Source organism: Asanoa sp. WMMD1127 (assembly GCF_029626225.1).
Taxonomy (GTDB): domain Bacteria; phylum Actinomycetota; class Actinomycetes; order Mycobacteriales; family Micromonosporaceae; genus Asanoa.
Window position 1 is genome coordinate 394,188 of the sequence record NZ_JARUBP010000001.1, and the last position, 230,686, is coordinate 624,873.

Genomic DNA, 230,686 nt, shown 5'->3' on the forward strand with positions numbered 1-230,686 from the left:
TTCTCGGCGTCCTTGCGGCCGGGGCCGTCGCCGACGACGACCAGCCGCACGCCGGGCATCCGGGACACCGGCGCCAGCAGGTCGAGGCGCTTCTCGGCGGCCAGGCGGCCCACGTACCCGATGAGCATCTCGCCGTTGGGCGCGAGCGCCCGGCGGACCGCGGCGCTGCGCTTGCTGGGCTGGAACCGCGCGGTGTCGACCCCGCGACCCCAGCGGTGCACCCGGTGGATGCCCTGCGCGACGAGGTCGGTGACGGAGGTCGAGGACGGTGCGAGCGTACGGTCGGCGCCGTTGTGGATCGTCCGGATCCAGTGCCAGGTGATGTCTTCACCCCAGGCCAGCCGGTAGTTGCGCAGGAACGCCGCGATGTCGGTCTGGTAGACGGCGACGGTCGGCAGGTTGCGCTGGTTGGCCACCGCCACGCCGCGCGCGCCGAGGAAGAACGGGCTGGCCAGGTGCACGACGTCGGGGGCGTGCGAGACGAGCGCGTCGGTGAGGCGGGCGCTGGGCATGCCGAACCGGAAACCGCGGTAGCGGGGCAGGGGCACGCTCGGGATGCGGATCACCGGGTACGGCCGGGCGCCGGTCACGCCGCGGGCCGAGGACGACGGGGCGGGAGCGATCACCATCGGCTGGTGACCACGGGCGACCAGGTGCTCCGCGACGCGGACGACGGAGTTCGCTACGCCGTTGACATCCGGCGGGAAGGACTCCGTGATGAGCGCGATACGCATGGGCTCACGGTCGGTGCCGGTAGGGTGCGGGGAGCGACAGCCGGTTGTCGGACTGGCGAACAGTGCCTGAAGGGTTCAGATGTCGTAGCGCGCGCCCGGTCGGACGATCTCCATCGGGCCTGCGTACGTGGCCGACGCCGCCTCGAACGTGAGCGCCTCGCTGCCCCACGCGGTGACCAGATGGGTCAGCAGCAACCGCCCGACGCCGGCCTTCGTGGCGACCTCGCCCGCCTCGCCGCCCGTCAGGTGGATGTCCGGCGGGTTGTCGGCGCCGTCCAGGTAGCTCGCCTCGCACAGGAACACGTCGGCGCCGTGGGCCAGCCGCAGCAGCGCGTCGCACGGCGCGGTGTCCGACGAATAGGCCAGCACGCTTCCCTGGTGCTCGATCCGCACGCCGTAGGTCTCGACCGGATGGTTGACCCGGTCGACGACCACCTGGAACGGACCGATCGGGAACGAGCCCGGCTGCAGGCCGTAGAAGGTGTAGACGTCGTCGAGCGGGTCCTCGACCTCGTTGTTGTAGCCGGCCGCGATCCGGGCCGGGGCACCGGCCGGCGCGTAGACCGGGATGGGCGGGTAGGCGCCCTCGGGCGCGTAACGCCGGACCACGATGTAGTCACAGGCGTCCGACATGTGGTCGCAGTGCAGGTGGGTGAGCAGGATCGCGTCGATGCCGTGCAGGGACGAGTAGCGCTGCAACGCCGAGAGCGATCCGGTGCCGAAGTCGACCAGGAGCCGGAAATCATCCGCTTCGATCAGGTACGCGGAACAGGCGGACTCGGGGCCGGGAAAACTGCCGGCACAGCCGAGGATCGTCAGACGCATCCGAACGTTCCCGAGGCGCGATTGACAGGCCCGCCGACCTTTCGGAGGCGCAAGATCGTGGTCGACGAGATTGTCACGCTGCGCAGCCTACGCCGTGGTCCGGATGCTCCGGAAAGATCTGATCGAACTTGTCGCGAAGGTGACACCGCAGCGTCGGATACCTTCCGGCGATTCCGCATGATCGCGGTTGGAGATCATGCCGTTACGCCCAGTCACATTCTGCCGTTGAACCGATGGCGGGCCCGCCGGGAGGCGGCGGGCCGATAAAGGCGCGGGACGGTGACGTGTGTCGAGCCAGGCAGATACCCCCTCGGCGGACAAAACAGACAGCGGTACGGCGGAGCCGTCGTCACCCCGACACGCCAAAGGATCGGACACGTCCGCGGCGACCGGCGTGATCGCCGAGACACCCGTGCTGCCGCCCGAGGACGTCCGCGTCCTGCCGATCGTCCCGCCGGCGCCGAGCCAGCCGGGCGCGGAGTCCGGCGCGGACTCCGGCGCGGAGTCGTCGGAGCGGACGACCGCGACGCCCGGCGTCCCGACCATCACCGGCCTGGACACGATGGCGGAGCCGGCCGCACCGCCGGCACCGCCGGCGCCGCCCGCGCCGCCCGCCGGCATCGAGGTGGCGACCGGTGCCCGGCCCGCCGCCGAAGAGCCGCAGCCCGACACCACCGCCGGCGCCGTCAGCGTCGAACGCCTGCCGACCCGGCTGAGCATCAACAAGGCCAAGCACGCGGCGGCGGCCCAGACCGGCATCTTCCGCCTCGGCGACCTGGTGCACTCCGACAGCAAGCCGACCCCCGAGAGCGCGCACATGCTCGGCATCTGCGCCTGGGGAACGGCGCTGGCCCTGGCCGGCATCGGGGTCGGCGTCCGCGGCCTGGTGGCGATCATCGGCGGCACGGCACCGGGCTGGTACCAGCCGGCGCTGATCGTCGTCGGCCTGATCGGGGTGCTGCTGACCGTCAGCGCGCTGGTCACGATCCAGCGCCGCTACCTGCCCTGGCTGCTGCTCGCGTTCGCCACGCTCCCGCTGGCCGTGACGATCGCGTTGACAATCATCGCCCTCTAGCGCGACCGTCCTTCTCTGCCACCGTCGCGAGAGGACAGCAGATGACCGAGATCGCGCGTTCCGCCGACGGCACGACCATCGCGTACGAGCGCGTCGGCGCCGGCCCGGCCGTGGTCTGCGTCGACGCCGCGGGCGCCTACCGCGCGCACGGCCCGATGCGCGCGGTCGCGGCCGCGCTGGCGGACGCCTGCACGGTGTTCGCCTACGACCGGCGGGGCCGGGGCGAGAGCGGCGACACCCAGCCCTATGCGGTCGAGCGGGAGGTCGAGGACCTGGCCGCGGTGATCGCCGCGGCCGGCGGGCGGGCGCACGTCTACGGGTTCTCGTCGGGCGGGCTGCTGGCCTTGCGGGCCGCGGCGGCCGGCGTGCCGATCGACCGGCTGGCGCTGCTCGAGCCGCCGCTCGGCGAGGAGGGCGGATCCGCGCTGACCGGCGAGATGCGCGCGCTGGTCGACGCCGGCAAGCACGCGGAGGCCGCCGCGCACTTCCTGGCCGCGATCGGGGTGCCGGAGGAGTACGCGACCCCGGATCCCGGCCTGGTGGCGGTCGCGCCGACGCTGGTCTACGACTGCCTGCTCGGCGACGCGACGTCGCTCGACCTGATCGCCCGCGTACGCACGCCGACGCTGGTGATCGACAGCGAGGGCACCACCGGCCCGCTGCCGGACTGGGCGGTGACGATCGTCGAGGCGCTCCCCGACGGCCGCCACCTGAGCCTGCCCGGCAGCTGGCACGGTGTCGACGACGCCGACCTGGCCGGCGCGTTGCGCGATTTCTACTACGCCCAGAGCTGACCGTCGAGGGCCTCTTCGGCCTCCGCGAGCGTGCCGCCGTAGGCGCCGGTGGACAGGTATTTCCAGCCGCCGTCGGCGACCACGAACGCCACGTCGGCCCGGATGCCCTCGCGCACCGCCTGGTGGGCGACGGCCAGCGCCGCGTGCAGGATCGCGCCGCTGGAGAAGCCGGCGAAGATGCCCTCGACCTCGACGAGCTGGCGGGTACGCAGCACCGCGTCCTGCGTGCCGACGGAGAACCGCCGGGTCAGCACCGACGCGTCGTAGAGCTCGGGCACGTAGCCCTCGTCGATGTTGCGCAGGCCGTAGACCACCTCGCCGTAGCGCGGTTCGGCGGCGATGATCTCGATGCCCGGCACCTTCTCCCGCAGGTAGCGGCCGGTGCCCATGAGCGTGCCGGTGGTGCCCAGCCCGGCGACGAAGTGCGTGATCGTCGGCAGGTCGCGCAGCAGCTCCGGGCCCGTGGTCTCGTAGTGCGCGCGGGCGTTGTCGGGGTTGCCGTATTGAAACAGCATCACCCAGTCCGGGTGGTCGGCGGCGATCTGCTTCGCCGTCGCCACGGCCTGGTTGGAACCGCCCGCGGCCGGCGAGAAGATGATCTCAGCGCCGTACATCCGGAGCAGTTGGGTGCGCTCGGTCGAGACGTTCTCGGGCATCACGCAGACCAGCCGGTAGCCGCGCAGCTTGGCCACCATGGCCAGCGAGATGCCGGTGTTGCCGCTGGTCGGCTCGAGGATCGTGTCGCCCGGGCGGAGCCGGCCGGCGCGTTCGGCCTCGCGGACCATGAACAGCGCCGCCCGGTCCTTGATGCTCCCGGTCGGGTTGCGATCTTCGAGCTTGGCCCACAGCCGGACCGGCGGCGCCCCCTCGGGCACCGCCGGGGACAGCCGGGGCAGGCCGACCAGCGGGGTGTCGCCCGCCGCTTCGAGCAGGCTCTCGTACCGCGACATGGCGGCCGCCCTCAGTGGCGAACGGGCGCCGTCGAACGCCCGAGCATCGCGGCCGCGGCGGCGAAGCCAAAGGCGCCACCGGCGACGGCCGGCAGGATGGTCACGTTGTCGCCGTCGTTGAGCTTGGCGTCGAGCGACCCGAGGAAGCGGACGTCCTCGTCGTTGACGTAGATGTTGACGAACCGGTGCAGGCCGCCCTGCTCGGTGACCAGCCGGCCGCGCAGGCCGTTGTGGCGCGAGTCGAGATCGGTGAGCAGCGCGGCCAGCGTGTCGCCGGCGCCTTCGACGGTCTTCGCGCCGCCGGTGTAGGTGCGCAGGATGGTGGGGATGCGAACCTCGATAGCCATGATCATTGCTCCTGGAAAGAACGACGGTGATGGAGGACGGTGGTCGGACGGGCGCTTGGGGTCAGCGGCCGGGCGAACACTCGTAGTCGACCGTCGTCGGGCTCTGCCCGAACATGTATGACTGAACGGCGTGCGGGTCCACGGTGGGCTCAACGATCCGCACCGGCTCCTCGGTTACGACGCCGTCCACGATGCGGTAGGAGCGGATCTCCTCGGACTCCGGCTCGCGGGTCGACACCAGCACGTAGTGGGCGCCCGGCTCGCCGGCGAACGAGATGTCGGTGCGCGACGGGTAGGCCTCGGTGGCCGTGTGCGAGTGGTAGATGACCACCGGCTCCTCGTCGCGGTCGTCCATCTCGCGCCAGACGCGCAGCTGCTCCATCGAGTCGAACTCGTAGAAGGTCATCGATCGGGCGGCGTTTTCCATGGAGATGTGGCGCGCCGGGGTGTCGCTGCCGACCGGGCCCGCGACGACGCCGCACGCCTCGTCGGGATGGTCGCGGCGTGCGTGGGCGATGATCGCGTCGATGATCGACCGGTCGATGCTCAGCACGTGCCCAAGCCTACCGTCTGTGCGTCCTGCGCCGGGACGTGGCAGCGGTCACGGTCGTCACTCCGTGAGCGCGGTGAGCAACGATTCCTGGAGATATCCGAGGTACGCGTAAACGGAGAGCTGGAAGACCCGCGAGGAGGACGGGTCGGTCAGCACCGCGTCGTCGAGCTCCTCGCCCAGGTCGGTCTCGGCGCTGATGTCGAGCCGGACGCCCATCGCCAGCCGGGCGTCGTTGAGCGCCCGCAGCCAGGCCTCGGCGGCCTCCTCGTCGAGCCGGACCTCGCCGCCGGCGCTGCTCGGCAGCGCGGCCAGGATCGCACCCGCCTGGTCGATCTTGCCCGTCTTGAGGTCGCCCTCGGTGAACCGCCGGAACTCGGCCGAGTCCTCGGCGTTCGTCGGGTAAGTGTCCGGGAACAGCCGGTCGACGACGGGGTCACCGTGCTCGAAGCCGTCGGTCAGCAGGCCCACGACTTCGGTCGCCACCTTCCGGAGCACCCGAACCTCGTCGGGTGCGAAGGTCGCGACGCAGTGCTGTCCATACCGCCGGAACATGGGTCAGGGCTGCTCGACCGTCGCCCACAGGCCGTAGCCGTGTAGGCACGACGCGTCATATTCCATGCGCTCGCGCGCACCGGACGAGACCGCCGCGCGGCCTTTGTGGTGCACGTCGAGCATGAGGGACTGGGCCTTGTCGTGTGTGTAGCCGAACTGCTTCTGGAACACCCATGTCACATAGGTCATCAGGTTGACCGGATCGTCATGGACAACCGTGATCCAGGGACGGTCGATCGCCGGCACCGTCTCGACGTCCGGCACCTGCACGGGGGTCGTCTGCGGGGCTGCCACACCGCCATCGTACGAGCAAATCGACGCACCGACGACCGCCACATGCGTCTCAGTAGCGCGCATCTGTCGTGGTCGCCGATCAGGCCAGCAGGATCCCGTGGTCGACGGCCTCGGCCAGCACACCGGCGAGCGCCTTGTGCGTGGCGTCGAGGCGCCGGGACACCTCTCTGAGCAGCTCGAGCTCGACGCTGCGGATCGACCGCTGTGCCCACGAACGGGCCCGGTTGGTGTCGGCGGCGCCGGCGGTGCGCCACTGCCCGTAGCAGCCGCCGGCCAGCCCGACGCCGACCGACGGCAGGATCGTGCGGCCCGGCTCGACCGGGTAGGCGCCCAACCCGGCCACCGCGCCGCCGCCGGCCACGGTCGCCACGCCGGCGGTGCTGGTGATCAGCAGGACCTTGTCGAGATCGCGGGCGGACCGGTCGTCGGCCAACCCGCGGCGTACACCCGCCGCCACCCGGCGTCGGACACCCTCATCCGGTGGGGCACCGAACACCTGGGTGACGGCGGCGTCTAGTAGGCGGTCGACGGCCTCGTCGCACTCGGCGACCGCGCGGAGGGACAGGGCGTGCATCTCGCGGTCGAGCGTCTCGGGCAGGCCGCTCGGGCCGGTGCCGAAGACGATCTCCTGCACGCACCGCAGGTGGATGTTGGCCAGCTCGATGGCCAGGTGCTGCCGCACGTGCTGGGTCTCGGCCCGCGCGGCGTGCTCTAGTCGCTCGGCCCAATCGGACTCGTGGACGCCCTCGGCCACCCGGACCGTGCGCATCGCGTTGGGCGGCACGGGCGGGTTGAGGCTGGCCCGGCGCATGCCCTCCTCGGCGGCCCAGTCGGACAGCGCGCGGCGCAGGAAGGCCGTGTCGCCGGCGGCGGGGTCGACGGCGAACCAGGGCGCCTCGGCCAGGGCCGGGATGGCGGTGGCGATGGCCAGCCGCTGCGCCTCGACGGCGCCGGCCGCGGGGTCGTTGTCGCCCAGGCCCGGCGCGATCTCGGCGAGCCCGAGCAGATCGAGGTCGTCGACCGGGGTCGGGCCCAGGGCGGTGGCCGGCGCGTACCACGTGCCGTCGGGCCGCGGCGTGACCACGAAGAAGACGGCGGCGCTGGTCTGCGCGACCTCGCCGAGAATGTCGAGCTCGAAGCGACCGGGCAGCTGGCCGGCGCTCAACACATACATCACCGCGCCGCCGCGCTCGACCGCGTCGTGCAGCACCCGGCCGCCGGCGACGCCCATGGTCTCGGTGTCGGGCGCGTCGACCAGGGCGAAGTGGCGCAGCAGCGGGTCGGGCAGGCTCAGCTCGACCCGGCGGGGCGGGCGGGCCGCGGCCGGCTCGTCGGCCGGCGCCATGATCGAGCGGAACGGGTGGGCCTTGCGGGCGCCGGGCAGGTAGGCGCAGACGTCCTTGCCGTGGCCGTGGTTGACCACGAGGTAGCTCGCCCGCGGCACGTCGAGCAGCGGGCCGACCGCGCCGACCAGCGCGGCGATCACCTCGCTGCGGCCGCTGCCCTGTGCGCCGAGCGCCACGACGGCCAGCGGCTCGTCGGGGATCGGCTCGAGCACGGGACCACGCGTGCGGCTGGGCGTGCGCCGCTGCAGCGGCAACGTGATGATGTCTGCCCCGAGCCGATCGAGCGTGTCTGAGCCCATGCCTGGCGCCTCCTGATCCGAGTGCCCACGGCGATCACCGTGCGCATTCCACCGAGCACCGGAACGCTATGCGAACCGCCACCTAACATGACAGCCCGCCGACTACTCATGCCATGTTGGCCGGCTACTCAACTTCAACCCGTTACGGGGAGTACCCATCGCCATTACTCTCTATATGCTGCGGTGATGGGTCCGTGGAGATTTGTCGGCCGTGCCGCAGAACTCAACCGTCTCATCTCGACCGCCAGTGACGGAAGAGGAAGAGGGCTCATATTCAGTGGAAGTGCGGGCATCGGCAAGAGCCGCCTGCTGCGCGAAGGCGTCGCCACGTTGCCGACCGATCGGCTGGCCGTCTGGACGGCCTCGGCCAACGTCGCCACCGCCTCGCTGCCGTTCGGCGGCCTGGCCCAGGTGCTGCCCACCGACCAGCCGCCCGGCCTGACCGCGGCCGGCCTGCTGCGTTGGGCCGTCGAGGCGCTCAACCAGCAGGCCGCCGGCCGCCCGATCGTGCTCGCGATCGACGACGCCCACCTGCTCGACCCGTCGTCGTCGGCGCTGGTCTACCTCATGGCCCGCGACGAGGGCGCGACGGTGCTGGCGACGTTGCGCAGCGGCGAGCAATACCCGCACCCCATCCGCGCACTGTGGACCGACGACCTCGTCGAGCTGGTCGAGCTCGAGCCGATGTCGGTCGACGACGTGAGCCGGCTGCTCGTGCAGATGCTCGAGGGCGACGTCGACCAGGCCAGCGCCGAGCGGCTGTGGAAGCTCTCCGAGGGCAACGCGCTGCTGCTCCGCGAGCTGGTGCTGTCGTTCAAGCAGGCCGGCGAGTTCACCAAGTCGTTCGGCGTGCACCGGTGGACGGGCCGGCTCGAGTTGGCGCCGAGCCTGTTCGACCTGATCGACACCCGCATCGGCCAGCTGACGCCGGGCGTACGCACGGTCGTCGAGCTCGCCGCCCTCGGTGAGCCGGTCGGCATCGACCTCCTGATCAAGGCGACCAACGAGGCCGACGTCGAGCTGGCCGAGGACCGCGGCCTGATCCGGGTCGTGCAGAGCGACCGGCGCTCCAACGCCCGCCTGGCCCACCCGCTCTACGGCGAGGTCGTCCGCCGCCGCTGCCCAGTGGTGCGCAAGCGCCGGCTCGAGGCGCAGCTGGCCGACCTGGTCGAGGCGGCCGGCGCCCGGCGCCGCGACGACCTGCTTCGGGTGGCGGTCTGGCGGCTCGACTCCGGCACCGCGCAGGACCCGATGCAGCTGCTGATGGCCGGCGGCCAGGCGTTCGCCGGCTTCGACGTGCCGCTGGCCACGCGGCTGGCCCGGGCCGCTCTCGACGCCGGCGGCGGGTTCGGCGCGGCCGAGCTGCTGTCCACGATGCTGATGTTCAGCGACCAGCCGGCCGAGGCGCTCAACGTGCTCAACGCCGTCGACGAGCAGGCCACCTCCAACGCCCTGCGGGCCCGCTGGCTGGTGGTCCGCGGCCTGGTCAGCTACTGGGGCCTCAGCCGCGAGGCGACGCCCGACGAGCTGTCCGTCGAGGCCAAGGCGCTGCGCGACCCGGCCGACCAGTCCCGGGTGCGGTCGTTCGAGGGCATCATGCGACTCCACAAGCTGGAGACGGCCGAGGCGCTGCGGATCGCCCGCTCCATCCTCGACCGGCCGGCCGCGCCGGTCGCCGCCCGCGGCCTGGCCCAGTGCATGATCGCCCACCTGCAGGCGGCGCAGGGCGAGTCGCGGTCGAGCGAGCGGGCGGTGGCCAGCGTGGCGGCCGACGCGCCGCTGTGGCGCACCGACATGCCCTACCTGCAGCTCGCGCTGGAGCTGGCCCGCGGCACCCGGCTGGCGCTCGCCGGCGACCTGGCCGGGATCGACGCGATCGTCGCCGACGAGTTCGCCGACCTGGCCGACGCCGGCGACTTCCGGCTCGGCTCCGGCTACCTGTCGATCCTGCGGGCCCAGGCGGCCCGGCTGCGCGGCCAGACCGGCGAGGCGCTGCGCACCAGCGTGCAGGCGTGCGCGGTGCTCGCCACCAGCCGCATCTACGCCGGTCTCGCGCACGCGGAGCGGGCCCAGGCGCACGCCCTGCGCGGCGAGGTCGACGAGGCCCGCGAGGCGATGGCGGCCTCCGACGAGGCGCAGGCGCCGGTGATGGCGATCCTCTATCCCTGGCGCGAGCAGGCCCGGGCCGCCGTCCTGGCGGTCGCCGACGACCTCGACGGCGCGGCCGAGGTGCTGCGCGGCCTGGTCTGGCGGTTGCGGGCCGACAGCTTCGCCGGTCACGAGGTGCTCGCGCTGCACGACCTGGTGCGGCTGGGCCACGCCGCCGAGCCGATCGGCTGGCCCGACGACGCCGACCCGGGCCAGACCGTGGCCCAGCGCCTGACCGAGCTCGCCGCCACGCTCGACGGTGACCTGCCGGGCATCATGGCCGCGCACGCCCAGGCCGCCGCCCGCCGCTCCGGCCCCGACCTGCTCATCGCCGCCGACCTGTTCAAGGTCAAGGGCCTCTGGGTGTACGCGGCCGAGGCGGCCGCCGGCGCCGCCGGCCGGTTCCGGGAGGCCCGGGCGGCCGAGGCCAACTCCGCCCACCGCCTCATGGGTGACCTGCTCAGCAACTGCGACATGCTCCGCACGCCGGCGCTCGGGTTGTCCCGGCCCGCCCTCACCGACCGGGAGCGGCAGATCGCCCGGTTGGCGGCCTCGGGCGTGCCGAGCCGCGAGATCGCCGCCGAGCTGTTCCTTTCCACCCGCACCGTCGAAAACCACCTGCAGCGGGTCTACGCGAAACTCGGCGTCGCGGGCCGCGGTGAGCTCCGCGCCGCATTGCGGATGGTCCCTCGCGGCTGAGGTCCTAGGGTGGGTGGATGACCATGGGCCACCCCGCCTTGTTGACCGACCACTACGAGCTGACCATGGTCAGCGCGGCGCTCAAGGACGGCACCGCCGACCGGCAGTCCGTGTTCGAGGTGTTCGCGCGGCGGCTGCCGCCGGGGCGTCGCTACGGCGTCGTGGCCGGCACGGGACGGCTGATGGACCTGATCAGGGAGTTCCGGTTCAACCCGGAAGAGCTCGACTGGCTGCGCGAACGGTCGGTGGTCGACGCCGAGACGGCGGCCTGGCTGGCCGACTTCCGATTCCAGGGCGACATCGAGGGGTACGCCGAGGGCGAGCTGTTCTTCCCCGGCTCCCCGATCCTCACCGTGTCCGGCACGTTCGCGGAATGCGTACTGCTGGAGACCCTGGTCCTGTCGGTCCTCAACCACGACAGCGCGATCGCGGCGGCCGCGGCCCGCATGGTCACCGCCGCGCGGGGCCGGGCGCTGATCGAGATGGGGTCCCGCCGGGCGCACGAGGAGGCGGCGGTGGCGGCGACGCGGGCCGCGTACCTCGCCGGCTTCGGCTCCACCTCTAACCTGGCGGCCGGCCTGCGCTACGGGATCCCGACCGCGGGCACGGCGGCGCACGCGTTCACGCTGCTTCACGACGACGAGGCGGCCGCGTTCGCCGCACAGGTCGCGGCACTGGGCAAGAACACCACGCTGCTCGTCGACACCTACGACATCGCGCAGGGTATCCGCACCGCGATCAAGGTGGCGGGGCCGGACCTGCGGGCGATCCGGATCGACTCGGGCGACCTCTCGGTGCTGGCCCAGCACTCGCGGGAGCTGCTGGACTCGCTGGGCGCGACCGAGACCAAGATCATCGTGTCCGGCGACCTCGACGAGTACTCGATCGCGGCGCTGGCGGCCGAGCCGGTCGACATCTACGGCGCGGGGACGTCGGTGGTGACCGGCTCGGGCGCGCCGACCGCCGGGCTGGTCTACAAGCTGGTCGAGGTGGCCGGGCGGCCGGTGGTCAAGCGGTCCGAGCACAAGGCGACGATCGGCGGGCGCAAGACGGCGGTGCGGCGACACAAGCCGACCGGCACGATGATCGAGGAGATCGTGGTGTCGCAGGGTACACCCGAGGCGCGCACCGGGGACCGGGCCTTGCAGCGGCCGTACGTCGCCGGCGGTGCGGTGGTCGACCTGCCCTCGCTGGCGGAGTCGCGGGAGCACCTGCGGCAGGGTCTGATCTCGATCCCGTGGGAGGGGCTCAAGCTCTCGGCGGGCGATCCCGCGGTGCCCGTCACTGTCGTACCCGCGCGTTAGTGTTCTCAGCATGACCCGCGCACTGATCATCGTCGACACGCAGAACGACTTCTGCGAGGGCGGCTCGCTGGCCGTGGCCGGTGGCGCCGGGGTGGCGTCCGAGATCTCGCGTGCGCTGTCCGAGCGGCCCGACCGGTGGGCCCACGTGGTCGCGACGAAGGATTACCACATCGATCCGGGGGCGCACTTCAACGACAACCCGGACTACGTCACCACGTGGCCGGCGCACACCGTCGTCGGCACGCCCGGCGCCGACTTCCACCCCAACCTCGACACCGACCGCATCGAGGCGGTGTTCCACAAGGGCCAGCACGCGGCGGCCTACAGCGGGTTCGAGGGGCACACCGACGACGGCGTCGGCCTGGGCACGTGGCTGCACGACCACGACGTCACCGAGGTCGAGGTCGTGGGCCTGGCCACCGACCACTGCGTCCGCGCGACCAGCCTCGACGCGGCCCGGCTCGGTTTCAAGACGACGGTCCTGCTCGGCCTGACCGCCGGCGTGCTGCCGCACACCACCGCCGACGCGGTCGAGCAGCTACGCGAGGCCGGCGTCACGCTGGTCGGCGAGCCCATCGTCAAGCCGGCGTGAGGCTGGCGCCCTACCGGGCGGTCCTCGGCCTGCCCGGGGTCCGCCCGCTGATCCTCGTCGCCATCCTGGCCCGTGTCCCGTCGGTCGCGGCCGGGGTGACCCTGACCCTGCACGTGGTGCTCGAGCTCGACCGCGGCTACTTCGCGGCCGGCCTGGTCGGCACGGCCTCGACGATCGGCGCCGCCGTGGGCGCGCCGCTGCTCGGGCGGATGGTCGACCGGCGCGGGCTGCGACCGGTGCTCGCGGTCTGCACGGTGGCCGAGGGCGTGTTCTGGTCGGTCGCGGGCTGGCTGCCCTATCCCCTGCTGCTGGTGCTCGCGCTGGTCGCCGGCGTGCTGATGCTGCCGGTCTTCTCGGTGGTCCGACAGTCGCTGGCGGCGCTGGTGCCGCCGGCGCAGCGCCGGCCGGCCTACGCGCTCGACTCGATGTCGGTCGAACTGTCCTTCATGGTCGGCCCGGCGCTGGCGGTGCTCATGGCGACCTCGGTCTCGCCGCACGCCACCATGTGGGCCGTCGGCGCGGGCGTCGTGCTGTCGGGGACGGCGCTGTTCATCTTCAACCCGCCGGTCCGCGCGGAGTCGGAGTCGGCCGTCGGTCCGGTGCCGCCGCGCCGGTCGTGGCTGTCGGCCCGGATGATCGCCATCCTGGCCATCGCGGTGGCCACGACCCTGGTCCTGGGCGGCACGGACGTCACGGTGGTCGCGGTCCTCCGCGAGGCCGACCAGGTGAGCTGGACGGGCCTGGTGCTGGCGCTGTGGGGCGTCTACTCGCTGATCGGCGGCTTCGTCTACGGGTCACTGAGCCGGGTGCCGTCGCCGGTGGTGCTGCTGGGTGTGCTGGCTCTCGGCACCGTGCTGGTGGCGCTGGCCGGGGCGCAGTGGTTCCTGGTCGCGGTGGCGCTGATCCCGGCGGGGGCGCTGTGCGCGCCGACGCTGGCCGCGGCCGCGGACGCGGTCAGCCACCTCGCGCCGCCGTCGGTCCGCGGCGAGGCGATGGGGTTGCATGGGTCGGCCATCACGGTCGGGTTGGCCTTGGGAGCGCCACTGGCCGGCTGGGTGATCGACCTGACGTCGCCGCGGTGGGGCTTCGTCGCCACGGGGGTGGCTGGGCTGTTGGTAGTGCTGGCGGTCATTCCGGTCTACCTGTCACGCCGCCCGCCGACGCCGCCTGTTCCGGCACCGCGGTCGGCCGAGCGGTCGCTGTCACTGTCCGACTGACGCCGCGGTGTCCCAACGCTTCTCCGGTCCGCGGTTCGCCGAGCCGTCGCCGTCTCTCTCGGGCCGAGCCCGGTGGCGTCCTAAGTGGAGACGGCGGGCACCGGGTTGGGTTCGGGTGGCTCGGGGGCGGAGCGGCGGGAGACGGCGCGGAACTTCGCCGGGGGCATGCGGAAGCGGGCCACGAAGGCCTGGCGCAGCGCCTCTCCCGAGCCGAAGCCCGAGCGCGCCGCGACCTCCGGCATCGGTAGGTCGGTGGCATCGAGCAGCCGGGCCGCGGCGTCGACGCGGGCGCAGCGGACGAAGCGGGCCGGTGGGTCGCCGAGCTCGCGCAGGAACAGGCGGGTCAGGTGGCGTGGGCTCACGCCGACCACGTCGGCGAGGCGGGCGGTGGAGAGGTCCGCTGCCAGGTGGCTGAGCACGTGGTCGACGGCGCGGCGGACGACGTCGTTGTCGGGGGCGGGCGGGGACACGTACACGCTCATCTGGGCCTGGTTGCCCGGTCTCTGCAGGTAGGTGACGAGGTCGCGGGCGACCTGGCGGGCGAGCTCGGGGCCGTGGTCCTCCTCGACGAAGGCGAGCGTCAGGTCGAGGGCGCTGGTCACGCCGGCGGCGGTGGCGACCCGGCCCTCGCGGATGAAGATCGGCGCCGAGTCGACGCGTACGTCCTGGTAGCGGCTCGCCAACCGCGGCGCGAAACGCCAGTGGGTCGTGGCGCGGCGGCCGTCGAGGAGCCCGGTGGCGGCGAGCACGGTGGCGCCGGTGCAGACCGAGGCGACCCGGCGACTGTCCCGCGCGAGCCGGCGGATGTGGGCGACGACCACCGCGTTGTCGGCGGCGTCCTCGTGGCCGAAGCCGCCGGAGACGATCAGGGTGTCGATCGGGCCGGTCAGCCGTTCCAGCGCGAGCTGCGCCTGCACGACGAGGCCGCTGTCGCAGCGGATCGGGCGGCCGCCCGGGGTCGCCAGTTCCACGCGGTAGCCGGGGCTCAGCCGCCCGATCGTGTTGGCCAGCTCGAAGGTCGACGTGACGCAGGCGATGTCGAGCAATTCGGCGCCGTCGTACCCGACCATGACGATGTGCCGCGGGTCCATATCCCCGACCTTAGGCCGCCGATCCCAGGGATTCGGACCCGTCCATCCCGGTCCGTTCCGCCACCGGCGGGCGCGCCGCATCGTCGAGGCATGACTACCACGACGACCGACGAGAACCCGTCGCTGCTGCGCCGGCTGGCCCACCGCTGGCCGACTCTGGCCGCGCTGCCGCTGATCGCGGCGTCCCTCTACAACATCGACGATGTACGCGGCCTGGCGTTCCTGCTCGTCCTGTCGCCGCTGGGCTACCTGGTGCCGGCCGCCTACAACCGGCCCGGCATCACCTGGCCCGCGGTGCTCATCGGGTCCGTCGCCATCGCGCCGTTCAAGATCCTCGACCTGAATCCGTCGTACGCCCTGCTGGTCGCGTCGGCCGTCTTCGTCGCGATCGGTGTGGCGCGGCGAGCGCCCGGGTTCGGCGTCCAGGTGGTCGCGGCCGTCCTCTTCGCGGTGGCGGCGGTGATCGCGATCGAGGCCGGTTCCCTGACGCTCGGCGGCGCCTTCGTGGCCCTCGGGCTGCTCGCCCACGCCGCCTGGGACCTCTATCACCACCGTCACAACCGCGTGGTCCCGCGTTCCTACGCCGAGTGGTGCGGCGTCGTGGACCTCGTACTCGGCGTGGTCGCGATCGTCCTGATCTTCTAGCTCATCGGGGGTATGCGAAAGGGGCGACGCACGACGCGCCGCCCCTTTCGTATCGACTCAGCGGTCGACGTTGCTCTCGGTGTCTTCCTCGTAGCGGGCCCCGCTGTCCGACTCGCTGGTCATCGGCTTGGCGCCACCCTCCGGCGGGCCGGCGAGCGAGCGGCCGGCGGCCAGCTCCGGGAACTTGAGGTCGAACGCCGGGCGCTCGGACCGGATGCGCGGCATTCGGTCGAAGTTGCGCAGCGGCGGCGGCGACGAGGTCGCCCACTCCAGCGAGTTGCCGTAGCCCCACGGGTCGTCGGCCAGGACCATCGGGCCGGCCTTGTAGGACTTCCAGACGTTGTAGAGGAACGGCAGCGTGGAGATGCCCAGGACGAACGCGCCGATGGTCGACACCTCGTTGAGCGTGGTGAAGCCGTCGCTGGGCCGGTAGTCCGCGTAGCGCCGGGGCATGCCCTCGTTGCCCAGCCAGTGCTGCACCAGGAACGTCGTGTGGAAGCCGAGGAACGTCAGCCAGAAGTGGATCTTGCCGAGGCGCTCGTCGAGCATGCGGCCGAACATCTTGGGGAACCAGAAGTAGATGCCCGAGTAGACGGCGAACACGATCGTGCCGAACAGTACGTAGTGGAAGTGCGCGACCACGAAGTACGAGTCGGAGACGTGGAAGTCGACCGGCGGGCTGGCCAGCAGGACGCCGGTGAGGCCGCCGAACAGGAACGTCACGAGGAAGCCGACCGCGAACAGCATCGGCGTCTCGAAGCTCAACTGGCCGCGCCACATGGTGCCGATCCAGTTGAAGAACTTCATGCCGGTCGGCACCGCGATCAGGAAGCTCAGGAAGCTGAAGAACGGCAGCAGCACCTGCCCGGTGGCGAACATGTGGTGCGCCCAGACGCTCATCGACAGCGCGGCGATCGCGATGGTGGCGCCGACCAGACCCTTGTAGCCGAAGATCGGCTTGCGGGAGAAGACCGGGATGACCTCGCTGATGATGCCGAAGAACGGCAGCGCGACGATGTAGACCTCGGGATGGCCGAAGAACCAGAACAGGTGCTGCCAGAGCATCGGCCCGCCGGTTTCGGGGGCGTAGACGTGTGCCCCGAGGATGCGGTCGGCCGCGAGGGCGAACAGGGCCGCCGCGAGCAGCGGGAAGACCATGATGACCAGCAGGCTGGTGACCAGGATGTTCCAGGTGAAGATCGGCATCCGGAACATCGTCATGCCGGGCGCGCGGAGCGTCAGGATCGTGGTGATCATATTGACGCCACCGAGGATCGTGCCCAGACCGGAGATGGCCAGGCCGACGATCCACATGTTGGCGCCGACACCCGGCGTGTGCTCGACGTCGCTCAGCGGCGTGTAGGCGAACCAACCGAAGTCAGCGGCGCCGCCCGGGGTGAAGAAGCCACCGAGGGCGATCGTGCCACCGAACGCGTACAGCCAGTAGGCGAAGCTGTTGAGTCGCGGGAACGACACGTCGGGCGCGCCGATCTGCAGCGGCACCACGAAGTTCGCGAACGCGAACACGATCGGCGTCGCGAAGAACAGCAGCATGATCGTGCCGTGCATCGTGAACAGCTGGTTGTACTGCTCAGGCGACAGGAACTGCATTCCCGGTCGGGCGAGCTCGGCGCGCATCAGCAGCGCCATCAACCCACCGATGAGGAAGAACGCGAAGCTCGTGACCATATACATGATCCCGATCTGCTTCGCGTCGGTCGTGCGCAGCAGGCGCGCGAAGGCCGAGCCCTTCACCGGCTGGCGGACCGGCCAGGGCCGGGTCACGATCGGCTTCGGTGCAACGGTGGTCACCACAGGCCTCCGCTTCGTTGTCTGTGTCGGAGGCAGAATAGTCCTCGCATCTCAGTGGGGCCGCGCTGGGTGGTGAAAACCTCTCTGGACCCCTGCGGCTGATGGGACTGGCGAATGGTCGATCAGGACCCGCGGACGCAGGCCGCGGGACGCGGTGAACCGGGTCGACGAGCAGCCCATCGCCGTCGCGCTTCAGGCCGCGCCAGCGCAGGCCGCGGTGCGTGGTCAGACCGGGTCGACGAGCAACCCATCGCCGTCGCGCTTCAGGCCGCGCCAGCGCGGGCCGCGGTGCGTGGTCAGACCGGGTCGACGAGCAACCCATCGCCGTCGCGATCCAAGCTCCGCCAGCGCAGGCCGCGGTGCGTGGTCAGACCGGGTCGACGAGCAGCCCATCGCCGTCGCGCTTCAGGCCCCGCCGGCGCAGGCCGCGGTGCGTGGGTCAGACCGGGTCGACGAGCAGCCCATCGCCGTCGCGCTTCAGGCCCCGCCGGCGCAGGCCGCGGTGCATGGTCAGACCGGGTCGACGAGTAGGCGGTAGTGGTCGCGGAAGATGCGGTCGCCGCGGCCGCGGAGAAGTGGGTCGCGGAGGGCCGGCGCGACGTCGCGGGTGCGGTCACGGTCGCGGGTGCGGTCGAGCACCCACTTGGTGCGCGGCCGCCGACGGCTCTCGTAGCGGCGCAGGGCCTCCGGCACCGAATCGGCTTCGGTCAGGGCGTCGGCCAGGACCACCGCGTCTTCGAGCGCCATCGCGGCGCCCTCCGAGAGGGTTGGCGACGTGGCGTGGGCGGCGTCGCCGACCAGCACCGCCGGGCCGCGTGACCAACAGGCGATCTCGACCTCGTCGGTCAGGGCGACCTGCACCTTGTCGACCGCGTCGAGCACGTCGGGCACCGGCGGGCCGAAGCCACCGAAGACCTCGCGTAGCCGACCAAGCGGATCGGCCGGCGCGCTGGTGCCGGGCTCGTCGGCGTAGAGGTAGAGCCGCCCGTCGCCCATCGGCATGACGATGAAGGCGGTGCGCAGGCCGAGCAGCGCCGTCCACTCGGAGATCCGCGGCCCGCCGGTGACCACGCTGCGGTAGACGACCTGTCCGACCGGCCGGGCCGGGCCGCCGAGGGCCGCGAGGGCGCGGACCGACGACTTGCGCCCGTCGGCGCCCACCACCAGGTCATAGGCTGCGACCGCGCCGTCACCGAAGGTGGCCAGGGCGGTGCCGTCGGTGCCCACGTCGAGCCGGACCAGGCCGGTGTCGTAGCGGACCTCGCCGTCGACCGCGGCGAGCAGGACCCGCTGGAGGTCACCGCGGGGCATGGCCCGACATTCGCCGACACCGTCCCAGAGCTTGCCGAGGTCGACCTCGCAGAGCTCGTTGCCGCGCTCGTCGAGGAAGCGTTGCCGCTCGACCACGGCGCCGAACGGCCGCACCGCATCGTCGAGGCCCAGGTCGCGCAGGGCCCGGTCGGCGTTGCCGGGCAGGAAGATGCCGGCGCCGGGGACGGTGGTGGCGGGCAGCTTCTCGACGACATCGGGTCGGTAGCCGGCCTGGCGGAGCGCCCGGGCAACGGCAAGGCCGGCGATGCCGGCGCCGACGACGAGGACGCGCAGCGTAGACAGGAGCATGTGGACGAAGCCTCCGAGGCGGTCGAGGGGCCACGCACTGAAGCCAGAACATTACTCGCTGTCGGGACCTCTATCCAGGGCCGTAAACGTAGCCTAGTGTCGATGGAAGCGCTCCCATCTCCGCACCCGTCCTCGGAAGGAGCAGCATGCGCAGACTTGTCCGCGCCGTCGTGACCGCCGCCCTGGTCGCGTTCGGCACGCTGGTCATAACGTCGCCCGCGCAGGCCGACACGCAGATCTGCGAGCAATATGGCTCGACCACGATCCAGGGCCGCTATGTCGTGCAGAACAACCGGTGGGGTTCGACCGCGCAGCAGTGCATCAACGTCACCGACACGGGCTTCAGCATCACGGCCCAGCAGGGATCGGCGGCCACCAACGGCGCGCCGCTGTCGTACCCGTCGGTGTTCCTCGGCTGCCACTACACCAACTGTTCGCCGGGCACGAACCTGCCGATCCAGGTGAGCCAGATCAGTAGCGCCACCTCGTCGATCAACTACACGTACGCCAGTGGCACCTACAACGCGTCGTACGACATCTGGCTCGACCCCACGCCACGCACCGACGGGGTCAGCCAGATGGAGATCATGATCTGGTTCAACCGACAGGGTCCGATCCAGCCGATCGGCTCGGTGGTGGGCTCGGCCACGGTGGGCGGCCGGACCTGGGAGGTCTGGCGAGGCAGCAACGGCGCCAACAACGTCATCTCGTACGTGGCTCCGTCGCCGATCACCTCGTGGAACTTCAGCGTGCTGGACTTCATCAATGACGTCCGGTCGCGCGGGGCGATCACCAATTCGTGGTATCTGACCAGCATCCAGGCCGGTTTCGAACCGTGGAACGGCGGTGTCGGGCTCGGTGTCAGCTCGTTCTCGGCGACGGTCAACGGCGGCGGCACGGGCCCGGGCCCGGACAGTCAGGCCCCGTCGACGCCCGGCCAGCCGACCGCCGGCACGGTGACCGCTTCCAGCGTCGCCCTCTCCTGGGCCGCCTCGACGGACAACGTCGGGGTGACCGGCTATGACGTCTATCGCCAGCAGGGCTCCGGGACGGCCACGCTGGCCGGCAGCACCACCGGCACCTCGTTCACGGCGAGCGGCCTGAGCGCCTCGACGGCCTACACGTTCACGGTGCGGGCCCGTGACGCGGCCGGCAACGTGTCGGCCTCGTCGCCGGGCCGGACGGTGACCACCTCCGGCTCCGGCAGCGGCGGGGGCGCCTGTCGGGTGCGGTATGCGGCCAACGCCTGGAACAACGGGTTCACCGCGGACGTGACCGTCACCAACACCGGGACGAGCACCGTCAACGGCTGGACGCTGACCTACACGCTGCCCAGCGGCCAGGCGATCACCAGCACCTGGAACGCGACGGTGACCACCTCGGGCTCGGCGGTGACCGCGCGCAACATCTCCTGGAACGGGACGCTGGCCCCGGGCGCGAGCACCAGCTTCGGCTATCAGGGCACGCACGGCGGCTCGTATTCCTCGCCGTCCGCGTTCGCGCTCAACGGCTCGGCCTGCACCGTGGGTTGATGGTTGATCGCGTCGGTCGCGGGTAATGGCCCGCGGTGAACATCACCGTGGTGATCGCAACCCGCGACCGGCGCGATCAGTTGCTGCGCACCCTGCCCCGGCACGACGCGCCGACCATCGTCGTCGACAACGCGTCGCAGGACGGCACGGCCGCCACGGTAGAGGCCGCCTTCCCCCACGTACGCGTGGTCCGTGCCGACACCAACCTCGGCGCCGCGGCCCGCAACCTCGGCGCCCAACTCGCGGACACGCCGTTCGTCGCGTTCGCCGACGACGACTCCTACTGGGTGCCCGGCGCCCTCGACCGCGCCGCCCAGCTGCTCAGCGACCATCCGCGGGCCGGCCTCCTGGTCGCCCAGGTGCTGGTCGGCGAGGACGGCCGCCCGGACCCGATGACCGCGGAGCTCGACGGGAGCCCGCTCGGCTGGGCCGACGACCTGCCGGGCCCGACGGTGCTCGGTTTCCTGTCGTGCGCCGCGGTGGTGCGCCGGGACGCGTTCCTGTCGGTGGGCGGCTTCGACCCGCGGCTCGGCATCTACGGCGAGGAGGCGCTGCTGGCGATGGACCTGGCGACCGCCGGCTGGGGCCTCTCCTACGTGCCGTCGCTGCGAGTGGCCCACCTCCCGAGCCCCGCCGGCCGAGACCCGCGGGCCCGCGAGCGCCGTCAGGCTCGCAATCATCTGCTCACCACCTGGCTCCGCCGGCCGCTGCCGACCGTGATGGCCACCAGCGCCCGGGCGATGACCAGCACCGCCGGCCGCGCCGGGCTGCGCGACGCCCTGGCCGAACTGCCGTGGGTGCTGCGCGACCGCCGCGTCGTGCCGGACTGGCTCGGCGCCGACCTTCGCCGCCTGGAACACGCCTCGGCGCGGTAGGGCGCAGGCGGCCAGCCGTCGCGTCGTCGGCGGTCGTGGTTGGCCGCAGCGTCGCCGACCTGCTCAACAGGATCGTCTCGCTGGGCGTGCCGGTGTCTCCTCTTCCCCGGTTAGGCTCCGCCCTTGGCCCCGGCGCGTCGGTACCGACCACCAGCCCGTCGGCGGCATCACCGGCATCGCGCCGGTGATTTCGAGGCCGCCGTCGCCCGCCTGCGCCGCCACGACCGATCGCGGCCCGGCCGAGCAGAGAAATAGGCGACGTTGGGGCCACCGACCTCTTCCTTGAAGGCCAGCGCGGCGCCACCCCACCAGAGCCGCACCGCAGCCGGGTCGATGGTCGGCTAGGTGGACGCGGCATCGTAGGCCTCGGTCAGCCAGGCGCGTATCTCGTCGTCGACCTCCTCCGGTCTGGTGAGGGCCACGACGCTGACCACCATGCCGGCGGAGGCGCGCATCGTGCGGCGGATCCGGTCGTGTTCGATCGCGTGCGGCAGCACCAGCAGCAGGTCGACGGCCCGGGCGCGTGGGCGTACCTCGGCCAGGGTCCGATCCGTCTTGAGGAAGACGCCGACCTTGACCGCGTCGAGATGGACCGGCCCGAGGTCGTCGACCTGCGCCGCGATCGCGTCGAAGATCTGGCGCCACTCGGGGCGGTGCGGCGCGAAGGTCTCCTCGATCGTGCCGGCCGGCACGCAGACGTGGGACTGGTTGGTCCGGCCGAACTCGCGCTCACACGACGGACAGGTCCACCTGCTCATCGCCACTCACCTCCCGCCGGGCCAGCGCCACGGTGACACCGTCGAGAAGGAGGCGCAGCCCGGACTCGAAGACCGCCTCGATGTCGTAGTCGAACCCGTGCTCAGTGACGTAGCGCAGGCCCGGAGAGTGCTCGGGCGCCGCGCCCAACACGGCCTCGATCTCGTCGCCGTGCAGGTCGGCCCATTCGTCGTTGGTGACGCCGGTGTCCTCGCGCGCGCGTAACTCCGCCTCGAGACTCACCGCACAGGCCCGCACGTGCCCGAAGAGGGACAGGTGGATGTGCATCATCTCGTCGACGTCGAACCCGAGTGCGCGCAAGGTGTCGAGACTCCATTCCGAATAGGCCATCAGGTGAGGCAGCAGCTGCGGCCGCGTCAGTGACAGCGGATCGGCGGCCCAGGGATGGGCGGCGAAGACCTGCCACATCTGCCGCGCGGCGGTCTCGAGCCGGGCCCGCCAATGCGTTGGTCGCTCGTCGGGCAGCGGCCGCTCGGCGAAGACGGCGTCGAGCATCGCCAGGACCAGCTCGTCCTTGCCCGGCACGTGCCGGTAGAGCGACATGGTGGCCACGCCCAGGTCGGTGGCGACGCGCCGCATCGTCAACATGGACAGGCCTTCGGCGTCAGCGATCGCGATGGCCGTGCGGACGACCCGCGGGCGATTGAGCTCCACGTCGCCGGCCCGGCGTAGTCGCGGTGACCCCACGCCGTGGAACCCGCCGGCATGTGCCGGGACGGTCGGCTCGACCACCATCTCGACCGACGGGCTGCTCCGCTCGATGACCACACTGCCGGCGCCGGACCGGGTCTCGACCAGGCCCGCTTCGCGGAGCGAGTTGATCACCTTCGTGGCCGTCGCCATCGCGACACCCCACTCGCGGGTGATCTCCCGGGTCGACGGGATGCGATCGCCCGGCGTCAGCTCACCGCGCGCGATCCGCTCCCTGATCTCGGCCGCGATCCGCCGGTAGGGCGCTTCCTCCGCCATCGGACGCTCACCTCCTCCGTACTAGTGCGTTGCGAGCCTAACACGACGATAGCTAGTGCGCTATACAACGTACGCCCACGTCTTGTACGGTGTACGCGTCGAGCACGCACAAGGAGGCAGCGACCATGAACGTCCTCATCTCTGGAGCCGGCATCGCCGGATTGGGACTCGCCCACTGGCTCGGTCGGCACGGCATCGGCGCGACCGTGGTGGAGCGCTCGCCCGCCCTCCGCTCGGGTGGCCAGGCCATCGACATCCGCGGGGCGGGCCGCACGGTCGTCGAGCGGATGGGCATCCTCGACGCCATCCGGGACAGACACACCGGGACACACGGCATCATGTACGTCGATCGCGCGGGCAAGCCGGTCGCGCGCATGGGCGGCGACGACTTCGGCCACTCGGGCGGGGTGGTGGCCGAGATCGAGATCCTCCGCGGCGACCTGGTGCGGATCCTGCGCGAGGCGGCGCCCGAGGCCGAATATCTCTTCGACGACCACATCACGGCGCTGCGCGACGAGGCCGACGGCATCACCGCCACCTTCCACCGTGCGCCGCCCCGGACCTTCGACGTGGTCGTCGGCGCCGACGGTCTCCGCTCGGGCGTGCGCGCGCTGGCGTTCGGAAACGACCGGCGGCACGTACGCGATCTCGGGATGTACTCCTCTTTCTTCGCCGCCCGCACGTCGCTCGAGCTGGACGGCTGGGAGGTGATGTACAACCTGCCGGCCGGCAACGGCGTCGGCGGCCGGGTGCTGCTGCTTTATCCCGTCGGCCGCGACGGCGAGGTGCGGGCGATGTTCTCGTGGGCCTCCCCCGCGCTCGGCCACGACCGGCGCGACACCGCCGCCCAGAAGGCGCTGCTGGCGGAGGTTTTCGCAGGCGCCGGCTGGGAGATCCCGCACCTGATCGACCAGATGTGGCAGGCCGACGACTTCTACTTCACCCGCAGCGGTGCGACCGAGCTCGACCGCTGGTCGCGCGGCCGGGCCACGCTGCTGGGCGACGCCGCGTTCGCGGGCTCGCTCGGCATGGGCACGAGCATGGCGCTGGTCGGCGCCTACGTGCTGGCCGGCGAGCTCGCGACGGCGGCCGACCCGGCGGCGGCGTTCGCGGGCTATGAGGAGGGCATGCGGGACTACGTCACCCGCAACCTCAAGCGGCCGCCGGGCGGCGACCGCGGCTTCGCGCCCGCCTCGCGGGCCGGCATCTGGCTACGCAACCAGGTCGTCCGCACGATGACCAAGCTGCCGGGCAAGAGCGCGCTGACCGGCAACCTACAGGCAGCGGCCGACGCCATCGCCTTGAAGGACTATCCGCTGCCAACCGCGACCCGCTGACGGCGACCGGGCGTCTTGACCGCCGCCCGCCGCGCCCCGCTGGCGGCTGCCGGCGCGGCCGGAAGGCCGCACCGGACGGAACGCCACACGGGCTGGAACGCCGCGCGGGCCGGAAGGCCGCGCGGGGACCGGAAGGCCGCGCGGGGACCGGAAGGCCGCGGGGGGACCGGAAGGCCGCACAGACCGGAAGGCCGCACAGACCGGAAGGCCGCACAGACCGGAAGGCCGCACAGACCCGAAGGCGGAGGGCCGCACGGGCTAGAACGCCGCGCGGGCCGAAAGGCCGCGCGGACCGGAAGGCCGCGCGGACCGGAAGGCCGCACGGACCCGGAAGGCCGCACGGACCCGGAAGGCCGCACGGACCCGGAAGGCCGCACGGACCCGGAAGGCCGCACGGACCGGAAGGCCGCACGGACCGGAAGGCCGCACGGACCGGGAGGCCGCACGGACCGGAAGGCAGCCGTGGTCCAGGAACGGCGGATGGGCTGGCTATTTGCCCATGCCGTCGATGGCCGACATCTCTTCGGCGGAGAGTTCGAAGCCGAAGACGTCCCCGTTGTCGCGAATGCGGGACGGGGTGACCGACTTGGGGATGACGACGATTCCATGTTGGATGTGCCAGCGGACGACGACCTGGGCGGCGGAGACGCCGTGGGCTTCGGCGATGCGGGTCAGCACCGGGTCACCCAGGCGGGTGGTCTTGAAGGGGCTGTAGCCCTCGAGCACCACGCCGCGTTCGTGGTGGCCTTGGACCTCGGCCTTGTCGTAGAGGCGGGGGCCCCACTTGATCTGGTTGACCGCGGGCGCCAAGCCGGTCTCCGCGATCAGCTCGTCGATCTGGGCGAGCGAGTAGTTGCTCACGCCGATCGAGCGGGTCTGGCCCGCGTCCCGGATTTCGATCATGCGGCGCCAGTTGTCGACCAGGCCGCCGCGGTGCGGTGGCCAGTGGATCAGCCAGAGGTCCAGCTGGTCGACGCCCAGCAACTGCAGGCTTTCGTCCATGGTGCGCTGTTCGCGGCCGACCCGATCAGGCGGGAGTTTGGTGGTGATGAAGATGTCCTCGCGGGGGACGCTGCTCTCCGCGACCGCGCGGCCGACCAGGTCCTCGTTGCCGTACGCGGTGGCGGTGTCGATCAACCGGTACCCGCTGTCGAGGGCCGCGCCGACGGCCCGGTACGCGCTCTCGCCGTGGGCCTGCCAGGTTCCGAAGCCCAGCAACGGCATCCGGACATCGCCGGGCAGCTTGACGGTTGGTTGTGCGGTCGATGAGGTCATGACCTTCCCTACCCGTTCATCAAGGTGGCATGCCCGTCGCCCGGGGCGATGCGCGACGGCGGCCCATCCCGGACAATATCGTCATGCCCGACCGGCTGGAGGAATACCGCCGTAAGCGTGACGCGGGACGCACGCCCGAGCCGGTGCCCGAGGCCGCGCCGGAACCGGCCGGCAACGACCGGTTCGTGATCCAGCAGCACCACGCCCGGGCGTTGCACTGGGACCTGCGGCTCGAGCGCGACGGCGTGCTGGTCTCCTGGGCCGTGCCCCGCGGGTTGCCGCGCGATCAGGTGCGCAACCACCTCGCGGTGCACACCGAAGATCACCCGATGGAGTACCTGACGTTCCACGGGGACATTCCGGCCGGCGAGTACGGCGGTGGGCGGATGACCGTGTTCGACACCGGCACCTACGAGACGGAGAAGTGGAAGCCCGACGAGGTCATGTTCACCCTGCACGGGTCGCGGGCGTCGGGCCGCTACGTGTTGTTCCGGACCGGGCGGCCCGAGCCCGGCAAGCGCGAGGACTGGATGATCCGGCGCATGTCGCCGCCGGCCGAAGGGTGGGAGCCGCTGCCGGATCTGATCCGCCCCGCGCGACCGACGCCGGCCGACACGCTGCCCGAGCCCGACGACGCGTGGGCGTTCGAGATGCGCTGGGACGGCACACGGGCTGTGGCCTATGTGTCCGGTGGGCGGGTGCGCCTCCTGTCAATGTCCGATCAGGACATCAGCGGCGCCTACCGGGCGGTCCGCGACCTCGGGCCGGCCCTCGCGCCGACCGAGGCCGTGCTCGACGGCGAGATCGTCGCGTTCGACCGGCAGGGTCGGGTCAGGCCCGCGCCGACCACCGCGGCGGGGCGGCGGCCGCCGCCGGGCCTGACGATCAGCTACCTGGCCTACGACCTGCTGTGGCTCGAAGGCCGGCGGACCGTCGATCTGCCCTACACCCAGCGGCGGGAACTGCTCGACGGCCTCGCGCTCTCCGGACCGTCGTGGCAGACGCCACCGTCCTTCCAGGGCGGCGGCGAGTTCGCGCTCGCCGCCGCGGCCGAGCAGGGTCTGCCGGGCGTGGTCGCCAAGCGCCTCGACGCCGGCTACACACCAGGCCGCCGCACAAAGGACTGGCTCCGCATCGACGCTGCCTGACCGCCACACCGACCAGCACGCCGGTCAGCGTCACACCCGCTACCCCGGGCCCCGAGCCGGAACCGACCACGGAAGCGGCTCGGGTCCCGGCTCGGGCTCCGGCTCCGGCTCGGGCTCCGGCTCCGGCTCCGGCTCGGGCTCGGGCTCGGGCTCCGGCTCCGGCTCGGGCTCCGGCTCCGGCTCCGGTTCGTCCGGCTCCGGCTCCGACTCCGGCTCGCAACCAAGCCGCCGAACCCGAACGCGCTCTGCGGAGGGCAGAAGTCTTGTTCGGCGCGAGCGAAGCGGATACGTGCGGAACAGGGCCGGCCCGGCGGGCAAAACCACCGGGCCGACTCCGACGACCAACCCGCTACTTCGGAGGCTCGTCCTGGCCGCTTTCCTCCATCCGGTCCGCCTCCTCCTTGGTGCTGTGGACGGCGCCGGGTGAGTGCTCGGGCGGCCCGTACACCGTGTAGAGCACCAGAGGATAGGGGCCGGTGTTGACGAAGTTGTGTTTGGTGCCGGCGGGCACGAACACGAGATCACCCGCGCTGACCGGCTTCTTCTCGCCGCCCACCCGAGCCTCGCCAACCCCACTGACGAACGTCAGGAGCTGGTCCGTCGTCTCGTGGACCTCCTCGCCGATCTCACCGTCCGGCGGGATGGTCATGACCACCAGCTGCGTGTATTTGCCGGTCGCCAGCACCCGGCGGAAGTCGGGGTTCTTCTCGGCGACCACCGCGATCGTGAAATGTTCCATGCTCCTTCCATACCCGGCCGATTAATGATGCGAACGAGGTTTGACACATCTGATCGGCGGGCAGTGAGCCGGTTAACCAAGTCCTCGTCGATGTACCGCCCCCGGGCTGCACCGACGGGAGACGGTAAGACTCCCGGCCGCGGCGGGACACCGGCGCCGCGGTGCGGGAGTATTAAACGTTCGGCGAATGGTCCGCTGCCACCCGCGCGCGATTGACTGCATCGCACAGGGGCGGCATGGATGACCAGCAGCGGCAACGTCGACATCTGGCCGGCGGTGGGCACGCGCCCGGCCGGCCGGCTCGACCCTGTCATCGAGATCGACCGCGACGTCGACTGGCAGCCGCCCGAGCCGCGGCCGTGGAGCACCCGGACCCGCATCCTCGCCGCCGGCGTGACGGCCGCCGTGGCCGCGACCGTCTGGTTCGCCGGCATCGCCACGCCGAACGACCTCGCTCCGATCTTCCGCCGCGCCGGCACGGCCGAGGCGATGGCGCTCGACGACAGCCGCGCCTACGTCTCCGGCGGCAATGCCGTCCGCGCGTACCAGCTCAGCGACGGCGCTCAACTCTGGTTCCGCCGCGTCGTCGGCCTCGCCCACCTGATCGCCCTCGACGATGACCGCGTCGCGATCGCGACCGTCGACGTGGGCCAGCGCCCCGAGGTCTGGGTGCTCGACGGCCGCACCGGCGCGGTCCTCTGGCAACGCCAGACCCGCTACGTCGCGCGCGCCGGCGACGTGCTCGTCGTCAACGGGCCGCGCGACGGCGACACGCTGCCGCTGCGCGGCCTGGCCACGACCGACGGGACTCCACGCTGGACGGTCGAGATGGAGCCCACCGTCATGGTCGCCGGCGTCACCGGCCCGCTGCGGACCGACCAGGTCGAGGTCCTCCCCGGCCACCTGCGCGTCCGCGACCTGACCAGCGGCCGCGTCGTCGTCGACACCGAGCAGGACGGAGCGATCAGCGCCACCGTCGTCAACGGCACGGCCATCCTCGTCGACCAGCAGGGCATGATCTCGGCGTACGACGCCGGTGACGGTCGCCGGCTCTGGCGCCAGCCGACCCCGGTGCACGGCATCTTCGAGTCGTTCGCCGACTGCGGCCGCTACCTCTGTCACGTCAACGACCGCGGCACGATCGCCCTCGAACGGTTGACCGGGCGTCGGGCGTGGAAGGCCGACAAGCGCTACCTGACGGCGCCGGTCGACGAGGAGCACATGTTCGTCGCGGAGACGTTCGAGGGCTTCGACGGGTCCGGCACGGCCGTCGTCGACCCGCGCAACGGCGGGGTCCGCACCACCACGGCCCCGTGGCGCGGGCTCGGCGTCATCGAGGATTCAGAACTCCTGGTCTGGCGGTACGACGGCCCGCGCCAGCAACTCATCGGCCTGTTCGACGCCGTCAGCACACGCACCCGGATCATCGGCCGGGCCGACGACTGGGCGGCCGCGCCGACCTGCGTCACCAGCGCCCGCCACGTGCTCTGCGCCAGCGTCTTCGAGATCGCCGTCTGGCCCCGCTGACACCGGCCGAAAGAGTCCCTCGAAGGAAGGACGAACTGGAGAGACCGGCCAACTTCCTGCGATTATCGCATTTCCCGGTCATTTTCCCTCTGGAGCCTTATGAACAGCCAGACGCTGGCGGCCGAATTCGCGACTCGCACGTCCGGCTTCTGGTCCTACATGACGCGCGAGGCGTTGGCGGACTGGGTGGTACGCGCGGACGTCGAGCCACAGCCCTTCGGCGCCCTCCCATCGGCCGGCCCGCGGCTGCCGGGGCTGATCCGCGCGATCAACGACGCCGACGCCAAGAGCCTGCGCGAGGTCGCCCTCGGCATCGCCGGCATCGTCATCCGCACCACGGTGCCGGCCGCCGCCGAGTCCGCGGGCCAGCACTGGCTACTGACCCCGTACGCCAATGGCGCCGAACGCTGGTTCCGCCTCACCGTCGGCATGTGCTGGGCGGCCGAGATCAGCTACTTCGACGACGGCCGGATCACCACGGTGTTCCGGATGGCCGACTCGCCGGTCAGCCGCGCCCTGGCCGACGGCTCGCTGCGCACCGAGGACCTCACCAAGTTCGGCATCACCCGGCGCACCGACGGCCTGCGCACGTTCGCCGAGGACGCCGCCGTCTACCACTGCCCCGACATCGACGCCCTGCTCTGGTTCCTCGACCAGCCGCCGATCGCCGAGGCCATCAGGCTGATGAACGCTCGCCTGGTCGCGTCCGGCCAGTTCGCGTGGCACAAGAACTACGACCCGGACCTCGCCGACGAGGCCTGGGCCGCCGCCGAGGCGCTCGCCCTGCCCGACCCGCTCGACCTGCCGACAACCACCGACAACGAGACATCGGTGTACGCGGGCCGCGAGGCGATCGGCGACTTCCCTGAGTCGCAGGCGGTGAACGCCGAAGCCCACGAAGCCGCCCGGGACGAGCACGATCGCCTGCTGGTGCTCCTGATGACCAAGCTCAACGACATCGGCATCAAACCGTTCCAACCGACGGAGCCCAAGGTCGACCTGGCCTGGCGGAGCCCCGACGGACGGCTGCACATCGCCGAGGCGAAGAGCGCTCTCGGTCCGACGGAGACCGACCGACTCCGCCTGGGTCTCGGCCAGGTGCTGGACTACCGGCACCGCCTGACCAGCGACGGCGCCCGGCCCCAGGCGTACCTGCTGGTGTCCACTCTCGAGGACCTCACCTGGCACGCCGTCTGCGCCGACGTCGGCGTCCGCCTGCTCGTCGCCGCGAAGCCGGCGACCTGGAACCTCTCCTGAAGCGAAGCGAAGCGGAGCCTCAAGCAAACCGCCGGGCCCGTGGATCACCACGGGCCCGGCGTCGTGCGGCGGCGGATCAGTCGTGCGGTCGGTAGTCGCCTCGGCTGGTGGCGTTCACGAAGGATTGCCAGGCCGTGCGGCTGAAGGTGAGGACGGGGCCGGTCTTGTCTTTAGAGTCACGGACGCCGATTTCGCTTCCCAGCTTTGCCCATTCGACGCATCCGCCGTTGGCACCGCTGTAAGTCGACTTCGTCCAGGTGACTGCTTCGTCACTCATTGTACAACTCCTCCGAGAGCGCCCGGATTGCGCGAGTCGATTGTGCACGGTCAAGCGCTCGCTTGGAAGCGCTGAGCCAGATCGACTCGTACATATCCACCTCTCGGGTCTTATCCAGATAGAGCGCACCGGTCGGACCGTCGCTGTAGACGGTCGGCGGTTCCGATTCGCGCCCCCGTTGTTCCGGGAACTCGAGAATCGCGAAACCACCACCCGATGCCCACATATGCAAACCGGCAGCGAGCGGAAGCATACGCACAGTGACATTTGGACGGTCATTCGCCTCGGCGAGATAGCGCAATTGCCCTGCCATCGCGGACCGGTCCTGCAGCGGCCGTCGCAGCACCGCCTCGCTGAGGATGACCTCGAGCGTCGGCGCCGGCGGGAGCCGCCTGGTCAGCAGGTTCTGGCGCTCCATCCGCACGGCCAGGCGCCGCTCCTGCTCCTCGGGCGTCAGGTCGGGATGGTCCAATGCGATCACTTCCCGGGTGTACGCCTTCGTCTGCAGCAGTCCCGGCACGATGTCGCTCTGCAGATAACGGACTCGACTGGCTGCCGACTCGAGGCCCACGTACAACTCGAACCAACTCGGGAGAGCGTCGCTGTAGGACTGCCACCAACCCTTCGCCTTGGTCTCGCGGGCCAGCGCCACCAACGCCTCGGTCAGATCCGAAGTGGCACCGTAGAGGTCGCACATCGCCTTGACGTCGAGGGCGCGCATCCCTACTGTTCCGTTTTCGATCCGCCAGATCCGTGGCGTCGACCATTCCAGCGCATCGGCCGCCGCCTTGACGGTGACCTGGGCGTCTTCGCGAGCCCTTCTCAGGTATCGGCCGAGTTGCCGGCGCGGAACGGTCGAACCGTGGTCCTCGGTCGGCATGTTCGTTCCTCCCCGGACAGCATTTCCGTAGTGGACACCCACAGATCATTGCGTCTTCGTACCGCGTGGGCGGAATTCTGCTCCGTAACATTGCGTTTGGGAAGGCTCAAGCCCAACCTTTAACACATGACCAGTCGGAAGCGGCGAAATCCACCGGCAGGGCCGAGGCGGCAATCATGATCGACGCTGGAAATGTGATCGAATGCCCGCCCGGCAGCTGGAAGTTCACCGGATCGCCGCACACCTTGTTCCTGCGCGTCGAAAGGGTGCGCGACGACCTGTCGGGCTTCTACGAGGGCGAGGTCTGGCTCGAGGGCCAGCAGCTGGCCCGCGACGGCACGCCGATGGGCCGCCTGCAGGCGCTGGTCACCGTGGAACGGATCCGGGTGCTCCAGCCATAGCCGGCGTCAGCCCGATCGCCCCGCGCCGGCGGAACAGCATCAGGGAGAGCCCCGCGGCCCCGATCGCCAGCAGGCCGGCGACGTACCAGGCGAGATTGTAGGTCCCGAGCTGGTCCCGGACGATGCCGGCCGCCGACGCCGCGACCGCGGCGCCCACCTGGTGCGACGCGAACACCCAGCCGAACACCACCGCGCCCCGGTCGCCGAAGTACTCCCGGCACAGCGCCACCGTCGGCGGCACCGTCGCCACCCAGTCCAGCCCGTAGAACAGGATGAACACCACCATCGACGGGCGGACGTCGTCGCCGAACAGCGCCGGCAGCAGCAACAGCGACCCACCGCGCAGCGCGTAGTAGGCGCCCAGCAGGATGCGGCTGTCGAACCGGTCGGTCAGCCAACCCGAGGCGATCGTGCCCGCGATGTCGAACAGGCCGATCAGCGCGAGCAACGACGCCGCGGTCGTCTCGGTCATGCCGTGGTCGTGCGCCGCCGGGATGAAGTGGGTGCCGACGAGACCGTTGGTGGTCGCGCCGCAGATCGCGAACCCCCCGGCGAGCAGCCAGAACGCCCGGGTTCGGGACGCGTCGCGGAGCGCGCCGACCGCACGCCGCGCGGCGCCACCGGCCGGCACCGGCGGCACGACCTCGGTCGCGCCGTAGGCCGGCAGGCCCAGGTCGCTCGGATGGTCGCGCAACAGCCAGAGCACCAGGGGCACGACGGCCAGCGCGGCCCCGGCGACCACCAGCGCGGCGGTCCGCCAGCTCGACCGCTCGACCAGCAGCGCCAGCACCGGCAGGAAGATCAACTGGCCGGTCGCGCCGCCGGCGGTGAGCACGCCCGTGACCAGGCCGCGCCGCTTGACGAACCAGCGGCCGGTGACGGTGGCCACGAACGCCAGCGCCATCGAACCCGTGCCGACCCCGACCATGACGCCCCAGAGCAGGATGAGCTCGGCGCTCGTGCGCATGAACACCGTCAGCCCGCTGCCCAGCGAGACCAGCAGCAGTGCGGCCGCCACCACCCGCCGGATGCCGAACCGGTCCATCAGCGCGGCCGCGAACGGCGCCGTGAGCCCGAAGAGCAGCAGGTTGACCGAGACCGCGGCGGAGATCGTGGCGAGCGGCCAGCCGAACTCGGCGTGCAACGGGTGGATCAGCACACTCGGGGTGGCACGGAACCCGGCCGCGCCGATCAGCGCCACGAAGGCGACGGCGGCCACGAGCCAGGCAGGGTGAACGAGACGGCGCACGACAGAGAGCATGCGTGACCGGGGGTACGCGCCGCGAGTGGCCCGACAGCCATCATGCGCAATAATTCGGCCATGACGCATCGCATCGCCGTGCTGGCCCTCGACCACGTCGTCGGTCTCGACCTCGGTACCCCCGCCCAGGTCTTCGGCACGGCCCGCGACGCCGCCAACCAGCGCTTCTACGAGGTCAGCGTGTGCACGGCCGGCGGTCGCCCGGTTCGCTGCACCGCCGGCTACACGGTCCACCCCGACCACGACCTGGCCCTGGCCGAGACGGCCGACACCGTGATCGTGCCCGGCATCCACGACGGGCCGCCGCTGACCGACGGCGTGGTCGACCCCGAGGTGGCCGCGGCGCTCCGGGCGGCCCACGCCCGCGGCGCGCGCGTGATGTCGATCTGCACAGGCTCGTTCGTGCTGGCCGCCGCCGGGCTCCTCGACGGGCGGCAGGCCACGACCCATTGGGCGTACGCCGAGCGGTTCCGCCGCTTCCACCCCACCGTCGACCTGGACCCGGGCGTGCTCTTCGTCGACGACGGCGACCTCCTCACGTCGGCCGGGGTGGCCGCCGGGATCGACCTGTGCCTGCACGTGATCCGCCGCGACCACGGCGCGGCCGTGGCCAACCACGCCGCCCGGCGGTGCGTCGTGCCGCCGTGGCGCGACGGCGGGCAGAAGCAGTTCATCGAGCGCCCGCTGCCGGACGGCGACGGCGCCGCGTCGACGGCGGGCACCCGGTCCTGGACGCTCGAACGGCTCGGCGAACCGGTGACCCTGGCCGCGATGGCCGCGCACGCCAACATGAGCGTGCGGACGTTCACCCGGCGGTTCCGCGAGGAGACCGGGGTCAGCCCGGCCCGCTGGCTGCTGCGGCAGCGCACCGACCACGCGCGGCGGCTCCTGGAGACCACCGAGCTCGGCGTCGACCAGGTCGCGCGGCACGCCGGCTTCGGCACGGCGGCGGCGCTACGCCAGCAGTTGCACGCCGCGATCGGTGTGTCACCGACCACGTACCGGCGCACGTTCCGACCCCCCACTGGCGAGCGGGTGCCGCGATAGGCGACTATGCCTCGCATGCGACCGGAGGAGCGGCCGGGAGGCCGGGTGTACGGCGGCGGCGGTCCCGACTACGGAGACCCGCCCGCCGGACGCCCCCCATACGGCGAACCGACCAGCGGCGGCCCGGCACCAACCAGCGACGGCGGCGCCGTCTACGGCGGCCCGACCAGCGGAGGCCCCACCTACGGCACGCCCACCAGCGGCGGCCCCACCTACGGCTCCCCCACCAGCGGAGGCCCCACCTACGGCACGCCCACCAGCGGCGGCCCCACCTACGGCTCCCCCACCAGCGGGGCCCCCACCTACGGCAGCCCCACCAGCGGAGGCCCGAGCTACGGCGGCGGGCCCGTCTACGGCGGCGGCCGCCCCGCGGGCGGCCGGTCCGGCCGCGGCGCCCGGCCCGGCGGCACCCCGCCCGGCCGCGACCCGATCCTGCTCGGCGCCCTGGCGATCGGCGTCATCGGGATCATCCTCGGCATCCTGTTCGCGACCGGCGTCTTCGCCGGCGACGACCCGGCGCCCACGCCACCGCCCGCCACCCAGCCGGCCTCCCCGGCACCGACCACCGCGGGCGGCTAAGCCGCCGCCGCGCCGCGCCGCCCCCGCCGCGCACGGATGTAATCCGACACCACGTAGGCGCCGAGGTCGTCGGACGAGGGCGTGAAGACCCGGCCCCCGCTTCGCCGCGCCACCGCGTCGACGAACCGGCGCAGGCCCGGGTCCTCGCCGAGCATGAACAGGTTCATGGTGGCGCCGTAGCGGGTCAGCCGGTCCACCTCCTGCACCGTCGCGGTGATGGTCTCCCGGGTCGGGGGCCACATGAACACCGGGTAGCCGTCGTCGTCGACGTGCGCGGTCGGTTCGCCGTCGGTCACGATCAGGACGACCGGCTCGGAGCCCGGGTGCCGGCGCAGGTGGCGGCCCGCCTGGCGGAGCGCGTCGTGCAGGTTGGTGCCCTGCTCGTAGTCGGGCTCGATCGCGGCCAGCTCCGCCTGCGACAGCGGCGCCGCCGAGCGGCCGAAGCCGATGATCTGCAGCGCGTCCTGCGGGAACCGGGTGGCGACCAGGTGCGAGAGGGCCAGCGCGGTCTGCTTCATCGGGCCCCAGCGGCCCTCGGCCACCATCGAGAACGACAGGTCGACGCAGAGCGCCACCGCGGCCGACGCGCGCCGCTCGGTCTCGACGACCTCGAAGTCCTCGACCTCGAGCCGCACCGGCACGCCGGCACCGCCCCGGGCCACCGCCCGGGTCACGGTGCGGACGACGTCGAGCGGCTGCTCGTCGCCGTACTCCCAGGGTCGGGATGCGCCCGTCACCTCGCCGGCCGCGCCCGCGTCGCGCAGGTCGTGCTGGCCCCGCCGGCCGGCGGTGAGGTCGGCGAAGACACGGCGCAGGGCCGTGCCCCCGAGCCGGCGCAGCGCCTTCGGCGACAGGGTCAACCCGTCGGCGGTACGCGTGACCCAGCCCTGCCGGCGCATCTCGCGCTCGAGCTCCTGGAGCCGGCGCACGTCGTCGGCGGCGGACCGCCCGAGGGCCCGCTCGACCGACTCCACGTCGACGTCGTCGAGGGTCGCGCCCGGATGTTCCTGGCCGAGCTGGTCGATCAGGTCGTCCAGCTCGCCGATCTCCTCCAGGGCGCCGGTGGCCTCGCCGTACCCGAGCGGCTCGTCGCCCCGCATCCGTTCCCGGCGCTCCCAGGCCAGGTCGGGGCGCAGCGCGCGCAGGTTGTCGTTGAGCCGCGCCATCTGCTGGGCCAGGTCCCCGTTGCCGAGCGCCTGCTGCATCAGCGACGCCAGCTCCTCCTGCTGCTGCGGCGAGAGCGAGCGCATGAGCCGCTCCCCCGCCGCCGCCCGTCGGGCCAACGCGTCGACGAGCTCGTCGACCGACGAGGGGTTCTCGGGGAAGTAGTCGCCGTGCCGGCGCATGAACTCGGCGAACTGGTCGGTGGTGTCCTCACCGCGGGCGTGCCGGTCGAGCAGCGCGTTGAGGTCACGCATCATCTCGGCCACGGCCTGCTGGGCCGCCGGATCCTGCAGCCCTTCGCGCAGCCCCCGGAAGCGCTGCTCGACGACCTCGTTGCGCAACCCGTCGAGGATCTGCTGGTAGCGCTGCCGCCCCTCCTCGCTGGCCCAGTCGTAGTCGCGCAGCTCCTCGACGGCCCGCGCGGTCGACCGCGGCAGATTGTCCAACATCGCCTCGTTGAACCGGGCGGCATCGTCGTCCCGCGCGGCCAACGACTCCCGCTCGGCGGCCAGGGCCTGGTCGAGCAGCTGCTGCGCCCGGGTCACCGCGCCGTCGAGCTGGCCGCGGCGCATCGCGTCCCGGCGCATCCGGCGGGCCCGGGCCTGGAGGTCGTCGAGGCCGCCGCGGCCCTGGAGACCACGCCGCAGCAGGTTGCGCAGCGCGTCCCGCAGCGAGCCACCCTCCAGGACCTCGGCGCCGACGTCGTCGACCGCGGCCCGCACGTCGTACGGGGGCGCGAGCGGGTCAGGCCCACCCGACCACGCTCCGTAGCGGTTGCGCTTCATTCCCGGCTGCCGTACATCGTGCGTCCCTCGCCACTGACCTTGGACATCCGCCGGGTCAGGTGCAGGCCTTCGAGCACGAACTCGACGCCGGCGGCCGCCTCGCCGCGAGTCGGCGCGTCGCCCAGGCCCAGCCGGTCGAGCACCTTGGCCAGGCCCGGCAGGGTGCCGACCTGGCGGAGGATCTCGTCGGCCGGCACGAGCTCGCCGGTCTCGACGATCTCGCCCTCGGCGACCAGGTTGACGAAGCTGGACAGGTCGAGACCGGCGAGCCGGGCGCGGAAGGTCTCGGCGGTGGCCGTACGCAGCAGGTGGGCCAGGATCTCGATCTCGCGCCCCTCCTCGCCGCTCTCGAACTCGACCTTGCCGCGCAGGGTGCTGGTCACCGACTCCGCGTCGCCGATCCGGGCCACCGCCTCGGACTCGCCGAGCAGGCCGGAGCGACGCAGCGCGGCGGCGGCGACCGTCTCGGCCGCCGCGATCGGGAACCGCGCCGACACGCCGGAGCGGGCGTCGACCGACGGCGACTCGCGGACCCCACGGGCGAACCGCGCGACCACTTCGAGGACATGATCGGGTACGACGGCCGCCAGCTGGGCCTCCTGGCGCACCAGATCGAGCTCGAGGTCGAGCTCCAGCGGGTAGTGCGTGCGGATCTCGGCGCCGAACCGGTCCTTGAGCGGCGTGATGATCCGGCCGCGGTTGGTGTAGTCCTCGGGGTTGGCACTGGCCACCAGCAGCACGTCGAGCGGCAGCCGCAGCTGGTAGCCGCGGATCTGGATGTCACGCTCCTCGAGCACGTTGAGCAAGCTGACCTGGATCCGCTCGGCCAGGTCGGGCAGCTCGTTGACGGCGAAGATGCCGCGGTTGGTGCGCGACACGAGTCCGAAGTGGATCGTCTCGGGGTCGCCGAGGGTGCGGCCCTGTGCCACCCGGATCGGGTCGACGTCGCCGACGAGGTCGCCGACGCTGGTGTCCGGTGTGGCCAGCTTCTCGCCGTAGCGCATCGAGCGGTGCAGCCAGGCGACCGGCTGGTCGTCGCCGTTCTCCGCGACCTCGCGGCGCGACGAGGGCGTCAGCGGGTGCAGGGGGTGTTCGTTGAGTTCGGAGCCGGGGATGACGGGTGTCCACTCGTCGAGCAGGTCGACCAGCGAGCGGATCAGCCGGGTCTTGCCCTGGCCACGCTCGCCCAGCAGCACCATGTCGTGACCGGCCAGGATGGCCCGCTCGACCTCCGGCAGCACCGTCTGGTCGTAGCCGACGATGCCCGGGAACCGGGGCTGGCCGGAGCGCATCCGCTCCAGCAGGTTGGCCCGGAGCTCCTCCTTGACCGTCCGGTAGGTGTGGCCGGCGGCACGCAGCTCCCCGACCGTGCGGGGCAGGTCGTGCGGCGAAGTATCTGTCACCTCACCGACGCTATCTCGCGACCCGCCCCGCGCGACAAGATCAGCTTTCGCTGTCGTTGTCCCGGGTGGCGTCGGCGGGAATGTCCTCGCCGGCCGCCCGGGCGCGGTCGGCCTCCGCGTCGCTCGCGCCGACCGTCTCGCCGGCGTCCGGCGTCTCGGTCTCGTCCTCGGTCAGCTTGCCGGCGACGAACGCGCCGGCCGCGGCGGCCGGGAGGTTGCTTCCGGATGGTGTCGTCACGACGACCTCCTTGTCTAGGCAGCGAGAAATACCCCCGGACGGGCACGGGAAACAATGGACAGGCGAGCCGGGCTGTAACTAGTGTGATGGGCTATGAGTCCTTACCTTGACGCGGCCGCGTGGCAGGAGAGCTGGGATCGCCAGCAGGAGGCGTTCCTGCCGGACCGCGAGGAGCGGTTCACCGCGATGCTCGACATCGTCGAGGCCGTCGCCGGCCCGGCGCCCCGGGTCCTCGACCTGGCCGGCGGCACCGGCTCGATCTCGCTGCGGGCGCTGCGTCGATTTCCCCGCGGCACCACGACGCTGGTCGACGTCGACCCGGTGCTGCTCACCATCGCCCGGGCAAGCCTCGACGACCGCACCGCGATCGTCGCCACCGACCTGCGCGACCCGGCCTGGAGTCGCGAGCTGCCGCACGACGGCTACGACGCGGTGCTCAGCGCCACCGCGCTGCACTGGCTCGACGCGGACCGGCTGGCCACCCTCTACGGCGAGGTCGCGACCCTGCTGCGGCCGGGCGGTGTGCTGGTCAACGCCGACCACATGCCCGACGCGGGCCTGCCCGAGCTCAGCGCCACCCTGCGCGACCGGGCCCGCGACCGCCGCACCGCCCGCTACGCCGCCGGGGCCGCGCTCTCCTGGCCGGGCTGGTGGGACCTGGTCGCCCAGGACGAGACGCTCGCCCCCCGCTTTGCCGAACGTAAGGAGATCTTCGACAGCACCCAGCACAACGACTGGACCCCGCCGGCCGAGTGGCACGTCACGGCCCTGCGCGCCGCCGGCTTCCGCGAGGTCGGCCTGGCCTGGCGCGGCGGCACCGACGCCGCCGTGGTCGGCGTCCGCTAGAGCGAAGCCGGCCGGTAGCGGCCCAGCGCCACGCCCAGGCCGATCATCCCGGTCGCGCCCGCGCACAACATCATTCCGACGAGGCGGAGCCCGGGCCCGCCGCCGAGCGGCACGACGGCGGCGAGCCCGTACGCGACGCCCCCGACGACCGCCGGCCGGACCAGCCGTCGGCGCAGCCGGGGCCGGTGGTTCGCGTTGTAGGCCAGCAGCGTGACCGTCGTCGCGAACACGAACGCCGCGACCGCCAGGGCCACCGCGAACGGGCGCACCGTCGGCCCGATGTCCGAGGCATCGACGGACGCCACGACGAAGATCATGAAGAACAGCGGAATCGAGGCCACCAGGCCCCAAGAGTTGGCGGCATCCCACGGCTCGACGCGCGGCCACGGCCGGACGGCGCCAGCCGGCCGCCAGAGCGCGACGGCCAGGCCGACGAGGCCCACCGCCCCGATGGCGAAGCCGAGCACGAGATACCAGTTCGGCCAGGCGACCAGGGCTGCGTCATCGTCGGCACGGCCAGCACCCAGGCGGCGACGGCGACCACGCGGCGCGCTCGGAGGTCGCTGACGAACCGCGCGCTGACCGCGGCCGCGGCGGCCGCCGCGAGCGTGGCGAACGCGATCTGCGGCGTGGCCTCGCCCAGCAGTCCGGCCAGCGGCGAGCCCGGCGGCGCCAAAGCCTCGAACAGTGCGGCCCGGCCCGTGCCGAACAGCGCGGCGACGGAGAACCAGCCCGGAGCCCGCTCAGCGACCGCCATGGCCCGCAGGGTAGCGGGCTAGGGCTCGCGACGGGTGCGCTGGCGGGCGGCCTCGTAGAGCACGATCGTGGCCGCCGCCGCCGCGTTGAGGGACGAGGCGGCGCCGCCGATCGGGATGCGGACCATCTCGTCGGCGGCCTGCCGCAGGGCGCTGCTCAGGCCGACGGTCTCGTTGCCGACCAGCAGCAGCGTCGGCCCGCGCAGGTCCGCGTCCGCGACGTCGACCGTGGCCCGCTCGTCGGTGCCGACCAGCCGCAGCGGCGCCGCCCACTCCAGGACCTCGGCGGTCGCCGACGTCCGGACCACCGGCAGCGCGAAGATCGACCCGGTGCTGGCCCGCACCGCGCGGGGGTCGTAGGGGTCGGCGGCGTGCCCGCACACCACCAGGCCCTCGGCCCCGAACGCGTCCGCGGAGCGGATCAGGGTGCCCAGGTTGCCGGGCGAGGTCGGCCGGTCGAAGAGCACGTAGAGCGGCGCCCCGGCCCGGTCGGGCACGTGGTGACCGAGCCGGTCCAGCCGGTCCGGCGGCAGGCCGACGACCGCGACCAGCTCCGCGTCGGACTTCTCCCCCAGCTCTGCGTGCAGCTCAGGAGCCATCTCGACCGGCTCGACCACCTTGTCGAGCAGGGTGGCCGCCCACTCGGACAGCCGCCGGCCGGCCGGAAAGATCAACTGTCGGATCTCCCAGCCGTGCTCGACCGCCAGGCTGATCGGGCGTACGCCCTGCACCAGGAACTCGCCCGCCCGCTGGCGCTTGTTGCGGTTGGTCAGCAGCGCCTGCCACTGCTGGAACGCCGCGTTCCGCGTCGTGATCTTCACCGGTCCACCTCATTCCGCACGGCGCTGTGTTTACCATCGTCGGACTCGGAAGGGGTGTGAAGTGGGTATTCCGCAGCGGGCGCGCGTCGTGGTGATCGGCGGTGGGGTGATCGGCACGTCGGTCGCCTACCACCTGGCGGCCGCCGGGTGGACCGACGTCGTGCTCCTCGAACGCGACAAGCTGACCTCCGGCACCACCTGGCACGCGGCGGGGCTCATGGTCACCTTCGGCTCGCTCTCCGAGACCTCGACCGAGATGCGGAAGTACACCCGCGACCTCTACGCCCGGCTGGAGGCCGAGACCGGCCAGTCCACCGGCCTCAAGCAGGTCGGGTTCATCGAGGTGGCGGCCGACGAGGACCGGCTCGAGGAATACCGCCGGGTGTCGGCGTTCAACCGCTACTGCGGCATCGACGTGCAGGAGATCGGCCCCGGCGAGATCAAGGAACTGTTCCCGCTCGCCCGCACCGACGACCTGCTGGCCGGCTTCTACGTCGCCGACGACGGGCGGGCCAACCCCGTCGACGTGACGATGGCCCTGGCCAAGGGCGCTCGGCTACGCGGCGCCACGATCGTCGAGGGCGTGCCGGTGACCGGCGTGCTGCGCTGCGGCGGCACCGTGACCGGCGTGCGCACCCCGCAGGGCGACATCGAGGCCGAGTACGTCGTCAACTGCGCCGGCATGTGGGCCCGGCAGCTGGGCGAGCAGGCCGGGGTGAGCATCCCGCTGCAGGCCGCCGAGCACTACTACCTGATCACCGAGCCGATCGACGGCGTGACCGGCGACCTGCCGGTGCTGGAGGACCCGTCCTCCTACGGCTACTACCGCGAGGAGGGCGCCGGCCTGATGGTCGGCCTCTTCGAGGCGGAGTGCGCCCCCTGGCACGTCGACCGGGTCCCCGAGTCCTTCTCGTTCGGCACGATCCCGCCCGACTGGGACCGGATGGCGCCCTACCTGGAGAAGGCGATGGCCCGCGTCCCGATCACCGGCGAGGTCGGCGTGCGCACGTTCTTCTGCGGCCCGGAGTCGTTCACGCCCGACCTGTCGCCGGTCTTCGGCGAGGCGCCGGAGCTGCGCAACTATTTCGTCGCCGCCGGGCTCAACTCGATCGGCATCCTGACCGGCGGCGGCATCGGCCGCGCGTTGGCCCAGTGGATCGTCGACGGGCGGCCCGACGTCGACGTGACGGGGATGAACATCGACCGGCTGGAGCGCTACCAGTCCACACCGGACTACCGCGCGACGCGTACGGTCGAGTCGCTCGGCAAGGTCTATGCCACCCACTTCCCCGGCCTGTCGATGAAGACCGCGCGCGGCGCGAAGCTGTCGCCGGTGCACTCGCGGCTGGTCGAGCAGCGCGCCTACTTCCGCGACGTCAGCGGCTGGGAGGGCGCCGACTGGTACGCGCCGGAAGGCGCGCAGCCCCACGTGGAGAAGCTCTCCTGGGGTCGCCAGAACTGGTTCCCCTACTGGGAAGCCGAGCACCGCGCCTGCCGCGAGGGCGTGATCCTGATGGACATGTCGTTCATGTCCAAATACCTGGTACGCGGCGACGACGCGGGCACCGCCCTCGACCACCTGTCGGCCGGGGCGGTCAACGGCGAGGCCGGCCGGATCACCTACACCCAGTGGCTCAACGAGGCCGGCACGCTGGAGGCCGACCTCACCGTCACCAAGCTCGCCGACGACGCGTTCTGGGTGGTCGCCTCCGACACGGCGCACCGGCACGCGCTGTCCATGATGGAGCGCGCGTTCGCCGGCCGGCACGCGTTCGTCACCGACGTCACCGGCGGCTGGGCCCAGCTCAACGTGCAGGGCCCGCGGTCCCGCGCGCTGCTCCAGTCGGTGACCAGCGCCGACCTGTCCGACGAGGCGTTCCCGTTCCGCACCGCCGGCGAGATCGACCTCGGCTTCGCGCGCGTGCTCTGCGTCCGCATCACCTACCTCGGCGAGCTGGGCTACGAGCTCTACATCCCGGCGGAGCAGGCGATCCACGTCTACGACCGGCTGACCGCGGCCGGAGCGGCGTTCGGCCTGCGGCACGCGGGCCTCAAGGCGCTGTCCAGCCTGCGGATGGAGAAGGGCTACCGCGACTACGGGCACGACATCGACAACACCGACTCGGTGCTGGAGGCCGGCCTCGGCTTCGCGGTGGCGCTGGACAAGCCGGGCGGCTTCGTCGGCCGCGACGCCGTGCTGGCCCGCAAGGCCGCCGGACCGCTGCACCGCCGCCTGGTCCAGGTGCTGCTGACCGACCCCGAACCGCTGATGTTCCACGGCGAGGTGGTCCGCCGCGACGGCGTTGCCGTGGGCTACGTGCGGGCCGCGTCCTACGGCTTCACCCTCGGCGGCGCGGTCGGTCTGGCCATGCTGAGCCGGGACGACGGCGCCGGGCTCGACCAGGCCTGGTTGGACGGTGGCGAGTGGACGGTCGAGGTGGCCGGCCGGACCGTGCCTGCCCGGTGCTCGCTGCGGCCCCTCTATGACCCGGCCAACACCCGCATCCGCGGATAGGTTCCCGATAGGCGCACCAGGGATGCTCCGGCACGTCAACGACGCCCTCCAGCTTGAGGAGGTCGCGGATGTGTCGTCGATCCTGGCTGCGAGCCGTGCCGCTCGCCGTCCTGACCGCGCTCGCCATCCTCGTCCCCGCGGCCGCCTGGGCCGCGCCCCAGCCACCACCTGAGCCGACCTCGACGACGCCGGCGGCCGCCCTGCCACCCGGCGCGGTGCCGCCGGCCGACCGCGCCCGCGTGCTGCCACCGGACTGGCGCACGTCGGCCGACCTCGCCTGGACGACCACCGGCGACGCCAGCGGCTTCCATGTGCTGGTCGCCCGGGCCACCACCGGCTACCAGTGGCGCACCGTCGCCACCCTGGTCGAGCGCGGCTTCGACGCGGACCGGTGGATCGGCAACGCCTGCCTGACCGCCTCCGGCAACCGCCTGGTGGTGGTCTACGCGCCGCGTACCTTCACCAACAAGGTCGACCTGTTCGACCGCGGCGGCTTCACCGCGGTCGTCGACCTCGCCACCGGGCGGGTCACCAAGCTGCCCATCCAGTCCACACTGGCCTATTTCAACCCGGGCTGCGGCGCGGGCGAGCGAGCCGTCGTCACCCAGCTGGGCGGCGAGCAGGACGAGCGCACCTCACGCAACCGGTCCCGGGTCACCGAGGTCGACGCGAGCGCGGCGAAGCTCGGCCGGCCGATCGAGGTCGCCGCCGAGGTGACCTCGGCCGTGCCGACCACGGCCGGCATCGTGGCCGCGGGCGGCGCCGGTCTGCTGCGGGTGGCACCGGACGGCCGGCTCACCCGGCTGGCCGACACCGAAGGGACCGCCTTCCACGTGCGGGCCGACGGGGGCGACGGCGTGGTCTTCCTGGACCGCACGGGCCAGCAGGCCCGGGCGCGCCGGCTCGCCCCCGACGGCGGGGTGCGGACCCTGGCCACCGGCGCCGTCGGCCAGCTCGGCCTGGCGCCCGGCACCCGCGGCAGGGTGTTCTTGACCGGCAGGCCCAGCAGCGTCGCCAGCCTGCCGGCCGAGGTGACCCGGATCGCGGCCGACGCCCGCGCCGAGGTCTCCACGCTGGGCCGGGTCGCGATCAACCGGCTGTCGGCGATCAAAGCCGGCGACGGGGGCGACCCGGCCGCGGCGCGGCCCGTGCGGATCGAGGCGACGATGGTCGGCACCGGCGAGGCGGTCGCCTTCGGCGTGCAGCCCTCGACCGGCGACCAGCCGACGGGCTTCGCGGCGGGCACCACGAACAGTGGCGAGGCCGTGCACCCCGCGCTGGCCCAGCGGTCGACCCGGCCCGGCTGGTCGCCCGGCTCGCCGACCAACCCGGTCGACACCGACGCGTGGTGCTCGGTGCGCCGCAACGAGCCCAACAACCAGGCCATGCAGCCCAAGCCCCGACAGGTCGAGTGGGCCGTCGACCAGGCGATCACCAACACGCCGTACGCGGCCCGCGAAGCGAACTGGAAGAACCTCGGCATGCCGGCGTACTCGCCGCTGGACTACTTCCCGCGGATCGTCCTGCTCGGCGGCGGCCGCGTGCCGGCCCAGATCATGCTCGGCATCCTGGCCCAGGAGTCCAACCTGTGGCAGGCGTCGGGGATCGCGGTGCCGGGCGTGACGGCCAACCCGCTGATCGGCAACTTCTATGGGCGACCGATCTACGACGGCACCGAGACCAACGACTGGGACATCCACTGGGACAAGGCCGACTGCGGTTACGGCGTCGCCCAGGTGACCGACGGGATGCGGGCCGAGGGCTTCGAGAAGCCCAACGAGCGGGCGCTCGACTACGACCAGCAGCGGGCGGTGGCGCTCGACTTCGCGGCCAACGTCGCGGCCGGCGTGCGGATCCTGCAGAGCAAGTGGAACCAGACGCGCGGCGGTGGGCTAGTCATCGGCAACGGCGACCCGGCCCGGCTGGAGAACTGGTTCTTCGCCATCTGGGCGTACAACTCGGGCTTCTATCCGGACACCGGCGGCGGGCAGCCGTGGGGCGTGGGGTGGGCCAACAACCCCGTCAACCCGAAGTACCCGGCCGACCGCGACCCGTTCCTGGAGTTCACCTACGACGACGCGCGCCACCCGCAGGACTGGCCGTACCCGGAGAAGGTCCTGGGCTTCGCGGGCAACCCGCCGGACCTGCTGGAGGCGCCCGACACCTACGTCTCCGCCTACCGGCCGGCCTGGTGGACCTCGGATGCGAACAAGGCCGCCGTCAAGCCGCCGACGGACCTGTTCTGCAAGGCCAGCAACCAGTGCGACACCAATCTGAGGATCAAGCCGAACGCGCCCGACGTGGCCAACGAGCCGGCCGGACCGTGCGCACACCAGAACCTGGCCGGCCAGTACGACCTGCGGTGCTGGTGGAACCAACCGACGACCTGGAAGAACCCGGACCAGATGGGGTACGAGCTGCTCCGGTTCGATCCCGGGTACGCCTATCAGGCCGACGCCACGTCGTACGCGCCGCGGTGCTCGCCGAACCTCGGGCTGCCGGCCAACACGCTGGTCATCGACGACGTCGCCGACAACGTGCCGTCGGTGCGGCCCAACTGCCCGCGCGGCTTCACCAACTCGGGCTCGCTGACCTGGCAGTTCGGGGCCGACAACAACACCTATCCGGCGAAGGTGGACTTCCATCAGATCGGCGGCGGGTTGGCCGGGCACTTCTGGTTCGCGCACACCCGGCTGGACACGTCGGCCAACGCGAAGATGCACGTGACCGGCACGTGGCGGCTCAACCAGAGCCTGGTCAACACCTGGGCCCGGGTCCTGGTGCACATGCCCGACCAGGGCGCGCACACCCGGCAGGCGCTCTACAAGATCAACCTTGGCAGCAACGACATCAAGGAGCGCTACCTGCCACAACGCACGAGGGAACACCGCTGGGTGTCGCTCGGCGCGTTCAAGTTCACGGGCACGCCGTCGGTCGAGCTGTCGACGAAGACGCGCGACGGCACCGGCGAGGAGGACGTCGCCTGGGACGCGATCGCCTTCCAGAAGCTGCCGGGCAAGCCGCGCCACCAGGTCGTCGCGCTCGGCGACTCCTACACGTCGGGCGAGGGCGCGTCGAGCACCGACGGGGCGGACTACTACCGCGAGTCCGACTACAAGGTGCTCGAGTTCACGCCCGACGGCGACGTGACCAAGGCCAAGAACGTCTGCCACCGGTCGCGCAACGCCTGGCCCCGCCAGGGCAAGCTGTCCGACGACTCGAAGACGATCGGTCAGCGGGCCGACGAGTTCGACTTCAAGCTCGACTTCCACTTCGGCGCCTGCGCCTGGGCCGAGACCGAGTGGATGCTGCCCTACCATTCGGTGCCGGGCACGCCGGTCAACGCGTTCGGCGAACACGGCCGCGACAACTGGGGTGAGGTGCCGCAGCTCGACTCGGGCTTCCTCGACGACAACACGACCCTGGTCGTCTTCTCGATCGGCGGCAACGACGCGCGCTTCAGCCCGGTGTTCGAGCAGTGCATCTACGGCACGGTCCGGGTCTGTCAGAACTCCACGTTAGATGGTGACACGAAGAACATGGCCGACGCGGAGCACGAGCTGATCCAGGGCAAGGTCAAGGACTCGATCAAGATAGTCATCGACGAGGTGCACAAGAAGGCGCCGAACGCCAAGATCCTGCTGATGGGCTATCCGCGCCTGCTCGAGGCCCTGGGTTCGTGCATCCTCGGCATCGGCACCGAGGAGGCGCCGTGGCTCAACCAGATGGCTGACGAGATCGCCGGCATGATGGACGCGGCGGTCAACGAGATGCGGGCCGCGCCGAAGAACATCCCGGTCTGGTTCGCCAACCCGATCAGCGCGTTCGCCGGCAAGGCCATCTGCGGCAACCCGGAGTCGGTGCACGGCATCGTCACGCAGGCGGCCAAGGGCGAAGGCGGCTACTGGCCCGACTGGCTGCCGGTCGATTGGAACAGCTTCGGCGTGTCGCAACAGTCGTTCCACCCGAAGACCAGTGGGGCGGCCATCTACGGCCAGGTCTTCACCAACGCCGCGCAGTCGCAGCTGGGACTGTAGAGCGAACCGCGCCGCGAGGAGGCGCCGACACCTCCTCGCGGCGCGGCTGGCCACAGGTCGACTTAGGCCCGAAGGTCGAGCACCGCGAGCCTCGCGGCGGCCTCGGCGGCGTCGCCCGCGAGCAGGGCGTCGCGGCCGAGGGTCGCCCGCAACCGCGTCCGGACCGCCTCGCGCAGCTCGGGCACCGCGGTCAGCAGCCCGCCGGCCAGCACGATCGGGCCGGGGCCGGGACGCAGCGCCGACAGCGTCGCCAGCAGGCGGTCGGCGCCGTCGGCGACGATCGCCTCGGCGGCGGGATCGCCGGCGCGGGCCGCCTCGAAGACCAGCGGGGCCAGGCCGGCCATCTTGTCGCGGGCCAGCGCGTAGAAGGCACTGACGAAGCCCTCGGGGCCGACGCCGCCGACGGCCGCGTGCACGGCCGAGGTCAGCGCACCGGACGCACCGGCGTGCAGGGCGTGCGCGGTGTGCCGGGCCGCGGCCACCCCGAACCAGAACCCGGAGCCCTCGTCGCCGAGCAGCCAGCCGATGCCGTCGACCCGCCGGCCGACCGACCAGTCGACGATCTCGCAGGCGATGGCGCCAGTACCAGCTATCAGCACCGACCCGTTCGGCTCGTCGTGGCCGCCGGCCGCGTAGGCCACCACCGCGTCGCCGACCGTGCGCAACGCGACGGGCACGCCCGACCCGGCCCACGCCGACGCGTAGGCGGCCGCGCCGTCCGGGGTGGCCAGCCGGCTGTAGCCCGCCACGCCGACCACCGCGCCCGCTACCCGCGCCGGGTCGAGGTCGCCGAGCGCCTCGCGGACCGCGCCGACCAGCGTCGCGGCCGTCTCGGCCGGCGGGCGGGCCACCGGGTTGCCCGGGCCGCCGCGACCACGGCCGACCACGGCGCCGTCGAGTGTGGTCACGACGACGCGGGTGCTGGTGCCACCGCAGTCGCCACCGATCACGAGGGGCTCGCTCACGAGACACATGCTGCGGCGACGACCGGCGTCCGCGCAAGAGTTCGCGAGCTTCTATGTCAAACATCTTGACGGCGAGGCCATCGCAACAATAATTTTGTTCACCACCACGCAAGAGCGAAAGGAATGCCCTAATGGCCGAGACCGGGCTGCTGGGCCGGGTGCGCACGGAGCTGCCGACGCTGCCCGACGCCCTCCAGCGGGTCGCCGAGCAGATCCTCGGCGAACCCGAGGAGACCGCGCGGACGACGATCGTCGACCTCGCCGAGCGCGCCGGCACGTCGACCGCGACCATCACCCGGTTCTGCCGCTTCTTCGGCTACCGCGGCTATGCCGAGCTGCGCGTCGCGGTCGCCACCGAGACCGGTCGCGCCGCCCAGGCCCGCTGGGACACCGACATCGACCACGACATCACCCCGGACGCGCCGCTCGACCGGGTGCTCGACGTGGTGGCCAGCGCCGACGCCCGGGCCATCCAGGACACCGCCGGCCGGGTCGACCTCGCCGCGGTCGAGCGGGTCGCGGCGGCGGTCGCCACCGCCCAGCGGGTCGAGCTGTTCGGCCTGGGCAGCTCCGGCAACGCGGCCCGGGAGATGGCGTTCCGGCTCGAGCGCATCCGGGTGCCCTGCTGGCACCGCTCCGACCCGCACACCGCGCTGACCAACGCCGCCCTGCTGATGCCGGGCGACGTGGCGATCGGCCTGTCGCACAGCGGCCGCACGCGGGAGGTGATCGAAGTGCTCAGCGAGGCCGCCGACCACGGCGCGCTGACCGTGGCGATCACCTCGTTCCCGCGCTCGCCGCTGGCCGAGGTCGCCGACATCGTGATGACCACCGCCGTGCAGGAGACCACGTTCCGGCTCGCGGCGCTCTCCGCGTTGCACAGCCAGCTCCTGGTGCTCGACCTGATCTACGTCGCCGTCGCCCAGCGCACCTACGAACGCACCACCGAGGCGTTCGAGGTGACCGCCCGCGCGGTCGACGCCCACCGCCTGCCCCGCAAGCGCACCCGAACCACGGAGGGATCATGACAATCGGCGCCGAGAGCTACCTCGCGGCCGTCAGGGCCGCGATCGACCAGGTCGAGCGAACCCAGGGCGAAGCGGTACGCCGCGCCGCCGACCTGGTCACCGCGGCGCTGCGCGCCGGTGGCGTGGTGCAGGCGTTCGGCGCCGGCCATTCCGAGGCCCTGGCCATGGAGATCGCCGGCCGGGCCGGTGGTCTGGTTCCCAGCAACAAGATCGCACTGCGCGACCTGGTGCTGTTCGGCGGCGCCGACCGGTCGGTGCTCGACGATCCGTTCCTGGAGCGCGATCCGTCGGTGGCCCGCCGCCTGTTCGAGCTCGCCCCGGTCAAGCCCGACGACGTGTTCGTGATCGCGTCCAACTCCGGCGTCAACGGCGTCGTGGTCGAGCTCGCCCGGCTCGTCAAGGAGCAGGGGCACGGCCTGATCGCGGTCACCTCGCTCGCCCACAGCCTGGCGGTGCCGCCCAAGCACCCGTCCGGCGCGCGGCTGGCCGACCTCGCCGACGTCGTGCTCGACAACGGCGCGCCCTATGGCGACGCGGCGCTTCCGCTGGGCGACAGCGGCGCCGCGGTGGGCGCGATCTCCTCGGTCACCGGCGCCCTGCTGGCCCAGCAGATGGTGTGCGAGGTGGTGGCGCAGCTGGTCGCGGCCGGCGAGACGCCGCCCGTCTACATCTCCTACAACGTGCCCGGTGGTGACGACCACAACCGACAGCTTGAAGCGCGGTACGCCGGGCGCATCCGGCGTACCGCCTCCTAACCAAGAAGGCGAGGCCACGCGAATGAACCCCTCTTCCCAGCTCAGACGTTACCCGACCAGGCGTGCGGTGCTCGGCGCGGCGGTGGCCGGCGCGGCCCTGCCGGTGCTCGGCGGCTGCGTCACGGGCGGCGACGCCGACGAGACCAAGGCGGAGACCGGCGCGACCACGGCGCAGAACCCGCTCGGCGTGCCCGACAAGACGCCCCTCGAGGTCGTCATCTTCAAGGGCGGCTACGGCGTCGAGTACGCGACCAACGCCGAGGCGCTCTACAAGCAGCGCTTCCCGGGCGCGACGGTCGACCACAAGGGCATCCAGAAGGTCGGTGAGGCGCTGCAGCCGCGGTTCGTCGCCGACACCCCGCCCGACGTCGTCGACAACACCGGCGCCGGCCGGCTCGACCTGGCCACGCTGGTCGGCGCCGGCAAGCTGACGGACCTGGCCGACCTGCTCGGCGCGCCGTCGCTCGACGACCCGGCCAAGACGGTCCGCGACACCCTGCTGCCGGGCGTCGTCGAGGACGGCACCTTCGAAGGCAAGGTGCAGACGCTCAACTTCACGTACACGGTCTGGGGGCTCTGGTATTCGAAGCCGCTGTTCGCCAAGCACGGCTGGACGTTCCCGACCACCTGGGACGCGATGCTGGCGTTGTGCGACCAGATCAAGAAGGCCGGCGTCGCGCCCTGGACCTACCAGGGGAAGTACCCGGAATACCTCAACGACCCGCTGCTGGCGATGGCCGCCAAGGCCGGCGGCGCCGACCTGGTCAAGGCCGTCGACAACCTCGAACCCAACGCGTGGAAGCAGCAGCCGCTCGTCGACGCGGCCACCGCGATCGCCGAGCTGGCCGGCAAGGGCTACCTCCTCTCCGGCAGCGAGGCCCTCTCGCACACCGAGGCGCAGGCCGCCTGGTCGCAGAGCCAGGTCGCGATCATCCCTTGTGGATCGTGGCTGGAGGCGGAGCAGAAGGGCGTGACGCCGGACGGCTTCGACATGGTGATGGCCCCGGCCCCGGCGCTGTCGGCGAGTGACAAGCTGCCGCAGACCGCGTTGCAGGCGGCCAGCAGCGAGTCGTTCATCGTGCCGGCCAAGGCCAAGAACCCGCGCGGCGGCCTGGAGTTCCTGCGCATCCTCTTCTCCACCACCGCGGCGAAGCGGTTCGCGGAGCTCAACAGCACGATGCCCAGCGTCGCCGGCGCCCTCGACGGCCTCACGTTGAGCAGCGGGCTCGGCTCGGTGAAGGCGGCGGTCGACGCGGCCGGCGCCAACACCTTCACCTACCGGTTCCGGACCTGGTATGCGCCGCTGGCCAAGGCCGTCGACGACGCCACCGGTGAGCTCGCCACCAAGCGGATCACGCCGGCCGAATGGTCCACGCGGGTGCAGAAGGCGGCCGACGCGGTCGCCGCCGACAGCGCCGTGAAGAAATACCAGCGGTAGCGATGGCACCCGACCGGCACGGCCGATACCGCTTCCTCGCCGGCGCGATCCTGCCCGCGCTGGCCCTGTACGCGGTGTTCGTGCTCTCCCCGTACGCCCAGGCGTTCTATCTGTCGCTGACCGACTGGACCGGCGTGTCCGGCCAGGTGCACTTCGTCGGTCTCGACAACTTCACCCGGCTCGTGGGCGACCCGCTGTTCCTGGCGGCCCTGCGCAACAACGGGTTGATGCTTGTGGTCGTGCCGGCCGCCACCATCGCGCTCGGACTGCTGCTCGCGGTGCTGGTCACGTTCGGGGGGCGCCGCGGCTCGGCAATCCGTGGCGCCTCGTCCTACCAGACCGCGTACTTCTTCCCGCAGCTGTTGTCGCTGCCGATCATCGCGCTGCTCTGGCAGTTCGTCTACCACCCCAACGACGGGCTGCTCAACGGCCTGTTGCGGGCGGTCGGGCTGGACGGCCTCGCCCGCACCTGGCTCGGCGACCCGCACCTCGCCCTGTGGGCCGTCATGGCGGTGCTGGTCTGGTCGTCGGTCGGCTTCTACATGGTGCTGTTCGCGGCGGCGATGGCGGCGATACCGACCGAGATCATCGAGGCCGCGACGCTCGACGGCGCCGGCCGGCTGGCCACGCTGTGGCGGATCGTGTTGCCGCTGCTGCGTGACACGGTGCAGGTCGCCTTCGTCTACCTGGGCGTGCTGGCCCTCGACGGGTTCGCGGTCGTGCAGGTGATGACCGTCGGACCGGGCGGGCCGGACGACGCCACCGAGGTGATCGGGCTCGGGCTCTACCGCAACGCGTTCACGTTCAGCAAGTTCGGCTACGCGGCGGCAATGGGCGTGGCGCTGTTCTTCCTCACGCTCACGCTGGCGGTGCTGGCGCTGCGGGCGGGCCGCCGGGAAAGGGTGGAGCTGGCATGAGGCGGGCACACGCGTTCCTCGTCGCTTGGGCCGCCGTGGTCACCCTGCCCCTGCTCTGGGCGGTGGTCAGCTCGCTCAAGACCGACCGCGAGATCCTCACCTCGCCCTGGTCGCTGCCGTCGACGCCGCGATTCGACAACTGGTCGCGCGCCTGGAACCAGGCGGACATCGGCCGCTACTTCGGCAACAGCGCGCTCGTGGTCGGCTGCGCGCTGCTGCTGACGATGCTGCTGGGCGCCACCACGGCGTACGCCCTGGCCCGCTATCCGTTCCGCGGCAACCGCGTCCTCTATTTCGGCTTCGTGGCCGGCATGCTGTTCCCGGTGTTCCTGGCCCTCGTGCCACTGTTCTTCGTGGTCAAGCAGCTCGGCCTGCTCGGCACCTATCCCGGGCTGATCCTGGTCTACACCGCCTACGCGCTGCCGTTCACCATCTTCTTCCTGCACGCGTTCTTCCGGACGCTGCCGACCGCGCTGGCCGAGGCGGCGTTCCTGGACGGCTGCTCGCACTGGGGCGTGTTCTTCCGCGTCATGCTCCCGCTGGCCCGCCCCGGCCTCGTCACCGTCGGCATCTTCAACTTCCTGGGCCTGTGGAACCAGTACCTGCTGCCGCTGGTGCTCAACCCCGACCCGGACCGCTACGTCCTGGCCCAGGGGCTCGCCGCGCTGTCGGTGAGCCAGGGCTACCGCTCCGACTGGAGCGGCCTGTTCGCCGGCCTCACGATCGCGATGCTGCCAGTGCTGGCCGCCTACGTCATCTTCCAACGGCAAATCCGTTCCGGCCTGACCGCGGGGGCGGTCAGGTAGAGCTATCGGCCCGACCGCAAGCGGTCGGGGCAGCCCCGGCTCCACCCACGCCGCGCGAAGAGGCGCGCGCGTGCACCCCCATATCCGCTTCTGTCCTTTGAGGAGGAAGCTCATGTCCCGCATCCCCCGTTTAGTGGGCGGCGCGGCGGCGGCGCTGCTTGCCGCCACCGCCGGCGTCGTCGCGGTGACCGCCGGCGCCGGCCCGGCCGCCGCGGCGCCCTGCGGCGCGCTGTTCGACGACTTCTCGTACTCGTCGTCGAGCGACCCGGCCATCGCCACCCGCGGCTGGACCGTCCGCACCAACGCCGGCGGCCCCGGCGTCCCCGGCGCGTCCTGGCCGGCGTCCAATGTGACCTTCCCGACCGTCGACGGTCAGAAGTCGCTCCAGCTCACCGCGGCCACGGACGGCACGGCCGGTGGCACGTCCCACGCCGAGCTGTTCCACCAGCGCAAGTTCTTCGAGGGCACGTACGCCGCCCGCGTGAAGTTCGCCGACGCGCCGGTCTCGGGCACCGACGGCGACCACCTCGTGGAGACGTTCTTCACCATCACGCCGCTGGACCGCCCGCTGGACCCCAACTACGGCGAGATCGACTTCGAGTACCTGCCCAACGGCGGGTGGGGCGAACAGGGCCCGATCTTCTACCAGACGACCTGGGAGACCTACCAGAACGAGCCCTGGCAGGCCGTCAACACCCACACGGCGCAGCGGCAGAGCTTCAACGGCTGGCACGACCTGCAGTTCACCGTCTCGGCCGGGCGGGTCAAGTACTACGTGGACGGTCAGCAGGTGGCCGACCACGGCGACCAGTACTACCCCGAGACCAACATGTCGATCAACTTCAACCTCTGGTTCATCGACACGGCCGCGCACGCCGGTGGCCGCAGCGTCTACAACCAGGCGGTCGACTACCTCTACTACGCCGGCAGTGAGGTACTGACCCCGGCGCAGGTCGCGACGCGCGTGTCCGGGCTGCGCTCGGCCGGCACCGCGCACACCGACACGGTCGGCAGCGGCAACTGCCCCACCAACCCGCCGACCCAGAACCCGACCAACCCGCCCACGCAGAACCCGACGAACCCGCCGACGCAGAACCCCACCAACCCGCCGACGCAGAACTGCGCGAACGCGCCGGCCTGGAACTGGGGCACGGTCTATCTCGCGGGCCAGCGGGTCAAGCACAACGACCGCCAGGGCCGCCTGCATCTGTGGCAGGCCAACTGGTGGACGCAGGGCTCGGAACCGGGCTGGACCGCCCAGTGGCGGGACCTCGGCCCCTGCTGATTGCGAGATCATGGCGGTCATGACGACTGCCACGGTGTACGCGGAATTCGCGGCGGGTGAGGCGCACGGCGTCTCACCCGCCTACGAACGGCTGGCGGACGCGGTCTCCCGCGACGACGAGCTGCTCGCCTTGCTCGACCGGCTTCCCGAGCCCAAGCGCCAGCCCAACCTGCTGTTCGGCGTCGTGCGCTGGCTCGGCGGCCCCGTCGACGACCCCGACACCTTCCGGGCGTACGCCGTCGCGAACTGGCCGACGATCGAGGCGGCGATGCGGTCCCGGGCGACGCAGACCAACGAGGCCGGCCGGTGCGCCGTGCTGCTGCCTGTGCTGGCCGCCCTGCCCCAGCCGCTGGCGCTGCTCGAGGTCGGCGCCTCGGCCGGGCTGTGCCTCTATCCCGACCGCTACGCGTACCGCTACGGCGACGTCACGGTCGGCGCCGGCGAGCCGGTCCTGGAGTGCGCCGCGGACGGGCTCACCCCGCCGACCGCCCGTCCGGAGGTGGTCTGGCGGGCCGGCATCGACCTCAACCCCCTCGACGTCACCGAACCGGCCGACGCGGGCTGGCTCGAGGCACTGATCTGGCCCGAGCACCAGCACCGGCGCGACCGGCTGCGGGCCGCGGCCGCCGTGGCCGCCGCCGACCCGCCGCGACTCGTCCGCGGCGACCTCGTCGACGACCTGCCGGCACTGGCGGCGCAGGCCCCGGCCGACGCGACGCTGGTCGTGTTCCACCACTCGGTGCTCTACCAGGTGCCCCAGCCCCGCCGGGACGCGTTCGTGGACCTGGTCGGCACGCTGCCCGGGCACTGGATCGCCGTCGAGGCGCCCGACGTGCTCGGCCTGACCGACCTGCCGGCCCCGCCCGCGCCCGGCTTCCACAACGTGCTCACCCTCGACGGCACGCCGCTGGCCTACGCGCGCGGCCACGGCCAGTCCATGACCTGGTTCGCGAAGCAAGCAACGGCCCGTTCCTAACGCCAGGCGTTGACAACGGGCCGTTCCTCTGCGGAAAGCGTGAGGAACGGGCCGTTCCTTGCTCACAGGTTGACCCGGGTGCCGGCGGCGAAGGCGCCGCTGTGCAGTTCGAGCTGGTCCGGCGCGGCGCCGGCCGGCACCGACCAGACGAGTTGGGCGAGCAGCCGGTGCCCCGGCACGACGGGCGCGGCGAACACGTCGCGGCCGCCGTTGGCCACCCGGGTCGCGATCACGTCCGTCGACAGGGGCGGGCTGCCGGCCACCGCGAGGCGTTGCAGGTGCGGATGCCAGTGCTCGGGCGCCGGGCGGTGGTTGGTCAGGCCGACGACGGCGGTGCAGCGCTGCCCGCCGCCCGCGGGTTCGCAGGCGAACCGGTACGCGGTGAACTCGAACGCGTCGTCCCGCAACGGTGTGCCGAGCGGGCCGGTCGTCGTCGGGCCGAGCCAGCCGTCGGCCGGGGTGCGCGCGGCCGTCCCGGTGGCCGAGGCCAGCCGGGGCAGGGCGAGCGCCACCGCCACCACACCGAGTCCGGTCAGCAGCACCAGCGCCGTCAGCACCGCCACGCCGGCCCGGCCCCGGTCGGTGAGCGCCGCGAACCGGCGTGCCGCGCGCGGGCCCGCGTAGCGGGCGAGCAGAACGGCGGCGACCACCACAAGTCCGGCCGCGAACGGCAGCCACCAGTGCCGCCACCACGGCGCCGGCCCGGTGTCGACCTCGGTCGGTCCGGCGGGTGTCCACGTCGTCGCCGAACAGTCGACCGGCGAGCCGGCCAGGCCGACGTAGGCGCACGCCGCCGTCGACAACGGCAGCGGGCGCTCCGGCGTGAACGTGGCCGTCAGCGTCGTGCTCTCCAACGGACCCAGCCGGACGGGCCAGGCGAGCTCGTGCGGCGACCCCGGGCCGGGCGAACCGCCCGGCCCGGGTGCCGGGCTCGTGGCCGTGACGCGGGCACCCTCGGGCACGCTCTGCCGCACGGTCAGCTCGGTTGGCGCCAGCGTGCGGTTGCGCACCACGACCTGGTATCTCGCGTCCCGGCTGCCGTCACTGGTCACCGCCACGTCCACCTGGCTGGCGTCGGGCTTGGCGGCCACACCGGGCGCGAGCGTCACGGGCGACACACCGAGGAGCGCGAGGGACAAGGCAGTACGAAGCATGGCCGATCTCCCCCCGCTTTCCACGGTAGGAAGATCAGCAGCGCGACCCGGGGCGAACCGTGGATCCGGCGCGCGATCGGCCGGTCCCGGCTACCCTCCGGCGCTGGTCAGAGCGTCTTCACGCAGGAACGCTCGGCACCGATCGCGCGGTAGCCGAGCCACTCGTTGATCGCCAGCATCGGCTTGTTGACCTCGTCGTTGCCCGTGTAGCCCTCGGTGAAGCCGGCGTCGCGCGCGGCCCGGAAGGCGACAGACTTGGCGATCTTGGCGAGCCCGCGCCCGCGGTAGGCGCGCCGGGTGCCCGTGCCGGTCGACATGAAGCGCCCGGACTCGCGATCGGTGTAGAGGTAGGTCATCGTGGCGGGCACGCCGTCGACCGACACGACCAGGCTCAGGTCCTTGTCGACGTTGGGGTCGCTCCAGATGTCCTCGAACCAGTCGTCGTATTCGACCTTGTCCCAGGGAGTGTCCCCCGGCTCGTCGAGCATCGCCTCGGTGTCGACGGCGTAGACCGCCTCGGGACCGATCTCGGTGAGCGTGCTGATCGTCACGCCGGCCGGGATCGGCGGCGCCGGCGGCAGGTCGGCCAGCAGCAGCCGCTGGTAGCGGGCCTCGTGCGTGAGGGTGTAGCCGTGCTTCTGCACGAACCGCAGCGTGTCGGGCTCGTCGACCGCGTAGCCGACCACCCTGCGGCCGCCGACCGCGCGCAGGTGCGCCTCGGCCTCGGCCAGCAGCGCGCTGCCGATGCCCTGGCCGCGCACGTCGGGCCGGACCGTCACGACGCAGCCGGCCGCGCCCTCCTCCGACGTCCAGATGTTGAGGTCGGCCCGGGCGAAACCGGCCAGCCCCTGCTCGTCGTCGACCGCGAACAGCGCGCCCTTGGCGTTGCGGGCCGAGAGCTCCCAGCCGTGCCGGAGCCCGGCGACAGTGTTGACCTGCCAGGGGAAGGCCTGGCGGCGGATCGCGAGGAGCGGGCCCGCGTCGTCGAGGGTGCCCGGCCGGACGGTCGTCGTCATGAGACCTGTCTAACAGTCGGCGCAAACGGATTTACGCCTGGCACTATCGCCGCCATGGACACCACCGTCACCCTCCGGCCCGTCGACGCCGACAACTGGCGCGCCGTCGCCGCCCTGTCGGTCAAACAGTCGCAGCAGGAGTGGGTCGCCCAGCCGGCCTACTACCTCGCGCTCTGCCACTACAGCCCGGTCGGCTGGCGCCCGCTCGCCGTCACCGACGGCGCCGGCACGGTCGTCGGCTTCCTGATGTGGGCGATCGACCCGGCCGACGGCGCCGCCTGGCTCGGCGGGATCCTGATCGACGAGACCCAGCAGGGCCAGGGGTACGGGCGGGCGGCGGTCAGCGCGGCCCTGGCCGAGATCGACGCGCCCAGCTTCGCCCTCTCCTACCGGCCCGACAACACCGTCGCCCGCGCGCTCTATGCCAGCCTGGGCTTTGTCGAGACCGGCGAGCGCGAGGACGACGAGGTCGTCGCCCGCTTGGGGCCTGTCTAGTCGTCGCGGGCGTCGTGGGCCAGTAGCGCGAGCTGGATCCGGTTGGTCAGGTCGAGCTTGGTCAGCGCGCTCGAGATGTGGGCCTTGACCGAGCCGACCGACATGAACATCCGCTCCGCTATGTCGCCATTGGACAGACCCTCGGCGACCGCCGCGGCCACCGCCCGTTCGCGTTCGGAGAGCGACGCCAGCCGCTCCCGTGCCTTGTCCCGGCGGCCCTGGCCCGCCCGGTCGCCGGCGGCCGCGACATGCTCGATCAGCGTCCGGGCGACGCTCGGCGAGAGCACCGGCTCGCCCGCCGCCGCGCGGCGCACCGCGTCGACGATCTGCTCGGGCGGCGTGTGCTTGAGCAGGAAGCCCGCGGCGCCGGCCCGCATCGCCTCGACCACCGTCGCGTCGGCGTCGAAGGTGGTGAGCACGATGACCGCGGGCCGCGTGCCGGCGAGGGCCCGGGTCGCCGCGATCCCGTCGACCACCGGCATCCGCACGTCCATCAGCACCACGTCGGGCCGGGTCCGGTTCACCTGGTCGGCCACCGCCGCGCCGTCGACCGCCTCGCCGACCACCTCGATGTCGGGCGCGCCGCCGAGCATCAGCCGCAGGCCCGCCCGCACCAGGGCGTCGTCGTCGACGAGCAGCACCCGGACCGGCTCCGTCATGCCGGCCACGGTAGCCGGGTGACCAGCCGGAAGCTGCCCCGGTCGGCACCGTGTTCGAGCGTGCCGCCGTCGAGGGCGACCCGCTCCGCGAGACCGGCCAGGCCCACGCCGGCGCCCGGGATGGCGCTGACGGCCGCGCCGGGGGCGAGCGGGTTGCTGACCGTGGCCACCACGCCCTCGCCCGGCGCGCCGGTGACCCGCACCTCCACCTTCGCTCCCGGCGCGTGCTTGCGGGCGTTCGTCAGTCCTTCTTGGACGGTGCGGTAGACGGTGCGCTGCACGGCGGCCCGCAGGGACTCGGTGGGTGCGCAGTCGACGGCGACCGTCACCCGCTGGCCGACGGCCTCCGCGTCGGCGACCAACCGGGTGATGTCGGCGATCTGCGGCTGCGGCGGCCCGGCGTCGCCCGGCGCCGGCTCGTCGTCGCCGGTGCGCAGCACCTCCAGCACGTCACCGAGCTCGACCAGCGCCCGCCGCGCGTTGCCGTGGATGACCTCGATGGCCGCGCCGACGTCGGCCGCGTCCAGCGGGCGGCCCGCGCCGGCCTCGGCCTGCGTGGTGCGGTAGGCCAGCGCCCCGGCGTGCACCGAGATCAGCGAGATCCGGTGGGCGAGGGTGTCGTGCATCTCCCGGGCGATCCGCTCGCGCTCGGCCCGGCGGGCGTCGGCGAGCCGGCGCTCGTGGTCGCGCGCCACCCACTCCGCGTCGCGGCGCAGGCCGACCACCACCTGCCGCCGGGACCGCACCGCCATGCCCCAGACCAACGGCACGACGAACATCAGCAGGACGGTGACCGCCATCACCTGCCAGGGCACGTCGGGCGGCGGGTGGGCGAAGCTGAACCAGAGCGACGGCACCAGGAACGCGTCGGTCACCAGCACGGCGGTGAACCACCCGCGGTGCACCGCCACCGTCAGGACCACGACCAGCGCCGCGCCGACGGCGCTGTCGCCGACCATGTAGGCCACGAACACGAAGCCGGCGACCGCGATGGGGAACCGGCGCCGCCACCACAGCGCGAGGCAGGCCGCGAGGGTCACGAACGGGTCGACGGAGTGGAACCACTGCGGCACGACACCGGCGTAGTAGGGCTGCCCGTCCGACGCGATCACCAACGGGCTGAGCGCCAACAGGAACAGCAGCGCGTCGGCCGCCCAGTCGCGCACGGTGCGGCGTCGACGTGGCTCGTCGACGGAGAGACCCGCCAGCTCGGCGGGCAGCAGCCAGCGCGGCGCGTGGAACGGATCGGGCCGGGGCGGGCTCATGTCGCGAGGGTACGACGCCCGTCGCACGCCGCTCGACCACTAATCCTGGTCGACCGGCCACCCCGGATAGCCGTTGGATAGTGGCGCGGCCCACTCCTGGCCGGCACCCTGTGTCGATGGGGGAACTCGGACTGCATCCACCACGTCACCGGGTCGCGCCACGGGCGGTCGCCTGGTGGACGTTGCGCGGGGTGATCGGCGGCGCCGCACCGATCGCCGCGGGCCTGATCGTCTTCACCTTCGTCGAGTCGTGGCGCGCGTGGCTCGGCCCGCTGCTCGTCGCGCTGGCGGTAATCATCGTGGCGCACGCGGCCGTGGTGCCGACCTGGCGCTACCGGGTGCACCGCTGGGAGGCGACCGACGACGCCGTCTACGCGCTGTCGGGCTGGTTCGTCCGGGAGTGGCGGGTCGCGCCGCTGTCCCGGGTCCAGACCGTCGACGCCACCCGCGGCCCGCTGCAACGGCTGCTCGGGCTGGCGACCGTCACGGTGACCACCGCGTCCGCCAGCGGGCCGGTGCAGCTCGTCGCCCTGCCCGACGCGGAGGCGACGGAGGTCGCGGCCGCGCTCACCGCCACCGTCAACCGCACGGCCGGCGACGCGACATGACCGACTCGGCGGAAGCGACCTGGCTGCGACTCGATCGCAAGGTCATCGCGGTCGACCTGGTGCGGGCGGCGATCTCGCTGGTGCCCACCGCGGTCGCGGCCGGCCTGCTGGGCCTCGCGCCGGGCGACGCGTGGCCGGCGATCGTGGTGGCGGTGCTCGGCGTGACCCGCGCGGCGGCCGACCTGGCCCGTTGGGCCACCACCCGCTACCGGATCACGCCCGACCGGGTCGAGGTGCGCGGCGGCCTGTTCGTCCGCAAGGAGCGCTGGATCGCCCGCGACCGGATCCGCAGCGTCGGCAGCGACGCCCGGCTCACCCACCGGCTGTTCGGGCTGCGGGTCGTGACGGTCGGCGCCGGGCTGACCGGGGTGGCCGGCGCCACCGCCGCCCTGCGCATCGACGCCGTCTCGACCGCCACCGCGCGGCGGCTGCACCAGCTCCTCGACGCGGACAGCACGGCCGACAAGGACAGCGCGGCCGACGCGGACAGCGCGGCCGACGCCGAAGCGCCGCCGCCGGGCGAGGTGCTGGCCCGGTTCCAGCCATCCTGGATCCTCTACAACCTGCTCAGCGTCTGGGGCATCCTGTCCGGCGCCGGCCTGCTCTGGGGCGCCTACTGGCTCGGCCGGCTGTTCGGCTACGACGCCCTCGACCACGCCCGCTCGCTGGCCGACGGTGTGCCGGTGGGTTGGGTCGTGCTGGTCGCGGCGGTCGGCTTCGCCGTCGTCGGCAGCGCCGGCCTCGCGGGCGGTTTCGTCACGTCGCACTGGGACTTCCGGCTGACCAGCCACGCGGGCACCCTGCGGACCACGCAGGGCCTGCTGCGTACGCACTCCGTCGACCGCGAGGAGCACCGGATCCGCGGCTTCCAGATCCGCGAACCGCAGGCCTGGCGCTGGCTGGGCGTCGCCGAGTCCAGCCTGATCACCACGGGCATCAGCCTGTGGAGCCCCACCGCGGGCGCCACGATCCTGCCGCGCGGCCCTGTAAGCGTGGCGCGGGCCGTGGCGACGACGATTCTGCGCAACGACGTGCTGGATCGTCCGTTGCGGCCCGCGCCGCCCGCCGCGCTGCGCCGCCGGCTGGTCAAGGCGTTCCTCTGGGCCTCCGTCGGCACCACCGCCGTGCTGCTGCTCGACGCCCGGTTCACCGACCGGCTCGGGGCCACGTCCGCCGCCTGGCTGTTCCCAGCGCTGCTGGCGGTCACCACGGCCGGTGCCGTCATCGCGTACCGCAGCCTGGGTCATGCTCTGCACGACGGCTACCTGGTCGTCCGGTCGGGCCTGGTCACCCGCACGACCGCGGCCCTGCGCCACCAGGCGGTGATCGGCTGGCGGGTCAAGCAGTCGTTCTTCCAGCGCCGGCTCGGTCTGGCCACGGTGATCGCGACGACGGCGGCCGGCCAGGGCGCCTACACCGCGCTCGACATCGCCGCCGCCGACGTGGCCGCGCTGGTGTCACAGGGCGGCGGCGAGCAGGCCCAGCCCTTCGTCGATGGCGGGCGGGTCGAGGGTCGCGTAGCCGAAGATGAGCCCGGGCGGCCCGGGCGCCAGGCGGTACGGGCCGACGCCGTGCACGCCGACACCGCTGCGCAGCCCGGCGGCGACGACGGTGTCCTCGTCGAGACCCGGCGGGAGCCACGCGACCAGGTGCAGGCCGGCGGCCACGCCGGCGGGCCGGAACTCGGGTAGGTGCGCGGCCAGGGCGGCCAGCAGCGCGTCCCGGCGGCGCCGGTAGACCGGCCGCATCCGGCGCAGGTGCCGGTCGAACTCGCCGTGCGCGAGGAAGTCGGCGAAGGCGAGCTGGTCGAGCGCGGACGAGCCGCGGTCGGCCGCCTGCTTCGCCGCGGCGAGGTCGTCGACCAGGGCCGGCGGGGCCACCAGCCAGCCGAGGCGCAGGCCCGGCGCGAGCGTCTTGCTGGTGGTGCCGGCATAGATGACGCGCTCCGGACCGAGCCCCTGCAGCGCGCCGACGGGAGCGCGGTCGTAGCGGTACTCCGCGTCGTAGTCGTCCTCGACCACGACCGCGTCGTTGGCGTGGGCCCAGCCCAGCACCGCCGCCCGGGCCGCGGCCGGCAGCACGCCACCGGTCGGCCACTGGTGCGACGGGGTCACCACCAGCGCGTCGGCGGAGGCGGCGGCCAGCGCGGTCACGTCGACGCCGTCCGCGCCGACCGGCACCCCGACCACCTCGAGGCCGGCGGCGTGGGCGTGGGCCCGGGCGTCGTCGTCGGGTGACGGGTCCTCGACGGCGATCCGGCGTGCCCCGCGCGCGGCCAGCACCTGGATGACCAGCGCGATGCCCTGCGCGAAGCCGTTGGTGACGACCGTCGTGGCCGGAGTGGCGGCGGCGCCGCGCACCCGGTTGAGATAGTCGGGCAGCGCGAGCAGCAGCTCGGGGACACCCCGGCCGCTGGAGTAGCCGAACCGGTCGTTGGGCGCCACGGTCAGCACCCGCCGCAGCGACCGCAACCAGGCGGCACGGGGGAAATGCGCCACGTCGGCGCGCCCGTACCCGAAGTCGATCCTGACGGGCGGCGACGATTCGACCGGCGGCGCCGACCGGGGCGCGGCCGGGCCGGCGGCCACCCGGGTGTAGCCGCCGGGGCGGCTGCTCAGGTAGCCCTCGGCGACCAGCTGCTGGTAGGCCTCGACGACGATGCCGCGGGACACCCCGAGGTCCGTGGCCAGCGTCCGGGTGGGCGGCAGCGAGGCGCCCAGCGGCAGGCGGCCGGTGCGGATGCCGTCGCGGATGGCCGACTCGATCTGGCGGTGCAGCGCCACCGCGGCCGTCCGGTCCACCGCCACGAGCAGGTCGGCGGCCGTACTCGAATTGGTCCAGCTTTCCGCCATGGAATCGGAGCTTATTGTCTGTACCGATTCTTGGCACGGTAGGTGCCATGACGACGACACCCCTCACCGGCCAGGTTCTCTCCCCCACCGACCTCGGTTACGACGACGCCCGCTCCGTCTGGAACGCGATGGTCGACCGGCGGCCCCGGCTGATCGTGCGCTGCGGCACGGTCGCCGACGTGGTCAACGCGGTCCGCTACGCCCGCGAGCACGACCTCGAGATCGGCGTGCGGTGCGGTGGCCACAGCGTGCTCGGCCTCTCGGTTCCGGCCGACGGCCTGATGATCGACCTCACCCCGCTGGGCGGCGTCACCGTCGACCCCGCGGCGCGCACCGCCCGGGTGCAGGGCGGCGCGCTGCTCGGCGCGCTGGACCGGGCCACCCAGCGCCACGGCCTGGCCACCACGGCCGGCAACGTCTCGCACACCGGCGTCGGCGGCCTCACCCTCGGCGGCGGCATGGGCTGGCTGGCCCGACAGCACGGGCTGACGTGCGACAACGTCCTGTCGTACGAGGTGGTCACCGCCGACGGCGAGGTGGTCACCGCGAGCCGCACGGAACACCCGGAGCTGTTCTGGGGCCTGCGCGGCGGTGGCGGCAACTTCGGCATCGTCACCTCGTTCGAGTTCCGGTTGCACGAGGTCGGCACGCGGGCCCTGCTCGTCAACTACTCGTTCGACCCGGCCGACGCGGTGCCGGTGCTCGAAGGCTGGCGCGACCTCAACGCCACCGCGCCGCGCCAGGCCACCTTCACCGCCGGCGTCGGCTCCAGCGGCCTGGTCGACGTCGGCTTCGTCTGGGTCGGCGACCCCGCGGCGGGCCGCCGGCTGACCGCCGACTTCGCCGCGCTCGGCCGGCCCCGCCAGGAGACCGTCCGCGAACTGTCCTATTTGGAGCTGCAAACGATGGAGGACAGCACCGGCGGCCACCACTTCCGCCGCTACTGGAAGGGGCTCTACCTCGACCGGTTCCCCGCGGAGGCGGCCGAGGCGTTCGCCGCGCGGGGCGGCGGTGACCCGGCGCTGCGGCCGGCGATGTCGCTGCAGGCCTACGGCGGCGCGATCCAGGACGTGCCCGAGAGCGAGGCGGCGTACGCCCAGCGGGGCACGCTGTTCGAGCTCGTCGCCGCGGCCCGGTGGACCGACCCGGCCGAGGACGCCGACCGGATGGCCGCCGCCCGGGCCGCCGCGGGACCGCTGGACGCGTACTCCTGCGGTGTCTATGTCAACGTGCTCAGCGACGAGGGCGCCGCCGGTGTCCGCCGGGCTTTCGGCGCCGAGAAGCTGGCCCGGCTGGCCGCGTTGAAGCGGACCTACGACCCGGCCAACGTCTTCCACCTCAACCAGAACATCGCGCCGGCGAGCTGACCATCATGCCGAGCTACCGGGCAATTCGGGATGACCGAAAGTCCATCGAAGGAGGTAGATTCCGCGAAACTCACAAGGTTCGATGGGGAGGAAGACTTGTCCCGACTTGGACGTATGGTGCTGGCCGCCGTCGCCGGACTGGCGATGGTGGCCGGCGGCGCCGGACCCGTCAGCGCCGCACCCGAACCGGTCCCGAGCGGCCCCGACCAGGTCGTCGGCGGCACACTGGCCACCCAGGGCGAGTTCCCGTGGATGGTGCGGCTGTCGATGGGCTGCGGCGGCGCGATGTACACGCCCAGCCTGGTGCTCACCGCCGCGCACTGCGTCAACGGCACCGGCAACAACACGTCGATCACCGCGACCTGGGGAGTCGTCGACCTCCAGGACCCGGCGCGGACCACCCGCACGTCCAACTACGTCTACCGGGCACCCGGCTACAACGGCGACGGCAAGGACTGGGCGCTGATCCGGCTGTCCAGCCCCATCAACAGCCCGCTGCTGAAGATCGCCACCGACACCTCGCTGCACAACGGCTCCTTCACGGTGGCCGGCTGGGGCGCGACGGTGCAGGGCGGCGGCCAGTCCCGCTACCTGCGCAAGGCGACCGTGCCGTTCATCAGCGACAGCACCTGCGCCGCGCAGGGCGGCTCCTACTCCGGTCTGATCCCCAACGAGGAGATCTGCGCCGGCGTGCTGCCCGGCGGCGGCATCGACACGTGCCAGGGCGACTCTGGTGGCCCGATGTTCAAGCGCGACGCCAGCAACCAGTGGGTCCAGGTCGGCATCACCTCGTGGGGCATTGGGTGCGCCCAGCCCAACGCGCCCGGCGTCTACACCGAGGTGCGCTACTTCGCGGCGGACATCCTCGCGGCGGCGGTCTCCCTGGGCGGTGGCCCGCCCGGCAGCGGCGGCGTGACCGTGGCCAACCCGGGCAACCGGACGTCGACGGTCGGCACCGCGGTCTCGGCGGCGCACAGCGCCTCCGGCGGCACCGCGCCCTACACCTGGTCGGCCACCGGCCTGCCCCCGGGCCTGGCGATCTCGTCGTCCACCGGCACGGTCACCGGCACCCCGACGGCCGCCGGGAGCTACGGCGTCACCGTGACCGCGACCGCCTCGGCCGGCGGCGCGGGCAGCACGTCGTACACCTGGACGGTCAACCCGGTGGGTGGGGGCTGCGGCGCGGTGACCAACGGCGCCGACCTGTCGATCCCGGATCTGTCCACGGTGGAGAGTTCGATCACCGTGTCGGGCTGCGCCGGCAATGCGTCCAGCACGTCCAGCGTCGAGGTGCACATCGTGCACACGTACCGCGGCGACCTGGTCGTGTCGCTCGTCGCTCCCGACGGCACCGCCTACACGTTGCACAACCGCAGCGGCGGCAGCGCCGACAACCTCGACACGACCTATTCGGTCAACCTGTCGAGCGAGGCCCGCAACGGCACGTGGCGGCTGCGGGTGCGGGACGCGGCGTCGGCCGACACCGGCTATCTCAACTCCTGGACGTTGACGCTCTGACGGTTATGATGGCCGGGTGACTGCCGGGTCGGCCCCTCTGACGGGCCTTTCTCAGAACGGTTACCCGGCCATCTCTTGACCGCCCCGCGGGCCCGCGGCCCGCCGGCGGCACCTTCTCTCATCGCCCTGCTGGCGCGTCCTCGAGAGGAGGTGAATTCCTGACATGCCCGCAACCGACGAAGCCTGGGCCGCGTTCGTCGCGCGCTACCAGGTCGGCGCCGTCGTGCACGGCGACGTGGTGAGCGTCGTGCCGTTCGGCGCGTTCGTCCGCATCGGCGAGGTCGACGGCTTCGCGCCCGTGCGCGAGTGGCCGACCCCGCTGGAGGAGGGCGCGGTCGTCCCGGTCCGCATCGCCGCCATCGACGCGGACACCCGGCGATTCGCCGTGCACCCCGCCTGACTGATCGTGCCCGGGGGTGGCGCCGCCCCCGGACACCAACCGGGCCGCCGTTCGTTGACCTCTCCGTGAACAGCCCCACCGCGTCCGCCGACGCACCCATCTACGCCGTCGACCAGAACGGTGACTGGTGTCAGCTCGTCGTCGACGACGGCTCGCGCCGGCGCGTCATCGCCGACGGCCTCACCGAGTCGACCGCACACTGGCTGGTCACCGTCCTCGACCGCCGCCCCTACGCGCCCGGATAGCGGGCCGGTGACCACGGCCGCCGCCCGTTGGTGAACTCGAGCGCCAGGTCGTCGGCCACCTCGAGGATTGGGTCCCGGCCTTCGACGCGCAGGGCCCAGTCCGTCGGCAGCGCGTCCTCGCCGTGCCACGCACCGAGCAGGTTGCCGGCGATCGCGGCCGTCGAGTCGCTGTCGCCGGCGTGGTTGGCCGCGGCGAGCAGGGCCCGCCGCACGTCGCCGGGAAACGCCACCGCGGCGTAGACGGCGATCGCCAGCGCCTCCTCGGCCACCCAGCCGCCGCCGAGCAGTTCGACCCGCTCCGGCGTGACCGCGCGGTCCAGCGTCAGCGCCCGCTCCAGCGCGCCGGTGACCTCGTCGTGCCGCGGCCGCTGGCGCAGCAGGGTCAGCGCGCCTTCGACGGCCTCGACCAGGCCGCGCTCCTCGACCGCCAGCGCGTGGACGATCGCCGCGAACGCGCCGGCCGCGAGGTAGCCGGACGGGTGACCGTGCGTCTGCACCGCGCACTCGACGGCCAGGTCGAACGCCTGCGCCGCGGACCAGCCCGGATGGAGGCCGAACGGCGCCGACCGCATCACGGCGCCGCACCCCTTGGAGTCGGGGTTGGCCGGGTTGTCGGGTGTGCCCATGCGCCCGGTCGACAGGCCGGAGAGGCAGGCGTTGCCGGGCGCGCGACGGGCGTAGAGGAACTCGTGGCCCGCCAGCCACCCGTCGACGTCGGCGGGCGGGCCCGGAAGCCGTTGGGTGTCGAGCCAGCGCAGGTAGGCCCGGTGCACCACCGACGGCGGATGGCAGACGCCCCGGTCCCACCGCACGCTCGCCCGGATCAGCCCCTCGGCCGTGAAGAGGGTCATCTGCGTGTCGTCGGTGATCAACGCAGGGTCACCTACCAGGTCGGTCAGGCCCTCCTGACCGAATCGTTCCCTGATCCGGTGAATCGACAGGAACTCCACCGGATTTCCCAGCGCGTCCCCGATCGCCCCGCCCAACAGACAGCCCCGCACCCGCGCTCGATACGACATCCCGGTGATCCTAGGTACCCAGGTAGTTGCCGCCAGGCATGAATTCGACGCACGGTGGTACGGTCTGCCGGCTGGCCGCGTCCGACCGGCCGGCTCGGGCTCTCGGGGAGGGTATGGATGGGACTGACCGCGGAGGAGAGCGGCCGCCTGGCGACGCTGCTCGACGCCCACGCCGACAAGCTGAACGCGAGCTGGACCGACACGCTCGCCGCGCCGCTGCGCGGCCGGTTGACGCGGGCCGAGCTGCAGAAGCAGGTGCAGGATCTGCACCGGGCGTTCGTGGAGGCGTTGGGCGCCGGAAACGGGTTCGACCTGACCGCCGACGGTTCGGCCGGGCTGCGCGCCACGCTGGTCGACCTGTCCAGGAGCCGGGCCCGGCAGGGCTTCAGCGCCTCCGAGACGGCGGTCACCGTGTTCGGGCTCAAGCGCGCCCTGTTCGACGTGGTCGACGTGCGCAGCGCCGAGCCGCAGGTGCTCGCCGACCTGATCGCCGTCGGCCTGGTCGTCGACGACCTCGGCCTGTTCACCTTCGAGACCTACGCCAAGACCCGCGAGGAGCTGATCGCCGACCAGGCCGAGCAGCTGCTCGAGCTGGCCACGCCGGTGGTCAAGCTCTGGGAGGGCGTGGTCGCGATCCCGCTGGTCGGCACGCTCGACTCGGCCCGCGCCCAGGTCGTCATGGAACGGCTGCTGGAGACGCTGGTCGACACCGGCTCGCCGTACGCCATCATCGACATCACCGGCGTCGGCGCCGTCGACACCCAGGTCGCACAGCACATCCTCAAGACCGTGGTGGCGGCCCGGCTGATGGGCGCGGAGTGCATCATCTCCGGCATCCGCCCGCAGATCGCGCAGACGATCGTCGCGCTCGGCATCGAGTTCGGCGACATCGCCACCAAGGCGACGCTGGCCGACGCGCTGCGACACGCGTTGCGAATGATCGAGCTGGCCCGCCGGGCTCGGAGCAACTGATGGAACGCGTCCCGGTCCTCAAGATCGGCGACCTCCTGCTCGTCTCGATCCAGGTCGACATGCAGGACCAGACCGCCCTCGCGCTCCAGGAGGACCTGGCCGAGCGGATCGTCGCGACCGGATGCCACGGGGTGATCATCGACATCACCGGGCTCGACATCGTCGACTCCTTCGTCGGCCGGATGCTCTCCTCGATCGCCTCGATCTCACGCGTGCTCGACGCCGAGACGGTGGTCGTCGGCATGCGCCCCGCCGTCGCGATCACGCTGGTCGAGCTCGGTCTGTCGCTCGACGGCATCCGCACCGCGCTCAACGTCGAGCGGGGCATGGAGCTGCTGGCGCAGTCCCGGCCCGCCGCGCCCTCCGACGTCGAGTCCTTCGACGACCTCGGCCTCGACCTGGATCTCGACCGCGGCCCCACGGCGACATCGTGACCACCGGCGTCGGCCTCAGCGAGCCACAGGTCGTGACCATCGCGGCCGACGAAGACGTGGTCCGGGTGCGGCAGCTGGTGCGCACGGTCGCGGTCGCGGCCAAACTGTCGCTGGTCGACCAGACCAAGCTGGTCACCGCGGCCAGCGAACTGGCCCGCAACACGTTGGTCTACGGCGGCGGCGGCGACGCCGAGGTGAGCGTGCTCGATGCCGGTCGGCGCAAGGGGGTCCGGATCGTGTTCGCCGACGACGGGCCCGGCATCGTCGACCTCGACCTGGCTCTGACCGACGGCTACACCACCGGCGGCGGGCTCGGCCTCGGGCTCAGCGGCGCCCGCCGGCTGGTCGACGAGTTCGACATCGACACCGCGGCGGGCCGGGGCACCCGGGTGACCGTCACGAAATGGGCGCGGTAGCGGTGAGCCGCGCGAGCGGGCTCGTCGACGGTGGACTGTGGTTCCGGCTCGAGGAGTCCAGCGCCGTCAGCGCCGTCCGCCGGGCCGCCCAGGAGCTGGGTGCCGAGGTCGGCCTCGACGAAGCCCGGGTGGGCACGCTCGCGATCGTCGCCACGGAGCTGGCCAGCAACCTGGTCAAGCACGCCGACGAGGGCCGCCTGCTGGTCCGGCCGGCGCGGACCGGCGACGTCGCCGGGGTCGAGCTGATCGCGGTCGACTCCGGGCCGGGCATGAGCGACCTGACCCGGTCGGCCCGCGACGGGCACTCCACCGCCGGGACGCTCGGCATCGGCCTCGGCGCGATCGCCCGGCAGGCCGGTTTTCTCGACATGAGCTCGGTCGAGGGCCGCGGCACGGTCGCCGTCGCCCAGGTCTGGCCGGGTCCGGCGCCCACGGCCGCCTCCGTCGCGGCGGTGAGTCGCGCGATGAGCGGCGAAGAGGTCTGCGGCGACGGCTACGCGACGCGGGTGGTCGACGGTGGGCTGCAGGTCCTGGTCTGCGACGGCCTGGGGCACGGGCCCCTGGCGGCCGTGGCCACCGCGGCCGCCGTCCAGGCGTTCCGGACGGCGCCCGCCGGGCCGCCGGCCGCGGTCGTCGAGCACCTGCACCGCGGCATCGCGTACACGCGGGGCGCCGCGGTCGCGGTCGCCCAGGTCGACGACGGCCAGATCCGCTACGCCGGGCTCGGCAACATCGCCGGCTTCCTGCTCGACGACACCAGCCGCCGCGGCCTCGTCTCGCTGCCCGGCATCGCCGGACACCAGCGCCGGACGGTACGCGAGTTCAGCTATCCGGCGTCGCCCGGCGCGCTGCTGGTGATGCACTCCGACGGCGTGGTCGACCGCTGGAGCCTCGACGGCTACCCCGGCCTGCGCGGGCGTTCGCCGCAGGTGGTCGCCGCGACGGTGCTGCGGGACGCCGGCACCCGGCGCGACGACGCGTGCGTCCTGGTGGCGCGGGCATGACGGACCGGCTGCTGCACCTGCTGTTGCGCACCGAGGCGGACGTGTTCGTCGTCCGGCAGCGGGCCCGCGAGGTCGCCGCCGCGGTCGGCCTGGAACGGCAGGACCAGGTGCGGCTGGCCACCGCGCTCAGCGAGGTCGGCCGCACGCTGTTCAGCGACCGCGGCGGCCCGCCGGCGACCGGCGCCGAAGTGTGGTTCGGCCTCGGGAGTGAGAAACTTCAGGTCGAGGTCATCGCCATCGGCCCGAGCCGGATGGACCAACTGCCCAGCCTCGGCCGGCTGGTCGACGACCTCACGATCGACGACGGACCGACGACGACGGTGGTGCGGATGAGCCGGCGGATACCGGTCGGGGCGGGCGTCGATCCCGACCGCCTCGAGCGCGTCCGCGCCGAGCTCGCGGCCTCCGCGCCCCGCACCCCGCTCGACGAGATGGCCGAGCAGAATGAGCAGCTGCTCGCCGCGCTCGAGGAGACCCGCGCCCACCGCGACCGACTGGCCCGGCTCAACGCCGAGCTGGAGGAGACCAACCGCGGCGTGATGGCGCTCTACAACCAGCTCTCCGGCGAGCTGGAGGAGACCAACCGCGGCGTGGTCGCGCTCTACGCCGAGCTCGACGAGCGGTCCGCGCAGTTGCGGGCGGCCAGCGAGGCGAAGACCCGGTTCCTGGCCAACGTGAGCCACGAGCTGCGCGCCCCGGTCACCGCCGTGATCGGGCTCGCCCGGCTCCTCGACGACCCCGCCTCGGACCCGCTGACCGAGGACCAGTCCCGCCAGGTCGAGCTTATCCGCGGCTCGGCCAACGACCTGCTGCGCCTGGTCAACGACCTGCTCGACCTGGCCAAGGCCGAGTCCGGCACGATCCAGCCGGACTGGTCCGAGGTCGACCTGCGGGTGCTGTTCAGCCAGCTGCGCGGCACGGTGCGCGCGATGGCCACGGGCGACGTCGACCTCGTGGTGGTCGACCCGCCCGGCGAGGCCACCATCCGCTCCGACGAGGTCCTGCTCGCCCAGGTGCTGCGCAACCTGCTGCACAACGGGCTCAAGTTCACCGCGGCCGGCGAGGTGCGGATGTCCGCCACCCGCGACGGCGACGACTGGCTGATCCAGGTCGTCGACACCGGCGTCGGTATCCCGCCCGAGCTGCACGAGCGGATCTTCGAAGAGTTCTACCAGGTACCCGGTCACTCCCCCACCGGCGCGACCGGCACGGGCCTCGGCCTGCCGTACGCCCGCCGCCTGGTCACCCTGCTCGGTGGCGCGCTGACCGTGGCCAGCGAGCCCGGCGCAGGCAGCACGTTCACCGTCCGGTTGCCGGTGGCGGGTGACGATGGAGCATCCTGAGTCCGCCACGGTGCTGGTCGTCGACGACAGCGACGCCAAGCGCTACCTGCTGGTCCGCTGGCTGACCCGGGCCGGCCTGCGGGTCTACGAGGCCGACAGCGGCACGGCCGCCCTCGAACGCGTCACCGCCGGCGACATCGACCTCGTCGTGCTCGACGTGCGGCTCGGCGACATGAGCGGCTTCGAGGTGGCCGAGCGGATCAAGGCCCACCCGACGCTGGCCGCGACGCCGGTCATCCACGTCTCGGCGCACGCGGTCGACGTCGCCGACCGGGCCCAGGGCCTGACCCGGGGCGCCGACGCCTACCTGGCCGAGCCGATCGAGCCCGACGAGCTGGTCGCGACCGCGCACGCGGTGCTGCGCTACTACCGGGCCCGGCGGCACGCGGAAACCCTGGCACTCGGCCTGACCCGGCTCGCCGAGACGACGGTGGCGGTCAACTCCGCGCGCACGCTCACCGAACTGCTGACCGCGGCCGCAGCCGGGGCCGCCGCCATCTTCGGCAGCGGAGCGGTGGTGGCCGCCGACACGATCACGGCGGGCAGCTCGGCCGGCGACCGGCTGGTGGCCGCGGTGACCGACGCGGCGAGCCCGGCGGTCGTCCGCGAGTGGCCCGCCGCGGCGGCGGTCGTGCCGGTCGGCGCGCTGATCCGCACCGACGGCGCGGTGCAGTGGCCCCAACTGGAGTGGCCGACGGACGAGGTGGCGGTCGGCACCGCCCGACTGCGCGAGGACCGGCCGCCGGTGCACGTGGCCGTGCCCACGACCGCGCTACGCGAACAGGCCGACGTGCTGCGGCTGCTGGTCCAGGCGGTCGCGTCGGCGGTCGAGGCGCAGCGGACCTACGACGAGGAACACCGGATCGCGCTGACCCTGCAGCGCAGCCTGCTGCCCCAGCGGATCCCGGAGTTGGCCGGCTACGACCTGGCGGTGCGCTACGTGCCGGCGAGCGCCCAGACCGAGGTCGGCGGCGACTTCTACGAGCTGACGATGCTCGACGGGCACATGCTGGCCGCGATCGGCGACGTCACCGGCCACTCCCTCTACGCCGCCACGGTCATGGCCGAGCTGCGGCACGCCGTTCGGGCGTACGCCGTGGAAGGTCATCCGCCCGGAGCGGTGCTGGCCTTGACCAACCAACTGCTGCGCCGGCTGCTCCCCGGCGAGCTGGCCACCATCTGCCTGCTCATCCTCGACCCGGTCACGGGCCAGGTGCGCTTCGCCAACGCCGGCCACCCGCCACCGGTCCTGGTCGTCGACGGCCGGGCGAGCTTCGTCGAACACCGCGCGCCGCTGCTCGGCATCGACGCGCCGCGGCCGGGCGACTTGGACCTGGTGCTCCCACCCGGCGGCACGCTGGTCCTCTACACCGACGGCCTGGTCGAACGCCGCACCAGCGACATCGACCACGGCCTGGCCCAACTGGCCGCGGCCGCGGCCAGCCCGGACCCCGACCTGGAGCGCTACGCCGACCACCTGCTGGCCCTGGCCACTCCCCCGGTCGGCGACGACATCGCCGTGGTCGCCCTCCGCCGCAGCTGAAGGAACGGTCCGTTCCTAACGCTTTTCGCATAGGAACGGTCCGTTGTTAACGCCTGGCGTTAATAACGGACCGTTCCTTTCGCGCGTCAGCGCAGGCCGTTGCGGATCGCGACCTCGATCAGCAGGTTCGGGTTGTCGGTGATGATGCCGTCGACGCCGAGGTCGATCACGCGCTGCATGATGGCCGGGTCGTCCACGGTGTACGGCACCACCTTGAGGTGGTCGCGGCGCTGCAGCACCTCGACGTCCGGGCCGTGGTAGTAGGTCGGGTCCTGGCGCAGGTACCAGTCCGCGTTGACGACCGTGGGCTGGTTCGGGTCGTGCACCTGCCAGTTGGCCGAGACCGTCCCGGCGCCGGCCGCGCGGACCAGCTTGCCCAGGTCGCGGTACTTCCACCAGTCCAGGCCGCCGGTCCACGGGCTCTTGACCGACCTGTCGCCGTAGACCGCCTGCAGCGAGCACTCGTCGGCGAGCGTGGCGCACTCGGCCGGGCCGTACTGCCAGACCAGGGCGACCGTCTCGATCTTCCTGTTCAGCTCGCGAGCCCGGGTGATCGTGCGCCAGTCGAACGACTGGATCGTGACCCGGTCCTCGAAGCGCGCCTTCTCGATCGCCTTGACCAGCTTGGCCGCGAACGGGCCGAACGCCTCGGTGTCGTTCGCGGTCGGGCTGATCTTGGTCTCGATGTTCATCCGGACGTCGGGGCGGTCACTTCCCTTGACCAGGTTGAACACCTCGTCGAGGGTCGGGATCCGGGCGCCCGGCGCCGGCACCTGGTCGGGGAGCTCCGGCAGCGTCTTCGTGCCGCAGTCGATGGTCTTGATCTGCGCCAGCGTCAGGTCGTGCACGAGCTTCCCGACGTACGGGAACATCGGGTCCTTCGGCCGCACCGGCGCCGTGTCGACGCAGTGCGAGCCGTTGATCGCCCGGTCGTGCAACACGACCAGCTTGCCGTCCTTGGTCACGCCCGTGTCGAGCTCCAGCGTGGAGATGGCCTTGTTGGACAGCGCCCGGGCGAATGCCGGCAGCGTGTTCTCCGGCAGGTCGGCCCGGCCGCCGCGGTGGGCCTGCACGTCGAACGGCGACGCGTACGCCTTGGGCAGCTTGAACCGCAGCTGGCCGAGCAGGGTGCGCAGCCGGTCAGGGTAGTCCGTGATCATGCCGTCGACGCCGTCGTCGATGAGCTTGGTCATCGTCGGCACGTCGTCGACCGTCCACGGCACGACCTTCATGCCGTTGCGGTGCGCGTGGTCGACCATCGCCTTCGTCACGTACGGCACGTAGTTGGCGTCGTTCACCGTGCCGTTCTGCGGCGTGCCGTGCACCGGCGAGAAGGTCTTCACGCCGAAGCTCTTGATCGCCTTGATCGGGTCGCCACCGAAGTCGTCGATGTCGATCCCGCCCAGCCACGGCGACGCACCCGGCTTACCGGTCTGCAGGAAGTCGATGTTGGTCAGCGCGACGATCGGCAGGCGCGGCTCGACCTGGCGCATGCGCATCAACGCGCCCCAGTCGAAGCTCTGGATGGTGACCTGCTCGAGCAGGCCGGCGTTGCGCACCTCACGGGCGGTCACCTGCACGAACTGCTCGCGCGGCGCGGTCTCGGTCGGCGCGCCGGCCTCGACCTTGGTCTCCACGTTGAGCGTGACGTCGCGGGCCTGGTAGCGGTTGACCAGCGCGAACACCTCGCTCAGCAGCGGCATTTTCGCGCCGGGCACGGCGACCTGGCCCGGCTTGTCGGCCAGGGTGAGGCTGCCGCAGTCGAGCGTGCGCACCTGCGCCAGCGACAGCGTGTTGATGTACTTCCCGATGTACGGGAACTCCGGGTCGCCGGGGACGGCGGGCGCCGTGTCCTTGCACTTCGAGCCGGTGGTGCGGCGGTCGTGGGTGACGACGGCCTGCCCGTCCTCGGTGATCTGGACGTCGAGCTCCAACGTGGAGACGCCGAGCCGCAGCGCGTTGCCGAACGACGCGAGGGTGTTCTCCACCCGCAGCCCGAGGCCGCCGCGGTGGGCCTGCAGGTCGAACGTCTTGGCGGGCTTGGCGGCGGCGGGCGTGACGCCGGCGGTCAGGCCGGCCACTCCGCTGAGGGCCACGGCGGCGGCGAGTGCCGTCGCGGCACGTCGTTGCCAGCGGGACATGGTGAGTTCCTCCTGGGATCGGTGGTCGAGCCGATCCTGTAGACCCGTTACGGCCCGGGCGCGTGCACGAGGTGAACAGCGGGCTACCAGGTGAGGATTTCCCTACCATCTATACGCCTGTATACTTCAATGACCGGGCCGGTCCGACGCGAGATGGTGAGTGCACCATACGAAGCCGAAAGGGACCGCCATGCAGCACAGCCACATTTCCCGCCGTTCCGTTCTCGCCGGCGCCGCCGGGCTGGCCGCGGGCGCGGCCGGGCTCGGCGTCGGCCGGGCCAGCGCGACGCCCCGCGTCGCGACCGCTGCCGACCGGTTCACCGCCATCACCCACGTCACCGTCATCGACGCGACCGGCGCACCGGCCCAGCGCGACATGACCGTGCTGCTGCGCGGCGACCGGATCCTCGCCGTCGAGCCGAGCCGGCGCGTCGGCGTGCCACCCGGCGCTCAGGTCGTCGACGGGCGCGGCAAGTTCCTCATCCCCGGTCTGGCCAACATGCACAACCACACGTTCGACGGCGAGCTGATCGAGCCGCCGCTGAACATCGCCAACGGCATCACCACGGTCCGCGAGATGAGCGCCAACGCCGACGTCACCCAATGGCGGCGCGAGATCGCGGCCGGCACCCGGCTCGGTCCGCGCTACACCATCGGCAGCCCGATCGTCGACGGCTCGCCGTCGCTGTGGGAGGGGCTCGGTGCGCCGTACATCGCCGTCGCCACGCCGGCCGAGGGTCGGGCCACCGTCCGCGCGCAGAAGGACGCCGGTGCCGACTTCGTGAAGGTCTACACGCGACTGTCGCGGGCGAGCTTCTTCGCGATCGCCGACGAGGCGCGGCGGCAGCGCATCCCGTTCCTCGGCCACGTCTCCGACTTCGTGCAGCTGACGGAGGCCAGCGACGCCGGCCTGGCCAGCGTCGAACACCTCTTCCAGGTCTTCTACGACCTCTCCAGCCGCGAGGACGAGCTGCGCCGGGCCATCACCTCCGTGCCGATCGCCGGCGGGGAATACAACGGCTGGCTAAACAAGATGCACCCCTACGAGTACGCCGCCGCCCGCAGCGTCGACCGGCACAAGGCGGCCGGCGTCTTCGCCCGGCTCGCCCGCAACCGCACGCGGGTCACCCCGACGCTCGTGCTGCACACGTTCACCGACCTGCCGGGCGACACCCCGTTGACCGACCCGCGGTACGCCTATGTCCCGGCCGCCACCCAGGGGTTCTGGCAGTTCGCCCTGGAGCTGATCTACCTCAACGGGCGTACGCCGGAGCAGGACGCCCGCGGCCGCGAGATCTACGAGCGTCGGCTGCGCCTGGTGTACGACCTCGACCGCGCCGGCGTGCCGCTGCTGGCGGGCACCGACAACGGCACCGCCTACCTGGTGCCCGGCTTCAGCCTGCACGACGAGCTGGCCAGGCTCGCGCAGGCCGGCCTGACAAACATGCGCGTGCTGCAGACCGCGACGCTCGAACCCGCCCGTTACCTCGGCGCCCGCGACCGCGGCACGATCGAGCGGGGCAACGTCGCCGATCTCGTGCTGCTCGACGCCGACCCGCTGCGCGACATCCGCAACACCACCCGGATCAACTCGGTCGTCGTCCGCGGCGAGGTGATCGACCCGGCCGCCCGCCAGCGGATGCTCGACGACGTCCGGCAGGCCGCCGCCGCGCAGCCTCCGGCGCCCGCTCCGGTGGCCGCACGCTGCCCCTGTTGACCATTTCCGGCATGGGGTCATCCGACGATCGGATGACCCCATGCTTGTGCGCCCGTGCCATCATCCTGAGGAACATTCATGGGGGTGGTTTCGAGACGTGGGCGACTTCATCGACACGGCGCTGGGCTTCCCGTCCGTCATCTTCACCGTCCTGCTCGCCGTGGTCGTCTGCTACTGGATCGTGGTGCTGGCCGGCGGGCTCGACACCGACACCGACGGCGGGCTCGACGGCCTGCTCGACCGGCTGGGCCTCGGCGGCGCGCCGGCCACCGTCGCGCTGTCCATTGTGGTGGCTCTCGCCTGGTTCGCCAGCCTCGTCGGCTCGGTGCTGCTGCCCGACAACGCCGCCCTCGACATCGTGGTGCTGCTGGCCAGCCTGGCCATCGGCTGGGCGATCGTCAGCCTGCTCCGCCGCCCGCTGAGCCGGCTCTTCCCCCACACCTCCGGGGCGTCCCGGCACGACTTCGTCGGCCGCGAGTGCGTCATCCGCACGGGCCGCGTCGCGATCGACTTCGGCCAGGCCGAGGTGCACGCCGCCGACGGGTCCTCGGCCATCGTCCAGGTCCGCCAGACCGGCGCCGACTCGTTCGGCGCGGGCACCCGGGCGGTCATCTACGACTACGACTCCGCCGGTGAGTTCTTCTGGGTCGTGCCGGCCGACCTCTCGGATCAATCGAAGGGCCGTTGATGGACGTCATTTCCCTTGGGTTCCTCGTGCTCGTGCTGGTGCTCGTGCTCGTGCTGCTGGGCGTGGTGCTGCTCGTCAGCCGCCTGTTCAAGAAGGTCGAGCAGGGCAAGGCGCTGATCATCTCGAAGACCCGCAAGGTCGACGTCACGTTCACCGGCGCCGTGGTGCTGCCCGTGTTCCACAAGGCCGAGGTCATGGACATCTCGGTGAAGACGATCGACGTCGAGCGGTCCGGCACCGACGGGCTGATCTGCCGCGACAACATCCGGGCCGACATCAAAATCGCCTTCTTCGTGCGCGTCAACAAGACCGCCGAGGACGTCGTCAAGGTGGCCCAGGCGATCGGCACCGCGCGCGCCAGCGACCAGTCGACGCTCCAGGAGCTGTTCAGCGCCAAGTTCTCCGAGGCGCTGAAGACCGTCGGCAAGCAACTCGACTTCGTCGACCTCTACACCAAGCGCGACGAGTTCCGCGACCGCATCATCGCCGTCATCGGCACCGACCTCAATGGATACTCGCTCGAGGACGCCGCGATCGACGTGCTCGAGCAGACCCCGATGGACCAGCTCGACCCGCGCAACATCCTCGACGCGCAGGGCATCCGGAAGATCACCGAGCTGACCGCCGCGGAACACGTGCGCACCAACGAGTTCCGGCGCAACGAGGAGAAGGAGATCACGCGGCAGAACGTCGACGCCCGTGAGGCCATCCTCGAGCTGGAGCGCCGCCAGGCCGACGCGGAGATCAAGCAGAAGCGCGAGATCGACACCATCCGCGCCCGCGAGGAGGCCGAGACCGAGCTGGTCCGGGCCGAGCAGCGGCTGCGCTACAACGCGGCCAACCTGCGCACCGACGAGCAGCTCGGCGTGCAGCGGGAGAACCAGGCGCGCGAGATCGCGGTCGCGGAGAAGAACCGCGAGCGGGTCATCGCCATCGAGACCGAGCGGATCGAGAAGGACCGCATGCTCGAGGTGATCGGCCGCCAGCGGGAGACCGAGCTGTCCACGATCGCCAAGGACAAAGAGGTCGAGGCCGAGAAGCGGGCGATCGCCGAGGTGGTCCGCGAGCGGATCGCGGTCGAGAAGACGGTCGCCGAGCAGGAGGAGCACATCAAGCGCCTCCGGGTGGTCGAGGAGGCCGAGCGGCTGCGTCAGTCGACGGTGATCCAGGCCGAGGCCCAGGCCCAGGAGAACCTCGTCAAGGACATCAAGGCCGCCGAGGCGGCCGAGGCGGCGGCCAAGCACCGCGCCCGCGAGCAGCTCGTGCTGGCCGAGGCCCGGCAGCAGGCCGCCGAGCTCGACACCCGGGCGAAGATCCGGCTGGCCGAGGGCGCCCAGGCCGAGGCGGCCGCGGCGGGGCTGGCCGAGGTGCAGGTGCGCGAGCGCGACGCCGAGGCGATCGAGAAGGTCGGCCGGGCCGAGGCCGCGGTCGAGCGCGAGAAGGCGATCGCGGCGGCCGAGGGGATGCGCGAGAAGCTCAAGGGCGAGGCCGAGGGTCTCACCGAGAAGGCGGCCGCGATGGCCGCGCTCGACGACGCGACCCGCGAGCACGAGGAATACCGGCTGCGCCTGGAGGCCGAGAAGGAGATCCGGCTCGCCGGCATCGACGTGCAGCGGCAGGTGGCCGAGGCCCAGGCGACGATCGTCGGCAAGGGTCTGGAAAAGGCCGACATCGACATCGTCGGCGGCGACAGCATCTTCTTCGACCGGCTGCTCGGCGCGATCTCGGTCGGCAAGAGCGTCGACGGCTTCGTGCAGAACTCGACGGTCGCCACCTCGCTGGCCGGCCCGTGGCTCAACGGCGACAACAGCTTCGCCGACGACCTCGGCAAGCTGCTGGGCAAGGCGAGCACGTCCGACATCACCAACCTGACGCTGAGCGCCTTCCTGCTGCAGCAGATCAAGGCCGGTGGCGCCGACGCGGGCCGGTTGCGCGAGCTGCTGACCGCGGCCGAGAAGCTGGGCGTCGCCGACGCGCCGCTGGCCGCGCTCGACGCCAAGCAGCCGGCCGCCCGTGGCTGAGACGGCCACCGCGCCGACGGCGTTGGACGCCGGCACCTACGAGGTGCTGCGCGACCGGCTGGCGGCGCGGTCGGCCGAGCTGGCCCGCCGGGCGGAGGAGCTCAACGCCCGGCGGCTCGCCGAGTTCGGCAGCACCGAGCTGCGGCTGGTCGGCACCGACCGGGTCCGCACCGAGCACAACTGCGTGCCGCGCGACATCGTGCCGGCCGGCGGCGTGATGCTGTTCGGCTACAACGTGTTCCTCGGCCTCAAGCCGGAGACCACGGTCGGCGACGTGTTCTCGCTGCACCGGTTCCTGCGCGACGGCGACGCGTTCCGGTTCGACGACGTGCCGCCGGCCGAGGTGCCCGGTCTGCTCGACGACGAGACATTCCAGCGCGACTTCGCCGAGCTCTACCGCTACTACAAGGAGACCCGGCTCGCCACGCTGCGCGAGGTCGACGGCAAGCTGCTCGCGGTCTTCCAGACGGGCCCGCGCACCGAGGACATCCGGGTGCTGCGCTGGACGCTGACGCCGACCGGCGCGGTGTCCTATGTCGACAACCGTGGCGAGCGCGACCACGTCTTCCCGCCCAGCCACGACTTCGAATGGGTCGAGACGAGCCGCGACGACCACGTGCTCGGCCGCCACCCGCACATCTCGATCGCCGGCGAGGTGTTCGTCGAGACCGTCGGTGGCGACCTCACGCTCAAGGTCGAGGACAACACGGAGTCCGGCGAGGGCATCTATTCCGAGCCGGTCGAGCAGCCGCTGCAGAGCCTGGCCGACGCCGACGTGCACTGGGCCCGGGTCGGCCCGCTGATCCTGCTGCGCATCCGGCCCTACAAGGAGAGCGACTGGCGGCACCTGGTCTTCAACACGCGCACCAAGGGCGTGGTGCGGCTCGACGGCATCGGCCAGGCGTGCCAGCGGCTGCCGGAGGACCACGGCATCATCTTCCCGGGCGGCTTCTATCTGACCACCGGCGCGGTGAAGACGTTCGACACCGACACCAGCGATCTGGTCTTCGAGCGGGCCATCCGGTCACCCAACGGCGAGGACGTGCTCTTCGTCTTCCACGCGCAGGTGGAGGGGCGCAGCCTGCTGCTGCCGTACAACGTGATCCGGAAAGAGGTCTCGACCCCGCTCTCCTGTCACGGCTATTCGCTGTTCGACGACGGCACGCTGGTCGTCTTCCGGGCCACCTCGGACGAGCCGACCCGGGTGCACCCCATGCAGGTGTGGCAGACCGCGTTCGTCTCCGACGCGTACGCCGCCCGGCAACCCGCCGGCGCCGGGCCCCTGCACCGCGTAGGCAACGCCGACCTCGTCCGCGGCATCTCCGACGCGCTGTCGATCGCCCGGATGGTCGGCGAGTCGACGCCGTCCGTGCCGGTCTTCGAGGCGCTGATCGCGGCCTGCGTGCGGGTCTTCGACCACTACCACTGGCTCGGCGAGGCGGAGCTGGGCGACCTGCGCACCCCGCTGGCCGAGGTTCGGGCGACCGCCGAGCAGGTACTCGACGAGTACGAGAAGGTCCAGGCCCTCACCGCCGCCGCGACGACCGCGCTGGAGACGGCCGCGGCCGACATCGCCTCGCTGGTCCGCCGGGTCAACGGCGAGCTGCCGGCGACCACCGACGGATGGGTCAACCAGCTCGCCGAGCTGCGCCGGGCCCAGGGCCACCTGGAGACGCTGCGCGAGCTGCGCTACGTCGACCTGGCCCGGATCGACGCCCTCGCCGCCCGGCTGACCGGGGAACTCGACGGCGCCGCCCGCCGGGCGGTCGAGTTCCTCAAGCGCGACGACGCGTTCGCCGGCTACCAGGCCGAGGTCGCCCGCCTGACCGCCACGGGCGCCGAGGTGCCCACGGTCGCGGCGGCCGGGCCGGTCGCCGAGCAGCTCACCGCCCAGGCCGACGCGCTGCGGTTGGTCACCGACGTCGTGGGCACCCTCGACATCGCCGACGCCACGGTGCGCACCGCGATCCTGGAACGCATCGGCGAGGTGCTCGGCGCCGTCAACCGGGCCCGGGCCGTGCTCGACGCGCGCCGCCGCGAGCTCGCCGCGGTCGAAGGGCGGGCGGGCTTCGCGGCCGAGTTCGCGTTGCTCAACCAGGCGGTCACCGGAGCGCTGGCGGCCGCGGACACGCCCGAGGCGTGCGACGACCAGCTCGGCCGGTTGCTGCTCCAGGTGGAGAACCTCGAGTCCCGCTACGGCGAGTTCGACGACTTCCTGACCGAGCTGTCCACCAAACGCACGGACGTCTACGAGGCGTTCGCGGCCCGCAAGCAGGCGCTGGTCGACGACCGTTCGCGGCGGGCCGACCGGCTCGTCGAGTCGGCCGAGCGCATCCTCGCCAGCGTGCGCCGCCGTGCGTCCACGATGGACACGCTCGACGACGTCAACACGTACTTCGCCGCCGACCCGATGGTGGCCAAGCTCCGCTCGGTCGCCGACGAGCTGCGCGCGCTCGGCGACGCCGTCCGCGGCGAGGAGCTCGACGGCCGGGTCAAGGCGGCCCGCCAGGAGGCCGGGCGGGCGCTGCGCGACCGGGTCGACCTGTTCCGCGACGGCGGCGAGACGATCCAGCTCGGCCGGCACCGGTTCGCCGTCAACACCCAGGCGATCGAGCTGGCGCTGGTGCCGCACGACGGCCGGCTCGCGGTCGCGGTCACGGCCACCGACTTCCGCGCGCCGGTCGACGACCCGGAGTTCGACAGCACCCGCGAGTTCTGGGACCAGCCGCTGGTCTCGGAGTCGCCGGCGGTCAGCCGCGCCGAGTTCCTGGCCACGTCCATGCTGGCCACCGCCGACCTCGACGCCCTGCACGCGGCCGCCGCCGGCGGGACGCTGGCCGACCTCGTGCGGCGGGCGGCCGAGGAGCGGATCGACGAGGGCTACGAGCGCGGCATCCACGACGCCGACGCGACCGCGATCCTCGACGCCCTGCTGCGCCTGCACGCGGGCGCCGGACTGCTGCGCTACCCACCGGCGGCGCGGGCGGCGGCCCAGCTGTTCTGGGCGTTCGGCGCGCCGGACCCGGCGTGGCAGCGCCGCTCGACCTCGCTGGCCCGGGCCCGCGCGGTGTTCGGGGGGTCGCCGGCCATCGACGAGCTGCAGGCCTCGTTGGGAGCGGCGGTGACCGCGTTCGCCGCCGGGCATGGGCTGCCCGATCACCCCCTGACCGGCGAATACCTGTTCGAGGAGCTGGCCGCCAACGCCGGCGGCTTCGTGACGAGCGCCGGCGCGCGGGCGCTGATGGCCGACTTCCGCAAGCGGCTCGGCCGCCCGAAGGCCCGCGAGTTCGACGAGGACCTGCGGGCGCTGGGCACCGACCTGGCGGCCCGGCACCAGCTCGCCGAGGCGTGGCTGACCGCGTTCGCGGGCGCGCACGACGACCTCGCCGAGGCGGTCACGCTCACGCTGTGCGACCTGCCCCGCTACGACTCTTCGGCCGAGCTGTCCGCCACCGTCGACGGGTTGCTGGCGACGCATCCGCGGATCGCCGAGCGGCGGTTGACGGTGCGGTTGGACGAAGCGCTGGCCCGTACGCGGGAGTTCCGGGAGCAGCGGGTGCCGAGGTATCGGGCCTATCAGCGCCTGCGGGCGGCGGTCGCGGCCCGGGCCGGCGAGCGGCTGCGGCTCGACGAGCACAAGCCGCGGGTGATGTCGGGCTTCGTACGCAACCGGTTGTTGGACGAGGTCTATCTGCCCTTGATCGCTGACAATCTCGCCCGGCAGGTGGGCGCCGCGGGTGAGGGCAAGCGGGTCGACCAGTCCGGATTGTTGCTCTTGATCTCCCCGCCCGGCTACGGCAAGACCACCCTCATGGAATACGTGGCGAGCCGGCTCGGGCTGGTGTTCGTCAAGGTGAACGGGCCCGCGCTCGGCGCCGACGTGACATCGGTGGACCCGTCGTCGGCGCCCAACGCGACGGCGCGGCAGGAGGTCGAGAAGATCTCGTTCGCGCTGGAGATGGGCAGCAACGTGTTGCTCTACCTCGACGACATCCAGCACACGTCGCCGGAGCTGCTGCAGAAGTTCATCTCGCTGTGCGACGCGCAGCGCCGGATGGAGGGCGTCTGGAACGGCCGGACCCGGACGTACGACCTGCGGGGCAAGCGGTTCGCGGTGTGCATGGCCGGCAACCCCTACACGGAGTCGGGCAAGCGCTTCCGGGTGCCGGACATGCTCGCGAACCGCGCCGACGTGTGGAACCTGGGCGACGTGCTGTCGGGCCGGGAGGACCTGTTCGCGCTGAGCTACGTCGAGAACGCGCTGACCGCCAACCCGGTGCTGGCCCCACTGTCCACACGGGAGCGCGGCGACGTGGAGCTGCTCGTCCGCATGGCCCGCGGCGACAGCTCGGTGCTGCCGGACCAGCTCGCCCACCCGTACCCGCCGGTCGAGCTCAACCAGATCCGCTCGGTCCTGACCAAGCTGCTGCGGGTGCAGGACGTGGTGCTCGCGGTCAACCGGGCCTACATCGCCTCGGCGGGCCAGGACGACGCGGCCCGCACGGAGCCGCCGTTCCTGCTGCAGGGCTCCTACCGCAACATGAACAAACTCGCCGAACGCATCCTGCCGGTGATGAACGACGAGGAACTGGAGTCGGTCCTCGACGACCACTACCTGGGCGAAGCACAGACCTTGGCCGCGGCGGCGGAGGCCAACCTGCTGAAACTGGCGGAGCTCCGCGGCCGCCTGACCTCCGAGCAGGCCGCCCGCTGGTCCGACGTGAAGGCGGCCTACCTGCGCCAGCGGGCCCTGGGCGGCGCCGACGACGACCCGATGACCCGCGCCGTCGGCGCCGTCGGCCTGGTGGCCGACCGCATCGCCGCCGTCGAAGCCGCCCTCCGCCAGCGGGACTAGCTAGTCGTCGGCGCCCTTGCTGGGCTGCGGCACCTTGATGGGCTCTGGTCCGTCCTGCGACGAGATCGCGCTGGCGATCAGGCTCGACGCCACCGGCTCGCCGGAGGCGGGTTCGTCCGTGGAGCGCAGCCGTGGCGGCGACGGCAGCCAGGGTTTGAGCGACTGCAGCACCTGCTCGTAGAAGTCGTCGACCGCCGACAGCACCGAGTCGATGAAGGAACCCCTGCCGACCCCGCGTTTGGTCCCGGCCGAGGTCACCTGTGCGACACGGAAGGCGCGAAGCTCCTTCGCCGGGTCGGCGATGAGACGGGTGGGGTCGTCACGGACGACACGCAGCGGATCGACCCGACCGGGGCCACGAGCATGCATCGCGAACGACTCGACGGTAACGGTCTCAGGAGCGTTCTTGAGCTGTCGGACGAGCCAGTTGACGCGCGTCGTCGGCCGGCCCTCGCGCGGTGCGTCGATCTCGACCGAGCAACTCACCTTGGCGGCCCGCAAATCGGCCATGACCTGGAGCGTCCCTGCGGCGCCAGGGATTCGCAACGCGGCGGTCATCGTGCCGGTCGATGCCAGTTGCGCCGCGAGCGCTTGCGTCCGCCCCGCCGGTTCCGCCAACTCACGACGGCTGAGTGCTGGTACGACTTCGGCGCCCAGTCGTCGGCCCAGCCGGAGGCCCGCGTAGCGGACCAAGGCGTCGAAGCGGCTGGCAACTTCAGGAACGGCTGGATCGCTGGGGCGAAGAGTTCCGGAAGCGACAGCTTCCCGCACCGAGACCCAACCCTGGCCCATGTCCGCGAACTCCATGGCACCTGACCGGGGGTGTTCGAGGTAGCGGATCAGCTCTCCCAGAATCCAGGCTTGATCCGGGTCAGCGACGCCGCGGTACTCCTTCTGCATGACCGCGGCGGTCAGGATCTCCGTCCACGGAATGTGGTGCAACAGCACTTTCCGAAGCTTGCGCTTGTCGATCGGAGTCGGATGCTGACCAGGCACGGGCGGCATTTGGTTAGAGATCGTGATCAGGGCGTCGAAGCCCGCTTCCCGCGCGATGTCGAGGTAGGCCTCGAGCTGTTCCTGCCGCAGGTCGTTGGTGCCGGTCTTGACTTCGAGCAGGGCGGTCCACTGGCGCTGTCCACGAGTTACGCGGATCAGCCCGTCCGGAAAGAACCTCTTGCCGCCGACGTCGAACGGCACTTCGATGAAGGTCTGCACGGCACCGGCCGGCGCGCCGAGCGGCGCGGTCAACGCCCGCCCGAACTCCCGCACGGCACTCATCACCGCCAACAGCGCCGACGTCGCACGTCTTTCCTGTTCCTCCGGTCCGTTGATGCCGGACGTCGGAATCAGTCGAGCTTCCTGCCACGCTTCCTCGGACATCAGTCACCTTCCGCCTTTGGTTGTCGGAAAGTTACACCCGCGTTAAGGCAGAAAGTCGATGGAATGCGCTGCCGACCGAACAGTTCCCGTCAGCCATTCAGAGTGTCGAGATAGGATCTGCCGCTCGCCCGATCAGGGAGCGCTCAATTGCCCGTTCGGTCATCCGACCGGACAATTCTCGGATCATCGCCAGACCTGTTCCGCGACGCGGCGGAAGTTGCCGCCCAGGATGCCCGTGATGGCTTCCGGTGGGTAGCCCTGGTCGCTGAGGGCCTGTTCGAGGCGGAGCAGGTCCTCCGGCGGCATGATGGTGATCGGGCCCCAGCGGCGGTACATCTCCGGGAACAGGTCCGGGTTCTCGGCCATCTCGCGGTTGAGGTCGGCCAGGTCGAACGAGTAGTCGGTGGCCACGCCCACGTGCGACGGGCCGACCAGGTTCACCGCGTAGTCGATGTGGCGGACCATCGCCTCGACGCTCGCGTCGTTCGGGCCCAGGAAGATGCCCACCCCGGCGATGCCGATGACGCCGCCCGTGTCCGCGCAGGCGCGGGCCTGGTCGTCGGTGATGTTGCGTTCGTGGTCCCACAGCGCCCGCATGCACGAGTGGCTGTAGACCATCGGCCGCTGGGTGACCGCCGCCAGGTCCAGGCCCGTGCGGATGCTGCAGTGCGAGCCGTCGACCACCATGCCGACCGCGTTCATCTCGCGGACCAGGTCCCGCCCGTACGCCGTGAGCCCTTCGTCGATCGCGTCCGCGCAACCGGAACCAGCCGCGTTGCGCACGTTGTAGGTCGGCAGCAGTGTGCGTACGCCCAGGTCGTAGAACTCCTTCACCCGCTCCAGCCGGCCACCGAGCGGACCCGAGTCCTCCAGGTCGAACGCCACGCCGATCAGGCCGGACGCCGCCGCGGCGTCGATGTCGGCCACCCCGTCCACCAGAGCCAGCCGCTCGTCGGCCTCGACCCCCCGCCGCCACGTGTGCAGCAGGGAGAAGACCAACTCGGTCGAGTGCGGCGAGAAACCGACATTGACCGAGACGTACGCGCCACCCGGGCGCGCGTACCGGGCCAGCTCGCCGATGTCGGCGTCGGGAACGAGCGGGAGGCAGCAGTGCTGCTCCCAGAGGAGCCGGTGATCCATTACCGCATCATGCCCCAGCCGCCGGTATTCGGGAGGTGTGCGCCGGGGTTGAGGGGGAATGAGCAGGTTTGGCCGCGCGGGAGGAGGCACGTCATGCAAGCCGAGGTCGGAGACAAGCTGGTCGTCGAAGGCATCCACGTCGGTGATCCGCGGCGATCCGGAGAGATCGTCGAGGTGCGCCACCCGGACGGCAGCCCGCCGTACCTGGTCCGCTGGCCGGACGGCACGGAAGGGCTGATCTTCCCGGGCACCGAGGCCCACGTGGAGCGCCTCGAAAGGTGATCAAGTCACCGCGACCGGGACCGGCGAGGGCCGGTCGAGCCCGCGCCAGGTGCGCCGGAACAGCAGCGGCGACAGGGTGACCACGAGATAGATCGACGCCGAGAGCACCAGCCCCGGCGTACGCCCGAGCGTGTCCACCGCCAGCCCGCCCAGCAGGCCACCGAGCGGGATGCCGGCCCAGGCCAACGAGCCGGTGAAGCCGAACACCCGGGCCTGGAGGTCGGCGGGCACCCGTTCGAACAGGGCGCTCGTGATGATGGGGTTGATCGACGCCGACATCGCGCCCACCCACACGCAGATGCCGAGCACGATCGGCAGGCTGGTGGTCAGCGCGAGCCCGAACAGCAGCGGCGAGCCGGCCAGCAGCAGGCACACCGCGAAGGTCCGGTGGCGCGGCAGCCGCGGGCCCAGCCACGCGAACAGCGCGGAGCCGCCCACGGCGCCGAGTCCGTACGCGCCCGCGATCGTGCCCAGCACCCGCGGGTCGCCGACGACCTGCTTGATCCACGTCGGCACGTACACCGCCATCGTGGCCTGGTCGATCAGGTTCGTGAACAGCAGCAGCGCGGAGATCGCCAGCAGGAGCCGGTCGGTGCGGACGTAGCGCAGGCCCACGCGCAGCGACTCCAGATAGCCGTGGCCGCTGTCCGCCGGGCGCGCACCGGCTGGCACCCCGAGCCAGATCAGCAGTGCGGCGAAGAGGGCAGCGGCGGCGTCCAGCAGCAGCACGTCGACGGCGCCGAACGCGGCGATCAGCAGGCCGGCGGCCGGGGTGCCCAGCAGGAACGAGAGCCGCTCGACGGCGGCATGGAGCGAGGTGACCCGTTCCAGCGGCGCCCCGCTGGCGTCGACCAGGTCCGGCACCATCAGCCGCTTGGCCGCGTCGGTGAGGCTCTGCACCGCGCCGAGTGCCCCGACGATCGCGAGCAGCGCGGCGAACGGCAGCCCGGCCGAGTGGCTCAGCACGGGTGCCGCGACGAGGACCGCGGCGCTCGCGATCCCGCCGCCGACGGCGCACCGCCGTCGGCCCAGCCGGTCGATCCACGGCGCGCCGGCGATCTTGACGAGCACGTAGCAACCGGTCTGCGCGAACGCGACCAGCCCGACCTTCGTCGGTGAGCCGGTGGTGGTCAGCACCAGCCAGGGCAGGGCCAGCATGGTCATCTTGTTGCCCGCCAGCGACGCCGCTTCGGCGCTCAGGAACGCCACCAACGGCCGCCGCCGCACCTGCCCCATGCGTAACGAGCAAACAGCGACCCGGCCCGATCCGCAACCAGAATTAGTTGACACTGACTATTCGGCCCTGGATAGTTGGAGTCGACTGAAGGAGGCGCGGCGGATGGCGGCGAAGCGGAAGGTCGGCAACCTGCTCGGATTGGCGGTGCTGTCCTACCTGACGATGGGGCCGAAGCACCCCTACGAGCTGTCGCGGATGCTGCGCGACAACGGCGACGACCGGAGCATCCGGTTCAACCACGGCTCGCTCTACATGGTGATCCAGCAGCTGGCCAGGGCCGGATTCGTCGCCGAACTGGAGACCACCCGCGAAGGGCAGCGGCCCGAGCGCACGGTCTACGCGATCACCGACGCGGGGCGGGCCGAGCTGCGCGACTGGCTGCGCGAGCTGGTCGGCGAGCCCGACCACGAATACCCGCAGTTCGTCGCCGCCCTCTCGCTGATCGCGGCGCTCCCGCCCGACGAGGTGGTGACGCTGCTCCGCCAGCGGCTGCTGCGCCTGCGCGAGCGGCGGGAGCAGACCCGCGAGCTGGTCGACGGCGCGCTCGCCGGCGGCCTGCACCCGCTGTTCCTCGTCGAGGAGGAATACCGGGTCACGTTGCTCGACGCCGAGATCGCGTTCGTCGAGCGGTTCATCGGCCAGATCACCGATCCGGAGCAGGGTTGGGGCCCGCAGTGGGCGGCCTTCCACTCAGGACAGACACCGCAGGGGGACGAGTCATGATCCGCACCGCACTGGTCGTCGGCGGCGGCATCGCCGGGCCGGCCACCGCCATGGCACTGCGCAAGGCCGGCATCGACGCCACCGTCTACGAGGCCGACACCGCACCTAGAGACGGGGCCTTCCTGACCCTGGCGCCCAACGGGATCGACGCGCTGCGGGTGCTCGAGGCCGACGACGCCGCGCTGGCCGACGCCTTTCCCACGCCGGGCATCACGCTGCGCAGCACGACCGGCAAGGTGCTGGGCGACGTCACCGTCAGCGGCATGAAGAGCTACACGCTGCGCCGGTCCGACCTCTACCGGGCGCTGCACGACGAGGCGGTCGCGCGCGACATCCCCGTGCTGACCGGCAAGCGGTTCGTGGGCCTGACCCAGACCGCGACCGGCGTACGCGCGGAGTTCGCCGACGGCAGCACCGCGGCGGGCGACGTGCTGATCGGCGCCGACGGCATCTACTCGGCCGTCCGCCGCGCGATCGACCCGACCGCGCCGCCGCCCGTCTATGCCGGCCTCGTCGGCAACGGCGGCTTCGCGCCACCGATCGCCGCCGTCGACGCGACGCCGGGCCACTACGAGATGATCTTCGGGCGCAGAGCCTTCTTCGGGTACGTGGTCGCGCCCGACCGTGCGGTGTGGTGGTTCGCCAACGTCCCGCGCCGCACGGAGCCCGCCCGCGGCGAGCTGGCGACAATCGACTGGCGGACCCGCCTGACCGAGCTGTTCGCCGACGACGCCGGGCCCGCGCTCGCGGTGATCGCCGCGACGCCCGCGCTCCTGCCGATGGACCCGATCCAGTCCATACGCGGCCTGCGCGCCTGGCACGCCGGCCGGGTCGCGCTGGTCGGCGACGCCGCGCACGCCCCCACGCCGACCTCCGGTCAAGGCGCCTCGCTGTCCATCGAGGACGGTCTCATGCTCGCCAAGTGCCTGCGTGACCACGCCGACCCGGCCGACGCGTTCACCCGCTTCGAAGCGGCCCGCCGGCCCCGGGTCGAACAGATCGTCAAGGCCGCCGCGCGCAACAACAGCAGCAAGGCCGCCGGCCCGGTCGGCCGCGTCATCCGCGACGCGATGATGCCCGCGATCCTCCGCCTGCCCGCCACGAGCAACGCCCAACGCAAGATCTACGACTACCACGTCGACTGGTCCGCAGCTGCCCGTTAGGAACGGTCCGTTCCAATCGGATTCCGATTGGAACGGACCGTTCCTAACCACTCATCGCGGCGAGCAGGTCGCGGCAGGCCTGCTCGCAGGCGCGGCACGCCTCGGCGCAGATGCCGCAGTGCTCGTGCATCTCGGCGTGCCGGCCGCACTCGTCCGCGCACGTCGCGCAGGCGGTCGCGCAGGCCTCGAGCATCGCGCGGCTGATCGACGCGTCGTAGCCGGTGTGCCGCGACAGCACCCGTGCCGTGGTGTGGCAGATGTCGGCGCAGTCGAGGTTGGTGCGGATGCACTTGGTCAGCTCGGCCACGTCGGGCTCGCTCAGGCAGGCATCGGCGCAGGCGGTGCAGGCCTCCGCGCAGTCGTCGAGGATGTCGATCGTCGCGGCGAGCTGCACGCGGTCGAGACTGATCGGCTGCGGGTAGGTCTCCAGCATCGGCAACGTTAACGTGGTCATGATCGCCTCCCAGGGTCCGGTTCGACCCCCGCATTCCCGCTCACGGCGGCGTCATGCCGCCGGCGGAGCGCACGTTTGAGCCACCCCACACCGGGCACCGTGCTCACCATGAGTGACTTCACCGACAAGGCGAAGGACTTCGCCGACAAGCATGACGAGCAGGTCGACCAGGGTCTGGAGAAGGCCGGCGAGCAGGTCGACAAGCGGACCGACGACAAGTACGACGCCCAGATCGACAAGGGCGTCGACCAGGCACAGCAGCGCACCGGCTCCGGCGACCAGGCGCCCTGAGGTCAGGTCGCCCCGGCCGCCCGCTCCATCAGCAGGGAGCGCTCGTGCCGGGTGGGTGCGAGCGCCGCGGCGCGTTCCAGTTCCTCGGCGGCCTCCGCGCGCCGGCCCAGCCGGAGCAGGAGGTCGCCGCGGACCGCACCCAGCAGGTGGTAGCGGGCGAGCCGCGGATCGTCGCGCAGCGCGTCGACGGCGTCGAGGGCCGCCTCCGGACCATCCACATGCGACAAGGCGACGGCGCGGTTGAGCCGGACCACCGGTGACGGCGCGAGCTCGGCCAGCGCGTCGTAGAGCGCCAGAATCGCGGCCCAGTCGGTGTCGGCGAAGCGGGCCGCGCGGGAGTGGCAGGCGGCGATCGCGGCCTGCACGGTGTAGGGCCCGAGCGGCTTGCGCAGCGCCCGCGCACGCGCCAGGGCCCGCAGGCCGTGCGCGATCAACGTGCGGTCCCAGCGCGACCGGTCCTGGTCCGCCAACAGCACCGGTCGCCCAGCCGGCCCGGTCCGGGCGGCGAACCGCGATGCCTGCAGCTCCATGAGCGCGACCAGGCCGTACACCTCGGGCTCCGCCGGCATCAGCGCGGCCAGCATGCGGCCCAGGCGCATGGCCTGCTCCGCGAGGTCGCGCCGGATCCACCGGTCGCCGGAGGTGGCCGAGTGGCCCTCGGTGAAGATCAGATAGATGACCTCCAGGACCGCGTTGAGCCGCGGCGGGAGCTCGTCCGGGTCGGGCAGACCGAACGGCACCTGGGCCTCGGCGAGCGTGCGCTTGGCCCGCGAAATCCGCTGCCCTACGGTGGCCGGCGGCACGAGGAACGCGCGGGCGATCTCGTCGGTGCTCAGGCCGCCGACCAGCCGCAGGGTCAACGCCGCCCGTGCCTCCTGGGCCAGCACGGGGTGGCAGGCGACGAACACCAGCGAGAGCAGGTCCGTGTCGGTGCCGGTCGCCTCGTTGGCCAGCAGGGCGTACTTCTCCCCGCGTACCCCCTCCCGGCGGATCATGTCGATCGCCCGGCGGCGCGCCGTCGTGAGCAGCCAACCGGCCGGCTCGGCGGGGACGCCGTCGCGCGGCCACTGCTCGAGCGCCGCGAGGTAGGCGTCCTGGGCGAAGTCCTCGGCCAGTCCGACGTCGTTGACCAGCCTGGTGAGGGAGGCGACGAGCCGCCCGGAATGCATCCGCCACACCGCCTCGACGGTCCGCCGCGCGTCCATGGCGCTAGGACAGGTTCTCCAGGACGGCCTCGTCCCAGTAGGGCCGGATCTCGAGCACCTCGCGCAGCCCCAGCTTCGGGTCGCTCGGGCACTGCCGGGCCCACTCGACCGCTTCCTCGATCGAGTTGACCTGCCACACCCAGTAGCCGGCGATGATCTCCTTGGCCTCGGTGAACGGTCCGTCGACGACCGACGTGGTGCCGCCCTCGAAGACCACCTGCCGACCCTCGCGGCTCGGCTGCAGCCCGCCGCTGTCGAGCAGGATCCCGGCCTTCGCCAGCTTGTCGTTGTATTCGCCCATCGCCGCCAGCATCGCCGCGTTCTCCTCGGTCGGGGCGATCTTGTCCTCGTCGGCGGCGAGACCCTTGATCAGAACCATGACCTTCACGATGTCTCCTCCTTCATGCCGGGCCACCGCGCGGTGGCCGCTCTCGCCCTGGGGTCGAACGGGGCGACGCCGATTTCGACAGACCGCCGAAATTTCTCTCGCTCCTGAGAGGGAGGCGCCGGCGGCGGGCCGCGGCGGATACTGCCAGCGTGCGGAGACTGGTCGAGCAGTTGCGCCGGGCCGCCCGGCGGGCCACGGGCACGGTGCAGGATCTCCCGCCGCTGGTCATCGACTCCATCATCGCGCTGCTCTGCTACCTCGCCACCATCGCCTCCCCCGTGGTCGACGGCGAGGACACCACGATGATGTACGCGCTCGCCGCGCTCAGCTCCCTCCCCCTGGCCTGGCGACGCCGCTGGCCGGTCCCGGTCACCTTCCTCACCGGCCTCGCCACCGCCGCGCTCGCGGTCAACGACCTGATCAAAGAGGTCCCGTTCGGTCAGCTCGTGGCCACCTACACGTTCGCGTCGCTGGCGAGCCCGGTCTGGCGGGCCGTCGGCATCGCCGGCACGATCGCCGGGCTGACCGTCTCACTGACCCCGAAGAGCAGCATCCTGCCCGTGAGCGCCACGGTGATCCTGTTCGGCGGCGCGTACGCCCTCGGCGCCATCGCCCGCTCCCGGCGCGGCCTGATCGCCGACCTGGAGGCCCGGGCCGAGCAGCTGGCCGCCGACTACACCCAGGCGGCGGCCCGGGAACGCCAGCGGATCGCCCGCGACATGCACGACATCCTGGCCCACTCGGTCAGCCTGATCGTCGTGCAGGCGGAGGCCGGCCCGGTCGTGGTGCGCCGCGACCCGGCGCGAGCGGAGCAGGCGTTCGACGCCATCGCCGACGCGGGCCGGGACGCGCTGACCCAGCTGCGCCGCACGCTCGGCGTCCTGCGCTCGGAGCCGGCGTCACGGGCCCCGCAACCCGGTCTGGACGGCATCCCGCCGCTCGTCGAGCAGGCCCGGGTGGCCGGGCTGGCCGTCACCTACGCCGAGCTCGGGACGCGGCGGCCCGTCCCCGCGGACACGGCCGTGGCGGCCTACCGGGTGGTGCAGGAGGCACTCACCAATGTGGTCAGACACGCCCGGGCCGGCCGGGCCGAGGTCGGCCTGCGCTGGGCGGCGGACGCGCTCGAGATCGAGGTGCGCGACGACGGCCGGGGCCCGGCGCGCCGGACCGCACCGGGCGGGCACGGGCTGATCGGCATGCGCGAGCGGGTCGACGCGTGCGGTGGCACGCTGCGCGCCGGCGCGGCCGACGATGGCCCCGGGTTCCGGGTGCACGCTACGCTGCCCGTCGTGGCATCGGTGGTCCCCGCGCAACCACATGGCTGAGCCCATCCGCGTGCTCGTCGCCGACGACCAGGAGCTCGTCCGCGGCGGGTTCGCGCTCATCCTCGACGCTCAGCCCGACATCACCGTGGTCGGCGAGGCGGCCGACGGCGCCGAGGCCATCGCCGCCGCCGAGCGCCTGCGGCCCGACGTGGTGCTGATGGACGTCCGGATGCCCCACGTCGACGGCATCGCCGCCACCGCCGCCATCTGCGCCGCGTCCGACACCCGGGTGCTCGTGCTGACCACCTTCGACCTCGACGAGTACGTCTACGACGCCCTGCGCGCCGGCGCCAGCGGCTTCCTGCTCAAGGACATGCGCCGCGACGACCTGGTCAGCGCCGTGCGGGTGGTGGCCGGCGGCGAGGCGCTGCTGGCGCCGACCGTGACCCGGCGGCTGATCGCCGACGTGGTGTCCCGCGCCGCGCCGCCCCGCGCCGACGGCCGGCTGGCCGCGCTCACCGGCCGGGAGACCGAGACGCTCAAGGCGGTCGCCCGCGGGCTGTCCAACGCCGAGATCGCCGGCGAGCTCTACGTCACCGAGCACACGGTCAAGACGCACGTCAGCAACCTGCTCACCAAGCTCGGCCTGCGCGACCGGGTGCAGGCGGTCGTCCTTGCGTACGAGACGGGACTGGTCGTTCCTCGCTCCGGCGAGTGAGGGAGAGTCCACTCCGGACGGCGATCCGTCGAGAGCGGCGTGCGCGTTGGATTCTGGGCATGACAACCTCGCTCGCACGTTTCTCCGTACGCCGCCCGGTCATCGTGCTGGTGATCTGGCTGGCCGTCGTCGGCGCCGGCTTCACCGTCGGCATCGGCGTCTTCGAACGTCTCGTCGGCGACGTCGGTGTGGTGCCCGGCAGCGAGTCGAGCCGGGCCGCCGACGTGCGCGACGAGCTGGCGCCCGAGCCTGAGGAGATCACCGCGGTCGTCACCGGCGTCGACGCGGCCGATCCGGCCGTCACCGCCGCCGTCGACCGGGTCGGCGCGCAGGTGCGAGCGATGCCCGGCGTGGCCGAGGTGAGCCCACCGCTGCCGTCCACCGCGACCGGGCAGGCGGTGTTGTTCACGGTCACGATGGCGCACGGCGACGACGCGGCGGACGTCGCGGCCCAGGCGGCGGAGCGGATCCGGGCCGGTCTCGACCAGGGCACCGTCACCGTCACCGGCGGCACGCTCAGCGAGGACGAGTTCAGCGAACAGGCGGCCAGCGACGTCGCCCGGGCCGAGCTGTTCAGCACCCCGGTGATGCTGCTGCTCCTGCTGATCGTCTTCGGCGGGCTGCTCGCCGCCGGGCTGCCGCTGCTGATCGCCGTCGTGGGCGTGGGTGGCACCTTCGGCGTGCTGTACGCGTTCAGCCAGGTCACCGACGTGTCCGTCTACTCGATCCAGATCGTCACGATGCTCGCGGTCGGGCTCGCCGTCGACTACGCCCTGCTGGTGGTCTACCGGTTCCGCGAGGAGCGGGCGACCGACCCCGAGGTGGGTCCCGCCGTGCTGCGGACCGCGCGCACCGCCGGGCGTACCGTGCTGTTCTCCGGTCTGACCGTCGCCGTCGCCCTGGCGGGCCTGACCGTCTTCCCGGACCCGTTCCTGCGCTCCATGGGCATCGCCGGCACGGCCGTCGTGGTGCTCGACCTGCTCGCCGCGCTCACCCTGCTGCCGGCCCTGCTGACGCTCTTCGGCAAGCGGATCAAGCCGCGGGCGCCGCGACCGGCCGGCGTCGGCGTGTTCGCCCGGCTCGCCCGGCTCGTGCAACGCCGGCCCGCGGTGACCGCGCTGACCGTGCTGGCGGCCATGCTGTTCATCGCGATCCCGGTGTTCGACATGCGGCTCTCGGCCGGCGACCCGCGGCTGCTGCCGACCAGCACGCAGACCCGGGCCCTCTGGGACGAGCTGAGTGTCCACTACCCCGACGAGATCCGGCCCGACGAGGTCTCCGCCGTGGTGGCGGCCGCGCCGGACAGCCCCGCCGTCACCGCGCTGCGCGACCAGATCCAGACCCTGCCGGGCGTACGCCAGGTCGAGGTGTTTCCGATCGGCGACCGCTCGTTGGTCGAGGCGGACGTCGACGAGGCGCACCAGGACGCGGTGGCCAACGCCGTGCGGGCCCTGCCGGCGCCCGTCGAGACGCTGGTCGGCGGCGACACCGCCCGGCTGATCGACTATCGGGGCATGCTGGCCGACCGGTTGCCGTGGGCGGCCGCACTGGTCGCGCTCGGGACGCTGGTGCTGCTGTTCCTGTTCACCGGCTCGATCCTGCTGCCGATCAAGGCGGTGCTGACCAACCTGCTCAGCATCGGGGCCGCGCTGGGCGCCGTGGTCTGGGTCTTCCAGCAGGGCAACCTCGGCCAAGCGGCGCTGGACGGCACCAACCTGACGGTCCCGGTGCTGGTGGCGGCGATCGCGTTCGGGCTGTCGGTCGACTACGAGGTGTTCCTGCTGTCCCGCATGCGGGAGCGCTGGCTGGCCGGTGTCAAGCCGGAGGTCGCCGTGGCCGAGGGCCTCCAGCTCACCGGCCGGATCGTCACGGCGGCGGCCCTGCTGCTCGCGATCGTCTTCGCGGGCTTCGTGGCCGGCGGCTTCGCGCCGATCCGCGCGATCGGCCTGGGCCTGGTCCTCGCCGTGCTCCTCGACGCGACGATCGTCCGCATGCTCCTCGTCCCGGCGACGATGACGCTGCTGGGCCGCTGGAACTGGTGGGCGCCGGCCTGGCTGGCCCGCCTGCACGCCCGGATCGGCCTCACCGAGGCGACGCCCGACCCGGCCCCGGCGCCGGCGCTCGCATTGACCCGCTGATCACGATCGGGGTGCCCGCGCACGGGGGCGGGCACCCCCCAGCGGCACCGCCCGTGGGCGGTGCCGCTCCCCCGTTGCTGACAGCGTGGCGCGGCGCGCATACCGGATCGCTTACCGTCCGGGGTTTCCTCTGGTCGGGGGGCTTCTATAAGGTCGGTCGGCGTGGAGTTCCGCCTGCTCGGTCCGGTCGAGGTCAGCGCCGACGACGGTCGCGTCGGTGTCGGCCGCCGGCAGGAGCGGTGCGTGCTGGCGATCCTGTTGCTCGAGGCCGGCCAGAGCGTGCCGGTCGGGCGGCTGGTCGAGCTCGTCTGGGCCGGTGAGCCGCCCCGCGGCGCCCGGGGCGTGCTGCAGACCTACATCTCCCGGCTGCGGTCCCTCCTCGGTGACGCCGGCCGGATCGAGCTCCGCAACGGCGCCTACCGGCTCGACGTCGACCCGGCTTCCGTCGACGCGCACCGGTTCACCGCCCTGGTGGCCGAGGCGCGCGAGTGTGACGACCCGCACCGCCGCGGCGAGCTGCTCCGGGCCGCGCTCGGGCTGTGGCGGGGCCCGGCCCTCGACGACATCGGCCCGGGGCGGGAGCGGCTCGGCGCCCGGCTCGAGGAGGCCCGCCGGGCCGCCCTCGACCTGCGGATCGAGGCCGACCTCGAGGCCGGCCGGCAGGCCGAGCTGATCGGTGAGCTGACCGAGCGCCGAGCGGGCGCCCCGCTCGACGAACGGCTCGCCGGCCAGCTGATGACCGCGCTGCACCGCGACGGCCGGCGGACGGAGGCGCTCGCCGTCTACGGCGACGTCCGCGACCGGATCCGCGATCAGCTGGGCCTCGACCCCGGTGACGAGCTGCGCCGGCTGCACACCGCGTTGCTCCGCGACGAACCCGGTCTCCGCCCGGCGCCGGCCGGCCGCGCCCCCGCCCAGCTGCCCGCCAACGTGCCGGACTTCGTCGGCCGGGCGGAGCTGCTCGACCAGCTCGACGGGATCGTCGCCGACGGCCGGACCACCGTCGTGGTGTCCGCGATCGACGGGGCCGGCGGGGTCGGCAAGACCGCGCTGGCCGTGCGCTGGGCGCACCGCGTCGCCGACCGCTTCCCCGACGGCCAGCTCTTCGTCAACCTGCGCGGCTACGAGGCGGCGCCGGCCGTGCGGCCCGTCGACGCGCTGGCCCGGTTCCTGCGCGCCCTCGGCGTGCCGGGCGACCGGGTCCCGACCGACGCCGACGAGGCCGCCGCGCTGTTCCGCAGCGAGATAGCCGGCCGCAAGATGCTGGTCGTGCTCGACAACGCCGCCACCGCCGACCAGGTGCGCCCCCTGCTCCCGGGCACTCCGACCTGCGTGGTCGTGGTGACCAGCCGCGGCCAGCTCGGCGGACTGACCGCCAGCCACGGCGCCCGCCGGCTCACCGTCGACCGGCTCAGCGAGGCCGAGGCCGTGCTCCTGCTGCGCACCATCATCGGCGCGGCGCGGGTCGACGCCTCACCCGCGGCCGCACGCGACCTCGTGCGCGCCTGCGGCCACCTGCCGCTGGCGGTGCGGATCGCCGCGGCCCGGCTCGACGCCGAACCGTCCACATCGCTCGCCGACTACACCCGCGCGCTCGACCTCGACCAGCTGACGATCGCCGGTGACGAGCTGGCCGGCGTGCGGGCGACGTTCCGGGCCTCGTACGAGCGCCTGGAACCCCTCGAACAGCGGCTGTTCCGGCTGCTCGGCGCGCTGCCCGGCACCGACGTCGACGCCACCGGGGCCGGCGCCCTCGCCGCGCTGTCCGCTGCCGCCGCCGGCGCCGCGCTCGACGGCCTCGTCGCCGCCCACCTGGTCACCACGCCCCGGCCGGGCCGGTTCGGCCTGCACGACCTGCTTCGCGCGTACGCCCGGGAACTGTCCGACGAGACCGAAGCCGAGGCGGCGGTCGGCCGCCTGCACGCCCACTACCTGGCGCACGCCGACGCGGCCGGCCGGCGCCTCTACCCGCACATGATCCGGCTGCCGCTCGGCGACCTGCCCGCCGCCGGCTTCCCCACCAACCCGGCCGCGCTGGCCTGGCTCGACGCGGAGCACCGCAACCTGCTCGCGGCGATCGGCCACGCCGCCACGGCCGGCCCGCGCCCGGGGGCGGGGCAGCTCACCGACGCGCTGCGCGGCTACTTCTGGCAGGGCAGCCACACCGTCGACTGGCTCACCGCGGTGCAGGCCAGCCTCGCGGCGGCCGAGGCCGAGGGTGACCAGCGGGCCCAGGCGGCGATGCGCACCAGCATCGCGCTGGCCCGGCAGAGTCAGGGCGACCTGGCGGGCGCGGCGGCCGAGTTCGAGGCCGCCGCGGACCTGTCCGCGCGGGCGGGCTGGGCCCACGGCCAGGCCGCCGCCGCCGGCAACCTCGGCGTCGTGCTGAAGAACATGGGCGACTTCGCCGGCTCGGCCCGCAGCAGCGAGCGGGCGCTGGAACTGCACCGGGCCAACGGCTACCGGCCCGGCGAGGCCAGCACGCTGATCACGCTCGGCGGTCTCTACCACGACCTGGGCGAGCTGCGCCGGGCCGCGGACTACTGCGTGACGGCCCTGCTCATGCACGAGGAGATCGGCTCGCCGGTCGGGCAGATGATCGCCCTGAACAACCTCGCCGCGGTCGAGCACCTGCTCGGCGAACAGACCGCCGCCGACCGGTTCCGGGCCGCGATGGAGCTGCAGTCGGAGGTCGCCAAGGCCTACTCGGCGGCGCACCTGCTGGCCGGCCTCGCGACCGTGCAGCGTGACCGGGGTGAGCTGACCGAGGCGCTGGCCAACGCGGAAGCGGCACTGGGCAAGGCGCGTGAGGCGGCCGACCCGGCCATCGAGGGCGACATCCTGTCGCTGGTCGGCACCGTGCACCACTGGCTCGGCGACCCGGTCCGCGCGATCGGCGAACACCGCAAGGCACTGGCGCTGCTGGGCGCCGGCAACGAATGGGTACGCACCCGCAGCACCATCAGCCTGGCCGCCGCCCTGCGGGAAACCGGCGAGCTGGCAGAGGCGGCCGAGCTCGTCTCGACGGCGCTGGCCGACGCGCAACGGTCGGGCCACCGCATCCTCGCCGGCAACGCCTATCTGGTGCTCGGCAGCATCCAGCTCCGCACCGGCGACATCGACCGGGCCGTCGAGAGTGGACAGCGGGCGCTCATCACCCACCGGGAGACCGGCCACCGCCTGGGCGAGGCCCGCGCGTTGCGCCTCCTCGGCGACATCGCCCGCGCCAACGGCCTGGGCACGATCGCCCGTGAGCAGTGGCACGCCTCGCTGTCGCTCCTGTCCGAAGTGGGCAGCGGCGAGGTGGCCAGCGTGCTGAGCCGCAACTAGGGTCTGTCCTGCCGATCAACGTGAGCCGAGACGGAGTCCAGGTGTCGTCTGGTGGTGGCCCGGAATTGGCCGGATACCGGTGTTGTATCCGGGTGATTCCGGGACGCCGCCAGGCGGCGGCTGGGCCCGTCGCAGGCCGCGTTGATCGGCAGGACAGACCCTAAGCCCAGGCGGTTTCGTCGACCGCTGAGCGGTCGAGCAGTGGTTCCCACCAGGCGCGGTTCTCGGCGTACCAGGTGATGGTCTGGTCCAGGCCCGTGGTGAAGTCGATGGTCGGCGTCCAGCCGAGCTCGGCGCGGATCAGGGACGAGTCGAGCAGGTAGCGGCGGTCGTGGCCCGGGCGGTCCGGGACCGACTCGATCAGGGTGTGTGGCAGGCCGAGGCGGTCCAGGATCGTCGTCGCCAGGTCGGCGACGCTGACCTCGTGCGCCGATCCTATGTGGTAGGTCGCGCCGACCCGGCCGTCGTGCAGGACGCGGTCGATGGCCGCGCAGTGGTCGTCGACGTGGAGCCACTCGCGGCGGTTGGCGCTGGAGCGGTAGACCGGCAGCGGCAGGCCGCGCAGCGCCCGCGTGACGAACAGCGGGATCACCTTCTCCGGGAACTGGCGCGGCCCGTAGTTGTTGGCGCAGACCGTGATGGTGACCGGCAGCCCGAAGGTCTCGTGGTAGGCGCGCACCGCGTGGTCGGCGCCGGCCTTGCTGGCGTTGTAGGGGGTGCGCGGCCGGTACGGCGACTCCTCCGTGAACGCGCCGGGGTCGTCGAGGGCGAGGTCCCCGTACACCTCGCAGGTCGAGATGTGGTGGAAGCGCGCGACGCCCGCCCGCCGGCTCGCCTCCAGCAGGCGTTGGGTGCCCAGCACGTTGGTGGCGAAGAAGGCGCCTGGGTCCTGCACGGCGCGGCTGTTGTGGGACTCGGCGGCGAAGTTGACCACGACGTCGATCCGGTGGTCGGTCAGCACGGCGGCGGCGCCGGCGATGTCGGCGTGCACGAACGGCACGTCGGCCGGCACGTTGGCGCGGATCCCCGCGTAGGTCAGCGCGTCGAGCGCGACGACGGTGTCGGCCGGATGGCGCCGGCGCCAGTAGCGCACGAAGTTGCTGCCGATGAACCCGGCCGCGCCGGTGACCAGCAGGTGCACGAGCATCCTCCTCAGGAGACGGGGGTGACGCCGGGCGGTTCGGCGCCGGGGCCGCCGCGGAACTCCACCTCGAGGCGGAACCGGTGGCCCAGATAGCGGTGCTCCGACAGGGCGAGCGGCGTGCCGTCGGCGCGCACCGCCAGCCGGCGGACCAGCAGGACGGGCGTGCCGGTGGTGGTGTCGAGCCGGCGGGCCACCGAGTCGGTCGCGGCCGTCGCGGCGATGCTCTGCCGGACCACGTCGATGTCGTGGCCCTGGCGGCGCAACGTCTCCCAGACGCCGGGTGCCTCCGCGTCGGCCCGGCTGACCGGGCTGGCGAAGGCCAGCGGCACCCACTCGGTGACCGCGTCCAGCGGGTTGCCGCCCGCGAACCGGACGCTGCGCACCCGCAACGCCTCGCCCTCGGCACCGAGCAGCGTCGCGACGTCGGGCGGCGCGGGCCGGTATTCGTAGCCGGTCACCGAACGGGTCAGGGCGAGGCCGGCGTCGGCCACCGCGGACCGGGCGTGCTGGAAGCTGCCGAGCGCCAGGGTCTGGCCGAACGAGGTGCCGGACCGCACGTACCACCCCGCGCCGCGGCGCGCCGCCACGAGGCCCTCGTCGCGCAGCCGCTCCAGCGCCTTGCGCACGGTGACCCGGCTGACCTCGTAGCGCCGGCCGAGCTCGGCCTCGCTCTCCAGCGCGCCGGAGGCGGCGAAGTCGCCGAGCGCGATGCGCTCGCGCAACTCCGCCGCGACCGCTTCGAACCGCGGACCTGTCATAGATTTGTATGTTACAAGCGCAGCAGCCGCGACGCCAGCAGGATCGCTGTCGCGGTCAGCGTGATGGCGCCACCGGCCGACCGCGCCGACAGGAACAACCCGATCAGACCGCTGGCCACCCCGAGCAGGGTGATGACCGGGAGCCGGCGCGACCACTGCGCCGCCGCGCTGCCGGCGCCACCACCAGGCGAGGTGGAAGCTGGTCGGTAACCCGGTGATGATCGCCCGCCTCGACGTCGGCGCGCTGCCGGCCTGGCTCCTCGGGCCGTTGGGCGCGCTGCTCGGCGTACCGTCGAACGGGCTGGCCCTCAACGTCGACCACTGGGACGGCTACAACGCGGACCGCAGCGCCCTGGTGGGCACCCTCCGCCGGCGGGCACCCGCGACGTGGTCTTCCTGACGGCGACATTCACGTCGTGGGCCAACGAGCTGGCCACCCGGGCGACGGGAGTCGACAACCCGATCGCCGCGGAGTACGTGGTCCCGTCGGTCACGAGCGACAACGTCAACGACTTCCTGGGCACGCCGGCGGGCGGCTTCCTGAGCCAGGTCGGCGCGTCGGCGGTCAGGGCGACCAACTCCCACGTGAAGTGGCTGGAGCTGGACGGCCACGGCTGCGGCGTCGTCGACCTGACGGCGGCACTGGTACCACGTCGCGGACCGCACCCGCAGCGACACCGCGGCCCGGTGGGTCCAGGGCTGGTCGGTCGCGACCGGCCCGCCTCCGCCGGGGGTCCACGCAGCCTTAGACCGTGGGGAAAGTCCTTATCGGACGGACGACTCGACGCCGGACCCACGCCCGTTTATGCTTCCGCCGTCGATGGCCGGGTGCGCCATCGCCGTAACGGGGAGGTGTGCAACGCGTGCGCACAAAAAGGGCGCTGAGCGCGTTCGTCGGAGCCCTGCTGGGGGCGGCCGTACTGGCCGTACCAGCGGGGCCGGCGCAGGCATACGAGCAGCGGGACGTGCGTAAGTCCGGCTGGGCGTACGTCGACTCGCGACAGCCGGACAAGTCGTTCGTCAACGGGTCAGGCGACGCCCCCATCGGGGCCTCGCTGGACGGCGACGGGAAGGCTCATCGCTACCGGTCCTACTTCACGTTCGACATCGCGCGGTTCAAGGGCTCCGTCGTCCATCAGGCGGAGTTCGTCATCGCGGAGCGCTCCGCCGCCGACTGCGCGTCGGCGCAGCCGGTCGAGCTCTGGCGTACCGACCCGACGACGTCGTCGACGACCTGGAACAACCGGCCCCGGCAGCGGGAGCTGCTCGGCATCGTGCAGGCCGGCGGCGCCACCGAGTGCCCGGGTCACCTCGTGTGGGACGTGCTGCCCGCATTGCGCAAGGCGGCCGACCGCGGTGAGTCGACCTTGACGGTCGAGATCCGTGTCCCGCGGAGCCTGGAGGCCGACGTCGCGCACGGCCGCGTGCTCATACCGTTCCCGTCGCTGCGCACCGAATACAACTTCGCGCCCACGGTGACGCGAATCGGGCACTCGTACCCGAGCGACTGGATCTGCGGCACGAGGAAGAACCCACAGCCGCTCGGCGCACACAGCTACACCCTGATGGTTGAAGGCGCCGACGCGGACCAGTTCGACCAGTTCTACGGAATCTTCGCGGCCTGGCCGGTCGGCCACGAGGACCAGCGTGTCGAGCGCGAGGGTGAGGCCTTCGGCGGCGACTTCTCGCGGATCGAGTGGGAGATGTCGCAGTATCCGCACGGCACAGTGCTCGCCTGGACTGCCCGCGCCGACGACGGCCACGACCTGTCCGACTGGGCCAAGCCCTGCTACGTGCTAGTCGACAGCCAGCTGCCGCCGGCGCCGGTCGTCACCTCCAGCACCTATCCGGCGGACGGCGAGCAGCACGGCGGCGAGGGCGTGCCAGGCACGTTCCGGGTGAGTGCCAACGGCGACAAGGACGTCGTCGGCTACTACTGGGGCGAGCCGGGCGACGTCTACCGCCACATCTCCGCGCCGCGGCCCGGCGGGGATGTGACCTTTGAATACACGCCGAGGTCGTTTTACGAGCGGCTGGCGGTGCAGACCGTCGACAGCGCCGGCAACCGATCGCCGGTGACCACTTACGAGTTTTTCGTGCGGGCCACCGCGCCCGCGGTCACCGTGACGGTTGGCGGCGTTGGCCTACCCAGCAAAGTGCGGATCTGGACACATTTGGCCGACGTCACCGAGTTCGGCTACCGGGTCGGCGACGGAGCCGAGGTGCGGGTTCCGGCCGGCGCCGACGGCGCGGCCGACGTGACGGTGGTCTTCCCGCAGATCGGCCAGAGCCAGGTGCACGTGCGTTCCTACGTCGGCGCCGAGCTGGTGGGCGCGATGACCGAGAGCGTCTGGGTCACCGATGTGCCGACCATCGAGTCCGACGACTTCAGTTGGGAGCACGACGGGGTGGTGGGCCGGCCGGGCACCTTCACCTTCCGACCCGGACGGGCCGGGGTCGTCGCGTACGAGTACGCCTTCAACTCAGGCGAGGGCCTCCAGCGGATCGACGCGGACGCCGACGGCACGGCTGTGCTGCAGTGGACCCCGACCCAGGCAGGCTGGGAGATGCTCACCGTCCGCAGCATCAACGCCGACGACACCCGCTCCGAATCGGCCATGACCGACTTCAACGTGTTCGACACGAGGCCGTACGTGTATTCCAGCCTTTACGCCGACTACGGCGCCAACGGTGGCGTGGGCATCCCGGGCGAGTTTCAGTTCGACACCCCGCTGCCGGACGCCGGCGCCTACGTGTACCAGCTCAACGGTGGCCCCGAGGTGGTGGTCGACGCGGACCCGATCTTCTCCCAGGTGACCGTGACCCTGACGCCGGACCGCTCCGGACCTAACACGCTGCGGGTGCGCACCAGGTTCCTCGACGGGACGCTCTCTCCGGAGCGGACCTACGCGTTCGAGGTCAGCGACGCGCCGGTGGTCGTCTCGACCGACTACCCGGCTAACGAGTCTGTCGGTCAGCCCGGTCAGCCCGGCCGGTTCACGTTCAAGCCGGGCCGCGGTGACGTCGCCGAGTACCGGTACGCGCTCGACGGCAACCCCGCCCAGATGGTCGCGGCCGGTCCCGACGGTCGGGCAACGGTCGACATCACCCCGGCGCACTCCGGCTACAACACGCTGACCGTGACCAGCGTGGCGGCCGACGGCACGACCAGCGCCGAACGGCGTTACTCGTTCCAGGTGCGCGACCCGTACGTGCGGGTGTCCAGCGACTACTACGAATGGGTCGCGCGCGGTGGTCTCGGCAGCGTGGCCGAGTTCCGCTTCGACGTCGAACTGGCGGACGTGAGCGCCTTCGAATACCAGGTCAACGGCGGTCCGTGGCATAGCGTCGAGCGATCGTCGACCACCACCGTGTCGGTGACATTGGACCGCAACGGCGAGAACCTGCTGTCGGTGCGAGGCCGGACGGCGGCGGGCACGCACACCGCGCAGACCGATTATCCGTTCCTTGTCGGCACCGCGCCGCTCGTGTCGTCGAACACCTATCGCCCCAGCGGCGCCACGGGCGGCGTCGGCGTGCCAGGCGAGTTCACCTTCGTCCAGGGCTGTCCAGGGGTGGTCGAGTTCGAATACAGCGACAACGACGTCGAGCCGACGATCGTGCCCGCTGACGGGCAGGGCCGGGCGACCATCACCTACACGCCGGAGACTAGCTCGTCCCACACCATGAGGGTGCGTGGACGGACGACTGACGGCGTCTGGTCGGACCTGACGGAATACTACTTCTACGTCGCCGGAAACTAGGCGGTACGGCCAGGGCCCACTCGTGCACGACGACGTGGGCCCCTGCCGCTACCTGTCGACTATTCGAGGTGGCCCGTGGTGGCGAGGCGTTGGTACCAGTGGGCGCTTTGCTTCCACGTGCGGACCTGGGTGTCGTAGTCCACGCGGATGATGCCGAAGCGGCGGTCGTAGCCGTAGCCCCACTCGAAGTTGTCCATCAGCGACCACACGAAATAGCCCCGCACGTCCGCTCCCTGCGCCCGGGCCTCGGCCACCGCGCCGATGTGGCGGCGTAGGTAGTCGATGCGCCGGTCGTCGGCGATCGTCCCGTCCGGGCCGACCACGTCGTCGAACGCCGCCCCGTTCTCGGTGATCATCAACGGCTGGTTGGGGTATTCGCGGTGCAGGCGCAGCAGCAGCTCCGTGAACGCCGGCGGGTCGATGTTCCAGCCCATCGCCGTGTAGGGGCCCGGCTGCGGCAGGAACTCGACCGTGTCGGCGGCCACCCACGGCGACGCCGACGACTGGCCGTGGCCGTCGGCCGACGACCGCGGCGACACCCCGTCCCACGCCCGCACCAGCGTGCTCGAGTAGTAGTTCACGCCCAGCACGTCCAGCGGCACCGCGATCAGCTTCTCGTCGCCGTCGTGGACGAAGGACCAGTCCGTGACCGGCGCCGTGTCGGCCAGGAGGTCGGCGGGGTACGCGCCGTCCAGCATCGGGCCCAGGAACGCCCTGTTCGCCAGCGCGTCGATGCGGCGGACCGCGTCGAGGTCGGCCGCGGAGGAGGACGCCGGGCGGATCACGTGCAGGTTCAGCGTCACCGAGAGCTGCGACGCCGGCGCCAGCTCGCGGACCACCCGGCCGGCCAGGCCGTGCGCCAGGTTGAGGTGGTGCACCGCGGCCAGGGCCGCCGCCGGCTCCGTGCGGCCGGGGGCGTGCACGCCGGACGCGTAGCCGAGGTAGGCCGAGCACCACGGCTCGTTGAACGTGGTCCAGGTGTGCACCCGGTCGCCGAGCGCCTCGACGATGCCGGCGGCGTAGTCGCGGAAGCGCAGCGCCGTGTCCCGGACCGCCCAGCCGCCCGCGTCTTCCAGCTCCTGGGGCAGGTCCCAGTGGTACATGGTGGCCACCGGCCGCACGCCCCGGGCGAGCAGCCCGTCGACGAGCCGCGAGTAGAAGTCCACACCCACGGGGTTGAACGCCCCGGAACCTCCGGGCTGCACCCGCGGCCAGGCGATCGAGAACCGGTACGCGTCGAGCCCCAGGGAGGCGATGTGCGAGAGGTCCGACTCCCACCGGTGGTAGTGGTCGGCCGCCACGTCACCGGTGTCGCCGTTCAGCGTGCGCCCCGGGGTGTGGCTGAAGGTGTCCCAAATGGACGGACCCCGGCCGCCCTCGTTCGCTGCACCCTCGATCTGGTACGCGGCCGTCGCCGAACCCCAGACGAAGCTCTCCGGAAACTCGCTCATCGTCCCACCTCACACACGTATCCCACCGACGTTCCCGCCACCAGTGAAGCGGAAACGGTCCCGTTCTCGTAACGCACCTCGAACTCGGCGCCGGGTCCGTCACCCGGCGACGGCACCCGCACCCGGGTCCGCTGTCCCTCCGCCGGCGCGAACACCCGCAGCCGCACGCCGTCGGCCCACTCGTAGTCGGGCCGGTCGTCGCGGTCGCCGAACGGGATCACCGCGCCCGGTCGGGCCAGCACCGGCAGGCTGTCGAACTCGTGCTTCTCGGTCACCCAGCGCGGACCGGTCACCTGCGCGCCGGTCACGAGATGGGTCCAGGTGCCCTCCGGCACATAGAAAGTAACGTCACCGTCGGCGCTCATCACCGGCGCCACCAGCACGTCGGGGCCGAGCATGTACTGCCGGTCGAGGTAGGCCGCGGTCGGGTCCGACGGGAACTCCAGCAGCATCGGCCGCATCATCGGCACACCCGACGCGTGCGCCTCCTCCGCGGCGGCGGCCAGGTAGGGCATCAGCGACAGCTTGAGCCGGGTGAAGTGCCGCAGCACGTCGACCGCCTCGCCGTCGAAGGCCCACGGGACCCGGTAGGAGCCGGAGCCGTGCAGCCGCGAGTGCGACGAGAGCAGCCCGAACGCCACCCACCGCTTGAACACCGCCGGGTCCGGCGTGCCCTCGAAGCCGCCGATGTCGTGGCTCCAGTAGCCGAACCCGGACGCGGCCAGCGACAGCCCGCCCCGCAGCGACTCGGCCATCGCGGCGAACGTCGACTCGCAGTCGCCACCCCAGTGCACCGGGAACTGCTGCCCGCCGGCGGTGGCGGACCGCGCGAAGACCACCGCCTCGCCCACACCCCGAGTCGACTCGAGCAGCTCGAAAACGGCGCGGTTGTAGAGCTGCGCGTAGTAGTTGTGCATCCGCTCCGGATCGGACCCGTCGTGCCAGACCACATCGGTCGGGATGCGCTCGCCGAAGTCCGTCTTGAAGCAGTCGACGCCCATGTCCAGCAGCACCTTGAGCTTGCCGGTGTACCAGGCGACCGCGTCCGGGTTGGTGAAGTCGACCAGCGCCATCCCGGCCTGCCACTTGTCCCACTGCCAGACGGACCCGTCCGCCCGGGTCACCAGGTAACCGTTCCGACGGCCTTCCTCGAACAGATAGGACCGCTGGGCGATGTACGGGTTGATCCAGACGCACACCTTGAGACCGCGTTCGTGGAGCCGGCGCAGCATCCCCTCGGGGTCGGGGAACGTCGCCGGGTCCCACACGAAGTCGCACCAGTGGAACTGCCGCATCCAGAAGCAGTCGAAGTGGAACACCGACAGCGGCAGGTCCCGCTCGGCCATCCCGTCGATGAACTCGGTGACGGTCTTCTCGTCGTACGACGTGGTGAACGAGGTCGACAGCCACAGCCCGTAGGACCAGGCGGGTACGCGGGCCGGGCGCCCGGTCAGCGCGGTGTAGCGGCGCAGCACGTCCTTCGGCGTCGGTCCGTCGATCAGGTAGTAGGTGAGCGTCTGGCCCTCGACACTGAACTGGGCCTGCGACACCACCTCGGACCCGATCTCGAACGAGACGTGCTCGGGGTGGTCGACGAACACGCCATAGCCGGCGCTGCTCAGATAGAACGGGACGTTCTTGTACGCCTGCTCGCTGGCCGTGCCGCCGTCGGCGTTCCAGATGTCCACGGTCTGGCCGTTCTTGACGAACGCGCCGAACCGCTCCCCCAGCCCGTAGACGGTCTCGCCGACGCCCAGTGCCAGCCGGTCGTGCACATAGGACCGACCGGCGGCGTCGGTGGCGAGGCCGATGCTGCGTTCGGTCGACGAGGTGAGCACCCGGTCGCCGCGCAGGAAGTCGACCCGCCAGCCGTCGACGAGCGCGACCCTGGCGGTCAGCTCGCCGGTCGTGAGAACAGCGGACAGGCCCGTTACATCGATGTCAACGACATGGTCGTCGCCCGCCGCGATCGCGAAAGCCGGCGTACGCGGCACCCCGCCCAGGTGGTGCGCGACGGTGACGCCGATGACGCCCTCCGCCGGGGAGAAGAACCTGACGGTGACGACCGGTCGGTTGAGCGTGTCGCCACGGGTGACGACCGTGCCGGTGGGCGCGAAGACGGTGAAGCCGCGCTCGTCCAGTTCGACCGACTCGACGGTGCCGGGGCGCAGCACGCTGACCCCGGGCCGCAGTTGCCAGTACCCGTCGGTGAACTTCACTTCTCGGCTCCTGCCGTGATGCCGCGCGAGAGGGTGCGCTGGAAAACGATGAAGAAGAGGATGGCCGGCACCAGGCTGATCAGCGCGCCCGCGTTGGTGGTCGGGGCGTCCATCAGCCGGTCGCCCTGCAACGAGGCCAGCGCGACCGGGATGGTCTGCGTGCTGTTGTCGATGAGCATGACCAGGGGAATGAGGAACTCGTTCCAGGTCCAGATGAAGAAGAAGATCAGCAGGACCGCGAGGGTGGGCCGCAGGTTCGGGAAGACCACGCGCCACAGCACCGTCCACTTGCTCGCGCCGTCCAGCGCCGCCGCCTCCAGCACCGACTTGGGGAAGGTGCCGAGCACCGAGGCCAGCAGGTAGGTGCCGAACGCGCTCTGGATGACGGTGAAGATGATGATCACCGAGAGCTGGGTGTTGTAGAGCCCGATCTCCTTGGCCACGTAGTACAGCGGGTAGATCAGCGCCTCCTGCGGCAGCATGTTGGCCAGCAGGAACAGGCCCACGATCCAGAGCCGGCCACGGACGCGGCCGATCCCGAGGGCGTACGCGTTGAGCACCGAGACCAGCACGCCCAGCACCGCGACGGAGCCAGCGATGAGGAACGAGTTCCAGAACTTCAGCGGGAAGTTGACCTCGTTCCAGTAGGTCACGAGGCCCTTGGTGTAGAACTCCGACGGCCAGCTCAGTGGGCCCGCCGACGAGTAGTCGCCGGGCGACTTGAACGCGTTGAGCAGCATGAACACGAACGGCACCAGCATGACCAGTGCGGCGACCGTGACCACGGCGAGCACGATCCAGCGGCTCACGCCACGGTGGTGCCGGTCGCGGGTCTTCCGGATGCGGGCCGGGCGGGTCGCGGCCGGGGCCGGCCGCTCGAGCGTGACGGCCATGTCAGACCTCCCGGTCCTGGCGCTCGCTGCGGTACTGCAGCCAGATGAACACCGCGGCCACGATGATGATGATCAGGGTGAGCACGGTGGAGATGGCCGAGCCGTAGCCGACCTGGAGCTTCTTGAAGAACGTGAAATAGGCGAAGTACGACGGGACGTTGGTCGCGTTCTCGGGACCGCCACGGGTCAGCGCGAACACCGGACCGAACACCTTGAGGGCGGCGATCGTGCAGGTCAGCGCGACCACGAAGGTCTCCGGCCGGATCTGCGCCAGGGTGATCGACCGGAACCGGTGCCACCAGTTGGCCCCGTCGACCTCGGCGGCCTCGTAGAACTCCGGGTCGACCCGCTGCAGCGCCGCCATGAAGACGACCACCGGATAGCCGATCTGCACCCAGATCATCACCGCCATGACGCTGGGCAGGGCGGTGTCGGGGTCGCCGAGCCAGTCGTGCCGCAGCGCGCCGAGCCCGATCGCGTCGAGCAGGCCGTTGAACGCGCCGTCCGGGCGCAGGATCCAGCCCCAGACGATGCCGGCCACCACGACCGGCAGCACCTGCGGCAGGTAGAAGATGGCCCGCAGGGCGGAGGCGGTCCGCGACTTGAACTTGCGGCCGATGACGTCGAACAGCGTCGCCGCGAGCAGCAGGCCGAACAGCGTCGGCGCGACCACCATCGCGACGATCATCGCCACGGTGTTCTTGAACGACGTCCAGAACACCTCGTCCTGGAACAGGCGCTGGTAGTTGTCGAAGCCGATGAACGTGGGGTCGCCGACGCCGGACCACTTGGTCAGCGAGAGATAGAGGGTGCCGGCCAGGGGCGCACCGATGACGAGGACGAAGAGCACCGCGCCCGGCAACAGGTAGAGCCAGTATCCGGCGCGGCCGCGCGGGCGGCGCGAGGTGACTGCCATGGGAGATCCTTCCCGGCGGGGTGGGCCCGCGGTCGCGCGCCCACCCCCAGCCGTCCTACTTACCGGTGATCTCCTTGACGCCGTCGTCGTACGGCTTGGCGATCTGATCGAGCACCTGGTCGGGCGTCTTCGAGCCGTTGATCAGGCTCTGGAAGCCCGAGACCAGCACGTCGTAGTAGCCGGGCACCGGCCAGTCCGGGTAGAAGGCCAGACCGTCCTGCTGGCTGATCGTGTTGAAGTTCTCGATCAGCTTCTTGTTCTTCTCGTCGGTGATCTGCGCCGCGTCGGCCGCGACCGGGACACCGCCGTTGTTGCCGATCAGCGCCTGGATCTCGGGACGCAGGGTGATGTCGATGAAGTCGTAGGCCAGGCTCTTGGCCTTGCTGTTGGTCGGGACGACCCAGAGGTTGCCGGACGAGCCCGCGTTGAACTTGTTGCCGGGGAACAGGAACGAGTCCCAGTTGAACTTGATCTCGTCCTTGAAGCGGCCGTACCACCAGCTGCCGGAGACGATCATCGGCGCCTTGCCGGAGATGAACGAGACGCCCATGTCCTCGGCCTTGAGGCTGGCCGAGTCCTTGGCGACGTAGCCCTTGCTCACCCAGTCCGCGAAGGTCTCCGCGCCGTGCTTGAGCGGGTCGGCCTTGAAGTCGACCGGGTTCTTGTAGAGCTGGTAGTCGTCGACGAACTTGCGGTCGGCCTTCGCCAGGGCGAGCTGGTAGAACAGCTGCCCGGCCGGGTACTCCGCGCCGGCCTCGGCCAGCGGCGTGATGCCCTTGGCGACGAACTGGTCCATCGCCCCGGTCAGCTCGTCATAGGTGGTGGGCACGGCGATGCCGTTCTTGTCGAACAGGTCCTTGTTGTAATAGACCATGACGTACTCGCCGTAGTTGGGCACGCCGTACCAGTTGCCCTCGCCCATCACGCCCTTGTCGCTGTAGCGGGCGGTGGTCTGCAGGCTCGGGCTGAGCTTCTTCTCCCAGCCGCGCTTCTGCGTCTCCTCGGTCAGGTCGGTCAGGAGGCCCTGCGACGAGAGCAGGCCGGCGGTGGCGTTGCCCTTGTTGTACTCCATGATGTCCGGACCTTCGTCCGAGTTGATGATCATGCCGGCGTTCTGCTGGATCTGCTCGAACGCCTTGCGCTCGAACTGGACCTCGACGCCCGGGTGCTCGGTCTTGAAGGTCTCGATCGCCTTGTCCCAGGCGACGCCCATCGCGCTGTTGGCGCTCTCGTAGTGCCAGAGCTTGAGCACCTTCGCGTCGCCGCCCTCGCCGCCCTCGTCGCCGCTGCCGCACGCGGTCGCGGTCGTCGCGGCTATCGCCGCCAGCGCGACCGCGACGCCCAGCTTGCGGAATCGCCCCATTGCTATCCTCCTGATGAGTATCGAGCCGGTACTTACCAGCCCGTCGTCGCGTTGCAGCGCGGCGGCGGGCGCTCGTGTTCGTCAGCCGCCCGGCGGACCCGTGGAACCCCGGATCTCCAGCACGCACGGCAGCAGTTGCTGGTGGTGGTCGCCGCCCACGCCGTCCAGCTGGCGGAGCAACGCCTCCACCGCGATCCGGCCCAGGGCCGCCCCCGGCGAGGTCATCGCGGTCAGGGCCGGCTGGGCCAACTCGGCGACCTGCGGTGAGGTCACCATCGACACCACGGAGACGTCGCCGGGCACCGCGCGCCCGCGCACGGCCAGCTCCCCGAGGATGCCGAAGATCGCGCTCTCGTTCATGGCCAGCACCGCGGTCAGGTCGGGCGCCTGGGCGAGCGCGGCGGCCAGCGCGGCCCGGCCACCGGCCGCGCTGTCCTCGGCCGGGATCATCAGCGGCTCCAGGCCGTGGCCGGCCATGGCCGCGACGAAGGCGTCCCGGGTGCGCACCGCCGGCCCGTAGCCGCCGGTGATGGCCGTGGCCGAGTGATTGACGTAGACGATCCGGCGGTGCCCGAGGCCCACGACATGGTCGACGGCCGCGCGGACGGTCTGGTCGAAGTCGATGTCCACGTAGGACAGCGAGCCGGTGTCGCCGGTCCGCCCGATCAGCACCAGCGGGACGCCGGCCTCCTGCAGCGCGGCGACCCGGCCGTCCTCGACCTGCACCTCCATCAGCACGACGCCGTCGAGCATCCGCTGGGTGGCCAGCCGGCGGAGGTCGTCGAGGTCGCCGGCGCCGACCGGCGAGAGCACCAGGTGGTAGCCGGCGGCGCTGGCGGCCGCGGCCGCCCCGGTCACGAACGCGGTCTCCGTGGCGCCCAGGCCGCGCTCGTCCATCGGCATGAGCAGGCCGACGATCCGGCTGCGCCGGGTGGCCAGCCCGCGGGCCATCGCGTTGGGCTGGTAGTCGAGCTCCGCCATGGCCGCGAGCACCTTGGTCCGGGTGGCCGCGGAGATCGGGCGCGTGCCGGTCAGCACGTAGGAGACGGTGCTGACGGAGACCTGGGCGAGCCGCGCGACGTCGTGCATGGTGGCCACCGCGCACCTCCCTTGGCCAGCAGTGGAACCGCTCCCGGCTGAGTCGTCGAAGCGTTTCGACTAACCGGTTCGACGGAACCGTAGGACATGTGTTACGACGACGTCAATAGCCGATGTCGGGCAGAGATCCACAAGACGGCCTCGGGTCCGACCGCGCCGGGCCGCCGTGGCAGGATCGGCCCGTGCGGGTCGGGATGCTGGGATCTTTCGAGGTGCGGACGGGTGACGGCACCCTGGCCGACGTGCCGGGCGCCCGGTTGCGGGCCCTCCTGATCGCCCTCGCCCTCGAACCGGGCCGGGTCGTTTCCAAGGCGACCCTCGTCGACTGGATCTGGGGCGAACAGCCGCCCGCCGACGCCGCCAACGCGTTGCAGCGCCTCGCTTCCCGCCTGCGCAAGGCGCTGCCCGGTGGCGTGGTCGAAGGGCTGACGGGTGGCTACCGGCTGACGGTGGAACCCGACGCCGTCGACGCCCTGCGGTTCGAGCGCCTGCTGGCCCAGGCCCGCCACGAGGAGGGCCGGCAACGGCTTCAGCTCCTGCGCGACGCCCTCGCGTTCTGGCGCGGCGCGGCCATGCAGGACGTCGGGCTGACCGACAGCGAGGCGTTCGACGCCGCGGTGACCCGGCTCGAGGCACTGCGACTCACGGCGCTGGAGGAGCGCTTCGAGGCGGAGGTCGAGCTCGGCCACGGCGCGGAGGTCGTCGGCGAGCTGACCGACGCGGTGGCCGCGCATCCGTTGCGGGAGCCGCTGGTCGGCGCCCTGATGCGGGCCCTGGTGGCGGCCGGCCGCGACTCCGACGCCCTGCTTGCTTACGAACGCCTGCGGGAGCGGCTCGTCGACGCGCTGGGCGTCGACCCGTCCCCGGAGTTGTCGGCCCTGCACGTAGCGTTACTTCGCGGCGAGCTGGGCGGCCGGCGCGAGGAGACCCGCAGGACCAACGTGCGGGCCGAGCTCACGAGCTTCGTCGGCCGGGACGCCGACGTCGCCGCCGTCCGCGACCTTGTCGGCGCGCACCGGCTCACCACGTTGATCGGTCCGGGCGGCTCGGGCAAGACCCGGCTGGCCACGGAGACCGCCCGCACGCTGACCGACGACCTGCCCGACGGCGTCTGGCTGGTGGAGCTCGCCGCCATCGGCGCGGACGGCGACATCGCGCAGGCCACGCTGACCGGGCTGGGTCTCCGCGACGCGCTGCTCGGCGCCGCGGTCAGCGCCGACCCGACGGACGCCCTCGTCGCCGCGATCCGCGAGCGGGAAGCGTTGCTGATCCTCGACAACTGCGAGCACGTCATCGAGGCGGCCGCCCGGTTCGCCGAACGGGTGCTCGGCGAGTGCCGGCGGCTGCGGATCCTGGCGACGAGCCGGGAGCCGCTCGGCATCACGGGCGAGGCGCTGTGGCAGGTCGAGCCGCTGACCGTGCCCGCGGGACCGGCCGCGGACGCCCCCGCGGTCCAGCTGCTCCGCGACCGGGCCGGCGCTGTGCGCCGGGACCTCGGCGCCGACGCGCACACGCTGGCGACGATGGTCCGCGTCTGCCGCGCGCTGGACGGCATGCCGCTGGCGATCGAGCTGGCCGCCGCCCGGCTGCGCACCATGACCATCGAGCAGCTCGCCAACCGGCTCGACGACCGGTTCCGCCTGCTGACCAGCGGCAGCCGCACCGCGCTGCCGCGGCACCGGACGCTGCGCGCGGTGGTCGACTGGAGCTGGGAGCTGCTCACCGACGCGGAGCGGGCGGTGCTGCGCCGGCTGTCGGTGTTCGCCGGCGGCGCCAGCCTGGAGGCGGCCGAGTCGGTCTGCGCCGGCGCCGGCGTCGAGGCAAACGACGTGCTGGAGCTGCTCACCTCGCTGGCCGAGAAGTCGCTGGTGGTCGCCGCGGGCGAGGACGCCCCGCGCTACCGGATGCTCGGCACCATCAAGGAGTACGCGGCCGACCGGCTGGCCGAGGCCGGCGAGGCGGACCTCGCCCGGCAGGCGCATCTCGCCTGGGTCACCACGCTCACGGCGACCGCCGAGTCGCACCTGCGCCGGGCCGAGCAGCTGGAGTGGCTGGCCACCCTCGAGGCCGAGCACGACAACATCAACGCGGCGATGCGGAGCGCGATCGCGGCCGGCGACGCGCAGTCGGCGATGCGGCTGGCGGGGAACGCCGGCTGGTACTGGTGGCTCGGCGGGCGCCGGGCCGAGGGCCTCGAGCTGATGCTTGCCGCGACCGAGGTCCCGGGCGAGGTGACCGACGACGTCCGGGCGATGGCGTACGGCATGGTGGTGCTCTTCGTGACCTCCGGCCGCGGCGACGAGCACCTCGGCGCGGAGTGGATCCACAAGGCCTACCGGTTCAACCAGCAGAGCCAGCACCGCAGCCCGTTGCTGGACCTGGTCGACCCGCTCGAACGCATCCTGGCGGCGCCGGGCGAGGCGGTGTCCGCGTTCGAGTCGTTGCTCGACAACGAGGACCCGTGGGTACGCGCGATGGCCCGGTGGCAGGCGGGCAAGATGCGGATCATGCTCGGCCAGGGCGGCCCGGAGGCGGACGCCAACCTGGAGCTGTCGATCGCGGAGTTCCGGGCGCTCGGCGAGCGGTACGGGCTCTCGTTGGCCCTGTCCGAGCTCGCGGGCCAGCTCGCGGCGCGGGGCGAGCTGGGTCGCGCGTGCGCGCTCTACGAAGAGGCGATCACCGCGGTCTCCGAGCTCAGCGCGGTCGACGCCATCCGGCTGCTTACCCAGCAGGCGTTGTTGCTCCGGCTGCTCGGCGACCACGACGGCAGCGACGCGGCCATCGCCGAGGCCGAGGGGCAGGCCGAGGGAGTCACCTGGCCACACGCCCTGGTCGAGCTCGCGCTGGCGAAGGCGGAGGTCGCGCGGCGCGTCGGCGACACCGCCGAGGGTCGCCGCCAGCTCGGCATCGCCACCGCCCTGCTCGGCGCCGAGGCGGACGAGGCACACGTCAGCGCCAGCATCCACGACCTGCTCGGTTACCTGAGCGACGACCTCCGCGAGGCGCGGTCCCAGCGCGTCGCCGCCTGGCAGGCGGCCACCGAGGCAGGCCACGCCCCGCTGGTCGCCCAGGTCCTGGTCGGCGTCGCGGACCTGGCGCTGCGGCACGACCAGCACGAGCCGGCGGCCCGGTTGCTGGCCGCCAGCGCGGCCGTCCGCGGGATGCCGGACCGGGCCAACCCCGACGCGCTGCGGATCGAGGAGGAAACGCGACGTCACCTCGGCGAAGAGAGATTCGCCGAGGTGACGCGGGAGGGCGCGGAGACGAGCGCGGCCGAGCTGGTCGAGGTCGCGCTCGCCCTGTGACGGTCAGGCCCGCTTCTTGAAGGTGGACAGCGACCAGACGTAGCCGACCAGCGCGATCCCGACGCACCAGGCGATCGCCACGATCGCCTTGCTGCCGGACGGCTCACCGGTCAGCAGACCGCGCAGGGTCTCGATGATGGGCGTGAAGGGCTGGTACTGGGCGAACTGCCGCACGCCCGCCGCCATCGTCTCGGCCGGCACGATCGCGCTGCTCAGGAACGGCAGGATGACCAGCGGCACGGCGATCAGACCGGCCGACTCCGGCGACTTGGCCGCGAGTCCCAACGCGACGGTGAACCAGCTGGTCGCGAACGAGACCAGCACGATGAGCCCGATCGCGCCGAGCCACTCGGTGAAGCTCGCCGGTGACCGGAAGCCCATCAGGAACGCCACCCCGATCAGCGCCGCGATCGCGATCAGCGTGCGGAGCAGGCTCGCGGCGACGTGCGCGCTCAGCACGGCACTGCGGGATATGTCCATCACCTTGAACCGGTTGATGATCCCCTTGGTCATGTCGGAGTTGACGGACAGCGCGGTCGCGCTGAGCCCGTAGCAGATGGTCAGGATGACGAGGCCCGGCGTGGCGTAGTCGACGTAGTCGCCTTGGATGTCGAACGCGCCGCCGATCACGTAGACGAACATCAGCATGAGGATGATCGGGAACAGCACCGCGTTGAAGACGGCGACCGGGTTCCGCAGGGTGTGCTTGAAGTTGCGACCGAGCATGGTCGTGGCGCTGCTCATTATGCGTTCACCTTCGGGCTAGGGCGGCCGGTGCGGCCGGTCAGGGCGAGGAAGACGTCGTCGAGGTCCGGCGTGTGCACCGAGAACTCCTCGACCTCGATCTCGTGGGCGTCGAGCTGGGCCAGCAGGGCGCGGACGGCCTTGGCGCCGCCGTCGCCGGGCACGCGGAGGACCAGGTCGTCCTCGTCGTCGCGGGTGGCGTCGGTCAGGACGGTGGTGGCGGCCGCGACTTCGGCGTCGCCGGCGAACCGCAGCCGGACGTGGCTGCCGGGGATCTGGCGCTTGAGCTCCGCGGCGGTGCCCTGCGCGACGATCCGGCCCCCGTCGAGCACCGCGATCCGGTCGGCGAGGCGATCGGCCTCCTCGAGATACTGCGTGGTGAGGAAGATCGTCACGCCCTCGGCCACCAGCTGCCGGATGATCTCCCACATCGTGCGGCGGCTGCGCGGGTCCAGGCCGGTCGTCGGCTCGTCGAGAAAGATGATGCTGGGCCGGCCGACGAGAGTCATCGCCAGGTCCAGCTTGCGCCGCATGCCGCCGGAGTACGTCACCGCCAGCTTGGCCGCCGACTCGGTCAGGTCGAACCGCTCCAGCAGGTCCTCGACGACCCGCTTGCCCTCGGCCTTGTCCAGCCGCTTGAGCGCCGCCATCAGCTGCAGGTTCTCCCGGCCGGTGAGCAGGTCGTCCACCGCCGCGAACTGACCGGTGACGCCGATGGCCGCGCGGACCGCTTTGGTGTCGGTCGTCACGTCGTGCCCGGCGACCCGGACCGTGCCGGCGTCGGCCTTCAACAAGGTGGTCAACACGTTGACCGTCGTGGTCTTGCCGGCCCCGTTGGGACCCAGCAGGGAGAAGATCGTCCCGGTCGCGACATCGAGATCGATGCCGTCGAGCACGACCTTGTCCCCGTACGCCTTGCGCAGCCCCGAGGCCGCGATCGCTGAACTTGTCATGCGCTTACCTTCGGCGGACGCCCCGCCACCGCCCTGACACGCTCCTGACACGGCCGGCGCTCCCCGCCGCGACCCGTGGCAGGGGGTGACCCGGCCCACGCGATGTCACAAGCCGCCGCACGGGCGGTGTCTCGATGCCAACACCTAGGAGACGAAGGAGAGATCATGGCCGAGAACACCGATGTCATCGTGGTCGGCGGCGGGTACGCCGGCGTGATGGCGGCGAACCGGCTCACGCGGCGCGCCGGCGTACGCGTGACCCTGGTCAACCCGCGTCCCGCCTTTGTCGAGCGCATCCGGCTGCACCAGCTCGTCGCCGGGTCCGACGACGCGGTGGTCGACTACCGGAAGATCCTGGCCCGCGAAGTCGAGCTGGTGGTGGACACCGCGACCCGGATCGACACGGCCGAGCGCCGGGTGTGCCTGGCGAGCGGCGGGGTTCTCGACTACGACTACGTGGTCTACGCGGTGGGCAGCGGCAGCGCCGACCCGAGGGTGCCCGGTGCGGCCGAGCACGCCCACCCGATCTCGACCCTCGAGGACGCGCAGCGCCTGCGCCCGGTCGTCGCGGCCACCGCGGCATCGGCGCCGGTCACGGTGGTCGGCGCCGGGTCGACCGGCATCGAGACCGCGGCCGAGCTGGCGGAGCCGGGTCGCAGGGTGACCCTCGTGTGCGGCCGGGTGCTCGGGGCGTACCTGCACCCGCGTACCCGGAGGGCGGTGGCCCGGCGGCTGGTCAGGCTCGGCGTGACCCTGCTCGAGGGCGACGGTGCCACCGTGACCGGAGTGACCCGCGATGCGGTCCAGCTCGCCGACGGCCGCGACCTGCCGAGCGCGGTGACCATCTGGACGGCGGGGTTCGGCGTGCCGGACCTGGCGGCCCGCAGCGGGTTGAGCACGGATGCGGTCGGTCGCCTCCGCACCGACGAGACGCTCACCAGCGTCGACGACCGCCGCGTGATCGCGGCCGGCGACTCCGCGGCGCCGTCGGACCGACCGCTGCGGATGAGCTGCCAGTCGGCGATGCAGATCGGCCCGCAGGCCGCCGAGACGGTGCTGAGCCGGATCGCCGGCGAGCAGCCCGCCGACCTCGACGTCGGGCTCTTCGGCCAGTGCATCAGCCTGGGCCGCGGCGCCGGGGTCGTCCAGTACGCCCGGCGGGACGACTCCGCCACCCGGCTGTTCCATCTGGGCAACCGGAGCATGGCGATGCTCAAGGAAGGGGTGTGCCGGAGCACGGTCTGGCAGCTCTCGCACGAAGCACGCAAACCGGGTTCGCTGAACCTGTGGTTCAAGGACCCTCAGCGGCACAAGCTGGACGCATGAGCGACTCCGCGACCGAGGCCTTCCTCGCGCACCGGAACCTGCTGTTCACCGTCGCCTACGAGATCCTCGGTTCGGCGGCGGACGCGGAGGACGTGCTGCAGGAGACCTGGCTGCGGTGGGTCAAGGTCGATCTGGATCAGGTACGCGACCAGCGCGCGTACCTGATCCGGATCACCACCCGCCAGGCGCTCAACCGCATCCGCACGGTGCAGCGCCGCAAGGAGGCGTACGTCGGCCCGTGGCTGCCGGAACCGCTGCACACCACGGCGGACGCGGCCGACGACGTCGAGCTGGCCGAAAGTGTCTCGATGGCGATGATGCTGGTCCTGGAGACGCTCTCGCCGAACGAGCGCGCGGTCTTCGTGCTGCGCGAGGCGTTCGACCTCGGCTACGACGAGATCGCCGACGCGGTGGGCAAGAGCCCGGCGGCCGTACGCCAGATCGCCAACCGGGCCCGGCGGCACGTCGACGCCCGCCGGCCGCGCAAGCAGGTGCACCCGCGCGAACGGCAGGCGGCACTGGACGCGTTCCAGCGCACGGTCGAGACCAACGACCTGAGCGGCCTGCTGGAGGTGCTGGCGCCGGACGTGGTCGTCGTCAGCGACGGCGGCGGCGTCAAGGTGGCCGCGCTGCGCCCGGTCGTCGGCGCGGAGAAGGCGATCCGCATGTTCGTCGGCAGCATGCGCAAGCTGGGCGGCACGCTCACCACCGAGCCGACCGTCATCAACGGCAACCCGGCGCTGCTGTTCCGCCTCGACGGCGAACTCGACGGCGTCGCCGCGCTGCGGATCGAGGACGCCCGCGTGACCGGCATCTACTACGTCCGCAACCCGGAGAAGCTGTCCCGCATCGGGTCACCGACCCCGCTGACCCTGCGCTGAACGGGGGGGGCGCCCGACACGCCGAAACCTAGGCTCGAAAACCTAGACTTGCTCCGCGGCGTCGGCTAACCTTTCTCTCGTCGAGAGTGGAACAACAAAGACGCTGACGCACCGCCCGCCAGAGGCGAAGAAGCAAGGAGACGCAAGGAAATCAGAGGAAAGGGAGGGCCTTACACCGTTGGATCGCCCGCCGCCGAGCGCATCGAAGGCTCCGGCGCGCGGACACCGCTGTTTCCATCGAACGAGAGGTGGTCACCGGTCACGCTTATGCGATCCTCGCACCCGAAAGCCTTTCACAGGCCCGGTGCGGATACGACAAGCCGGCATTCGTGTCGGTAGATGGTGTTCAGTCCCGCAAACCCTGGGCCCCGGCGCGTTCCAGCGCCGGGGCCCTCGTCATGGAGAGGTGCATGGGCCAACCCGACGACAGGCTTGACGACGAGAACTACCCCGCCTACACGATGGGCCGGGCCGCGGAGATCATCGGCTGCACGCCGGACTTCCTGCGCCGGCTCGGCGAGGCGAAACTGATCGACCCCTTTCGTTCCGGCGGTGGGCACCGCCGCTACTCCCGCTATCAGATACGGCTGGCCGCGCGGGCCCGGGAGCTGTGCGACCAGGGCACGGACATAGCAGCCGCCTGCCGCATCATCATCCTCGAGGACCAGCTCGAGGAAGCGCTGCGCGAGAACCGGGCCCACCAGGCCCACCACCACGACTGACGGGTCTCCGCCTAGTCCGCGCCGCCGTGCACGCGGACCAGGACCAGGTGGTGGGCGAGTTGGCGGACGGTCGGGAAGTCGAACATCAGCACCGGTGGGACGCGCATGCCGAGTCGTTCCGCGGCCTGCGTCGCCACCGCGATGCCGCCGACCGAGTCGAGGCCCAGGTCGGCGAAGGAGGCGTCGATGTCGACCTCGTCCGGCCCGCGTAATTGCAGCACACCGGCGATGGCCCGGCTCAGCGTCTCCTGCACCAGCTCCAGGTCCTTGGTGCGGTCGGGGCTCGTCGTCATGCTTCCTCCAGGAAGTCGGGGGCGGTCAGCACCAGCGCCGAGTTGAAGCCGCCGTAGCCGCGGGCCAGCACCAGCACCGCCCGCAAGGGAAGGGGTCGCGCCGCGCCCGTCACGAGATCCAGCTGGTACGCCACGTCCCGGACTCCGACGGTCGGCGGCAGCACCTGGTCGCGCAGGGCGAACAGGGCGGCCGCGACGTCGATGGCCGCACCGGCGTACGCCCGGCCGGTCATCGTCTTCGGCGCGGTGACCGGGACACCGTGCGGCCCGAACACCTCGACGAGGGCCGCGGCCTCGGCGGCGTCCAGGTCCGGCACGCCCGCCGCGTCGGCGAAGACCGCGTCCACCTGGCCGGGCGTCAACCCGGCCTCCGCGACGGCCCGCCGGATCGCCCGGGCCAGCGTCGGCGGCCGGCCCCGCTCCGGCGCCGGGTCGAAGGTCGCCGCGTGGCCGGCCAGCACGCCGTAACGGTGCACGCCCCGTGCGCGCGCCGCGGCGTCGTCCTCGACCACGAACATCGCCCCGCCCTCGCCGGGCACGTAGCCGGCCGCCGCCGCGTCGAACGGCAGGTAGGCCCGCGACGGCTCGGTGACGCGGCTGAGCCGGTCCGTCGACAGCTGCGCGGTCAGGCCGTAGGGGCACAGCGACGCGTCCGCACCACCGCTGACCACGATCCGCGAGCCGCGTTCGACGAGGCGGCGGGCCTGGGCCAGCGCGTCCAGCGAGCCGGCCTGCTCCGCGGCGATCACCCCGCAGGGCCCACGCATGCCGTGCCGGATCGAGATCTGCCCGGTGGTCGCGGCATAGAACCAGGCGATCGACTGGTACGCGCCGACCCAGCCCGGTCCCTTGCTCCACAACCGTTCGATCTCCCGCTGGCCGAACTCGGTGCCGCCGGACGAGCTGGCCGTGACCACCGCCATCTCGTACTCGGGCAGTTCCGCGGGCGAAACGCCGCCGTCGTCGAGCGCCATCGCTGCGGCGGTCAGGCCCATGTGCGTCCAGTGGTCGGTCTGCGGGATGAGCCGGCTCGGCACATGCTCCCCGGCCACGAAGTCGCGCACCTCGGCGGCGAGCCGCACCGGATAGTCGCTGGCGTCGAACCGGCTGATCGGGCCGATCGCGCTCTGCCCGGCCAGGGTCGCGGACCAGAAAGCCGATGCGCCCAGTCCGTTGGGGGCGACGACGCCGATGCCGGTGACGGCCACGCCGCTCACTGGACCGACCCCGAGGTCGCGATCATCTGAGCGCCGACCGCGTCGGCGATGGCGAGGAGGCCGGCCAGCGGGCGCATCATCACCACGAAGTTGGTCACCTGCCCGGTGTCGTCGAACGTCAGCAGGTCGATGCCCTCCACCGGCTCGCCGCTCACCGTGGCGCGGAAGACCAGGCCGTGCAGGGGCCCGCTGACCGGCGCCAGCGACTCGGGGGCGTCGTCCACGCCGCCGAGGACGGCCACGTAACGGAAGTCCTCGAACACCACCATCAGCGCCGCCAGCAGCTCGGCGACCGCTTCGCGGCCCACCACCGGGCGCATCGTGGCCGGGCGGTGGAACACCACGTCGGGCGCCATCGCCTCGACCAGCGCCGCCAGGTCGCGGCGCTCCACCGCCGACCGGACCCGTTCCACACTCATCGGTTCACCCCGCTCGTTTCGACCCGCTGCGCCAGGGCGACGGCGTTGCGCCCGCCCCAGCCCCGATGGAACAGCCACTTGACGACCGGCTCGGGCGCCCGGCGGGCCAGGAACACCCGCAACCGGTACTCGAGACCCGGCACGTGGAGGACCCGGCCCGCGCCGACCGCGTCGAGCCCTTCCCGCACGACCCGCTCCGGCTCGAGCACCGGGCCGAGGCGGGTCCGCGCGTCCTTCATCGCGCCCGCCCGCACCGAGCCGGGGCACAGCGCGGTCAGGTGCACGCCGAGACCGCTGACCTCGAGCGCCGCCGTGCGGGTGAACGAGATGACGAACGCCTTGGCCGCGCTGTAGGCGGCGCCACCGGGCGGCGTCATGAACCCGGCGACCGACGACAGGTTGAGCACCCCGCCGTGGCGGCGGCGGACCATGCCGGGCAGGGCCGCCCGGGTCAGCCGGACCACGGCGAGCACGTTGAGGCGCACGCCGTGGTCGAGCTCCGCGAGGTCGCGCCCGCCCAGGGGCGTGATGCCGCCGAACACGCCGGCGTTGTTGACGAGCAGCTCGATCGGCTCGCCGTCGGCGGCCAGCCGCTCCTCCACCAGCGCCAGCCCGGCGGGCTCGGTCAGGTCGGCGGCGAGGGTGTCGACCCGGACGCCGTGGTCGGCCCGGACCGCGGCCGCGACCCGCTCCAGCTCGTCGGCGCGGCGGGAGACCAGCACCAGGTCGGCGCCGCGCCGGGCCAGCTCGCGGGCGAAGTGCTCGCCCAGGCCGTCGGAGGCGCCGGTGACCAGCGCCCGCCGGTACGCGTACCCCGCCGTCATGCCGCCACCGCCGCGGTCCGGCGCGCCGCGGCCAGCTTCTCCAGCACGGGCACGACGGTGCTCGGCGGCGGCTGGCTCTCGTTCTCGGCCCTCAGCCGTGCGGCGGCGGCGCGGTAGCTCGGCTCGGCGAGCATCTCCGCGACGAGCGCGCGCAGGTCGCCCGGCCGCATGTCGAGCCAGGGCACGGTCCGCCCGGCGCCGGCGTCGGCCACCCGCTGCCCGTTGAGGAAGCAGTCACCCACCGACGGCAGCGTCAGCTGCGGCACTCCACATGCGACGGTGGTGAGCGCGGTGCCCGCGCCGCCCTGGTGGACGATCAGGTCGATCTCCGGCAGCAGCAGGTGCAGCGGGGTGTCCTCGGCCAGCCGCACCGACGGCGGCAGATCGCCGAGCAGCTCGCGCTGGTCGCTGAAGATGCCGAGCACGAGCTCGATGTCGAGCGCGGTGAGCTCGTCGATGGCCCGCTGGGCGTGGGCCATGTGCCCGGCGACCTTGCCGATCAGGCTGCCCACGGTGAGGAACACCCGCGGTCGGTCGGCCGGTGGCGCGGGCGTGCGCGGCAGGACGGCCGGACCGGCGTAGGGCACGAAGCGGGTGCCGTAGCGGTCGGTGTCCGTCGGCACCTGGAGCGTGGGCGGGCAGGGGTCGACGGTGAGGTCGCCGTGCGGGCTGGTCTCGCCGAGGCCCCAGCGCTCCCACAGTGGACCGAGCACCGGCCACTCGGGCTCCAGCCGCAGGAAGGTGTAGTCCGGCCCCGGCAGCACCCGGACCGTCGGGACGTCGAGCTCCTGGGCGAGCAGCAGGGCGGCGTACACCCGTGGCTCGAAGACGATCAGATCCGGCCGCCACGACCGTCCGAAGTGGAGCAGTTCGGCGGCCATCGTCTCGGCGCCGATCACGAACATCTGGGCGGCCCGCTCGCCCCGGGCCTGCTCGTGCGCCGCCCGGTCGCCGCTGCCGTCGGGGATCGGCGTGAAGCCCTTCCAGGCCGTGCTGAGGTCCGGCTTGGGGCCGGTGACCACCAGCGGCAGGCCGGAGCGGAGCACGGCCTGCTCGGCGCCGGGCGGGCTGGCCACCCGCACCTCGTGGCCGGCGCCGCGCAGCGCCCAGCCGAGCATCACCATCGAGAAGTAGTGCGAGGACGCCGCCCAGCTGCAGATCAGGACGCGCATCAGGTCACCTCCAGGCGGTTGTCGGTCAGCGCAGTCGGACGGGCAGGCGGGTCAGGCCGCGCGCCATCAGGTTGTCCCGGTGGCGCAGCGGCTCGCCGGTGAGCGCCAGGTCGGGCGCCCGGCGCAGCAGCGTGGTCAGGGCCACGGAGCCTTCGAGCCGGCCCAGCGCGGCACCGACGCAGTAGTGGATGCCGGCGCCGAACGACAGGTGCCGCTCGCCGTCGCGGCGCAGGTCGAGCCGATCGGGCTCCGGAAACGCGGCCGGGTCGCGGTTGGCCGCCGCCATCAGCAGCATCACCATGTCGCCCCGCCGGACCGGCACGCCCTCGAGCTCGCAGTCGACCAGGGCGGTACGCATCAGCGCCTGCACCGGCGGGTCGAAGCGGAGCAGCTCGTCGACCGCGGTCGGCGCCGCCTCCGGGTGGGCGGCCAGCCAGCGTGCCTGCTCCGGCCGGCTCGACAGCGCGACGGTCGCGTTGCCGAGCAGGTCGACCACCGTCTCGTGCCCCGCGAACAGCAGCAGGATGCAGGTGGCGACCAGCTCGTCGAGGGTCAGCCGGTCACCCTGCTCCTCGATCTTCACGAGCTGGCCGAGCAGGTCGTCGGTCGGCCGGGTCCGCCGCTCGGCGACGAGCGCCGCGAAGTAGTCCTTGATGGCCACGAACGTGCGGCCCTGCTCCGCCTTCTCGGCACCGGTCTGCACGAAGTCCGGATCGATGGCCCGGGCGATCGTCGCGGACCACCGCTTCATCAGCTCACGGTCGGCGACCGGCACCCCGAGCATCTCGGTGATCACCGTCAACGAGAGCGGGTAGGCCCAGACACCGATCAGGTCCACCTCGCGCGCGGCCACCGCCTCGTCGAGTAGCGTCTCGGCCAGCTCGGCGATCCGGGGCCGCAGCCCGGCGATGAGCCGCGGGGTGAACGCCTTGGTGACGAGCCGCCGCAGCCGCGTGTGGTCGGGCGGGTCGAGCACGACGAACCAGCGCGCGCCGCCGGTCTGCGGCCCTCGCCGGAACGGCACCGGGCTCGGCGCGTCGGTGTGGTGGCCGAAGCGGGAGTCCTTGAAGATCTGCGAGCAGACGCGGTGAGAGGTGGCCAGGAGCAACTGCCCGGGCGTACGCCAGAGCGGGCCGGCGGCGCGCAGCCGGTCGTAGGTCGGGTACGGGTCGGCGCGGAACGCCGGATCGAAGGGGTCGAACCCGAGTATCGAGACGGCCTCGTCGAGCACCTCGGTCACCGTGGGTCTCCTCGGTCGCGGCGGACGTCAGTACAGGTCGACGACGCGGTGCATGCCTTCGTAGGCGCGGCCCACGCCGGTGTCGGGGTTGCGGTAGAACGACTGCACGCTGTAGCGCCCGGGCGTGAAGTCGACGGTCAGCGCGAGCCACCGCCCCGGCGAGATCGCCATCAGGCCGCCGACCCGGCTCAGGAAGACCGGCGGCGGCCGCTGCCCGGCCCGGACCGCGGCGAAGTAGGCGGCCACGTCCTCGTCGGTGGTCGTGGGGCCCACGCCGCCGAAGACGGCTTCGTGCGGCTGCGAGGTCTCGTTGACGAAGAGGTAGGTGCCGTGCGCCGGCAGCCGCTCGGGCAGGGCGTACGTCGTCCGGCCCGCGCTGTCCTCGACCATGCGGATGACCGCGTCGACGCGGGGCGGCAGCGCGATGTCGGGCCGGCGCGCGACGCGCAGGCTGTCGAGGAAGACCTGCGCGTTCGGGTCCGGCGAGATGGCCGCGGTGCGCGCGGTGGCCTGGTAGTCACCGGGCTCGAGGAGCATGGTGGCGGTGATCGGGGCCTGACCGCCGAACGTGCCGGCTCCGCCGCAGTACTCGACCGCGGCGTAGAGCGCGCGCAGCGCGGGCACCGAGACGGCCGGGTCGGGGCTGCTGCTCAACCGCTCGAGCTCCTGCACCCGCTCGTAGGTGATGCCGTCGCGCGCCCGCCCGATGCCCCAGTAGTAGCCGGCCGGGTCGGGGGTGCCGATCCGGAAGCTCACCACGCCGGTGCGGCGCGGATCCGGGCCCGGGATGGCGAAGCCGTCGGCGCCGATCTCGATCGGCAGCACCGGCGGGCGCAGCCACTCGGGCAGGCCGGCGGCGGCCTGGGCGGCCGGCGGCGCGGGGGCCGCCGTGGCCGGCGCCGTCGCGACGAGCGGCGTAGTGAGCAGGGCGAGCGTGGCGGCGGCCGAGGAGATCTTCCGGACGGGCAGCATCGAAGGGTCCTTCCGCAGGGGGCTTCGCGTCAGAGCGGGAACAGCCGGGTCGGGTCGCTGTAGCGGGCCCGGACCAGCTGGAATGCCTCGTAATAGCTGTCGGGGTCGGTGTCGAAGAGCTTCGCCTGCAGCCCCCAGAAACGGGCCCGGGCCTGCACGAAGTCCTCTTCCATGTAGGGCTTCATCGACTCCGACTGGTACTGCGCCAGGGCCGCCAGCTTCTTGGGCATCGACTCCGTGATGTCGATGTAGACGTCCGGCTGGAACGCGGAGATCACCACCGGCGGCTCGGCCTGGAGGATCAGCCGCACGGCGGCGTCGCGCTTCGCCAGCGTCAGCGCGATCCGGCCGGTGACCTGGTGGTCCTGGTGGTCGTCGAGGAACGTGGGGTTGGTGTAGTGCGTGACCACCACGTCCGGGCGGATCCGCGTCAGGTGGGCCCGGACGAAGGCGTACGTCGAGCCGGTCAGGGCGATCGCGCCGTCGAGGTGCGCGCCGACGGTGAGCTCGACGCCGACCAGCGCCGCGGACGCGATCGCCTCGCGGGTGCGGTCGGCCGAGTGCGGCGAGACGCTGTTGGCGCCGTTGGTGAGCGTGACGACGTGCACGTCGTGGCCGGCGTCGCAGAGGGCCGCAAGCGTGCCGAAGCACGACAGCTCGGCGTCGTCCGGATGCGCGAAGACGGCCAGGATCCGTTGCTTGCCCGGTGCGCTCATTCCACGCTCTTCCCGTTGGTCCCCTGGGCCCGGCGCGCCGCCTGCGCGTAGCGGGTCCCCGGCATGCGGGCCTCCACCCAACCGTCCACATTGACCTGACTGACCCGGGCGATGGCCAGCGCACCCGGCGGCACGTCCTTGGTCACGACCGTGCCGGCCGCGGTGACGGATCCGTCGCCGAGCCGCGCGGGCGCCATGACGGCGGTGCCGGAGGCCACCAGGACGTCGTCACCGATGACGGCCCGCTGCTTGCGCACGCCGTCGAAGTTCGCGAGGCCGGTGAAGGCCGCGATGTTGCAGCGCTCCCCCACGTCGCCGTCGATCAGGCAGGCGAAGTGCGGCACCATCGTGCCCGCGCCGACCACGGTGCCCTTCATCTCGACGAAGCAGCCGGCCCCGGTGCGCGGGCCGAGCCGGGTGCCGACCCGCAGGTAGGTGTAGGGGCCGACCTCGGCGTCCGGGCCGATCTCGGTGCCCTCGCAGACGGCGGTGCGCACGCGGGCCGCCGCGCCGACCGTGGTGTCGAGCAACGACACGTCGGGGCCGAGCCACGCGCCGGCCGCCACGGTGGTGTGCCCGGCCAGCCGGGTGCGGGGCTCGATCACCGCGCCGGCCTCGAGTGTGACGGTCGCGTCGATCCACGTGCTGGCCGGGTCGACCACGAGGACGCCGTCGAGCATCCAGCGGCGGACGATCCGGTCCCGCAGGAGCTGCGCCGCCCAGGAGTGACTGGCCGCGTCGGTGATCCGGACCGTATCCCGCCAGTCGGCCGCCGTCACCCGACTCACGACGTGTCCGGCGGCCGCCAGCCTCTCCACCAGGCGGTCGAGCCGATGGTCGACGGTGGGACCTTCCAGGACCGCCGCGACGACGACGCCGCGGGACCGGGTCGCGCAGTGCGCGGCGAGCCAGTCGCCGCCCGCGTCGTCGGGCTCGCCCACCAGCACGGTCGCCGGCGTGCCGAGCTCGCGGTGCCGGCGCACCAGAGTGTCCACAGTGTCCACCGTCAGCAGCGGGGCGTCGCCGGCCAGCAGGAGCGTCCGGCCGGGGCCTGGGGTCACGCGCTGCGCGACGGCCCAAACGTGCGCCTCGGCCGGGACTCCGGCCAGCGCCCGGCCGAGCAGTTCGCTGGGCCCACCGCCGGGCAGGACCACCCGCGCGCCCTCGTCGTCCCGCATACCCACCCTCCCCTGCCGGTTTCTTACGCCGGTGAGCATGGTCGGGCGGTTTCGCAGCCCTCTGGAGGGCGGCTGGAAAGCACGAGACCCGCCTGCCGCGGCCGCGGCAGGCGGGTCTCGATCAGGCGCGGGCTAGAAGAACACCACCGACTCCGCGGTGACCCGCCGGCGGAACTGCCACCAGAGCCAGACCTGCGCGAGCAGCAGGACCGGCAGGATCGGCAGGGCCAGGCCGTTGAGCCGCTCGAGGGACGCCGCGTCGGCGACGCCCACGAGGATGCGGTCCGCGACCGCGAACCCGACGGCCAGCGGCGGCGCGGCGGCCGCCAGGCAGGTGGCGAGGAACGCCGGCCGATGCCGCCCACGGCCCACCAGCCACCAGCCGGCGACCAGCGCACCGGCGCCCACCAGCACCAGGAGCAGCGCCGGGACGGCACCCGTCACCGCGGCCCGGACCGCTGGCTGGATGGCGCCCGCCACCGCGGCCAGCACGAGCGCGGCAGCGGCCGGCAGCGCCAGCCGGCGGGCGACCGCGACCGCGCGTTCGGCCGGCGGCCCGGTCAGCCGCATGGCGGTGAACGTGGCGCCGTGCGCCGCGAGCACCAGCGCGACGGTCACGCCGGCGATCAGGGCGAACGGGTCCACAAGGGACAACAAGCTCGGCCACGGACCGCCGGCGGGCAGACCCTGGAGCAGGTTGCCGAACAGCACGCCCCAGGCGACCGCGAACAGCACGCTGGCGCCGGTGAGCACGGCGTCCCAGGTGCGCCGCCAGCCGGGCCGGGTCAGCCTGCTGCGGAACCAGATCGCCGCGTCGCGCGCCAACCAGGCCACCAGCAGGGCGATGACGAGCGGGTAGAACGCCCGCAGCAGGTCGCTCTCGAACCGCGGGAAGGCGCCCACCAGCAACCCGGCGGTGACCACCAGCCACACCTCGTTGGCCAGGAAGAACGGCCCCATCGCGCTGATCACCGCCCGGCGCTCGTAGCCGTCGCGGCCCACCAGGGGCAGCGTCGCGCCGAGACCGAGGTCGAAGCCGTCGAGCACGAACCAGCCGACCAGGAACAGACCGAGAACCAGCAACCACAACACGTCCACGGTCAGCTCCTCACCGGGCCGGCGGCCCGCTCGTCGCCCGCGAGGGCGAAGGGTCGCCACGACTCGGGCGGTTCGCCCTCCGCCTCGGCCAGCGTCCTGCCGAACGACGACCGGTTCGGGCCGCGCACCGCCACCCGGGCGATCAGCGCCCAGTCGACGATGACGAGCACGACGAACAGCACCAGGAAGGCGCTGAGCGACGCCAGCATGGCGCCCCGGCCCATCGGTGAGACCGCGTCCCTGACCAGCAGGACGTCGTAGACGGCCCACGGTTGTCGGCCCACCTCACGCAGGATCCAGCCGAAGATGTTGACCACGAACGGCAGTGGGAACGCGATCATCAGCGGAATCAGGAGGAATCGCCAGCGGTCGAGCAGATTCTTGATCAGCAGGACCGCACAGATCAGCGCGAAGAACACGAAGACGAAACCGAGCGCCTGCATGACGGCGTACGGCGTGGCGATCCAGTCGGGTGGCAGGTAGTTGCCCGGTCCGTGCTCGGCCGCCATCTCGGCGTTGTAGCGCAGCGCCTCCTCGGTCCGCCCGTTGGCCACGGCCATCTTGAGCGGCTGGTTCGGCGTCAGGTAGGCCATCTGGCCGAACCCGAAGCCCACCGAACCGAGCGAGCCGACGACCGCGAACAGCACGCCGAGGCGCATGGACCGGCGGAAGAACTCGAGCTCGGTGGTGCGCCGGAACAGGTGCCACGCGCTGACCCCGGCCATGAACAGGCCGCCGGTCAACATCGCGGCGGCCAACACATGCAGGAACGTCAATATCGTGGCGCTGTTGAGCACGATGGCCGACAGGCTGGTCAGCCGGGCGCCGGCCTCGGTGAGCTCGAACCCGCGCGGCGACTGCAGGAAGCCGTTGGCCGCGAGGATCCAGAATGCCGAGACGTAGGCGGTCAGCACGACCAGCCAGAACAGGGCGACGTGCAGCCAGCGGTTCATCCGGCCCCAGCCGAAGATCCACATGCCGAGGAAGGTCGACTCCAGGAAGAAGGCGATCAGCGTCTCGAGTGCCAGCGGCACGCCGAACACGCCGCCCATCACCTTGGACAGCCCTGACCAGTTGAGGCCGACCTGGAACTCCAGCACCAGGCCGACGAAGATTCCTACCGCGTAGTTGATGACGTAGATATGCCCCCAGAATTTCGTGAGACGTTCGAACACCGGTTTCTTCGAGATGGCGTACCGGGTTTCCAGAATCGCCACCAGCGGGCCCAGCCCCAGCGTCAACGCAACGAACAAGAAATGGAAACCTGCCGTTAACGCGAATTGGAGCCGGGCGATTTCTGACGTGTCCACTGAACGGTTGCCTCCCCAGGCGTAACTGTCGTTGGGCACACAGATTCCGGCACAGGAAATGCCGGACAACAGGGTACGACACCGACCGCACCGACCATTGCGGACGCCCAGCCTCAGGACGCTCGGGAAAGGACCAACCTCGGCAGGTGGCGGCGCGGCACCCGCAGCGGCGCGGCCAGCTCGCTGCCGGAGCGCAGCGTCGACTCGAGCCGCTGCCGGGCGTAGGCCCACGACAGCCGGTGGAAGCCGTAGCGCAGGTCGCCCGCGCCGGCCTGCCACTCCACCCAGAGCAGGTGGTGCTCGACCAACTGGTCGAGCAGCAGGCGGGCCCGGGCCGGGTCGCAGCCGAGCAGCCCGGCCACCTCGGTCGCGCCGAACGCGGTGTGCCGCATGAGGCTCAGCAGCCGGAACGCGCTGCGCTCCCACTCGCGCAGCTGGCCGTAGGTGCCGTCGTAGCGGGCCGGCAGATCCTCCTCGCCGAGCAGGAGCTCGTCGAGGCGGGTGCCGCCGTCGGTCAGCCGGTCGGCGAGGAAGGTCAGCGACTCGTCGGGCCGGTCGGCCAACCGGTCGCCGGCCGCCCGCACCGCCAACGGCAGCCCGCCGCAGCTGAGCACGATGCGCCGGGCCGCCGCCTCCTCGCGCGCGACCCGGTCGCGGCCGAGCAGCGACCGCAGCAGCTCGATGCCCTCCGACACGGCGAACGGCGGCGTGGTCAGCCGCTCGGCGCCCGGCCGCGGGTGCGCCCGGGTCGTCACCACGACGGCGCAGGAGCCGGAGCCGGGCAGCAGCGGGTCGATCTGCGCCGCGGACACCGCGTCGTCGAGGACCAGCAGCATCCGGCGGCGGGCGCTGAGCGTGCGGAACAGGGCGCCGCGCTCGTCGGTCGACTCCGGCATCGCGTCGTCGCCGACGCCGCACGAGCGCAGCAGCTCGGCGGTCGCGTCGTGGGCGGACAGCGGCGCGGTCGTGCTGCCCCGCAGGTCGACGAAGAGCTGCCCGTCGGGAAAGCGGTGCGCGACCTCGTGGGCGGCGCGCAGGGCGACCGCCGTCTTGCCCACGCCGGGCATCCCGGTGACCGAGACCAGCCGCACCGCGGTGCGCCGGGACGGCGCCAGCAGCGAGGCGGTGAGGCTCGCGACCAGCGGGGCCCGACCGCTGAAGTGGCTGGGCACCGGCGGCAACTGGGCGGGGGCCGCGGGAACGGCGATCTCACCGGCGGCCGACCGCCGGCCGCCGGCGTCGGCGGCCACCACCGGCGCACCGCCGGTCACCACGTCGCCGCCGACCGCCGCCACCGAGCCGTCGAGCAGCGCCCGGTGCAGCTCACGGACGGCCGCCGACGGCTCGACCCCGAGCTCGTCGAGCAGCGTGCGGCGCAACCGCTGGTAGCTGTCGAGCGCCTCGGACCGCCGGCTGCACCGGTGCAGCGCGAGCATCAGCTGGCCGTGGAACGCCTCGTGCAGCGGGTGCGCGGTGGTCAGCGCCTTGAGCTCGCTGACCAGCGCCTGGTGGCGCCCGAGCTCGAGGTCGGCGCGGACCCGCAGCTCGAGCGCGGCCAGCCGGGCCTCCTCGAGCCGGGTGACGTGGGGCGCCAGCAGGTCACCGGCGAGCACGTCGACCAGCGCGGGGCCGCGCCAGAGCTGGAGCGCCTCGTTGAGCTGCCGCGCCGCCAGGTCGTAGTCACGCCGCTCGAACGCCGCCTGGCCGGCCTCGGCCAGCCGGTCGAAGCGGCGGAAGTCGACCTTCTCCTCGTCGATCGCGAGCAGGTAGCCGTAGGGGCGGGTGACCAGCATGCCGCGGGACACCCCGCCGGCGTCCTCACGGAGGACCTTGCGCAGCTTGTAGATGTAGGTCTGGACGGTCGGCAGCGCGCTCGGCGGTGGGTCTTCCCCCCAGAGCTCGGCGACCAGTTCCGGCAGCCGGACCGCGTCGTTGTGCCGCACCACGAGGAGGGCGAGCACCTGGCGCGGCTTGGGCGCGGTCGGGGTCAGGTCCGACTTGTCGTCGGTCAGCTGGAGGGAGCCCAAGATCTTGCAGCGCACGCACAACCACCCCGTTTTTCTAGGCCAGCGGCAATATCCACCTCATCCTTACGCGTACTACCATCGATGTACAAGGCTTGACGGCATCGATTTTCGTGGTGTTTGTGTTGCCGGAAGTTTATCTACACCCGCCAATGCGAAATATTGGCCAACTCCGACTTGTCGGCTCCTGGCCAGGCACAACGACGGTGGGCTGCCCGGACACACGGACAGCCCACGACAAACGCTATTACTACTGGTGGGTACGCAGATCCCAATATGTGGCTGTTACCTGGAACACACCGAACGGCTGCGCCCGGGGCCGCTGGTACGGCCGCAACGGCGCGGTCGTGCCCTTGTGCGCCGCACCCTCCTCCCAGGACCGGAAAGCATCGAGATCGGTCCATTCACTCAGCACGGCGAAATCGCTCGGATCGGCCACCGAACGCAGCAACTCGTTGCCGCGCAGCCCCGGTGTGCCGGCCAGGTCCCGGCTGATCTGGTGGTAGGCCCGCTCGACGGCGTCCGGATCGTCGCTCGGTGCGGTGGCGAACAGCAGCACTCGCACCGGCGAGCCGATCACCGGTCCGCCCCGGCACCCACCATCGCGTACCGGACCCGCATGGTCACCATCGAACCGCTCGACCGGTACGGGTGCAGCCTGGTCCGGTGCTGGAGGTGCTCGTCGCTGTGCTCGAACTCGCGGAACCGGGCCTCGTCGACCCAGTCGCTCATCACGTAGTAGACGCCCTCCTCGTCCTGGCTGCGCGACAGCCACTGGCCGAGGTTGGCCGGATGACCGGTGATCACGGCGCCGACCCGGTGCCAGGTCTCCTCGAACTCGCGCTCCATGCCGGGGTGGATGTTCATCCGCAGCAGCACCCGGAAGTGCCCGTCGCCGGCCATCAGATCCCTCCGTCCACGTTGAGCGTCTCGCCGTTGACGAAGCTCGCCAGGTCGCTGGCCAGGAAGAGCACTGCGTTCGCGATCTCCGGCGCCCGGCCCAGGCGGCCCAGCGGGATCATCTTCTGGTAGCGGGCGACCACCTCGGCCGGCACGGCCGTCTCGGTCTCGACCGGTCCCGGCGCGAGCACGTTGACCCGGATCCCGCGTGGCCCGAGCTCCTTGGACATCGACCGGGTCAGCCCGATCAGGCCGGCCTTGGCGGCCGTGTAGTGGGCGCGCAGCGGCACGCCGACCATCGCCACCTTGGATCCGATGTGGATCACCGAGGCGCCAGTGTCGAGCAGCGGCAGGGCCCGTCGGACGATCAGGTACGCGGCGGTGAGGTTGGTGTCGATCACCCGGTGCCACTCGTCCTCGGGCAACTCGCCGAACGGCACGTGGCTGATCACGCCCGCGTTGTGCACGATCACGTCGAGGCCGCCGAACCGGGTCTCCGCCTCGCCGACCAGGCGGTCGATGTCGTCGGGCTGCGCCACGTCGGCCTTCATGACGTGGTGGTCGCCGCCGGTCTCCTTCAACTCGCGGGCCAGGCTCTCGGCGGCCTCGCCACCCGAGCGCGAGCAGGTGATCACCCGGGCGCCGGCGCCGGCCAGGGCCGTGACGACGGCCCGCCCGATGCCCCGGGTGCCCCCGGTGACCAGGGCCCGCTTTCCGTTCAGCTGCAATGTCATGGGGACTCCTTCGTGAGACTCACAGGCTCGCGGCGGCGGCCGCGTTGAGCACCAGGGCCAGCCCGGCGAGCGAGGTGCGCAGCAGGTTCCAGGCCCGCCAGCGGGCGCGCGGGTCCGCGCGCGACCAGTCGGCCGGCGCCGCGCCGGGATCGAGCGACATCACGTACCGGTTGATGGGCACGTTCTTGACCACGGAGATCACCATCACCAGCACGAGCACCACGGCGGCCGTGCCGAACAGCGCCCGGGGCAGCGCGCCGCCCGCGACCACCGCGGCCCAGCCGCCCGCCAGCACGGTCACCGTGTGGGCGATCGGCATGAACGGGTCGTACCGCGGCCAGAGGAACTGGATGGTCTGCACGTACTGCCGGTAGGGCAGGACGAGCGTGAACGGCACGATGCCCATCGCGGTGGCCAGCATGACGCCGAAGGTCAGGCCGTTGCCGACCAGCGCGACCAGTGCGGCGATCTCCGTCATCGCGGACCGACCCGCGCCGCCGCCTCCTCGACCAGCCGCTTGATCCGGTCCATCTGCACCAGGGTGTTGCGGTTGAGGTGCGCCGTCATGCCCGCGTCGTCGGCGGGCGCGCCGGGCTTCATGTGGAAGTCCTGCACCCAGCGCATGCGCACACCGGCGCCTTCCGGGGCGTACTCCCAGAAGATGTTCATGTATTCGAACGGGCCCGTCTCGACCCGGTGCGCGCGGACCGTGCGGGTGAGGGGGTCCGGGGTGCGCTCCGACACCCAGGTCCACACTCGACCTTCTTCGTCCGGGTGCATGGTCAGCCGGAACCGGATGGTCGCGTCCTCGCGCTCCAGGATCTCGGCGGCGGCGTACTCGCTGAACAGCTCCGGCCAGGACTCCACGTCGTTGGTCATGTCCCAGACGAGGTCCATGGGCGCGTCGATGACCACGGCGTTGTCGGTGTGGCCGGCCATCACTCCACCCCTCGCAGCGCCGCGCGGTCGTTGACGTAGGTCACCGTCTCCGCCGGGGTCTGCATGTGCTCCAGGGCCTCGTCGGGCATCGGCACGCCGTACTCCTGCTGCACCCGGGCGGCGAGCTCGAGCAGCGCCAGCGAGTCGTAGCCCAGGTCCGTGAACGTGACGTCGCCGATGTCGCCGTCCAGCGAGGACGACTCGGCCTCGCCGGCCGCCTCGCGCATGATCCGGCGTACGTCGTCGATGGTGAACATGTGATCTTCCCTCCTGGCTGGCGGCGGCGTCAGTCGCCGTCGCGGGTGAGGACCATGGCCGACTGGAACCCGCCGAATCCGCTGCCGACGCTCAGCACCCCGCGCAGGGCTTGCTCGCGCGCGGTCAGCGGCACGTAGTCGAGGTCGCATTCGGGGTCGGGGGTGCGCAGGTTGGCCGTCGGCGGCACGACCTGGTGTTCGAGCGCCAGCGCGCAGGCCGCCACCTCGATCGACCCGATCGCGCCGAGCGAGTGGCCGATCATCGACTTGATGGAGCTCACCGGGACCTCGTAGGCCCGCCGGCCGAGGCTGCGCTTGAAGGCCGCCGTCTCGTGCCGGTCGTTCTGGCGGGTGCCGGAGCCGTGCGCGTTGATGTAGTCGACCGCGCTCGGATCCAGCCGGGCCTGGGCCAGCGCCACCCGGATGGCCTCGGCCATCTCCCGCCCGTCGGGCTTGAGCCCGGTCATGTGGAACGCGTTGCTGCGGCTGCCGAACCCGGCGATCTCCGCGTAGACGTGCGCGCCGCGCCGGCGGGCGGCCTCCCGCTCCTCCAGCACCAGCACCGCCGCGCCCTCGCCGAGCACGAAACCGTCGCGGTCGCGGTCGAACGGGCGGGACGCGCCGGCCGGGTCCTCGTTGTTGGGCGTGGTGGCCTTGATCGCGTCGAAGCAGGCGGCCGTGATCGGCGAGATGGGCGCGTCGGTCGCGCCGGCGATCACCACCTCGGCGGTGCCCTCGCGGAGCAGCTGGACGCCGTGGCCGATCGCGTCGAGCCCGGCGGTGCAGCCGGTGGAGATCAGCGACACCTGCCCCTCGGCGCCGGCGTCGCGGGCCACCTCGACCGCCATCGTGGTCGGCACCATGTAGCCGTAGAGCTGTGGCACGCCGTAGCGCCAGTCGACGTTCCACTGGCGGCCGCCGTCGCTGAGCACGACGTACTCCTGCTCCAGGCCCATCGTGCAGCCGACCGCGTTGCCGATGCTGACCGACACCTGCTCGGGACCCACCTCGTCGAGGTCGAGCCCGCTGTCGGCGACCGCCTCGCGCGCCGCCACCACGGCGAACTGCGCCGCGCGGTCCATCCGGCGCACCTCCTGCGGCGAGAGGCCCTCGCGGGCCGGATCGAAGTCGACCTCGGCGCCGACCCGGGAGCGGAAGCCGCTCGGGTCGAACAGGGTGATCTGCCGGGTGGCGGTGCGGCCGGCGGTGAGCAGCTCCCAGAACGCCTTCGTCCCGATGCCGCCCGGCGCGACCACACCCAACCCGGTGACCACCACCCGCCGATCCGTCACGGCGCGCCTCCGACCTGCGGGTTGTGCGCCTCGGGAACCGCCACGTCCTCGGTGTCGACGTGCCCCAGCTCCGGCCGGGGCGCCAGCGGGCTGAGGTGGAAGACCGCCTCCGCCGCGGTGTCGCCGACGTTCTCCAGGCGGTGCCGCATCGTGATCGGCACCAGCACGCCGTCACCGGGCCCGAGCTCGAGGAGGACCGTGCCGTCGAGCCGCAGCCGCAGCTGTCCACTCAGGACATAGAGGAACTCTTCCGAGTACGGGTGGTAGTGCTCGGTCACGGCCTCGCCCGGCTGCAGCACCAGCGTGCCGAAGAAGCCCGAGGTCGAGCCGACGGTCTTGGGGCTGAGCAGGACGCGCAGGTCACCGCCCCGGCGGCGGTTGGCCGCCACCTCGGTGCGGTGCACCTTGCGCACCTCCGTGGCCGGCCGCGTGGTGGTGTCGGTCACCGCTGCTCACCCGACTCCCAGACGTAGAACGGCGTCGCCATCGCGTCCTTCGGCTCCTTCCAGTTCGGGTCGTACGGCCGGATGTGCGCGGCCAGCTCCTTGTTGATCTCGTCGTAGAGCGGGTGGCTGCGGGCCTTGTAGAGGTTCGGCGTGATGTCCTCGTCCGCCTCGACCAGGTGGAAATAGAGGTCGTGGAAGCGGAACAGGGTCCGCCGCGAGACACCGACCAGGTGCGGCAGCTCGCTGGCGTCGGACTTGCCGAAGATCGAGGCGACCGCGTCGGCCTCCGGGGGTTCCATCCGGGCGACGATCAACGTCCGGTGCACTCCAACCTCCAATGTCGGTGTTCTGGCTCTGCGGCCACTGTGGGCGGTGGGGCTAACGTCCGGGTCGAGCGGCGCTGGAGACGGTCTCCGCGGGCGCGGGCGCCGCCCGCAGCAGGGTGGTGATCCGCTTGCGGCGACCGAGGAAGAGCACCCCGACCGCCGTGGCGAGCGACCCGAGGGCCAGGTAGTAGACCTGGTCCGGCAGCACGTCGACGAGCCGCACCAGGCCGCTGCCCAGCCCGCCGCCGAGCGCGGCGAAGAGCCAGTAGACGCCCAACGTCTGGCCGAGGAACGCCGGCGAGACCACGTCCGCCGTCGTGCTGATGCCGACCGCGGCGATCACCAGCTCGCCGCAGGCGTGCAGCGCGTAGACCACCAGCAGCCAGAGCACCGACACCCGTTCGCCGCCGACGGCCAGGCTCGCGGCGACCGCCATCACCAGGAAGCTGGCGCCGGCCAGCAGCAGCCCGACGCCGAACTTGACCGGCGCGCCGGCCCGGGCGCCCAGCCGGGGCAGGCTCCAGGCGAGCACGGGCGCGAGCACAAGGATGCCCAGCGGCGTGGCCGACTGCAGCCAGCTCGCCGGCAGCGTGAAACCGAGGACGTCGCGGTCCGTGTGGTCTTTGGCGAAGATGTTGAGCACGGAGCTGGCCTGCGCGACCAGCATCCAGAACAGGCCGGAACCGAGGAAGATCCAGAGCATCGGCCGCAGCCGGCGCCGTTCCCCGGCCGTCAGCTGCGGGTTGCGGGCGAGCAGCAGGTAGCAGCCGGCCGGCAGCACGAGGGTCAGCAGGCCGACGACGATGATCAACCGTTGTGCGCTGAGCGCTCCGGCGACCGCGCCCGCCGCGACCAGCAGCGCCACCACCCCGGCGACCGCGCCCGATCGGCGGGCGGTCCGGCGGCGCTGGTCGGCCGTCAGCGGCCGGTGCGGTTCGGCGCCCACGGCGCCGAAGTGCCCGCGGCCGGCCGCGAACTGCACCGCACCGATCAGCATCGCCACGCCACTCGCCGCGAAGCCGAGCCGCCAGTCGACCCGCTCACCGAGGAAGCCGCAGATCAGCGGCGAGGCCAGCGCGCTGATCTGGATGCCGACGTAGAACATCGAGATGGCCGCCTCGCGCCGGCCGCTGTCGGCGCCGCAGAGCGTGTTGACCAGGGCCTGCTGGTTGGGCTTGAAGAGCCCGGCGCCGCAGACGGTGAGGAACAGGCCGAGCGCCGTGCACCAGGCCGGCCCGACCGACAGCGCCAGGTAGCCGGCCGCCAGGACCAGCGTGCCGAGCGCGATCGCCCGCTGCTGGCCGAGCACCCGGTCGCCGAGCCAGCCGCCCGGCAGTGCCGCCAGGAAGCTGAGGCCGAGGTGGGCGGCGAACAGGGCCGAGGCGTCACCCGCCGGCAGGCCCAGGCCGCCGTCGTCGACCGGCGCGACCGCGAACAGCACGAGGATCGCCTGCATGCCGTAGAAGCCGAACCGCTCCCACATGTCGGTCAGGAACAGCGTCGCGAACCAACCGCGCAGCTGGAAAGGCGTTGTCATGTGCGCTCCCCGGCGGGTGTCGTGTGGGGTTCAGGGACCGGCTCGCCGGCGCGTTCCATCCGGGCCCGCTCGTCCGGTCGCAGCGGCACGCCGGCCATCGCCCAGCGCAGCAGCGGTGGTGACATCACCGAGGTGACGATCGCGACGACGATCACGACGGTGTAGCTGGTCGAGTTGAAGACGCCGAGGCTGAGCCCGACGGCCGCGACGACGGCCCCGACGGCGCCACGGGCGTTGAGCGCCGCGCCGAGGGCGAAGGACTCCCGGTTGCCGATCCCGCCCGTGCGGGCGCCGAGGTAGGCGCCACCGAACTTGCCGACGACGGCCACGGCCGTCACCACGACGGCGGCCAGGGCGACCTCGGGCCGGACGAGCGCGCCGAGGTCCATCCGCAGTCCCACGGTCGCGAGAAACAACGGCGCGAGCACGGACAGCACGAACCCACGCAGCGGCGACAGCCGCAGCGGTGTCAGCACCCCGGTCGACCCGATGACGATGCCGGTCACGAACGCGCCGAGCACCGGCTCGAGGCCGAGCGCGTTGGTGCCGGCCGAGCCGAGCAGCAGCAGCACCACGCAGACCGCGGCGGACACGCCGGGCTCCGACCGCCCGGCCGTCCGAAGCACCCACCCGACCAGCGGCCGCGCCACCAGCGCGGCCAACGGGACGACCACGAGCGCCACGCCGACGGACCGGCCGATCTCCCACGGCGACCCGCCCGACGCGGCCATTCCGCCGCCGACCGCGAGCAGCAGCCAGGCGACCGCGTCGTCGATCGTCGCGGCGGTGAGCGTGAGCTGGCCGACGTCGCGATGCAGCAGCCGCAGGTCGCTCAGCGTCTTGGCGATCACCGGAATCGCGCTGACCCCCATGGCCACCGCCATCAGCACCGCGAAGACCGGCCGGTCGGCGCTCGGGCCGAGCATCGCGGCCGGCAGCACCCAGCCGAGCCCGAACCCGAGCGCCAGCGGCACGACCAGGCCGCTCACGCTGACCCGGGCGGCCACGCCGCCACGGCGGCGCACCATGCTCAGGTCGAGCTCGATGCCCGTCAGCCCGACCAGCAGCAGGATGCCGAGCTGGGCGACCGCGTCGAGCAGGTGAAACTGGGCCGGGTCGGCCGGCAGCAGCCAAGCGGCCACGTCCGGGGCCAGCCAACCCAGCACCGACGCACCCAGCAGCACCCCGGTGAGCAGCTCACCGACGACCGGCGGCATCCCCAGCCGGCTGGCCAGCCGACCGAGCAGCACGGCGCCGAGCAGCAGCGTCGCCAGCTGGATCAGGAGCACCAGCAGGTCGTCCGCCCGCAGGGGCGGCGCCGTGGCGGCCAGGAACGTCGTGCCGCTCACGGCCGGAGCACCGGCTCCTGCGCCCGGGCCAGCCCGAGCCGGGGTTCGGTGACGAGATAGAGGCCGCCCACCGCGTTCTCCGGCTTGGTCGGCGACTGGCGCAGCTCGTGCTCCCGGTTGAGGTTGGCCAGCGGGTTCGGGTCGCCGCTGGTCTCACCGGTGAGATGCCGGCTGACCCGGGAGTACGCCTCCTGCGCGTCCTCCAGGTCCTCGATGCCGGTGATGATCCGGTCGAAGGCGGCCTGCAGGTTGAGGTCCTGGCGGGCCTGCGCGCTGAGCTTCTGGGCGTTGTAGAAGTGGTGGTCCTTGCCCTTGTAGCTGTCGTAGAAGACCGAGACCAGGACCAGCAGCCGCTCGTACGCGTGCCGGTAGACGGTGTCGAAGAAGTTCAGCGCCTCCTGCTCGGTCGTCTCGCCGCGCAGGGTGCTGCCGAGCGCGGCGGCGCCGAGCATCGCGCTGTAGGTGGCCAGGTGCACGCCGGTGGACAGCAGCGGGTCCAGGAACAGGGCGGCGTCACCGCAGACGAGGTAGCCCGGACCGGAGGTCTGCTCGGTGGCGTACGAGTAGTCCTGCTCGACCTTGAGCCCCGTGACCCGCTTGGCGTCGGCGAGCAGGTCCCGCACCGCCGCCGACTGGGCCATCGCCTCGTCGTAGACCGCCTCGACGCTGCCGAGCTCCTTGCGCCGCTCGTTGAACAGGTCCCGGCTGGTGACCAGGCCGACGCTGTGGGTGCCGTCGTGCAGCGGGATCACCCAGAACCAGCCGGTCGGGATCGAGCAGACCGCGATCGCGCCGGGCGGACCCACCTCGAGCTTCTTGACGCCCTCCCAGTAGCCCCAGGCGGCGACGTTCTTGAACACCTCGTGCAGCTCGCGGGTCTTGAACTGCTGGTTGGTCAGCACGCCGGCGCGGCCCGAGCAGTCCACCACCCAGTCGAAGGTGATCCGGCCGGTCACGCCGTCCTCGTCCTGCCAGCGGGCCGCCACCGCACGCCCGTCGGCGAACTCGACGCCGCGCACGCCAACGCCCTCGTGCACGTCGACGCCCAGCTCGCGGGCGTGGTCCAGGAGCACCTTGTCGAACTCGGAGCGCACCACCTGCCAGGCGTTGGGCGCGCCGCCCATGCGGTTGAAGACGACCTCCCACTGGTCCGGACCCCAGAAGAAGTACGCGCCGCCCTTCGGCTGGAACCCGTGCGCCTCGATCTTGTCGAGCACGCCGAGCTGGGCGAAGATCGGCCGGCACGACGGCAGGATCGACTCGCCGATGTGGTAGCGCGGGAACGTGTCCCGCTCGAGCAGGGTCACCTGGAACCCCTGCCGGGCCAGCAGGCCGGCGGCGGTCGAACCGGCGGGACCACCGCCGATGACCAGGATCTGAGTGGCTTCACGCATCGCGTTGTCTCCGTCCGTTGGCGGCGGTCGGTGATGGACCCTGCCAACGGCGGCTGGAGGACGGCTGGCGCGCCGGTAGTGGCCAGAACGCCCCGGCGGACGGCCTCGCCAGGTGGCCGCCAGTCGCTCTCGATCCGCGCCGACCAGCATCCGGTTCGCTGGAACCCATTTGTCGGGCGGCAGGAAGGCAGACATGGACTACGACGAAGAGGTCCCCGTACTCATCGTGGGCGCCGGGCCGGTCGGCCTGTCGACGGCGCTCTTCCTGGCCAGGCAGGGGATCCGGCCGACCCTGGTCGAGAAGCGGTCCGGCACCTCGGTGCTCCCCCGCGCGCCGGGACTGCAGGCCCGCACGATGGAGCTGTTCCGGGCGGCGGGCGCGGGCGCGGACGTACGCGCACTGGAGATCGGTGACTCCCACGAGTACTTCGAGGGCGGCATCCTGCGGGTCAACACGTTCGCCGAGATCGACGACGCCGTGCTGCTGGAGTCACCGTCGCTGGACGGCGAGCGGATCAGCCCGGAGCGGGTGATGGGCTGCGGGCAGGACCGCTACGAGACGGTGCTGATGGCCCGGGCCACCGACGCGGGCGCCACCCTCCACTTCGGCACGCGACTGGTCGACCTGCACCAGGACGCCACGGGCGTCACGGCGACCGTCGAGGACGTCGAGTCGGGTGACCGGCGCCGCTTCCGCGCGCGCTACCTGGTCGGCGCCGACGGGGCGCGCAGCAAGGTCCGTGAGGTCCTCGGCGTGCCCCGCAGCGGCCGCGGCAACGTCTTCAACGCGATGAGCATCTATTTCCGCGCGCCGGAGCTCGACGAACTGCTCCAGGGCCGGAAGTTCATCCTCTGCTACGCGATGGCCGGCGGCGTGATGGTCGGCCTGTCCCGGCTGCACGGCCAGGACCCGTGGCTGGCCGCGCCGCTCTATCACCCCGAGGACGGCGAGTCGCCGGCCGACTTCTCCGACGAGCGCTGCGTCGAGGTGGTGCGCACCGCCGCCGGCCGCGCCGACCTCGACGTCGAGATCGTCGCGAAGGTCCCGTGGGAGGGCGCCCAGCTGGTGGCCGAGCGGTTCCGGGTCGGCCGGGTGTTCCTGGCCGGCGACGCGGCGCACCTGCACCCGCCGGCCGGCGGTTTCGGCGCCAACACCGGGATCCACGACGCGCACAACCTGGCCTGGAAGCTGACCGCGGCGCTGCGCGGCCAGGGCGGCGAGGGGCTGCTCGACAGCTACGACGCGGAGCGCCGGCCGCTGGGCGCCGCGATGGCCGAGCAGGCGATGGTGCGCAACCGGATCCGGCACGGCATCGCCAAGCCCGACGACCACGAGCGGATGGTGGACGACATCATCATCACGCTGGGCTACCGCTACCGATCGACGGCGCTGACCGGCGCCGACTCCCCCGACGTGCTGGTCCCCCGGCTGGAGCTGCTCGGCGAGCCGGGCACGCGGGCGCCGCACGTGTGGCTCGACCGGGCCGGCGAGCGGATCTCCACGATCGACCTGTTCTTCGGCTCTTGGGTGCTGCTCACGGGGGTCGAGGGCGACGCCTGGGCCAAGGCCGCGGCGGTGGTCGCCGAGCGCCTGCCGGTGCCCTTGCAGTGCTACCGCATCGGGCCGGGCGGCGACCTGGCCGACCCGGAGCAGCGGTGGGCGCAGGCCTACGGGGTGACCGGCAACGGTGCCGTGCTCGTGCGGCCCGACGCGTTCGTCGCCTGGCGCAGCGCGGACGAGGTGGCCGAGCCCGACGTGGTGCTGGCCGAGGCGCTGGCCCGGATGGCCGACGTCCCGCTCCGCTGAGCGGTCAAGAAAGGATCCACTATGGACCGTGTCCTCGCCGTCGTCGCCCTGCTCGGCAGCGGCGTCGTCACCGGTGTGCTGTTCGCCGTCGCGCTGAGCATGGTGCCGGCGCTGATGGCGATGACACCGGACCGCTACATCCACGCGCACAAGCTGCTCGGGCGGAACTGGGATCCCACCATGCCGATCATCGTGATCGGCGCGACGCTGGCCGACCTGGCGTGGGCGGTGAGCGCCGGCACCGCGGCGACGCGGGCGACGGCGCTCACCGCCGCGGTCCTGCTCGTCGGCGTCTCCGTCGTCTCGCACCTGGCGAACGTGCCGATCAACAAGCGGATGCGGGCCGTCGACGCGGACGCGATCCCGGCCGACTGGTCCGACCCGCGGCCGGTCTGGCGGTCGTGGCACCTGCTCCGCACGTCCCTGGCCGCCGCGGCGTTCGCCGCCAACTGCCTGGCCGCCACGTGGGTCTGACCCGCGGGGCGGTGCCGCTCCCGATCCGGAAGGACCACCATCGTGGCTGACCAAGCGGTCGCCGGACGCCCGGCGCCCATCGACTTCGACCCGTTCCATCCCGCGCACCGGGCCGACCCCTACCCGGTCTACCGCCGGCTGCGTGAACGGGCGCCGGTGTTCCGTACGCCCCGGGGCCATTGGTTGGTCAGCGGCTATCACGACTGCCAGGCGGTGTTCCGCGACCCGCGCTTCGGCCACGGCACCGGCGCCGCGTTGCGGGAGAACACCTTCCGCCGCCCGGTCACCGGCCGCAGCCTGCCGTTCATCCTGCTGGACCCGCCCGAGCACACCCGGCTGCGGTCGCTGGTCAGCCGGGCCTTCACCCCGCGGCGGATCGAGCGGCTCGCACCGCGGATCCAGGAGATCGTCGACGAGATGGTCGACGCGATGCTGGAGGCGGGCGCGGCGGACGTCATCGGCGACTTCGGGTATCCGCTGCCGGCGACGGTGATCAGCGAGATGCTCGGCGTGCCGGCCGCCGACCGCGAGGCGGTCAAGGAGCTCTCGCACCTGGTCGCCCGGGGCGTCGACCCCGACTTCAACCACACCCCGGAGGAGCTGCGGGAGCGCAACGAGGCGTTCGCGGCGTTCGACGAGTACTTCCACGAGCTGCTCGCACAGCGCCGGCAGCAGCCCGGCGACGATCTGCTCAGCGACCTGGTCGCGGTGCGGGACAACGACGAGCGGCTCAGCGAGAACGAGCTGCTGACCACGTGCATCCTGCTCTACGTCGCCGGTCACGAGACGACGATGGACCTGATCGGCAACGGCACCCTGGCCCTGCTCCGCAACCCCGCCGAGCACGAACGGTGGCGCGCGGACCCGGGTCTGGCCACGACCGCGGTCGAGGAGCTGCTGCGCTACGACCCGCCGACCCAGATGAGCCGGCGCACCGCCCTGGCCGACGTCCGGCTGGGCGACCACGAGATCGCCGCGGGCGACCAGGTCGTGCTGCTGCGCGGCGCGGCCAACCGCGACCCGGCGGCCTTCGCCGACCCGGAGCGCCTCGACCTCGGCCGGGCGGACAACCGGCACATCTCGTTCGACGGCGGCATCCACTTCTGCCTCGGCGCCGCGCTGGCCCGGCTGGAGGGGCGCATCGCGCTCGGCACGCTGGTCCGCCGGGCCGCCCGGATCGAGCTCGACAGCGACGAGCTGACCTACCGCTCCAACCTGATCATTCGTGGCCTGACGGCGCTGCCCGTCCGGCTCACCGCCTAGAACGGAAGGCATCCGATGCCGATCGCCGCCATCACCTACGACATCAAGGCCGGTTGCGAGGACGAGATCGCGAAGATCTTCACCGGCTTCCGCCGGGTGGGCAACCCGGCGGTCACCGACGCCGCCGGGCGCGAGGTGGGCAAGATCCTCAGCACCGCGCTGTTCATCCGGGACGCCACGATGGTCCGCTTCATCGAGTACGAGGGCAGCCTCGCCGACGTCGCCCGGTTCATGGCCGGCCAGCCGGGCGTGCAGGAGGTCGAGCGCAAGCTCAAGCCGTTCCTGGCCTCGCCCCGCCACACGGACACTGTGGACGGTTTCGTCGCCACGCTGACCGGCAGCGAGATGCGCTGCCTGTCGGCCCTTTCCGTGCGCGACTGACCGCGAAAGCAGGGGCGGCGGATCCGTCCCGGGACACCCCCCACCGGCGTCCGACGGATCCGCCGCCCCGTTGTCGTGCCGGTCAGCGGGTCCCGGCTGGCTGTGGCACCCGGGCCAGCTCGGCCAGCGCCGCCGCCACCGCGTTGGGCGTCGGCTGCGCCGCCATGTCGGCGGCGAGCGCGGCCGCCTCGAGCCGGTAGCCGTCCTCGTCGAGGACCCGGCCGACCGCCTCGCGGATGCGCACGTCGGTGAGGTCCCCGTCGCGGTCGATGACCAGGCCGGCGCCCACGCCGGTGAGCCGCCGCGCGTGCACGGCGTGGTCCGGCAGCTGGGGAATGAGCACCTGCGGCACGCCGTGCGACAGCCCGGTCAGCATCGTGCCGGCGCCACCGTGCGCGACCAGCGCCGCGCTGCCCGGCACCACCAGGTGCAGCGGCACGTCGGTGACCACCCGCACACCGGGCGGCAGCACGCCGAGCAGCGGCCGCTGTGCCGCGGTCACTGCCACCACCACCTCGACCCCGGTGCCGGCCAACACCGAGATCACCGGCCCGATCAGCAGGTACGCCGGGTCGAGGCGGGCCATCGTCGTGCCCCACGTGACGCACACCCGCGGCCGGCGCGGCGCCGGCAGCGGCGACTCCTGGGTGCCCGGGCCGTTGAACGGCACGTAGCGCATCGGCAGGCGGTCGGCCAGGGTGTCGAGCTGGAACCGGCCGGGGCACGGGTCGACGGTGGGCGCGGCGGCCGGGTCCACCGGGTCGAGCCCGTGCCGCGCGGCCAGCGGCGCCAGCAGGTCGGCGACCGGTCCGGACAGCCGGCTCAGCAGGTCGAGCCCGTAGGCGTGGCGGACGGCCGGCGTGCCGGTGGCGGCCGCGGCGAACGCGCCGGCCCACGCGGTGGGGTCGTAGACGACGAGGTCGGGGCGCCAGGCGCGGGTGAACTCGATCAGGTCGCCAGCCATCGCCTCCGCGATCTCGGCGAACACGGTCAGCGCCCGCGGCACCCCGCGCGCGGCCGGCCCACCGCCCGCCGGCTTCTGGTCGCCCGGCCGGTTGCGGCCGGCGAACGTGCGGAACGCCGGCAGCGGGTCGACGTCGGCGCCGACCGGCACCAGCGCGACCCCGGCGCCCGCGGCCGGCCCGGCCAGCGCGGGCGGCGCCGCGACCCGGACCTCGTGGCCCGCCGCGCGCAGCGCCCAGGCCAGCGGCGTCATCGCATAGAGGTGGCTGCGCCACGCCCACGTTGTCATCAGCACCCGCATCAGCGGCACCGTCCCTCCGTCGAAGGTGTTCCCGGTCCACGGTGCGCCGCCCGGCTCGCGGTCGGGTCGAGGGCCGCTTTACCGGCGCACCACCGGCGTTCCAGCACCCGCGGCGATGCTGGCCGCATGACGAACGACGACGGCTCGACCGCGCCGCGGACCGCCCTGGTCACCGGCGGGAACCGGGGTCTCGGCGAGGCGACCTGCGCGCTGCTGCACAAGCTCGGCCACCGGGTCGTGCTCACCGCCCGGCGGCACGCCGACGCGGCCGCGGCCGCCGCGGCCATCGGTGCCGACGTGCGGGCGGTCGCGCTCGACGTCACGGATCCGGGCAGCGTGCGGCGCGCGGTCGCCGACATCGGCCCGGTGGACATCCTGGTGAACAACGCCGGCGTGCTGCTCGACGCCGGTGGCCGGCCCTCCGACGTGCCACTCGACCTGGTCGAGCGCACGCTGGCCGTCAACGCGCTGGGCGCCTGGCGGGTCAGCCAGGCCGCCGTGCCCGGGATGGTCGAGCGCGGCTGGGGCCGGGTGGTGTTCGTGTCCAGCGGGACGGGCGTGTTCAGCAACGGGCTGTTCGCCGGCGCGCCCGCGTACTCGGTGTCCAAAGTGGTCGTCAACGCCGTCACCGTGCTGCTGGCCGCAGAGCTGGCCGGCACCGGCGTGCTGGTCAACGCCGTCAACCCGGGGCTGGTGCGGACCCGCATGCGGCCGGACGCGCCGCGCGGCCCGCACGAGGCCGCCGGTGACATCGTGGCCGCCGCGACGCTGCCGGACGGCGGGTCGCACGGGGCGCTGTTGCGCCACGGACGACCCGCCGCATGGTAGGCCGGCAGGTCAGTGCGGCAGCCGACCGTTGGCGGCCGACCGATGGGCCGCCGCCCAGCTGTCGTCGACGATCTCCGGGCGCCGATCGGTGTTGATGCGGTGGGCCCGGAAGACGCCGTCGATCCCGGAGTCCACCAGCAGCAGGCCACCGCCGATCAGCGGCCGGCCGGTGTCGAGGACCCCGCCCGCGTCGTCCGGCTGGTCGGGCGCGGCCGCGCTGTCCAGCAGCTCACGCGCGTACACCCGGACCAGCTCGTCGAACGCGTAGCGGACCGCCGGCGGGCCGGAGTGCACCGGGCGCAACAGGTAGGCGTCGACCAGGCCGGTCAGCAGCGCCTGGGCGTCGTCCCGGCCGGCACCGAGCAGGTCGGCCGCCTCGGCCGCGTCGAACTCGCCTGGCAACCGCGCGCCGAGCACCAGGAAGGCCGCCCGCTCGGCCTTGTCGAGCCGCTCGAGCGTGGCGTCGAACCGACATCGGATGTCGATGTCCGCCACGCGCAGCATGCGCAGCCGGTGCGGCGAGTCGGCGAGCAGCTCGGCGACCAGGTGCAGCGGCCACAACCAGGTCGCCGCGAGCCGGGTGCCGACCGCCCGCAGGGCCAGCGGCAGGCCGCCGCACAGCTCGACGATCCGGGCCGCCGCGGCCGGCTCGGCCGCGACCCGTTCGCTGCCGATCATCCGGGTCAGCAGCTCGACGCCGTGCTGCGGCTCGAGCCGGTCCAGGACCACCTGCTCGGCGGCGGGCACGGTCGGGCCGCGCCCGGTGATCAGGACGGCCGGTCCCCCCGCGCCCGGCAGCAACGGGGCGACCTGCCCCGGCGAGTGGGCGTCGTCGAGCACCACCAGCACGCGGCGGCGGGCCGTGACGGTCCGCAGCAGCTGCCCGCGCTCCTCGACCGTCGCCGGCACCTGGTCGGCCGGCACGCCCAGCGCCCGGAGCATCTGGTCGAGGATCTGCGCCGGTTCGGCCGGGGCGCGGCCGCTGCCCCGCAGGTCGACGAAGAGCTGACCGTCCGGGAAGTGCACGCCCATGTGGTGCGCGGCGTGCACGGCCAGGGCGGTCTTGCCGACGCCGGCCCCGCCGGTGATCGTAACGATGCCGCTCGCCGCCGCGTCGCCGAGCACGCTGCGCTCGATCCGCGCCACCATGGCGTCGCGACCGGTCAGGTCGATGACCCCGGGTGGCAACTGGGCCGGCGCGGGCAGCGGGCGTCCCGCCGGCGCCACCTCGACCACCTGCGCGTCGGCGCCGCTGGTCTCGTCGAGCGGCTGCGGCGACAGCAGCGAGCGGTGCAGCCGCAACAGCTCCGGCGACGGCTCGAGACCCAGTTCCGCGTCGAGGAGCTGGCTGAGCCGGTGATAGACGTCCAGGGCCTCGTAGCGGCGGCCGGACCGGTGCAGGGCGGCCATCAGCTTGGCCTGGAACCCTTCGTGCAGCGGGTGCGCCGCGGCCAGCGTGCGCAGCTCGCCGAGCAGCTCGCGGTGCCGGCCGAGCGCCAGGTCGGCGTCGAGCCGGATCTCCAGCGCCTGCAGCCGCCACTCCTCGAGGCGGGTGACCTCGGCCGCCAGCACGTTGCCGTGCACGACGTCGGCCAGCGCCCCGCCGCGCCAGATGCCCAGCGCCTCGGTCAGCAGCCGGGAGGTCTCGCTGTGGTCGCCCTGCTCCATCCTGGCCCGCCCGGCGTCGACCAGTTGGCCGAACAGGCAGCTGTCGAGATGCTGACCCGACAGGTCGACGTAGTAGCCGTGCGGCTTGGTCCGGAGCAGTTCCTCGCGGCCACCCGGCTCGTCGGTCGCGAGGAGCTTCCTCAGCTTGTAGATGTAGGTCTGCAAAGTGGCCAGCGCGCTCGGGGGCGGATCTTCGCCCCAGAGCTCGTCGACCAGCTCGTTGGTCCGCACGATGCGGTTGTGTCTGACCAGGAGCAGCGCCATGACCTGCCGAAGCTTGGGTGTGCTCGGCGTCCGGTCCTGATCACCTCGGACGATCTCCAGTGCCCCCAGAATCCGAAAGTGCATCGGTCCTCCCCAGGACTTTTTCGACGTGCGCACCTGGGTCACGACGCGAACTCGCCCGGCCCCCCGTCTGATCGTCAGCGCCGTTCCCGCGGGCCCGACACGTCCCCCGGCGTTCTCGCCGTCGTGCCCCGCCCGCCCCGCACGTCTGTTCAGGTAACACTGTGCCGTCGGTCGCTCGCAATCCGCTGGTGTGCGAGGTCAGGCCGGGGAGGGAAAATCAGACCGCCGGACCACCGAGGGCTCGGAATCGGTTGAAGCGCTGGGTCACCAGCTCATCTGCGGACATTGTGGACAGCTCCCGTAACGTCCGTTCGACGGCCTCACCCAACAGTTCCGCGGCGCGGATCGGGTCGGTGTGCGCGCCACCCGGCGGCTCGGGCACGATCGCGTCGATCACGCCCTGGCCCAGCAGGTCGCGCGGCGTCAGCCGGAGCGCGGTCGCGGCGTCGGGCGCGGCGGCCGGGTCCTTCCAGAGGATCGCGGCACAGCCTTCCGGACTGATCACCGAGTAGACGGCGTGCTCCGCGGCGAGCACCCGGTTGCCGACGCCGACCGCCAGCGCGCCGCCGCTGCCGCCCTCGCCGATCACCACACAGACGACCGGCACCGGCAGCCGCGCCATCAGCCGCAGGTTCTCGGCGATCGCCACGGCCTGGCCGTTGCTCTCGGAGTCCGGACCCGGGTCGGCCCCGGGGGTGTCGATCAGGGTCACCACGGGCAGGCCCAGCTTGGCGGCCAGCCGCATGACCCGGGCCGCCTTGCGGTAGCCGGCCGGGCTCGCCATGCCGAAGTTGCGGGCCGTCCGTTCGGTCGTGCGGTGGCCCTTGTCGTGGCCGACCAGCACGATCGGCAGGTCGCCCAGGCGACCGAGGCCCGCGATGACCGCCCGGCTGTCGCCGCCGATCCGGTCGCCGTGCAGCTCGTGGAAGTCGGTCAGCAGGTAGCTCACGTAGTCCGCCGTGGTGGGGCGGTCCGGGTGGCGGGCCAGCCGGACCGCCTCCCACGCCGTCCGCTCGGCCGCCCCCGCCGGCTCCGCCACCTGCGCCGGCTCCGCCTCCTTGCTTTGCTTACCAATACGCATCAGCCACGGACTCGGCTGATGCGCCGATGGAAGCAAAGCAAGGGGGTCGTCGGGCTCGAGCGGCGCTGGTGCGGCGACCCGCAGCAGCCGCGCGATCGCGCCCGGCACGGCGACCCGCGGCACCACATCGTCGATCAAGCCGCGGGCCAGCAGGAACTCGGCGGTCTGGAAGCCCTCCGGCAACCGCTGACCGGTGGTCTGCGCGATCACCCGCGGACCGGCGAAACCCAGGTGCGCGCCGGGTTCGGCGAGCACGACGTCGGTCAGCGTCGTGAACGAGGCGGCCACACCGCCGTACGTCGGGTCGGTCACGAGGGTGATCGTGAGGACGCCGGCCTCGTCGAGGGCGGCCAGCGCCTGGCTGGTCTTGGCCATCTGCATCAGCGACAGGGCGCCCTCCTGCATGCGGGCGCCACCGGAGGCGGTCACCAGCAGCAGCGGCAGCCGGTCCCGGAGGGCGGCCTCGGCCGTGCGGGTGACCGCCTCGCCGACGGCCACGCCCATGCTGCCGCCCAGGAACCGGAAGTCGAGCACGACCGCGTACACCGGCTCGCCCTCGATCGTCGCCCGCACGCACAGGGCCGCTTCCGGCAGGCCGGTCTGCGCACGGGCCCTGGCCAGGCTCTCCGGGTAGGGCCGCTGCGCCGCGAAACCCAGCGGGTCCTCGGCCACCTCGACCGCCGGCAGGTCGACGACGGAGCCCGGGTCGAACAGCGTCGCGATGCGCTCGGGCGCGGTCAGCCGGCCGTGGGCGCGGCAGTGCGGACAGATCCGCAGGTCGCGCCGGTAGCGCCGGCCGTAGACGAGCTCACGGCAGGATTCGCAGCGCAGCCAGTCCGGCTCGGCCGTCACCGCGTCGAGCACCACGTCAGTCATCCGATCGCCTCCGCCAGCAGATCCACCTGCTTCGGGTCCGCCACGCACGGGAACAGCACGAGCTCGTCGCACCCGGCGGCCGACCGTTCCGCGACCGTGCGCCGCACCGCCTCGGGGTCGGTCAACGCCGAGGCGAGGACCTTCTGGACGTACGGCCCGGCGTGCGCGTAGTAGCGGTTGATGTAGTGCCGCGCCGCGTCGGCCGCGCCGTCCCCGAGCGCGAAGTAGCCGAGCGACACCATCCGCGGCGGGTCCGTGCGACCCGCGGCCGCCCAGACGGCGCGGGCTCGGTCCGCCAGCGCCGGATAGGGCATCGCCGCGCTCCCGCCCGCGATCCAGCCCGTGCCGAACCGCGCCGCGCGCTGGATCGCCGCATCCGAGTGCCCACCGACCAGGATCGGCGGCGGGCTCGACAGCTCCGGCGCCTGGGCGCGCCACCGGTCCGGCAGCGCGGCCAGGAACCGGTCCAGCCGCCGGCCCCGGTCACCGAACCCGGTGCCGCACGCGTCGTAGTCGTCGGCCCGGTTGCCCGCGGCGACGCCCAGCACCAGCCGGCCGCCGCTGAGCCGGTCGACCGTGGCCAGCTGCTTGATAAGCACGGCGGCGTCGGACCGGTACGCGGCGATCAGGATCGTGGTGGCCAGCCGGATCCGCCGGGTGACGGCCGCCGCGGCGGCGAGCGCGACGACGGGCTCCAGGTTGTCGTAGACCAGCCGGTCGAGCACCGCGACGGACGAGAAGCCCTGCCGCTCGGCCCGGCCCGCCCAGTCCACGACGCCCTCGCCGGTGACGCCGGGGACGGTGGCGGGCAGGCCGATGCCGACCTCCATCAGGCACCCGGCCCGGACAGCGTGCCGGGCTTGCGGGCGTGGACAAGGGTGTCGCTCTCGCCGAGCGCCCGGCTCGTGACGCCCTCGAAACCGGCGTCGCGCAGCCATTCCGTCGCCTCCTCGACGCTGTACTCCGAACCGCCGTCGGTGGTGAGCAGCATGTCGAGGCTGACGACCAGGTTCTCCGGGTGGGTCAGCTCCGCGTCGACCATGGGGTCGTAGATGACCAGCAGCCCGCCCGGCGGCAGCGCGTCGAACGCCTTGCCGACCAGCATCCGCCGCTCCTCCGGCGCCCAGTCGTGGAGCACGTGCCCGATCACGACGGCGTCGGCGGACGGCAGCAGGTCCGTGAGGAAGCTGCCCGGGTGGAAGGTCATCCGGTCGGTGAGGCCGAGCCCGGCCATGTGCTCCGCGAACGGCCCGGCGTCCTCGGGCAGGTCGAAGACGATCCCGTGCAGGTGGGGGTTGGCTTTGACCACATGGGACAGCAGGTTGCCGCGGGCGCCGCCGACGTCCAGCACCGAGCGGTAGTCGCTCCAGTCGACCGCCTCGGCGACCTGCGGGCCGATCTGGTTGGTCAGCGCGTCCATCATGTCCAGGAAGCGGGCCAGCAGCCGCGGATTCTTGATCATCATGGCGTAGTCGGCGCCCGCCTGCGGCTTGCCGGTGCGCAGCGCCTCGCCGAGCTTGCCCCACGCGGGATAGAGGTTGTGGTTGGCCCGCTCCAGGAAGCCACCGACGTACGTGGGTTCGGAGCGCACGAGGTAGCGGTCGGTGGCGACCGAGTTGGCGTACCCCTGCTCGGAGCGGGTCAGCAGCCCGAGCGTGACCAGCAGGTCGAGGAAGTGCGGCACGCCCCGCTCGTGCAGGTCGAGCCGCTGCGCGATGCCGGCGGCGGGCAACGGCCCGTCCTCGTGGAGCCGGTCGAACAGCCGCAGCTCGAGCGCCGTCAGCAGGGCCTTGGCCTCGCAGAAGGCGGTGCCGATGCGCAGGATGCTGGCGGGGTTGTCGGTTTCGGCGACCAGGGCGCCCATGTCACGCTCCGTTCAGCTCGTCGCGACCCGGTCCATCCGGGTCGCCGGTCGGGATCTCCACCACGACGGCGGCGTCACTGTCGCCGGAACCGGCCGACACCGCCGCGTCGAACCGCAGCGCCGCCTGCCGGGTCATCGGCAGCGACACGCCCTGTGCCTGCGCGTCACCCACCGCCAGTCGCATGTCCTTGGCCATCAGCTCGGCGCGGAAGCCGGGCGGCTGGTAGGTCCGGGTGCGCATGAAGTCGGCGCGGAAGTTGAGCACCGGCGAGCGCCACCCGCTCTTCTGGATCGCGGTCAACAGCAGCTCGCGACTCAGGCCCGCCTGCTCGGCGAAGAGCACCGCCTCGGCCAGCCCGGCGGTCTGCACGCCGAGCAGCAGGTTGAAGGCGAGCTTCATGGCCGCCGCCTGTCCGGTCGGACCGAGGTAGAGCATGCCCTGGCGGGCCAAGGCGTCGAAGACGGGCTGCACCGCGTCGACGTGCGCGCGCTCGCCGGCCACGAAGACCCGCAGGTGCCCGGCCTCGGCCATCTCCGGGTTGCCGATCAGACAGGCCTCGACCCGGCGCACGTCCTCCTTGGCGAGCCGTTCCGCCGCGGCCCGGGCATAGCCGGGCGCGAGCGTCGTCATCTCGACAACAGTGCTGCCGGCCCGCAGGTGCGGCAGCATCTCGCCGAACAGCACCTCCTCGACCGCCTGCTCGTCGCTGAGGCTGACCAGCACCACGTCGGCCGCGGCCGCGACCTCGGCGGGCGAGCCCGCGGCCACCGCGCCGGCCGTGACCAGCGCCCGGGCCTTGCCCTCGCTGCGGTTCCAGACGAGCGGCGCGAGGCCGGCGGCGACCAGCCGCTTGGCCACGCCACCGCCCATCCCACCGAGGCCGACCACGGCCACGCGGGGCGTCGGCGCGTTCACCGGCCGGCCGGGTGCGTGTCGACGGAGAGCTGGGAGACGCTGCGCATCACGGCGTTGCGGAAGTACGCCCCGAACGCCTTCGGGTCACTGGTGTCCCGCTGCTCGGCGAGGAACGGGGCGAGCCGCTCCTCGATCTCCCGCACGCCGGGCTGGGTGGCCATGTGCCGGCCGATCGCGGCGAACTCGCCCTCGTAGTGGATGACGCGGACCAGCACGTCGTCCTTGACGAACACGCCGGTGCCGAGCAGCTTCCCGACCTCGGCGCCGTCGGGCGCGGTGAGCACGGGCGTGTCCACCCGGTTGAAGCCGGCGAAGATCTCGGCGATCTCGTCCTCGTGCCCCGGCTTGATCCGGTAGGTGATCGCGGCGTACGGCATCACATTCCTCCATCGACGTTGATCGTCACTCCGGTGACGTAGCGGGCGAGGTCGCTGCCCAGGAAGAGCACCGCGCCGGCAACGTCCTCGGGCGTGGCCAGCCGGCCCAGCGCCGTCATGCCGCGGATGTTGGCCAGCACGTGCGGCGGCAGGCCGGTGCCGGCCTCGGGCTCGATCAGGCCGGGCGCGACCACGTTGACCCGGATCCCCCGGCCGCCGAGCTCCTTGGCCAGCGACCGGGTCAGGCCGATGACCGCGGCCTTGGCCGAGGTGTAGTGCATTGCGTCCGGCCGGCCGCGCAACGCGCTCGACGCGCCGATGTTGACGATCGCGGCGCCCTCGGCCAGCAGCGGCAGGACCGCGCGGGTGGTCAGGTAGAAGGAAGTCAGGTCGAGGTCGACGAGCCGGTGCCACTCGGTCGGCTCGAGCTCCGGCAGCGGCGCGCTGCCGTCCACACCGACGTTGTTCACCAGCACGTCGAGCCCGCCCAGGGTGCCGCGCACGGCCTCGGCGAGCCGCGCGACGTCGGCGCTCCTGGTCACGTCGGCCTCGACGACCAGCGGTTGGGCGGCGCCGATCTCCTTCAGCTCGCGGACGAGCGACTCGGCCGCCTCGGCGTCGCGGTGATAGCAGGTGGCGACCGTGGCGCCCGCCCGCGCGAAGGCGAGCACGGTGGCGCGTCCGGCGCCCCGCGTCCCGCCGGTCACCAGCACCCGCCTGTCGGTCAGTGTCAGCACCACAGCTCCTCCCGTTGCCGGCCGCCCGGCCGGTCGGTCCGGACGCGGGCTATCCTCGCCACGCTCACTCGCGTCAGGCTTGAATCCCGTTCGAGCGGTCGGGGGACCGATGGCGACCCTGCTCTGCGTCCATGCCCATCCCGACGACGAGGCACTGTGGACAGGCGGGTTGTTGGCCCGGCACACCGCGCACGGCTGGCCGGCGGCGGTCGTGACGTGCGCCGCCGATCTGGTGGGGCCCCGCGTCGGCGAGCTGGCCGAGAGCCTCGCGGTGCTGGGTGCCGGCCCGCCGCGGCTGCTCGGTTTCGGTGACTCGGGCCGCCGGCCACCGTTCGCGCCGGCCAGCTTGTGCGCGGCCGACCTCGACGAAGTGGTGTTGCGGCTGGTGGCGCACATCCGGGTGGTCCGCCCGGACATCGTCGTCACCTACGACGCGTACGGGACCTACGGCCATCCCGACCACGTGCGCACCCACCGGGCCACCGTGGCGGCGATCGAGGCGGCCGCGCACCCGGCGGTGGCTCCGCAGGCCGGCGCGCCGTGGCAGGTGTCCAGCCTCTACCTGGCGACCTGGCCCCGGCCGGCGGTGCTGCGCGCGGTCTCGTGGCTGCGCCGGCACGGCGCCGAGATGCCGGCCGACGACGCGGCGATGGGCGTGCCGCCCGAGACGATCGACGTCGCGGTCGACGTGCGGCCGTGGCTCGACACCAAGTGGCGCGCGTTGTGCGCGCACCGGTCGGAGTTCGCCCGCGGCGACGGCCCGGCCCGGCTCAACCGGGTGCCGCCCCGGCTGCGCGAGCTGGCCCTGGGCACCGAGTGGTTCATCCGGCGCGACCTCCGGCCCCCCGGGCACGGCCTGCTCAGCTCGCCGGCACCGGCGCGCCTCGTACGCTCAGGGTGACCTCGACGTTGCCCGCGATCGCCTGCGAGTAGGGGCAGAACCGGTGCGCCCGGTGCAGCAGGCGACCGGCCTCGTCCGGGTCCACCGTCGGCGCGTCCAGGTCGATGTCCACGGCCAGGCCGAGCCCGCCCCGGCCGGTCGGCCCGAGGGCGACGCCGACCCGCACCCGGCTGCCCGCCAGGTCGACGCCGTAGCCCGATGCCACGTTTTCCAACGCCGACTGGAAACAGGCGGCATAACCGGCCGCGAACAGCTGCTCCGGGTTGACCCCGGCGCCGTCGTCGCCGCCCAGGCCGGCCGGCACGGCCAGCGTGAACTCCGGCCCACCGTCGTCGACCCGCACCCGGCCGGCCCGACCACCCTCGGCGACCGCACCCGTGCGGTAGAGCACCCGACTCAACGCCATCTGCGCCTCCCTCGTCGACGCACCATGCTGCGCGGGCCGGCCAGCAACTGACTGGAGTCTCAGACGACCTGGATATTGGCCATCATCGCCATGTCCTCGTGCTCGAGGTTGTGGCAGTGGAAGACATATTTCCCGCGGTAGCCCGTCCAGCGTGCGACCACCACCGCGTCCTCGGACGGTGACAGGTCGATGGTGTCCTTCCAGCCCCGGTCGGTGGGACGCGGCGGCCGGCCCTTGCGGTTGAGCACCTTGAACTGCACCAGGTGCAGGTGCACCGGGTGGTGCTTGTCGGTGCGCACCTTCCACAGCTCGGTCGCGCCGAGCTTGGGTTCGGCGTCGATCCGGTTGACGTCGAAGAACTTCTTGTTGATCTCCCAGGGCCCGCCGCCGCTGAACTCGAAGTCCCGGTCGGGGTTCTCCTGGTCACCGTCGAGCTCGCCGAAGACACCGAGGTCGGACAGGCGCTCCGGCACCCGGCTCTCGTCGCGCTCCTTGCGGGTCACCCGGAACTGCATCACCCGGGCGGTGCCCTCCGCGCCGATCCGGTTGATCAGGGTGACCTTGTCGCCCACCTGGTATTTCGAGAAGTCGACGACGACGTCGAATCGCTCCGCCTGTGCGATCGGCAGGGTCTCGTGGCCGAACGGCTTGTCGAGCAGCCCGCCGTCGCTGCCGACCTGCACGAAGGCGGGGCCGTCAACCGGTGGCGGGTCGAGCGCGAGCTCGTAGCGGCGGGCGTTGGAGGCATTGAGCAGCCGGAACCGGTAGCGGGTGTTGGACACCTCCAGGAAGGGCCAGACCGCCCCGTTGACGAGGATCGCGTCACCGAGCACCCCGTCCATGAAGTCGTCGTCCACACCGGACTCGCGGCGCAGGGTCGGGTCGGTCGACGGATAGCGGAACTGGCCCTTCCCGTCGAACGCCCGATCCGTGATCATCAACGGGATCTCCTTGTCGCCCTTGGGCAGGGAGAGCTCGTCGTCCTCGTCGTCGCGGATGAGATGGAAGCCGGCGAGTCCTTTGTAGACCTGCGGGCCGGTGAAGTCCATCCGGTGGTCGTGGTACCAGAGCGTGGCGGCCCGCTGGTCCTGCGGATAGGTGTACTGCCGCCGGCCGGTGGCCACGTCGAACGCGCCGTGGTCCATGACGGAGTGCGGGCTCTTGTGGTGGGGCAACGAGTCGCCCGTACGCACGATCACGTCCGTGGGATAGCCGTCGCTGTCCGGCGGGGTGTGCCCGCCGTGCAGGTGGACCGTCGTCGGCACGGGCAGCTCGTTGCGGTGCGTGACGACCACCCGTCGGCCGCTGCGGGACTCGATCGTCGGCCCCGGGAAGATCCCGTTGTAGCCCCACACCTCGGTCTCGTGACCGGGAACGATCCGCGCCCCGCCCCGCCGCGCCGTGATCTCGTAGTAGTCGGTCGTGGCGTCACTGCTGACCGGCCGCAGCACCGGCGGCACCGGCAGCTCGGTGGTGAACGCCTCCGGCAGCGGAACCTCGCTGGTCAGCGCCTTGCCGGTCACCGGCTCGCTCTCGCACCCGGCGAGCGCGCCGGGCACGGCGACACCGAGCGCGGACGCCGCGCCCAACCGCAACAGCGTTCGACGTCGGACACCCATGAGTTCCTCCTGTGAGAGACGTCAGACCGGATCTGGGCTATCTAGGCGGACCGGCACCGGAGCCCGCTGGAAGCCGGGTCGAGCCGCCGCCGACCGGCGCTCTACCGGGGCCGTCGAGGCTGGCGGCCCCGGCGCTGCCGGGCCGGACGAAGGAGAGCTCATGTCGTTGCGAAGACTCACAACCCAGCGGCGGTGGCTGGGCGCCTCGGTGGCCGTGCTCACCGTCGCGGCGCTGGCCGTCGGCCACCCCGCGGCCGCCGGTGGCGGCGCCGACACCACCACGCTGAGCGGCCCGAGCCCGCTGGCCGGCTGCGTCGCCGGCCCGGCCGGCGAGGTGGTGGCCACCAACACCGAGCTCGAACCGTGGCTCGCCGTCGACCGCTCGCGGCCCGGCCGGATGGCGGTCGCCTGGCAGCAGGACCGCCGGGCCCGGGGCAACGCGCAGGGCATCGTGGTCGCGGCCACCGCCGACGGCGGCCGGGCCTGGCAGGAGGCGCCCGCGCCCGGGTTGACCGCCTGCACCGGTGGGCAGCACGACCGCACCGGCAGCCCGGCGCTGAGCTTCGGCCCGACCGGCGTGCTCTATCTGAGCACCGGCTCGATCACGGGCTTCAACGTGTCGACCGTGGAGGTCAGCCGCTCGACCGACGGCGGACGCAGCTGGCTCGCGCCCGTGCCGGTGATCGCGGACAACACCGTCTACTGGAACGACAAGCCGAGCGTGACCGCCGACCCGACCAACCCACGGCTGGTCTACGTCACCTGGAACCGGGGCAACATCCAGCTCAGCCGGCACCAGGTGATGGTGGCCCGCAGCACCGACGGCGGCGCCACCTTCGCGCCGCCGCAGGCCCTCTATCAGCCGACCCCGGACGGCGCCGGCACCTTCGGCAGCCAGATCGTGGTGCTGCGGGACGGCAGCCTGCTGCACGTCGCGATCGAGAAGGAGTTCGCGATCAGCGGGCCCGCGCCGGTCGTGCAGAGCAAGGTGCTGGTGATGCGCTCGGCGGACAAGGGCGTCACCTGGACCGCGCCGCAGACCTTGGTCGAGCAGACGATCAACGCGCCCGTGCTGCCCGACACCGGCGCTCCGGTGCCGGCGCAGGGCATCAACCCGGACGTCGCGGTCGACCCGCTGACCGGCGCCGTCTACGTGGTCTGGGCGCAGCAGGGCCTCTCCCCCGCCGACAGCGACGTCGCGCTGGCCATGTCGCTCGACAACGGGCGGCGCTGGACGCGGCCGGTCCGGGTCAACCAGAGCCCGGCGGACGGTCCCGCGCGCGACAACCAGGCGATCCTGCCGCAGGTCGACGTGGCCGACGACGGGACCGTGGCGGTCAGCTACTACGACTTCCGGGCGAACACCCCGGCGGCCGGCACGCCGACCACGCTGTGGCTGGCGAGCTGCCGCAGCCTGCTGTGCGCGTTCGACGGCGACCGGTGGGACGAGCGTCGCCTCGCCGGGCCGTTCGACCTGGAGACGGCGCTGACCTGGCAGATCGGCCCCTACCTCGGCTCCTACGTGTCGCTGTCGCACACGGCCAGCCGGTTCGTGGCCGCCTACACGGCGACGACCGGCGACCCGGCCAACCCGCAGGACATCCTGGTGACGTCGGTGCCGATCCGCGCCCGGGGCTGAGCCCGGGGCCGGCGGCCCAGCTGGACGGGCGGGACGCGGCAACGCCCGCCCGTTCAGCGCCCAGGACCCTCGTGGCCGGACGACCGGGATGTTCCGCTCGTTGCTGGCCACGGATCAATGCTCGCCGCTGCCACCGCCGCGCTCGTCCTACCGCAGGACGTTTTGGCCGTACGCAAAAGGAGCAGCCCGCCCCTGACCTCAGCGCAGCCAACCGGGCTCGACCAGGCCGGACTCGTAGGCGAGCACGACGAGCTGGGCCCGGTCACGGGCGTTGAGCTTGGCCAGGATGCGGGTGATGTGGGTCTTGGCCGTGGCCGGGCTCATGCCCAGCCGCTCGGCGATCTCGTTGTTCGCGAGCCCGGCCACCACCAGCAGCAGGACGTCATATTCCCGCCGGGTCAGGCCGGACACGTCGAGCCGGGCGCCCGCGTAGCGCGCCGGCCGGCCGGCGAAGCCCGCGATCATCCGCCGGGTCACCGACGGCGCGAGCAGCGCGTCACCGCGGGCCACCGCCCGCACGCCGGCCACCAGCGCCTCGGGTTCGATGTCCTTGAGCAGGAAGCCGCTCGCGCCGACCCGCAGCGCCTCGTAGACGTAGTCGTCCTCGTCGAAGGTGGTCAGCACGACCACCCGCACGTCGGCCAGCTCGGGGTCGGAGACGATCCGGCGCGTGGCCTCGAGGCCGTCGACGACCGGCATCCGGATGTCCATCAGCACGACGTCGGGCCGGTGGGCGCGGGCCAGCTCGATCGCCTCCACGCCGGTGCCCGCCTCCGCCACGACCTCGATGTCGGGCTCGTCGAGCGTCGCCCGCAGCCCGGCCCGGACCAGCACCTGATCGTCGGCCAGGAGCAGCCGGATCATCCAACCTCCTTGACGGGGAACAGGGCGCGCACGCGGAAGCCGCCCTCGGGCCGAGGCCCGGCCAGCAGGTCGCCACCCACGGCGGCGGCCCGCTCGCGCATGCCGACCAGGCCGGTGCCGCCGGAGGACGCGGCGGGCGGCGCGGGTCGCACGGTCGAGGCCCGGCCGTCGTCGTCGATCTGGACCACCAGCTGGTCGGGCTCGTAGCGCAGCCGCACGTCGACCCGCTCCGCGTCCGCGTGCCGCGTGACGTTGGTCAGCGCCTCCTGGACGATCCGGTAGGCGGCCACCTCGATCCCGGACGGCAGCGGGCGCACCGGGCCGTCGACGGTGGTGCGCACGACCGGCCCGGCCGCCTGGGTGCGCCGGGCGAGGTCCGGCAGGGCGGCCAGCGTCGGCGCGGGCTGCCGCGCGCCGTCGTCGCCGGGGTCGCGCAGCACGGCCAGGGTGCCGCGCAGGTCCCGCAGCGCCTCCTGGCTCACCGTGCTGATCGTGCCCAGGGCCTCGTAGGCAAGGTCAGGATGGGTCGCGCGGCGCATGATGGCCGCGCTGGCGTGGATGCGCATCACGGTGATGTGGTGGCCGACCGAGTCGTGCAGCTCGCGGGCGATGCGCAGCCGCTCCTCGGCGACCCGCCGGCGGGCCTCGGCCTCGGCCGTGCGCTCCGCCTCGACCGCACGCGCCTCGACGGCCCGCAGGTAGGCCCGGCGGCTGCGGCTGAACTCGCCGAACACGATGATCGCCACGAGCCAGCCGACGACGGGGAACAGGTCGTCGGTCTCCAGGGGCGCGTCGGAGAGCAGCTCGGCGCCCTGGATCACCAGGACGCAGGCCGTGGCCGCCACGATCGCGCTGATCCGGCGGCCGGCGGTCACCGCGTGGTAGAGCGCGACGACGAACGGGAGCGGCTCGACACCAGGCGGGTTGCCGAGCATGTAGTAGGCGGCGGCCGCCCCGAGGGTCACGAGCAGCGCGATCCGCGGATAGCGCCGCCGGAAGGCGAGCGCGAGCAGGGCCGCGACCAGCAACGCCCAGCCCAGTGGGCCCGTCGGGTCGATGCTGTGCCGCCCGGAGAGATAGGAGCCCCCGAGGGTGACCAGCGCGACGGTCCCCAGGAACACCCACTCGCCGACCGGGCCGTCGGACATCTGCCGCCACCATCGGTAGCCGGTCATGCCACACACGGTACGGCACCCGCCGCTCCGCCCCACGGTGGAGAAAAGCCCTCCGGCGTACGCCTTTGGCGCAGTCGGAAACCGTTCCGGAGGTCGAGCCCCGGGGCCGTGCGCGCGTCCACGATGGAGACTGGCGCCTCCCGCCGGGCACCAACCGTATCCGCAGATCCGACGGAGAGACCATGTCCCGCACCGAGATCAGAGCCGCCACCGAGAGCCCGACGTCGACCGGCCCCGCCCAACCTCCCGACCGGGCCACCACGCTGCTTCTCAAGATCTTCGGCCGCCGCTCCAAGTGGCTGGTCCTGGTCGTCTGGATCGCCCTGCTGGCCGGTGTCGGGCCGATCGCCAACAAGCTCTACGAGGTGACCAGCGACGACGCGCTGGCCTGGCTGCCCGCGTCGGCCGAGTCGACCGTGGTCGCGGCCCAGGAGGACCGCTTCCCCGACGAGGGCACGCTGCTGGCCGTCGCCGTGTTCGCCCGCGACTCCGGCCTCACCGACGCCGACCGCGCCGCCGTCTCGGCCGCCCGCGACCGCCTGCAGACGTTCGCCGCCGGCGGGCAGATCGCGGACGCCCTGCCGTCCCCCGACGGCCGCGCGCTGGCCCTGCTGGTGCCCATGCCGGTCGGCGACGACGGCGGCGTGGCCGCCGACCGCGTCAACGAGCTGCGCGACGAGGTGCGGGCCGGCCTGCCGGGCGGCCTGGAGGCCAAGACCACCGGCCCGGCCAGCGCCGGCGCGGACATCGGCGAAGCGTTCGCCGGGCTCGACGCGACGCTGCTGTCGGTCAGCGTGCTGGTGGTGGCCATCCTGCTGCTGGTCACCTATCGCAGCCCGTCGCTGTGGTTGATGCCGCTGCTCGCCGCGGGCGCCGCCATCCAGCTCGCCAACACCCTGGTCTACCTGCTGGTCGAGCAGGCGGGTCTGGTCGTCAACTCGATGAACGCCGGCATCCTCACGGTGCTCGTCTTCGGCGCCGGCACCGACTACGCGCTGCTGCTCATCGCCCGCTACCGCGAGGAGCTGCACCGCCACGAGGACCGGCACGTGGCCATGGCGGTCGCACTGCGCCGGGCCGGCCCGGCCGTGATCGCGTCCGCGGCCACCGTCGCCGTCGGCCTGCTCTGCCTGCTCGCCGCCGACCTGAGCTCCAACCGCGGCCTCGGCCCGGTCGGTGCCATCGGCGTGGTCACCGCGCTGATCGCGATGCTGACGCTGCTCCCGGTGCTCCTGCTGATCTTCGGCCGCGGCCTGTTCTGGCCGTTCGTCCCCCGGGCCGGCACCCCGCCGCGCTCCGGGCGCAACCTGTGGGCCCGGATCGGCACGGTGGTCGCCCGCCGGCGCCGGCTCGTCTGGGTGGGCACCGCGCTCGTGCTGGCCGCCCTCTCGTTCGGCGCCAGCGGCATCACGATCGGCCTGACCGGGGCCGACGTCTACACGACCCGGCCCGAGTCGGTGCAGGGCCAGGAGCTGCTGGCCGCCCACTTCCCCGCCGGGTCCGCCGAGCCGGCTCTGATCACGGCCAACGCGGCGGCGGCGTCCGCCGTGGCCACGGCCGCCCGGGGCGTCCAGGGCGTGGCCGAGGTCGGGCCGCCGGTCACCTCGACCGACGGGGCGCTGGTCAAGCTCGAGGCGGTGCTGACCGACCCGCCCGACAGCGCGGCCGCCGAGGCGACGGTGCAGCGGCTGCGCGACGCCGTGCACGGTGTGGGCGGAGCGGACGCCGCGGTCGGCGGCAGCACCGCCACCACCTACGACACCGACCAGGCCAACGCCCACGACCGCACGGTGGTCATCCCGCTGGTGCTGGGCGTCGTGCTGGTCATCCTGATGGGCCTGCTCCGCGCGCTGGTGGCGCCGGTGCTGCTGGTGGCGACCGTGGTGCTGTCGTTCGGCACCGCACTCGGGCTCAGCTGGCTGCTCTTCGAGCACGTCTTCGGCTTCAACGGTGTCGACCAGTCGCTGATCCTGCTCGGCTTCCTGTTCCTGGTCGCGCTCGGCGTCGACTACAACATCTTCCTGATCACGAGAGCCAGGGAGGAGGCCGCCCACCGTGGCCACCAGGCGGGCATGCTGCACGCGCTCGCGGTCACCGGTGGGGTGATCACCAGCGCCGGCGTGGTGCTGGCCGCGACGTTCGCCGTGCTCAACGTGCTGCCGCTGGTCGCGACGGCCGAGCTCGGCCTGCTCGTCGGCCTCGGGGTGCTGCTCGACACGCTCGTCGTCCGGCCGATCCTGGTGCCGGCGCTCGCGCTCGACGTCGGCCGGAAGTTCTGGTGGCCCAGCCGGCTGTCCCGCGGATCCACTCCCAACCCGTCGGAGCCCCGTCCGGCGGACGCGGCCTGAGCCGCGCAAGGAACGGTCCGTTGTTAACGCCTCGCGTTAACAACGGACCGTTCCTCTGCGGAAAGCGTTAAGAACGGACCGTTCCTTTCGGCCGTCACGGCACGGGGACCGGGCCGCCGAGGGGCAGGGGCGTCAGCGAGAAGAGCTGCCGGCCGGAGGCTTGGGACAGAAGAGCGTCCCAGACCGCGTCGGCCGCCTCGGGCGAGAGCTGACGCTCGGGAGCAAGCCGCTGGACGAGCCGCTCCAGGCAGGCCACCAGCAGGTCGTCGCCGGCGGCGTCGTCGTGCAGCCAGGTCCACAGTAGACACGCGGCGGCGTGCAGGACGCAGTGGGTCCGGGCCATCGAGAAGGCGAGCAGCTGCGGCTCGCGCGCCGCCGCGACGGGTGACGCCCCCTCGTAGTGCGCCCGGGCGCGGGCCCAGGCCGTGTCGAGCTCGGCCAGCACCGCGCGCAGCGGCGCGCCGGCGCCCGGGCGGGCCAGCACCCGCTCCACGGCCACCGACCAGCTCGCCGTGATCTCGTCACGCCCGCCGTTGGTCAGCTGCAACCGCCGGCCGTCCGGCGTCCACGGCGTCGCCTCGCGCGAGCGGTCGAAGAGGGCGGTCAGCAGGTCGTCGTCGGCTTCGCCCGGCGCCGGGCGGGTGAGCACGAACGGCAGTTGCGCCGCGATGCCGCCCAGGTTGACGTGCGTCGTGCCCTCGAAGATGCCGGCGATGGCCTGGTCGCGGTCGAGCTTCTGGAACGCGCGGGCCGGCAGCGCGTCGCGCAGGTAGCCGCGGGCGCTGAGCACGGTCCGCAGATCGGCGACCGCCTGCTCGACCGTCGTCGGCACGAAGTACTTCACGATCCCCGACCACAGGCTGAGGCGGTCGGGTGCGACGCTGATCGCCCGCGTCGCCGGCACCGCCACGCACTCGCCGACGAGCAGGTCGAGGTAGGCGCGGACCAGCACGTCCCGCACCACCGGCAGCGCGGTGATCGCGGCGCCGTAGAGGACCCGCCGCTGGCCGTGGCCGAGGGCGATCCGCAGCGCGGTGTCGAGGCTGCCCAGCGACAGCGCGCCGATCAGCGTGCGGGTGACCTGCAGGGCCTTGAGCGTCTGGGCGATGCCGGTGCCGGGCCGGCCGAGCACCGCGGCGCCCGGCACGGGGCACTCGTCGAACACGATGCCGCTCATGTCGTGACCCCGCAGGCCGAGGGTGGGCACGCGGGGCGTGTTGGACCACCGCCGCGCGGGCAGCGCCGCCTTGTCGAGCAGCAGCAGGGAGAAGTCGCGGGGGCCCGTGCGGGCGTACACCGTGGCGAACGTGCCGCGGGTGGCGTTGCCGATCGGCCATTTCTCGCCCGAGAGCAGATAGCCGCCGGATCCGTCCGGCCGCGCCACCACCTGGCAGCCCGCGAGGTCACTGCCGTGGTCGCGCTCGGACATCGCGAACGAGCCCAGGTCGCCGCCGCGGAGCCGGTCGGCCAGCCAGCCGCGCTGGTCGGCGTCGCCCCACAGCCACACGGGGTTCGCACCGAGCAGCGCCGTGCCGTAGGAGACGGCGGCCCGCACGTCGCGGCGGGCTACGACCCGGGACACGGCGAACAGCTCCTCGAAGGTACGCAGCCGCCCGCCCAGCGCCTCGGGCACCAGCAGCGCCGGGAACTCCCACTCGCGCAGTGCGGCCATCAGCGCGACCGGCATCTCGCCGGCGTCGTCCGCCTCGACCGAGGCCGCGAAGGACGCCGGCGTGCCGTCGTCGTCCGGGTCGCCCAGGAATTGTTCGAGCGCCGCGGCGGATTGATATGCGGGCGGCGGAACGGCATTCGATCCGGTCATTTTCCGGTCACCTCCGTCGATGTCGTCGAGGCGACGATACTGTGCCGCCGACGACGCGGAGAAGCACCAGAACCCTGCTTCTAGAGGCGTTCCAGCAGGGCACTAGCGCGGCCGAATAGCTTCGCGCAGAACGATCCGGCCGGCCTGTGCGCACTGGAGGTTCGATTATGCCGAACCAACCGAGATTCGAAACTCTCGTCGATATGTTGCGTTATCGCGCCGCCCGTACGCCGAACAAGGAAGCATTCTTTTTCACACAGGAAAGTGGCGACCTGGCCGTCGGCGACCTGCTGACCTATGGCGAGCTCGACGCCGGCGCGCGCCGGATCGGCGGCTGGCTGCGGGCCCACCTGCCCGGTGGCGCCGCCGGCCGGCCCGTCGTGCTGGCCTTCCCGCCCGGCCTCGAGTTCGCGATGGCCTACTTCGGCTGCCTCTACGCCGGCGCGATCGCGGTCCCGGCGCCACCGCCGGACGGCAACCGGCTCCACCAGGAGCGGGTCGAGCGGATCGTCGCCGACTGTGCCGCGGCCGCGCTGTTGACCGACACGGTCGTCCGGTTCGCCGAGCGGCCGCCGGGCGACGTCCCGGTGTTCGCGACCGGTCCAGGCCGGATGCCCGACGTCGGCTGGGAGCCACCGGCGCTCACCGGCGACGACCTGGCGATGCTCCAGTACACGTCGGGCTCCACCAGCGAGCCCAAGGGCGTGATGCTGACGCACGGCAACGTGCTGGCGAACCTCGAGCTGATCTCGCGGCGCGCGGACACCGACCACCGGCTGCGGGTCTGCGGCTGGCTGCCGTTCCACCACGACATGGGGCTGACCCAGCTGCTCAGCGTCAGTTACGTCGGCGGCTTCGGCGCCCTGATGTCGCCGACGGCCTTCCTCAAGCGGCCGCACCGCTGGCTGCACATGGTGCACCACTTCCGCGGCGACATCATGCTGGCGCCCAACTTCGCGTACGACCTCTGCGCCCGCCGGATCCCCGACGCCCAGCTGGCCGGCGTCGACCTGAGCAGCGTGCGGCTCGCCATGAACGGCGCGGAGCCGATCGCGGCGCAGACGATCCGCGGTTTCGCGACCCGGTTCGCGCCGCTGGGCTTCCGCCCCGAGGCGGCCTACCCCTGCTACGGGATGGCGGAGGCGACCCTGTTCGTCACCGGCGGCCGCGCGGGCGAGGTGCCGGTGCTCCGGCACGTCGTCACCGAGCAGCTCGAGGCGGACCGGCTGGTGGGGGCCGTGGGCGGTGCGCACACCACCGAGCTCGTGGGCAGCGGCCAGGTCGACGGCTACGACCTGCGCATCGTCGACACCGCGACGGGTGCCCCGCTGCCACCGGGCCGGATCGGCGAGATCTGGGTACGCGGCCCCAGCATCGGTCGCGGCTACTGGAACCGGCCGGCCGAGTCGGCCGACACCTTCGACGCCCACACCCCCGACGGCGAGGGCGGCTTCCTGCGCACCGGCGACCTCGGCGGCCTGCTCGACGGCGAGCTGTTCGTCACCGGGCGCCGCAAGGAGATGCTGATCGTGCACGGCCGCAACCTCTACCCGCAGGACATCGAGCGCGCCGTCCGGGCGCTGCACCCGGCCCTCGACGCCGGCCTGGGCGCCGCGTTCGCGGTCGCCGACGACGATCCGCGCGTGGTCGTGGTGCAGGAGGTCCGCGGCACGCTCCCGCCCGACTCGGCCGGACCGCTGGTCGGGGCGATCCAGGCGACCGTGAGCCGGGAGTTCGGGATCAAGGTGGCCGCCGTCGCGCTGCTGCGCCCCGGCCAGGTGCCCCGCACCACGAGCGGCAAGGTGCAGCGCCGGCGCGCCCGCGAGCTGTTCCTGGCCCACCGGCTGACGACCGTGCACGAGCAGGTGGCGCCCGGGGTCCGCCCGGCACCTGCCAGTTCGACGCCGCCACAGGCGGCGGCGCCCGCCCGCTGACCGAGGAGACCGAGATGGCCACCGACTCCGACGAGTCCTACGACGAGATGCTGGAGTGGCTGACGGAACGGGTCACCTTCTACCTGGACCGGGACGAGCCCGTCGACCCCGACGTCCCGCTCGCCGAGTTCGGCGTCGACTCGATCTACACGGCGAGCATCGTCGGCGAGGTCGAGGAGCGCTACGGGCTCACCGTCGACCCGACGGCCGCCTGGGACCACCCGACCGTGGCGGCGCTCACCAAGTACCTGCACGAGCGGCTGGCGGCGGGATGACCGACGTCGCGGTGGTGGGGCTGGCCTGCCGGTTCCCGGGCGGGGAGAGCCGCGACGCGTTCTGGGAGCTGTTGCGCCGCGGTGGCGACGGGGTCGGACCCGTGCCGCCGGCCCGGTGGGAGCCGGACCGCTACTACTCCCCCGAGAGCGCCAGCGGCACGATGAACAACCGCGAGGGCGCGTTCCTGCGCGACGTGGACGGCCTCGACCACGAGTTCTTCGCGATCAACCCGACCGACGCCGCCGCGCTGGACCCGCACCAGCGCCTGCTGCTCTCCTGCGCCTGGCATGCGCTGGAGGACGCGGGCGTCGACCCGACCGGCCTCGCGGGCGCGGCGTGCGGCGTCTACCTCGGCGTCATGGGCAACGACTGGGTGTGGCGCACGGCGGACACCGCGGCGGCCGGCTTCACGTCGCGCCAGGGCGCCGGCACCGGGCACCACATGGCCGCCAACCGGCTCTCGTACCAGCTGAACCTGCGCGGTCCGAGCCTCGCGATCGACACGGCCTGCTCGTCGTCGCTGGTCGCCGTGCACCTCGCGGCCCGGGCGGTGGCCGACGGCGACTGCGACTACGCGCTCGCCGGCGGTGTCAACGCCATCCTCGAACCGATCAACGGCATCTACTTCACGCTGCTGGGCCTGTCAGCGCCCGACGGCCGGTGCAAGCCGTTCAACGCCGCCGCCGACGGGATGGGCCGGGGCGAGGGCGTCGGCGTGGTGGTGCTGCGCCGGTTGGCCGACGCACGGGCCGCCGGGCAACGGGTCTACGCGGTCGTCCGCGGCGGCGCCATCAGCCACAACGGTCGCAGCAACGGCATCACCGCGCCCGCCCGTTGGGGCCAGCAGGAGGCGATCGAACGCGCGTACCGCAACGCCGGTGTGGCGGCGGCGGACCTCGACTTCGTGGAAGCGCACGGCACGGGCACGCTGATCGGCGACGCCATCGAGGTGAACGCCCTGCGCGCGGTGCACGCCGCCGGCCGCGCGGCGCCGTGCGCGGTGGGCTCGGTCAAGGGGAACATCGGGCACACCGAGGGCGCGGCCGGCATCGCCAGCTTCATCAAGGCGACCTTGGCGATCCACCACCGGCTGCTGCCACCGACCGTGCACGGCCGCCCGACCAACCCGGCGCTCGAGCTGGACGGCCCGGTGCTGCGGCTCGTCGACGAGGCCCGACCGTTGCCGGACACCGGCGTCCTCGGGGGCGTCAGCGCGTTCGGTCTCGGCGGCACCAACGCGCACGTCGTGCTCGCCGGCGACGACGCCCCGGCTGCCGTGCCCAGCCCGGGCCGCGGCGTCTTCACGGTGTCCGCGCCGACCGACGCGGCGTTGCGGCGCAACCTGCTCGCCCAGGCCGACGTGCTCAGCTCGGCACCGGATGCCGAGCTCGCCGCCCGCTGCCACACCAGCAACCGGACGAAGGCGGGGATGCGGGTGCGGTTCGCCGCCGTCGCGACCTCGCGCGTGGCGCTCGTGACGGCGCTGCGGGCCGCGGCGGCCGCGCCGGTGCCGATCGAGCGGTCCGGCCGGATCCGGCTCGGCTTCCAGGTCGGCGTGCCGACCGGCCCGGTCGACGACGCGGTCGACCTGTTGCTCGCGCTGCGGCTGGATCCGGTCGCGCTGCTGGCCACGCCCGGAGCTCCACAGTCCATCGTGGACCGGATCATGACCGCCACCGAGCTGCCCGTCCTGCCCGTCGACGCCGCGCCGCGCCTCAGTCACGTCGTCCGGATCGGCGACCCCCGGGCGGTCCTCGGCGTGTCCACCATGGACGACGTCTGGTCGGTGGCCGCTGCCCTCTACCGGGCCGGCGCACAACCGCAGTGGGACGCCCTCTACCGGCCCGACCAGCGCCAGGTGCGACCCCTCGCGCCCTACCAGTTCGCACCGACCCGATTCCCGTTGCCGGAACGCGCCGGGCGGGACCGACGCGAGGAGACCACCGCATGGAGCACGACCGGATCCCGGTCCTGATCGTCGGCGGTGGCCTCGCCGGCCTCTCCACCGCCGCCTTCCTGGCCTGGCACGGCGTGCCGGCGCTGCTGGTCGAACGGCATGCCGCCGCCCTCGGCCATCCCCGAGCCCGGGTGATCAACCCCCGGACCGTCGAGCTGTTCCGGCAGATCGGGCTCGAGGACGAGATCCTCGCCGCGCGGTCGTTCGCGCACCGCGAGCCGGCCGTGTTCCTCCGCGCCGGGACGCTGGCCGGTCCCGAGAAGGGCCGCGGGGTGATGAGCAACCCGGGCGGGCCGAGCTTCAGCCCGAGCCCGTGGGCGCCGATCGACCAGGACCGCCTGGAGAACCTGGTCGCCGCGCACGCGACCCGGCTGGGCGCCGACATCCGTTACGGCCAGGAGCTCGTGGACCTGGTGGACGGCGGGGACCGGGTGACCGCGACGCTGCGCGAGGCGGCGACCGGTCGGGAGCACACCGTGGTCGCGGACTACCTGGTCGCGGCCGACGGGCACGACTCCGGCATCCGCCGGCGGCTCGGCCTCGAGCTGCAGGGCTACGGCCCGCTCGGCAACCTGCTGTCGCTGGTGTTCGCCGCCGACCTGACCCGCGCGATGGCCGGCCGGGAGCTCGCGATCTGCCATCTCGACGAGCCGGAGGTCGGCACGGTCCTGCTGCCGCACGATCGGGCGGGACGCTGGGTGTTCAGCACGCCCTATCACCCCGAGCGCGGGGAGACGCTGGCCGGCATCAGCGAGCAGCGCTGCGTCGAGCTGGTCCGGGCGGCCATCGGCGACCCGGAGCTGACCGTCGAGCTGCTGCCCCAGCTGACCGACGGAACCAAGAAGCTCGCCTACTCGATCGCGGCCGGGGTGGCCGACCGGTACGCGGTCGGGCGGGTGTTGCTGGTCGGCGACGCCGCGCACCTGATGCCGCCGAGCGGGGCCTGGGGCTCCGGCACCGGCATCCAGGACGCGCACAACCTGGCCTGGAAACTGGCCGCGGTGCTCACCGGCGTGGCCGCACCGTCCCTGTTGGACACCTACGAGGCCGAACGGCGCCCGGTGGCGCTGGTCACCGTGCAGGAGTCGCTGCACCAACTGCGCGCGCGCTCCGGCCGCCCGTTGCCCGGCCTGCCCGACGTGCCACCGGCCGACTACTTCGCGGTCGTCTTCGGCCACCGCTACGCGTCCCGCCTGATCGCCGCCGACGGTCCCGCCGGTCCCCCGCTGCCGCCCGGTGAGCTGCGTGGCCAGCCGGGCACGCGGGCGCCGCACGTGTCGTTGCGGCGCGGCGACGAGCCGGTCTCGACCGTCGACCTCTACGGCCGCGACTTCGTCCTGCTCACCGGCGCCGCCGACTGGGCGGGCGCGGCGGCCGACATCGCCGACCGCGAGCCGGCGGGCCTGGTGGCGCACCTGATCGGTGTCGACCTCGCCGATCCGGACGGTCGGTTCGCGGCGGCGCACGGCATCGGCGACGCGGGCGCCGTGCTGGTCCGCCCGGACGGCGTCGTCGCGTGGCGGCAGGTCGGCGCCCCCGACGGCGATCCCGTGAAGCTGCTGGAGCTGGCCCTCGACCGCGCTCTCGATCGGCACCGTCCGTTGTCGAGCGACCGTCGATCGGCGTATCGCAGCATCGGCGGCAACCAGATCCCACCTCGAGGTTGAGGAGCGCAGATGCCCTTTCGCGTACGCGTGGCCGCCCTGCTCCGGCGGGGTTGGGCGCACGTGGTGGACGGCTTGACCTGGGTGGGCCACAGCGCCTATACCGTGCCCGACTGGCCGGAGCGTGCGGAGCCCCCGTCGGGTGACCCGGACCCGGTGCCCCTGACCCCGGACGAGCAGGCCGCCTGGGAGCAGTTGAGCCGACGGGCGGCCCGGCGGTGAACGGCAACGGGTCGCAGGCGCGGGACGAGCGCGAGGCCGAGATCCTGCTCGACACCATCGCCCGGCATGCCGCCCGACTGGGCGCGGCCGGCGTCGCGCCGCTGCGCCGGATGCGGGTCAGCTCCGGTGACGCCACGGTCGACGTCGAGTGGCAGCAACCGGAGGGCGCCCCGACCGCGACCGTGGTCGCCGTGCCCACGACCACTTCGGTGGTCACGGCGGCAGCCGAGCCGCTCCCGGACACCTTCACTCTCGGCGCGCCGGCCGTCGGCACCTTCTACCGCGCGCCCGAGCCGGGCGCACCGCCCTTTGTGGAGGTTGGCGACGTCGTCTCCGCCGGGCAGCAGATCGGAATCATCGAGGCGATGAAGCTGATGAACCCGATCGAGGCGGAGCGGCCCGGTCGGGTGGTCGAGATCGTGGCGAGCGACGCCAGCCCGGTCGAGTACGGCCAGCCGATCCTCGTCCTCGCTCCGGTCCAGAACCCCGCAGACGCCTAGGAGGTGCCATGTTCTCGACCGTCCTGATCGCCAACCGGGGCGAGATCGCGCTCCGGATAGCCCGGACGTGCCGCGAGCTCGGGCTGCGTACGGTGCTCGCGCACTCGACCAGCGACCGCGACGGCCCGCCGGTGCAGTTCGCCGACGAGGCCGTGCAGATCGGCCCGGCCGCGGCCCGCCGCAGCTACCTCAACCCGGCCGCGCTCGTCACCGCCGCCCTGCAGCGCGGGGCGGACGCGGTGCACCCGGGCTACGGCTTCCTGTCGGAGGACAGCGACTTCGCCGAGATCTGCGAGGCGCACGGCCTCGTCTTCGTCGGCCCGCCGGCCAAGGTGATCGCGCTGCTCGGCGACAAGGCCCGGGCCCGCGAGTTCGTGACGGCAGCCGGCCTGCCGGTGCTGCCCGGCAGCACCCGGGTGCTGAGCTCGGGCACCGAGGCCCGCGCGGTCGCCGACCGGATCGGCTACCCGGTCATCATCAAGGCGGTCGCCGGTGGCGGCGGTCGTGGGATGACCGTGGTCCGCGAGCCCGGTGAGCTGCTCCGCCGCTACGTCGACACGCGCCAGACCGCACAGAGCCTGTTCGGCGACTCCCGCGTCTTCGTCGAGCGCTACCTGGAGTCCGCGCGGCACGTCGAGATCCAGATCCTTGCCGACCGGCACGGCAACGTCATCCACCTCGGCGCCCGGGACTGCTCGGTGCAGCGGCGGCGGCAGAAGCTGGTCGAGGAGAGCCCACCGCCCGGGCTGCCGCCCTCCATTGTGGAGCGGATGGGCGCGGCCGCGGTCGAGGTGGCCCGCCAGGCCGGCTACGTCGGCGCGGGCACGTTCGAGTTCATCGTCGACGACCACGACGACTTCTACTTCATGGAGGTCAACAGCCGGATCCAGGTGGAGCACCCGGTCACCGAGATGGTCACCGGCGTCGACCTGGTCCGCGAGCAACTGGCCGTCGCGGCCGGGCGCCCTCTGACCCTGCGGCAGGAGGACGTCGCACCGCGCGGCTGTGCGATCGAGTGCCGGATCAACGCCGAGGACCCCGACCGCGACTTCATGCCGACGCCCGGCGTGATCGACGAGTACCTGCCGCCGGGCGGACCCTTCGTGCGGGTGGACTCGCACCTGCGGCCCGGCGTGCGGGTCACCGCCGACTACGACCCGCTGCTGGCCAAGCTCGTCGTCTGGGCGCCCGACCGTGGTCAGGCCATCGCCCGCATGGACCGGGCGCTGTCCGAGCTGCGCCTGACCGGCCCGGGCGTGCGTACCACCGCCGCCTTCCTGCGGGACGTCATCGCGCATCCGCTGTTCCGCGACGCCAAGCACACCACCGGGCTGGTCGAGCAGATGAGCGCGGTGAGCGGCTGATGAGCGACAACGGCATCGAGGTGACCGGCCTCGTCAAGAAGTTCGGAGCGGTCACCGCCCTCGAGGGGCTCGACCTGACCGTGCCCGCCGGAACCGTGCTCGGCCTGCTGGGCCCCAACGGCGCCGGCAAGACCACGGCCGTACGCATCATCACGACGCTGTTGCGGCCGGACGCCGGCCGGGCCCTGGTGGCCGGCCTCGACGTGGTGAGCAAGGCCGACGAGGTGCGCAAAGTGATCGGCCTGTCCGGCCAGTACGCCGCCTGCGACCCGATCCTGACCGGGCGCGAGAACCTCGTGATGTTCGGCCGGCTGCACCACATCGGCACGCGCGAGGCGCGGCGGCGGGCGGACGAGATGATCGAGCGCTTCGACCTCACGGAGCTGGCCGACCGCCCGGCCCGCACGTACTCCGGTGGCAACGCCCGGCGGTTGGACCTCGCCGCGACCCTGCTGGTCCGGCCCAAGGTGATCTTCCTCGACGAGCCCACCGCCGGCCTCGACCCGCGCAGCCGCCGGGTGATGTGGGAGGTCATCGAGGGGCTGGTCCGCGACGGGGCGACCCTGCTGCTCACCACGCAATATCTCGAGGAGGCCGACGCGCTGGCCGCCCGGATCGTGATCGTCGAGCGCGGCACCGTCGTCGCCGAGGGCACACCGGACGAGCTGCGTGGCCGGATCGGCGGCGAACGCGTCGAACTGGTGCTGGAGAAGCCCGCCGACCTGCCCGCCGCCGTCACCGCGATGACCGGCGTCGGCAGCGGCGAGGTGACCACCGACGAGGAGGCGCTGCGCATCGTCGTGCCGGTGGCCGGTGGCGCGGGCTCCCTGACCACGGTGGTCCGCGAGCTCGACAGCGCGGGCGTCCAGGCCCACGACCTCGCCCTGCGCCGCCCGACCCTCGACGACGTGTTCCTGGCGCTGACGGGACGCAAGGCCGAAGCGATTCCCGCGCCGCGCAGAGGTGGCCGGCCGGGCGGAAGGGGACGGCGATGACCACGCTCGGATGGACCGTGCACGACTCGGCCGTGGTGGCGCAACGGCAACTGCGCCGGATCGTACGCGTGCCCCAGTCCCTGTTCTTCTCGCTCATCCAGCCGGTGCTCTTCGTGCTGCTGTTCACGTTCGTGCTCGGCTCGGCGATCGCGGTGCCCGGCGGCCGCTACATCGACTTCCTGCTCCCGGGCACGTTCGTGCAGACCGTCGCGTTCGCTGGCGCGGCCACCGCGGTCGGCCTCGCCGACGAGTCCCGCAACGGCTTCATGGACCGGTTCCGGTCGCTGCCGATGTCGCACGCCGCCGTGCTGCTCGGCCGGATCGCCGCCGACGCGGTGCGCAACCTGATCGTCGTGCTGATCCTGCTGCTGCTCGGCACCGCGCTCGGCTTCCGGCTCGGCACCGGCCCGCTGGAGGTGCTCGGCGGCCTCGGCGTGCTGGTGGCGTTCAGCCTCGGTTTCTCGTCGCTGGCCGCGGCGATCGGGCTGTCCGTCGGCAATCCGGAGGTCGCTCAGCTCGCCATGACCATCTGCGCGTTCCCGCTGGTGTTCGCCTCCAGCGCGTACGTGCCGATGGACACCCTGCCGGACTGGCTGCGGATCTGGACGCAGTTCAGCCCGATCACCGTCACCGTCGAGAGCATCCGCAGCCTGCTCGTGGGCCCTGACGCCGGTGGTCCCGGCGCGGCCCGGCTGGCCCCGCTGGCGCTGCTCTGGGCGGCTCTGCTCGTCGTGGTGTTCCTGCCGATCGCGGTGCGGGCGTTCCGGCGCCGGTCCGACCGGTGAGCCACCCCCACCGTCCACCCTCGAAAGGAACGACCATGTTGGACAGACGAACCTTGGTCAAGCTCGGTGCGTTGACCGGCGCCGGGCTGCTGATCCCGCCCGCGGTGACCTCACGTGCGGGCCAGGCCGCGCCGCCTCCTCCCCACCATGTGCACGGTGGCCACGGCCTCGGGCCGCAGCCGGCCTTCGTCGGCTCGGCACTGGCCGCGACGCCGTTCTCGGTGCCGCTGCCGCTGCCGTCCACGCTGCGGCCGACCGCATCGCTCTTCGACACCGACTTCTATCTGCTGCGCCACCGCCGGGCCCGGGTCGAGCTGATCCCCGGCACGACCACCGAGATCTTCGGGTACGGCGGTTCGTACGTCGGCCCGACCATCCGGGCGCGCACCGGGCGGCGCGTGGTCATCGCCCACGTCAACGAGCTCGACATGCCGACGTCGGTGCACCTGCACGGCGGCCACGTGCCGGCCAGCAGCGACGGTCACCCCATGGACCTGATCTCGCCCGGCGCCACGAAGCTCTACCACTACCCGAACCACCAGCAGTCGGCGACGCTCTGGTACCACGACCACGCCCACCACATGGAGGCCGAGCACGTCTACCGCGGCCTGCACGGTTTCTATCTGCTGGAGGACCCGCGCGAGGCCGCCCTGCGCCTGCCGTCCGGCGCCCAGGACGTGCCGATCATGCTGACCGACGCCCAGTTCGCCGAGGACGGCTCGCTGATCTGGGTGCAGAACGACTTCCGCAACCGCAACCAGGTGCTCGTCAACGGCCGGCCGCAGCCCTACCTGCGGGTTGCGGCCCGGCGTTACCGCCTGCGGTTGCTGAACGCGGCCAACCTGCGCTCGTTCGCGCTGAGCCTGTCGACGGGCGAGCAGCTGACGCAGATCGCGTCGGACAGCGGTCTGCTTCCCGCTCCGGCCGCGGTCGGCGCGGTGGCCCTCTCCCCGGGCGAGCGCGCCGAGGTGGTGGTGGACTTCTCCGCGTACCCGGTGGGTACGAAGCTCCAGCTCGTCGACTCGGTCGCCGGGGAGCTGCTGCGGTTCGAGGTGGGTTCGGCGCCGCGCGTCGACGCCAGCCGCGTTCCGGACACGCTGCGCCCGCTGGCGCCGCTGCCGACCGCGGACACGGTCCGGCAGGTGCGGCTCGGCCTCGACTTCGCGTCGGGCACGTTCCAGATCGACGGCAAGACCTTCGACCCGGACCGCGTCGACGCCACCATCAAGCGGGGCACGTCGGAGATCTGGGAGATCACCAACACCGACACCCAACTCGGCATCCCGCACAACCTGCACCTGCACCTGGTGCACTTCCGGGTGCTCTCCCGCGACGGCAACCCACCGGGCCCGGGCGAGTCGGGTTCGAAGGACACGGTCAACGTCAACCCGGGTGAAGTGGTCCGCGTCCAAGCGACGTTCGGCGACTACACGGGCCGCTACGTCTATCACTGCCACCTGCTGGACCACTCCGCCGTCGGCATGATGGCCCAGATGGAGATCGTCGCCTGACGCTGGCAGCCTGAGCGTATGCGGCTGACAACCATTACGAACGTTTCCCTCGACGGCGTGACACAGGGTCATCGGGAGATCGCAGGAGAGTCGTACGGCGGGTTCCACCGTTTCGGGTGGGGCCCGCCGTTGCTCGACGACGAGGCGTCGAGGTTCATCAGCAAGACCTTTCTACGCGCCGACGCGTTCCTGCTCGGCCGGCGGACGTACGACATCTTCGCCGGCTCGTGGGGCGCGGGCATGGATCCCGGCAATCCGGTCGGCTCGGCGCTGAACACGCGGCCGAAGTATGTGGTCTCTTCGTCGCTGACTGATCCACGATGGACAAGCACCACCGTGCTGTCCGGAGACGTGACCGCGGCCGTCGAGGAGCTGCGCGCCGCGCCGGGTGGTGAGCTGCAGGTCTGGGGCAGCGGCACGCTGATCCGGTGGCTGCTCGAGCGTCGGCTGGTCGACCAGCTCGTGCTGCTCACCTACCCGGTCGTCGTCGGCGAGGGCGTCCGACTCTTCCCCACCACCGGCCCGGACATCGGCCTGGAACTGGTCGACCTGCGATCCACCCCGAAGGGACTCGCGATCGGCACCTACCGGACCACCGGGCGACCACGCTACGAGCCGTCAGGCCAACCGGGCGACGAGCAGACCCAGCGGCAATAGCCGCCACGCGAGGCGACGACCCAGCGTGGCTTGCGGCCCTCGTCGACTGCGTAGCCAGGCCCGGTCGTCGCGGGGCAGGCCCTCACTGTCCCGGCGGGAAATGCTGCGTCCACTGGCGGGCGGCCTGCTCCTGCGCGGCGCGTTGCCCCAGCGCCCACCGCCGGGCCGGTTCCGTCTCCTGGAGGAACCGCGGCGCGGGCCGGTTCACCTCGACCGCGGCGCCGTCGCGGGAGGCGACGGCCGACGCGATCACCGCCCATCCCGACTGCGCGATGAAGAACAGCCCCGCGAGCAACAGGGCGACGAAGGCCACCACGACGAACGGGCCGTAGGAGGAGCTTGGCGGCAGCGCGACGGACAGCCCGATCACGGCCACGACAGACAGCACGATCAGGCCGGCGCCGATGAGCATGCGCCGCGTCCGAAGCGCGGCGCACTGACGGCAGAACGGCCACGCCGGCGCCTTGACCCGCTTCTGCAGCACGGTCGCCACGATGGCGAAGAGGATCACGCCAACGACGATCAGGAGGTACGTCCAGGCCGGCGGCTTCGAGCGGAACACGACGCTCCGGTGCCGGTCGGCCGGCTGGCCGTGTCGAGCGCACACGCGCGGCATGCCTTGGCCGCTGGCAGCGAGCTGTGCCGGAATGACCGCCGTCATCGAACCCCTCCGTTCGAGTCGCCCGATGAATCAGCGCCGGCCGATGGCGTCGCGTCACTCGCACCCCCACCGTGCCTGAACGGATCTTGGCTCTTAGGGTGTCCCCATGCCTTCCACCCCTTTGCCGGACCGGGTCGTCGAGCTGTTACGGCTGCCGAACCCGGCGGTCATGGCCACGGTCGCCGCCGACGGTCGCCCCGTCACGGTGGCCACCTGGTACCTGCTCGAGGAAGACGGCCACGTGCTGCTGGGCCTGGACGCCAAGCGGGCGCGGCTCAAGCACCTGCACGCCGATCCGCGGATCTCGCTGACCGTGCTGGCCCGCGACGACTGGTACACGCACGTCAGCCTGCAGGGCCGCGTCCTGTCCATCACCGACGACGTCGGCCTGCGGGACATCGACCGGCTGGCCCGGCATTACACCGGTGACGCGTACGCGAATCGGGAGCGCCCCCGGGTCAGCGCCCAGGTCGAGATCGAGCGCTGGCATGTGTGGGGCCAGCTTCGGGACCAGTAGGCGGCAGCGGCGTCAGCCGAAGAAGTCGTCGATCGGTACGCGCGCCTCGTCGAACAGCGCCGGCCCCTCGCGCGGAACCCGCGTGGGGTCGGCGACCCGCGCGAGTTCTTTGAACTGCTCGCCCGACAGCGCGAACACGACCCGACCGAGCCCGGACCGATCGATCGCGTACGAGCACATGTCACAGGGTTCGCAGCTGGTGTACATCGTGGTCTGTGCCGCGGTCGCCGCGTCGAGCTCCCGCGCCGCCCACCGAGCGAGCTTCAACTCAGGATGAGCGGTGATGTCCCCGTCCCCGGGCACGGTGTTGTGGTCCTCTGCGAGCACCACCCCGCCGCCCCCCACCAACAACGACCCGAACGGCCGCCCACCAGCCCCAGGCGCCGCCGCCGCGAGCGCGACGGCCCGGCGCAGAAACTCCTCGTCCCGTTGATCCACGATCCCCTTCCTACCTTTTCTCCCGGCTCTGGCGCAATCGCCAGGTGTCGGTCATGGTGGTTATGCTTCGCGTCACCGCGTCTGGGTCGACCAGTTGGTGCAGGTGTAGGCCCGGCACCTCGTCGACGAGCCAGCCGCGCTTCGCCGCTTCGCGGGCCGTCGCGTCGTAGGGCGGACCGAACAGGACGTAACCGTTGGGTCCCTTGTCCCAGCCGGCGGGCACCGGGACCGACTCCTCGTAATAGCTCAACGGCAGTCGCGGCTGTTCCGCGGATACCGCCTCGCGCACCTGTGCGTTCGGGAACATCGGCGCGACATCCGCTTCGTCCCACCACGCTGTCCACTGGGGCAGCCGACCGTCGGTCGCTTTCGGACGAAGAAAGTCGAGAACCTCAGGCGAAGCGACCGGAGTCGAACCGGATATCGCCGGCAACGCCGCATCCACGAAGACGCATCCCCGCACCGGCCGGGCCACCCTCGAGGCGATGACGGGAACGAAGAGCCCGGCATTGCTGTGAGCGACGATGACGATCGGTTGGTCAGCGGGAAGCTGATCGACCGCGTCCGCGACGATCCCCGCGATCCCCGGCCAGAAGGGTGGCCCGGCGGCGGCGACAGTCACCAGAGACGGCAGGGCCGTCACCGCCCCGTGGGCGTCGAGTCTGCACCTGACCGGGTCCCACGTCAGGGGCCCCACCGATGGGCTGTGAACGAGAACGAACGCATGATGCATGAAAGCACCGTCCTGTCTGGCGGGGGCGTGCCGAACATTTGCTGTCGGCGCGGTGTCTGCGGGAGGCTCGTCGGGTGATCGGGGTGCTCGTTGTCGACAACCAGGTCCTTATCCGTGCCGGGCTCGTGGCGTTACTGCGGGCCGCGCCAGGCGTCGAGGTCGTCGGCGAGGCGAGCGATGGCGAGACGGCGGTGGCAATGGCCGCCGCGCTCCGCCCGGACGTGGTCCTGATGGATATCCGCATGCCCGGCGTGGACGGCATCCGGGCCACCGCGCGCATTCTGGCCGCACCGACGGACCGGCCGCCGCGAGTGCTGGTCCTCACGACGTTTGACCTCGATGAGTACGTCTACCACGCCTTGCGGGTCGGCGCATCCGGCTTCCTGCTCAAGGACACACCACCGGAGCGGTTGCTGGCGGCGGTTTCCACTGTGGCCGCGGGCGACATGCTGTTCGCACCGTCGGTGACCCGGCGGCTCATCGAGGCCTACACTCCGCACATCGCCGACCAGCCGCCCCACGCCGAGCTCGACGGACTCACCGCTCGCGAACGTGAGGTGGTGCGGCTGGTCGGTAAAGGTCTGTCCAATGCGGAGATCGCCGGCGCGCTCGTCATCTCCGAGGCCACGGTGAAAACCCACCTCAACCGAGCGATGACCAAACTCGGATTGGCCAACCGGGCGCAGGCGGTCGTGGTCGCCTACGAGACGGGACTGGTGACCCCCCGCGCCCGGCCGATGGACGGCTAGGCGTCCGGTGGATGCGGCTTGGTGCCTTTTTCGGCGTAGAACCTCAACATCGCCCGCAACATCATGAGCGCGAGCACGATCCCGATCACCAACCCGATCGCCGCGAGCACATGGCACGCGGCAGCGCATGCGGCGCCGAAGAACATGCTGAATCCATACCCGATCATCATCACCCAGCCGGCGATGACGAACAGAGCGGCGATCTTCTCGATCGCGAACCAACTGCAGAAGAACAGTTGCAGCGTTTGACAGTCCTTCTTGATGCCCTCGAAGACGTCTCCGAGGTCAGGAAATCCGAGATCGGGCAGGTCGGGCTTCGGCAGAGTGGGCATCGACGGCTTGACGCAGCGGAAGGGGGTCATCGGCAGGCAGACGTCGACCGGTTGGACATCCGGCTGGGTGCCAGCACGCTCGCCGCCCTGGTCACCGATGGTCTCCCTGATCTGGCACCAACCGTCGCAGATCCGTATAGGGCCGATGGCTGGCGGTCCCCCTTTGCCCGGTCCGGTTCCGGGACCCGCGCCCGCACCACCGCGACCGGGGACGTAGCCACCGCCCCCGCCACCGCCGCCACCACGACCGGGCGCTGAGCCGTGGCCAGACCCTTGCTCGGCCGGAGCGCCGTCGGAGTCGCTATCGCATCCGCCACCGTACGACGCGAGCTGCCAACTGCCCCCACCTCCACCGCAGGGCGCCAGACCCGACGGGTCGCTGAGCATGACCGGACTGTTGTTGGCATAGCTGTATCCGTGCCGCTGTTGAGGATCGTCGAGCACCATCGGGTCGGCGGAGACGAACCGTCCCAGCGCCGGGTCGTACTCGCGCGCCCCGAGGTGCGTAAGGCCGGTTGAGGCGTCCTTCGTGCCGCCGACGAAGGTCTTGTCGTCGGGCCAGGTGCCGGTTGTCGTGCCGCGAGCGGTGCCAAAGGGCGTGAATCGGCGTTTCGACAGGGTCTGGCTTGACGTGTCGATGGCGATCTGGGCGGTGTCCTGGTGGTCGGCGGTGAGCACCTGAACCCCGCGGATGCCGCGCACCGCGACCGTGGCGCCGCCGTGGGTGTAGTACCGGGTGCCGTTGGCGACCGAGGCGCCGGTCGGAAGGTGGAGCTCCATGCCGGTGAGGTAGAGCGTCGTGCCGCTCGGGTCGCGACGCACCAGCCGCTGCCCTCCGGGTCCGTAGACGTACGTCGTGGTCCGGCCGCCCTCGGTGACGGTGGTCAGGTCGCCGCCGGCATCCCAGTCGAGGATCTGCGGGGCGCCGCCGACCGTGCGGTTCGTCATGTTGCCGGCAGCGTCGTAGGCGAAGCTGTCAGTTCGTCCGGACTGCGCTACCCGCTCGACCCGGTGTCCTCGATTGGTATAGCTGCGTACGGTGTCCGCCTGCCCGCCCACGCCGTGCAGGATCTCACCGGTTCGGCTGCCGCCCGTGTCGTACGTGTAGCTGTGCCAGTAGGGCGCGGGCCCGCCGACGGCCGCTGGCGAGGGGCTGGGAGCGCAGGCGGTGGTGCCTTGCGTCCACGCCTCCGTCAGCCGCTGGGCGTGGTCGTAGCCGAAGCACTGGTTGTCGGTGCCGCTGCGGGACACGTCCACGATCGAGGTGATGTTGCCCGACGGATCGTAGGCGTAGGTGGCACCGTGGTCGACCCCGGGCACGCCCTCGCGATCGGTGCGGGAGGTGGCCAGCCTGCCCGTCGCGTACTCCCAAGTCAGGGTCTGCCAGGCCTTTCGGGCGCCGGTCAGGAACTCGTACTGCCGGAGCTGTCCGGTGTCGGAGTAGCTGGTGGCGTTGACGTAGGTGGCGAGGTTGCTGGTGAGGCGGGTCGGGCGGCCGAGATCGTCGTAGCTGGCGACGATGTTCTCGGCGGAGAGCCCGCCGGCTTCCGGTTGCCCGGTGGACCGCACGCTGCCGTCCGGGTTATAGGCCGTGGTGAAGGTGTAGCGGCCGGCGAGCGCGCCGAGAGCCGAGGGGATGTCGATGGTCGTCTTGAGTGGACGGTTGGCGTTGTCGAACACGTCCACGCGTGTCGTGTAAGGCTGCCCGCCGACCCAGCGGGTGGCTTCCGTGAGCTGTCCCACGCGCGCGGTGTCCCAGACGAACGAGGTGCGCAGGGGACCCCCCGAGGTGCTCTCCCGGATCTCGGTTGGCCGACCCATCGCGTCATGTCGATAGAAGAGCATCCTTCCGCGGCCGTCGGTCGATGTCACCGGCTGGTCGAGATCGTCGTACGTGTACGTGTTGGTTCCCCGGTCGGGGTCGGACACGCTGATCCGCCTGCCCCGTAGGTCGTTGTCATAGGTCCACGTGGCACCGTCGACGCCCGTCATGGTGTGCACGTTGCCGTCCGGCTGGTAGGTGTAACGCGTCGAGTCGTAGCCGCCGGTCGGTGTCGAACCACGAAAGTGCCGCACCTCGGTGCGTCGCCCCCGTGCGTCGGTCAGGGTCATCGTCGCCGGCGCGCCGTCCGGCGGGTCGACGGCGGTCCAGCCGCCGCCATAGCTCGTCACCGTGCGCCACTTCTCCTGGCTGTCGTTGTTGCCAGCGAGAAGGCGTTCGACCGTCACGCGTCCAAGCCCGTCGTAGGCGTACGTGCGCTGGGACTCCACGGCGCCGGGACTGTCCACCCCGAACAGCGTGGTGGAGGGTATGCCGGGCGCGTAGTAGGTCTCGAAAGCGCGCGCGACGTTGCCGCGACTGTCGTGGAAGGTGTCGGTGAGCAGGCGACCGCCGCCTGGTCCGCTGATCTGCGTCTGCCGCGGTCGCAGGAGTCCGTCATACAGCTCGACGCCTACGCGGGTTCCGCCGTTGGGGCCGAGGGTGGTCGTGGTGACCGCCACGATCTGGCCGTCCGCGAACCGGTAGGAGTACCCGGCGTCGGGCACCGCCGCGCCGGCCCGGCCGGGGGCCCAGAGCTTGGCGATCCGCCCCAGCGCGTCGCGGGTCGCGGTGGTGGTCGCGTTTCCCGCGTCGGTGCTCGACGTGGGTTGCCCCCAGGCGGGATCGATGGTCCGTGCCGCCTTGTGGGGGCCGGCGGCCACCGCGGGACCCTCGGTCACGATGCCGGTGGTCAACCCCGCCGTTTCGATGTAGGTGGTCCGATCGGTGTTGCCCGCGGCGTCGGTGACGGCGGTGGCACGCCCGTACCCGTCGAACATCGTTCGTGCGGTCGGCACGTACGTCGCCGTGGTGCCGTCGTGGGCGGAGACCTCCTCGAGTCGCGTCACGTCACCACGGACCGGCACCGCACCGAAACCGCCGTTGTCGTAGTGCCTGCGGGTGTCCGAGACGAGGTGCCGGGCTCGGTCGGGTGCGACCGCGCAGCGGACGGCGACCGTCTCCTCGCGCGTGGGTAGGCTCAGCAGCCAGGCGGACACGTTGGCGGCGTACGCGGTCCGGATGCACCGGTCGTCGGTGGACGTCGCGACGTCGCCCAGGTCGTCCACCTGCGTCGGCAGACCGGTCCGCGAGTCACGCGCGGTGTCGGTGCGGGTCTGCCGCCACGCTCCGCCGTCCATCGCGCTCCAGGTGCGGACCGATGCGGCGCCGATCAGGTTCGCGGTGGTCGTTCCCCATGAACGGGTACGGATCGCCGTCTGTTGCCGCCAGGGCGTGTTCACCGTCTTCTCATGCACGGTCCCGTTAGGTCCCGTGTAGACGGTGTGCTTGAGCAGGAAGCCAGCGAAAGCCTCGTGGTCGACGTGAGCGCCGCCCTCGCCGTCGGTCACGGTGACCGTGGTGGTCCCACCTCCCGGATTCAACCTGTCACCGTGCATGCCGCGCAGGTAGCGGTACTCCGAACGGCTCCCTGGGCTGCCGATACCGCCAGTCATGACCCTGACGAGGTCGTACCCGCGCCATTGCGACCAGGTCTTGACCCCGGCGCGGCTCAAGCCGTCGTCGTCGTCGTAATGCCAAGCGGCGCCCTCGGGATAGGTGTAGGAGGTGACCATCTCCGGGGAGCGGGCGGTGCGGTCGGAGACGATCACCTGTGTGACGACGTACTTGTGGAACCAGTCGCGAACAGGTCGGTCGGCGCCGGCGGGCTGCCAGTAGGTCGGGAAGCACCGCCGGTCGTTCGACTCCGGCACGGGCAACGATGCCAGGGTGCAGTCCCGGGCCGAGTAACTGACGTCGATCTGGCCGCCGGCCTCGTCGTAGATGGCGCCGAGCCGGTACTTCACGAAGGGCGGGATGTCGTCACCGACCTGGTCGACGCGGTTCATCAGCTGCACGTGGTTGAAAGTGACCTTCGGCAGTGGAACTGACGGGCTGGCGGCCTTGCCGGTCTGCTGGATCGAGGCGAGCAACAGCGCCCGGTCGACGTCGGCGTCTCCCCAGTTGTGGTCCAGCGCCCAGGCATCGACGTCGCGATAGACGCCGTCCGCGCGCAGGATCTGGGTGGTGACGGACGTGAGCCGTAGGCGGGACCAGAACGTCGGAGCGATGTTGCCGGCCCGGGTGCAGCCGGAGACGCAGTTCTGGTCCCACGGCACGTCCGGCCACCGCTCGGGATTCGTCGCGATACGGGACGGAGCGCAGTCGAAGCCGCTGTCGCGGAGGCAGCGTTCCGCGGTGCCGAAGAGCACCTTCGCCGGCGGAGCGGTGAAGAGGTTGGCGGCACGCAAGCCGTACTCGATCCGCAGCAGTTGCCCGTCTCGGACATATTCGGCATCCGCTGACAGGCTCACGTTCCGCCCGTACGCGTTGTTCTGGGTGGAGTAGTAGTAGGTCATCGCGTTGCCGTGCGGGTCGACCACGTAGTCGAGGTTCCACCGCCATGCCTGGGCGCACGAGGACCCCGCGAATCCGGCGGCGTCGTAGCACGGCTCGCCACTGTTGTTGCCGAAGACCGGGACGGTCCACGCCGAGTTGGTCGTTCCTTTGCCGGTCGACCAGCCCGGCAGCCGGTGCCGACCGAAGAAGTACTGGGTGCCGTCGACCGCGGTCGCCTTCCAGTACTCGCCGTCGTTGTCACCGTTGCCGATGCCGGCGTCGGTGAGGTGTTCGAAGCGGGTGCCGTCGTCCTGGCGCAGCCGCCAGGTGCCGTCGGCGGCGCGAATCAGCTCGCCGCCCTTTCCGCCCCAGGCCACCGTGGCGTTGTCGTACGCCCAGCAGAGATCTCCAGGTTTGACGCCGTTGGACGGCGGCGCGCCGTCGTCGGCGCAGCCCTTGTAGCGCCGCTCGATGTAGCCGACTGACAGGTCGAAGCCCTCGCCCACCCAGGACGGCTGGTTGTTGGTGTTGGAGGTGCGCCCGTCCAGCGACGCCGACGAGTAGGAGATGGCGAGGTCAGGGTCGAGTCCGCCTGGAACGGGTGGCACCCGGAACGGATAGGACCAGGTGAAGTCGCCCGAGCCACGACCCGCCGACCAGGTCGCGGACGGCGCCAGTGGCGTGGCACGGAAGTCACCCTTGTCGCCCGCGGCACCGGCGACCGCTGCCAGCACCGCGGTCGTGCCAGCCCGCACATCAGCCACCAACGCGGTATCCGCCGCGTCGTTGACGGCCGGCACAGGTGAAACAGTCCGGCAGTCCGCCCGCTCCGGAGTGGACAACGCGCACGCCGGAAGGCGGACCAGGCGCAACCGTGAGCCGTAGGAGCCGCCGTACGCGGCGGCGAAACGCGCGTAGTCGACCCGCACTCGCGTTGCGGCGGCGCCATCGACGGTGAAGACGACGCCGCTAACGCCGGCGCGCTGGGCGACCGCTCGGTCCGACACCCGGACCCGCGCACCGCCGGAGGCGGTCACGCCTGCGTCGGAGGTCGGCCAGCGCGGCACCCGGACGGTGTCGTCGCGGGCGGGATCGGGCGTACGGGGCCGAACTTTCACCGGTCGCCCCGCGACGGGCGCACGGTCGGCGACCAGCGCGGGCCGGTCCTGGCCGGGCTCCGGTGCCGCCTTGGCGGGAGTCGCCACGAGCAGCGTCGCCACGAGATTGGCGGCTACCGCGCCGGTCAGCCACTGACGAGGGATAGGCATTCGCATCACAGTCCTCCCGGACGGTCGACTCGCGTGGCGCGCGCTCAGAACGGAGAATCGGAGGGAATCTCGGTGAAGCCGGCCAAGGTCTGGACCTGTTCCGGGCTCAACACGCCGGAAAACGCCCAGACGTCGTCGATCACACCCGGCCAGAACTCGTGCCAGGCGCCGCCGGTCTTCGCCCGGCCCAGCTGCAAAGCCTTGGTGGCGTCGAAGCCGACGGTGTTCCACCGGGTGGAGACCCGGTCGGTGGTCTCCTCGAGGGTCCCGTTGACATAGAGGCGCAGGGTGTCAGCGAGCGCGTCGTAGACGACCGCGAGGTGATCCCATTGCGACTGCCATCGGTAGGCGGAATGGTCGACCGTCTGGGCCACGGCCTCAGCACTGTCCATCGAGGGCATCTCGGCTTGCCAGCCGCCGACGCCGCCCGCGACGGATGGCGCGTAGCGGACAATGAAGCCGCTGTTCGTGACGCCTTCCTGGGAGAAGACGGCTGCTTTGCCGATCGGGGCGGTCGCCGCCGTCGCCCAGCCCGCGACGGTGAAGCTGTGTCCGGTGGCGACGACGGGTCCGGCCGTGGCGGCGAAGTCGCCGGAGCCGTCGAGCACGACGCCGCCCGGTGGGCTACCCAGCCAGCCGGCGTCGGCATCCACCCGGGCGTCACCGCCGAGGCTCAGTGGTCGGCCGTTGCCCGAGTCGTCGGCCCCGTCGACGTTGAGCTTCCAACGAGACACCAACACCGGGTGCTGCCGGCGCAGGTCGGCGACCTCTTCGCTGGTCAGGATGCGGTCGAAGACGCGTACGTCGTCAATGTCTCCCGGGAAGAACTCGTTCTTGGCGCTGTTGTAGCGGGCGCGTCCGATGGCCAGGGCGCCGGTCGAGGTCCAGGCGGACGAGAACGTCTTCTCCTGCTGGAGCACACCGTCGACGTAGAGCCGGGACTGGTCGGTGACAGCGTCATGGACGCCGACCAGATGCGTCCAGACTCCGACCGTCGGTGCGGCGGTCGACAGGGTGCGCACGGAGGAGCCGGGGGCGTCGGCGTTCCAGAGGCTGAAGCCCCAGCGGTTGTCGGCCTTGACGTAATGGAGGTAGAAGGCGCTGACGGCGGTGCCGTCCTGGCTGACGATGGTGGCAAAGCCATTGGTGTTCGCGAGCTTCGCCCACGCGGACACCGCGAAGGACTGGCTCGTGTCGATGACGGGACCAGCCGTTTCCGCGTAACCGCTGCTGCCGTTGCCCCGAAGCGCGGTGCCGACCTGGCCGTCGATGCCGAGGATGGCGCCTGGGTTGATCCGGCTGGTAACCGGCGCGGTTCCCGGGCGGACGTCGGCGGTCACCGTGGCGACGCCGGCTGGTTCGTCGAGTCGCCAGTGCGCCCGCGGCGCGCTGCCCGACCTGGCCCGGAACAGATATGTGGTCGGTGCGCTGGAGTTGCCCGCGGCGTCCAGGGCGGCGACGTAGAGGAAGTTGACACCTGCTCGGCTCGGGGCGAGCGGCACCGTCACCGATCCCCCGGCAGTCGCGGGGCGGTGTTCAGCGGCCGGCGAGTCGTTCATGTTCACCCGGTACCGGGTGACGTCGGCGCTCGGGGTGCTGAACGTGAACGCCCCGTAGCGGCCGACTCCGTCGATCCACGGATCGTCGGGGTTATCGGGATTCGACGGAGGATAGGCGGTGGAGGTGACCGACGGCGAGGACGGCGCCGCCGCGTCGTATGCGAACCAGCAGCTCGTCGCCCCGCCGGTGTAGCTCCACGGGCTCCATTGGTAGCCGTCCCACGTGCGCACCTCCCAGCGAAGCTCGTTCTTCCCGATGATCGACGAGGGAGCTGTCACTTGGAACGTCGACCCGGTCGTCTTGGGACCGATTTGCGCCGAGGTCCACTTGCCACCGTTCCAGGTGACCGAGAACTGGGCGTAGAGCTTGGCCGCCGAGCCCGAGTCGGCGTCGTGCAGCACGGCGTAGAGCGTGGGAAGCCGGTTGACCGTCGGCGTTTTGGTCCAATCGACACACGCGCCCCCGGGGCTCATCGAGAGGTTCTTCATCACCGGCTGCGGCGGCGGCGTGTTGTATTCCACGCGCAGATTGGTGTCCGCGGCAAACCGTTTCCACCAGCCCATCGTGCTCTCCGAATAGGCGCGCAGGCCGAAGGTGATCTCGGTGGCGCCGCGCCCCACCGCCGCGCGCAGGACGTCGCGTAACCCGTTCCCACCGAATTCGACAGGGGTACGGGCGCAGTAGGCCACATCGCGCGACGCGAGGTGGGTGAGCCAGTTGTCACCAGTCGTGTTCCAGTTCGACGATGTGCTGAATCCGCCCGTGTGCCAGAGCTGCACCACCGACGGATCCGAACAGTCGTAGGCGTGCGTCTCGTAGGCGATGAACTCCGCCGAGATGATGTGCTTGCCGGCGAAGGCACCGATCGGCAACCGATAAAACAGCCGCTTCTTCTGGTCCTTGACGCACGCACCGTCGAACTGCACGTCGCAGAGCCCGACGCCTTCGGTGCCGGTGAAGTTGTAGCGGGTGGTCGTCGGGTACCCGCTGGAGACCATCAGGTTCGCCGACTCTCCGACGGTTTTCCACACGGGGTCGATGTGCAGGGGAAATCGCGTGCCCCCGGCGGTGAGCAGCGCGGTGTCCGGCACCAGGGTGATCTGCCCGGCGCGGGCATCGACACCGACTCGGGACAGCGTAGCGCCGGCGGCGGGCATGTCGACGGCTTCGGCCGCCGCGGGTGGGGTGTCCCACATCAGCGGCGGGGGCGCCTCGAAGATCGGCGCACGGCTCCGCGCGTCGCTGATCCGCAGCGCGCCGGAGGCCTCCTGTTCGAGCGCCAGCGATGGCGCGTCCACGGCGATGCGCAGTCGGGCCAGAGCCGGCTGGCGGGCAGCCGACGACGACGCGACCACCAGGACGTGGGAGAAGCCGTCGGCATGCGCCCGTAGCCGCAGGTCCACGCCGGGCAGGACACCGGCGTAGCTGGCCGTGTCGCCGTCCACGGTGGGCGCTGGCAGTGGCGTCGGCCAGGACAGTGCCATGGTCCGCCCCGCCCGGCTCATCCGAGCGAACGGCCCGGCACCGCCGGCGGAGAACCACAGGCCGGCGGTGGACGCCTTGGGGACGAGTCCGCCGTCACGGCGCACCAACGTCGGGTCGACCGCGGCCCAACGACCGTCCGTACGAGCCCGCACCGGCCGGCTGTGTTGCACCATCTCGAAACGGCCGGACGGCAACGCGTATACCTCCTGCGACTCTCCTCGCATGGACGCCACCTCGACCCGCGCGCCGGTCGCGCGCGCTCGGGCGGTGGCGGCCGTCTCCGTCAGCTCCATCGCGGCGGCCGCTGGTCCCGCCGCGGCGGTCGCCGGCCTTGGATCCACCGCGGCGACCGCCGCGCGCGGCAACGCGATCGAGGAGGCGCCCGCCAGCATGGAAAGCGCCCCGACCACGCTCAGGAAACGTCGCACTGTCATGCCACGAGCCATCATGTCCCCCGCTCTTCGTCCGGATTCCGACGCCGGCAGCTGGCTCACGGTAGGCGGCGCACAGGCCGTCAGGCGTCCAGCGGTCGCCGTAACTACGACTGCTATTTCCGCGGTAGTGCCGGGGCCTTCTCAACCGCCGGTGGTATGGCGATGTGCCACACGGCAACGATCCCGCGCCAGTCCATTGTGGAGGTGCCGAGCAGCAGCCGACGTCAACGACGGCTTTGGCGCACATACCAGCTGTGCCCCTGGTCAGGCCGCGCATCGTCCGGGTCGCCGACATAGAGCGGACCGCGGATGCGAACGACGACTCCCATCGTGTAGACGTCGCCGATCGCCGACCAGGCGCTGATGATCAGCCCGAACAGCACCACCACGCCGGCCGGGGTGACCGCGACGACCGGCAGTCCCAGGAGTGGCAGGATCACCAGAGGCGCGGCGATGACGGCCAGGAACGCCGGCCGGGGCAGATACCAGCCCGGAGCGGTGACATAGACCCGCCAGCCATGTCGCCTGACCACCGGACGCGCGCCGGTGATCCACCACAGCGCCGCGACGTGCACGGCCCTGTGCGCGAGAAGTGCGACTACCGGTGTGATCAGCAGGCCGGCGTACAGCGCAGTCGGCGTGCCGGGTGGGACCCCCGTCGTCCAGTTCGCCGGGCGGACGAGCGCGGCGAGCTGGACGAGGACCGCGGTCGACCCGATCCCCCACGGCAGCGCCAGCAACGACAGGATGCGCTGTACCCGCGCGTTGCCGCGCGCGGACAGTGTTCCCCCCAGCGCGAATCCGTCGGGCAGCGTTCGGGTCGCGTGCACAGTGGGCTTCCGGTCAGAAGCCGATGGCCTGGCGAAGGAGCAGGACGGTGCGGCGCTCGGGGCGGGAGGGCCTGGTGCTGTCGTAGACGGTTTCGGGTTCCGCGTTGAGCACGAGGACACGGTTGACCGCGCTGGGTCGGCCGTAGACGGACAACGCACGAGCGTTCTCGAGGGGCAGCGCGTGCTCCTCGAGCCGGCGAAGCGCGGCGGCCAGGTCGGGTACCACCTTCTGCGCCCCCACGATCCAGATCGCGCCGGCGGCGCCACCGGCATAGGCGGGCAGTTGGCTTCCGCTCGCCGACGCGGCCACCAGAGAGCCTGTTTCGGTGACCGCGGCGACACTGCCCACCACCACGTCGGGGCTGGCGAGCAGCCGCCGGATGTCGTCGGACTGGGTGGCCCGGTCCATGGCCAGGACGCGTGGCTTGACGGCGTCGTACCGTACGCCCGTGTTGAGGTCCTCGTCGATCCCGGACAGCCGCAGCGTCTCGCTGGAGGAGGTGAACACGCGCGCACCGGCCGGAATGAGCTCCTTGACGCGGGTACGCGCGGCGGCGACATCGTCGAGGATCTCGGCGCCGAAGCCGTTCGCCCGCAGTGCGGCGGCGGCCCGCTCGAGCCGTTCCGCCGATGCCGCTTCGGCGTACGTGTCGGTGTACCCGGCCTGCAGCGCCTCGATCTCGACGCGGTCGGCGATAATGTCGTTCATGTTGTCCTCCTTGGGTTCTCACATCTACCGACGAGACAGCACTGCGAAATCTCAGGCGGACAACATGAACGCACCACGTGCTACTTGATCCGGGTCATGGTCGAGTCGTAGCCGCCGCCGTCCGGGTAGACCCAGGCGCCCGTGCAGCTGTCGCCGCTGGCGTCGAACGTGCCCTTGTAGAAGGCGGGCGATCCCTTCTCGCCGGCCCAGATCGTGAACGTGTCGCCGTCTAGCTCGTACACGTACTCGAGGGTGTTGCCCATGCTGTCGTAGTAGCGGGACTTGATGTCCGCACTCGGCGCCGGCGCACCGAACGGACGGTCGCGGCCGATGATCTCGATGCCGGTCAACGCTTGACCGAACTGGTTCAGCGAGACGTGCTGCTGAAGGAAGAAGCCCCCTTCCATCCACTCGTAGCGCACGGTGCCCTCCGCTCCGCCGGTCACGGCCCACGTGCCCACCAGGCGATCGAGAGCGCGCAACTCGTCGTCAGGCTTCGGTGTTTCGTCGGTCATGTCGTGCCTTCCTGTTTCGTAGGTGGTGTTCGATCCGGTCGAGGGTGCCGACCCAGGCATAGGTCTGGAAGTAGTCGCGGACCTCGGCCTCGGGGAAGCCGCTCTGCACGACGGTCACCAGGGTCTTGCCGTCCCGCGGCGTGAGGCGGATGTCGACGTCGGTGTCGAGGCGCTGGCCGTCCGGCGTGGTCGTGGTCGTCGTCATGGCGAGGCGGTGGGGCGGGTCGACGACCCGGAAGACGTTGGTTTCCCGGTAGAGCTGCTCAGGGCTGTCGCCCCAGGCGGCGACCCAGCGACCGCCGACGCGCGGATCACAGGTCACCTCCACCACCATGTCCGGCGGGTCGTCGGGACCGCGGAACCACTCGCGCATCGCCTCCTGGTCGGTGAAGGCCCCGAAAACCTCCTCCACGGTGGCGTCGATGACCCGTTCGACCTTCAACTCATGACTCATGCCTGCGTGCCTTTTCTCTTCTTCTCCAGGTAGGACTCGATGCCGTCGAGGCGCCGCTCCCACAACCGTCGGTAGAGCTCGATCCACTGCACGGCGTCCTCCAGTCGATTGGGTCCCAGCCGGCAGACCCGCGTGCGCCCGACCTTCTCGGTGGTCACGAGAAGCGCGTCCTCGAGGACCTGGATGTGCTTCTTGACGCCGGTCAGGGTGAAGCCGGTCGGTTCCGCGAGGGCGGTGATCGAGGCGGGTCCGGCGCCGAGCCGGGTGAGGATGTCGCGACGCGTCACGTCAGCGAGGGCGGAGAAGGTGCGGTCGAGGACCTCTTGCTGAACCATGCGGTTCATCTTGCCCGGCGGTCGGTCGAACGGTCAGGCCGGTCCGCGACTGAGCAGCCGGAACTGCACGACGGACGGCCACAGCCACAACAGTGATCCACCGATCAACATCAACCTGAAATCGGCCACGGCGAACGCGGCCGAGCTCAGCGCCAGGTAGACCGTGGCCGTTCCCAGGCTGTAAGCCAACCAACCCCGTTCACGGAGACGGGCGAACCGGCGCGCGAACACGACGCACGCCACCGTCAGGGCCATGCCCGCCACCGCCGGCGCGAACGAATGCAGAATGCCCTGCCACGACGCGTCGGCCGGCGCGGCCACGCCCGGCGGGAACCCGTCGGCCGGATCCGCCCGAAACAGACCGCCCCAGATCAACGCACTGCCGAATGCGCCGAACAGAATCGGCCCCCACCGCCCGGCGGGACTCGACCCGAGGACCCGGCGAACTCCGGCCGCGCCCGCGATCGCCAGCAGACCGGACAGGACGAAGTTGCCGACCTGGATCCAGCCGAGCTCCCCGAGGCTCAGCAGGCTCAACGGATGCACGGCGGGATCGAAACCCGCCCGCGTCAGCGATTGAGTGAGCACCAGCCCGACGAAGAGCGGCCCCGCCAGCGCCCCGCACACCAGCATGGCCCTGGTGCGACCGGCGATGACGCTCGCCTCAGCGCTGCCGGACCCGGCGGACACGGCCGTCATCCCGTTCTCCTGACTTCTCGACGTTACTGAACTTGTTGGTTCACTATAAGCACGACGCGAGTCCACCCGTCAAGGCCGATTGTGGGTGGTCGTGAGCGGGTACCGCTGTGCGATGTCCCAGATGCCGAGCGACGCGGTCGCGGCGGGCTCCGGCCGACCGGCCAACGCCCCGGGCAAGCGCTCGCGCCGCAAGACGTGGCTGGTCAGCGGCCTGGCCGTGTTACTCATCATGTGCGGTGGCGGGGCGGCGATCGGCGCGTACTACGTCGACACCGTGCCGCCGCCCGACGAGTTGGTGCTGCCGGAGTCGACGACGGTCTACTACGCCGACGGGAAGACGCCGATGGCGAAGCTGGGCACCGAGAATCGCACGATCCTGCCGTACGAGCAGATCAACGACGCGGTCAAGCAGGCCATTGTGGCGGCCGAGGATCGGACGTTCTGGACGAACGAGGGCATCGACTTCCGCGGTGTGCTGCGCGCCGCGTGGAACAACGTCACCGGCGGTGATCGGCAGGGCGCCTCGACGATCACCCAGCAGTACGCCCGGATCGCCGCCGATCTGCGCGGCGTCACCTACTCCCGCAAGCTGCGCGAGGCCGTCATGGCCTGGAAACTGGACGACAACCACAGCAAGGACGAGATACTCGGCTTCTATCTCAACACCGTGCCGTTCGGCCGCGGGGCGTACGGCATCGAGGCGGCGGCGCAGACGTTCTTCGGCAAGACGGCCCGCAAGGACGCGCCCCGCGAGAGCCAGCTGACCCAGTCGGAGGCCGCTGTGCTGGCCGCGATGGTCAAGCAGCCGGAGGCGAACCCGGACGACCCCGAGGGCCAGCCGGGCTACGACCCGAAGCGCAACGACAAGGCTCGCCAGAACTCGATCGAGCGGTGGCGATACATCCGTGACGGGATGGTCGCGCTGGGCTATCTGTCCGCGGCCGAGGGCGCGGATCTCGCCTACCCGGACACCGTCCGTGACTACGATCCCCGGGCCGGTCAGTCCGGCCTCGACCGGCCGGCCGGGCTCGTCGTCAACCACGTGCTGAGCGAGCTGCGCGGCACCGAGCCGTTCAAGGACCGCCCGTTCGACTACGTCCGCAACGGCGGCTTCCGGATCGTGACGACGGTCGACAAGCGCGCACAGGACGCGGCCGAGGCCGCCGCGAACATCCACGGCGACAAGGCGCCGGACGTCGTGCGGGGACAACCCAGGAACTGGCAGTCCGCCCTGGTGGCCGTGGAGCCCGGCAGCGGCCGGGTGCTCGCGTACTACGGCGGCGACGACGGGCTCGGCGCCGACTACGCGGGCTGGTACCTCGACGACGAGGGCCAGGCCGCGGGGTTCGGGCAGCACCCACCGGGCTCGTCGTTCAAGGTGTACGACCTCGCGGAGGCGCTGCGGAACGGCATCTCGCCGAAGCAGCGCTTCGACTCCCCCGCGACCCAGGAGTTCCCGAAGAGCGGCCGCACCCGCGACAGCGCGGCCGGTCCGATCCGCAACTCCGGCAGTGCGGCCTGCCAGCCGCAGTGCGCGCTGTGGGAGGCGACCGTCGCGTCGTTGAACACCACGTACTTCGGGCTCACCGAGCAGCTCGGCGTGCCCGCCGTCATCGACATGGCGCGCAAGGCCGGCGTCGAGTCGATGTGGGCCAACGAGCAGGGCAAGCCCGAGCCCGTGCGGGTCGACCTGCGCGAGACGTCAGGCCAGGAAGCCGCATCGCGGTTCTCCACCGAGGTCGGCATCGGCCAGTACGGCATCACCGTGCAGGACCACGCCAACGGCATGGCGACGTTCGCGGCCGGCGGCAAGCGCGCGAACGCACACTTCGTCCGGTCGGTGTCCAAAGGGGACGACGAGCTCTACCAGGAGCAGTTGACGCAAACGGACGTGGGACTCAGCCCGGAGCAGGCCAAGCAGCTCAACTGGACGCTGCGCCGGGTCGAGGCCGCGAAGGTGCCGGACTGGGACGCGGCAGGCAAGACCGGCACGTGGCAGGCCGGCAAGAGCACCACGCAGAACCTGCACGCCTGGATGGTCGGCTACACCGGCGCGATGGCCGCGGCCGTCTGGCTCGGCACCACGGACGGCAAGCCGCTGCGCACCAAGGACGGCAGCTACGACGTGTACGGCGCGAGCCATCCGGGACGGATCTGGCAGCAGTTCATGACCGAGGCGGCAAAGGCGATGGACCTCGACCCGGACGACCACCGGTTCGCGCAGCCGGCGTTCCCGCAGGAAACGCCGTCCGCGGCCCCCACGGCGGAAACGCCGGCGCCGTCGACCGGCAGTCCCGAGCCGACCGACACACCGCAACCGACGCCGTCGACCGAGCCGACGCCCACGCCCGCACCGACCAAGCCACCGAAGCCGACCCCCACCACCCGCCCGTCCAACCCGGTCACGCCGCCCCCACCACGAGAAGCGGCATGATCCAGACCTTGGCGAAGACAGCGCCGCCCTGGGCGACGTTCGCCCAGGGCGGCACGCGGTCGGCAGCCGTTGGCGTGGCCGTCAGGCCCGCTTCGTGAAGGTCGAGCGTGCCCAGGCGTAGCCGACGACCGCGATGGCCACGCACCAGATCAGGGCGGGGATCACGTCCCCGGCTGCCGGTACGCCGTTGAGAAGTCCGCGCACGGTCTCGATGATCGGCGTAAAAGGCTGGTATTCGGCGAACTGCCGCAGGCCGGGTCCCATCTTCTCGGCGGGAACGATGGCGCTGCTGAAGAACGGCAACATGACCAGCGGTACGGTGGCCAGGCCCGCGGTCTCCGGGGACTTGGCCGAGAGCCCCAGCGCGACGGTGAACCATCCGGCCGCGACGGCGAGCAGCACGACGATTCCCGCGATGGCGAGCCAGTCGCGCAGGCCGGCGGTCGGGCTGAAGCCGAGCAGGAACGCGACGCCGACGAGGGCGGCGATGGCGATCAGGTTGGTCAACACACTGGCGACGACGTGGCCGGTGAGCACCGCGCCGCGGGACACGTCCATGACCTTGAACCGGTTGATGATGCCCTTGGTCATGTCGGCGTTGACGGACGTCGCGACCGATCCGAGGCCGTAGCAGACGGCCAGCAGCATCAGCCCCGGCGTGGCGTAGTCGATGTAGTCGACGCCGACGGCGAAAGCGTCGCCGAACATGTACACGAACATCAGCATGATCACGATCGGCATCAGGACCGCGTTGAACACCGAGGTGGGGTTGCGGGCTATGTGCTTGGCGTTGCGGCGCAGCATCACCAGCGCGTGGGACTTCATGGTGCGACCACCTCTGCGGTGTGGCCCGTGAGGGCGAGGAAGACGTCGTCGAGGTCGGGGGTGTGCACCGACAGTTCGTCGGCTTCGAGGGAGTACTCGTCGAGCCGATCCAGCAGGGCCCGCAGCGACTTGGTCCCGCCGTCGCCCGGTACCCGCAGCGTCAGGGCGTCGTCGTCGCGGGTGGCTTCGGGTAGGGCCTGCGCGGCGGCGGCGAGCTCCACGGCGGTGGTGAACCGCAACCGCACGTGGGTGCCGGGGATCTGGCGCTTGAGCTCGTCGGGTGTGCCCTGGGCGACCAGGCGGCCCTGGTCGAGCACCGCGATCCGGTCGGCGAGCTGGTCGGCCTCCTCCAGGTACTGCGTGGTGAGGAAGACGGTGACGCCGTCGGAGACCAGCCCGCGCACGATCGACCACATGGTGTGCCGGCTGCGCGGGTCCAGTCCGGTGGTCGGCTCGTCCAGGAAGATGATCTGCGGGTTGCCGACGAGGGTCATCGCCAGGTCGAGTTTGCGGCGCATGCCGCCGGAGTAGGTCGAGGCGGCCTTGTCCGCCGATCCGGTGAGCTCGAACCGTTCCAGCAGCTCGGTGACGACGCGCTCGCCGTGGCGCACGCTGCTGAGGTCGACCATCAGCCGCAGGTTCTCGCGGCCGGTCAGCAGCTCGTCGACGGCGGCGAACTGGCCGGTGACGCCGATCGCGGCACGCACCAGCCTGGCCTCGGTCGCGACGTCGTGGCCGGCGACGCGGACTGTCCCGCCGTCGGCCTTCATCAGGGTGGTCAGCACGTTGACGGTGGTGGTCTTGCCCGCCCCGTTCGGGCCGAGCAGCGAGAACACCGTGCCCGCCGGGATCTCGAAGTCGATCCCGTCGAGCACGACCTTGTCCTTGTACGCCTTGCGTAGCCCGGAGACCGCGACCGCGGGCGTCGTCACGCGGTCACCTCCGCCGCGGCTGTGGAGAGCTTCAGTTCGTCCTGCCCGGACAGGGAGATGGGCATGGTGCTGTGCTCCTTGCGAGTCGTGATCGTCGGTCCGCGCCGTGGCGCGGACGCCGGGGCGGTCTGCCGCCTCGATGGCTCGAACGATCGCGCCTAGCGCTGTCGCCAGATCGTCGCGGGGCTGTCGCGGCGCTGTCACCGGCGCCGACACGGCCGCTCGCGGCAGGCCTAGCTGGTGCGATCAGTCACGGGGCGGCCAGGGCCGCGATCCGTTCCAGCGCGTCCTGCCTCGGCAGGGCTGCTCCCCGGCGGTAGATCTCGCGGTAGCCGGCGGCACCGAGGGTTCGGCCGAGCTCGATCCTCAGCCGGGCCACGAATTTGTCGGTATCTTGTGATCGTCCGCGGATGGCCTCGCTCATGCCGAGCGTCTCGGCCGCGCGCTCCGGTTCGCCTTCCAGCATCAGCAACCGGGCCACGCACTCCGCGTGGACCGCGATGGTAGCGCTGTTACCGAAGGTGAAGGTGCCGCGCAGCGCCCTGGGCAGCTGTTCGCGTGCCCCAGCCACCGCCCCTTCCGCGAGCCGGTTGTAGAGTCTGCCGGCTGCCAGCAGGTCGCGGCGTAGTTCGTCGGGAAAGGGCAGGCGGTGCAGCAGTGTTTCGAGCTGATCCAGCGCACGGTCAGCCGCTTCCAAGTCACCCAGCTGGGCGAAGACGTAGGCGAGGTTGTACAGCATCTCGGCCTCCATCCGGCGCTGACCGCGAAGCCGTGCCTGGCGCATCGAGGCGACGACGTCGTCACGAGCCCCTTCGAGGTCACCACTCCGGGCCCGCGTACGGGCGACCGCGGACCTGGTGTGGAAGACGAGTTCCTCGGTGTTCAGCTCGGCGCTGATCACCGCGGCGCGTTCGAAGACGGCGATCGCCTCGGCGAACTCACCGCGCGTGGCATGGTCGCGGCCGATCGCGAGCAGGCACAGGATGATCCCCCACCGGTCGCCGACCTCTTCGAAGCCACGCAACGCCTCATGCCGGGAGTGTGTCCCGGTCGCCAGATCGCCCCGTTCGGTGAGGACGAAGTCATGCGCCCACAATGCGCTGGCGCGGATCCAGGGATCAGGCGAGCGGTATTTCTCCTCCGGTGGTGCCTGGCTCACCAGGTGCACCATCCGCAGCAGCGGTAGCGCCGGGTGGAAGCCCAGGGTCTTGTCCTTGTCCACGAGGCGTACGGCGGTGAAGGCCGCACGCGCGTCCTCGGGCACGGCATCCCCTAGGTCGAGGACGGCATCGAGATAGGTCGAGAACTGGGTGGTCATGCCACGGATACCCCAGTACCAGAGCAACGCGCGAACGAAGCGGGCGGCCGTGGGGGCGTCTGACGCGGCCAGCGCGGTCCGCAGCGCGCGGACCAGGTTGTGGTGCTCGGAGTCGAGCTGCGCGATCGCCTCCAGCTGGGCTCTGGTGCGCAGCAGCGGTTCCTGCTCCTCGGCCAGCGCCAGATAGTAGGCGGAGAAGCGGTCGGCGATCCCGGCTTCGAGCCGTGCGGCCGCGAAGGCGCGGACGCTTTCCAGCATCCGGTAGCGCTGCCCGCTGTGCTGCACGATGGACTTCTCGATCAGCGAGCTGAGAACGTAGAGCACCTCCTCGGCTGGCAGCGTCTCGTCGGTGCAGATCGCTTCCAGGGCGGCGAGCGTCGCCCCACCGGGAAATACCGACAGTCGGCTCGCGAGCGTCCGCTCCGCCGCATCGAGCAGTTCCCAGCTCCACTCCAGGGTCGCGAGCAGGGTCCGCTGGCGGGGCAGGGCGATGCGGCTGCCGGAGGTCAGCAACCGGAACCGGTCGTCGAGCCGCTCGGCGACCTGCTCCACGCTCATCGCGCGAAGCCTGGCCGCGGCCAGTTCCAGGGCGAGCGGCAGGCCGTCGAGCCGCCGGCAGATCTCCACGACCGCGGTGACCGTGGTCTCGTCAAGGACGAAGTCGTCCCGTGCGTAGGCGGCCCGGTCGGTGAACAGCCGAACGGCAGGTGAAGCCAGCGCCTCGACCGCGTTCGCGCCCAGCGCCGGCACGGCCAGCGGCTGCAGCCGCAGCAGCGCCTCCCCGTCGACGGCGACCGGCTCCCGGCTCGTGGTGATGATCCGCAGGTGAGGCAGCCGTTGCAGGAGCGTGCCCGCCAGTTCAGCCACGGCACCGATCAGATGCTCACAGTTATCGAGAATGAGCATGGCGTCATCGACGTCCAGCAGCTCGACCAGGCGATCGACCGGACCAGACTGCTGGCTCTGCACGCTGCCGTAGAAGCGGCCGAAAGCGGAGCTCAGCGTGCCGAGCACCGAATCCGCGAGGTCCTGTGGCCGGGCCACCTCGGCGAGCGGGACGAACCAGCACGGCCCGTGACGGTCTGCCGCCGCGGCGTCGGCCATCTCCACGGCGAGACGGGTCTTGCCCGAGCCGCCCGGCCCCACGATCGACACCAGCCGCGAGCCGGTCACCAGCCGGCCGAGCTGCGCCAACTCGGCATCCCGGCCGACGAAACCGGTCAGCCATGCCGGCAACCGCCGGGATGCCGATGCGATGTGCGCGACCGGGCGCTCGAACTCGCCACGGAGCAACGCCAGGTGAGCCCGCCGCAGCGACGGCGACGGGTCCACGCCGAGTTCCTCAGCGAGCGCGTGCCGGGCGGCCTCGAACACCGCGAGTGCATCGGACTGGCGGCCGGCCGCCCCCAGGGCCCGCATGCGCAGCTCCGCCAGCCGCTCACTCAACGGGTGCGCGGCCGCCGCCGACTGAAGACCGGCCAGGACCTCCGCGTACCTCCCGAGGCGCAGCTCCGCGTCGAACCGATCCTCTTCAGCAGCGGCCCGCAGCTCGTCGAGCCTGACGACCGCCTTCCGAGCGAACGGCGCCTCGCGCACATCGGTCAGTGCGCCGCCGCGCCACAGGCTCAGGCCCTCGCTCAGGAGCGCAGACGCCTCTCGACAGCGCCCGGCGGCCAGCTCGCGGCGGCCCTGTCCGGCCAGCCCCTCGAAGCGATGCACGTCGACGTCGCCGGCCGGCACCGGCAAGCGGTAACCACCGGGCGTCAACTCGACCGTGGCCGGTGTCCCCAAAGCCCTGCGGAGGCGGGCGACGAGACTGTGCAGCGCGCCGGCCGCATCCACCCGCGCTTCCTCACCCCACAGGTCGCTGATCAACGCTTCTGCCGGAACTGGATGCCCCGCGTCCAGGGCGAGGCGGGCCAACAGCATCCGCAGCCGGGCGCCGCTCAGCTCGATCGGCGTCCCGTCCACGGCGAAGGCCTGCACCGAACCGAGAAGAGCCACCCGCACCCGACGAGCTTGCCACAGAGATCAGGCCGGCACCTGGTCAGCGATCATGACAGCGGCGGTCCGTTGCCCCGATCATGTGGCAGGCTTCGCGGGTGCGATCAGCGCTGCTCGGACCGGTTCAGGCGCTCTCTGCGGACGGGACGCCCGTCGAGCTGAGCGGCGTCCGGTTACGGATGCTGCTGGCCCGGCTCGCGCTGGAAGCGGGCCGCCCGGTCTCGGCGGAGACGCTGATCAGCGACCTGTGGGGTGAACAGGCGCCGGCCGACACCAACGCCGCACTCCACAGCCTGGTTGCCCGCCTACGCCGAGCCCTGGGGGCCGCGTGCATGATCGAGCTGGTACCCGGCGGGTACCGGCTGCCCCTGGCGACCCATGAGGTCGACGCACACCGCTTCGAGGAGCTGGCCGAGCAGGGTCGCCGCGAGCTGGCCGCCGGCCGCTGTCGTGAGGCGTCTGCGCTGCTGAGCGAAGGTCTGGCGCTGTGGCGCGGAGACGCGCTGTCCGACGTTCTCGACGCCCCGTTCGCCGCGAGGTTCGCGCTCCGGCTCCACGAGCTGAGGGCCAGGGCCGAGGAGGACCGCTTCGAGGCGGAGCTGCGCCTGGGCCGGCACGTCGAGATCTTGGCCGCCCTCGGGACGGCGAGCGCGGCTCATCCGCTGAACGAGCGCCTGGCCCAGCTGCGCATGCGGGCGCTGGCGACGGCCGGCCGCCAGTCCGACGCGCTGGCGGCGTACGACGCGACCCGCAGGGCGCTCGCGGAGGAGCTGGGGGTTGACCCCTCCCCGCAACTCCAACAGGCCCAGCTGGCCCTGCTGCGAGGCGAGTTCGAGCGCTCGATCGCGCAGCCGGCGTCCGCCGCACACCAACTGCCCGCCAGACTGACCAGCTTCGTCGGCCGCGAGGTCGAACTGGCCCAGCTAGCGCGGCTGACGTCGGCGTCGCGCCTGGTCACGGTCGTCGGGCCAGGCGGGTCAGGCAAGACCCGGCTCGCCCTGGAGCTGTGCGACGCCGCCCTGGCAGACGGCCACGGCCCGCGCCGGTTCGTGCCCCTGGCGGACGTGACCCGCCCGCAGGACCTGGCCGAGTCGATGCTGAGCACGCTGAGCTCGGCCCACGGCCGCCTGTACGCCGACGGGCGCAACCAGCACACCGGTCCGGTCGATCGCCTCGCCGAGCTGCTGGACCTCGACGACGTCCTGCTGATCCTGGACAACTGCGAGCACTTGATCGAGGCCGTGGCCGAGCTGGCCGGCGCTCTGCTCGCACGCCTGCCCAATCTGCGGATCCTGGCCACCGCCAGGGAACCGCTGGCCATCGACGGCGAGGCGCTGTTCCGGCTGCAGCCGCTGCCGGTGCCCGCGGCAGGCTCGAATACGACCGAGGCGGCCGCCGTACCCGCGGTGCACCTGTTCGTCGACCGGGCCACCAGGGCACGCGGAGATTTCGCCCTGGACGAGACCACGGTCGCCGCGGTGGTGGAGATCTGTAGACGGCTCGACGGCCTGCCGCTGGCGCTGGAGCTGGCCGCAGCCAGGCTGCGCGCGATGAGCGTGGAACAGATCGCCCAGCGGCTCGATGACCGGTTCCGATTGCTGACCTCAGGCAGCCGTACCGCGCTGCCTCGCCAGCGGACCCTGCTCGCGACCGTGGAATGGAGCTGGGACCTGCTGGACGAGGCCGAGCAGAACCTCGCCGGCCGGCTGTCGGCGTTCCCGGGCGGCGCGACTCTCGCCGCGTTGGAAAGGATCTGCGCCGACGAGACGCTGCCGGCCGGGGACGTGCTCTACGTCGTCAGCTCGCTGGTCGAGAAGTCCATCGTGCAGCACACCGGGCAGCACTACCGGATGCTGGAGAGCATCCGCGCCTTCGCAGCCGCGCGGCTGCCACAGCAGAGCGCGGGGCTCACCGGACGCTTCTGCGACTACTACCTGGCGCTGGCCGAGGAACAGGAACCCCTGCTGCGCACCCGACACCAGCTGGACGCCATCGCCATCCTCGACGCCGAACAACACAACCTGGTCCATGCGCTGCGCGCCGCGTTGAGCGCATCGGCGGCAGCCACCGCCGCGCGATTCGTCCGCGCGCTGCTCTGGTACTGGGGCGTCCGAGGCCTGAGTGACCAGTTCGCTACCTATCTCGACGCGGTGCTCAGCCTGGGCGACGCGGTGCCCGAGCCGGAACGCGGAGCCTTGAGCGCCGTCCGCCTCGGCAGGAGCGGAGGCGTCGACCTGCACACCATGGGCCGGCACCCCGCCGCGCCGCTGCTGCGCATGGCGCAACTGGTCGGTCAGGACCAGCATTCGCCCGACCCGTGGAAGCGGGCCAGTGCGCTGTGGGCCCACGACTTCGTCCTCAACGAGCAGGGCGACCTGCACACCGGCACCGCGGCGCGCCACGAGGCGTTGCGCTTGTTCGAACAGGTGGGCGACCGGTGGGGCCTGGTGATGTGCCTGCTGCCGATCGGGCGTGATCATGCCTTGCGTGGCGACTACCCCGAAGCGATAGCGCTTTTCGAAAGAGCAGCTGCCGTCAGCGCCGAGCTGGGCACCGACGAGCACATCTACTTCAGCAAGGACGTGCTGGCCAGGTGCCGGGCCCGCAGCGGCGACCTCGAGGGCGCGCGTGACGACATTCTGGCTGCCAGTCGCCAGGCACGACAGCAAGGTCAACGTCGGCTCGAAGCCAGGTTCCTCTGCTCTCTGGCGTCCCACTACAGCCACCTGGGTGACATCGACAGCGCCGACCGGGAGCTGGACCGGCTGGAAACCCTCGTGCACCACCTGCCGTATCCGCGGGAACTGGCGCTCGACGTGGTGGCCGATTACCGGATGTTCAACCGCCTGGTCGAAGGGGCGGCGGACTCCGCCCGAGCGCTGCTGCCCCGAACTCTGCGCGCCGGCTTCCAGTGCGGCAGCAGCTTCGACCTCGCCCGGCACGCCCAGTATCTGGCGCGGCTGCTGATGTTGGAAGGTGACCTGGAAGGCGCGGCCGAAGCGCTGGGCATGAGCGAAGCCATCCGCGGAACAACATTCGAGGTCGACCCCTACGTGAAAGACCTCGTAGTGCTCCTCGCCGAGTCCCTCGGACAAGAACGCTACGGCCAGGCCTACCAGGGTGGGTCGGCCATGCCGCGGCAGGCTGCGCTGGACCGCCTTGCCCTGCTCGCCGCGCAGTGACCCGCACGGAGCTAGGTCGTCGCGACGGATCCCTGCTCCGCGTCAGCTCCCTGCGCTCGTCACCGGGAAGTTGGCGCGGAACATGTGGTGTGGGTCGTGGCGTCGTTTGACGTCGCGCAGGCGCTCGACCACCTCCGCGGAGAAGGCGTCGGTGATGGCCTCGCCAGGGTTGAGGAAGGTGAACGGCTTGCGACCGCTGGTGGGTAGCGCGGCGGCGAGGGCGCGCTGTTTCGCGGCGACGGCTCGGGCGCGCGCCGCGTCTGTGGGCAACCCGAACAAGTACATGGCGTACGGCTCCGTGAGTGTCCCGTGTGGACTATCCGACGGGCGGGCCAGCGCGCCGCCGAGGTGCCGCAGCTGCACGCTCAGCAATGGTTCGATGGGCTGCTCCAACAGCGTCCTGGCGGTGACGTCGTCCAGCGTGGTCAAGAGCTCGCCCCGGGACAGGCCGGCGCTCGGTTCGGTGGGTTCCGCGGTGATGGACCCGAGCTCCGCGACCGACATGAGCCGCACGCTGTCCGACAACGGCCGCGGTAGGCGATCCAGCGGTTCCAGGAGCTCGCGGGCCTCCTTCGCGTCACCGAGATAAGTGACGTCCAGGGCCACCATCGGCGCGGCACCGGGGAAATGCAGCAGGTCCAGCCAGAGGGTCAGGGCGTCCGGCGCCGTGGCCGTGATGTCGCGGAAGCCGTCGAGGACCGCCGGCGCGTGCTCGGCGGGCCACAGCACTCGTCCCCCGTACAGGCTCGGCGCGGGGTGCAGGGTGAGCTCCAGGGCGGTGACGATGGCGAAACTGCCACCGCCGCCCCGCAGTGCCCAGAACAGGTCGGGCTCGGTGTCCGCGGTGACGTGTCGTTCGCGACCATCGGCGTCCACGATGTCGAACGCGGTCACGTTGTCGGCGACCCAGCCGTGCGTACGCCCGAACCAGCTCAGTCCGCCGCCGAGCGCGACGCCGGCGACGCTGACCACCGGAGAGCTGCCCGGCATCCCGGTCAGACCGTGCGCCGCGGCGGCGGCTTGGAGCCGGCCGGACGACACACCGGCGCCGACGCGGGCCCGGCGCGTCACCGGGTCGACCACGAGGGCGTCCAGGCGCCTGGTACGGAGCAGGATCGTGCCCGCGGTGCGGCCGGTGGCGCCGTGCCCGTTGGCCTGGGTGGCGATGCTCAGCCCGGCCGCGCCGGCGTGCCGGACGATCGCAGCGACGTCGGCCGCGTCGGCGGCCTCGAGTACGGCGTCCGCCGGCTGCTCGATGGCGAGGTTCCACGGGCGGCGCGCCGCGTCGAAGCCCGGCTCGCCGGGGAGCCAGACCTGGCCTCGGACGATGGAGCGCAACTGGTGCAAGGCATTCATTGTGATCCTTCTGTGCAGGTAAGTCGGCTGTCTTCACCCTCCGACGGGTCAGCTCGATGATCAATGCCGACATATGCAAGGATCGTGAAGCTAGGATTAACGATCCGGAGGACGGGCATGCTGGAGCGGCACGAGCTGGAGGCGTTCCTCGCTGTCGCCGAGGAACTGCACTTCGGCCGCGCCGCCGCACGACTACGGGTCTCCACCGCCCGCGTCAGCCAGACGATCCGCAAGCTGGAGCGGCAGGTCGGCGTCGCGTTGTTCCACCGGACGAGCCGCCGGGTCGAGCTGTCCGAGGTCGGGCGCGCGCTCTACGAAGACCTCCGGCCGGCCCATGATCAGATCGTCGCCGCGCTCGACCGAGCGATCGAGGCCGGCCGAGGCTTCACCGGCGTCCTACGGGTCTGCTTCACCGGCGCCGCCGGTGGCCAGCTGTTGGTCCGCGCCAGCCAGGCGTTCCGGCTGGACCACCCCGAGTGCCAGGTCCAGATCCGCGAAGCGCAGATAGGCGAGCTCATGCCCTGGCTGCGTGGAGGCGACGTCGACCTCGCCTTGGCCACCTTCCCCGTTGCGGAGCCCGGCGTCGTCACCGGCCCGGTCCTGGTGTCCGAGTCCCGGCTCCTGGCCGTGCCGGTCGAACACCCCTTCGCCCGTCGCGACGCTGTCTCGGTCGAAGACCTGGCCACGGTCACCGTGCTGCAACTGCCCGACACGCTGCCGCGATCCCTACTCGCGGACCGTACTCCACACACGACCCCGGCCGGACGTCCCATCAGAGCCGGACAGTCCGCCGCGACGTTCCAGGAGATCCTCGCCCTCGTCGGCGACGGACAGGGCGTCTTCCCCGTCGGCGCCAACGCCAGGCGCTACTACCCACGCCCCGACGTCGCCTACGTGCACCTACACGACGCGCCACCCCTACAGTGGGGCCTCCTCTGGCGCGCGGCCGACGCCAACGCCCGCGTCCACGCCTTCGCCGAAGCTGCCTACGTCGTCGCCTCGACGCCTTGACGCCGCCGGGCCCTCTCGGCGACTACTGACGGCCGTCTGGGTGGTCGATGGTCAGGCCGGCTGGACCGGCAGTTGTCCGCGACAGGTGGAACAGGTCGCGTGCCGCTCGGCCACTTTCCTTGATCAAGCGCGGTAGGTACTGGGCGATCTCTTCGGGCTGCCGGCCAACGATGTGTTGGTTCCAGCTGATGATGAGCTGCTGCACCTGCTCCGGGACGTCGCGGTCCTTGAGCAGGGCGACCCACAGGCGTGACATCTGGTCCGAGAGCTGGTCGAACGCTGACCGCAACCAGCGGTTGCCGCTCGCGATGGCCAGGGTCTGAAAGACACGCCTCGACATTTCGGAGAAGCGCAGGACCGCTTCCAGCGAATACGCACTGTCGGTGGCGGGCAGGGACCAATCGGTCAGCAGCCGGGCAAGCTCTCGAGCCTCGACGTCGGACATGCGCTCCAAGCCCAGGCGGACAAGCTCAGGGCCGATGAGATCCCACGCCTCGACCAGCTCCGCCACGTCCTGGGCCTCGAGGGGGCTCACCACGTAACCGGCCCGGGGCAGCGTGATGACGAGTCCCTCGCGGTCCAGACGCGCGAGCGCCCGACGAATCGGCGTGAGCCCGAACGGAGTCGAGCCAGCCAGTCCCCGCTCGGTGAGCGGCGATCCCGGCGGGAGGTCGCAGGCCACGATACGGGCGCGCAGGGCGGCGTATGCCTGCTCCGTGAGCGAAGCCTCCCTTGCCGCACGCGGGTCGGTCACAAGACGAAACCGTAGCCCGACCACCCTCCGATCCCCGGTGACGTCGCCCACTCTTCCCGAACCGAACTTGACCGATCCTGGTCGCGACGGACATGCTCGCTCTGAAATTTCAGCCAGGTCAGAAGGCAGACAGCAGGATGAAGGCATTCGTGCTCGCGTTCGGGACGCGTGGCGACGTACAGCCGTTCGTCGCCCTTGGCCGCGCGCTGGTTGACGCCGGCCACGAGGTGCTGGTGGCCGGGCCGGCGTGTTACGCGCCGCTCGCCGCTGCCCTGACCGTGCCCTACGCGCCCCTCGACGACCGGTGGAACCGGCTCACCGACGAGCCACACATCCAAGAGGCACTCGCGACGAACTACCGCGGGCTAAAGGCGAAACGGACAGCCGTCGAGGTCGTACGCCGGACCCGGCAGTACATCGCCGCCGCGCTCGACGACATCACGGCAGCCGTACCCGCCCAAACCGATGTCGTCGTGCACCACACGCTGCTCCCCGGCCAGCACCTCGCCGAGGCCCTCGGCGTCCCCTCGGTCCCAGTGGCGCTGCAGCCGAACTGGGTGCCGACCGGTGCCTTTCCGTGTCCGATGTGGACACCGGCGTGGCTGCCCAGATCTTTCAACCGTTTGAGCTACCGGCCGGCCGCCCTCGTACCCCAGATGCTCCTGGGAGCGGTAGGTAAGCACTGGCGTGCACGACTCGGGCTGAGGTCCCGGCGCGGGTCCGGCGACCCGTTCCGCCGTCCCGACGGAGGCCCCGCCTCCGTACTGCAGGCGTTCAGTCGCCACGTCCTGCCGGAGCCGGCTGACTGGCCCGGATACGCGCCCGTCACGGGATATTGGACGCTCGCCGACGAGGACCGGGGCCCGTCGGCCGCCCTGGCCGGGTTCGTCGACAGCGGACCACCGCCGGTCTACGTCGGCTTCGGCAGCATGCGAGGCCTGAACCCCGAGTCGATCGGCGAGATGGTCCAGCAGATGGTCGACGCGACCGGGCTGCGAGCCGTCGTCGCAGCCGGCTCCGGCGGGATCGCGATGAACGGCGCGAACACCGACTCGGTCCACGTCGTCGACGAAGCTCCGCACGACTGGCTTTTCCCCCGCACCGCCGCGGTCATCCACCACGGCGGGGCAGGAACGACAGCTGCCGCGCTGCTCGCCGGACGCCCACAGGTGATCTGCCCCTTCACGGGCGACCAGCCGTTCTGGTCGCAGCGGATGCACGCCATCGGGGTTGCCACCGAACCCGTCCCACAGCGCCGGATCACCGCCGAACGCCTCGTCGACGCGGTCGAAGCGACGAGATCCGACACCACCATGCCGCGCCGGGCCGCCGAAGTTGGCGAGCTCGTGCGCTCCGAAGGCGGAACACAGCGGGCAGTCGAACTCCTGCTCGAGATCTGCGCCGCCAGGTCCTCGCGGAGCGCTGTCGAGTAGGCCGGCACTCGATTGCGCCAGAACGCAGTCGACCGCCGAAACGGCTGTCAAGGAACGGCCAGCACAGCAGAGAGGTGCAAGCCGACGCGCCGGCTCGAGAGAGGCGCGCCAACGGAACGCGACGCTCATCGTCGTGGGCATCCCGTCAACGATGCGGCGGTGACGCCAGGCGGCGGGATCCGCCGTGTGCGATGTAGACCGGCAGGGCGTTGGTTACCGGCGTTGCCCATCCGGTGCCTGGGCGCCTGTGGCGTGCTCGGCGGCCACCACCATGGCGCGGATCAGTGGGGTTTCGGCGGTGGTGCGCCACACGAGTGCCCACCGACATGGTTCGGCATCGCGGACGGGAACATAGGTGATGTTCGGCCAGGGATAGAAGCGGGCGGCTTCGCTGGCGACGACGGTGACGGCTTGACCCGCGGCGATGACACTGAGTTCTTCATGCCAACCGGAGACTTTCGGGCCTCGCCGGATGGGGCGCCCGGACGGCGTGTGGAACGGGTTGAACGTCTGCTCCATCGAGGCGGGCACGTCGGTGCCGGTAAGCACGACGCAGTCACCGAGGTCCTCGAGGCAGACTGTGTCGCGCCCGGCGAGCGGGTGGCTCGCGTTGACCATCAGCATCAGCGGCGAGCTGTGGGTGACCGGGCCGACGCTGATTTCCGGCTCGTGGACCGGCAACCAGACCAGTGCGATGTCGATCTCGCCGGAGCGCAGGGCATGCAGGGGCGCGGTCGGCTGGATTTCCTGATAGCGCAGGCGAGCGGCCGGGTGACGACTCTGGAACTGCTCGACGACGTGGCTGATCATCGTGGGTTGGGGGCCCATGGCGCCGAGCGTGAGCGTGCCCGAGATGCCGGTTGCGGCGGCGGACACCGTGTCGAATCCCTCGATGATCTGCCGATAGCCGCCGCTGACCTCGCGGTGCAGCTGTTCGCCGAGCGGGCTCAGCCGCACCGCTCGGGTGGTGCGTTCGAACAGAACACCGCCGATGCGGCGTTCCTGCTTGGCGATCGACTGACTGACCCGGGCAGGTGAGATACGGAGCCGCTCAGCGGTCCGCGCGAAGTGCAACTCCTCGGCGAGCGTCAAGAAGATCTCGATGTCCCGAAGCTCGATCACCGCGTAATTATATGGATTTCGCTTACGAATCAGCCGACAGGGTCGTCGTTGATCTTACTCGGACTTCACCGGAGTCTGGTGCCAGCACTTCACCGAGGTAGTTCGAAGGGAAGATCATGACTGCGGTTCGTGTCCACCATTACGCCGTCGAGGCGGCCAAGCTGGAGCAGTTACTGTCCAGTCGCGCGCAGGTCATCGCCGGCATTCGCGCCAACTTTCCGGGTCTGGTCGAGGCTCGGCTCACCCGGCTCGACGACGGCACCTACCAGGACGTGTGGCGCTGGGAGACCGGTGAGCAGTTGGCCGCGGCGGTGGCAGCGTCGGCGAACTTCCCGCCCGTCGCGGCGACGATGGCGCTCACCCACGACAGCACCGTCCAGAACGGCGAGATCGTCGACGAGTGCTAGTCGCCCCGTAGCCGCGCCGCCGGCGAGCTCGGTTCATCCAAGCAGCCGAGGCAACACGACAGTAGGAGCACAAGTGATGCAAGCAAGAATGGCCAATCCCGCGTTCGTCGTTCCCGACGCGATCGCGGCACTGCAGTCGCTCGGGAAGGCCACGAGCGCGGGTGGGGTCGCACCCCGCACCTTGGAGCTGGTCCACCTACGAGCCAGCCAGATCAACGGATGCAGCGTGTGCGTCCACATGCACGCCCGTGACCTGAGAAAGGCGGGAGACAGCGAGGAGCGTATCGCCACAGTCGCGGCGTGGCGCGACACGCCGTACTTCACCGACGCCGAACGCGCGGCTCTGGCGCTCACCGAGGCGGTCACCCGGCTGGCCGACCGAGCTGACGCCGTGCCCGACGAAATCTGGGACGAAGCCGCCAGACATTTCGGTGAGCAGGAGCTCGCCAGCCTCGTCATGTCCATCGCGGTGGTCAACCTCTGGAACCGACTCAACCTGGCTACCGCACAGGTGGCAGGCCAGATCCCCGGCTGATCCCGCTATGCCGCCGGCTACCGCGCCATGGCCGCAGCCGTAGACCTCGCCGAGCGGTAACCCACGGACGGGCCCGGTGGCGGCCCTGTCACTCCGAACAGAGGAAGGATCCCTCGTGCTCATCAACCGCAGACGAGCGCTCGCCGGCATCGGCGCGGCAGCGCTGGTCACCACGACGACGACACTCGCCACCACGGCAACTCCGGATGCGGCCTCGGCTGGCCGTGTGCCGGTGCCCGACGATGCCGAGCTGGCTCGATCGCTGCCGGGCAGGTTCCGCAGTCACCACACCTCCGTCAACGGGACTCGGTTGCACTACGTCGCTGGTGGTGCCGGTGAGCCACTGTTTCTGCTGCCCGGCTGGCCCGCGACGTGGTGGAGCTACCGCAAGATCATGCCGGCGCTCGCCCGACGGTTCCGTGTCGTCGTGCCGGACCTGCGCGGCATGGGAGGCTCCGCCAAGCCGCACAACGGCTTCGACAAACGGACGATGGCCCGGGACGTGTACGAACTGGCGTGCCGGCTCGGCTATCGCAGCGTCAACATCGCCGGGCACGACATCGGTGCGATGGTGGCGTTCAGCTTCGCCGCCAACCACAGGGCCGCCACGAGACGGGTCGCGCTGCTGGACGTGTTGCATCCGGACCGGTCGTTCTACGAGTGGCGCCTGCTTCAGCCGGCGGGTGGTGACACCAACATGTGGTGGATGGCGTTCAACCAGGTCGACGGCCTGCCTGAGCAGCTGATCGCGGGACGGGCACGGCACCTCATCGATTGGCACTACGGCATCGGCCTGGTGGACCAGTCCAACGTCTCCGAACGGGACCGCGCTGTCTTCGCGAACGCCTACGACAGCGTGGACGCTATCCGGGCCAGCAACGGCTGGTACAAGGCATTCCACCAGGACATCGCCGACATGGAAACCTACGCCAAGGTCTCGGCTCCGCTGCTGGGCCTGGCGGCTCCCGCCACCGTCCCATGGTTTGAGGGTGCGTTGCCGTTCGTGGCCGCGGACGTGCGAGGAGTCGTCGCCGTCGACAACACTCTGCACTGGCTCGCCGACGAGGCACCAGAAGTCGTCGGTCGCGCCCTGATCGACTTCTTCGGCTAACCCGCGCCGTACTCGTTCTGGACGCCTCCATCGTCGGGGTCTTCGGGACGGTCGCCGGCTGGCACCGTGGCTGCCGCCCGAAGCGCGCTCATCCCCACCCACACCGCCTCACCCAGGACCACGGAGGCAGCACGCGAGCCTGCTCGAAACGGCCGTGCCGGCTCCCAGTCGACGCGTCGGTACGGCCTGTCGGACCGTGCGCCGGCGGGCGTCCGCCGAGCCGCCGACGGCGTCGTTCTATCGGTCCATGAAGGCACCTGCGCGTGCCGCAATGGCTGTGTCGCGGGCCACGAGTTCGGGAAGGCCCGGGTCTGTCGGCGCCCGCAGGAGTACCAGCTCGTGGTACAGCGGGGCGGTTGCGGCGATGAGGAGCCGGCGCGCGTCGACGCCTGCCGGTATCTCCCCGCGTTCGACGGCTCGCCGCACAATGTCGGCGCAACGGTCGTATCGGTCGGCCCAGAAGCCTTGCAGAGCCTCGGCGGCCTGGGCCGATCGGGACGCGGCGCCGATCAGCGCGACGGTCACCGGGTCGCCGGTCAGTGCGGCATATACCTCCTGGTTGACCGCGGCCAGATCGCCGACGAGGGAGCCTGTGTCGGGTGGACGCCAGGTGTCGACGGTCGCCTCGCCGAGGACGTCGGCCAACAGGCCACCGACATCGCGCCAGCGTCGATACACCGTCGTGCGATGCACGTGCGCGAGATCGGCCACCACGTCGATGCTCAAAGAGTCGTAGCCGTGCTGCACCAACTGCGCGAGCGTCGCGTCGAGCACACGGCGACGAACCTCCGCGCTGCGTCCGCCGGGCCGGCGGGCACGGCCGGTCACCGGCTCGTCGGGGACGCCGGTTGTCGGTCGCGGTGAGGCCATGTCACGATGCTATCGCTACAAATGTAGTTTTAACGAGCGAGGACTTCGTTGACACCTGACCCCACGACCCTCCATCCGATGGCGGGGCACCCACGCGTGGTGTTCCTCAAGACGCTGGTCACCTCGCCAAAGATCACCATCGGGGATTACACGTACTACGACGACCCGGAGGATGCGACCGGCTTCGAACGGAACAACGTGCTCTACGCCTACGGGCCGGAACAGTTGATCATCGGCAAGTTCTGCGCGATAGCGGCCGGAACCCGGTTCCTGATGGCCGGCGGCGACCACCCGATCATGGGCCCGTCCACGTTCCCGTTCACCATCTTCGGCGGCGAATGGGCCGAGCGGACCCTCGATGTCGTGAGCACCATGCCCAGCCGGGGCGACACCGTCGCCGGCAACGACGTGTGGTTCGGCCACCGGGCCACTGTCATGCCGGGGTTACGCATCGGTGATGGGGCGATCATCGCGGCGGGCGCAGTGGTCGTCGCCGACGTCCCGGCCTACACGATTGTGGGCGGGAATCCGGCACGACCGATCCGGCAGCGCTTCAGCGACCAGGACATAGATCGGCTGCACCGGGCCGCATGGTGGGACTGGCCTGCTGACCTGATCACCCAGCACTGCCGCACCCTCATGGCCGGCACACCGGCCGAGATCGAACACATCGCCATCGAGAACGGACTGGAACGAGCCCTGTGACATCCGCATTCATTCATGAACACCCAGTGACCGACGCCAGCTGCGGTCTGTACGCCGTCACCGCGGGCCCGGACGGCGCCTTGTGGTTCACGCTCGCCCACAGCGGCCAACTCGGTCGACTGGTACCCGGCGAAAAACCCACCACGTATCAACTCGACCCGTCCGGGCAGCCCACAATCATCGTCGCCGGCCCTGACGGTGCGCTGTGGTTCACCGAATCCCGGGGGCACCGGATCGGCAGGATCACCACCGCCGGCGAGATCACCCGATTTCCCGTACTGAGCCGCGATGGCGGACCGTACGGCATTGCCCCTGGGCCCGACGGGGCGCTGTGGTTCACCGAGATGAACGCTGGTCGCATCGGCCGGATCACGACCGGCGGCGAGATCACCGAATTACCGCTCCCGGTCTCCGGCGCCTACCCGGTGGCCATCACCGCCGGCGCCGACGGCGGCATGTGGTTCACGATGAACCAGGCGAACGCGATCGGTCGGATCGGCATGGACGGCGCTGTCACCACGTACCCGCTACCGGTCGAAGCCGCCGCTCCCGTGGGTATCACGGCCGGCCCCGACGGCGCCGTCTGGTTCGTCGAGATCGCCGCCGGCCAGATCGGACGGATCACCTCCGGCGGCGCGATAGACGAGTACCCGCTGCCGGACCGCGCCGGCCGGCCCCACGCCATCACCGCCGGCGCTAGCGGGGACTTGTGGTTCACCGAGTGGGGAGGTAACCGGGTCGGCTCCATCACCACGGACGGGAAGATCGAACTCCATGACCTGCCCACCCCACATTCCGAACCGCACGGCATCACTCTCGGACCCGACGGCGCCCTATGGGTGGCCCAGGAAATCGGCACCTTGGCCCGCATCGCCAATCCCGGTCGCTGACAGCGATCCCGCGCCAACGTGCAGGGACCCGCGACACGAACCGACCATGCGACACTGGCCGGCACATGTCCGAGTCGTGGAAGCCGTGGCTGATCCGGCGCGCCAGCCCGGCCGAGCCGCCGCGCCAGGTGTCGCACGACCTCGTCGAGGTGGCCGGCGCCGTCGTCTACGTCATCCTGTGGGAAACCCGCCACGGGCCGGTCCTCTACCACAGCAAGCTCTCCGACCAGCCCTTGGTACGTGACACCGACCTCGTTCGGGCTCTGTGCACCCGGCTGCTGGCCGAGGAACGCCGGCCGGACGCGGTGCTGATCGCACCCGTCCCACTCTTCCTCGACACCCTGGCCGCCGAGTCCGACGCCGGCCCTTACGTCGTCCTGTACCCCGCGCGCTTCGCGGACGGACACCGCCGCTCCGGCCGCCGTCATCTCGCCGGGCGCATCGGCCAAGCGTTGGGGGCCGATCTGCCGATCTGGGTCAGCGGCACCAACACCCTCGCGACGGCGCGCCGGGCACTCGACCATCCGGGCCGGACCGTACAAGTGCCGGACGACACCATCGGGCACAAGCTCCGGCAGGCCGTAGAGGTGGGGCTTCCGGAGGCGTACCCGTTGGCCTGGGCCGCGTTGGCCGCACAGCACGCCACCGACCTCGACAAAATCCGCGCCGGCCTGGCGCGCATACCCGACCGCGGGCGCGGCTGGTACCTCGCGGCGCGCCCCCGCCCACCGGAGCTGCCCTCGCCGCTGCGCGAGATGCTCGCCGCCGCGGCGCCGCCCACCGATCGGGGAGAGGCGGCCGCCCGCGAGGTCATCGGCCTGCAAGCGGCCGCGGACGACTTGGACCGCGACGACCCGCGCATCGAGATCTACACCAGCGCAGCCGAAAGGCTGTCGCACCTGATGTTCCAGGACGTGACTGCCGAGATCATCGCTCGCGGGCCTCGCTCGTCGCACTTGGACCGGGCCCGGGCAGCCCGGCCGATCCCGGCGACCGCGACCTGGGCCGGCCCGGTGGTGGCGACGTGGTTGACGACGCTGACGCCGGTGCCCGACCTGACGCCGGTGCTGCGGCTGCACCGCATCGCCAAGCTGCTGAAGTACACCCGCACCGGCGAGGACCCGACAGGGCCGCCGTGGCGCAGCGCCCGTCCGGGCGAGGTCGTCGAGGCCTACCGGGACGGGACCGGCCGCTATGTGCTGGTGCTGCGGGACGGCCCGGACGGCATCCCGTGGATGTGCGCCGAGTGGCACCGCGACCCCACGGTGGCGGCGACCTGGACCGACGAGACGGTGCTGGCCGCGGACCGCCCGTCCGGCCCGCTGCTCGCGATCACCCCGGATGACACCGGCGGCGTACGCGTCGATCCGTTCCCGGCCGCCCTGACCGACGGCGGCCCGCTGCGCTTCGAGCCCGGCGACCCGCACGTGCTGCGGTTGCTCCTGCCGCTGGCCCTCGATCCCGACGACGCCGCGTTCGCGACCAGACGGTTCGTCCTCGACACCATCACCGAGCATCCCGGCATGACATTGTGGCCGGCCCTGACCGCTCCCGGCGACGCGCTGAGGCTGCGCTGGGACACCGTGCGGGCGGCGGCGTCAGCGGACGTGTCACTCGCCCGCCGATTGCTGGCCCCCGAAGCACCGAAGCTCTACCGCTACTACGCCATCCTGAACACCGAGACGACGCCGCTCGACGAGCTGTGGCAGGTGGTCCGGCAGTCGGCCACGCCCGAGGGCTGGGAGATCGACGAGCACATAGGCCCCGACGGCGCATGGACCCACTCGAACATCCTCGCCGAGATCAACCGAGCCAACCGCGACGACGAGTACCGCCGCCTGTCCCCCGACGAGATCCACGACTGCATCACCATCATCCGCGCACGCCGCTGACGCACGGCTACCGCGTTGCCCTCTGCTGAACGCGCTGCCACCGGCCGCCATCACTGCATACGCGAACCGCGCCCATACACCGTGGGTCCGGCGATCGCCCGGAATCAATGCGACACAAACGGGTTGCCAGATCCCGTCCGCGCTCTCTGCGGACAAGATCTGGCGACCGACATCGTCGGCGGGCAGCGACGCGGGAAGCAAGAGCGGGTGGTTGAGTCCTCGGCGGGCGTCGGCCTGTGGCGCGCCGCGCCCAGCTGCGCTCCACGGCACACGTGCCCGCTGAATGACGATCACACCCGAATCCATGGCCCAGTGGCGAACGCCGCGCTAGCCCATATCCGCTCATGACGCGATCCGGCCGCTACCCAAAGTTATCCGGCGTCGCCCCGGCGGCGGTTGCTCCGCTCCGGGCCCCCGTTCGCGGATGGTGCGTGGTGGCACTGGTTGCCAGGACGCACTGCATCGCGAAGGCAGAAGAGCGGTGGCAACAAGGTCTTTGTGGGCTGGTGCTGGCGAAGAACTCCTCGCAGATCCCGAGAATGGTCGGCAGCAGATCAGAGCCGCACTGCGATGCCGGCAGGCAGCAGGAGGCATTCGTGTTCGTGACAGCTGACCACGATCGGAGGTTGCGCCATCAGCAGCGGGCCGCGCTCAGTCACCGGAGATCCAGAGATATCCGCGTGCCCGGGTCGCCTCCTCGATGAACGCCCCCAGCGCCTGCACGTCGACCGCGAGCTCCGGTCTGCGGCTCGCGATCTCGTCCAGCTCCGCAGTCAACTGCGGCAGCTGGATCAGGTTGATCATGGTGTCGCCGTAGGAATCGATCCTCGACACCAGGTGCTGCCGCTCCCGGTCACTCGCCGCAACCAGGCGTTGCAGCGAGGAGCCCGCTTCCGCGCCGGCATAGCGTCGCTCGTGTACCTGGTTCTCGATATACACATCGAACCCCACCGCGGCGCCTCCTTCACGAAATGGCCGGCCCCCGGCATTGCACATCCCGGCCCGCCAACCTTACGGTCGTCGACGCTCGGGCCCTGCAGGGAATCGGGTACATCGTTCGCACGCCGCCCCACCTGTCCTGGACCACCACGTCACAACTCGTGAACTGTGCGCCGATGTCGTTCGACGGCCGGCCGACCGGCTCGTCGGCCTTCGCCTCACGCTCGTAGTGCCAGCCTCAGTCCTGGCGGCCGGTCGCAAAATCGTTAGCAACGCCCCGGATTTGAGGACGCCCCCTTCGACCCGATCGAGTAACGGGAACTCGCGCAGGTTCGAATCCTCGGTGCCGAGGCAGGCGCCCCCCGCACGCGACTCGACTCGTTCTAAACGTGCAGTTCATCGGCCGGTTGTCGACCGAGCGGCGCCGCTGGTTGTCGAGGGCAGGATTCGAACCTGGGCACCCGTCGCCCCTGATTGCCAATGCGCGGGTTCCGACCAGATCGCCGTGGCGGCGTCGGGGCGTTTGCCGCACCGAATTCGCCCCCGCCGGGTCGTGAACGGAGGCCACGACGCCGAGCCGGCGAGGTCAGACCCAACGGCAACGTTGGGTCTGACCTCGCATACCGCGAACAGCGCCCACCGCACCGTGGGGTCCGGGGGTCGCCCCCGGAATAGGAATGCGACACAAATGGGTCGCCAGATCCCGTCCGCGCTCTCTGCGGACAAGATCTGGCGACCCATTTGTGGAGCCGAGGGGACTCGAACCCCTGACCCCCACACTGCCAGTGTGGTGCGCTACCAGCTGCGCCACGGCCCCGAATCGCACCCGGTGTCCCGGGCACTCGCGCAATATTACACATGCCCCATGCCGGGGTCATCCGGCAGGGGTGCCCTCAGTTCAGGGCGACATCCGCCGGGAAGTGGGCGACCGCCGACAGGATGCCGCCCTGCCTGCGGAGGACCATCGGCCACAGGTCGTCGGGGCGGTCGACGAAGGCGTCACCCGGTAGGGCGTCGAAGACGAACCACGACCCGCTCTGGATCTCTTCCTCGAGCTGGCCCGGCGACCAACCGCTGTAGCCCGCGAACACCCGTATGCAGGTCAGCTTCTCGCGCAGCGCGTCGGGGTCGATCGAGAGGTCGAGCGTGCCGATCGAGCCCGACACGGGGTGGAAGCCGCGCATCCGCGGGCGCTGGGCCCGCATGCGGGCGAGGCAGATCGCCGACTCGGGCTGCACCGGGCCGCCTTCGAAGAGCACCGCGGGGTCGCGGGCCAGGGTGCCCCAGGCGCCCAGCACGTCCGAAACCGGCACCTCGGTGGCCCGGTTGAGCACCACGCCGAGGGCGCCGCCGGGCTCGTGGGCGACGAGCAGGACGACCGTACGGTCGAAGTTGGGATCTTTGAGCGCCGGCGTGGCAACCAGGAGTCGACCGGTCATCGACTCCATCGACCGGCCCCCGATCGCCTGACCCTCGCCGTGCACGCGCCTACCCCCTGCCGCCGCACGGGGATAGGACATCAGGGTCGACCATCCACGCGCAACACATGCATCGCACCCTAGCCTGACCTACGGCCATGGTTAAGGCTGACAGCCTCGGCGAGAGGGATGAAAGTGACAGCACGCGCGGAGCTTGCGGTGATCGGCGGTTCGGGTCTGTACGCCCTGCTCGACGACGCGACGGAACACGTGGTCGACACGCCCTACGGCCCGCCGTCCGACCCGATCACGGTCGCCACTGTCGGGGACCGGACCGTCGCGTTCCTGCCCAGGCACGGTCGTAACCACCGTTTCCCGCCGCACAAGATCCCTTATCGCGCCAACCTGTGGGCGTTGAGAGCCCTGGGCGTACGCCAGATCCTGGCCCCCTGCGCCGTCGGTGGCCTGCGCGCCGAGCTCGGCCCGGGCAGTTTCGTGATCCCCGACCAGTTGATTGACCGCACCTCGGGCCGCATCCAGACCTTCTACGACGACGGCGCCGTACACGTGAACTTCGCCGACCCCTACTGCCCCGTCGGCCGCCGCACGCTGGAGTCCGCCGCCACCAGCAACGAGATCGCCACCACGACCAGCGGTGCGATGGTCGTCATCGAGGGACCGCGCTTCTCGACCCGCGCCGAGTCGCGCTGGTTCACCCGGATCGGTGGCGCGGTGGTCAACATGACCGGCTACCCGGAGGCGGTGCTGGCCCGCGAGTTGGCCCTCTGCTACTCGACGATCGCCCTGGTCACCGACCTGGACGCGGGCGTCGAGGGCGACCAGGGCGTCACCCAGGAGGAGGTCTTCCGCGTCTTCGGCGAGAACACCGCGCGCCTGCGCGGCCTGCTGATGGACGCGCTGGCCACCATCCCACTGGACCGCGACTGCCCGTGCTCGCACGCCCTCGACGGTCTGAAGCTCCCGATCGACCTGCCCTAGGCCGCACCCACCGGCAGCAGCGTCCCGTTGAGCCCGTCGAGCACCGGCCGGTCGCCCAACGGCTCGGTCAGCGTCACGCTGACGGGCTCGATCAGCAGCTGGTCGGTGCACTCGCCACCGTCGCGCGTCACCCCGCCGGTCACCACCACCACGTCGGGCCCGTTCGACGACGATCGGCGTGACGTCGCGGTCGCACGCCCCGACCCCGAGCGTGTAGCGCAGCTCCAGCCCGTCGACCCCGGTCACACCCTGCGCCGCGACCATCCCCACCGGGACGGGGCGGTTGACCGGCGTGGCTGCCGGCGAGGGGGTGGGCGCGGGCGCCGCGACCGCGTCGCGCAGCACCGCCCGTCCACCGTCGATCTCGAACCGCCACGCCGGCACGGTGGCGACTCCGCGGCTCGTGCGCATCGAGACCTCGGCCAGCGACACGCCCCGCACCGTCAGCCCGACGCAGTCGCCGCCGGCCGGCGCGGAAACGGAACCGTCGGGACCGGAGGAAGACGGGGCCGCAGGGGAAGAGGACACACACGGCGGCGGATCACCAAGATCCATCTTCTGGTACGCCTCGGCCGCACTCGACAACGGCTGCCGCGACGACCCGTCAGGGAACACCACCGTCCCGGCCGCCGGCCGGTCGGCGGGCAGCGCGACCGCGGCCGTCCACCAACCCGCCACCAGCGCCCGCTTCTCGGCCTCGGTCAGCTCACCGTCGACGCTCGTCGGCTCCTGCAGCGGCACGTAACCCTGCCGCCACGCGCTGTCCTTCGGCGACCACCCGTCGGCCACCTCGGCGGCCCACTGCGCCACCGCTTCATAATCGTGGGACGGCGACGCGGGACCACCGCCGTCGCCGACACTGCCCGGCGCGGCGCACGCCGACAGCGCCACGACGACACCACCGACGACGGCGGCGAGACGACCCGCCCGTACGAAACCCATGCCAGGTCAGACGGCGGCCCAGGGCGATCGGTTCCGCGAGATCACCCGATCAGGTCAGGTTTCTCCCCCGATGTCTGTCTCGTACGCGTCGTAGACCAGGTCGGCGCCGCGCTGCCGGTGGCGCGACAGCGCCCGCAGCACGTCGCCGCCGCACCGACGCAGGTCGTCGACCCGCGTGCCGGGCTGGTCGGCACGACGCTGCAACGCCGCCAGCGCCACCGCGATCGCGGCGTGGTCGCGGATCAGCTTGTGCACCCGGTGGCGCAGCCGGGGCGCGTGCTCGAGCAGTTCCGCGTAGAGCCCGTCGTCTCCTTCGGTCACCACGATGTGCTCGGCGAACGCCGCGCGCAGCGACCGCAGCCGGTTGCTCACCCGTTCACGCCAACCCGGTTCGGCGCTCGGTGACGCGATCGCGTGCTCGAACATCTGGATGTCGCGCAGCAACGCCGCCCGGTGCCGGCGCGCCACCTGGAGAGAGATCGCATCAGCGAACGTTGGTTGTGTGCCGCCCACCGCACACCTCCGGTCTGTAGAGACCTTTGCACCGATAGTGACGGCGGTCACACCGGCCTGTAAAGGGAAACGGCGGAACCCGTTGGTACCGCGGCGATCGGCTCGCCCCACCGGTCCCAACAGACCCGCTAGCGTGGCTGACCATGACCCGGTACGGCGCGATGTACGGACCCGACATCACCTTCCTCGGCGTGCCACCGTGCGACCTCGGGACGCCGGCCGGGTGGGCGGACGCCGACGTCGTCATCCTCGGCGCGCCGTTCGACGGGGGCACCTCGCACCGTCCGGGCACCCGCTTCGGCCCGTCGGCCATGCGCCAGGCCTGCTACCTCCCGCACGACGGATCGCGGCCGGCGCTCGCCTTGCGCACCGACGGGCTCAACGACCTCCGGGTGTACGACGCGGGCGACGTCGAGTGCTTCTCCGGCGACATCGAGCGCAGCGTACGGGTGATCGAGGAGGCCGTGGCGACGATCGCCGCGGCCGGCGCGATCCCGGTCGTCCTCGGCGGCGACCACACGATCGCGCTGCCCGACGTCACCGGCGTCGCCCGGACACACGGGTTCGGCCGGGTCTCCGTGGTGCACTTCGACGCGCACGCCGACACCGGCTACAGCGAGTTCGGCTCGCTGCTCGGGCACGGCCAGCCGATGCGCCGGCTGATCGAGTCGGGCGCGGCCCGCGGCGACCGGTTCCTGCAGATCGGCCTGCGCGGCTACTGGCCCGGCCCCGAGACGCTGGACTGGATGGCCGAGCAGGGCATGCGGGCGTACGAGATGAGCGAGATCGTCGCCCGTGGCCTCGACACCTGCCTGACCGAGGCGTTCGCGATCGCGGTCGACGAGTGCGACGGCGTGTTCCTCTCGGTCGACGTCGACGTGGTCGACCCGGGCATGGCGCCCGGCACCGGCACACCCGAGCCCGGCGGGTTCACCTCGCGCCAACTGCTCGACGCCGTCCGCCGGGTCTGCCTGGAACTGCCGGTGGTCGGCGTCGACGTGGTCGAGGTGTCACCGCCCTACGACCAGGCGGAGGTCACCGCGTTCCTGGCGAACCGCGTCGTGCTGGAGGCGCTGTCGGCCATCGCGTACCGCCGGACGGGTCAGGTCTGGGATCCGGCGCGCCCGCTGCTGGACGGCCGGCGACCGGAATGAGATTGGTCACCGCCGATTGTCCTGTCCGGCCGGTCGGGGTCTGATCGAGGGATGGTCGAGGTCACCGGCACCGTGCAGCGCACCGCCTGGCAACGGCGCGAGCTGCCGCCGGTGGAACAGGTCCGGCCCGGCCTGTGGTCGATCCCGGTGCCCATGACGGGCAGTCCGTTGCGCTACGTCCTGGTCTATGCGCTGGCGCTGCCAGACGGCGTGGCCCTCGTCGACGCCGGGTGGCCCGCCGACGACGCGTGGGCGGCGTTGGTCGACGGGCTGGCGAGCTGTGGCTACGCGCTCACCGACGTGCGGGCGGTGCTGGTCACCCACTGGCACGCCGACCACCACGGTTTGGCGGGCGCGGTCCGCGAGGCGTCCGGCGCGTGGATCGGCATGCACGCCCTCGACGCCGCGGCCGTGAAGGGGCGCAGCGACCCGGGCGAGTTCGTGGCGACCATCAGCGCCTGGGTACGCGAGCGCGGCGGCACCGACACCGACGTGGCCGAGACGGTCGGCTCGGTCGACGACGCGCGAGCCCGCCGCGCCCTGGTCGACCCGGACCGGCTGATCGACGACGGCGACCGGCCGCTCGGCGCGGCGGCCGGCGTGCGCGCGGTGTGGACGCCCGGGCACACGGCGGGCCATCTCTGCTTCCACGACGAGCAGCGGCGGCTGCTGCTCGCCGGCGACCACGTGCTGCCGCGGATCAGCCCCAACATCACCCTCCACCCCGGACAGACGGCGGACCCCCTCGGCGACTTCCTCGGATCGCTCACCCGGACGGGTGACCTGCCGGTCGACGAGGTGCTGCCGGCCCACGAGTACCGGTTCGCGGGCCTGCCGGACCGGATCGCCGCGCTGCGGGCCCACCACGCCGACCGCCTGGCCGAGCTGACCCGGGTGGTCGCCGCAGCCCCCGATGCCACCACGTGGGAGATCGCCGAGCGGCTCACCTGGTCGCGGCCGTGGGCGCAGGTGCAGGGCATGATGCGGCGGGCGGCGGTGGGCGAGACGTACGCCCATCTCGCGCACCTGGCGCGGTCCGGCGCGCTGCGCCGGGCGGGCGGCGAGGTCGACCATTGGTCGATAGCCTGACGCGATGAACTGGACCCTGGAAGTCGTCGTCGTGCCGGTCTCCGATGTGGACCGGGCGAAGGAGTTCTATTCCACGAAGTTGGGCTTCGCCGTCGACCACGACACGCAGGGGCCGGGCTTCCGCATCGTGCAGCTGACCCCGCCCGGCTCGGGTTGCTCGGTGGTCATCGGCTTCGGCGCCGTGCCCGACATGCCGCCCGGCTCGCTCAAGGGCCTGCAGCTGGTCGTCAACGACCTGGTCGCCGCCCGGGCCCAGCTCGTCGAGCGGGGTGTCGACGTCGGCGACATCGTCGTCTACGGCGCCAACGGCCCGCGGGCGCACGAGGAGGGCGACGACCTCAACAACGTCGGCTTCGTCAACTTCACCGACCCCGACGGCAACGCCTGGGCGGTGCAGCAGATCACGAACCGGTCCTGACCCGGCGCCAGCCGCTGACCCGCACCAGCACGCCGGCCGAGGCGTGCGGAAGCGGGTCGCCGACGGGCGCCGGCAGGCCCGCCGCCTCGATCAGGTTCTGGTCGAGGTCGAGGAGCTCCGCCTCCCGCAGCGGCCACGGCCCGTGCTCCGCGTCGGCGGCCACCATCCCGCCGTCCCGCACGCTGTAGAGCCGGTGCCGGGCGGTCAGGAACGTGGCGAGCGCGTCCGGCTCCGGGATCGGGGCGCCGACCCGCACGGTGGCGTCGCAGCGCCGGCCGGGCTCGCGGTGCCGGCGGCAGCGGTAATGGTGCACCGGCCCGTCGACCCGCACGGACATGGCCGACCACACGTAGGGCAGCGAATAGGTGAGGTGGGCGACGACCACGGGGGCCAGCCGGTCGGCGTCGAGCGAGAAGAACCAGATGCCGGAGCGACCGTCGGGGCCGCGCACATAGGTGCGCACGTTGGTCTCCGGGAACCGCGACAGCCACGGCAGCGCCGGCACCCAGGGCGCCCGGATGCCGGCCATCACGAACGGCACGAGCCCGACCCAGGCGTCACCGTCGTGGGTCTCGACGGTGAGCCCGCGCGGCAACAGCGCCTGGACGTCGGCGGCCGGGTAGCGCCAGTGCAGGAACGTCAGGTCCCGCCACGTCTGGAACATGACCGGACGCTCGACCACCGGCGACTCCTGCACTCCCCCACCGTACGACCCAGGCTGATCCGAGACTTGGACCAAGTTCGCCCCTGATGTCGGTAAGGTCGGGTTTCGTGGACGCCGACTACCCGTACGACGATCAACGGGATTTCGCCAACGCCCGCCGCGGACGATTGGCCGCGCTGGACCCGGCGGTGGTCCATGGTGCCGACGGCGCGGTCGTGTGGGACAACGACTCCTACGCGTTCCTGGCCGGCGAGCGGCCCGACACCGTGCACCCGAGCCTGTGGCGGCAGTCGTCGCTGGTCGTCGAGCACGGTCTGTTCGAGGTCGTCGACGGCATCTACCAGGTGCGTGGCCTGGACCTGTCGAACGTGACCTTCGTGGAGGGTGACTCCGGGGTCATCGTCATCGATCCACTGATCTCGGTCGAGACGGCGGTCGCCGCCCTGCGGTTGTACCGGTCGCAGCGCGGCGACCGGCCGGTGAGCGCCGTGATTTACACCCACAGCCACGTCGACCACTTCGGCGGGGTCAGGGGCGTCGTCACGCAGGACGACGTCGACTCCGGCCGCGTGCCGGTCATCGCCCCGGCGGGCTTCCTCGAGCACGCCATCGCGGAGAACGTCTACGCCGGTGTGGCGATGGCCCGGCGGGCCGGTTACATGTACGGCGCCGCGCTTCCCCGCAACCCGCGCGGCGGCGTCGGCGCGGGGCTCGGCCAGACCACCTCGACGGGGACCGTCAGCCTGATCCCGCCGACGGTGGACGTCACCCACACCGGTCAGGAGCTGACGGTCGACGGCGTGCGCATGGTCTTCCAACTGGCGCCCGACTCCGAGGCGCCCGCCGAGATGCACTTCCTGTTCCCGGACCGGCGGGCGCTGTGCATGGCCGAGAACGCCACCCACACGTTGCACAACCTGCTCACCCTGCGCGGCGCGGTGGTCCGCGACCCGCACGAGTGGGCCGGCCACCTGACCCGGGCCATCGAGATGTTCGCCGGGCAGGCCGACGTGCTGTTCGCGTCGCACCACTGGCCCACGTGGGGCGCGGACGACATCGGCGAGTTCCTGGGGCTGCAGCGCGACCTCTACGCGTACCAGCATGACCAGACCGTCCGGCTGATGAACCGGGGCGCCACCGGCATCGAGATCGCCGAGCTGCTCGAACTGCCACCGGCGCTGCGCGCGGCCTGGCACACACACGGCTACTACGGATCGATCAGCCACAACGTCAAGGCCATCTACCAGCGTTACCTCGGCTGGTACGACGGCAACCCGGCCCGACTGTGGCAGCACCCGCCGCAGGCGGCCGCCCACCGCTACGTCGAGTTCATGGGCGGCGCCGACGCGGTCGTCGAGAAGGCCCGCCGCTGCGCCGACGAGGGCGACCTGCGCTGGGCGGCGCAGGTCCTCGACCACGTCGTCTTCGCCCAGCCCGACCACGCGGCCGGCCGGTCGCTGCTCGCCGACGTGCTCGAGCGCCTCGGGTTCGGCTGCGAGAACGGCACCTGGCGCAACAGCTACCTGTCGGGCGCGGTCGAGCTGCGGGACGGCAACTTCGGTACGCCGACCGCGACCTCGTCACCCGACATGGCCGCGCAACTGCCGCCGCGGATGCTCTTCGACGCGGTCGCGGTGCGGGTGGACGGACCGCGAGCCTGGGCCCTCGACCTGGCTCTGCGCTGGCACTTCCCCGACCACGGCGAGTCGTATCGCACCACCCTGCGCAACGGCGTCTTCACCGCCGTCCAGGACGGCGCCGGCGACGTAGGCGTGACGTTGACGGTTCCCCGCGCCGCCCTGGTGCACCTCGCCACCGCGGACTTCGACGGTGCCGCTGGCGCCGGCATGACCCTCGACGGCGACCGGGAGGTCCTCCGGCAGCTCGCCGGCGTGCTGGACCCGGGAGACCCCCGGTTCGCCATCGTCGAGCCGTGATCAGGCGGCCCGCATCGGGGCGAACGCGGCGCGCATCTCGGCCGCGAACACGTCGGGCTCCTCCCACGCGGCGAAGTGACCGCCGCGGTCCGCCTCGTTGAAGTAGGCGGGATCGGGATAGACCGTCTCGACCCAGCTGCGCGGCGAGGCCCAGATCTCGCCCGGGAAGGTCGTGAAGCCTACCGGCACCCGGACCGGCGGTGGCGGCTGGCCGGACGCGGTCGCGGCCGCGAGGAACCGGCCGAACTCCCAGTACCACCGGGCGGACGAGGCGCCCGTGCCCGTCAGCCAGTACAAGGTGATGTTGTCCACGACCGTGTCCCGCGTGAGCCCACCCACCGGGTCGTCGTCGACGAACGCGCTCGCCATCTTGTAGTAGCTGTCCGTGTCGTGGTCGAGCATCCAGGCCGCCAGCCCGACCGGCGAGTCCAGCAGTGAGTAGCCGATCGTCTGTGGTCGCGTCGACTGCTCCAGGAAGTAGCCGAAGCCGTCCGTCGTGAACGTCTCGAGCGCGTCGTGCGCGACTTGCTCCTCTTTGGACTCGTTCGGGAGCATGTCCTTGATGCCGATCGCGCCGGCCAACAGGCTGACGTGGATGCCGAGCAGGCCGTCGGGCGCCTGGCGACCCAGCGCGTCGGTGACGGCGGCGCCCACGTCGCCGCCCTGGGCCACGTAACGCGGGTAGCCGAGCCGGCTCATCAGCTCCGCCCACGCACGCGCGATGCGACCGTTCTCCCAGCCGAGCTCGGTCGGTTCGCCCGAGAACCCGTAGCCCGGCAGCGACGGCAGCACCAGGTGGAAGGCGTCCTCCGCCCGTCCGCCGTGCGCCGTCGGGTCGGTGAGCGGGCCGACCACCCCGAGGAGCTCGGCCACCGAGCCGGGCCAGCCATGCGTCATGATCAGCGGCAGCGCGTCCTCGTGTTTGGACCGCACATGGACGAAGTGGACGTCGACGCCGTCGATCTCGGTCATGTACTGCGGCAGCGCGTTGAGCTTCGCCTCGAACGCGCGCCAGTCGTGGTCGTCGACCCAGTAGCGGGCCAGTTCCCGCACCGTCTCCAGTTGGACTCCCTGGGAGCG

Annotated in this window: 199 protein-coding genes, 1 tRNA gene and 3 pseudogenes (2 of these 203 only partly in view); 94 read left to right on the top strand and 109 right to left on the bottom strand. The window is 72.0% G+C overall.

What is annotated here, in order from left to right; genetic code table 11:
- Positions 1–734, bottom strand: the 5' portion of a protein-coding gene (locus O7635_RS02080) for a glycosyltransferase family 1 protein (RefSeq protein ID WP_278078681.1). The gene continues 412 nt to the left of window position 1, outside the view; 734 of the gene's 1,146 nt are visible here — the first part of the coding sequence; the start codon lies at positions 732–734; its stop codon lies off the left edge, out of view.
- Between the two features lie 75 nt (positions 735–809).
- Entirely contained in the window at positions 810–1,559 is a 750-nt protein-coding gene (locus O7635_RS02085) for an MBL fold metallo-hydrolase (RefSeq protein WP_278078682.1), read from the bottom strand.
- 394 nt (positions 1,560–1,953) lie between these two features.
- Between O7635_RS02085 and O7635_RS02090 the strand changes: the two genes are divergently transcribed.
- Entirely contained in the window at positions 1,954–2,634 is a 681-nt protein-coding gene (locus tag O7635_RS02090) for a hypothetical protein (RefSeq protein WP_278078683.1), read from the top strand.
- Positions 2,635–2,675: 41 nt separating this feature from the next.
- Positions 2,676–3,428, top strand: a complete 753-nt coding sequence (locus O7635_RS02095) for an alpha/beta hydrolase (protein WP_278078684.1) — start codon at positions 2,676–2,678, stop codon at positions 3,426–3,428.
- Here O7635_RS02095 and O7635_RS02100 read toward each other — a convergent pair.
- From O7635_RS02100 to O7635_RS02125, 6 genes are all read right to left on the bottom strand, one after another.
- Entirely contained in the window at positions 3,413–4,378 is a 966-nt protein-coding gene (locus tag O7635_RS02100) for a cysteine synthase (RefSeq protein WP_278078685.1), read from the bottom strand. The two genes, O7635_RS02095 and O7635_RS02100, sit on opposite strands and share 16 nt — an antisense overlap.
- 11 nt (positions 4,379–4,389) lie before the next feature.
- The gene (locus O7635_RS02105; RefSeq protein ID WP_278078686.1) at positions 4,390–4,725 is read right to left on the bottom strand and encodes a MoaD family protein; all 336 of its coding nucleotides are present in this window, start codon (positions 4,723–4,725) and stop codon (positions 4,390–4,392) included.
- 61 nt (positions 4,726–4,786) lie between these two features.
- The gene (locus O7635_RS02110) at positions 4,787–5,278 is read right to left on the bottom strand and encodes a M67 family metallopeptidase (protein ID WP_278078687.1); all 492 of its coding nucleotides are present in this window, start codon (positions 5,276–5,278) and stop codon (positions 4,787–4,789) included.
- 57 nt (positions 5,279–5,335) lie between these two features.
- Positions 5,336–5,830 (bottom strand): DUF2017 domain-containing protein, encoded by a 495-nt coding sequence (locus O7635_RS02115; protein WP_278078688.1) that lies wholly within the window; start codon positions 5,828–5,830, stop codon positions 5,336–5,338.
- A 3-nt stretch (positions 5,831–5,833) separates the two neighbouring features.
- Positions 5,834–6,124, bottom strand: a complete 291-nt coding sequence (gene clpS / locus O7635_RS02120; RefSeq protein WP_278078689.1) for an ATP-dependent Clp protease adapter ClpS — start codon at positions 6,122–6,124, stop codon at positions 5,834–5,836.
- A 79-nt stretch (positions 6,125–6,203) separates the two neighbouring features.
- Complete coding sequence (locus O7635_RS02125; RefSeq protein WP_278078690.1) at positions 6,204–7,769, bottom strand: hypothetical protein; 1,566 nt, start codon at positions 7,767–7,769, stop codon at positions 6,204–6,206.
- A 186-nt stretch (positions 7,770–7,955) separates the two neighbouring features.
- Between O7635_RS02125 and O7635_RS02130 the strand changes: the two genes are divergently transcribed.
- From O7635_RS02130 to O7635_RS02145, 4 genes are read left to right on the top strand one after another with little or no spacing between them, the layout of a single operon-like run.
- Positions 7,956–10,616, top strand: coding sequence for a LuxR family transcriptional regulator (locus O7635_RS02130; protein ID WP_278078691.1), 2,661 nt, complete (start codon positions 7,956–7,958; stop codon positions 10,614–10,616).
- Between the two features lie 17 nt (positions 10,617–10,633).
- Complete coding sequence (locus O7635_RS02135; RefSeq protein ID WP_278078692.1) at positions 10,634–11,920, top strand: nicotinate phosphoribosyltransferase; 1,287 nt, start codon at positions 10,634–10,636, stop codon at positions 11,918–11,920.
- 10 nt (positions 11,921–11,930) lie between these two features.
- Positions 11,931–12,512, top strand: a complete 582-nt coding sequence (locus O7635_RS02140; protein WP_278078693.1) for an isochorismatase family protein — start codon at positions 11,931–11,933, stop codon at positions 12,510–12,512.
- Complete coding sequence (locus O7635_RS02145) at positions 12,509–13,729, top strand: MFS transporter (RefSeq protein WP_278078694.1); 1,221 nt, start codon at positions 12,509–12,511, stop codon at positions 13,727–13,729. Before O7635_RS02140 ends, O7635_RS02145 begins: the two co-directional genes overlap by 4 nt.
- An 80-nt stretch (positions 13,730–13,809) precedes the next feature.
- Here the strand turns inward: O7635_RS02145 and O7635_RS02150 are convergent, their stop codons facing one another.
- Positions 13,810–14,820 carry a DJ-1/PfpI family protein gene (locus O7635_RS02150; protein ID WP_278078695.1) on the bottom strand — a complete coding sequence of 337 codons (1,011 nt, stop codon included), beginning with the start codon at positions 14,818–14,820 and terminating at the stop codon, positions 13,810–13,812.
- A 90-nt stretch (positions 14,821–14,910) separates the two neighbouring features.
- On the opposite strand from O7635_RS02150, the gene O7635_RS02155 reads away from it, so the two are divergent.
- Positions 14,911–15,465 carry a hypothetical protein gene (locus O7635_RS02155; RefSeq protein ID WP_278078696.1) on the top strand — a complete coding sequence of 185 codons (555 nt, stop codon included), beginning with the start codon at positions 14,911–14,913 and terminating at the stop codon, positions 15,463–15,465.
- Positions 15,466–15,522: 57 nt separating this feature from the next.
- Here O7635_RS02155 and ctaD read toward each other — a convergent pair whose 3' ends face one another.
- Both ctaD and O7635_RS02165 read right to left on the bottom strand, forming a co-directional pair.
- On the bottom strand, positions 15,523–17,277 hold the full coding sequence (gene ctaD / locus O7635_RS02160; RefSeq protein ID WP_278078697.1) for a cytochrome c oxidase subunit I: 1,755 nt from the start codon (positions 17,275–17,277) through the stop codon (positions 15,523–15,525).
- A 510-nt stretch (positions 17,278–17,787) separates the two neighbouring features.
- Positions 17,788–18,897, bottom strand: coding sequence for an FAD-dependent monooxygenase (locus tag O7635_RS02165; protein WP_278078698.1), 1,110 nt, complete (start codon positions 18,895–18,897; stop codon positions 17,788–17,790).
- 146 nt (positions 18,898–19,043) lie between these two features.
- Here O7635_RS02165 and O7635_RS02170 point away from each other — a divergent pair, with 146 nt between their 5' ends.
- Together O7635_RS02170 and O7635_RS02175 are read left to right on the top strand one after the other, a co-directional pair.
- Positions 19,044–20,429, top strand: coding sequence for a cellulose binding domain-containing protein (locus O7635_RS02170; RefSeq protein ID WP_278078699.1), 1,386 nt, complete (start codon positions 19,044–19,046; stop codon positions 20,427–20,429).
- Between the two features lie 50 nt (positions 20,430–20,479).
- Positions 20,480–21,304, top strand: a complete 825-nt coding sequence (locus O7635_RS02175; RefSeq protein WP_278078700.1) for a glycosyltransferase — start codon at positions 20,480–20,482, stop codon at positions 21,302–21,304.
- A gap of 341 nt (positions 21,305–21,645) precedes the next feature.
- On the opposite strand, the gene O7635_RS02180 is transcribed toward O7635_RS02175, so the two are convergent.
- Complete coding sequence (locus O7635_RS02180) at positions 21,646–22,062, bottom strand: DUF5655 domain-containing protein (RefSeq protein ID WP_278078701.1); 417 nt, start codon at positions 22,060–22,062, stop codon at positions 21,646–21,648.
- Positions 22,034–23,050 carry a GntR family transcriptional regulator gene (locus tag O7635_RS02185; protein WP_278078702.1) on the bottom strand — a complete coding sequence of 339 codons (1,017 nt, stop codon included), beginning with the start codon at positions 23,048–23,050 and terminating at the stop codon, positions 22,034–22,036. Before O7635_RS02185 ends, O7635_RS02180 begins: the two co-directional genes overlap by 29 nt.
- A 125-nt stretch (positions 23,051–23,175) precedes the next feature.
- On the opposite strand from O7635_RS02185, the gene O7635_RS02190 reads away from it, so the two are divergent.
- The gene (locus O7635_RS02190) at positions 23,176–24,387 is read left to right on the top strand and encodes an FAD-dependent monooxygenase (protein ID WP_278078703.1); all 1,212 of its coding nucleotides are present in this window, start codon (positions 23,176–23,178) and stop codon (positions 24,385–24,387) included.
- 489 nt (positions 24,388–24,876) lie between these two features.
- On the opposite strand, the gene O7635_RS02195 is transcribed toward O7635_RS02190, so the two are convergent.
- Entirely contained in the window at positions 24,877–25,662 is a 786-nt protein-coding gene (locus O7635_RS02195; RefSeq protein WP_278078704.1) for an aldo/keto reductase, read from the bottom strand.
- Positions 25,663–25,745: 83 nt separating this feature from the next.
- Between O7635_RS02195 and O7635_RS02200 the strand changes: the two genes are divergently transcribed.
- Positions 25,746–26,810 carry a DNA polymerase ligase N-terminal domain-containing protein gene (locus O7635_RS02200; protein ID WP_278078705.1) on the top strand — a complete coding sequence of 355 codons (1,065 nt, stop codon included), beginning with the start codon at positions 25,746–25,748 and terminating at the stop codon, positions 26,808–26,810.
- Between the two features lie 349 nt (positions 26,811–27,159).
- Here the strand turns inward: O7635_RS02200 and O7635_RS02205 are convergent, their stop codons facing one another.
- Positions 27,160–27,549, bottom strand: coding sequence for a cupin domain-containing protein (locus tag O7635_RS02205; protein WP_278078706.1), 390 nt, complete (start codon positions 27,547–27,549; stop codon positions 27,160–27,162).
- 240 nt (positions 27,550–27,789) lie between these two features.
- Here O7635_RS02205 and O7635_RS02210 point away from each other — a divergent pair, with 240 nt between their 5' ends.
- Both O7635_RS02210 and O7635_RS02215 read left to right on the top strand, forming a co-directional pair.
- Positions 27,790–29,076, top strand: a complete 1,287-nt coding sequence (locus tag O7635_RS02210; protein WP_278078707.1) for a PQQ-binding-like beta-propeller repeat protein — start codon at positions 27,790–27,792, stop codon at positions 29,074–29,076.
- A 99-nt stretch (positions 29,077–29,175) separates the two neighbouring features.
- Positions 29,176–30,333 carry a hypothetical protein gene (locus tag O7635_RS02215; protein WP_278078708.1) on the top strand — a complete coding sequence of 386 codons (1,158 nt, stop codon included), beginning with the start codon at positions 29,176–29,178 and terminating at the stop codon, positions 30,331–30,333.
- Between the two features lie 76 nt (positions 30,334–30,409).
- On the opposite strand, the gene O7635_RS02220 is transcribed toward O7635_RS02215, so the two are convergent.
- Both O7635_RS02220 and O7635_RS02225 read right to left on the bottom strand, forming a co-directional pair.
- Entirely contained in the window at positions 30,410–30,610 is a 201-nt protein-coding gene (locus O7635_RS02220) for a DUF397 domain-containing protein (protein ID WP_278078709.1), read from the bottom strand.
- On the bottom strand, positions 30,603–31,490 hold the full coding sequence (locus O7635_RS02225) for a helix-turn-helix transcriptional regulator (RefSeq protein ID WP_278078710.1): 888 nt from the start codon (positions 31,488–31,490) through the stop codon (positions 30,603–30,605). The genes O7635_RS02220 and O7635_RS02225 overlap by 8 nt, the downstream gene beginning before the upstream one ends.
- A gap of 176 nt (positions 31,491–31,666) precedes the next feature.
- Here O7635_RS02225 and O7635_RS02230 point away from each other — a divergent pair, with 176 nt between their 5' ends.
- Positions 31,667–31,891, top strand: a complete 225-nt coding sequence (locus O7635_RS02230) for a hypothetical protein (protein WP_278078711.1) — start codon at positions 31,667–31,669, stop codon at positions 31,889–31,891.
- Here the strand turns inward: O7635_RS02230 and O7635_RS02235 are convergent.
- On the bottom strand, positions 31,857–33,152 hold the full coding sequence (locus O7635_RS02235) for an MFS transporter (RefSeq protein ID WP_278078712.1): 1,296 nt from the start codon (positions 33,150–33,152) through the stop codon (positions 31,857–31,859). The two genes, O7635_RS02230 and O7635_RS02235, sit on opposite strands and share 35 nt — an antisense overlap.
- A 42-nt stretch (positions 33,153–33,194) precedes the next feature.
- Here O7635_RS02235 and O7635_RS02240 point away from each other — a divergent pair, with 42 nt between their 5' ends.
- Together O7635_RS02240 and O7635_RS02245 are read left to right on the top strand one after the other, a co-directional pair.
- Positions 33,195–34,199 carry a DJ-1/PfpI family protein gene (locus O7635_RS02240; protein ID WP_278078713.1) on the top strand — a complete coding sequence of 335 codons (1,005 nt, stop codon included), beginning with the start codon at positions 33,195–33,197 and terminating at the stop codon, positions 34,197–34,199.
- A gap of 15 nt (positions 34,200–34,214) precedes the next feature.
- Positions 34,215–34,778, top strand: coding sequence for a hypothetical protein (locus O7635_RS02245; RefSeq protein WP_278078714.1), 564 nt, complete (start codon positions 34,215–34,217; stop codon positions 34,776–34,778).
- On the opposite strand, the gene O7635_RS02250 is transcribed toward O7635_RS02245, so the two are convergent.
- Genes O7635_RS02250 through O7635_RS02260 form a run of 3 tightly spaced genes read right to left on the bottom strand, consistent with a single transcriptional unit; the run spans position 34,775 to position 38,368 of the window.
- Positions 34,775–36,727 carry a hypothetical protein gene (locus O7635_RS02250; protein ID WP_278078715.1) on the bottom strand — a complete coding sequence of 651 codons (1,953 nt, stop codon included), beginning with the start codon at positions 36,725–36,727 and terminating at the stop codon, positions 34,775–34,777. The genes O7635_RS02245 and O7635_RS02250 overlap by 4 nt on opposite strands.
- A complete protein-coding gene (locus O7635_RS02255) occupies positions 36,724–38,130 on the bottom strand; it encodes a sigma 54-interacting transcriptional regulator (RefSeq protein ID WP_278078716.1) in 1,407 nt (468 codons plus the stop codon). Before O7635_RS02255 ends, O7635_RS02250 begins: the two co-directional genes overlap by 4 nt.
- Positions 38,131–38,170: 40 nt before the next feature.
- Positions 38,171–38,368 (bottom strand): hypothetical protein, encoded by a 198-nt coding sequence (locus tag O7635_RS02260; RefSeq protein ID WP_278078717.1) that lies wholly within the window; start codon positions 38,366–38,368, stop codon positions 38,171–38,173.
- Positions 38,369–38,461: 93 nt separating this feature from the next.
- On the opposite strand from O7635_RS02260, the gene O7635_RS02265 reads away from it, so the two are divergent.
- On the top strand, positions 38,462–39,214 hold the full coding sequence (locus tag O7635_RS02265; protein WP_278078718.1) for a class I SAM-dependent methyltransferase: 753 nt from the start codon (positions 38,462–38,464) through the stop codon (positions 39,212–39,214).
- Here O7635_RS02265 and O7635_RS02270 read toward each other — a convergent pair.
- Together O7635_RS02270 and O7635_RS02275 are read right to left on the bottom strand one after the other, a co-directional pair.
- Positions 39,211–39,681 carry a hypothetical protein gene (locus tag O7635_RS02270; RefSeq protein ID WP_278078719.1) on the bottom strand — a complete coding sequence of 157 codons (471 nt, stop codon included), beginning with the start codon at positions 39,679–39,681 and terminating at the stop codon, positions 39,211–39,213. The two genes, O7635_RS02265 and O7635_RS02270, sit on opposite strands and share 4 nt — an antisense overlap.
- 308 nt (positions 39,682–39,989) lie before the next feature.
- Positions 39,990–40,790, bottom strand: coding sequence for a TrmH family RNA methyltransferase (locus O7635_RS02275; RefSeq protein ID WP_278078720.1), 801 nt, complete (start codon positions 40,788–40,790; stop codon positions 39,990–39,992).
- Positions 40,791–40,851: 61 nt separating this feature from the next.
- Between O7635_RS02275 and O7635_RS02280 the strand changes: the two genes are divergently transcribed.
- Both O7635_RS02280 and O7635_RS02285 read left to right on the top strand, forming a co-directional pair.
- Positions 40,852–43,305, top strand: coding sequence for an FAD-dependent oxidoreductase (locus O7635_RS02280; RefSeq protein ID WP_278078721.1), 2,454 nt, complete (start codon positions 40,852–40,854; stop codon positions 43,303–43,305).
- 68 nt (positions 43,306–43,373) lie between these two features.
- Entirely contained in the window at positions 43,374–47,342 is a 3,969-nt protein-coding gene (locus tag O7635_RS02285) for an SGNH/GDSL hydrolase family protein (RefSeq protein WP_278078722.1), read from the top strand.
- A gap of 62 nt (positions 47,343–47,404) precedes the next feature.
- Here the strand turns inward: O7635_RS02285 and O7635_RS02290 are convergent, their stop codons facing one another.
- On the bottom strand, positions 47,405–48,307 hold the full coding sequence (locus tag O7635_RS02290) for a BadF/BadG/BcrA/BcrD ATPase family protein (protein WP_278078723.1): 903 nt from the start codon (positions 48,305–48,307) through the stop codon (positions 47,405–47,407).
- A 131-nt stretch (positions 48,308–48,438) separates the two neighbouring features.
- Here O7635_RS02290 and O7635_RS02295 point away from each other — a divergent pair, with 131 nt between their 5' ends.
- The 7 genes from O7635_RS02295 to O7635_RS02325 all read left to right on the top strand — a co-directional run bounded on the left by O7635_RS02295 (position 48,439) and on the right by O7635_RS02325 (position 55,512).
- Entirely contained in the window at positions 48,439–49,335 is an 897-nt protein-coding gene (locus tag O7635_RS02295) for a MurR/RpiR family transcriptional regulator (protein ID WP_278078724.1), read from the top strand.
- Entirely contained in the window at positions 49,332–50,090 is a 759-nt protein-coding gene (locus tag O7635_RS02300; RefSeq protein ID WP_278078725.1) for an SIS domain-containing protein, read from the top strand. Before O7635_RS02295 ends, O7635_RS02300 begins: the two co-directional genes overlap by 4 nt.
- A 22-nt stretch (positions 50,091–50,112) precedes the next feature.
- Positions 50,113–51,528: an N-acetylglucosamine/diacetylchitobiose ABC transporter substrate-binding protein gene (ngcE, locus tag O7635_RS02305; protein WP_278078726.1), complete on the top strand. Its 1,416-nt coding sequence runs from the start codon at positions 50,113–50,115 to the stop codon at positions 51,526–51,528.
- 2 nt (positions 51,529–51,530) lie between these two features.
- Positions 51,531–52,445, top strand: a complete 915-nt coding sequence (locus O7635_RS02310; protein WP_278078727.1) for a sugar ABC transporter permease — start codon at positions 51,531–51,533, stop codon at positions 52,443–52,445.
- A complete protein-coding gene (locus tag O7635_RS02315) occupies positions 52,442–53,251 on the top strand; it encodes a carbohydrate ABC transporter permease (protein WP_278078728.1) in 810 nt (269 codons plus the stop codon). Before O7635_RS02310 ends, O7635_RS02315 begins: the two co-directional genes overlap by 4 nt.
- Positions 53,252–53,363: 112 nt before the next feature.
- Positions 53,364–54,536 carry a family 16 glycosylhydrolase gene (locus O7635_RS02320; RefSeq protein ID WP_278078729.1) on the top strand — a complete coding sequence of 391 codons (1,173 nt, stop codon included), beginning with the start codon at positions 53,364–53,366 and terminating at the stop codon, positions 54,534–54,536.
- A 19-nt stretch (positions 54,537–54,555) separates the two neighbouring features.
- Positions 54,556–55,512, top strand: a complete 957-nt coding sequence (locus O7635_RS02325; RefSeq protein ID WP_278078730.1) for a DUF2332 domain-containing protein — start codon at positions 54,556–54,558, stop codon at positions 55,510–55,512.
- Positions 55,513–55,574: 62 nt separating this feature from the next.
- Here the strand turns inward: O7635_RS02325 and O7635_RS02330 are convergent, their stop codons facing one another.
- Together O7635_RS02330 and O7635_RS02335 are read right to left on the bottom strand one after the other, a co-directional pair.
- The gene (locus O7635_RS02330; RefSeq protein ID WP_278078731.1) at positions 55,575–56,666 is read right to left on the bottom strand and encodes a hypothetical protein; all 1,092 of its coding nucleotides are present in this window, start codon (positions 56,664–56,666) and stop codon (positions 55,575–55,577) included.
- Positions 56,667–56,773: 107 nt separating this feature from the next.
- Positions 56,774–57,682 (bottom strand): GNAT family N-acetyltransferase, encoded by a 909-nt coding sequence (locus O7635_RS02335; RefSeq protein ID WP_278078732.1) that lies wholly within the window; start codon positions 57,680–57,682, stop codon positions 56,774–56,776.
- 54 nt (positions 57,683–57,736) lie between these two features.
- Here O7635_RS02335 and O7635_RS02340 point away from each other — a divergent pair, with 54 nt between their 5' ends.
- Positions 57,737–58,177 (top strand): GNAT family N-acetyltransferase, encoded by a 441-nt coding sequence (locus O7635_RS02340; RefSeq protein ID WP_278078733.1) that lies wholly within the window; start codon positions 57,737–57,739, stop codon positions 58,175–58,177.
- On the opposite strand, the gene O7635_RS02345 is transcribed toward O7635_RS02340, so the two are convergent.
- Positions 58,174–58,836, bottom strand: a complete 663-nt coding sequence (locus tag O7635_RS02345; protein ID WP_278078734.1) for a response regulator transcription factor — start codon at positions 58,834–58,836, stop codon at positions 58,174–58,176. The genes O7635_RS02340 and O7635_RS02345 overlap by 4 nt on opposite strands.
- A complete protein-coding gene (locus O7635_RS02350; RefSeq protein WP_278078735.1) occupies positions 58,833–60,101 on the bottom strand; it encodes a sensor histidine kinase in 1,269 nt (422 codons plus the stop codon). The genes O7635_RS02345 and O7635_RS02350 overlap by 4 nt, the downstream gene beginning before the upstream one ends.
- A 116-nt stretch (positions 60,102–60,217) precedes the next feature.
- On the opposite strand from O7635_RS02350, the gene O7635_RS02355 reads away from it, so the two are divergent.
- Positions 60,218–60,709 carry a PH domain-containing protein gene (locus tag O7635_RS02355; RefSeq protein WP_278078736.1) on the top strand — a complete coding sequence of 164 codons (492 nt, stop codon included), beginning with the start codon at positions 60,218–60,220 and terminating at the stop codon, positions 60,707–60,709.
- Positions 60,706–62,136 (top strand): annotated as a pseudogene (locus O7635_RS02360) (PH domain-containing protein); the annotation flags it as partial. The gene O7635_RS02355 and the pseudogene O7635_RS02360, both read left to right, overlap by 4 nt.
- 30 nt (positions 62,137–62,166) lie before the next feature.
- Here O7635_RS02360 and O7635_RS02365 read toward each other — a convergent pair.
- A complete protein-coding gene (locus tag O7635_RS02365) occupies positions 62,167–63,561 on the bottom strand; it encodes a PLP-dependent aminotransferase family protein (protein WP_278078737.1) in 1,395 nt (464 codons plus the stop codon).
- Positions 63,562–63,608: 47 nt separating this feature from the next.
- Here O7635_RS02365 and O7635_RS02370 point away from each other — a divergent pair, with 47 nt between their 5' ends.
- The 4 genes from O7635_RS02370 to O7635_RS02385 all read left to right on the top strand — a co-directional run bounded on the left by O7635_RS02370 (position 63,609) and on the right by O7635_RS02385 (position 67,091).
- The gene (locus tag O7635_RS02370) at positions 63,609–64,928 is read left to right on the top strand and encodes an FAD-binding oxidoreductase (RefSeq protein WP_278078738.1); all 1,320 of its coding nucleotides are present in this window, start codon (positions 63,609–63,611) and stop codon (positions 64,926–64,928) included.
- Positions 64,929–65,024: 96 nt separating this feature from the next.
- The gene (locus O7635_RS02375) at positions 65,025–66,446 is read left to right on the top strand and encodes a trypsin-like serine protease (protein WP_278078739.1); all 1,422 of its coding nucleotides are present in this window, start codon (positions 65,025–65,027) and stop codon (positions 66,444–66,446) included.
- Positions 66,447–66,609: 163 nt separating this feature from the next.
- Entirely contained in the window at positions 66,610–66,846 is a 237-nt protein-coding gene (locus tag O7635_RS02380) for a S1 RNA-binding domain-containing protein (RefSeq protein ID WP_278078740.1), read from the top strand.
- A 65-nt stretch (positions 66,847–66,911) separates the two neighbouring features.
- On the top strand, positions 66,912–67,091 hold the full coding sequence (locus O7635_RS02385; RefSeq protein ID WP_278078741.1) for a hypothetical protein: 180 nt from the start codon (positions 66,912–66,914) through the stop codon (positions 67,089–67,091).
- Here O7635_RS02385 and O7635_RS02390 read toward each other — a convergent pair.
- Positions 67,076–68,110, bottom strand: coding sequence for an ADP-ribosylglycohydrolase family protein (locus tag O7635_RS02390; RefSeq protein WP_278078742.1), 1,035 nt, complete (start codon positions 68,108–68,110; stop codon positions 67,076–67,078). The genes O7635_RS02385 and O7635_RS02390 overlap by 16 nt on opposite strands.
- 117 nt (positions 68,111–68,227) lie before the next feature.
- Here O7635_RS02390 and O7635_RS02395 point away from each other — a divergent pair, with 117 nt between their 5' ends.
- From O7635_RS02395 to O7635_RS02420, 6 genes are read left to right on the top strand one after another with little or no spacing between them, the layout of a single operon-like run.
- Positions 68,228–69,082, top strand: a complete 855-nt coding sequence (locus O7635_RS02395; protein WP_278078743.1) for an STAS domain-containing protein — start codon at positions 68,228–68,230, stop codon at positions 69,080–69,082.
- Entirely contained in the window at positions 69,082–69,516 is a 435-nt protein-coding gene (locus O7635_RS02400; RefSeq protein ID WP_278078744.1) for an STAS domain-containing protein, read from the top strand. The genes O7635_RS02395 and O7635_RS02400 overlap by 1 nt, the downstream gene beginning before the upstream one ends.
- A complete protein-coding gene (locus O7635_RS02405; RefSeq protein WP_278078745.1) occupies positions 69,513–69,932 on the top strand; it encodes an ATP-binding protein in 420 nt (139 codons plus the stop codon). Before O7635_RS02400 ends, O7635_RS02405 begins: the two co-directional genes overlap by 4 nt.
- Positions 69,920–70,936 (top strand): ATP-binding SpoIIE family protein phosphatase, encoded by a 1,017-nt coding sequence (locus O7635_RS02410; RefSeq protein ID WP_278078746.1) that lies wholly within the window; start codon positions 69,920–69,922, stop codon positions 70,934–70,936. The genes O7635_RS02405 and O7635_RS02410 overlap by 13 nt, the downstream gene beginning before the upstream one ends.
- The gene (locus O7635_RS02415) at positions 70,933–72,279 is read left to right on the top strand and encodes a sensor histidine kinase (protein ID WP_278078747.1); all 1,347 of its coding nucleotides are present in this window, start codon (positions 70,933–70,935) and stop codon (positions 72,277–72,279) included. The genes O7635_RS02410 and O7635_RS02415 overlap by 4 nt, the downstream gene beginning before the upstream one ends.
- Positions 72,266–73,822, top strand: a complete 1,557-nt coding sequence (locus O7635_RS02420; RefSeq protein ID WP_278078748.1) for a SpoIIE family protein phosphatase — start codon at positions 72,266–72,268, stop codon at positions 73,820–73,822. The genes O7635_RS02415 and O7635_RS02420 overlap by 14 nt, the downstream gene beginning before the upstream one ends.
- An 86-nt stretch (positions 73,823–73,908) precedes the next feature.
- Here the strand turns inward: O7635_RS02420 and O7635_RS02425 are convergent, their stop codons facing one another.
- Complete coding sequence (locus O7635_RS02425) at positions 73,909–75,963, bottom strand: glycerophosphodiester phosphodiesterase family protein (protein ID WP_278078749.1); 2,055 nt, start codon at positions 75,961–75,963, stop codon at positions 73,909–73,911.
- Between the two features lie 190 nt (positions 75,964–76,153).
- Between O7635_RS02425 and O7635_RS02430 the strand changes: the two genes are divergently transcribed.
- From O7635_RS02430 to O7635_RS02445, 4 genes are all read left to right on the top strand, one after another.
- Positions 76,154–77,680: an amidohydrolase family protein gene (locus O7635_RS02430; protein WP_278078750.1), complete on the top strand. Its 1,527-nt coding sequence runs from the start codon at positions 76,154–76,156 to the stop codon at positions 77,678–77,680.
- A gap of 97 nt (positions 77,681–77,777) precedes the next feature.
- Positions 77,778–78,368, top strand: coding sequence for a hypothetical protein (locus O7635_RS02435; RefSeq protein WP_278078751.1), 591 nt, complete (start codon positions 77,778–77,780; stop codon positions 78,366–78,368).
- On the top strand, positions 78,368–80,389 hold the full coding sequence (locus O7635_RS02440) for a flotillin family protein (protein ID WP_278078752.1): 2,022 nt from the start codon (positions 78,368–78,370) through the stop codon (positions 80,387–80,389). Before O7635_RS02435 ends, O7635_RS02440 begins: the two co-directional genes overlap by 1 nt.
- Positions 80,382–85,244, top strand: coding sequence for a DNA repair ATPase (locus tag O7635_RS02445; RefSeq protein ID WP_278078753.1), 4,863 nt, complete (start codon positions 80,382–80,384; stop codon positions 85,242–85,244). The genes O7635_RS02440 and O7635_RS02445 overlap by 8 nt, the downstream gene beginning before the upstream one ends.
- Here O7635_RS02445 and O7635_RS02450 read toward each other — a convergent pair whose 3' ends face one another.
- Positions 85,245–86,624, bottom strand: coding sequence for a stress response protein (locus O7635_RS02450; protein WP_278078754.1), 1,380 nt, complete (start codon positions 86,622–86,624; stop codon positions 85,245–85,247). It lies immediately after the preceding gene.
- Between the two features lie 183 nt (positions 86,625–86,807).
- Complete coding sequence (locus O7635_RS02455; RefSeq protein ID WP_278078755.1) at positions 86,808–87,764, bottom strand: membrane dipeptidase; 957 nt, start codon at positions 87,762–87,764, stop codon at positions 86,808–86,810.
- A 93-nt stretch (positions 87,765–87,857) separates the two neighbouring features.
- Between O7635_RS02455 and O7635_RS02460 the strand changes: the two genes are divergently transcribed.
- Positions 87,858–88,046 (top strand): DUF1918 domain-containing protein, encoded by a 189-nt coding sequence (locus tag O7635_RS02460; protein ID WP_278078756.1) that lies wholly within the window; start codon positions 87,858–87,860, stop codon positions 88,044–88,046.
- Here O7635_RS02460 and O7635_RS02465 read toward each other — a convergent pair whose 3' ends face one another.
- Complete coding sequence (locus tag O7635_RS02465) at positions 88,047–89,282, bottom strand: MFS transporter (protein WP_278078757.1); 1,236 nt, start codon at positions 89,280–89,282, stop codon at positions 88,047–88,049.
- Between the two features lie 103 nt (positions 89,283–89,385).
- Here O7635_RS02465 and O7635_RS02470 point away from each other — a divergent pair, with 103 nt between their 5' ends.
- Entirely contained in the window at positions 89,386–90,006 is a 621-nt protein-coding gene (locus O7635_RS02470; protein ID WP_278078758.1) for a PadR family transcriptional regulator, read from the top strand.
- A complete protein-coding gene (locus tag O7635_RS02475) occupies positions 90,003–91,169 on the top strand; it encodes an FAD-dependent monooxygenase (protein WP_278078759.1) in 1,167 nt (388 codons plus the stop codon). The genes O7635_RS02470 and O7635_RS02475 overlap by 4 nt, the downstream gene beginning before the upstream one ends.
- A gap of 43 nt (positions 91,170–91,212) precedes the next feature.
- Here O7635_RS02475 and O7635_RS02480 read toward each other — a convergent pair whose 3' ends face one another.
- A complete protein-coding gene (locus O7635_RS02480) occupies positions 91,213–91,623 on the bottom strand; it encodes a four-helix bundle copper-binding protein (protein WP_278078760.1) in 411 nt (136 codons plus the stop codon).
- Between the two features lie 108 nt (positions 91,624–91,731).
- Here O7635_RS02480 and O7635_RS02485 point away from each other — a divergent pair, with 108 nt between their 5' ends.
- On the top strand, positions 91,732–91,914 hold the full coding sequence (locus O7635_RS02485) for an antitoxin (protein WP_278078761.1): 183 nt from the start codon (positions 91,732–91,734) through the stop codon (positions 91,912–91,914).
- Between the two features lie 2 nt (positions 91,915–91,916).
- Here O7635_RS02485 and O7635_RS02490 read toward each other — a convergent pair whose 3' ends face one another.
- Both O7635_RS02490 and O7635_RS02495 read right to left on the bottom strand, forming a co-directional pair.
- Entirely contained in the window at positions 91,917–93,119 is a 1,203-nt protein-coding gene (locus O7635_RS02490; RefSeq protein ID WP_278078762.1) for an RNA polymerase sigma factor, read from the bottom strand.
- A 4-nt stretch (positions 93,120–93,123) separates the two neighbouring features.
- Entirely contained in the window at positions 93,124–93,498 is a 375-nt protein-coding gene (locus O7635_RS02495; protein ID WP_278085351.1) for a YciI family protein, read from the bottom strand.
- 158 nt (positions 93,499–93,656) lie between these two features.
- Here O7635_RS02495 and O7635_RS02500 point away from each other — a divergent pair, with 158 nt between their 5' ends.
- From O7635_RS02500 to O7635_RS02515, 4 genes are all read left to right on the top strand, one after another.
- The gene (locus O7635_RS02500) at positions 93,657–94,832 is read left to right on the top strand and encodes a sensor histidine kinase (RefSeq protein ID WP_278078763.1); all 1,176 of its coding nucleotides are present in this window, start codon (positions 93,657–93,659) and stop codon (positions 94,830–94,832) included.
- Positions 94,825–95,490, top strand: coding sequence for a response regulator transcription factor (locus O7635_RS02505; RefSeq protein WP_278078764.1), 666 nt, complete (start codon positions 94,825–94,827; stop codon positions 95,488–95,490). The genes O7635_RS02500 and O7635_RS02505 overlap by 8 nt, the downstream gene beginning before the upstream one ends.
- 59 nt (positions 95,491–95,549) lie before the next feature.
- Positions 95,550–97,628, top strand: coding sequence for an MMPL family transporter (locus O7635_RS02510; RefSeq protein ID WP_278078765.1), 2,079 nt, complete (start codon positions 95,550–95,552; stop codon positions 97,626–97,628).
- A gap of 162 nt (positions 97,629–97,790) precedes the next feature.
- Positions 97,791–100,958, top strand: a complete 3,168-nt coding sequence (locus tag O7635_RS02515) for a BTAD domain-containing putative transcriptional regulator (RefSeq protein WP_278078766.1) — start codon at positions 97,791–97,793, stop codon at positions 100,956–100,958.
- 160 nt (positions 100,959–101,118) lie between these two features.
- Here the strand turns inward: O7635_RS02515 and rfbB are convergent, their stop codons facing one another.
- Together rfbB and O7635_RS02525 are read right to left on the bottom strand one after the other, a co-directional pair.
- A complete protein-coding gene (gene rfbB / locus O7635_RS02520) occupies positions 101,119–102,105 on the bottom strand; it encodes a dTDP-glucose 4,6-dehydratase (RefSeq protein ID WP_347405256.1) in 987 nt (328 codons plus the stop codon).
- Positions 102,106–102,110: 5 nt separating this feature from the next.
- Positions 102,111–102,860 (bottom strand): GntR family transcriptional regulator, encoded by a 750-nt coding sequence (locus tag O7635_RS02525; RefSeq protein ID WP_278078767.1) that lies wholly within the window; start codon positions 102,858–102,860, stop codon positions 102,111–102,113.
- A 187-nt stretch (positions 102,861–103,047) separates the two neighbouring features.
- Here O7635_RS02525 and O7635_RS02530 point away from each other — a divergent pair.
- Positions 103,048–103,578 (top strand): annotated as a pseudogene (locus O7635_RS02530) (alkaline phosphatase D family protein); the annotation flags it as partial.
- Between the two features lie 145 nt (positions 103,579–103,723).
- A complete protein-coding gene (locus O7635_RS02535; RefSeq protein ID WP_278078768.1) occupies positions 103,724–106,624 on the top strand; it encodes a hypothetical protein in 2,901 nt (966 codons plus the stop codon).
- Positions 106,625–106,683: 59 nt separating this feature from the next.
- On the opposite strand, the gene O7635_RS02540 is transcribed toward O7635_RS02535, so the two are convergent.
- From O7635_RS02540 to O7635_RS02565, 6 genes are all read right to left on the bottom strand, one after another.
- Positions 106,684–108,075 carry a GH1 family beta-glucosidase gene (locus O7635_RS02540; RefSeq protein WP_278078769.1) on the bottom strand — a complete coding sequence of 464 codons (1,392 nt, stop codon included), beginning with the start codon at positions 108,073–108,075 and terminating at the stop codon, positions 106,684–106,686.
- Positions 108,072–110,294, bottom strand: coding sequence for an alpha-xylosidase (yicI, locus tag O7635_RS02545; protein WP_278078770.1), 2,223 nt, complete (start codon positions 110,292–110,294; stop codon positions 108,072–108,074). Before yicI ends, O7635_RS02540 begins: the two co-directional genes overlap by 4 nt.
- Entirely contained in the window at positions 110,291–111,187 is an 897-nt protein-coding gene (locus O7635_RS02550; protein ID WP_278078771.1) for a carbohydrate ABC transporter permease, read from the bottom strand. Before O7635_RS02550 ends, yicI begins: the two co-directional genes overlap by 4 nt.
- 1 nt (position 111,188) lies before the next feature.
- Positions 111,189–112,103, bottom strand: coding sequence for a sugar ABC transporter permease (locus O7635_RS02555; protein ID WP_278078772.1), 915 nt, complete (start codon positions 112,101–112,103; stop codon positions 111,189–111,191).
- A gap of 55 nt (positions 112,104–112,158) precedes the next feature.
- Positions 112,159–113,466, bottom strand: coding sequence for an extracellular solute-binding protein (locus tag O7635_RS02560; protein ID WP_278078773.1), 1,308 nt, complete (start codon positions 113,464–113,466; stop codon positions 112,159–112,161).
- Positions 113,467–113,547: 81 nt separating this feature from the next.
- On the bottom strand, positions 113,548–114,555 hold the full coding sequence (locus tag O7635_RS02565; protein WP_278085353.1) for a LacI family DNA-binding transcriptional regulator: 1,008 nt from the start codon (positions 114,553–114,555) through the stop codon (positions 113,548–113,550).
- A gap of 191 nt (positions 114,556–114,746) precedes the next feature.
- Between O7635_RS02565 and O7635_RS02570 the strand changes: the two genes are divergently transcribed.
- Positions 114,747–117,869: a BTAD domain-containing putative transcriptional regulator gene (locus O7635_RS02570; RefSeq protein ID WP_278078774.1), complete on the top strand. Its 3,123-nt coding sequence runs from the start codon at positions 114,747–114,749 to the stop codon at positions 117,867–117,869.
- Positions 117,870–117,872: 3 nt separating this feature from the next.
- Here the strand turns inward: O7635_RS02570 and O7635_RS02575 are convergent, their stop codons facing one another.
- Together O7635_RS02575 and O7635_RS02580 are read right to left on the bottom strand one after the other, a co-directional pair.
- Positions 117,873–118,613: an ABC transporter permease gene (locus O7635_RS02575; RefSeq protein WP_278078775.1), complete on the bottom strand. Its 741-nt coding sequence runs from the start codon at positions 118,611–118,613 to the stop codon at positions 117,873–117,875.
- Positions 118,613–119,566 (bottom strand): ATP-binding cassette domain-containing protein, encoded by a 954-nt coding sequence (locus tag O7635_RS02580; RefSeq protein ID WP_278078776.1) that lies wholly within the window; start codon positions 119,564–119,566, stop codon positions 118,613–118,615. The genes O7635_RS02575 and O7635_RS02580 overlap by 1 nt, the downstream gene beginning before the upstream one ends.
- A gap of 165 nt (positions 119,567–119,731) precedes the next feature.
- Here O7635_RS02580 and O7635_RS02585 point away from each other — a divergent pair, with 165 nt between their 5' ends.
- The 3 genes from O7635_RS02585 to O7635_RS02595 all read left to right on the top strand — a co-directional run bounded on the left by O7635_RS02585 (position 119,732) and on the right by O7635_RS02595 (position 122,495).
- Positions 119,732–120,892: an FAD-dependent oxidoreductase gene (locus tag O7635_RS02585; protein ID WP_278078777.1), complete on the top strand. Its 1,161-nt coding sequence runs from the start codon at positions 119,732–119,734 to the stop codon at positions 120,890–120,892.
- Positions 120,889–121,773 carry an RNA polymerase sigma-70 factor gene (locus tag O7635_RS02590; RefSeq protein WP_278078778.1) on the top strand — a complete coding sequence of 295 codons (885 nt, stop codon included), beginning with the start codon at positions 120,889–120,891 and terminating at the stop codon, positions 121,771–121,773. Before O7635_RS02585 ends, O7635_RS02590 begins: the two co-directional genes overlap by 4 nt.
- A gap of 410 nt (positions 121,774–122,183) precedes the next feature.
- Positions 122,184–122,495 carry a MerR family transcriptional regulator gene (locus O7635_RS02595; RefSeq protein ID WP_278078779.1) on the top strand — a complete coding sequence of 104 codons (312 nt, stop codon included), beginning with the start codon at positions 122,184–122,186 and terminating at the stop codon, positions 122,493–122,495.
- Positions 122,496–122,506: 11 nt separating this feature from the next.
- Here O7635_RS02595 and O7635_RS02600 read toward each other — a convergent pair whose 3' ends face one another.
- From O7635_RS02600 to O7635_RS02715, 24 genes and pseudogenes are all read right to left on the bottom strand, one after another.
- The gene (locus O7635_RS02600) at positions 122,507–122,788 is read right to left on the bottom strand and encodes an acyl carrier protein (protein WP_278078780.1); all 282 of its coding nucleotides are present in this window, start codon (positions 122,786–122,788) and stop codon (positions 122,507–122,509) included.
- The gene (locus tag O7635_RS02605; protein WP_278078781.1) at positions 122,785–124,005 is read right to left on the bottom strand and encodes a ketosynthase chain-length factor; all 1,221 of its coding nucleotides are present in this window, start codon (positions 124,003–124,005) and stop codon (positions 122,785–122,787) included. The genes O7635_RS02600 and O7635_RS02605 overlap by 4 nt, the downstream gene beginning before the upstream one ends.
- Positions 124,002–124,424, bottom strand: a complete 423-nt coding sequence (locus tag O7635_RS02610) for a nuclear transport factor 2 family protein (protein WP_278078782.1) — start codon at positions 124,422–124,424, stop codon at positions 124,002–124,004. Before O7635_RS02610 ends, O7635_RS02605 begins: the two co-directional genes overlap by 4 nt.
- Positions 124,421–125,248, bottom strand: coding sequence for an SDR family NAD(P)-dependent oxidoreductase (locus O7635_RS02615; RefSeq protein ID WP_278078783.1), 828 nt, complete (start codon positions 125,246–125,248; stop codon positions 124,421–124,423). The genes O7635_RS02610 and O7635_RS02615 overlap by 4 nt, the downstream gene beginning before the upstream one ends.
- Positions 125,245–126,420, bottom strand: coding sequence for a nucleotide disphospho-sugar-binding domain-containing protein (locus tag O7635_RS02620; protein ID WP_278078784.1), 1,176 nt, complete (start codon positions 126,418–126,420; stop codon positions 125,245–125,247). The genes O7635_RS02615 and O7635_RS02620 overlap by 4 nt, the downstream gene beginning before the upstream one ends.
- A 25-nt stretch (positions 126,421–126,445) precedes the next feature.
- Positions 126,446–127,660, bottom strand: coding sequence for a cytochrome P450 (locus tag O7635_RS02625; RefSeq protein WP_278078785.1), 1,215 nt, complete (start codon positions 127,658–127,660; stop codon positions 126,446–126,448).
- A 27-nt stretch (positions 127,661–127,687) separates the two neighbouring features.
- Positions 127,688–128,632, bottom strand: a complete 945-nt coding sequence (locus tag O7635_RS02630) for a hypothetical protein (protein WP_278078786.1) — start codon at positions 128,630–128,632, stop codon at positions 127,688–127,690.
- Positions 128,633–128,661: 29 nt separating this feature from the next.
- Positions 128,662–129,348: a PIG-L deacetylase family protein gene (locus tag O7635_RS02635; RefSeq protein ID WP_278078787.1), complete on the bottom strand. Its 687-nt coding sequence runs from the start codon at positions 129,346–129,348 to the stop codon at positions 128,662–128,664.
- Positions 129,345–130,526, bottom strand: a complete 1,182-nt coding sequence (locus O7635_RS02640) for a bifunctional UDP-N-acetylglucosamine diphosphorylase/glucosamine-1-phosphate N-acetyltransferase GlmU (protein ID WP_278078788.1) — start codon at positions 130,524–130,526, stop codon at positions 129,345–129,347. The genes O7635_RS02635 and O7635_RS02640 overlap by 4 nt, the downstream gene beginning before the upstream one ends.
- A gap of 132 nt (positions 130,527–130,658) precedes the next feature.
- The gene (cydB, locus tag O7635_RS02645) at positions 130,659–131,624 is read right to left on the bottom strand and encodes a cytochrome d ubiquinol oxidase subunit II (protein ID WP_278078789.1); all 966 of its coding nucleotides are present in this window, start codon (positions 131,622–131,624) and stop codon (positions 130,659–130,661) included.
- A 2-nt stretch (positions 131,625–131,626) separates the two neighbouring features.
- A complete protein-coding gene (locus O7635_RS02650) occupies positions 131,627–132,973 on the bottom strand; it encodes a cytochrome ubiquinol oxidase subunit I (protein WP_347405257.1) in 1,347 nt (448 codons plus the stop codon).
- A 74-nt stretch (positions 132,974–133,047) separates the two neighbouring features.
- A complete protein-coding gene (locus O7635_RS02655) occupies positions 133,048–134,976 on the bottom strand; it encodes a BTAD domain-containing putative transcriptional regulator (protein WP_278078791.1) in 1,929 nt (642 codons plus the stop codon).
- A gap of 232 nt (positions 134,977–135,208) precedes the next feature.
- Entirely contained in the window at positions 135,209–135,538 is a 330-nt protein-coding gene (locus O7635_RS02660) for an antibiotic biosynthesis monooxygenase (protein ID WP_278078792.1), read from the bottom strand.
- Positions 135,535–135,861, bottom strand: coding sequence for an antibiotic biosynthesis monooxygenase family protein (locus O7635_RS02665; RefSeq protein ID WP_278078793.1), 327 nt, complete (start codon positions 135,859–135,861; stop codon positions 135,535–135,537). Before O7635_RS02665 ends, O7635_RS02660 begins: the two co-directional genes overlap by 4 nt.
- Positions 135,861–136,592 carry a 3-oxoacyl-ACP reductase family protein gene (locus tag O7635_RS02670; protein WP_278078794.1) on the bottom strand — a complete coding sequence of 244 codons (732 nt, stop codon included), beginning with the start codon at positions 136,590–136,592 and terminating at the stop codon, positions 135,861–135,863. The genes O7635_RS02665 and O7635_RS02670 overlap by 1 nt, the downstream gene beginning before the upstream one ends.
- 19 nt (positions 136,593–136,611) lie before the next feature.
- Positions 136,612–137,070: a DUF1772 domain-containing protein gene (locus O7635_RS02675; RefSeq protein ID WP_278078795.1), complete on the bottom strand. Its 459-nt coding sequence runs from the start codon at positions 137,068–137,070 to the stop codon at positions 136,612–136,614.
- Positions 137,067–137,528: pseudogene (locus O7635_RS02680) on the bottom strand (SRPBCC family protein); the annotation flags it as partial. The pseudogene O7635_RS02680 and the gene O7635_RS02675, both read right to left, overlap by 4 nt.
- A 2-nt stretch (positions 137,529–137,530) precedes the next feature.
- The gene (locus tag O7635_RS02685; RefSeq protein ID WP_278078797.1) at positions 137,531–137,788 is read right to left on the bottom strand and encodes an acyl carrier protein; all 258 of its coding nucleotides are present in this window, start codon (positions 137,786–137,788) and stop codon (positions 137,531–137,533) included.
- Positions 137,789–137,817: 29 nt separating this feature from the next.
- Positions 137,818–139,080: a beta-ketoacyl-[acyl-carrier-protein] synthase family protein gene (locus O7635_RS02690; protein WP_278078798.1), complete on the bottom strand. Its 1,263-nt coding sequence runs from the start codon at positions 139,078–139,080 to the stop codon at positions 137,818–137,820.
- A complete protein-coding gene (locus O7635_RS02695; protein WP_278078799.1) occupies positions 139,077–139,526 on the bottom strand; it encodes a cupin domain-containing protein in 450 nt (149 codons plus the stop codon). Before O7635_RS02695 ends, O7635_RS02690 begins: the two co-directional genes overlap by 4 nt.
- Entirely contained in the window at positions 139,523–139,852 is a 330-nt protein-coding gene (locus O7635_RS02700; RefSeq protein ID WP_278078800.1) for a TcmI family type II polyketide cyclase, read from the bottom strand. Before O7635_RS02700 ends, O7635_RS02695 begins: the two co-directional genes overlap by 4 nt.
- A gap of 52 nt (positions 139,853–139,904) precedes the next feature.
- On the bottom strand, positions 139,905–141,389 hold the full coding sequence (locus O7635_RS02705) for a peptide MFS transporter (protein ID WP_278078801.1): 1,485 nt from the start codon (positions 141,387–141,389) through the stop codon (positions 139,905–139,907).
- Positions 141,386–142,738 (bottom strand): cation:proton antiporter, encoded by a 1,353-nt coding sequence (locus O7635_RS02710; protein WP_278078802.1) that lies wholly within the window; start codon positions 142,736–142,738, stop codon positions 141,386–141,388. Before O7635_RS02710 ends, O7635_RS02705 begins: the two co-directional genes overlap by 4 nt.
- On the bottom strand, positions 142,735–144,132 hold the full coding sequence (locus O7635_RS02715; protein WP_278078803.1) for an NAD(P)/FAD-dependent oxidoreductase: 1,398 nt from the start codon (positions 144,130–144,132) through the stop codon (positions 142,735–142,737). The genes O7635_RS02710 and O7635_RS02715 overlap by 4 nt, the downstream gene beginning before the upstream one ends.
- A gap of 193 nt (positions 144,133–144,325) precedes the next feature.
- Here O7635_RS02715 and O7635_RS02720 point away from each other — a divergent pair, with 193 nt between their 5' ends.
- From O7635_RS02720 to O7635_RS02735, 4 genes are read left to right on the top strand one after another with little or no spacing between them, the layout of a single operon-like run.
- A complete protein-coding gene (locus O7635_RS02720; RefSeq protein ID WP_278078804.1) occupies positions 144,326–145,939 on the top strand; it encodes an FAD-dependent oxidoreductase in 1,614 nt (537 codons plus the stop codon).
- A gap of 21 nt (positions 145,940–145,960) precedes the next feature.
- Complete coding sequence (locus O7635_RS02725; RefSeq protein WP_278078805.1) at positions 145,961–146,413, top strand: anthrone oxygenase family protein; 453 nt, start codon at positions 145,961–145,963, stop codon at positions 146,411–146,413.
- A 42-nt stretch (positions 146,414–146,455) separates the two neighbouring features.
- Complete coding sequence (locus O7635_RS02730) at positions 146,456–147,676, top strand: cytochrome P450 (RefSeq protein ID WP_278078806.1); 1,221 nt, start codon at positions 146,456–146,458, stop codon at positions 147,674–147,676.
- 15 nt (positions 147,677–147,691) lie between these two features.
- Entirely contained in the window at positions 147,692–148,057 is a 366-nt protein-coding gene (locus O7635_RS02735) for a SchA/CurD-like domain-containing protein (RefSeq protein ID WP_278078807.1), read from the top strand.
- An 82-nt stretch (positions 148,058–148,139) separates the two neighbouring features.
- Here O7635_RS02735 and O7635_RS02740 read toward each other — a convergent pair whose 3' ends face one another.
- Positions 148,140–149,321, bottom strand: coding sequence for a nucleotide disphospho-sugar-binding domain-containing protein (locus tag O7635_RS02740; RefSeq protein WP_278078808.1), 1,182 nt, complete (start codon positions 149,319–149,321; stop codon positions 148,140–148,142).
- A 126-nt stretch (positions 149,322–149,447) separates the two neighbouring features.
- Between O7635_RS02740 and O7635_RS02745 the strand changes: the two genes are divergently transcribed.
- Positions 149,448–150,149: an SDR family NAD(P)-dependent oxidoreductase gene (locus O7635_RS02745; RefSeq protein WP_278078809.1), complete on the top strand. Its 702-nt coding sequence runs from the start codon at positions 149,448–149,450 to the stop codon at positions 150,147–150,149.
- Between the two features lie 9 nt (positions 150,150–150,158).
- Here the strand turns inward: O7635_RS02745 and O7635_RS02750 are convergent, their stop codons facing one another.
- The 7 genes from O7635_RS02750 to O7635_RS02780 form a co-directional block, all read right to left on the bottom strand.
- Positions 150,159–152,165: an AfsR/SARP family transcriptional regulator gene (locus O7635_RS02750; RefSeq protein ID WP_278078810.1), complete on the bottom strand. Its 2,007-nt coding sequence runs from the start codon at positions 152,163–152,165 to the stop codon at positions 150,159–150,161.
- A 217-nt stretch (positions 152,166–152,382) separates the two neighbouring features.
- Positions 152,383–154,122 carry an acetyl-CoA carboxylase carboxyltransferase subunit alpha gene (locus tag O7635_RS02755; RefSeq protein ID WP_278078811.1) on the bottom strand — a complete coding sequence of 580 codons (1,740 nt, stop codon included), beginning with the start codon at positions 154,120–154,122 and terminating at the stop codon, positions 152,383–152,385.
- Positions 154,119–154,952, bottom strand: coding sequence for an LLM class flavin-dependent oxidoreductase (locus O7635_RS02760; protein ID WP_278078812.1), 834 nt, complete (start codon positions 154,950–154,952; stop codon positions 154,119–154,121). The genes O7635_RS02755 and O7635_RS02760 overlap by 4 nt, the downstream gene beginning before the upstream one ends.
- Positions 154,952–155,986, bottom strand: a complete 1,035-nt coding sequence (locus O7635_RS02765) for a methyltransferase (protein WP_278078813.1) — start codon at positions 155,984–155,986, stop codon at positions 154,952–154,954. The genes O7635_RS02760 and O7635_RS02765 overlap by 1 nt, the downstream gene beginning before the upstream one ends.
- Position 155,987: 1 nt before the next feature.
- Complete coding sequence (locus O7635_RS02770; RefSeq protein WP_278078814.1) at positions 155,988–156,902, bottom strand: NAD(P)-dependent oxidoreductase; 915 nt, start codon at positions 156,900–156,902, stop codon at positions 155,988–155,990.
- Positions 156,899–157,279, bottom strand: a complete 381-nt coding sequence (locus O7635_RS02775; protein ID WP_278078815.1) for a SchA/CurD-like domain-containing protein — start codon at positions 157,277–157,279, stop codon at positions 156,899–156,901. The genes O7635_RS02770 and O7635_RS02775 overlap by 4 nt, the downstream gene beginning before the upstream one ends.
- Positions 157,279–158,016 carry an SDR family NAD(P)-dependent oxidoreductase gene (locus O7635_RS02780; RefSeq protein WP_278078816.1) on the bottom strand — a complete coding sequence of 246 codons (738 nt, stop codon included), beginning with the start codon at positions 158,014–158,016 and terminating at the stop codon, positions 157,279–157,281. The genes O7635_RS02775 and O7635_RS02780 overlap by 1 nt, the downstream gene beginning before the upstream one ends.
- Before the next feature lie 109 nt (positions 158,017–158,125).
- Here O7635_RS02780 and O7635_RS02785 point away from each other — a divergent pair, with 109 nt between their 5' ends.
- Entirely contained in the window at positions 158,126–158,917 is a 792-nt protein-coding gene (locus O7635_RS02785) for a PIG-L family deacetylase (protein WP_278078817.1), read from the top strand.
- Here the strand turns inward: O7635_RS02785 and O7635_RS02790 are convergent.
- On the bottom strand, positions 158,877–159,323 hold the full coding sequence (locus tag O7635_RS02790) for an Ohr family peroxiredoxin (protein ID WP_278078818.1): 447 nt from the start codon (positions 159,321–159,323) through the stop codon (positions 158,877–158,879). The two genes, O7635_RS02785 and O7635_RS02790, sit on opposite strands and share 41 nt — an antisense overlap.
- 59 nt (positions 159,324–159,382) lie before the next feature.
- Positions 159,383–160,942: a multicopper oxidase domain-containing protein gene (locus O7635_RS02795; protein ID WP_278078819.1), complete on the bottom strand. Its 1,560-nt coding sequence runs from the start codon at positions 160,940–160,942 to the stop codon at positions 159,383–159,385.
- A gap of 160 nt (positions 160,943–161,102) precedes the next feature.
- Here O7635_RS02795 and O7635_RS02800 point away from each other — a divergent pair, with 160 nt between their 5' ends.
- A complete protein-coding gene (locus O7635_RS02800) occupies positions 161,103–162,581 on the top strand; it encodes a sialidase family protein (RefSeq protein WP_278078820.1) in 1,479 nt (492 codons plus the stop codon).
- Positions 162,582–162,779: 198 nt separating this feature from the next.
- On the opposite strand, the gene O7635_RS02805 is transcribed toward O7635_RS02800, so the two are convergent.
- Both O7635_RS02805 and O7635_RS02810 read right to left on the bottom strand, forming a co-directional pair.
- A complete protein-coding gene (locus tag O7635_RS02805) occupies positions 162,780–163,445 on the bottom strand; it encodes a response regulator transcription factor (RefSeq protein ID WP_278078821.1) in 666 nt (221 codons plus the stop codon).
- Positions 163,442–164,620: a sensor histidine kinase gene (locus O7635_RS02810; RefSeq protein ID WP_278078822.1), complete on the bottom strand. Its 1,179-nt coding sequence runs from the start codon at positions 164,618–164,620 to the stop codon at positions 163,442–163,444. The genes O7635_RS02805 and O7635_RS02810 overlap by 4 nt, the downstream gene beginning before the upstream one ends.
- Positions 164,621–164,802: 182 nt before the next feature.
- On the opposite strand from O7635_RS02810, the gene O7635_RS02815 reads away from it, so the two are divergent.
- Positions 164,803–166,968, top strand: a complete 2,166-nt coding sequence (locus O7635_RS02815; RefSeq protein WP_278078823.1) for an MMPL family transporter — start codon at positions 164,803–164,805, stop codon at positions 166,966–166,968.
- Between the two features lie 94 nt (positions 166,969–167,062).
- On the opposite strand, the gene O7635_RS02820 is transcribed toward O7635_RS02815, so the two are convergent.
- Positions 167,063–168,790 carry an acyl-CoA dehydrogenase family protein gene (locus O7635_RS02820; RefSeq protein ID WP_278078824.1) on the bottom strand — a complete coding sequence of 576 codons (1,728 nt, stop codon included), beginning with the start codon at positions 168,788–168,790 and terminating at the stop codon, positions 167,063–167,065.
- A gap of 203 nt (positions 168,791–168,993) precedes the next feature.
- Here O7635_RS02820 and O7635_RS02825 point away from each other — a divergent pair, with 203 nt between their 5' ends.
- From O7635_RS02825 to O7635_RS02875, 11 genes are read left to right on the top strand one after another with little or no spacing between them, the layout of a single operon-like run.
- The gene (locus tag O7635_RS02825; RefSeq protein ID WP_278078825.1) at positions 168,994–170,724 is read left to right on the top strand and encodes a fatty acyl-AMP ligase; all 1,731 of its coding nucleotides are present in this window, start codon (positions 168,994–168,996) and stop codon (positions 170,722–170,724) included.
- A 14-nt stretch (positions 170,725–170,738) separates the two neighbouring features.
- Complete coding sequence (locus O7635_RS02830; protein ID WP_278078826.1) at positions 170,739–170,999, top strand: acyl carrier protein; 261 nt, start codon at positions 170,739–170,741, stop codon at positions 170,997–170,999.
- Positions 170,996–172,975 carry a polyketide synthase gene (locus O7635_RS02835; protein ID WP_278078827.1) on the top strand — a complete coding sequence of 660 codons (1,980 nt, stop codon included), beginning with the start codon at positions 170,996–170,998 and terminating at the stop codon, positions 172,973–172,975. Before O7635_RS02830 ends, O7635_RS02835 begins: the two co-directional genes overlap by 4 nt.
- The gene (locus tag O7635_RS02840) at positions 172,948–174,624 is read left to right on the top strand and encodes an FAD-dependent monooxygenase (protein ID WP_278078828.1); all 1,677 of its coding nucleotides are present in this window, start codon (positions 172,948–172,950) and stop codon (positions 174,622–174,624) included. The genes O7635_RS02835 and O7635_RS02840 overlap by 28 nt, the downstream gene beginning before the upstream one ends.
- 9 nt (positions 174,625–174,633) lie before the next feature.
- Complete coding sequence (locus tag O7635_RS02845; RefSeq protein ID WP_278078829.1) at positions 174,634–174,843, top strand: hypothetical protein; 210 nt, start codon at positions 174,634–174,636, stop codon at positions 174,841–174,843.
- On the top strand, positions 174,840–175,343 hold the full coding sequence (locus tag O7635_RS02850; protein WP_278078830.1) for a biotin/lipoyl-containing protein: 504 nt from the start codon (positions 174,840–174,842) through the stop codon (positions 175,341–175,343). The genes O7635_RS02845 and O7635_RS02850 overlap by 4 nt, the downstream gene beginning before the upstream one ends.
- Positions 175,344–175,351: 8 nt before the next feature.
- Complete coding sequence (locus tag O7635_RS02855; protein ID WP_278078831.1) at positions 175,352–176,707, top strand: acetyl-CoA carboxylase biotin carboxylase subunit; 1,356 nt, start codon at positions 175,352–175,354, stop codon at positions 176,705–176,707.
- On the top strand, positions 176,707–177,702 hold the full coding sequence (locus tag O7635_RS02860; RefSeq protein ID WP_278078832.1) for an ATP-binding cassette domain-containing protein: 996 nt from the start codon (positions 176,707–176,709) through the stop codon (positions 177,700–177,702). The genes O7635_RS02855 and O7635_RS02860 overlap by 1 nt, the downstream gene beginning before the upstream one ends.
- On the top strand, positions 177,699–178,487 hold the full coding sequence (locus O7635_RS02865; RefSeq protein ID WP_278078833.1) for an ABC transporter permease: 789 nt from the start codon (positions 177,699–177,701) through the stop codon (positions 178,485–178,487). The genes O7635_RS02860 and O7635_RS02865 overlap by 4 nt, the downstream gene beginning before the upstream one ends.
- A 35-nt stretch (positions 178,488–178,522) precedes the next feature.
- A complete protein-coding gene (locus O7635_RS02870; RefSeq protein ID WP_278078834.1) occupies positions 178,523–179,998 on the top strand; it encodes a multicopper oxidase family protein in 1,476 nt (491 codons plus the stop codon).
- An 18-nt stretch (positions 179,999–180,016) separates the two neighbouring features.
- Positions 180,017–180,655, top strand: coding sequence for a dihydrofolate reductase family protein (locus tag O7635_RS02875; protein ID WP_278078835.1), 639 nt, complete (start codon positions 180,017–180,019; stop codon positions 180,653–180,655).
- An 82-nt stretch (positions 180,656–180,737) separates the two neighbouring features.
- Here the strand turns inward: O7635_RS02875 and O7635_RS02880 are convergent, their stop codons facing one another.
- Complete coding sequence (locus O7635_RS02880) at positions 180,738–181,316, bottom strand: hypothetical protein (protein WP_278078836.1); 579 nt, start codon at positions 181,314–181,316, stop codon at positions 180,738–180,740.
- Between the two features lie 106 nt (positions 181,317–181,422).
- On the opposite strand from O7635_RS02880, the gene O7635_RS02885 reads away from it, so the two are divergent.
- Positions 181,423–181,833, top strand: coding sequence for a TIGR03618 family F420-dependent PPOX class oxidoreductase (locus O7635_RS02885; RefSeq protein WP_278078837.1), 411 nt, complete (start codon positions 181,423–181,425; stop codon positions 181,831–181,833).
- Positions 181,834–181,845: 12 nt separating this feature from the next.
- Here the strand turns inward: O7635_RS02885 and O7635_RS02890 are convergent, their stop codons facing one another.
- Both O7635_RS02890 and O7635_RS02895 read right to left on the bottom strand, forming a co-directional pair.
- The gene (locus tag O7635_RS02890; protein WP_278078838.1) at positions 181,846–182,271 is read right to left on the bottom strand and encodes a nucleoside deaminase; all 426 of its coding nucleotides are present in this window, start codon (positions 182,269–182,271) and stop codon (positions 181,846–181,848) included.
- 10 nt (positions 182,272–182,281) lie between these two features.
- Positions 182,282–183,004, bottom strand: coding sequence for an alpha/beta hydrolase (locus O7635_RS02895; protein WP_278078839.1), 723 nt, complete (start codon positions 183,002–183,004; stop codon positions 182,282–182,284).
- 74 nt (positions 183,005–183,078) lie between these two features.
- Between O7635_RS02895 and O7635_RS02900 the strand changes: the two genes are divergently transcribed.
- The gene (locus O7635_RS02900; protein ID WP_278078840.1) at positions 183,079–183,753 is read left to right on the top strand and encodes a response regulator transcription factor; all 675 of its coding nucleotides are present in this window, start codon (positions 183,079–183,081) and stop codon (positions 183,751–183,753) included.
- Here the strand turns inward: O7635_RS02900 and O7635_RS02905 are convergent.
- The 8 genes from O7635_RS02905 to O7635_RS02940 all read right to left on the bottom strand — a co-directional run bounded on the left by O7635_RS02905 (position 183,750) and on the right by O7635_RS02940 (position 196,752).
- Positions 183,750–189,731, bottom strand: a complete 5,982-nt coding sequence (locus O7635_RS02905) for an RHS repeat-associated core domain-containing protein (RefSeq protein ID WP_278078841.1) — start codon at positions 189,729–189,731, stop codon at positions 183,750–183,752. The two genes, O7635_RS02900 and O7635_RS02905, sit on opposite strands and share 4 nt — an antisense overlap.
- A 44-nt stretch (positions 189,732–189,775) precedes the next feature.
- The gene (locus O7635_RS02910; RefSeq protein ID WP_278078842.1) at positions 189,776–193,210 is read right to left on the bottom strand and encodes a LamG domain-containing protein; all 3,435 of its coding nucleotides are present in this window, start codon (positions 193,208–193,210) and stop codon (positions 189,776–189,778) included.
- A 224-nt stretch (positions 193,211–193,434) separates the two neighbouring features.
- Complete coding sequence (locus O7635_RS02915) at positions 193,435–194,040, bottom strand: DUF3267 domain-containing protein (protein WP_278078843.1); 606 nt, start codon at positions 194,038–194,040, stop codon at positions 193,435–193,437.
- Between the two features lie 13 nt (positions 194,041–194,053).
- Entirely contained in the window at positions 194,054–194,749 is a 696-nt protein-coding gene (locus O7635_RS02920; RefSeq protein ID WP_278078844.1) for an LUD domain-containing protein, read from the bottom strand.
- 80 nt (positions 194,750–194,829) lie between these two features.
- Positions 194,830–195,264 carry a hypothetical protein gene (locus tag O7635_RS02925; RefSeq protein WP_278078845.1) on the bottom strand — a complete coding sequence of 145 codons (435 nt, stop codon included), beginning with the start codon at positions 195,262–195,264 and terminating at the stop codon, positions 194,830–194,832.
- A complete protein-coding gene (locus O7635_RS02930; protein WP_278078847.1) occupies positions 195,239–195,718 on the bottom strand; it encodes an SRPBCC domain-containing protein in 480 nt (159 codons plus the stop codon). The genes O7635_RS02925 and O7635_RS02930 overlap by 26 nt, the downstream gene beginning before the upstream one ends.
- A complete protein-coding gene (locus tag O7635_RS02935; protein ID WP_278078848.1) occupies positions 195,715–196,053 on the bottom strand; it encodes a metalloregulator ArsR/SmtB family transcription factor in 339 nt (112 codons plus the stop codon). Before O7635_RS02935 ends, O7635_RS02930 begins: the two co-directional genes overlap by 4 nt.
- Positions 196,054–196,086: 33 nt before the next feature.
- Positions 196,087–196,752 (bottom strand): DUF998 domain-containing protein, encoded by a 666-nt coding sequence (locus O7635_RS02940; RefSeq protein ID WP_278078849.1) that lies wholly within the window; start codon positions 196,750–196,752, stop codon positions 196,087–196,089.
- 112 nt (positions 196,753–196,864) lie between these two features.
- On the opposite strand from O7635_RS02940, the gene O7635_RS02945 reads away from it, so the two are divergent.
- Positions 196,865–199,186 carry a transglycosylase domain-containing protein gene (locus O7635_RS02945; protein WP_278078850.1) on the top strand — a complete coding sequence of 774 codons (2,322 nt, stop codon included), beginning with the start codon at positions 196,865–196,867 and terminating at the stop codon, positions 199,184–199,186.
- 81 nt (positions 199,187–199,267) lie between these two features.
- Here the strand turns inward: O7635_RS02945 and O7635_RS02950 are convergent, their stop codons facing one another.
- From O7635_RS02950 to O7635_RS02960, 3 genes are all read right to left on the bottom strand, one after another.
- The gene (locus tag O7635_RS02950; RefSeq protein ID WP_278078851.1) at positions 199,268–200,011 is read right to left on the bottom strand and encodes an ABC transporter permease; all 744 of its coding nucleotides are present in this window, start codon (positions 200,009–200,011) and stop codon (positions 199,268–199,270) included.
- On the bottom strand, positions 200,008–200,943 hold the full coding sequence (locus O7635_RS02955; RefSeq protein WP_278078853.1) for an ATP-binding cassette domain-containing protein: 936 nt from the start codon (positions 200,941–200,943) through the stop codon (positions 200,008–200,010). The genes O7635_RS02950 and O7635_RS02955 overlap by 4 nt, the downstream gene beginning before the upstream one ends.
- A 250-nt stretch (positions 200,944–201,193) precedes the next feature.
- The gene (locus O7635_RS02960) at positions 201,194–204,271 is read right to left on the bottom strand and encodes a BTAD domain-containing putative transcriptional regulator (RefSeq protein ID WP_278078854.1); all 3,078 of its coding nucleotides are present in this window, start codon (positions 204,269–204,271) and stop codon (positions 201,194–201,196) included.
- Between the two features lie 92 nt (positions 204,272–204,363).
- Between O7635_RS02960 and O7635_RS02965 the strand changes: the two genes are divergently transcribed.
- Complete coding sequence (locus O7635_RS02965; RefSeq protein WP_278078855.1) at positions 204,364–207,447, top strand: BTAD domain-containing putative transcriptional regulator; 3,084 nt, start codon at positions 204,364–204,366, stop codon at positions 207,445–207,447.
- Positions 207,448–207,489: 42 nt separating this feature from the next.
- Here O7635_RS02965 and O7635_RS02970 read toward each other — a convergent pair whose 3' ends face one another.
- Positions 207,490–208,803, bottom strand: a complete 1,314-nt coding sequence (locus O7635_RS02970; protein ID WP_278078856.1) for an FAD-binding oxidoreductase — start codon at positions 208,801–208,803, stop codon at positions 207,490–207,492.
- 117 nt (positions 208,804–208,920) lie between these two features.
- Between O7635_RS02970 and O7635_RS02975 the strand changes: the two genes are divergently transcribed.
- Entirely contained in the window at positions 208,921–209,814 is an 894-nt protein-coding gene (locus O7635_RS02975; RefSeq protein WP_278078857.1) for a LysR family transcriptional regulator, read from the top strand.
- 22 nt (positions 209,815–209,836) lie between these two features.
- Here the strand turns inward: O7635_RS02975 and O7635_RS02980 are convergent, their stop codons facing one another.
- The gene (locus tag O7635_RS02980) at positions 209,837–210,568 is read right to left on the bottom strand and encodes a GntR family transcriptional regulator (RefSeq protein WP_278078858.1); all 732 of its coding nucleotides are present in this window, start codon (positions 210,566–210,568) and stop codon (positions 209,837–209,839) included.
- Positions 210,569–210,705: 137 nt separating this feature from the next.
- Here O7635_RS02980 and O7635_RS02985 point away from each other — a divergent pair, with 137 nt between their 5' ends.
- Positions 210,706–212,001: a glycosyltransferase gene (locus O7635_RS02985; protein WP_278078859.1), complete on the top strand. Its 1,296-nt coding sequence runs from the start codon at positions 210,706–210,708 to the stop codon at positions 211,999–212,001.
- Between the two features lie 213 nt (positions 212,002–212,214).
- Here O7635_RS02985 and O7635_RS02990 read toward each other — a convergent pair whose 3' ends face one another.
- Positions 212,215–213,123, bottom strand: coding sequence for a LysR family transcriptional regulator (locus O7635_RS02990; RefSeq protein WP_278078860.1), 909 nt, complete (start codon positions 213,121–213,123; stop codon positions 212,215–212,217).
- Between the two features lie 116 nt (positions 213,124–213,239).
- On the opposite strand from O7635_RS02990, the gene O7635_RS02995 reads away from it, so the two are divergent.
- The 3 genes from O7635_RS02995 (at position 213,240) to O7635_RS03005 (ending at position 215,176) form a co-directional block, all read left to right on the top strand.
- Positions 213,240–213,530, top strand: a complete 291-nt coding sequence (locus O7635_RS02995) for a hypothetical protein (protein WP_278078861.1) — start codon at positions 213,240–213,242, stop codon at positions 213,528–213,530.
- Positions 213,531–213,606: 76 nt separating this feature from the next.
- Positions 213,607–214,065: a carboxymuconolactone decarboxylase family protein gene (locus O7635_RS03000; RefSeq protein ID WP_347405258.1), complete on the top strand. Its 459-nt coding sequence runs from the start codon at positions 213,607–213,609 to the stop codon at positions 214,063–214,065.
- A 115-nt stretch (positions 214,066–214,180) separates the two neighbouring features.
- Positions 214,181–215,176, top strand: coding sequence for an alpha/beta hydrolase (locus O7635_RS03005; protein WP_278078863.1), 996 nt, complete (start codon positions 214,181–214,183; stop codon positions 215,174–215,176).
- Between the two features lie 237 nt (positions 215,177–215,413).
- On the opposite strand, the gene O7635_RS03010 is transcribed toward O7635_RS03005, so the two are convergent.
- Entirely contained in the window at positions 215,414–215,950 is a 537-nt protein-coding gene (locus tag O7635_RS03010) for a TetR/AcrR family transcriptional regulator (protein ID WP_278085354.1), read from the bottom strand.
- Between the two features lie 174 nt (positions 215,951–216,124).
- On the opposite strand from O7635_RS03010, the gene O7635_RS03015 reads away from it, so the two are divergent.
- From O7635_RS03015 to O7635_RS03025, 3 genes are all read left to right on the top strand, one after another.
- Complete coding sequence (locus tag O7635_RS03015; RefSeq protein ID WP_278078864.1) at positions 216,125–216,751, top strand: CatB-related O-acetyltransferase; 627 nt, start codon at positions 216,125–216,127, stop codon at positions 216,749–216,751.
- Between the two features lie 26 nt (positions 216,752–216,777).
- Positions 216,778–217,641 carry a virginiamycin B lyase gene (locus O7635_RS03020; protein ID WP_278078865.1) on the top strand — a complete coding sequence of 288 codons (864 nt, stop codon included), beginning with the start codon at positions 216,778–216,780 and terminating at the stop codon, positions 217,639–217,641.
- Positions 217,642–217,706: 65 nt separating this feature from the next.
- Positions 217,707–219,533, top strand: coding sequence for a hypothetical protein (locus tag O7635_RS03025; protein ID WP_278078866.1), 1,827 nt, complete (start codon positions 217,707–217,709; stop codon positions 219,531–219,533).
- A gap of 651 nt (positions 219,534–220,184) precedes the next feature.
- On the opposite strand, the gene O7635_RS03030 is transcribed toward O7635_RS03025, so the two are convergent.
- The 3 genes from O7635_RS03030 to O7635_RS03040 all read right to left on the bottom strand — a co-directional run bounded on the left by O7635_RS03030 (position 220,185) and on the right by O7635_RS03040 (position 221,956).
- Positions 220,185–220,484 carry a hypothetical protein gene (locus tag O7635_RS03030; RefSeq protein ID WP_278078867.1) on the bottom strand — a complete coding sequence of 100 codons (300 nt, stop codon included), beginning with the start codon at positions 220,482–220,484 and terminating at the stop codon, positions 220,185–220,187.
- A gap of 732 nt (positions 220,485–221,216) precedes the next feature.
- Positions 221,217–221,289, bottom strand: a tRNA-Ala gene (locus O7635_RS03035).
- A 76-nt stretch (positions 221,290–221,365) separates the two neighbouring features.
- The gene (locus O7635_RS03040; protein WP_278078868.1) at positions 221,366–221,956 is read right to left on the bottom strand and encodes a YqgE/AlgH family protein; all 591 of its coding nucleotides are present in this window, start codon (positions 221,954–221,956) and stop codon (positions 221,366–221,368) included.
- Positions 221,957–222,085: 129 nt separating this feature from the next.
- Here O7635_RS03040 and O7635_RS03045 point away from each other — a divergent pair, with 129 nt between their 5' ends.
- The gene (locus O7635_RS03045; protein WP_278078869.1) at positions 222,086–222,889 is read left to right on the top strand and encodes an S-methyl-5'-thioadenosine phosphorylase; all 804 of its coding nucleotides are present in this window, start codon (positions 222,086–222,088) and stop codon (positions 222,887–222,889) included.
- On the opposite strand, the gene O7635_RS03050 is transcribed toward O7635_RS03045, so the two are convergent.
- On the bottom strand, positions 222,886–223,041 hold the full coding sequence (locus O7635_RS03050; RefSeq protein ID WP_278078870.1) for a hypothetical protein: 156 nt from the start codon (positions 223,039–223,041) through the stop codon (positions 222,886–222,888). The two genes, O7635_RS03045 and O7635_RS03050, sit on opposite strands and share 4 nt — an antisense overlap.
- A 140-nt stretch (positions 223,042–223,181) precedes the next feature.
- On the opposite strand from O7635_RS03050, the gene O7635_RS03055 reads away from it, so the two are divergent.
- Complete coding sequence (locus O7635_RS03055; RefSeq protein ID WP_278078871.1) at positions 223,182–223,634, top strand: hypothetical protein; 453 nt, start codon at positions 223,182–223,184, stop codon at positions 223,632–223,634.
- Between the two features lie 251 nt (positions 223,635–223,885).
- On the opposite strand, the gene O7635_RS03060 is transcribed toward O7635_RS03055, so the two are convergent.
- Positions 223,886–224,299 (bottom strand): hypothetical protein, encoded by a 414-nt coding sequence (locus tag O7635_RS03060; RefSeq protein WP_278078872.1) that lies wholly within the window; start codon positions 224,297–224,299, stop codon positions 223,886–223,888.
- A gap of 188 nt (positions 224,300–224,487) precedes the next feature.
- Here O7635_RS03060 and speB point away from each other — a divergent pair, with 188 nt between their 5' ends.
- From speB to O7635_RS03075, 3 genes are read left to right on the top strand one after another with little or no spacing between them, the layout of a single operon-like run.
- The gene (speB, locus tag O7635_RS03065) at positions 224,488–225,498 is read left to right on the top strand and encodes an agmatinase (RefSeq protein ID WP_278078873.1); all 1,011 of its coding nucleotides are present in this window, start codon (positions 224,488–224,490) and stop codon (positions 225,496–225,498) included.
- Between the two features lie 51 nt (positions 225,499–225,549).
- On the top strand, positions 225,550–226,587 hold the full coding sequence (locus O7635_RS03070; RefSeq protein ID WP_278078874.1) for an MBL fold metallo-hydrolase: 1,038 nt from the start codon (positions 225,550–225,552) through the stop codon (positions 226,585–226,587).
- A gap of 4 nt (positions 226,588–226,591) precedes the next feature.
- Positions 226,592–227,005, top strand: a complete 414-nt coding sequence (locus O7635_RS03075; RefSeq protein ID WP_278078875.1) for a VOC family protein — start codon at positions 226,592–226,594, stop codon at positions 227,003–227,005.
- On the opposite strand, the gene O7635_RS03080 is transcribed toward O7635_RS03075, so the two are convergent.
- Positions 226,989–227,702: a DUF2071 domain-containing protein gene (locus O7635_RS03080; protein WP_278078876.1), complete on the bottom strand. Its 714-nt coding sequence runs from the start codon at positions 227,700–227,702 to the stop codon at positions 226,989–226,991. The two genes, O7635_RS03075 and O7635_RS03080, sit on opposite strands and share 17 nt — an antisense overlap.
- Before the next feature lie 74 nt (positions 227,703–227,776).
- Between O7635_RS03080 and O7635_RS03085 the strand changes: the two genes are divergently transcribed.
- Positions 227,777–229,606, top strand: coding sequence for an alkyl sulfatase dimerization domain-containing protein (locus O7635_RS03085; protein WP_278078877.1), 1,830 nt, complete (start codon positions 227,777–227,779; stop codon positions 229,604–229,606).
- Here O7635_RS03085 and O7635_RS03090 read toward each other — a convergent pair whose 3' ends face one another.
- Positions 229,607–230,686: the 3' portion of an epoxide hydrolase family protein gene (locus O7635_RS03090; RefSeq protein WP_278078878.1), read on the bottom strand. It continues 126 nt past the right edge of the window; 1,080 of the gene's 1,206 nt are visible here — the last part of the coding sequence; the start codon falls outside the window, past its right edge; it ends in the stop codon at positions 229,607–229,609.

Bases quoted from the DNA above. Each gene is read 5' to 3' on its own strand.
- O7635_RS02085 (WP_278078682.1), bottom strand. From the start codon at position 1,559: ATGCGTCTGACGATCCTCGGCTGTGCCGGCAGTTTTCCCGGCCCCGAG.
- O7635_RS02095 (WP_278078684.1), top strand. From the start codon at position 2,676: ATGACCGAGATCGCGCGTTCCGCCGACGGCACGACCATCGCGTACGAG.
- O7635_RS02100 (WP_278078685.1), bottom strand. From the start codon at position 4,378: ATGTCGCGGTACGAGAGCCTGCTCGAAGCGGCGGGCGACACCCCGCTG.
- O7635_RS02105 (WP_278078686.1), bottom strand. From the start codon at position 4,725: ATGGCTATCGAGGTTCGCATCCCCACCATCCTGCGCACCTACACCGGC.
- O7635_RS02115 (WP_278078688.1), bottom strand. From the start codon at position 5,830: ATGTTCCGGCGGTATGGACAGCACTGCGTCGCGACCTTCGCACCCGAC.
- O7635_RS02125 (WP_278078690.1), bottom strand. From the start codon at position 7,769: ATGGGCTCAGACACGCTCGATCGGCTCGGGGCAGACATCATCACGTTG.
- O7635_RS02130 (WP_278078691.1), top strand. From the start codon at position 7,956: ATGGGTCCGTGGAGATTTGTCGGCCGTGCCGCAGAACTCAACCGTCTC.
- O7635_RS02135 (WP_278078692.1), top strand. From the start codon at position 10,634: ATGACCATGGGCCACCCCGCCTTGTTGACCGACCACTACGAGCTGACC.
- O7635_RS02140 (WP_278078693.1), top strand. From the start codon at position 11,931: ATGACCCGCGCACTGATCATCGTCGACACGCAGAACGACTTCTGCGAG.
- O7635_RS02150 (WP_278078695.1), bottom strand. From the start codon at position 14,820: ATGGACCCGCGGCACATCGTCATGGTCGGGTACGACGGCGCCGAATTG.
- O7635_RS02155 (WP_278078696.1), top strand. From the start codon at position 14,911: ATGACTACCACGACGACCGACGAGAACCCGTCGCTGCTGCGCCGGCTG.
- O7635_RS02165 (WP_278078698.1), bottom strand. From the start codon at position 18,897: ATGCTCCTGTCTACGCTGCGCGTCCTCGTCGTCGGCGCCGGCATCGCC.
- O7635_RS02170 (WP_278078699.1), top strand. From the start codon at position 19,044: ATGCGCAGACTTGTCCGCGCCGTCGTGACCGCCGCCCTGGTCGCGTTC.
- O7635_RS02180 (WP_278078701.1), bottom strand. From the start codon at position 22,062: ATGAGCAGGTGGACCTGTCCGTCGTGTGAGCGCGAGTTCGGCCGGACC.
- O7635_RS02185 (WP_278078702.1), bottom strand. From the start codon at position 23,050: ATGGCGGAGGAAGCGCCCTACCGGCGGATCGCGGCCGAGATCAGGGAG.
- O7635_RS02190 (WP_278078703.1), top strand. From the start codon at position 23,176: ATGAACGTCCTCATCTCTGGAGCCGGCATCGCCGGATTGGGACTCGCC.
- O7635_RS02195 (WP_278078704.1), bottom strand. From the start codon at position 25,662: ATGACCTCATCGACCGCACAACCAACCGTCAAGCTGCCCGGCGATGTC.
- O7635_RS02200 (WP_278078705.1), top strand. From the start codon at position 25,746: ATGCCCGACCGGCTGGAGGAATACCGCCGTAAGCGTGACGCGGGACGC.
- O7635_RS02205 (WP_278078706.1), bottom strand. From the start codon at position 27,549: ATGGAACATTTCACGATCGCGGTGGTCGCCGAGAAGAACCCCGACTTC.
- O7635_RS02210 (WP_278078707.1), top strand. From the start codon at position 27,790: ATGACCAGCAGCGGCAACGTCGACATCTGGCCGGCGGTGGGCACGCGC.
- O7635_RS02215 (WP_278078708.1), top strand. From the start codon at position 29,176: ATGAACAGCCAGACGCTGGCGGCCGAATTCGCGACTCGCACGTCCGGC.
- O7635_RS02220 (WP_278078709.1), bottom strand. From the start codon at position 30,610: ATGAGTGACGAAGCAGTCACCTGGACGAAGTCGACTTACAGCGGTGCC.
- O7635_RS02225 (WP_278078710.1), bottom strand. From the start codon at position 31,490: ATGCCGACCGAGGACCACGGTTCGACCGTTCCGCGCCGGCAACTCGGC.
- O7635_RS02230 (WP_278078711.1), top strand. From the start codon at position 31,667: ATGATCGACGCTGGAAATGTGATCGAATGCCCGCCCGGCAGCTGGAAG.
- O7635_RS02235 (WP_278078712.1), bottom strand. From the start codon at position 33,152: ATGCTCTCTGTCGTGCGCCGTCTCGTTCACCCTGCCTGGCTCGTGGCC.
- O7635_RS02240 (WP_278078713.1), top strand. From the start codon at position 33,195: ATGCGCAATAATTCGGCCATGACGCATCGCATCGCCGTGCTGGCCCTC.
- O7635_RS02245 (WP_278078714.1), top strand. From the start codon at position 34,215: ATGCGACCGGAGGAGCGGCCGGGAGGCCGGGTGTACGGCGGCGGCGGT.
- O7635_RS02250 (WP_278078715.1), bottom strand. From the start codon at position 36,727: ATGAAGCGCAACCGCTACGGAGCGTGGTCGGGTGGGCCTGACCCGCTC.
- O7635_RS02265 (WP_278078718.1), top strand. From the start codon at position 38,462: ATGAGTCCTTACCTTGACGCGGCCGCGTGGCAGGAGAGCTGGGATCGC.
- O7635_RS02285 (WP_278078722.1), top strand. From the start codon at position 43,374: ATGTGTCGTCGATCCTGGCTGCGAGCCGTGCCGCTCGCCGTCCTGACC.
- O7635_RS02295 (WP_278078724.1), top strand. From the start codon at position 48,439: ATGGCCGAGACCGGGCTGCTGGGCCGGGTGCGCACGGAGCTGCCGACG.
- O7635_RS02300 (WP_278078725.1), top strand. From the start codon at position 49,332: ATGACAATCGGCGCCGAGAGCTACCTCGCGGCCGTCAGGGCCGCGATC.
- ngcE (WP_278078726.1), top strand. From the start codon at position 50,113: ATGAACCCCTCTTCCCAGCTCAGACGTTACCCGACCAGGCGTGCGGTG.
- O7635_RS02310 (WP_278078727.1), top strand. From the start codon at position 51,531: ATGGCACCCGACCGGCACGGCCGATACCGCTTCCTCGCCGGCGCGATC.
- O7635_RS02315 (WP_278078728.1), top strand. From the start codon at position 52,442: ATGAGGCGGGCACACGCGTTCCTCGTCGCTTGGGCCGCCGTGGTCACC.
- O7635_RS02320 (WP_278078729.1), top strand. From the start codon at position 53,364: ATGTCCCGCATCCCCCGTTTAGTGGGCGGCGCGGCGGCGGCGCTGCTT.
- O7635_RS02325 (WP_278078730.1), top strand. From the start codon at position 54,556: ATGACGACTGCCACGGTGTACGCGGAATTCGCGGCGGGTGAGGCGCAC.
- O7635_RS02330 (WP_278078731.1), bottom strand. From the start codon at position 56,666: ATGCTTCGTACTGCCTTGTCCCTCGCGCTCCTCGGTGTGTCGCCCGTG.
- O7635_RS02335 (WP_278078732.1), bottom strand. From the start codon at position 57,682: ATGACGACGACCGTCCGGCCGGGCACCCTCGACGACGCGGGCCCGCTC.
- O7635_RS02340 (WP_278078733.1), top strand. From the start codon at position 57,737: ATGGACACCACCGTCACCCTCCGGCCCGTCGACGCCGACAACTGGCGC.
- O7635_RS02345 (WP_278078734.1), bottom strand. From the start codon at position 58,836: ATGACGGAGCCGGTCCGGGTGCTGCTCGTCGACGACGACGCCCTGGTG.
- O7635_RS02350 (WP_278078735.1), bottom strand. From the start codon at position 60,101: ATGAGCCCGCCCCGGCCCGATCCGTTCCACGCGCCGCGCTGGCTGCTG.
- O7635_RS02355 (WP_278078736.1), top strand. From the start codon at position 60,218: ATGGGGGAACTCGGACTGCATCCACCACGTCACCGGGTCGCGCCACGG.
- O7635_RS02365 (WP_278078737.1), bottom strand. From the start codon at position 63,561: ATGGCGGAAAGCTGGACCAATTCGAGTACGGCCGCCGACCTGCTCGTG.
- O7635_RS02370 (WP_278078738.1), top strand. From the start codon at position 63,609: ATGACGACGACACCCCTCACCGGCCAGGTTCTCTCCCCCACCGACCTC.
- O7635_RS02380 (WP_278078740.1), top strand. From the start codon at position 66,610: ATGCCCGCAACCGACGAAGCCTGGGCCGCGTTCGTCGCGCGCTACCAG.
- O7635_RS02390 (WP_278078742.1), bottom strand. From the start codon at position 68,110: ATGTCGTATCGAGCGCGGGTGCGGGGCTGTCTGTTGGGCGGGGCGATC.
- O7635_RS02395 (WP_278078743.1), top strand. From the start codon at position 68,228: ATGGGACTGACCGCGGAGGAGAGCGGCCGCCTGGCGACGCTGCTCGAC.
- O7635_RS02400 (WP_278078744.1), top strand. From the start codon at position 69,082: ATGGAACGCGTCCCGGTCCTCAAGATCGGCGACCTCCTGCTCGTCTCG.
- O7635_RS02410 (WP_278078746.1), top strand. From the start codon at position 69,920: ATGGGCGCGGTAGCGGTGAGCCGCGCGAGCGGGCTCGTCGACGGTGGA.
- O7635_RS02415 (WP_278078747.1), top strand. From the start codon at position 70,933: ATGACGGACCGGCTGCTGCACCTGCTGTTGCGCACCGAGGCGGACGTG.
- O7635_RS02420 (WP_278078748.1), top strand. From the start codon at position 72,266: ATGGAGCATCCTGAGTCCGCCACGGTGCTGGTCGTCGACGACAGCGAC.
- O7635_RS02425 (WP_278078749.1), bottom strand. From the start codon at position 75,963: ATGTCCCGCTGGCAACGACGTGCCGCGACGGCACTCGCCGCCGCCGTG.
- O7635_RS02430 (WP_278078750.1), top strand. From the start codon at position 76,154: ATGCAGCACAGCCACATTTCCCGCCGTTCCGTTCTCGCCGGCGCCGCC.
- O7635_RS02440 (WP_278078752.1), top strand. From the start codon at position 78,368: ATGGACGTCATTTCCCTTGGGTTCCTCGTGCTCGTGCTGGTGCTCGTG.
- O7635_RS02450 (WP_278078754.1), bottom strand. From the start codon at position 86,624: ATGTCCGAGGAAGCGTGGCAGGAAGCTCGACTGATTCCGACGTCCGGC.
- O7635_RS02455 (WP_278078755.1), bottom strand. From the start codon at position 87,764: ATGGATCACCGGCTCCTCTGGGAGCAGCACTGCTGCCTCCCGCTCGTT.
- O7635_RS02460 (WP_278078756.1), top strand. From the start codon at position 87,858: ATGCAAGCCGAGGTCGGAGACAAGCTGGTCGTCGAAGGCATCCACGTC.
- O7635_RS02465 (WP_278078757.1), bottom strand. From the start codon at position 89,282: ATGGGGCAGGTGCGGCGGCGGCCGTTGGTGGCGTTCCTGAGCGCCGAA.
- O7635_RS02470 (WP_278078758.1), top strand. From the start codon at position 89,386: ATGGCGGCGAAGCGGAAGGTCGGCAACCTGCTCGGATTGGCGGTGCTG.
- O7635_RS02475 (WP_278078759.1), top strand. From the start codon at position 90,003: ATGATCCGCACCGCACTGGTCGTCGGCGGCGGCATCGCCGGGCCGGCC.
- O7635_RS02480 (WP_278078760.1), bottom strand. From the start codon at position 91,623: ATGACCACGTTAACGTTGCCGATGCTGGAGACCTACCCGCAGCCGATC.
- O7635_RS02485 (WP_278078761.1), top strand. From the start codon at position 91,732: ATGAGTGACTTCACCGACAAGGCGAAGGACTTCGCCGACAAGCATGAC.
- O7635_RS02490 (WP_278078762.1), bottom strand. From the start codon at position 93,119: ATGGACGCGCGGCGGACCGTCGAGGCGGTGTGGCGGATGCATTCCGGG.
- O7635_RS02495 (WP_278085351.1), bottom strand. From the start codon at position 93,498: ATGGTTCTGATCAAGGGTCTCGCCGCCGACGAGGACAAGATCGCCCCG.
- O7635_RS02505 (WP_278078764.1), top strand. From the start codon at position 94,825: ATGGCTGAGCCCATCCGCGTGCTCGTCGCCGACGACCAGGAGCTCGTC.
- O7635_RS02510 (WP_278078765.1), top strand. From the start codon at position 95,550: ATGACAACCTCGCTCGCACGTTTCTCCGTACGCCGCCCGGTCATCGTG.
- rfbB (WP_347405256.1), bottom strand. From the start codon at position 102,105: ATGCTCGTGCACCTGCTGGTCACCGGCGCGGCCGGGTTCATCGGCAGC.
- O7635_RS02525 (WP_278078767.1), bottom strand. From the start codon at position 102,860: ATGACAGGTCCGCGGTTCGAAGCGGTCGCGGCGGAGTTGCGCGAGCGC.
- O7635_RS02540 (WP_278078769.1), bottom strand. From the start codon at position 108,075: ATGAGCGAGTTTCCGGAGAGCTTCGTCTGGGGTTCGGCGACGGCCGCG.
- O7635_RS02550 (WP_278078771.1), bottom strand. From the start codon at position 111,187: ATGGCCGTCACGCTCGAGCGGCCGGCCCCGGCCGCGACCCGCCCGGCC.
- O7635_RS02555 (WP_278078772.1), bottom strand. From the start codon at position 112,103: ATGGCAGTCACCTCGCGCCGCCCGCGCGGCCGCGCCGGATACTGGCTC.
- O7635_RS02560 (WP_278078773.1), bottom strand. From the start codon at position 113,466: ATGGGGCGATTCCGCAAGCTGGGCGTCGCGGTCGCGCTGGCGGCGATA.
- O7635_RS02565 (WP_278085353.1), bottom strand. From the start codon at position 114,555: ATGCACGACGTCGCGCGGCTCGCCCAGGTCTCCGTCAGCACCGTCTCC.
- O7635_RS02575 (WP_278078775.1), bottom strand. From the start codon at position 118,613: ATGAGCAGCGCCACGACCATGCTCGGTCGCAACTTCAAGCACACCCTG.
- O7635_RS02580 (WP_278078776.1), bottom strand. From the start codon at position 119,566: ATGACAAGTTCAGCGATCGCGGCCTCGGGGCTGCGCAAGGCGTACGGG.
- O7635_RS02585 (WP_278078777.1), top strand. From the start codon at position 119,732: ATGGCCGAGAACACCGATGTCATCGTGGTCGGCGGCGGGTACGCCGGC.
- O7635_RS02590 (WP_278078778.1), top strand. From the start codon at position 120,889: ATGAGCGACTCCGCGACCGAGGCCTTCCTCGCGCACCGGAACCTGCTG.
- O7635_RS02595 (WP_278078779.1), top strand. From the start codon at position 122,184: ATGGGCCAACCCGACGACAGGCTTGACGACGAGAACTACCCCGCCTAC.
- O7635_RS02600 (WP_278078780.1), bottom strand. From the start codon at position 122,788: ATGACGACGAGCCCCGACCGCACCAAGGACCTGGAGCTGGTGCAGGAG.
- O7635_RS02610 (WP_278078782.1), bottom strand. From the start codon at position 124,424: ATGAGTGTGGAACGGGTCCGGTCGGCGGTGGAGCGCCGCGACCTGGCG.
- O7635_RS02615 (WP_278078783.1), bottom strand. From the start codon at position 125,248: ATGACGGCGGGGTACGCGTACCGGCGGGCGCTGGTCACCGGCGCCTCC.
- O7635_RS02620 (WP_278078784.1), bottom strand. From the start codon at position 126,420: ATGCGCGTCCTGATCTGCAGCTGGGCGGCGTCCTCGCACTACTTCTCG.
- O7635_RS02630 (WP_278078786.1), bottom strand. From the start codon at position 128,632: ATGCTGCCCGTCCGGAAGATCTCCTCGGCCGCCGCCACGCTCGCCCTG.
- O7635_RS02635 (WP_278078787.1), bottom strand. From the start codon at position 129,348: ATGAGCGCACCGGGCAAGCAACGGATCCTGGCCGTCTTCGCGCATCCG.
- O7635_RS02640 (WP_278078788.1), bottom strand. From the start codon at position 130,526: ATGCGGGACGACGAGGGCGCGCGGGTGGTCCTGCCCGGCGGTGGGCCC.
- O7635_RS02665 (WP_278078793.1), bottom strand. From the start codon at position 135,861: ATGGCCGGCGACGGGCACTTCCGGGTGCTGCTGCGGATGAACATCCAC.
- O7635_RS02670 (WP_278078794.1), bottom strand. From the start codon at position 136,592: ATGACATTGCAGCTGAACGGAAAGCGGGCCCTGGTCACCGGGGGCACC.
- O7635_RS02675 (WP_278078795.1), bottom strand. From the start codon at position 137,070: ATGACGGAGATCGCCGCACTGGTCGCGCTGGTCGGCAACGGCCTGACC.
- O7635_RS02685 (WP_278078797.1), bottom strand. From the start codon at position 137,788: ATGTTCACCATCGACGACGTACGCCGGATCATGCGCGAGGCGGCCGGC.
- O7635_RS02705 (WP_278078801.1), bottom strand. From the start codon at position 141,389: ATGACAACGCCTTTCCAGCTGCGCGGTTGGTTCGCGACGCTGTTCCTG.
- O7635_RS02715 (WP_278078803.1), bottom strand. From the start codon at position 144,132: ATGCGTGAAGCCACTCAGATCCTGGTCATCGGCGGTGGTCCCGCCGGT.
- O7635_RS02720 (WP_278078804.1), top strand. From the start codon at position 144,326: ATGGACTACGACGAAGAGGTCCCCGTACTCATCGTGGGCGCCGGGCCG.
- O7635_RS02725 (WP_278078805.1), top strand. From the start codon at position 145,961: ATGGACCGTGTCCTCGCCGTCGTCGCCCTGCTCGGCAGCGGCGTCGTC.
- O7635_RS02735 (WP_278078807.1), top strand. From the start codon at position 147,692: ATGCCGATCGCCGCCATCACCTACGACATCAAGGCCGGTTGCGAGGAC.
- O7635_RS02740 (WP_278078808.1), bottom strand. From the start codon at position 149,321: ATGCGGGTGCTGATGACAACGTGGGCGTGGCGCAGCCACCTCTATGCG.
- O7635_RS02745 (WP_278078809.1), top strand. From the start codon at position 149,448: ATGACGAACGACGACGGCTCGACCGCGCCGCGGACCGCCCTGGTCACC.
- O7635_RS02750 (WP_278078810.1), bottom strand. From the start codon at position 152,165: ATGCACTTTCGGATTCTGGGGGCACTGGAGATCGTCCGAGGTGATCAG.
- O7635_RS02755 (WP_278078811.1), bottom strand. From the start codon at position 154,122: ATGACTGACGTGGTGCTCGACGCGGTGACGGCCGAGCCGGACTGGCTG.
- O7635_RS02760 (WP_278078812.1), bottom strand. From the start codon at position 154,952: ATGGAGGTCGGCATCGGCCTGCCCGCCACCGTCCCCGGCGTCACCGGC.
- O7635_RS02765 (WP_278078813.1), bottom strand. From the start codon at position 155,986: ATGGGCGCCCTGGTCGCCGAAACCGACAACCCCGCCAGCATCCTGCGC.
- O7635_RS02775 (WP_278078815.1), bottom strand. From the start codon at position 157,279: ATGCCGTACGCCGCGATCACCTACCGGATCAAGCCGGGGCACGAGGAC.
- O7635_RS02785 (WP_278078817.1), top strand. From the start codon at position 158,126: ATGGCGACCCTGCTCTGCGTCCATGCCCATCCCGACGACGAGGCACTG.
- O7635_RS02790 (WP_278078818.1), bottom strand. From the start codon at position 159,323: ATGGCGTTGAGTCGGGTGCTCTACCGCACGGGTGCGGTCGCCGAGGGT.
- O7635_RS02795 (WP_278078819.1), bottom strand. From the start codon at position 160,942: ATGGGTGTCCGACGTCGAACGCTGTTGCGGTTGGGCGCGGCGTCCGCG.
- O7635_RS02800 (WP_278078820.1), top strand. From the start codon at position 161,103: ATGTCGTTGCGAAGACTCACAACCCAGCGGCGGTGGCTGGGCGCCTCG.
- O7635_RS02805 (WP_278078821.1), bottom strand. From the start codon at position 163,445: ATGATCCGGCTGCTCCTGGCCGACGATCAGGTGCTGGTCCGGGCCGGG.
- O7635_RS02810 (WP_278078822.1), bottom strand. From the start codon at position 164,620: ATGACCGGCTACCGATGGTGGCGGCAGATGTCCGACGGCCCGGTCGGC.
- O7635_RS02815 (WP_278078823.1), top strand. From the start codon at position 164,803: ATGTCCCGCACCGAGATCAGAGCCGCCACCGAGAGCCCGACGTCGACC.
- O7635_RS02820 (WP_278078824.1), bottom strand. From the start codon at position 168,790: ATGACCGGATCGAATGCCGTTCCGCCGCCCGCATATCAATCCGCCGCG.
- O7635_RS02825 (WP_278078825.1), top strand. From the start codon at position 168,994: ATGTTGCGTTATCGCGCCGCCCGTACGCCGAACAAGGAAGCATTCTTT.
- O7635_RS02830 (WP_278078826.1), top strand. From the start codon at position 170,739: ATGGCCACCGACTCCGACGAGTCCTACGACGAGATGCTGGAGTGGCTG.
- O7635_RS02835 (WP_278078827.1), top strand. From the start codon at position 170,996: ATGACCGACGTCGCGGTGGTGGGGCTGGCCTGCCGGTTCCCGGGCGGG.
- O7635_RS02840 (WP_278078828.1), top strand. From the start codon at position 172,948: ATGGAGCACGACCGGATCCCGGTCCTGATCGTCGGCGGTGGCCTCGCC.
- O7635_RS02845 (WP_278078829.1), top strand. From the start codon at position 174,634: ATGCCCTTTCGCGTACGCGTGGCCGCCCTGCTCCGGCGGGGTTGGGCG.
- O7635_RS02855 (WP_278078831.1), top strand. From the start codon at position 175,352: ATGTTCTCGACCGTCCTGATCGCCAACCGGGGCGAGATCGCGCTCCGG.
- O7635_RS02860 (WP_278078832.1), top strand. From the start codon at position 176,707: ATGAGCGACAACGGCATCGAGGTGACCGGCCTCGTCAAGAAGTTCGGA.
- O7635_RS02865 (WP_278078833.1), top strand. From the start codon at position 177,699: ATGACCACGCTCGGATGGACCGTGCACGACTCGGCCGTGGTGGCGCAA.
- O7635_RS02870 (WP_278078834.1), top strand. From the start codon at position 178,523: ATGTTGGACAGACGAACCTTGGTCAAGCTCGGTGCGTTGACCGGCGCC.
- O7635_RS02875 (WP_278078835.1), top strand. From the start codon at position 180,017: ATGCGGCTGACAACCATTACGAACGTTTCCCTCGACGGCGTGACACAG.
- O7635_RS02880 (WP_278078836.1), bottom strand. From the start codon at position 181,316: ATGACGGCGGTCATTCCGGCACAGCTCGCTGCCAGCGGCCAAGGCATG.
- O7635_RS02885 (WP_278078837.1), top strand. From the start codon at position 181,423: ATGCCTTCCACCCCTTTGCCGGACCGGGTCGTCGAGCTGTTACGGCTG.
- O7635_RS02895 (WP_278078839.1), bottom strand. From the start codon at position 183,004: ATGCATCATGCGTTCGTTCTCGTTCACAGCCCATCGGTGGGGCCCCTG.
- O7635_RS02905 (WP_278078841.1), bottom strand. From the start codon at position 189,731: ATGCCTATCCCTCGTCAGTGGCTGACCGGCGCGGTAGCCGCCAATCTC.
- O7635_RS02910 (WP_278078842.1), bottom strand. From the start codon at position 193,210: ATGACAGTGCGACGTTTCCTGAGCGTGGTCGGGGCGCTTTCCATGCTG.
- O7635_RS02920 (WP_278078844.1), bottom strand. From the start codon at position 194,749: ATGAACGACATTATCGCCGACCGCGTCGAGATCGAGGCGCTGCAGGCC.
- O7635_RS02925 (WP_278078845.1), bottom strand. From the start codon at position 195,264: ATGACCGACGAAACACCGAAGCCTGACGACGAGTTGCGCGCTCTCGAT.
- O7635_RS02930 (WP_278078847.1), bottom strand. From the start codon at position 195,718: ATGAGTCATGAGTTGAAGGTCGAACGGGTCATCGACGCCACCGTGGAG.
- O7635_RS02935 (WP_278078848.1), bottom strand. From the start codon at position 196,053: ATGGTTCAGCAAGAGGTCCTCGACCGCACCTTCTCCGCCCTCGCTGAC.
- O7635_RS02940 (WP_278078849.1), bottom strand. From the start codon at position 196,752: ATGACGGCCGTGTCCGCCGGGTCCGGCAGCGCTGAGGCGAGCGTCATC.
- O7635_RS02945 (WP_278078850.1), top strand. From the start codon at position 196,865: ATGTCCCAGATGCCGAGCGACGCGGTCGCGGCGGGCTCCGGCCGACCG.
- O7635_RS02950 (WP_278078851.1), bottom strand. From the start codon at position 200,011: ATGAAGTCCCACGCGCTGGTGATGCTGCGCCGCAACGCCAAGCACATA.
- O7635_RS02970 (WP_278078856.1), bottom strand. From the start codon at position 208,803: ATGAATGCCTTGCACCAGTTGCGCTCCATCGTCCGAGGCCAGGTCTGG.
- O7635_RS02975 (WP_278078857.1), top strand. From the start codon at position 208,921: ATGCTGGAGCGGCACGAGCTGGAGGCGTTCCTCGCTGTCGCCGAGGAA.
- O7635_RS02985 (WP_278078859.1), top strand. From the start codon at position 210,706: ATGAAGGCATTCGTGCTCGCGTTCGGGACGCGTGGCGACGTACAGCCG.
- O7635_RS02995 (WP_278078861.1), top strand. From the start codon at position 213,240: ATGACTGCGGTTCGTGTCCACCATTACGCCGTCGAGGCGGCCAAGCTG.
- O7635_RS03000 (WP_347405258.1), top strand. From the start codon at position 213,607: ATGCAAGCAAGAATGGCCAATCCCGCGTTCGTCGTTCCCGACGCGATC.
- O7635_RS03015 (WP_278078864.1), top strand. From the start codon at position 216,125: ATGGCGGGGCACCCACGCGTGGTGTTCCTCAAGACGCTGGTCACCTCG.
- O7635_RS03025 (WP_278078866.1), top strand. From the start codon at position 217,707: ATGTCCGAGTCGTGGAAGCCGTGGCTGATCCGGCGCGCCAGCCCGGCC.
- speB (WP_278078873.1), top strand. From the start codon at position 224,488: ATGACCCGGTACGGCGCGATGTACGGACCCGACATCACCTTCCTCGGC.
- O7635_RS03070 (WP_278078874.1), top strand. From the start codon at position 225,550: ATGGTCGAGGTCACCGGCACCGTGCAGCGCACCGCCTGGCAACGGCGC.
- O7635_RS03075 (WP_278078875.1), top strand. From the start codon at position 226,592: ATGAACTGGACCCTGGAAGTCGTCGTCGTGCCGGTCTCCGATGTGGAC.